Origin of the sequence: Peribacillus sp. NPDC094092, from assembly GCF_050279365.1 — a bacterium.
In the GTDB taxonomy this organism is placed as follows: domain Bacteria; phylum Bacillota; class Bacilli; order Bacillales; family DSM-1321; genus Peribacillus.
Map to the genome: position 1 here is coordinate 381,531 of NZ_JBNNUC010000003.1, position 218,451 is coordinate 599,981.

Consider the following 218,451-nt stretch of genomic DNA (forward strand, 5'->3'; position numbering starts at 1 on the left):
TCCGGCTCTTCCGCACTTTCAGCTTTCGCCTGTTTTCGGGCCAGTGCTTCAGCCTTCGCCTTGGCCGCGGCTGCCGCCTTTTGTTTCGCTAAGTCCTCCTTTTCACTCATCTATATCACCCGCTTTCCGGTTTTCGCCTCGTAACGGATTTTTTCTTTTAATTTATTGATCCCATAAATAAGTGCAGCTGGATTTGGGGGACAACCCGGTATATATACATCGACAGGTACAATTTGATCTACCCCCTTGACCACTGAGTAAGAGTGAACATAAGGCCCACCAGCAGTTGCACAGGACCCCATTGCAATGACCCACTTCGGTTCCGGCATTTGTTCGTATAATCTACTTATTATTGGAGCCATTTTTTTCGTTACCGTTCCTGAAACAATCATGACATCCGATTGTCTGGGTGATGTCCGAAAAAATGAACCAAATCGGTCCAAATCATAATGAGAGGAACCGACGCCCATCATTTCAATTGCACAACATGCCAAACCGAAAGTCATTGGCCAGAGTGAGTTACTTCTAGCCCACCCTTTTATTTGTTCAAGTGTAGATAAAAAAATGCTGTGGCGTATTTCTTCCATTTCTTCAGGGGTAAGTTCATCCAACTTCAATTCCACTTTAACACCTTCTTTTTCCAAGCGTAAATTAGCCCAAGCATTAGGATCAGGACAAAAAACAGCATTTCAATCAATGCAAACAGTCCGAGTTCATCATAGGCAACCGCCCATGGGTAAAGAAAGACCGTTTCTACATCAAATATGACGAACATCAATCCGAATAGATAATACCTGACATTGAATTGGACCCTTGAATCCTGAAAAGGCTCGATTCCACTTTCATAAGTCGTATATTTCATATCTGTCGGTTTATAAGGCCTTAGCAGTCTACCAAGAAATAAAGCGATCACAGGTAATAAAATGCCGAGACAAAGGAAAACAAATACAATTAAATAATTATTTTGGTAAATATGCAGCTGTCCCATTTTCATCTCCCTTTATGGATATATCATGTTAAATGGATACAATTTAAATTTGCTTGTCTTCTTTTTGGATACCGTTTTAAATAGTATGCAGGGTAACATTCTTTTAGAAGCAACGTGAAAGGAGGGGGTATGAAGCAATAAATGTAAGCGTATACATTATAACATTAGGATAAAATCATGTCGACGAGTTAAGGATTAAAATGGAAAATACTTTACTCTATAATTCGACTTTATTTTCCTAATTCTGATATTTAATATCAATAGTCATCAAAAACCTCTGAATAAAAAAACACCTGATCTTACCACGAATGGTTTGATCAGGTGTTTTCATAAATTAAAGTTATCGCATTTCTGCAATTTGGATACGGTTGATGGCACGTTTAAGCGCTAAATCAGCTCTTTTGGCATCATTTGATCCATCATTGTTCTGCAATCTTTGTTCAGCACGGGCTTTTGCTGCTTGAGCACGTGCAAGATCGATAGTTTCAGCTCTTTCAGCAGATTGAGCCAAAATGGTTACCACATCAGGGCGAACTTCCAGGAAGCCACCATTTACAGCTACATAGTCTGTGTTGCTTCCATTTTTAAGACGGACAGCACCGATGGTAAGCGGGGCTACAGTTGGAACGTGTCCAGCCATGATTCCCAGCTCACCGCTTTTAGCTTTAGTGCTTACCATTTCAACTTCTGCATCATATACTGGGCCATCGGGAGTAACAACATTGACTTTAATGGTCTTCATTTCATTCCCTCCTAGGTCCCTTTAATTAAGCCATTTCTTTTGCTTTAGCAACAACTTCTTCGATGCGGCCAACTAGACGGAAAGCATCTTCAGGAAGTTCGTCATATTTTCCAGCTAGGATATCTTTGAATCCTTGGACTGTTTCTTTAACTGGTACATAAGATCCTTTTTGACCAGTAAATTGTTCAGCCACGTGGAAGTTTTGTGACAAGAAGTTTTGGATTCTACGAGCACGGGCAACGATTACTTTTTCGTCTTCGCTTAACTCATCCATACCCAAGATCGCAATAATATCTTGAAGTTCTTTATATTTCTGTAAAGTTGATTGAACTTGACGGGCTACTTCATAGTGCTCAGCTCCAACGATTTCTGGGCTAAGGGCACGGGAAGAAGATGCCAATGGATCAACTGCTGGGTAGATACCCATTTCAGAAAGCTTACGCTCAAGGTTAGTTGTTGCATCCAAGTGAGCGAAAGTTGTAGCTGGAGCCGGATCCGTATAGTCATCGGCAGGTACATAGATCGCTTGGATAGATGTAACAGAACCTTTATTAGTTGAAGTGATACGTTCTTGTAATTGACCCATTTCTGTAGCAAGCGTTGGTTGGTAACCTACCGCTGAAGGCATACGGCCTAGAAGGGCAGAAACCTCGGAACCTGCTTGAGTGAAACGGAAGATGTTATCGATGAAGAAAAGAACGTCTTGTCCTTGTTCGTCACGGAAATATTCAGCCATTGTCAAACCACTTAGAGCTACACGCATACGTGCACCTGGTGGCTCGTTCATTTGTCCGAATACCATCGCTGTTTTCTTAATAACACCAGAATCAGTCATCTCGTAGAAAAGGTCATTTCCTTCACGAGTACGCTCACCTACACCAGCGAATACAGAGATACCGCCGTGCTCTTGTGCGATGTTATTAATAAGTTCCTGGATAAGTACAGTTTTACCTACACCAGCTCCACCGAAGAGACCGATTTTACCACCTTTGATGTAAGGTGCAAGTAAATCTACTACTTTAATACCAGTTTCAAGAATTTCAACTGTTGTTGATAAGTCCTCAAAAGTTGGTGCTTGTCTGTGAATTGGATCACGACGCACCTCTGCTGTAAGTGGTTCAAATAGGTCAATGTTTTCCCCTAATACGTTGAAAACGCGGCCTAGAGTCACTTCACCTACAGGAACGGAAATTGGAGCTCCTGTATCAACAGTCTCTGCACCACGAGTTAAACCATCAGTGGAAGACATTGCTACAGTACGAACTGTATTATCACCTAGTTGAAGGGCTACTTCAAGAGTTAGTCCTGTACCAGACGCTGTATTTTCGATTCTTAACGCGTTATAGATCTTAGGAAGTTGTCCGTCTTCGAATTTCACGTCAACAACCGGACCCATAACTTGAGTAACGCGTCCTATATTCATCGTTTTCCCTCCTAACGTTGCTTATAACGACTATCGAGATTATGGAACGGCCAAGCTTCGTCCGGGCCGACCGTCCCCTTTAAAGTTTTTATTCTAAAGCTGCTGCACCGCCAACAATTTCCGTGATTTCTTGAGTAATTGCGGCCTGACGTGCACGGTTATATTGCAATGAAAGCGAGTCGATCAATTCTTTCGCATTATCGGTTGCATTTTTCATTGCAGTCATACGTGCAGAGTGCTCACTTGCTTTACCATCTAATAAAGCACCATAAATTAAACTTTCTGCGTACTGAGGTAGTAATACCTCAAGAATTTCTTCTGCATTCGGTTCAAATTCATAAGAAGTCAATGCTGCATTGGAAGTATTAAAGTCAGCTAAAGGAAGGACTTGCGTTTCCGTTACATCCTGCTGGATTGGGCTGACATAATGGTTATAGTACATATAAAGCTCATCACACAGTTCATTTAGGTACAAATTCACTGTTGATTTAGCAAGGGAGCTAATGTCAGCGAAAGACGGCTGATCAGGAACCCCAGTTACTTCAAGCTCTACGTGCATATTACGGCTGACAAAGAAATCACGGCCAACCCTTCCGATTGCGATAATGACGAACTCATCATTGGATTTATGGCGTTCAAGAATAGTTTTATGAACGTGGCGAAGGATGCTACTGTTGTATGCTCCTGCCAATCCGCGGTCCGATGTGATTACCAGGTAACCGGTTTTCTTCACTGGACGTGAGACAAGCATTGGGTGAGATGCACCCGTACTTCCGTTCGCAATACTTGATACTACTTCTTGAATTTTTTCCATATATGGAACATATGCTTTAGCATTAGCTTCAGCACGGTTCATTTTAGAAGCAGATACCATCTGCATCGCTTTTGTAATTTGACTCGTCTTTTTCGTTGAAGTAATCCGAGACTTAATATCGCGTAAAGAGGCCATTCATTCTCACCACCCTTTATAAATTAGTTAGACCTTATTATTCAGAAATAACGAAGTTCTTTTTGAACTCGTTAATTGCAGCAACGATAGCAGCGTCTTCAGGAAGACCTTTAGTTGTGCGAATGTGATCTAATAATTCTGGATGAGAACGATCTAGGAACACATAGTATTCTTCTTCAAAACGAAGGATATCCGATACTGGAATATCATCTAGATGACCTTTCGTCAATGCATAGAAAATCATGACTTGTTTTTCAACTTTAATTGGTTTATTTAGATCTTGCTTAAGAACTTCAACTGTACGTGCACCACGGTTAAGTTTTGCTTGAGTAGCAGCATCAAGATCAGAACCGAATTGAGAGAATGCTTCCAATTCACGATAAGAAGCTAAGTCTAGACGTAATGTACCCGCAACTTTTTTCATCGCTTTAATTTGTGCAGATCCACCAACACGGGATACGGAAAGACCAGCGTTAATCGCAGGACGTACACCTGAGAAGAACAAATCAGATTGTAAGAAGATTTGTCCATCTGTGATGGAAATAACGTTTGTTGGAATGTAAGCAGAGATATCGCCTGCTTGTGTTTCAACAAATGGAAGCGCAGTAATTGAACCGGCACCTAACGTGTCATTCAATTTAGCTGCACGCTCAAGTAAGCGGGAGTGCAAGTAGAATACATCCCCAGGGAATGCTTCACGACCTGGAGGACGGCGAAGAAGCAAGGAAAGTTCACGGTATGCTGATGCTTGTTTAGAAAGATCATCATATACCACTAAAACGTGCTTGCCAGCGAACATGAACTCTTCACCCATAGTCACACCAGCATATGGAGCTAGGTATAAAAGTGGTGCTGGTTGAGAAGCTGATGCAGATACAACAATTGTGTAATCCAGTGCACCATTTTTACGTAGAGTCTCAACTGTTCCACGAACTGTTGATTCTTTTTGACCAATCGCAACATAAATACAGATCATGTCTTGGTCAGCTTGGTTAAGGATTGTATCGATTGCAACTGATGTTTTACCAGTTTGACGGTCACCGATGATTAACTCACGTTGTCCGCGTCCGATTGGTACAAGAGCATCGATTGCTTTAATCCCTGTTTGTAATGGCTCATGAACAGATTTACGGTCCATGACGCCTGTTGCAGGGCTTTCGATTGGACGAGTTTTTGTTGTAGCGATCGGACCAAGACCATCCAATGGTTGTCCTAGCGGATTCACGACACGTCCGATTAATTCTTCTCCAACTGGCACTTCCATGATACGGCCAGTACGGCGTACTTCACTGCCTTCTTGAATGTCTCTGAATGGTCCAAGAATAACAACACCTACGTTATTTTGCTCAAGGTTTTGTGCCAACCCCATTGAACCATTAGAAAATTCTAAGAGCTCCCCAGCCATTGCATTATCTAAACCATGAACGCGAGCGATACCATCACCAACAGTGATTACTGTACCTACATCGCTTACTTTAATTTCCGACTGATAGTTTTCAATCTGCTTTTTAATCAGCGCACTGATTTCTTCAGCTTTGATGCTCATGAATTTCACCCCTATCTGTGAATATTAACCTAATAGTTGTTTGCTAAGGCGATCAAGCTTCCCGCTTATCGTGCCGTCATAAATACGGTTACCGATTTGAAGTTTGATGCCGCCAAGAATATTGCTATCCGTAACATTAGTGATGCGCAAATTACGTTTGCCGATTTTTGCAGCAAAAGCTGAAGACACAGCTTTCGCTTCAGCTTCAGTTAAAGGATTGACTGTATAAACAGTCGCATCCGCAACTGAATTTTCTTCATTCGCAAGTTCAATGAACTCTTGTGCCATGGCAGTCACTTCATTTGTACGATGACGCTCCACCATTAACATTACAGTATTTTGAACGGAAGACGAAAGACTTGCAAATGCATTTGCAAGCAATGTATTTTTTGCATCGCTAGTCATTTTAGGATGAGCCAAGAAGTTTAATAGCTCTTTATCATTTGTGAAAACTTCATTCACTATGCGAAGCTCTTCTTCAAGTTGGTTAATGAGATTTTGCTCTTTCGCAATTTGGAAAAGAGCTACAGCATAACGTCCTGCTACAGTTATATCGCTCATTTACCTTCTCCTGCCTCTTGAATATATTCATTGATTAGTTTTTCTTGATCAGCTGATGAAAGTTCTTTCTCAATCACCTTAGAAGCGATCATGACAGATAATGAAGCTACTTGCTCGCGTAATGCGGCAACTGCTTTTTCTCTCTCTTGAACGATTTCACGTTTTGCTGATTCTTTAACACGTTCAGCCTCTGCACGCGCTTGTTTAATAATATCTTCGCGTTGTGCTTCGCCTTGTTGCTTAGCATTCTCTATAAGTTGTCCCGCTTCAGTGCGAGATTGTTTTACGATTTCACGCTGTTCTTCTAGATATTTCAGTGCTTCTTTTCTACTAACTTCAGCTGCTTCGATTTCATTCGCAACATGCTCTTCACGTTCTTTCATGATGCCCATTAGCGGACCCCATGCAAACTTCTTAAGCAACGCTAACAAAATAATAAAGATTACAAGCTGGTATATGATATCCCCACCATTAAAGTGGGCTGCTTGACCAAGAACAAAATTGCTTGTTAACACGCTCGGTTCACTCCCTTCATGAGATTCACTATTGAAGTTCTGTATTTTCGATTGACAGTATCACTGTCATAAATGTGACTTTAACACAGAGCAATGGCGAAGGGTCTCCTTGGATCATCTTCGCCATTATTGAACTTTTTCAAGTTATCTTATTTACCCATTACAATAAACGCGATAACTACAGCGATGATTGGAAGTGCCTCAACTAACGCAATACCAACGAACATTGTAGTTTGAAGCATACCACGAGCTTCTGGCTGACGAGCCATTCCTTCAATTGTACGCCCAACGATAAGACCATTACCAATACCCGCACCTAGTGCACCTAATCCAACTGCGATAGCAGCAGCTATAAGACCTAAAGAACCTGTCATGATAAATTTCCTCCTTGAAATGTTGTTTTATTTTTTCATCAATATAATGTTCATAATGAACAATATTTATAATTAATGGTCGTCACTTACTTTATGGGAAAGATAAACCATCGTTAACATAGTAAAGATAAAAGCTTGAATGGAGCCGACAAAGATACTAAATCCTTCCCAAGCCAACATTGGTAATGCAGCAGTGGCTGCACCCACAACACCACTTGTTCCTAGTCCAGCAAGTAAAGTTAATAGTAACTCACCCGCGTAAATATTCCCGTAAAGTCGCAATCCTAGAGTTAACGTATTAGCGAACTCCTCAATAATCTTTAACGGAAACAAGAAACCCATTGGTTGGACATAAGTTTTGGCATAATTTTTCATGCCTCTCATCTTGATACCATAATAATGAGTTAAACCCATTACCATAACTGCCAAGGTTAAAGTTATTGCCGGATCAGATGTAGGTGATTTCCACCAAAGTTCGTGCCCTATTACAATCGAGAACGGCAATCCTAACATGTTTGAAACAAATACGTACAATATTAATGTCATTCCCAACATAAGGAACTGACCACCCGTACGCCAATCCATATTGCTGTTGATGATGTTTTTCACAAAATCCATAACCCATTCGATAAAGTTTTGGATTCCTGTTGGCTTCATCGCAAGTTTTCGAGTTGCTGCTACAGCAATAATGAAGACAATGAGACTTGCGATAGTCATCATAAGAACGTTAGCCAAGTTGAAATGTATTCCAGTATCCATAAATTCCCACATAGGAGCTTCATGATTCAACAGTATTCACCTCTCTTCTTTACTACCTACGTATGTTTTGCATAAAATAATCTATCATAATGACAAAGTAAACTGTCATTAATCCCATTACCACGCATACCACTTGAAACTCGTCAGGATATCTCAATGCAATAATTGCAGCTAAACCCGCTACAGACATTCTAGTTAAACTGCCAAGGGAGCGCGTCTTCTTACCTTCGGCAACCTCTTGGGCGAACTTTTTGTTCTTTTTGACCATTGACCAGAATATAAATAGGCTGAAGGCAGTTCCAAGCAATAATCCTTGGAAGACTGAATCATGTGAAGTGAAACCCACCCCGAGTACATAAATACCCATTAAATACAACATGTATTTCAGCTGCCTATTGAACATTTTTTCCAATTCTAGCATTTTGTCATGTAATCTCCCTAGAAATATTGTTGTATCTGTGTTTAGCTAGGGAATTTGCCCGTAACAAGTCCAAATAGAAGGTCAAAAACCATCTTCTATTTGACACGTTATTAACGTATGAAACCCCTCTCATTTTACATCCTTAGTTAGCATACAATAGGCAAGAATCATTGTCAATGAGTGGTTAGTGAAATTTGTCACAGGTTTGTAATTATTAACGAATTGTTCACAAATTATCTTTTCTATACTATTGACATCCATTTTATTTTACTTATTATCCTCTAATCACTCAATAAGTAACGTCTTTTCTATCCGATCTTCCCTTCCACTCTTTCTCGCAAAGATTATCGCTTTATACACTCCTTTAGGCGGCAAGTTCTTTTTCAATACATCTTTTTTGATCAAACCGGAAGGTGCCGACCTGGACCAATCCAAATATCCAGCGAATTTCAAGCTATCTTCCTCATAAAGGGCAATACCGAATTCTTCAGCCCCGCGCGGAAGGTACATTTCGTATCGATATGTCCCTTTCCGGTCCCCTTGGCCAAAATCAAATCCCATTATCCTTGGGTAATCAGGCTCTTCTTTTACATATAAATAAGGTAAGGATATTCTTTTGGTTCCTTCCATTATAATGAGGTATCCATCAAAGACTCCTTTTTTAAGCTTGGCTGGGTTGACCTGCAGCCCCACTTTTATCCGTTTCTTTTCCTTCGGATTCAAAGTAAGGGATTTCGGCAATTCCCAAGTAAGTCCCGTCTCTTTCAGCGGGACCATGAAAGAGTACTTCCTCATTTCCGTTCCTGTATTTTCTATGACTATCGTTTCATGATGTTCTTCAATTCCGTCTTTTTTTGTATACATCCCAAAGGACAATGAGCTTGGACTCAAGAGCGTGTCCGCTTTTAATGCTTCGTCGACCTGGATCCGTCCAGCCCCCTGTTCATATGTATGATACAGTTCTTTTGCAGATTTCCTCAATGGTTTGGAAGTGCTCATCAATGCAGATTTCACTTGCTCCGGATTCCATTCGGGGTGTTTTTGCAGGATTAAAGCGCATGCTCCGGCAACATGCGGTGAGGACATACTTGTTCCATCCAAGGACATATATCCTTCGGGGATGGTACTTTCAATTTCCACTCCTGGAGCCAATACGTCAGGCTTTATTCCCCATGATACGGTTACCGGTCCCCTGGAACTAAAATCTGCGAGCTTATCCTGCTCGTTCTTATAAACAAATTGAACGGTTTTGCTCTGCCCTTGCTCCATGATTTGCTTTAGCTGCAATCCATCTCTTCTATTAATAGAAGCAGCTGGGATGTTCATTTCTTTTTCCAAGCTTCCCGTAAAGGTCCCGCTCGTATTATTATAAACAATTACCCCCTTTGCACCTGCCTTCTCTGCATTGGATACTTTCTGCTGGAAGGTAAGTGTGCCACGTTCCATCAGCACAATCTTATCCCGGGCATGTTTCAGGTCCTTTTCATTACCAAGACCTCCAAATATGACATCCTCGGAAAACGTCAGGTTCCATTTTTTAGAGCCTTGAAACACGATTAAATGCGATTGATGCTTCTTCGATCCAAGTCCGTAAATCATATACGGAACCCTTAAGGGAGGAGTCGATGCCCCAACGGAAATCGCTTTTTCCGCTGTTCCGGGTGAGCCTACGGTCCATACAGCCGGACCGGAATTCCCATTTGATGTCACGGCAACGATACCGCTTTCCACAGCCTTATTCAATGCAAGGGAAATAGGTAAATCAGGGCCATTGACGTTATTGCCAAGAGAGAGGTTCAAGACATCCACCTTATCCTTCATGGCTGACTCAATAGCCATCAAGACTTGGTCTGTATCTCCTGCACCACCTGGCCCCAAAGCTCGATATGCATATATCTCCGCTTCTGGTGCAACGCCTTTCATCTTTCCATTGGCTGCAATGATGCCTGCCACATGAGTCCCATGTAATGTATCCAGGTCGCCTTGGTTTTTGGTTTCCATCGGATCTTCATCACCATCAACCAGATCCTTCCCTCCCTTATAAGCACGTTGCAAATCTGGATGTGTATAATCGATGCCAGTATCTATGATTCCTACTTTAACCCCTTTCCCGGTGATCCGGTGATTCTCCTTATCAAAGAAACCCCTGACCCTGCCTCCTCCTATGTATGGGACACTTTTATCCAACACCGCTTGATAAACGGATACTTCCGTTACAGCCTGAATTACATCCTCTTTTTTAAGTTGTTCTATCTCATTCATTTTCCCATGAACGGAAAATCCATTCAGGGCAACTGAATAAACATTCCGTAATTGAAGGGATGGATATTTTTCAAGCAGTTTTTCGATTTTTTTTTGTTGAAACACCTTATCCATCGTGACAACAACCGTTACTTCCTTAGATTCAGATAGTTTTGGTAAAGGCGGCAGAATGACGGATGCCAATCCCTTTTCATTTTGATAAATAAATATAAAAAGGAAAACAAACACTATGAACGTTTTCTTTCCCAACATAATCATCCCCTTAGCAGTTATCTTTTCTCAACAACCTTGGAGTATGCAAATAAAAAAGGAAAAGCGCGTGGCTTTTCCTTTTTCTATGAGTCAAATCGGGTTGGCGGCATGTCTGCTCGATTAAAATAGTAACGAATGGCTTCCGCGATGCGAACCGAAGCATTTCCATCCCCATAAGGATTGGAAGCCTTGGACATTTTTTCGTGCACCTCTTGATCGGTGAGCAATTCATGTGCCAAATTATAAATGTTTTTTTCTTCGGTACCCGCCAATCTTAAGGTTCCAGCTGCAATCCCCTCAGGACGTTCTGTCGTATCCCTTAATACTAGGACAGGTACACCAAGTGATGGTGCCTCTTCCTGGATTCCCCCAGAATCAGTCAAAATCAGATAGGCTCTTGAAGCGAAGTTATGGAAGTCCAATACATCCAGCGGTTCAATCAAATGAATCCGCGGATCGTCCCCGAGGATTTCGTTTGCCAATTCCTGAACAAGCGGGTTTAAATGGACTGGATATACTACTTGAACGTCATCATGCTCAGCAATGATTCTCTTTACGGCCCTGAAGATATTCCTCATGGGTTCGCCAAGGTTTTCCCTGCGATGGGCGGTAAGTAAAATGAGCTTGTCTTCTCCAAGTCCATTTAAAACCGGATGGGAATACGTGGAACGTACAGTAGTTTTTAAAGCATCGGTTGCCGTATTTCCCGTCACGAAGATATTATCCTTCTTGTTCTCGTTCAGCAGATTCTCCTCCGCTTTCGAAGTCGGCGCAAAATGCAAATCTGCCATAGTGCCTGTAAGCTGCCGATTCATCTCTTCCGGATAGGGGGAATACTTATTCCATGTGCGCAGCCCCGCTTCAACATGCCCAATGACAATTTGATTATAAAAAGCTGCCAGACTTGCGACAAACGTTGTGGTTGTATCACCGTGTACAAGAACAATATCAGGTTTAGCTTCCTTCATTACCGAATCAAGACCATTTAAAGCTCTTGTTGTAATGTCAGCAAGCGTTTGCCGTTCCTTCATTATGTCCAAGTCATAGTCCGGCTGTATGGAAAATAGTTCGAGAACTTGATCTAACATTTGCCGATGCTGAGCCGTAACGGCAACGATTGGCTTGAAAAATTCTGGGTGTTTTTGAAATTCGAGTACTAAGGGAGCCATTTTGACAGCTTCTGGTCTCGTTCCGAAAATGGTCATGACTTTTATCGGTTTATTCATTCGTGACACCTCAGTTTCTTTCCTTATTTTGTGCCGAATAAACGATCTCCCGCGTCTCCAAGACCTGGAACGATATACCCGTGTTCATTCAGTTTTTCGTCAAGACCCGCAATATAAATATCAACATCAGGATGGGCTTCTTTTAATGCTTCTACACCTTCTGGAGCTGCAATCAAACACATGAATTTAATATTGACTGCACCGCGCTTTTTAATGGAATGGATCGCTTCGATGGCTGATCCGCCAGTGGCCAACATCGGGTCAACGACAATGCATTCCCTTTCTGCCAAATCGCTTGGCATTTTGGCATAATACTCAACCGGTTTCAATGTTTCAGGGTCACGGTAAAGTCCGACATGTCCGACCTTTGCAGCAGGAATCAGCTTAATGATCCCGTCCACCATACCTATGCCTGCACGTAAAATCGGGACGATTCCCACTTTTTTACCGGAAAGCATTTTCACTTTCGCTGTGCTTACAGGCGTTTGGATTTCCACCTCTTCCAGCGGCATGTCCCTCGTGATTTCAAAGGCCATCAATGATGCGACTTCATCCACTAGTTCACGGAATTCTTTTGTTCCTGTATTTATATCACGTATATAGGCTAATTTGTGTTGAATTAACGGGTGATCGAAAACATAAACTTTTCCCATTTAGCATCTCTCCAATTCCATTGCTTAGTTTTGCGCTTTTTTATGATTTCCCTAATCGAATAGAAAAATTTTCGTGTCTTTTAAAATTCACTTCAACCTATTTTACAGAAAAACGTTTCAATCTTCAATAAAGGTTTAGATGTCAGACCTATTTTCACTATTCGGATTCTTCTAACACTACCCTTCCATAAAATACAAAAAAACCGCTCCCTTTAAAAGGGAGCAGCTACGATATATTACAATGAAGGATATAGTTCAAATTTGTTCGCTAATGATTCAACACGCTGTTTTGCTTCTTCAAGTTTAGCTGCGTCTTCATTATTTTTCAAAACAAGTCCGATGATTGAAGCTATTTCATCCATGTCTTCCAATCCGAAGCCACGTGATGTTACCGCTGCAGTCCCAATGCGTATACCGCTTGTGACGAATGGTTTTTCCGGGTCATAAGGAATGGCATTTTTGTTCACGGTAATACCGATTTCATCCAAAACATGCTCTGCGATTTTACCAGTTAATCCAGTAGAGCGCACATCAAGAAGAATCAAGTGATTGTCCGTTCCATCAGAAACAAGGGTGAACCCTTCTTTCTTCAAACCTTCGCCCAAACGTTTTGCATTATCGATGATTTGTTGTGCATATACTTTAAATTCATCTTGAAGCGCTTCGCCGAATGCAACAGCCTTAGCGGATATAACATGCATCAACGGACCGCCTTGAATTCCAGGGAAGATGGATTTATCGATCTTCTTACCAAATTCTTCTTTACAGATGATCATTCCTCCGCGTGGTCCGCGAAGTGTTTTATGAGTGGTTGTCGTTACAAAGTCAGCATAAGGAATCGGGCTTTGATGCAATCCTGCCGCAACTAAACCAGCAATATGCGCCATATCGACCATTAAATATGCCCCTACTTCATCTGCAATTTCACGGAATCGCTTGAAGTCGATTTCCCGAGGATATGCACTTGCACCCGCTACGATTAATTTCGGTTTGTGCTGACGCGCTTTTTCCAATACATCATTGTAATCGATACGGTGATCTTTTTCGTCTACACCATATTCAACAAAATTGTAGTTAACGCCACTGAAGTTAACTGGACTACCGTGTGTTAAGTGACCTCCATGCGAAAGGTTCATCCCAAGCACTGTGTCTCCAGTTTGAAGAACAGTAAAGTAAACGGCCATATTGGCTTGAGCTCCAGAGTGAGGCTGTACGTTCACATACTCCCCTCCGAAAATTTCTTTCGCACGTTCACGAGCTAGATCTTCAACGATGTCTACATATTCACATCCGCCATAGTAACGTTTTCCAGGGTATCCTTCTGCATACTTATTAGTCAAGACCGATCCTTGTGCTTCCATGACAGCTTCACTCACGAAGTTTTCAGAAGCAATAAGTTCAATCTTACTTCTTTGACGCCCTAATTCCAGTTGAATTGCGTTAAACACTTGCTCATCTTGCTTTGCTAAACGATTCATTCCGTAATTCCTCCTCAAATTGTGCGTGATTCGCTTTTTAGTATTTATGTGCAACATGCCTTCAAAAAAGCATGAAAAAGCCTTACTAATAGTTATTAGAAAATTCTACTCCATTTTAACATGTCTAATTTAGAAGTGATAGTCTAATTTTATCGAACGTTAAATGTTTTTTTATTTAAAAACGTTCGTATTTAACATCAAAATTGTGCTGAATAGCTCTTTCACCCTATATTCCATAAGCAAAATCACCATTCTATTAGCGCTATAAAGTAATGTTTTTTTGCGGAACCTTATCTTGGGCTTTACGATTTCGCCCGCATTCAATTAAAAAACAGCATTCCCCATCCGAGAAATGCTGTCCCACTTACCCATTAAGTACAACTTTTGTTTTCAGAAATGTCCCGATAAACGGCCCGCTCCCCGCCAATCAGTTTCGGACGTGTTTTTGCCATGGTCACATGTGCATGTCCTATTTCTTTAATGGCAGAGCGAATAGGAACCGCCACATGTTTCAGATGCATGCCAATGAAGGTGTCCCCGATGTCAATCCCCGCATCCGCTTTGATATGCTCGACTACGACGGCATCTTTCCATTGCTGGTAGGCATACGTCGCCATCGATCCCCCAGCTGTTCTTACAGGTACAACCGAAACTTCTTCATAATCATAGCGAACCGCTGTTTCCCTTTGTAAAACCAAGGCCCTGTTTAAATGTTCACAACATTGATATGCAACCTGAACACCCGTTTTTCCTTGAAAATCCCTAACTACGGAAAAAATCATCCCTGCAACATCGAGCGTACCTTCAGTACCGATCCTTTTCCCGATCACTTCACTTGTACTGCAGCCGATCACAAGCAGCTGATTCTCTTTTAAAGCTGTCTGTTCTTGAAACTCATGTAAAAGTTCCCGGAACTGGTTTTCCCATATCTCAAGCTCATTTGAAGATGTAGCATCACTAGTCATGAAAACGCATCCTTTCAATAAGAAAACTTACTATCGGCAAAAAAGGGTTCTCTCCAAAAAACAATAAGTATTAACTATGTTTACCTTCATATTCCGCAATCTTACCGATCCTGTTTTGATGACGCCCGCCTTCAAATTCCGATGTCAGCCATGTTTGTGCAATTTCCCTGGCCAGTCCCGGGCCAATGACACGTTCCCCCATCGCTAACATATTGGTATCATTATGCTGGCGGGTCAATTTCGCACTATAGACATCATGAACCAATGCACATCGTATTCCTTTGACTTTATTGGCAGCAATGCTCATTCCAATTCCAGTTCCACAGATTAAAATGCCCCGATCGAACTCGCCCCGCGCCACTTTTTCAGCAACAGGCAAGGCATAATCCGGATAATCCACCGACGTACTGCATTCACAGCCAAAGTCCTCAAATGGAATCTGTAACTCATTCAATAAATTCTTTATTTCTTCACGGATATGTAAACCACCATGATCCGAAGCAATCGCAACTTTCATCATAATCCTCCTCTAGCTTTTTCATTTGATTTTATTGTGTCACAAAATTATGAAAAGATAAAGGATGTCCATCCTTTTTCCCCGCAAAGAAGCAGGAAACCGACTTGGGCTTCCTGCAGTAATTGTCAAGTGTGAAAGCGGGTATGGTCGTGTTAACCTTTTTCCGCTTTCACTTTAAGTTCCAGTGCCGATTATTCGACATTTACATGACTAGCGCTTGTTCGCTTGTCGCAGCCGTCACTTCTTCCGCTCCAGCAGATGCTTATTCTGCAATAGCAGCCACTTCTTGGGGCTGCCTTGATCCTACACTTTGCATGGACGGTCAACAAGCTTAGTAATATCTTTTACTGCAGCGACCACATTATGTACCCCGTTTATTCTTTAAGCCTTTTGACTAATTCTTCTATTAATCCCTGCAGCTCCCTGAACGTTTCCAGGTAAATGCCTTCAGAGCCGCCAAACGGATCTATTATGTCTCTATCATATTTATCCTCAATAACGAATTCTTTTAAAGTGAAAGTCTTGTCGATCATTTGGGGGTATGCACGAGTAATGACAGATTTATGCCCTTCCGTCATGGTGAAAATATGAGTCGCCCATTCCATTTCCATTTCGGATAAAGGCGTTGAATGATGATTATGCACGATGTCATTTTCAGCCAATACATTTTTTGCATGCAGTGAAGCATCCTGGCCTGATGAAGCATACACGCCTGCGGACTTCACTTCAACACCCCCAATATTCTTATTTTTCAATATCGCTTCTGCCATCGGGCTTCTGCATGTGTTACCTGTACATACAAATAATACTCGGATCATTTTTAACGCCTCCTTTTTTATTCATTATAAGCTATCGCCCGTTTATTATAGTCAAAAAAATCACTCTCATCTTGTCCTAAGAAAAATAAAAACCGCTCCAGTAATCGGAACAGTTGAGGAAGGAACGATATGAATTCAAGCGGATCAAAAAGAGAACAATAATTTCAATCCAAACGCGCACAGGATGCTTCCGCCAAGAATCTCACTATACACGCCAAGCAAGCCCTGCATTTTTCTGCCCAGTAAAAGCCCAGCCCACGTTAATAGAGTGGCAGCAAACCCAAAACAAAGAACGGTTAAAATCGTTTTTGCACCGTAAATTCCCAGTGTCAATCCTACCGAGAAGCTATCCAGGCTCACCCCTAAAGCAAAAATGAATAGACCTTTCCCGATAGGGGCCAGCATCTTATTTTCCCTGGCACCCACCCCATCCTTTTTACCAGGGATAAACATCTGTATACCAAGAATGATCAACAATAGACCGCCGGCGTATGTAGCGAAGGTCCCGAATTTCTCTGAAATGAAACGGCCCGCCCCCATTCCAAGCAATGGCATCCAAATATGAAAAATGCCTACTGTCAGCCCTATAAAAAGTATTTGCCTCAACCTTAGCTTAAACATTCCCATTCCAAGGCCAACTGAAAAGGCATCCATTCCCAACGCGAATGCCATTAGCAATAAGGTGATGATTTCTCCAGCAAATGTATTCATTCAAATCCCCCTCGGACGTGCCTACTACATGTTATGCATGTCCGAAAAGAAATAGAAGGATAAAATCAGTCCTTATTACACATGTTCCTTGATGATTTGATGACCTGCCGCCTTCTCAAGCCGGTTCATGACCGCGGCTCCTATTCCAGCCTCAGGAAACATTTCACTAAAAATGACATCGACCTCAAGCTCGTCAAACTGTCTTAAAGCATTATATAAACCAGTCGCAACGGTATGTAAATCCGCTAATGAACCCGGGACAACTACATGATCCGCCTTATAATCCTGTTGATGTTCATAAGCCGTTATGATTCCCACCTTTAACCCATCCGTTCTTTTTTCATCCACAAGCTTCTGAAGGAAAGCTTGATTACCCTTGACTAAATATAGGGGTGCCTTCGGAGCGTAGTGGGTATACTTCATGCCCGGGGCTTTTGGCGCGGTTTCCTGATCCTTCAATGCGACATCTTGCCGGACTTCCCCTATTACGGCTTCCAGCTGTTCTAGGGTCACTCCGCCAGGTCTTAAAATAACAGGTACTTCCACAGTGCAGTCAAGTACTGTGGATTCTACGCCAACACCAGTAGTCCCGCCATCGACTATGCCTGCAATCCGGCCCATCAAGTCATCTTCAACATGATTTGCCGAGGTGGGGCTTGGTTTCCCGGAAGTATTTGCACTCGGAGCCGCAATGGGCAAATCACTTGCACGAATAAGGCCTAGGGCTACCTGATGATCCGGCATCCTGACAGCCACCGTGTCCAATCCAGCTGTCACAAGGTTTGATAGCTGGCCCGGTTTTCGTTTCATGATCAAAGTCAAAGGACCCGGCCAAAATTTTGCCATTAACTTCCTGGCCTGTTCCGGAATCTCTTCTACAATACCTGACAACTGGTCATCGGAGGCTATGTGAACGATCAAAGGATTATCACTCGGACGCCCCTTCGCTTCAAACACTTTTTTGACGGCCTCGTCATTTTTGGCATTCGCCCCCAGTCCATAAACGGTCTCTGTAGGAAAAGCCACCACTTGATTTGCCTTTAATAATTCAGCTGATTGTATAATCTGGGGATAACTTTCTAAATTATCCACATTTTTATCCACTGACCAAATTTTCGTTTTCATCTTGAACACCATCGCCTTTTAATGTTTCTTATTTTATATAATTGCTTTTATATGAAGGATATTCTCAAATTATTGTAATAAATTCTCTTGAAGATACTTTGAAAGTATAAAAGAAGTATTCACATAATTCAAGCGTTATCCACAAATTGGGGATAACCACATCGAATCCGTGGATAAGTTTGTGGATATTAATAATTAATGACAGACTTTTTTGATTTTTTGTTAATAACCCTGTGGATAAGTTTACGAAATTATCTGATTTTAAAAAAGAGGGCATCTGCCCCCTTTTTTAAAATAGATCATTGAAGATTTCTGCAAATAAAGACTTCACTTCCACCTCAGGCTCCTTTTCTCCTTCATATAATTGTTGACCTTGTTTATTGGATGCTGCAAGTTCAACCTGGTTTTCTTCTACATTCCCATCAATGACTTCCTCCGTCACTTGTTCCTTGTCTTTTTCTTCTGTCACTTGTTTTTTTACTTCCGGCTCTGTAACCTCTTCTTTTACGCTCTCCTCCACTACCTCTTCTTCAACTGCTGCCTCGGTCCCTTTTTCCTTTTCAGCCGTTTCTTCTACAACTTCTTCCTCTGCAACGGGCTCACCTTCTTCATTTGTTGCAGCATACACCTTCCCTTCCGAGTTCAAGGATCTTTCACCCTCATCCTCGACAATCGGACTTTGACTTACAGCCGTCCCATTTGAAAAATCCAGGAAACATAATGGGGGAAATAGAACACACCACCAATTTGCGCCTTCCCCTTCCCCAAGCGTGATAATCACCGCTTCATAATCCCCTGCCGGATATAAATACTGCCCGTAGAGTTTTGTCGGAAATTCCGCTTGTCCAAAGTCCACTTTAACTGACTGCTCCAACCCTTGTTCCTTTATAACTGCTTCAGCCGTCGCTTGGATATCCGGCAGATGCGAGGTGATCACATCCCTCGCTTCATCCAAAGAAGTAAGTTCCTCGACCCACTTAGTGATATCTTCATTTACCTCATCCCTAATCAGGCGTTTAACCGCTTGATCCTTTTCTGCATCACTATTGGCAAGAATCCGCAGACGAATCGCCTCATCCGGGATCACCTTCGTAGCTTCAGCACCGACCATCTCCGCTTTAGGCATATATATACTTACGATCGTTCCTATAGTTAAGATTAATAGATAAATAATGGCTAAATGTTTAGTTTTCATCGCCTTCGCCCCCTCACATGAATTAGTCTCACCATTTTCCAGCTATCTTAAACTAGTAAAAACAAAAAAGTTGATAGCTGGAAATATAGATTCCAAAGGATAATGAGGGTGGATTATAAAAAAATCCGTCTCACATAGGAAGACGGATCACTTTAATGCAGCGAAGACCATTCGATCTTTTTCATTAATGTCATTTATGATGGATACTTCTGCAGAAGGAAAGGTTCGCTTCAATAAATCGGCAACAGCCTCACCCTGTCCAGTTCCCACTTCAAAACCGATCAGCCCAGGCACCTTCATGATCAGAGGTAACTGCTCCATAAAGCGGCGGTAAAAGTCCAGCCCATCGATACCGGCAAATAATGCACGATGCGGTTCATGACCTGTCACGACCACTGACATGGATTCATGATCATCATCTGGTATATAGGGCGGATTCGATAAAAGGATGTCCACCTTCTGGTTTTTGTTCATGAAAGGCAAAAGCAAATCACCTTGCATGAACTCCACTTCGGCACCTAGCGATTTGGCATTTTTCCGCGCCACCTCAAGCGATGGTTCCGCTATGTCCGTGGCCGTCACCAATAAGTTTGATTTCTCAAGTTTCATCGTAATGGCGATAGCTCCGCTGCCGGTCCCAATATCAGCTAAACGAAGCTTCTGTTCCTCCATAAAAATGGCCGGGATTTTACGTAAAGCATAATAAATCAATTCTTCTGTTTCAGGTCTCGGTATGAGCACCTCTTCATTCACAAAGAAGGTCCGTCCATAAAATTCCTCACTGCCGATTATATATTGGATGGGCGTTCCCTCAGCATGCAGCTCAACAGCGGCCTTAAATTGCCCAAAATCCGCTTCACTAAGCTCATCATGAAGGTTGGCTAGCATTTGGGAGCGGGTTTGTTTTAAAAAGTGCTGTAACAGGAGTTCCCCAGCATTGGCATCACGATCATTTTCCTTTAAAAAAGAAGAAGCCCATTTAAGGGCTTCGAACACTTTCACGGCAGAGTTACTCATCTGCATTTTCCAGCCTTGACGATTGGTCTTCCATGATTAATGCATCAACGACTTCATCCAGTTTACCTTCCATGATTTGATCCAGTTTTTGAATCGTTAAACCAATACGGTGGTCGGTAACGCGATTTTGCGGGAAGTTATAAGTGCGAATCCTTTCGGATCGATCGCCCGTTCCAACGGCAAGCTTCCTATTTTGATCATATTCCGCCTGCACTTCGCGATGGATTTTATCGTATACCCTGGCACGCAAAACCTTCATTGCCTTTTCCTTGTTCTTGATTTGTGATTTTTCATCTTGACAGGATACAACCGTATTGGTCGGAATATGGGTCAAGCGCACCGCCGACATTGTCGTATTGACACTTTGCCCTCCAGGACCGCTTGAAGCAAAGGTATCGACACGAACATCCTTATCATGGATTTCAACTTCCACTTCCTCAGCTTCAGGCAAAACGGCAACCGTGGCTGTAGATGTATGAATCCGTCCGCCTGATTCAGTTTCAGGTACCCGCTGAACGCGATGCGCTCCATTTTCGAACTTCAACTTTGAATATGCACCATTGCCATTAATCATGAATATGATTTCCTTGTAGCCGCCAAGCCCTGTAGGACTTGCTTCAATGACTTCAATCCGCCAACCTTGCACCTCGGCAAAACGGCTATACATTCGGTATAGACTACCCGCAAATAAGGCTGCCTCATCTCCGCCTGCCGCTCCGCGAATCTCCATGATTACGTTTTTATCATCGTTAGGGTCCTTAGGGATAAGCAATATTTTCAGTTTATCTTCAAGGCCTTGTATGGTTTCATCAAGTTCATTGACCTCTTCTTTTACCATTTCCCGCATTTCCGCATCAAGTTTCTCGTCCAACATGGCCTTCGCTTCCTGGAGTTGCTCACGAACCGCTTTATATTCTTTATAAGTCGATGCGGTCTCTTGAATGCTGGATTGCTCCTTAGAATATTCCCTTAGCTTCTTAGAATCATTAATGATCTCCGGGTCACTCAATAGTTCATTCAATCTTTCATATCTATCTTCTACTGCTTGTAAACGATCAAACAAATTATTCACCTCATAAATTTTCCAAAACATCGAAACGAATTGGAAGTAATCCATCTTTTCTAACTATAAATAAGTAGCTCAGTGCCCCAAGTCAGTTCACTTCTAGTTTAATTATAGTATAGGTGAATAATCAACGTCAAAGAGGTTTCAAAAATGTCGTTATTTCTTTAATTCGACATCTAAATTATATTGAGGCACAACCCTGTTTATCATGCCTTCTATTCGCCGCAATTCCTCTTTTCTATCTTTTTCCGTCTTGATTTCACCTTTATCATGGACCGTAACATGTATGGTATTTCCATTAAACCAAACGGAGCCCGCCTCATAATTAGTTTCCGATTCAATGACTCCCCGGATTTCATCAATTTGCTGCCCCATGGATGGAGAATTATTGGATGTATGATGCGGTGTATTGAGGACCTGATCTGATGGTCGTTCCGCTTCATTGTCCCAATCCTTATTCGATACCTGATTTAAACCCTTGCCAACAAAATCCCTGCCATCACGGGATTGATCTCCATATTCCGAATCATTATTTATTGCATTGTCATTTTGGCCGCAAGCCGTTAGTACAGCAAGCAGAAAGGCCGTCATAATAAGCAGTTTCAATTTCATATCTTTTCCCTCCATTTCGACTGGTTAAGAAGAACATTTCCCCGTTAGCCTGCCCAAAAATGGGCAATATTTATCGTTTATTCCCCTTCCATGTATTGGTGATGCAACCCCAATCCCAACCATTTCTTGATAAAAAAAAGCACCCTACGATCTCAGCGGATCATAGGGTGCCATTTTTCAAATATGTTCTTTAATCCCAACAGCCTGCTTACCCGGAACTTCGTGATGATGGCGGCAGCGGGGCTCGTATGATTCCGATGCACCCACAAGGATGATCGGCTCATCATAGGAGGCCGGCTCCCCATTTATCAATCGCTGTGTCCTGCTCGCAGGTGATCCGCACACTTCACACACAGCCTGCAGCTTAGTCACCGATTCTGCAAGCGATAATAGAACAGGCATAGGACCGAATGGTTCACCTCTGAAATCTTGATCGAGTCCAGCCATGATCACCCGATAACCGCTGTCCGCAAGATGCTGGGCAACCCCGATGATTTCATGATCAAAAAATTGCACTTCATCGATTGCAATGATATCCAGGGGCTTGTCCAAATACTTGAAAATATCCGTTGAATGGGCAATCGGTTTTGCCATCACAGAAGAGCCATTATGTGATACGACAGCCTCTTCCGCATAGCGATTATCAATAGCCGGTTTAAATACAGCTATTTGCTCTTTAGCAAATTGAGCACGGCTGACTCGTTTAATCAATTCCTCAGATTTACCTGAAAACATGCTTCCGCAAATAAGCTCGATCCAGCCTGTTTGTTTCATTACATACATGGAAACAGCTACTCCCTTCCACCTGTCGATCCTTTGGCCATTATTGAAGTCGACCCGGCTTTATATGAATTCTTACTTGTTTATGGAAAATAAAAAACAGGCAAGAAAAATACTTGCCTGTTTTTTAAAAAGTCCGGCTTATTTAATACCGTATTTTTTGTTGAAACGATCAACACGTCCGCCAGCTTCAGCGAATTTTTGACGACCAGTATAGAATGGATGGCACTCTGAACAAGTCTCAACTTTGATCTCTTCTTTAACTGAACCAGTTTCAAAAGTGTTTCCGCAAGAGCAAATTACTTTTGAAAGCTTATAATTTGGATGAATTCCAGTTTTCATTCTTTTCAGCTCCTTATGCCCTGAATCATTCGAAACAGAGTTATATACTTCAAGTTGAGGGAAAAACACCCTCACATTTATTGTAAAAACACATGAACTCATTATAACAACTTAAGACTAGTTGTGCAACTGTTTGTTTCTTACAGGGCTTAAGAACGTTTTACGCCCGCTGGCCCCTTTTTCATTTCTGACATCTCTTCATCCAGCTTACTGAAAAATTCTTCATTACCTTTTGTCTGTTTTAGACGGCGAAGGAATTTCTCCGAGAAATCAGGTGAATCTGACATCGTTTTCCTAATGGCCCATAGTTTATCCAGGCGATCTTTCGGAATTAACAATTCTTCTTTACGAGTGCCTGAGCGACGAATATCGATTGCCGGGAAGATGCGTCTTTCGGCAAGGGCACGATCTAAATGAAGCTCCATATTGCCCGTCCCTTTAAATTCTTCATAAATGACATCGTCCATTCTTGAACCCGTATCCACCAATGCTGTAGCAAGAATCGTCAGGCTGCCGCCTTCCTCGATATTCCTCGCCGCACCGAAAAAGCGTTTTGGACGGTGGAATGCAGCAGGGTCAATCCCCCCTGACAGTGTACGCCCGCTCGGCGGAATGACAAGGTTGTATGCACGGGCAAGTCGAGTGATGCTGTCCATTAATATGATGACATCCCGTTTATGCTCCACAAGGCGCATGGCTCGTTCCAATACCAGCTCAGCCACCTTGATATGGTTTTCCGGCACTTCATCGAAAGTTGAACTTACCACGTCCCCTGCGACGGAACGTTCAATGTCCGTCACTTCTTCCGGGCGTTCATCGATCAACAGCACAATCAATTCCGATTCGGGATGGTTTGTGGTTATCGCATTGGCAATTTCCTTGATGAGCATCGTTTTACCGGCTTTTGGCGGTGCGACAATCAGACCGCGTTGCCCAAACCCGACCGGTGCCAGGACATCCATGATCCTTGTTGATAAGTTCTTCGGTGTCGTTTCCAGTTTAATTTGCCTGTTTGGATATAACGGTGTTAAACCTGGAAAGTGGACACGCTCTTTAGCTGATTCCGGATTATCGCCATTGACCGCTTCGACATGCAGCAATCCATAATAGCGCTCGTTTTCTTTTGGAGGCCTTACCTTACCGGACACTTTATCTCCATTTCGCAAATCGAATCTGCGGATCTGTGAAGCAGAAATATAAATATCCTCCGAGCTTGGAGAATAATTAATTGGACGCAGGAAACCGAAGCCCTCTGAAGGTATGATCTCTAAAACGCCCTCCATGAATAGGAGACCATCCTGCTCAGCTTGTGCTTTAAGGATAGCGAAAATAAGTTCCTTTTTTGAAAGTTTGCTGTAATAGGAAACTTTATATTCACGCGCGTGCTCATATAGATCCTTTAGTTTCATGTTTTCTAAATTAGAAATAGTTAAATTCATTATGACACCACACTTTTATTAATTAAACGTTTTCACCCATACTGAAAAAGAAATGGTTTGTTAGATGGAAGAAAAACCGCAATCCATGTACCCGACCAGAGTTTTCTTAGAAAGGATGATACATTTTACATGTAAAGAAGAAAATTATTTGAAGGCTTCTTGAAGTTTGGAGTGAAAGGGCAGATTTTAAATTATTAATAGTAGACCAAGCTTTATTTTACTTTTTTTATTTTAATTATTCAACTTAAATTTTTTTAAAGAGAAAGCGAGCGATGAAACCGCTCGCTTTTTAAAGTGATTTTCTAAAAAACGTTATCAATCAATCAAACCATTCGGTTTAATCTTAAGGCTGTGGCGCCCATCAATGAATCGAACGGTACCTGATTTAGCACGCATGACCACGGATTGTGTTTCACCGTAATGTCCTTTAAATTGTACACCGCGTAAAAGTTCTCCATCAGTCACACCAGTTGCAGCAAAAATTGCGTCATCTCCGCGAACAAGGTCTTCCATTCTGAGGACTTTTCCTAAATCAAGGCCCATTTTTCCACAGCGTTCCACTTCTTCATCACTATGAGGAACGAGCTTACCCTGAATTTCCCCTCCAAGGCATTTCAAGGCAACGGCTGCAATAACTCCCTCTGGAGCTCCGCCAGATCCGAATAAGATATCAACACCGGTAAGATCGAAGGCCGTATTTATGGCTCCCGCTACATCTCCATCGTTGATCAACTTGATACGCGCCCCCGCCTCACGAAGTTCATGGATGATCTTCGAATGACGATCTCGGTTCAATACTGTTGCAACCACGTCTTGGATATCTTTATTCTTCGCCTTGGCTACCGCTTTCAGGTTGTCCAATATGGAAGCATTGATATCAATCTGGCCGACAGCCTCGGGTCCCACAGCTATTTTATCCATATACATATCCGGGGCATGAAGCAAGTTCCCCTTATCGGCTATCGCCAATACAGCCAATGCATTCCAGCCGCCAGATGCAACGATGTTCGTTCCTTCCAAAGGATCAACCGCAACATCCACCAGCGGTCCAAGACCAGTACCAAGTTTTTCGCCAATATAAAGCATTGGCGCTTCATCCATTTCCCCTTCACCGATTACAACCGTTCCTTGCATGGGAATAGTATTGAAAACATCCCGCATTGCAGTTGTCGCTGCATCATCTGCTTCGTCTTTCTTTCCTCTTCCCATCCAACGAGCTGAATTCAGTGCCGCCGCCTCTGTTACGCGGACAAGCTCCATCGATAAACTTCTTTCCATTTCCGGTTCCCCCTCATGTACACTAGCATGATTTATTTATATATTAGTATAACACATTATATCATATATAGTAACACAATGAGGTAACAAGAAAAGGGATCAGCTTTTAAGCTGCTCCACTTCTTCTTGCGTCATTTCTTCACGCCAAATTGTCGCTCCCAAACCCGAAAGTTTTTCAACAAGATGGCTATACCCGCGATCTATATGTTCAAGCCCGGTCACTTCCGTAATCCCTTCGGCCATTAAACCGGCAATTACAAGAGCTGCTCCGGCCCGTAAATCGCTTGCCTTCACTTTTGCCCCATGAAGTTGGACAGGACCATCGACGATGCCTGCTCTGCCTTCGACTTTGATCTTCGCATTCATGCGTCGCAGTTCATCAATATGCTTAAATCGTGCCCCGTATATCGTATCGGTCACCATGCTCGAACCGCTTGCTTTTGTTAAGAGGGAAGTGAAAGGTTGCTGAAGATCTGTTGGGAATCCAGGGTAAACCAATGTCTTGATATCAACGGGTTTATATTTTTCTCCCGGTGAGACGAATATCTGGTCATCACCCGCTTCAATATTAATACCCATTTCCCTTAATTTGGCGGTCAATGACTCCAAATGCTGGGGAATGACATTATCGATCAGAATCCCTTCACCAACAGCAGCGGCTAAAATCATGAAAGTACCGGCCTCAATCCGATCCGGTATGATCGTATGCTTGCACCCATGCAAACTTTCCACACCATCAATACGAATGATATCCGTTCCCGCACCCTTTATTTTCGCTCCCATATTGGTCAACAGTGTGGCAACATCGATGATTTCCGGTTCTTTCGCAGCATTTTCAATCACAGTGCGGCCTTTGGCCAAAACGGCGGCAAGCATGATGTTGATCGTTGCCCCCACACTAACGACATCCAAATATATGCGTGCTCCACGGAGCTCGTCCGCCCTAAGGTAAATGGCTCCTTGTTCATTCGTCACTTGAGCGCCCAGTGCTTCGAACCCCTTTATATGCTGATCTATCGGACGGGGTCCTAAATGGCAGCCCCCAGGCAAGCCGATCACTGCCTTTTTGAATTTACCAAGCATTGCCCCCATCAAATAATAAGAGGCACGTAACTTCTTGACCCTTCCATTGGGAAGAGGCATTGAAATCATCCTGCTTGGGTTGACTGTCATTTCACCCTCGTCAAAGGATACCTCACCGCCAATTTCCTCCATTAACGCTTTCAGCATCTGTACATCCGAGATATCAGGCAGGCCTTCAATCGTTACGGGAGAGTCCGCTAAAATGGTTGCCGGAATAAGGGCAACCGCACTATTTTTTGCTCCGCTGACACGAATGCTACCCTTTAAAGGGTAGCCACCGGCAATTTTAAGTTTTTCCATAATAAACTCCCTTCCACGCTAAGCACTTAGAAGCTACTTTCAAAAGTAATATTTTACCACAGGAAAATTGCATAATCCGACAACTTTTACTATCTAGTTCTTTAGTTTACACAAAAGTAGAAAATTCATGTAAAAAAAAGATAAAAATTTCTAATTTATGTTAATTTTATTTAAAAGGGTGCAATCTATAGCGACTTAGCGGCAAGGCATTATGCTTCAGTACGTGAATTCCAATCGTTCAAGAAAGCTTCAATCCCTTTATCCGTTAATGGATGGTGGAATAATTGCATTAAAACTTTATAAGGGATCGTTGCAATATGCGCCCCTTTAAGAGCCGCTTCCGTAATATGCATCGGATGGCGGATGGAAGCTGCAATGATCTCAGCGTTGATATCATGGATCGCAAATATGTCAGCGATATCCGAAATTAAATCCAGTCCATTTTGGCCGATGTCGTCCAAGCGTCCTAAAAATGGCGATACATAAGTTGCTCCTGCCCTAGCTGCCAATAAAGCTTGGTTGGCACTGAAAATAAGCGTGACATTAGTTTTGACACCTTGTTTTGTAAGAGCTGAAACAGCCTTCAAGCCGTCTGGGGTCATTGGCACTTTAATCGTGATATTAGGTGCAATGGCAACGAGTTCCTTGGCTTCGGCCATCATTCCTTCAAAATCAAGCGAAATGACTTCAGCAGAAACGGATTCCTTAACAAGGCTTGTGATCTCTTTTAGCCGGTCATGGAAAGAAACTCCCTTTTCTCTTGCGACAAGGGACGGGTTAGTCGTAACACCTGCTAAAACGCCAAGTTCGTGCGCTTGTTTGATTTCTTCCATGTTTGCTGTATCTATAAAGAATTTCATAAAATATCCTCCGTATGTAATCGATTTTTTATTTCCCTATATGGCACTGAATTCTAATTGTTCTAAAAATGGAGTCCGGATTCAGCCCTGTATCTTAAAGAAACCATTAGGGGGGAGCCCCCCAATGGGAATATTGCCTTTAACATCTTACATTTAAAGGGATGGAACCCTTATGTTACGTTTCTAAATTATGCTTTGCCGTTTGAACCGAATTCACGTATTTTGCCGATGACAGTTTCTTTAATGGCTTCACGGCCAGGTACCATATATTTACGAGGATCGTACACTTCAGAATCGTTATTCAAAATTTCACGAACCGCTTTTGTGAACACAATTTGATTTTCCGTATTCACATTGATTTTCGATGTTCCAAGTGAAATCGCTTTTTGGATATCTTTCGTAGGTATGCCTGTACCGCCATGAAGAACAAGAGGTTTTTTCGTTAAATCCCGCACTTCTTCCATTTCTTTATAGCCTAGGTTAGGTTCACCTTTGTATGGTCCGTGAACGGATCCCAAAGCTGGAGCAAAACAGTCGACATCCGTTTCTTTAACTAACTGTTCACATTCTTGAGGGTCTGCATATACGACTCCATCAGCGATTACATCATCTTCTTGTCCGCCAACCGTGCCCACTTCCGCTTCAACCGAAACATTACGTGCGTGAGCGAATTCGACAACCTTCTTGGTTGTTTCTATATTCTCTTCGATCGGATGATGTGAAGCATCGATCATTACTGAAGTGAATCCGGCTTCGATAGCTTCCTTACATTTATCAAAACTTGAACCATGGTCAAGGTGAATCGCCACAGGAACAGTGATTTTCATATCTTCCAACAATCCTTGAACCATCATGACAGTCGTTTTAAAACCACCCATATGACGGGCAGCACCTTCGGAAACACCAAGGATGACTGGAGATTTTTCTTGTTCTGCAGCAGCTAAAATAGCTTGGGTCCATTCAAGGTTATTGATATTGAATTGACCTACTGCATATTTTTCATCTAGGGCTTTATTAAGCATATCTTTCATAGAAACTAAAGGCATTTGATTTCCTCCTACTAGTGGATGTTATGATTTTTAAAGTTAATTCTTTCTAGATATTCCCTAAAACCAAAGTAGCATACGCTTATAAATCAGAATATCTCTCCTCTTTTAGCATATCAATACATCAAAAAAACAGCAACAATTACACTATTCCAAGCTTCAAATTTTATTCCAAAAAAACACGGCCCATCTAAAAAAAGATAGCCGCGGCAATTCCCCAGTCAATAAAATTAAATTTTCAAGACCGTTAACTTGATTGAATCGGTAAGTATTCTCGTACGGCCTTTCTAATATCATCGATATCAAACGGCTTTGCAAAGTGTGTCATTGCCCCTAAATCCTTTGCTTCCTGAATCATATCAAGTTCACCATATGCCGTCATGATGATGACCCGGATATCCGGATCGACGACTTTCATCCTTTTCAAGATCTCAATGCCATCCATTCCCGGAATCTTCATATCCAGCAATACAAGATCGGGTGAATGGTTGTTTAGCACTTCCAAGGCCTGAATGCCATTTGCCGCTTGAAATGTTTCATACCCTTCTTTATGTAAAACCTCGTTCAATAAAATACGAATCCCGAATTGATCATCAACAATCAATATTTTCCCTGGCATTTTATCACCTCTCCCCTTCCCGATTCATCAATAAAATATATTAGCCTAATCGGCCATATTACCCGAAAAAGGGTAGTTACATAGAGTGCGTTAAATCACTTGAGGTCCAACGCATTTATTCCATCATGATTTCTATGTTCATATTCGATAATTGTAACAAAATTCCTGCTGTATGGCTAAAGGGAATTTTAATTTTTTAGTTTTTTCGACCGATTTAGTAAATTCAGCCCTTCCGGATCAAAAGCCCTGAACCTGTCAATGGAAAGGAAAGTCCTTTATAATAAGTATATTATTTTTTAAAGGAGTCCCTGATCATGTTAAAAATTTTCTCGACACAGATAAGCGGTGTATTTAAAAAAATGATTGATAATGAGGACTTTGAAATGGAGGATGCCGGACGCTTACTTGCTCAAGCTGCGGTTGGGGATGGTTCTGTGTTCATTCACGGTTTTGGTGAAATGCAGGGCGTCACTGCCGAGGCTTTGAATGGGGCAGAACCCTTTCCAAAGGCAAAAAGATATGAATTGGCTGAAACCATTTCCAGGGAAGATCGATTCCTTATATTCACCCGTCATTCTGACGATCCAGAGGCATTGACCCTGGCAAGACAACTCAAGGAAAAAGATATACCATTTGTTGCTGTTTCTACATCCGTCCCTTCTGAAAAAGAATCTCTTTTGGAGTTGGCTGACGTTCATATTGATTTACGCATCCAACGGGGATTGATTCCCGATGAAACTGGAAATCGATATGGGTTCCCTACCCTCATTGCCGCTCTTTTCGCTTATCATGGGATTAAATTCACTCTTGAAGAAATCATAAAAGAATATGAAGATGAAGAATGACCCCTTCATCCTATACAAAAAAAAACAGCCACATGGGCTGTTTTTTATATTTATTAAAGATTTTTGCCGTATTTTAATGACATACCGACAAAGTCACGGAATAGCGGCTGCGGACGGTTAGGACGCGACGTGAATTCCGGATGGAATTGAGAAGCCACGAACCAAGGATGATCTTTTAGTTCAACGATTTCGACTAGACGGCCATCCGGACTTGTACCGGAGAACACGAATCCTGCCTCTTCCATAGCTTGACGGTAGTGGTTATTGAATTCATAACGGTGACGGTGGCGTTCGTAAACGACCTCGTCATTGTACGCTTCATATGCTTTAGTTCCTTCGATAAGCTTACATGGATACAGACCAAGGCGCAGTGTTCCGCCCAAATCTTCTACATCCTTCTGCTCAGGAAGAAGATCGATGATTGGATCTGGAGTATCTTCCTTAATTTCAGCTGAATGCGCTTCTGGCAATCCAAGTACGTTGCGTGCATACTCAATGGACGCCAACTGCATGCCCAAGCATATTCCGAAGAATGGTTTTTTTGTTGTACGTGCAAATTCAGTCGCTGCAATTTTCCCTTCAATTCCACGATCTCCAAATCCGCCAGGGACAAGGATTCCATCTGCATCTTGTAGAAGTTCAGCAACATTTTCTTTAGTTACGTCTTCGGAATTCACCCAGTCGATTTCAACATCTGCATCAAATGCGTAACCGGCATGCTTAAGTGCTTCCACGACAGAAAGGTAAGCATCTTGCAATTCAACATATTTTCCGACTAAGGCGATTTTCGTTTTCTTCGATAAAGAAGTAACCTTTTTGACTAGTTCCTTCCAATCTTCCATATCCGCTTCTCCACAGTCCAATTGCAAGTGATCACAAACGATTTGGTCCATATTTTGTGCTTGAAGCGCAAGAGGGATGGAGTAAAGTGTATCCGCATCAAGACATTCGATAACGGAATTTTTATCGATATCGCAGAATAAAGCGATTTTATCCTTCATATCTTGTGAAATCGGGCTTTCTGTACGTGCAACGATGATATTCGGCTGAATGCCAAGACTGCGTAATTCTTTTACACTATGCTGTGTCGGCTTTGTTTTCATTTCACCGGCAGCTTTGATGTAAGGAACCAGTGTACAATGGATATACATAACATTATTGATGCCGATATCACTCTTGATTTGGCGAATCGCTTCAAGGAATGGAAGAGACTCGATATCCCCTACAGTACCGCCAATTTCAGTGATGACTATATCGGCATTCGTTTCATTGCCTGAACGGAAAACGCGTTCTTTAATTTCATTCGTGATATGGGGAATGACTTGAACCGTTCCACCTAGATAATCGCCACGGCGTTCTTTCCTTAGGACGGTTGAATAAATTCTGCCTGTCGTCACATTGCTGTGTTTACCAAGGTTGATATCAATGAAACGCTCATAATGCCCCAAGTCCAAATCCGTTTCAGCACCATCATCCGTTACAAACACTTCACCATGTTGATATGGACTCATCGTACCAGGATCCAAGTTGATATACGGGTCAAACTTCTGGATCGTAACATTCAATCCCCTATTTTTTAATAATCTACCTAAAGAAGCGGCTGTTATCCCTTTTCCCAAGGAAGAAACTACTCCACCTGTCACAAAAATATATTTTGTCATCTTATATCCTCCTATAGAATGTTTTCTTCCAATTCTGTTCTTCACATCAATAATTCGGAACCTGAATCGAATCTTCCGCCACATGTGCGGTTAAAAGCTAAAAACCGTAAACCAGTACAAACCATTAATCACTTAAAGGTCTTTAGTGAGAGTCATGCAGGATACATGAACAAGAATAAATTTCCTTAAATGACGTAAACATAAATATGTTCTCTATAGTTTTTACAATTCTACGAGAAATCATTTTTAAAAATAAAAAAATGATGTCATTTATTCATTCCATCATTAAAAACAAAAACGCTCCTCTTACAATAAAAGTAAGGGAGCGATATAATTTAATCATTGTGTCCTTTTTTAAGGAGCCCAAAAATGATTCTACAAATTTCGCCTCAAAAAGTCAAGGGCGATTATTTATTTCTCATCCTCTTCATCCAGGTCATCCAAATCATCTTCGTCTTCATCCTCATCATCTTCCAGGACAAATGCATCATCTTCGATTATTTCTTCTTCCAGATCGTCGTCATCATCCACGTCATCATCCAAAAGCTCTTCGTCGATGACTGGAGAACCTAGAATATCATCATCGTCGTCATCTTCATCCTCATCCAGATCATCGATATCTTCTTCAAAGTCAAGGTCTTCGTCTTCAAGTTCATCGAAATCGTCGATGACGACAGCAGCCTTTTTGGCTTTCTTTTTCTTTTTAGGTTTTACAACATGTACGACTTCTTCTTCGATTTGGTCAACCGGGTACCATGTTTTCAATCCCCAGCGGTTGTCCCCAAGTGAAGTGAAACGGCCATCCACATTTAAATCCGTATAGAATTGTGCAATTTTCTTTTCCACTTCCGCTTTAGATAAATGGTGCAGCGAAGCTAATTCACTTATTAAGTCTTTAAATGGAATCGGTTCATTTCTTTCCACTAACAAATCATATGCCATCTCTATTAAGGACATTTCCAACAATTGCTCTTTTGAGTATTGTTTTAAACTCAAATTCCGCACTTCCCTTCTCTATTCAAACACTGAATTCCGTGTTTTTTCACATAAAAAAATAATCTAAAACAGTAGTTCGATAAAATAACGACAATTCCTGCTAGACATATACTCCATTATAAACAATGTAAATGGGTTTATGCTAGTTCTATATGATACTTTCACACATTTACCTTATTGTCTATCATTCACAGGAAACCAAAAGGTAATTATCATTCCTTTTTCTTTTTGGATTTCTGACGATAGGCTGCCGTGAAAAAGATAACCGTCAGGATAAAAAAAGAAATGGCGCCCAATTGATGCTCATACAGCTCAAATAAAAAAATGATGGCAAGAATGTAACCTATGATTAATCCAATCATTTTCAGGTTCATTTTCTCAACTCCAATAGGGCTGATTCTTCATTTTTGCCCCTTTTCCAAATAATTATAAGGTAAAATCTTCATTTTGTTAAAAAAGAGGGGAATTATTTAAAAAAGAGGCCCCTAAACGTTCGGGGCCCCCTTCTTGGTTTACATATTTCTTCGATATTGACCGCCTACATCATATAGTGCCCTCGTGATTTGACCCAGACTGGCCACTCTCACGCAGTTCATGAGTTCCGCAAAGATATTTTCCCCATTCATGGCTGCCAATTTCAGTTTGGTTAGCGCCTCATCCGTGAACTCCTTATTTCTTTCCTGGAATGCCCGGAGATTCATGATTTGCCCTTCCTTTTCTTCCTTTGTTGCACGGGCAATTTCCATGCTGTTCACCGCTTCTTCGGAAGGAGGGTTTGGATTCAAATAAGTATTCACGCCAATGATCGGCAATTCCCCCGTATGCTTTTTCATTTCGTAATGCATCGATTCATCCTGGATTTTCCCGCGCTGATACTGGGTCTCCATTGCACCCAGGACACCGCCTCGATCGTTGATGCGATCGAACTCTTGCAGTACGGCCTCTTCAACCAGATCCGTCAATTCCTCTACGATGAAGGCACCTTGCATCGGGTTTTCATTTTTTGAGAGACCATGCTCCTTTGTAATGATCATTTGTATGGCCATCGCCCGGCGCACGGATTCTTCGGTAGGCGTCGTGATCGCTTCATCGTACGCATTTGTATGCAGGGAGTTACAGTTGTCCTGCAGGGCCATCAAAGCCTGAAGCGTCGTCCTGATATCATTAAAATCAATTTCTTGAGCATGAAGGGAGCGCCCAGAAGTCTGTATATGGTATTTGAGCTTCTGGCTGCGGTCATTTGCACCATATTTATCCCGCATGACAGTCGCCCAAATCCTTCTTGCCACCCTCCCGATAACCGTATATTCCGGATCGAGACCATTTGAGAAGAAGAACGACAAATTCGGGGCAAAGTCATCAATATTCATTCCGCGACTTAAATAATATTCGATGTAAGTAAAGCCATTCGCTAATGTAAAAGCCAGCTGTGAAATGGGATTGGCACCCGCTTCTGCAATGTGATAGCCGGAAATGGATACAGAGTAGTAGTTCCTGACTTTGCGATCTATGAAATATGCTTGAATGTCTCCCATTAATCTTAAAGCAAATTCTGTAGAGAAGATGCATGTATTCTGGCCTTGGTCCTCTTTCAGGATATCCGCTTGAACAGTTCCGCGTACCGTTTGAAGAGTGTATGCCTGCACTTCTTCAGCTTCGGCATCAGTAAGGGGACGGCCTAATTCCTCTTCTTTCCGTTGAATCTGCTGATCGACTGCAGTATTCATATACATGGCCAAAATGATTGGTGCCGGTCCATTGATGGTCATGGATACAGATGTTGAGGGGTGGCAAAGGTCAAAGCCTGCATACAGCTTTTTCATGTCATCCAACGTACAGATGCTGACTCCGCTTTCTCCTACCTTTCCATAGATATCAGGCCGGTGATCAGGGTCCTCGCCATATAAAGTTACAGAATCAAAAGCCGTACTAAGCCGTTTAGCCGTATCATCCTTTGACAAATAATGAAAACGCCTGTTGGTTCGGTCTGGCGATCCTTCACCGGCAAATTGCCGCTTCGGGTCTTCCCCTTCACGCTTGAATGGAAATACTCCCGCTGTGTAAGGAAAGAAGCCCGGAACGTTTTCCCGGAATACCCATCCTAAGATCTCTCCATAATCCACATATTTAGGCAGCGATACTCTCGGAATCATTAAACCTGATAAACTTTTGGTTTTCAGCTTCGTGACGATTTCTTTATCCCTGACTATCGTTACAAACTGCTCCCCTGCATACTTTTCTTTTAAATCCATCCATCCAGAAAGGATTTTTTTAGATTCAGGTGATAAATTCAAAGCGGTTTCCTTTTTCAGTTTTTCTAAAGAAGCCACCATCTCGCCGTTGTTATCATTCTCCTTGATTGCATCAATTGCTCCTTCAAGCTGGAAAAGCCTCCGGGCAATACGTACTTGTTCAGCCGCACGCTTATGATACGACCTGACCGTATCACTGATTTCACGTAAATAATACCGACGGTCAGTAGGAATGATCACATTTTGCTTGTAAACATCCGCTTCTTTCGAAAAGGCCGTACTCCAAACCGTCCCTGATTTTTCATTAAGCTTTTCAATCAGTGCAGCGAATAATGCATTGGTGCCTGGGTCATTGAATTGGGAAGCGATCGTACCGTATACTGGCATTTCCGATGGATCTTGATCAAAAAGTGTACGGCTTCTTTGGTATTGCTTTTGAACTTGGTTTTTTGCATCCTCGGAGCCTTTGCGCTCGTATTTGTTAATGACTATCAAGTCTGCATAATCAATCATATCGATTTTTTCAAGTTGCGAAGGAGCACCGAATTCACTCGTCATTACATACATCGATACATCGCATATTTCGGCAATTTCTGCATCTCCCTGACCAATTCCGCTCGTTTCAACGATGATTAAATCGAAGCCAGCTGCCTTGACGACTGAAATGGCATCTTTTATCGCCAAAGACAACTCACTTTTTGAATGGCGCGTGGCTAGGCTCCGCATATAAACACGCTCTGAAAAGATCGAGTTCATTCTGATCCTGTCACCAAGCAGGGCACCGCCCGTTTTCTGTTTGGTCGGATCCACGGATAGTATGGCGACTCTCTCGTCTGGAATTTCGTTAATGAACCTTCGTATCAATTCATCAGTCAATGAACTTTTTCCGGCGCCGCCAGTCCCTGTAATCCCCAGAACGGGAACCTTCTTTTCGGAAGTCTTGATTTGCTCAAAAAGACTCTCCACCGCTGCCGCTGATTCCTGTGAAACGTCGAGTCTATTTTCGGCAAAGGTAATAAATTGGGCAATGGCATTTGTTCCCCCGGCAATCAATTCATCAAAACGTTCTTGTAAAGATGGTTTGACTGTCGAGAAATCACACTCCTCCATCAATACGTTTATCATTCCTTGAAGCCCATATTCCCGCCCTTCATCAGGCGAAAAGATACGGGCAATCCCATAATCATGCAGTTCTTTCATTTCCCTTGGGATGATGACCCCGCCGCCGCCGGCAAAAATCCGAATATGCTCGGCTCCCTTTTCCTTCAGCAGGTCATACATATATTTAAAATATTCCACATGTCCGCCTTGGTAAGATGACATGGCTATGCCTTGAACATCTTCCTGGATGGCCGCATTCACGATCTCCTCTACCGAACGATTATGACCTAGGTGAATAACTTCTGCCCCGCTGGACTGAAGGATTCTCCTCATTATATTGATGGATGCGTCATGTCCATCAAATAAACTCGAAGCTGTGACGAATCTAATATGGTTCTTCGGTTTATACACCTCAACTGTACTCATATAGCTCCTCCTTATTGAAACTTATTTATATCAGTGCTTTTTGGAACCCGATACATTTTGAATCAATAATTGCGTCTGCAGTTCAACATACTCTTGAAGCGTATACTGTTTATGCAAAGCCCATCTTCTAAAACTCCACATCTGTCCCTGAACGAAAATGTTATGTGAAACAAGGCTTATTTGTTTTTCCGTTAACGAGAGCTCCCCATTTTCGACACATTTCGTTATCACTTTTTCGAACATGCCAACCATCCGAATTTCTTTGTTCAGAACATATGGTAAAGCATCTTTCGTCAGGGCCTTCACTTCCTGATACATGACCAGCACTTCGTCCTGCATATCATCCATCACTTTATAAAAATAGGCGATCGTCAGTTTCAAACTTTCTAGTGTCCCATCACTCTGTTCTATTTCTTTCTGAAGCTTTTCCTGGACTTCATCATAGATAAAGTCACAAACGAGGTATAATATATCTTCCTTGGTTCTGATATACTCGTATAACGTGCCAATACTAAAGCCTGCAGCTTTGGCAATTTCCCTGGTAGTTGTACGGTGAAACCCCTTTTCCTTAAAAAGGGTAACCGCTCCTTTAATCATTTGTGTACGCCTTTTTTCAACAAGCCGCTCATCCTTTACAGATGCAAGAACCTCTCTTTTTTCCATTTCCAAACTCCTTTTGAAAGCCCGTTATTCAATTATCAAAGACATTCCGAAGAAATTGAAAAGGGAATTCCGGTAAAGGCAGTGCCTTATCGGAAAACCTCAGTTTCAACTCTATTTAGTGACCATCCGTGAGATGACCAACTTTTGAATTTCCTGTGTACCTTCGTAAATCTGGGTTATTTTCGCATCGCGCATATACCGCTCCACTGGATAATCTTTTGTATATCCATAACCCCCGAAAACCTGCACGGCCTCCGTCGTCACTTTCATGGCTGTATCCCCAGCAAAAAGTTTGGACATCGCCGACTCTTTTCCATAAGGAAGGCCCACTGATTCCAACCACGCAGCTTGATAGGTTAATAGCCTTGAAGCCTCAACAGCCGTTGCCATATCCGCCAATTTAAACCCGATTCCTTGCTGTGCAGAAATTGGCTTGCCGAATTGGACGCGCTCTTTCGCATAATCAACCGCGGCATCCAATGCACCTTGGGCGATCCCTACTGCCTGGGCTGCAATTCCATTACGGCCGCCATCAAGCGTCATCATCGCAATTTTAAAGCCTTCTCCTTCTTTTCCAAGGAGATTTTCTTTAGGCACCCGACACTCATCAAAGATGATTTCCGTCGTCGGTGATGAACGGATTCCAAGCTTCTTCTCTTTTTTACCTACACTGAAGCCCGGGAAATCCTTTTCAATGATAAAAGCACTCGTTCCTTTCTGTTTCGACTCGGGATCCGTCAATGCAAAGACGACATATGTATCCGCAATCCCGCCGTTCGTAATGAAGATTTTTGAACCGCTGATAACATATTCATCACCTACAAGCTTAGCAGTCGTTCTCATACCGCCTGCATCTGATCCCGAGCTAGGTTCAGTCAGTCCGTATGCTCCGATTTTTTCACCCTGTGCCATCGGGCGAAGGTATTTTTGTTTTTGTTCTTCAGATCCAAATTTATAGATAGGCCATCCTGCGAGCGAAGTATGGGCTGATAAAGTCACCCCGGTGGATGCGCAAACGCGGGAAAGTTCCTCAATCGCTATGCAATATGCTAAATAATCACTGCCAATTCCGCCGTATTCCTCAGGCCACGGAATCCCGGTCAATCCAAGCTCAGCCATTTTATCGAAGATCTCACGGTCAAATCGTTCTTCTTCATCCCTCTCGGCGGCAGTCGGGGCCACTTCATTCTGGGCAAAGTCGCGCACCATTTTCCTGATCATTTCATGTTCTTCCGTTAGTTTAAATTGCATGATATGCCCTCCAAATTTCTCGAAATTATAGATTCTTACTGATGACCATTCTCTGTATTTCGCTAGTACCCTCATAAATTTCAGTTACTTTTGCATCCCTGAAATAGCGCTCGACCGGATATTCCGTTGTATATCCATATCCTCCGAACACTTGGACAGCTTCAATCGCCACATCTACAGCCGTCCTCGAAGCGAATAGCTTAGCCATTGCCGCCTCTTTACCGCAATTCAATCCCTGCGAGCGTAAATATGCCGCCCGATAGACCAGTAGCCTTGAAGCTTCTATGCCCGTTGCCATTTCTGCGAGTTTGAAACCAACTCCTTGTTGTTGTGCAATAGGTTTCCCGAATTGAACCCTGTCTTTTGCATATTGGACAGCATGTTCCATGGCACCCTCGGCAATTCCCAGCGCTTGAGCGGCAATCCCGATCCTTCCGGCATCCAAGTTGGCCATTGCGATCTTAAAGCCCTCACCTTCTTGGCCAAGGAGATTGGCTGTAGGGATTTTCATATCCTCGAACGTTACCTGCACCGTGCTCGAGCCATGAAGGCCCATTTTACGTTCATCTTTACCGATGATTAAGCCTGGCGTCCCTTTTTCTACGATAAAGGCGGATATTCCCCTGCTTCCCTTCTGAGGGTCGGTTGAAGCAAAAACTATAAACACATCCGCTTCCCCGCCATTGGTGATAAAAACCTTGGACCCATTTATTCGATATTCTCCGCCTTCCTTGACTGCCACTGCCTTCGATTTCAAACTCGCAGCATCGGAACCTGAGCTTTGCTCGGTCAGGCAAAAGGCGCCTAAATATTTACCAGCGGCCAACTTAGGCACATACTTTCGCTTCTGCTCTTCCGTTCCAAAATAAACGATTGGATTTGTTCCAACAGAAGTATGAACGGACAGTATGACACCGAGAGTGGGACTTACTTTGGAAATCTCATTGATGGCTATGATATAAGACATGAAGTCCATACCCGCGCCGCCGTATTCTTCTGAAATCGGAATTCCCATCAAACCAAGCTCACCCATTTTTTGCAGAATCGCTTTTGGAAACACGCCTGTTTCCATTGCCTCGATATGAGGAGTGATCTCATTCTCCGCAAAAGCACTTACCATTTTCCGCATCATTTCCTGTTCTTCTGTAAACTTGAAATCCATCCTTCATCCCTCCATAGCTGCACAACTTTCAAGATTAGTTATATTCGTAAAAGCCCCGTCCTGATTTCTTACCTAGCCACCCAGCTTTTACATATTTCCTTAACAGCGGACACGGTCTATATTTATCGTCTCCCAGCCCTTGGTGAAGGGTCTCCATTATATACAAGCATGTGTCTAGCCCAATGAAGTCAGCTAGCGTAAGCGGGCCCATCGGATGGTTCATTCCCATTTTCATTACGTCGTCGATCGCCTCTTTAGTAGCGACACCCTCATATAGTGTATAGATGGCCTCATTGATCATCGGCATTAAAATCCGATTGGCTACAAAACCTGGAAAATCATTGACTTCCACCGGTACCTTTTTCAAGGATTCAGCCATCTTTTCAACTTCTTTATAAACTTCATCCGATGTAGCAAGGCCTCGAATGATCTCAACCAGCTTCATGACTGGAACGGGGTTCATAAAGTGCATGCCAATTACCTTTTCCGGCCTTTTCGTGGCAGCGGCTATCTCGGTGATCGGAAGCGAAGAAGTATTGGATGCAAGAATGACGTGTTGCGGTGTAATTTCATCCAACTCTGCGAATATTCTTGTTTTTATTTCCATGTTTTCCACTGCGGCTTCAATCACTAAATCTACCGCAGCCGCATTTTCCAAATTCGTCGATGAAGTCAAACGGGAAAGGATTGCATCTTTCTCACCGGATTCCATCTTCCCTTTTTCAACCTGCCGGGAAAGGTTTCTGGTAATTGTTCCTAACCCCTTTTCTACAAATTCCTCTTTTAAATCGTGTAAAAGAACTTCATAACCGCTCATTGCACAGACCTGGGCAATGCCAGATCCCATCTGTCCCGCACCAATGACCATCACTTTTTGAATGCCCATGAAAATCCCCCCTCATTTATCTATGAAACTATTATCCTTGCTCAGGCACTTCAATTAAAATGGCATCTCCCTGACCGCCGCCACTGCAGATCGCTGCGATGCCCAATCCCCCTCCGCGGCGTTTCAGTTCATGCATCAGTGTAATGATTATGCGGGCTCCACTCGCCCCGATTGGGTGACCTAATGCTACAGCCCCTCCGTTTACATTCACTTTTCCCGGTGAGATGTTGGCAATTTTCCCACTGGCCAGTGCAACCGCTGCAAATGCTTCGTTCACTTCGAACAAATCAATTTCCTCTATCGATTTACCTGTCTTCTTCAGGAGTTCATTTATGACCAAACCTGGCGTTTTAGGGAAGTCCTTTGCTTCCACTGCCACTTCTGCATGAGCCAAAATATAGGCAAAAGGCGTTTTCCCTTCTTTTTCTGCACGTTCCTCACTCATCAGAACGAGTGCACCTGCCCCATCATTGACACCTGGTGCATTACCTGCCGTAATGGTCCCCTCATTATTGAAAGCTGGACCTAATTTAGCTAACTTCCCGGCAGATGTATCTTTTCTTGGGGCTTCATCATGTTCGATGGTAATTGGTTCGCCTTTTCGTACCGGCACCTGTACGGAAATGATTTCTTCTGCAAGGATACCGCCATCGATTGCCTTTATCGCTTTTTGATGACTCTCGTAAGCCCAGCTATCTTGTTCCTCACGAGTGATTTCAAGGTCCTCGGCAGTACTGTTTCCGTAAGTCCCCATATGGACGCCCGTAAAACTGCAGCTAAGTCCATCCGAAATCATCGTATCCTTCAGTTCTCCATCACCCATCCTTAGCCCCCACCTTGCTTTCGGAAGGATATAAGGCGCATTGCTCATCGATTCCATTCCGCCGGCAACAATGATTTCTTCTTCACCTAAGCGAATGATCTGATCAGCCAATGTGACGCTGCGAAGTCCTGATGCGCATACTTTATTAATGGTTTCCGTTTTCACTTCCCAAGGCAATCCAGCATGACGGGCTGCCTGACGGGACGGTATTTGGCCTTGGCCTGCTTGAAGTACATTCCCCATGATGACCTCGTCTACTTGGTCGCCTTCGATCCCGGCCCGAACAAGTGCCTCTTTGATTGCTATTCCACCAAGTTGTGATGCCGTCAAACTGCTAAGACCTCCGCCAAATTTACCAAAAGGTGTTCTCACACCGCTAATAATCACTGTTTTCGCCATCATTATTTCCCCCTATAAGTAACATTGATTGAACGCTCGCTCAATTTGGAGTTAAAAAAATAGTGTTGTAAGCGCTTAATTATATATTATATTACACATTTTTCTCAAAAATGAAAATATTTAGTTTATGAAAATTGAAAATATTGCCTGCTTGAAGCAGGCAATTTTGTTTTAAATTAAGAGGCAATCGATTTATTTTCACCAATGACCGCTTTTTCGAGCAGTTCAGCTACATCATATGTTTTAACATTTTCCTCAACTTCTTTTGCCTTCGTCCCGTCAGATAGCATGGTCAGGCAATAAGGACATCCTGAACTGATCACTGTTGGACTGACGGCCAGTGCTTGTTCGGTACGGGCCACATTAATGCGGTTTCCTGTTTCTTCTTCCATCCACATCAAACCGCCTCCAGCTCCACAGCACATACCCTTCTCACGATTGCGCTCCATCTCAATAAGTTTCACACCATCAATGGATTGCAAGATTTCCCGCGGCGGGCTGTAAACTTCATTGTACCTTCCCAAGTAACAGGAATCGTGAAATGTAATTGTCTCATTCACTGGGTACTGAGGCACCAACCTGCCTTCACTGACAAGTTTGGCTAACAGTTCAGTATGGTGATACACTTCCGCTTCCAAGCCAAAATCCGGATACTCATTCTTGAAGATATTGTAAGCATGCGGATCGATCGTCACGATTTTCTTAATTTCATTCTTCTGGAACTCTTCTATATTTTTCATTGCAAGCTCCTGAAAAACAAACTCATTACCCAATCGACGGGGAGTATCCCCTGAGTTTTTCTCCTTATTTCCGAGAATGGCAAATTTGACTCCCGCTTCATTCAATAATTTTGCAAAGGAAAGGGCGATCTTCTGGCTACGGTTATCGTACGATCCCATTGAACCTACCCAGAATAAATACTCGAATTCTTCGTCTGCCTTTTTTAATTCCTTCACGGTTGGGACGCTGACATCTTCCCGAAGGCTTCGCCAATCTTCCCTCTCTTTACGGTTCAGTCCCCAAGGGTTTCCTTGACGCTCAATATTCGTCATGGCACGTTGCGCATCAGGATCAAGTCGGCCTTCCGTCAACACTAGATAACGGCGCATATCGATGATTTTGTCGACATGTTCATTCATTACCGGGCATTGATCTTCACAATTCCGGCATGTGGTACAGGCCCAAAGTTCTTCTTCCGTAATGACTTCGCCAATCAGGCTCGGACTGTAAGCCTCGGTTGCTGCAGCAGATTCCTGCGCCCCCTGCGCGGCACCAGACAAAGCTATCTTATTTCCCTTCGTATTCCCAAAAACAAAAGATGGCACCCATGGCTGCTTCGTTGTAACGGCAGCGCCTGTATTTGTTAAATGATCACGCATCTTGATTATGATATCCATCGGTGACAGCATTTTACCGGTACCTGTAGCCGGGCACATATTCGTACAGCGCCCGCACTCCACACAGGCATAAAGGTCCACCATTTGGTACTGCGTCAAATCTTCGATATATTTGGCACCGTAATATTGATTGCCTTCTTTATCGAAAACCTCTTCTTCCAAATCAACCGGTTTCAATTTCCCCGGATTGTCCAGTCGATTCAGGAATACATTTATCGGACCGGCAATCAAGTGAGCATGCTTAGATTGCGGGATGTAAACAAGGAAAGATAATATGATCAGTAAATGCAGCCACCAAGCTACATAAAAAACGACTGTTGCCGCCGTTGTCCCCATCCAGCCGAATAGGAAAGCGATGCTTGATGCGACTGGCTCTGACCAAGTTGCATCGTGTCCATGCCAGATCATTCCCATTCCATTCCCCAGTAATACGGTGATCATGATACCGGTGATGAAGATGACAACCAAACCTGCTTTGAAATCCCTTTTCAAGCGAACGAGCTTTTCGACATAACGGCGGTATGCCGCCCATAGGATTGCAACAAGAACGGTAAGCGTCACAATTTCCTGGAAGAATGTAAAGGCAGGATAAACAGGGCCAAACGGTAAATGCCACCCTGGTCTTAAGCCTTTAACGAAAAAATCAAGTGCACCAAATTGTACTAAAATGAAACCATAAAATAACATGGCATGAATGATCCCGCTCTTTTTATCTTTAAAGAGCTTCTTCTGTCCAAATACATAAACCCCTATTTTAACAAGACGATCTTTCACACGGTTATCGAATTCCACTTTTTTGCCAAGTTTTATATAAGCTATACGGGTCTTTATCAAGTAGGCAAACAAACCGGCGGCGTAAGCGGTTACAAGCAGGAATGCAACTAAGTTGATCCACAGTAAACCATTCATTTCCATGCAGACTTTCCCCCTCTTTAGTAGATTGCAAAATGCCAGGTACCTTTTTGGGAAATTTGGCATTTTTCTGAAATTTGATTAACTCCATTATATAATGAATGAGCATTCAGTCAACTTTTTTCTTTCTAAATCTATTTAATTTTTCTGGATCTTAATTATTATAATTCGACAATTTCATGAATTCCCCTTCCCCATTCTAAAAAAATCAGAAGCCCCTCCCCGCTTTTTAATGGTTACTGACGGGGAATTAGAGCCAAACTAAAAATAATCATTTAGGGGGGATTTTTTTGAAGATAATCACTACGATTGCCTCTATATTTTTATTGATCTTCTCTTGGTGCTGGGTTGATCTTAAGGTAGGGCATAGGCGTTATTTAAAGAAAGCTACCAGTATAAAATACCCGCCTCGGAACAGCGACATGACTGTATTCACGTCAGGGAAAACCCTGTTTGATGATTACATGAAGGAAGTAAAGCAAGCTCAGGATTCCATCCATATCCTTTTTTATATTATTAAAAAGGATAAATTCAGCAAGGACTTTTTGAAGTTACTGCAGTCAAAAGCGGAAGAGGGCGTGGAAGTGAGGCTTTTAGCCGATTGGGTAGGAAGTAAAGAGATGTCCCGCCAAACCATTCAGGAGCTAACGAAAAGCGGCGTTCATTTTTCTTTCAGCTTTAAACCGAGACTCCCCTTCCTTTTCTATACCATACAAAAAAGAAATCACCGTAAAATCACGGTGATAGATGGAAAAATCGGCTATCTTGGCGGCTTTAATATCGGTAAGGAGTATATAAACCAAGGGGAGAAGCTGAACCCGTGGAGAGATTACCATTTAAAAATGACCGGGGAAGGTGTAAAGGACCTTCAGGAAGTCTTCCTCTCGGATTGGTTCCATGATACAAACGAGGATTATAGAGGAACGCCTGCCTATTTCCCGAAATTGACTCCCGGGAGGCAGGCACAGCAATTTGTCGTCACGAATGGCAGTGATCTTGAACAATCACTGGCAAACATAATTCAGCAAGCCACTAAAAAAATCATTATCGGGACTCCATATTTCATTCCAAGCGAGACTTTATTTCAAGAATTAAGGGAAGCACTTGCACGCAATGTTTCCGTTACGATCATCGTACCTGAAATTTCAGACCATGCCCTTGTCAAGGAAGCTTCTTTTCCCTATTTCCGGGTACTAATAAAAGAAGGGGCTGAAATCATGCAATTTCAAAGAGGGTTCTACCATTCTAAAGTGATTCTGATTGATGATATACTGTGTGATATCGGTACGGCTAATTTTGATAAACGCAGTTGTTTTTTAAACAGTGAAATCAATTGCATCATATTTGACCGGACATTCATAGAAGATGTAGAAAAGGAGTTGGCAGTGGACCTAGCCGAATCCAAGCCGTTAAACGGGGACGAGATTTCTAACATGAATGTAATCCGTTCAGCAAAAGAATCGCTGGCTGCCATCCTTTCTCCTTTTCTTTGATATCCTGTTTCTCGAGGAGAAAATATAATGAAAATAAGATTTGGATTCGTATCCAATGCCACCTGTTTATGGGAAGCTTCTCCGGCTAAGACACTTACTTACAAGCGATATAGCTCACTTGGCGCGGAAAAAGGAATGAAAAAACTCCTGGATGTGACAAGGCAGAACATTGAAAATACCTTAAGGGTCCTTCAATATAACACGGCACACCAAATAGAAATATACCGGATGTCCAGTTCCATTGTTCCTTTAGCGACACATCCCGAAATAGAATGGGATTTCGTTACACCTTTTAAAAAAGAGTGGAAACAGCTTGGCGATTGGGCCACTGCACACAAGATGAGGATTAGCTTTCATCCCAATCAGTTTACGCTGTTTACCAGCCCTAAGCCCGAGATTACACAAAATGCCGTTAAAGATATGGAGTTCCATTATAAAATGCTTGATGCAATGGGCATTGCGGACACCTCTTTCATCAATATCCATGTCGGTGGGGCCTATGGTGATAAAGAGTCCGCCCTTGTAAGGGTTCATGACAACCTTAAATCGCTGCCTATGCACGTCAAGGAAAGAATGACTTTGGAGAATGATGATAAAACCTATACAGCATCTGAAACCCTGAGGGTTTGTAAGATGGAAGGCATCCCACTTGTATTCGATTACCACCATCATATCGCAAACCTTTCAGATGAGCCGCTAAACGAGCTGCTCACCGAGGTGTTCACCACTTGGAGGCAGGCAGGAGCGGTACCAAAGATTCATATTTCATCCCCAAAATCGGCAAGTGAATTTCGCTCGCATGCAGATTATATCGATTTGGACTTCATCATGCCTCTATTTAAAGTGCTTAAGGATCTTGGACAGGACGTCGATTTCATGATCGAGGCCAAGATGAAGGATCGGGCGATGTTGCAGCTGATTGAAGATATAGCTAAGGTTCGTGGTGTAAAAAGGGTAAGCGGCGGTGCCGTCGAGTGTTAATGAACCTAAAAAAAAAGCGGCTTGTTTCGTTAGAAACAGCCGCTTTTTCCATTACATTTTTTCCGGTGCCGAAACCCCGATTATCGATAATGCATTCTTTAAGGTAATTTGGACGGATTTGACCAGTCCTAAACGCGCCTTACTTCTTTCCATCTCTTCAACATCCAAAACCTTATCGGCATTATAGAAACTGTGGAATGTAGAAGCCAGGTCGAATATATAATTCGTCATGCGGTGAGGCATCCGTTTTTCGGCTGCTTCCGCAATTGCCTGCGGGAATTCTCCTAATTTCTTCAAAAGCTCCACTTCTTTTTCAGTAGATAGGGCAGAGAAATCAGTGACGCCTTCATAGCTGATTCCTTGTTCCACACCTTGACGTAAAATGCTGGAAATCCGGGCATGGGCATACTGTGCATAATAAACCGGGTTTTCATTGGACTGTGATACCGCAAGATCCAAATCGAAATCCATGTGAGTATCAGCACTTCTCATCGCAAAGAAATAACGGGTTGCATCCAGACCTACTTCATCAATAAGGTCACGCATCGTAACTGCTTTACCGGTACGCTTACTCATCTTCATTTTCTCGCCATCTTTGTACAGGTGAACAAGCTGGATGATTTCCACTTCAAGCTGCTCGCGTTTGTACCCCAATGCTTCGATCGCCGCTTTCATACGCGGTATATAGCCGTGGTGGTCTGCCCCCCAGATATTGATCAGCGTTTCAAAGCCGCGCTCCAATTTATTACGGTGATAGGCAATATCCGGTGTCAGATATGTGTAAGACCCATCCTGCTTAATAAGCACCCGGTCTTTATCATCGCCCAGTTCCGTAGAGCGGAACCATGTGGCCCCATCTTCCTCGTAAACATGGCCCCTGTCCCTCAACACTTTGAGTGCCTCATCAATTTTACCGTCTTGATATAGAGATGTTTCGGAGTACCATACATCGAATCCGACACGGAAATTACCCAAGTCCGTTTTCAGTTTTTCCATTTCATATTTCAATCCGTACTCACGGAAAAATTCAAAACGTTCCTTTTCGTCGGCATTTACATATTTATCCCCAAATTCACTGGCAAGCGTCTTGCCGATTCCAATGATATCTTCGCCATGATAACCACCCTCCGGCATATCCTTTTCGAGGCCAAGTGCCTGGAAATAGCGGGCTTCTATGGAAATGGCCAAATTATTGATTTGGTTTCCTGCGTCATTGATATAGTATTCACGTGAAACATCATAACCTGCTTTAGAAAGGACATTACATAACGTATCACCTACTGCCGCACCACGGGCATGACCAAGGTGAAGATCACCGGTCGGGTTCGCGGAAACGAACTCCACTTGGATTTTTTCGCCTTTACCAAAGTCACTTTCCCCATATGCTTCATCCACGTTCAAAATGACAGGAACCAATTCTGTCAAATAGGAATTATTCATGTAGAAGTTGATGAAACCAGGTCCTGCAATCTCGATTTTTTCAATGGATGCTTTTGAATTGTCGAAGTTTTCGATGATTGCTTCTGCTATCATCTTCGGCGCCTTCTTTGCAATCTTCGTTAATTGCATGGCCATATTCGTGGAATAATCTCCGTGTGTCTTATCTCTTGGCAGTTCCAATACCACATTTGGGATCTGCTCTTCCGTTGCCAATCCAGCTTTAATGACTGCCGCTTTGATCTCTTTTTTCAGTTTTTCCTGTACCTCTTTTACTATATTCATGCGTTATGCTTCCTCCTTGTAGGAAATCGTCATCTCATATTGACCGGGTTCGCTTCCCTGCATATGTAACGTATATATAAGGACAAGTTTCCCTTGTTTGGTCTGTTCATCCCATTGATGATGGATCTTCTTCGCGGCCGTCCGTAATCCTAACCTGCCATATATACTTTCGTAATGTCCATTTGTCGCTTCCTGCAGGCGGAAAAGCTGCCTCATTTTAATGGCGCCATTTCTGAGCAGAATCGTTTCGTCCGGTTTGTGCTTGATGGTCGTTTGTATTTGTCCTGCCTCATTTTCCTCTTTATATTGCAAATATAAATCTGCACCTTTATACATTTTTGTACCAAATGTCACCAGCTCATACGTTTCCGTTTCTGAGCCGTGCATGATTTTTGTCTGTAAAGTCACTTTAATAGCATGCCTATCTATATCATGAAGAGTCAAAGCTACACTTCCTTCATCATGTCGTTCTCAACTTTATAAGTATAAATATTCTTCAAGGAAGTTTCAACTTGGAGCGGAAAATAAAGTGTAAATCCAAAAGTGTGGGGATAAACTGTCGAAATCATGTCATTGCCATTCATTTGATTTTAACGCAATAATGACTCATTGGGGCGAAATTATTCAAAAATGATCCTTCTGATGTAAAATTCTTTCCCTGAATGGATAAAAAAAGACCATTCCCGCTAAAAAACGGGAACAGTCAAGTCTTTCATCATTAACCTTTTTGAACCCAACCTAGAATCATTTCGCGAATCAGCTTGCTAGCCGTGTTCGCAGTTTGCTCGGATGGATCATAAATCGGTGCCACTTCTACTAAATCGCAGCCGACTACATTAATCTCGGATCGTGCTATCTCGTGAATCGAAGCTAAAAGCTCTTTGGAAGTAATGCCTCCACAATCTACGGTGCCTGTCCCTGGCGCGTGCGCAGGATCAAGTACATCGATGTCGATCGTCACATATACAGGACGGCCGGCTAACTGCGGCAGTACCTCTTTCAGAGGTTCAAGAACTTCAAATTTAGAGATGTGCATGCCATTTTCTTTTGCCCATTGGAATTCTTCCTTCAAACCGGAACGAATGCCGAAAGAGTATACATTTTTCGGACCGATAAGTTCTGCGGATTTACGGATGATGGACGCATGGGAAAGCGGTTCTCCCTCATAATCCTCACGTAAATCTGTATGGGCATCCATATGGATGATGGCCATATCGGGATACTTTTTGAACATGGCTTTAATGACTGGCCATGTGACAAGATGTTCCCCTCCCATACCCATTGGGAACTTACCTGCATCCAACAAGCTGTCGACAAATTTTTCAATCATATCGATACTGCGCTGCGGATTGCCGAATGGCAATGGAATATCCCCGGCATCAAAGAATTTGACTTCCTCTAATTCACGATCTAAATATGGACTGTATTCTTCCAACCCAATCGAAACTTCACGAATCCGGGTAGGGCCGAATCGAGAACCGGGACGGAAACTTACCGTCCAGTCCATCGGCATGCCGTATAGTACAGCTTCTGATTCCTCAAAAACAGGGTGGCTTTTAATGAATACATTGCCTGAATAGGCTTCATCGAATTTCATGATCCATGCCTCCCTTATTTCACTAAATCTTGAACGAATTTAGGCAGAACGAATGCTGCTTTATGAAGTTCTTTTGTATAATATTTCGTTTCAATTTCATGGAAACTGTCTTCAGTCACTTCTAATGGATTATATTTTTTCGAACCGATCGTGAATGCCCAAAGGCCGCTTGGATACGTTGGGATATTCGCTAAATACAGGCTGGTGATTGGGAATATTTCTTTCACATCACGTTGTACATCGCGAATTAAGTCCGCCTTAAACCAAGGGTTGTCGGATTGGGCCACAAAAATCCCGTCTTCTTTCAAAGCTTTGGAAATCCCGGCATAAAAACCTTTTGTGAATAAATTGACAGCAGGTCCGACAGGTTCAGTCGAGTCAACCATGATCACGTCATATTCATTTTCACTTTTGGCGATGTGCATGAAACCATCCCCAACTTGTACGTCTACACGCGGATCTTCAAGCATGCCTGCAATTTCAGGCAGGAATTTCTTTGAGTATTCTATAACTTTCCCGTCAATATCCACCAATGTAGCTTTTTTTACGCTTGGGTGTTTTAGGATTTCCCGGATAACTCCTCCGTCCCCTCCACCTACAACCAAAACGTTTTCTGGATTAGGATGGGTAAATAAAGGAACATGGGCTACCATTTCATGGTAAACGAATTCATCACGCTGTGAAGTCATTACCATGTCATCCAGCAATAGCATATTGCCCCACTCTTCCGTTTCAATCATATCAAGCTTTTGAAACTCAGTTTGCTCCGTATGTAAAGTACGATTCACTTTCATCGTAATACCAAAATTCTCTGTTTGTTTTTCAGTAAACCAAATGCTCATTTATTAACGCTCCTTTTCCATTTCATATTGTCAGTCACCTTATAGGTTCCCCAAAATCGGTATAGTCATTAGCTAGAAAAATTATAGACGAATCTAGCAGAATTGCAAGATAAATTTCATAAATGCAGTTCTTATGTTTAAAATTTTCTTTTTTTTCCATAATAGTAATAGATACTAGATTCTTACCTGATAAGAGAGGTGAAAGCAATGGAATTGATTCCAAGCGAACGATTTAAAAGGACAACTAAATATGTACGGGCCATCATCATCCTTGCGGCAATCGGGCTCACGATACTTTTTGTATTGCTTCTCTCTTTACTGATTTATGCAAAAATATTAGGTCCTCCCCCTTTGGTCGTACCACAGTCCACCCTCTATTATAGTGATGATGGAAATGTGATCGGTGAAACAGATAATGGCCAGAAACGTTATTGGGCCGGAATGGAGTCAATTTCACCACAGCTCATCAAAGCGACTGTCGCCGTTGAGGACCGCCAATTTTACACTCATAATGGATTCGATATAAAGCGGATCGGCGGTGCCATCCTTGCTGATATTAAGGCAATGTCCAAAGTCCAGGGTGCAAGCACCATAACCCAGCAGTATGCCAGGAACCTGTTTCTTGGGCATGACAAAACGTGGTCGCGTAAGTTTAATGAGGCCTTTTATACGATACGGTTAGAAATGAACTACTCCAAAAAGGAAATTCTAGAAGGCTATTTAAATACGATTTACTATGGCCACGGTGCATATGGAGCCCAAGCTGCAAGTCAATATTACTTTGGCAAGGATGCCAAGGATTTGACTCTTCCTGAAGCAAGCATGCTGGCCGGAATACCAAAAGGGCCGTCAAACTACTCACCATTGGATAATTTTGAAAAAGCCAAATCAAGGCAGAAAGTTGTCCTGCAAGCCATGAAAAACAAAAACTACATTTCAGGAAAAAATATCGCGGAAGCGTTGCGGACATCCCTTACATTAAAGGGCGAGCACGGAACGGTCACCAATAAGACCGCTCCCTATTTCCAAGATGCCGTCAAGCAAGCTTTAAAGTCTCAGCTTCATTTGGATGACCGGACGATCGAACTCGGCGGACTTAGAGTCTATACAACACTGGACGAAACCCAGCAGGATGCTGCCGAGGAGGTTCTTTCCAATACCATACCCAAGTCTTCAGGCATTCAAGCCTCGATCGTGGCAATGGATCCTGAAACCGGGGAAGTCCGTGCGCTCGTCGGCGGTAAAGATTATTCCGAGTCGCCATTCAATCGGGCTACACAGGCCGTCCGCCAGCCTGGTTCAACCATGAAGCCGTTGCTATATTATTCAGCGCTGGAGAACGGTTTCACACCGTCCACCACCTTAAAAAGCGAGACAACTACATTTTCTTTCGATGATGGTCACTCATCTTACACGCCTCATAATTACAACCATCAATATGCGGAAGGCGAAATCACAATGGCCCAGGCCATTGCTCTTTCCGATAATATCTTCGCCGTAAAAACGCACTTGTTCCTTGGGGAACAGACATTGGTCGATACGGCGCGTCGTTTCGGAATCACGGCCAAGATGGATGCGGTTCCTTCCCTGGCACTCGGTACGTCAGGTGTAAGGGCGATTGAAATGGTGAACGCATACAGCATTCTGGCTAACGGCGGCAAGAAGGTTAAACCCGTGTTTATCAAAAAAGTTGAAAATCAAAAAGGTGAAGTGATTTTTGATGAAAATGAGAAAACGGAACAGATTTTGGATAAGGACAAGGCATTTGTCATGACCCAGATGCTTACAGGTGTTTTCGATGAAACCTTAAATGGCTATACGAAGGTGACCGGCAGCACCATAAGTTCCCAGCTGACCCGCCCATATGCCGGCAAATCAGGCTCCACGCCGACGGATAGCTGGATGATCGGTTACACACCGGGGCTTGTTGCAGGGGTATGGACTGGATATGATCAAGGCAAGAAGATCGAGATCCCTGCCGAAAAGGGCTATGCAAAGAAAATCTGGGCTTCCTATATGGAGAAGGGCCTAGAAGGGGAACCGGCAAAATCGTTTAAAGAAACCAAAAACGTAATCGGGGTGAACGTGAATCCCGTAAGCGGAAAATTGGCCACAAAGGAATGCCCTGTCTCAAGATTGACTTATTATGTTAAAGGAACCGAACCTGTCGAATACTGTACCGAGCACTTTAATGGCGAGAACCCGAATCATGCCCCAAAAGAAGAAGAACATAAAAAGGCACCGTGGTACAAAAGAGTCTTAAAACCTTGGGGATAACGAAAAACCCCCGAAGCCGGAAGCGGCTTCGGGGGTTTTTCTGTCCTAGTTCCACAGTGACTAAACTGCTGTCTTTAAGTTTACTGATTTTATCGCTTTCCTACAAGTGCATTTTTAACTAAACTTAACATTTCCATCCATTAAACAAGATTTCAAACCGTCAATGAATCCTTCAGCTGATCTGAAGAGCGCTCCCACATTCCTGCATCATGATTTTTCAGGAAGTCTGCAAGCACACGCTTTGATTTATCGTCCATGTCCTCGACGATGATTTTTCGTTTCAGCGATTTATCCATCCTGTTGACATGCTCCGGAAGCGATTTGTATCCGCGTCTAATCGACCTGTCGACCGTCATTTCACATGCTGTCACACCTGCGTAGTGCGGACCGTCTTGAGTGGCTTCAATGGTCACCCAAACAAGCCAGTAAGGTTTGGCATTCGGGACTTCCTCTTTAGTCTTTAAAAACTTGATCCCTTTTTCCACTGCACTTCTTGCATGCATCGCGCCGATATCGACCTCTGCTTCTCCTGCATCCACATCGATGATGACCGGCGAAATATTATCGAGCGTTAAAACCCCTGCCCCATATCCGCCATGACCTTCTGTAGGGTCATTTTTTATAATATTGAAGCCTACTTTTTTCTTTGGTTGTTCTTCCATGTTTATATCCCCCTTTATCGTTTGTCATTCTTTATTATTGGTTAAAAAAACAAAAGTGAAAAAAATTGACTCAAGATGTCTCCCACAAATCGGATACCAGTATCCAAAATCGGTCTGATTGTATATTGACTCAGCGGTGTGATGATCAGGATCAAGAAAATCAGGGAGCCATATTGTTCATACTGTGTCATTTTTGCCCGCAAGTCCGCTGAAACAAGATCCTGTACGATCCTATAACCATCTAGGGGCGGCAGCGGTATCAGATTAAATACAAATAAAAGGACATTTAAATTTATGAGTATATTTAAGAAGGGCTCGACGAAAAATGGTAAATCAGGTCCAACGCCAGCTGCAAGCAATCCGTAAAAAATTAAAAACCCCAAAATTGCAACAATCAAATTACTGAACGGACCGGCAAAAGAGACGAGCACTCCTGCCAATTTTGGGTTCTTGAAATGAAAACGATTAACCGGGACAGGTCTCGCCCAACCAAAACCGGCTATTAATATCAGCAATGTTCCGATCGGATCCAAATGAGAAATCGGATTCAATGTGACTCTTCCTTCATTCTTTGCAGTCGGGTCACCGAACTTATAGGCCACATAAGCATGGGAAAATTCATGAACCGTAAAGGCGATTAACAGTGACACAATGACATATGGAAGTTCTTCCAACCTATAAGCCAAAAACCGTTCTATTTGATCAAAGAATTCCATCGATAGCTTCTCCCCCATAGTTTATTACCGTTAGTATACATCAAAAGTCCAAGAAGTGAAAAAACTCTGACTTCCGTGTCTTGCAATTCTTTTACCAGTGTGAAACACTACAAGATAAGAGAGGAAGGGGGGAAAAGAGATGCCATATGTAACAGTCAAAATGCTTGAAGGCCGTACAGACGAACAAAAAAAGGCTTTAGTCGAAAAGGTGACTGCAGCCGTTACGGAAACAACTGGAGCACCAGCTGAAGCCGTGACGATTTTCATTGAAGAAATGTCAAAAAACCATTTAGCAGTAGCCGGTGTCCGTAAAAGCGATTTATAAGATTTACATAACGGGGAAAAGCTAAGCCATCAATTCGGCTTAGCTTTTGTTTTTAACTGCTCAATATATTCATATGCCTCATCAATTTCTTCAAGCGTATATTTCTGTTTGCTTTTCAGCGTGAAAATTTTCTCGGTGACTTCCTCTTTTTCAAGCGTGTCGAAGTATAGCACCGTTGAAACCAGCTCCAAAAAACGGGCATTCTGTTCATTCATATCCAGCAGGCATGCCTCAAGTGCCGGCATCTCCACTTCCTGAATGGATAGGAAATCCTGGCCGGCATCCGTTATCGAATAACAATATTGATAATAGCCTGCCTTTTTTTCCCTCACTTCATTCAAGTACCCCATCTCGCAGAGCTCTTCAATCCTTAATGTCAACTCCTCCGAATACGGTCCGTAAAAGTGAAACTGAAACTTTTCATGAAATGGGAAGGAAAGCTTCTTCGCAATATAAACGATTTTTTGCAACTTTTTCCGACCCGAGATTTCACCTGCAGTAGAAATTGCATTGATAATGTTTGCATGATCCTTAAACAAGGCTCGTCACTCCTCACCAAAAATGTACCACTTTAATCCGATAGCTCCAAAAGCTTACGAATCTGTTTTTTTATGTTTTTCTTCGTAGATTCATCACGCAATAAATCGGCTGGATAATATAACTTATGATCCGTTCTTCTTTTCCCTGAAATTGCATCGACAATTTCGGATTCACGCGATAATTCACGAATTTCGCCATTATTTTTCAGCAAGTGAATCGGCAGTCTCTCTTCTTCCTCACCTGGCCGGTAAAAATCATACGGCAGATCTGATGAAGAATCAACGACAAGATAATAATCCGGATCGATGCCTGCCTTCTTGAATAGCGTCCTTAATTCCATCAACCTGTTCATTTGACTGTTCGATGGATGGAATTCCACATATTTAAATAGTTTACGGTTAACGAAGCGAGTGCATAAATCTTTTAAAATCGCATCGTTCTCCTCTTCCCATGCTTCGAAATAATAGAGCATCACCGCTTCATCCATTTTCAAGTAGTCCTTTAAAGTCACTTCCCCCTTGAACAATGAATAAAAATGGTGCGGTTCTTGAGCAAACCCATAACCGGATTCATATAAATGTTTCGCCCTATGCAGAATCTTGGTAAGTATGACCTCCGCACTTCTCGTAACTGGATGGAAATAAACCTGCCAGTACATTTGGTAGCGACTCATGATATAATCCTCAACCGCATGCATCCCGCTTTGCTTTATGACGGCATGTTCTTCCCTTGGCCTCATTACACGCAAAAGCCTTTCCATATCGAAATGTCCATAACTAACGCCAGTGAAATATGCATCACGCTGTAAATAATCCATTCTATCAGCATCTATCTGGCTTGAAATCAGGCTGACTACTAATTTGCCTTTATAGGTTTTCGCTATGACTTCTGCCACTTTCTTTGGAAAATCACGTGCAACTCTAAGGAGGATCTTATTCACTTCCGTATCGCCGAGGATTATTTGCCGCGTGAATTGCTCATGATCCAGGTCAAACACTTTTTCAAAAGAATGAGAGAAAGGACCATGGCCCAAATCATGCAGCAGGGCTGCACACAAGGATAGTAACCGTTCCTCAGGTTTCCATTCCGGCCTGCCCTCGAAAACATCATCCACGATTCTCCGGACAATCTCATATACTCCGAGCGAATGGCTAAGCCGGCTATGTTCCGCACCATGAAAGGTCAAATAAGTCGTACCCAGCTGTTTGATCCTTCTAAGACGCTGGAATTCCTTCGTCCCTATTAAATCCCATATAACCCGGTCACGAACATGTATATATCGATGCACCGGGTCCTTGAATACTTTTTCTTCTTGTAATTTTTCGCCGGAATATTCCATGAACTACCCTCTTTTTCATAATCTCGATGCACTCATTATAGCGTGTTTTGACAAAAAACCCTAACATCCACCTTGCTAGTAAGAGAGGTCCTTTTGTAAGAAAACGGAAGTTTCAGTCTGATTTTGTCTTGAAAATAAGAAAATAAAAAATCACCGCAGTGTTTGAATCTGGGTGATGATTACTTCTTCCATTTATCATAAGCAAACAATCCACTCTACCTATATATCATGGATCCTACTTTAGTTTTTTATTGATTTTATCTAGTAACTCGTCTTCTGTCGGTGCAGCAACCGGACGGTTATTGACAAAGGCAAAAGACTTCTTTCTGCCAGGACCGCAATAGGATTGACAGCCCACTTCAATTTTCGCGTCGGGATCAAGCTTTTCAAGGCGCGGGATCAATGTTTTAATGTTCACCGCCAAGCAGTCATCGCACACTCTGAATTCATTGGACATCCTCCGGTCACCATCCTTTCCATGACAAACTATTTTTCATCCATTTATATGACTAAAGGGTATTTTACCGCTTCTACTTATGAATATCAAGAGGGCTTGATCATGTGAATAGGAAAGGGCATCCGTTGTAAAAGGATGTAATTCATCAAAAAACTAGTATCCTTTTAACCTTTTTGTATAAAAAATCCAGATTTTGTCCAAAATACTAGTAGAACACTCCATAATTCACTGCCACACGATATTTTATATAGTTATTTATTTTAAAAGTTACCAGAAAGGGAGTATGTAGAAATGAAGGTTCGTCAAGACGCCTGGACAGAAGAAGATGATTTGCTTTTGGCTGAAACGGTATTGCGCCATGTGCGGGAAGGCAGCACTCAGCTTAACGCTTTTGAAGAGGTAGGAGATAAATTGAACCGCACCTCTGCAGCATGCGGATTTCGCTGGAATGCAGTTGTCCGCCATAATTATGACAAAGCGCTTTCCCTAGCCAAGAAACAGCGTAAACAACGGCAAAGGATCCTTGGAAAAGATCAAGGAGGGAAAAAACGGCTCCTTTATACACCGCCGTCCCCAACGATTTCCGACATAATGGTTCCCCATGTACAAGAAGAGGAACTAGAGTTGAAATCAGAAGTCGATACTGCCAATTATGAAGCAGCAGAGGAATTCGTTGTGGCTGAAGCTCTCGCTCCTAAGACACAGCCCACACCAGCGACTTTGGAAACGGCCATGAGCCTTGATGCCGTCATCGCCTATTTGGAATCTATGAACGTCCGAATGCTTCAAGCTGAAGTATTAAAAACAGAAAATGAAAGATTGAAGCTTGAAATTAAAGGGCTGAAAAAGCGAAACGAAGATTTGGAGAATAAAATCAGCCACCTGGAACAAAACAGCGGCTTGATGCAGGAAGATTATGAAACTTTGATGAATATCATGAATCGAGCAAGAAAGCTGGTCTTGTTAGAGGAAGAGGAACGTCCGGCAACGAAGTTCAAGATGGACCGGAATGGCAATTTGGAAAAAATGGCCGAGTAATAAGATAATGTGGGGTTCAGTTATAATAGAACAACCACATGCCAAAGGCCGTTTCACCCATGTTTATTCGAAAAAGGGAGCCGACAAGGCTCTTCTTTTCATTTTCAGGGACTCCGCCTATCATACAGGCCTTTTACAGTTTCAGTGAATGCTAAAGTCGTATTAAATGAAAGAAGCCGTTCCTGAATTACTGGAACGGCTTCTTTCATATCAATCCTTTAATGCATCGAATACTTTATCATTGCGTTCCACCACTCTAGTCAAGTATGCCTCATACATCGGCCATTCCTGAACGGAAAGAGTGTCAGAGAATATCCTTTCGCTATGTTTCTTCAATACATGCAGGAATCTGAGCATAACGTCCTGAACACTCAATTGCACGCCCAACAATTCCGTTAGGGATGCCATTACCGAAGGGACGATATCAGGATAAGAGAATTTGGTTTCTGCATTTCCTTTAGCTGCATCATAAAAACCCTTCACGAGGCTGGCACGTTCAGACCCGCTTCCATTGACACACAAATAGATTTGCACCGCTACGCCATTGCGGATCCTGCGTTGGGATATCCCGGCAAACTTTTGCCCATTTATACTTAAATCATAGCTTCCAGGACAATAGGAACCGACGATTTCCCTTGCCTCCATCGTGACCGGGAAATCGGCAAACATCAATTGGACAAGCTCCCACATCGCATCATATCCACGATTGATTTCAATTTTCTGCTCGTTTTCAGGAAAAATGAGCGACAAATTAAGGACACCCTCATCCAGCACGACTGCCAGCCCTCCGGAATTCCTCACGATTGCCCGAAAACCATGTTCCTCCAAATGATCCAAACCCTTTTTAAGAAAAGGCAGCTTCGTATCCTGTATACCCATGACGATGGTTTGATGATGTACCCAGGCCCTGGCTACGGCAGCTGATTTACCTGACCCTACGGAAGCACAAAATGTATCATCCATCGCAAAGGACTCCAGAGCTGGAAATTGAGGTCCAACGGAAGATTGATCTATAATCCTCCACTCTTGCTGCATTAATAATGAATCTGTTTCACTCATACGAATCTCCCTCTACATTTAATCCTCAAGCTGCCTATTGATACTGCGCCACAAATCCCTGTGCCGCTGTAATGACAGCCAGTTTATATACATCCTCTTCATTGCATCCCCTCGAAAGGTCATTCACCGGACGGTTCAGCCCCTGTAGGATCGGACCGACCGCTTCGAAGCCACCCAAGCGTTGTACCATCTTATAGCTAATATTCCCCGCTTCGAGACTTGGGAAAATAAAAACATTCGCATCCCCCTGAATTAGGGAATCAGGCGCTTTTTTTCTTGCTACAGAAGGAACGAAAGCCGCGTCAAACTGAAATTCCCCATCGAGAATGACTTCAGGGTCCAATTCTTTTGCCAAATCGACAGCATCAACCACTTTTAAGGTCTCGGGGGATGTTGCCGACCCTTTCGTCGAAAAGCTCAGCATTGCAACACGCGGTTCGATATCGAACATTCGCGCAGTCTTCGCACTTTCTATAGCAATCTCAGCCAGGTCTTGGGAATTGGGGTTTATATTGATCGCACAATCCGCGAACACATATTTTTCTTCATCCCGGACCATGATGAATACTCCCGATGTTTTTTGGACGCCTGGCTTTGTTTTTATGATCTTTAAGGCGGGACGGACCGTATCGGCAGTGGAATGCGTTGCACCGCTCACCATTCCATGTGCCAGTTTCATATGGACGAGCATGGTTCCAAAGTAGTTCTCATCCAATAAGACTTCACGTGCTTGTACATCGGTCGCTTTACCCTCACGGACCTTCACGAAAGCTTCAACCATTTCATCCATCATGATATAATTCTTCGGATCATATATTTCGATTGCATCAAGGGAAATTTTCATATCTTTTGCCTTCTCTTGAATCAACCCGATATCCCCGATCAATACCGGTGTCACCAGTTTAGCTTTGGCAAGCCTTGCTGCCGCTCCCAAAATCCGTTCATCCAGCCCTTCTGGAAAAACGATCTTTAAATTATGCCCCATAACTTTCGCTTCCAATATTTCGAATAAATCACTCATTGGCTCTTCCTCCTTTTTAGATACGTTTTCCCTGTTTCCTTCTATATTTAACCATCCGGTGAAAATCCATAGTCGTCTTCCTCTAAGAATACTCTAGCAGCCAGGTAATTTCCAGCCACTTTGGTCCTCTGCCAATCCGCAAATTTGAAAATTGTTTGAACACCGAAAAACAGTGATGGTGTTTGCGGGTTGATATAAATTTCCTTATACTGAAACTATGTTATATTAAAGTTATAATAAGACATAGGAGTGATCGTAATGAGTGAAGCAGCACAAACACTGGACGGCTGGTATTGTTTACATGATTTCCGTCTGATCGACTGGGCTTCTTGGAAAACGTTATCAAGTGACGAACGCCAATTGGCCATCTCAGAATTCCAAGGTTTACTGGATAAATGGAATATGACACAAAGCGACAATGAAGGCAGCCATGCCCTATATTCCATCGTTGGCCAGAAAGCGGACTTCATGCTTATGTTTGCCCGCCCAACCATGGAAGAATTGAATGCAATTGAAAACGAATTCAACAAAACGAAGCTTGCCGAATATACGGTTCCCGCTTATTCATATGTTTCCGTAGTGGAATTAAGCAATTACTTGGCTGGAGGAGACGGTGAGGACCCTTACCAGAACCCTCATGTCCGTTCAAGACTTTATCCGATACTTCCAAAAGCGAAACATGTGTGTTTCTATCCAATGGACAAGCGTCGTGATGGCGATGATAACTGGTATATGCTTTCCATGGAAGAACGCAAAGGCTTAATGCGTTCCCACGGCTTGATTGGCCGCAGTTATGCCGGTAAAGTAAAACAAATCATTTCGGGTTCCGTCGGTTTTGACGATTATGAATGGGGCGTTACACTATTCGCAGATGATGTCCTTCAATTTAAAAAATTAATCTATGAAATGCGTTTTGATGAAGTGAGTGCACGTTACGCTGCATTTGGTTCTTTCTTTGTAGGCAATATCCTGCCGGAAGAAAACGTATCTTCATTCCTATACGTATAAGACGATGGGCTTCCGGTTTCCGGAAGCTTTTTTTACGTCCCCTCCTTTTTATTTTCCCCTGCTGTGGAATAAATCCATTCCATAGCCCATACATTTTCAATAGTGATGAATTTATTTTTTCACAGTCCCATTCAGCTTCAGGAAAATTGATCAAGGCAATTCCTGACTCTAGCGAGGTGAAGGAACGTTACTTCTATTCATTGGCCGGCAAGACGATATGGCTTATATCATGAACGGCAGCCGTTATGTATCGCTTAACTTTCATTGTGGTTTTTTAGGCCACCCGGGGATTGTCCAGAAAACCTATACAATACTACCGGTCGCTATAAATCGCACAGTTTCTCCCAGTCCACACTCTTGGATTGTCCAAATTCCACTGCATCAACTAAACCTTGAATTTAGGAGGGAATGCAATGTCACAAAATAATCCTTATGGTAACTACCCTTACGGGGGAAGCCCCTATTATCCCTATGAGAATAATGAGCCTGAACTAAGGCAGCAGAATCCTAACTTGCAGCAAGGTTACCCGCAGCAAGGATTCCAGCCATCATTCCAGCCACAACAGCCCACCATGGCAGGCACGCCACAACAAATGCCGATGACGATGGGTCAACCCCCTTCCGGACCACAGATACCTGGCATGCTTCCGGTCGAACAATCATACATCGAGAACATCTTGCGTTTGAATAAAGGGAAATTGGCCACGGTTTATACAACGTTTGAAAACAACAAGGAATGGAATGCCAAAATCTTCAAAGGAATCATTGAGGCTGCAGGACGCGATCACTTAATCATAAGCGACCCTCAAACGGGAAAACGGTACTTAATCCCGATGGTATACTTAGATTATATAACGTTTGATGAAGAAATCGAATATGAATATCCATTTGGAGGCGCTGGGCTTGCCACCTATTCGCCAAGGTGATTAAAATCCAATAAAGAAGAGCCTCAGAATCTATTTGATTCTGAGGCTCTTCTTATATTGGAATGACTTTTTCCATTACAAGTATTTATATGCAGCAATGATCATCAAGACCCAAGCAACCAGGAATGAAACCCCGCCAAGCGGTGTGATGGCACCAAGGATTTTGATTTGCGTAACGCTTAGAACGAATAGGCTTCCGGAAAACAGGATAATTCCTATTAGCATGAGCCAGCCGGACCAGTTGATCAGCGGACTTGAAACCTTCCCAGCCAATAAACCGATTACCAATAAACCCACCGCATGGAACATTTGATATTGAACAGCGGTTTGCCAGGTTTCTAAATATTTATCAGGAATTTTCCCTTCCAGTCCGTGTGCACCGAATGCACCTAGTGCCACAGCAATAAACCCATTCAATGCACCTAAAATGATGAACAGTTTCAATTATTTCACTCCCCTTCCCTTATTTAAAAATCGAACAAGGACTCTCCATTGGCCTCATCCATTTTAACCGGTTCTACATTCGGTGTAGCCGACATAACGGGCTGGGTCAATGTGATTGGCTTCGGTATGCTGATGTTCGCTGCTTTTTCATCCACCATTACTTCACAAAGGGACTTGATGGCGATTACATACCCCTGCACCTTATCCTCTGAATTTGCTTGTTTCGCTTTTAAAACAAGCTCTTCGATTTTATCCAACATTTGTCTTGATGAAATATCCAACTTTACCACCTCGTCTATATCAGGTCAAAACTATCATAACTAGCATAGCAAAAATCGGAGAAGAAAACACCTTGCATATTTCCTACCTCTTAATTGGCTTGGCATGAAATTTCAAGCATGGCTGTCCTGAAGAATGAAAGACATCAAGAGAAGGCTGGTTTGATGTTTTAAATTGAAAAGCACCGCAGCCCTTTGGAAAACTGGGATCCCAAGTTATATAGAAATGGCGGCACGCCATACAATTCGCCCGTTTCGTTTTCTTGCCCATTTCATCGGTTGGGGATTTTCCAATCAATTGGGGATTCCCCCATTTCCATCAGCAATTGATTTGTTGTGGAAAAAGGTTTGGTGCCAAAGAAACCACGGGAAGCAGACAGCGGACTCGGGTGTACGGACTTAATGATTTTATGACGGGTTTCATCAATTAAAGGGATTTTGGTTTGTGCAGGTTTCCCCCACAGGATGAATACAATCGGCTTTGGACGGTCATTCAATAGGCGAATCACTTGATTCGTAAAGATTTCCCATCCTTTTCCTCGGTGTGAGTGGGCCTCTCCATCACGAACAGTCAAGACGGTATTCAATAGGAGAACTCCCTGTTTTGCCCATTCGACTAGGTAACCATTATTCGGAACCTCATAGCCTAGATCTGTGTGCAGCTCTTTAAAAATATTTCTTAAAGAAGGTGGGATGCGAACCTCCGGCTTAACTGAAAAACTAAGGCCGTGCGCTTGACCAGGGCCATGGTAAGGGTCCTGTCCAAGGATGACAACCTTTACGTCTCCATAAGGAGTATAGTGAAGTGCATTGAAAATATCGTCCTGATCGGGATGAACGACTTGCTGACTGTACTCTTGCTTTATGAATTCCCTTAGCTTCTGGTAATATTCCTTTTTGAACTCCTCTTTCAATAGAGGCCACCAATCATTTGTTAATAACTGCTTTGCCATCTGCCACAGCCCCTCTCCACTTTTATGAAACTATATTATATCAAACTTCATCTCCCTGCATTTTTCCATAGATTACGATTTATGTTTCTATATACCCCAAAAGTGGGAAAACAGAAAGTTAGCAAGCAATTTAACCATGTTGGAGGATTTCCTATGAAAAAATGGTACAAAAGAAAACGATTTTATCTGCTTGTCAGCATTTTGATCGTCATTGCACTCGTAATCGCCTATAACAGCTACAAGCCTCTCCCCGATGGTATTTCCTATGAAGGAAAGGTTCACCATGTCGAGGATATCGATTTCATCTATGACCTTTCCTATCACGATGAACAAGGGGGTCTGCAACATGAGCAGCGTATTTTCCGAACCATAAACAAAGCCATAAAAGAGGCTGATTCTTATATCGTGATCGACATGTTTTTGTTTAATGCTTTTTATGATGAAAAGATAAACTTCCCGAAGCTAACCGAGACTCTGAAGGATAATCTGGTTGAACAGAAGAAAAAGAAACCTGGCCTCCAGGTTATTTTCATTACGGATGAAGTGAATACTTCCTATAATGCCTACCAGTTAGAGGCATTGGAAACGATGAAGAAAAATGGCATCGATGTCATCGTTACCAACTTAGACCGCCTCCGGGACCCGAATCCTCTCTATTCAGGTGTATATCGGACCTTTTTCCAATGGTTCGGTGAAAGCGGGAAAGGCTGGATTGTGAATCCAATGGCTAAAAGCGCACCAAAAGTCACCTTGCGTTCTTATCTTAGACTGATGAACATCAAAGCCAATCACAGAAAAGTGGTCGCTACTGAAAAAACGGCCATCATCTCATCTGCCAATCCTCATGATGCAAGTGGATTCCATTCCAATATTGCATTCCAAATGGATGGGAATATTATAGGAGATTTTGTTAAAGCCGAAGAAGCTGCTTCGAAATTCTCGGGAGGACCGAAGTCATTTCCTGAGTTTAAAGGGACATCAGCGGATAAAGGACCGATATCGGTACAGCTGCTAACGGAAGGAAAAATCAATAAACATGTCCTTAGGGCAATTAAGGATGCCAAAAATGGTGACATCATCCATCTTGCCATGTTCTACATTGCCGATCGCGAGGTTGTCGAGGCATTGACGGATGCAGCGAAACGGGGTGTGAAGATTCAAATGATATTGGATCCGAATCAAAACGCTTTCGGAAGTGAAAAAATCGGGCTTCCCAATCTACCGGTTGCCGCCGAATTCGAAAAACTGGGGGATGAAAATATCTCGATCCGCTGGTACAAAACAGATAAAGAACAGTTCCATACAAAGTTGATGATGATTCAAAGGGCTGATGAAACGGTGATCCTTGGAGGATCGGCTAATTATACGTCACGCAATCTGGATGACTATAATCTTGAAGCGAATGTTGAAATCCATGCTCCAAATGATGCGGACGTTTCCAAGGACGTCGATGGCTATTTTCAAAGACTCTGGACAAATCAAAATGGAACATACACGGTGGATTACAGTGAATACCAGAAGAAACTGCCTGTCTTTAAATACTTGACCTACCGCATTCAGAAGGTATTCCGCTTCACCACTTACTAAAACTTTCTTCTATATAAATGTTTATCAGTGCCCAAATGAGGTTATATATTACTATAGCCAACCAGCAACTGTAATAAGCAAGATTCCATTTACCTGCATTCAAGAGAATCCAACTAAATTCAAGGAGGAGTTTATATGTATCAAGTACATGTAGTAGAAAACGGTCTACAAGCAAAGGAAAAAATCGATGAATTAGTTACTACAGGTTATACGAAAGACGATGTATATTTGTTTGCCCATGATAAAACCCGTTCAAAACACCTTACCGAGAATACAAATACAGAAAGTGTAGGCATGAAGGAACAAGGTTTCCTTGACAGCGTCGGAAATATCTTTAAATCTCGCGGAGATGAACTTCGTAACCGAATGAGCAACCTTGGCCTTAGTGATATGGAGGCAGAACGTTACGAGGAAGTGCTTGACGAAGGAAAAGTAGTCATCGTTGCTTCCAAACAAGATAATAAGGACGAGGTTACACACTAATTCCTGATAACCATTACCCTATATGGGTTCATAAAAAAGCGAGGCTCCTTAACCGGCAGCCTCGTTTTTTTATATTCATTATCCCAGGATTCTTTGGTACGCGGCCTTTGCATGGACCATGTCCTTCGTACCGTGAATCAGCGCCCTGCCATCCTTGAAAATGACGATACGCTCCCCAGCTTTTTCACAAGAGAGAAGAAATGGATTGAATTTCACCAAATAGCCGCTGCCGTCCAGATCTTTGGCTAGTTTCTCGAGTTGCAGTTCCAAAGGATTTGGCGGTCTTACCTGTACAGTATCCCTTCCGCAAAGAACAGCCGTTTTCGTTGCATTTTCCAGTGTTAAAAAAGGGTATGTCCTCTGCTCTCCGCACGAGAGACAATCCTTCTTTTTCGCTTTCGTCAATTTAACGGTTTGGTATTGATTTCTCCACAAATCAAAAGAAACAAGTGCAGGCCGTACCGATTCCCAATCTTCAACAAGGATTTTCAAAGCTTCGGCAGTTTGGTGTGCCACTACCATCGTTACAGCTGGTGATATGATTCCCCCTGTGTCACAGGTCATTCCTTGAATGGGGATTGCTTTGAGCAAACAGTGCAAACATGGAGTCTGTCCGGGAAGGATCGTCAAAGTCATGCCAACACTCCCCACACATGCCCCATAAATCCACGGTATATGAAGCTTTTGAGATAAATCATTAATGATCATCCGTGTCTCGAAATTGTCGGTTGCATCCAATATCAAATCAACATCACCAAGAAGCTGTTCGAGGTTCTGGGCAGTCGCGTCCATGATGATGGCATTCACTTCCACTTCATGGTTGATATCAAATAAATGACGCTTTGCCGCTTCTGCTTTTGGCAGCTTCTCCTCGACATCCCGTTCTGTATACATTTGTTGGCGCTGTAAATTACTGGTCTCGACATAATCCCTGTCGACAATGGTAAGCTTCCCCACTCCTGCACGAGTAAGGGCCTCGGCATTAGCAGATCCCAAAGCCCCTGCACCAAGAAGCAAGACATGCTTCTTCATAATTTTCAATTGGCCCCCTTCGCCAATGGGGGCGAATAAAGTCTGCCTTGAATATCGCTCTTTCACCGTGAACCCTCCCTTCCAAGCACTTTAGCCCCCACTTACTGGTGGAATGAAAGCAACTGTATCTCCATCAGATAGAATCGTGTCATCATCGGCAAATTCTTCATTGACCGCCGTCATCACGGTTTCTAGACCTTCCAATTGAAAATCCACTTTCATTTTACCTTTTAGCTCCGCCACACTCATCCCATTTCCTTCCACAGAAAGAGTCTCTTTGCCCAGCTCATCTTTCAATTGGGCAAATAAAAGTACATTAATCATCAATATCCCCCTTTTCCGGTTTCCCCGATGGATATGGAACGGTTTCCAACTGGTTTCCTACCCATGTCTCCCCATCTTCCCAGTGTTCTTTTTTCCAGATCGGGACGATTTCTTTTATTCTTTCAATCGCATATCTGTTCGCCTCATATGCATCATTTCGATGTGGCGTACTAACGGCAATGACCACTGCGATATCCGTGATTTCAAGTTTGCCTACACGATGGGTGATCGCCGTTTCTGCATCAGGCCAACGTTCCTTGATCTCAGAACCGATTTGCTCCAATTTCTTGATGGCCATCGGTTCATACGCTTCGTAAATTAAGAAGAGAGTCTTTTTTTCTTTCGTCATTTCCCTCACAGTACCAATAAAGGTCGTGACGGCACCTGCATTCCGCTTGACTACTTTATCAATCACTTCCTGGATGACAATCGGCTCTTTTGAAATATTATAATTCATGTCTACCATCCTTTATATATAATTCAGTTTGATCAATATAACCCGCCTCTTGATAATCTTCCATCGTATTCATATTGAAAAAAAGGTATTGAAAATGTTCAGGATTCTCTCGATATAACGTAAAGTCGGTTTCTTTCATGACCTTCACCGAAATCTTTTCCAAAAATAAACGCATTTTTAATTCATGTTTCATTAAACACTCCGTCAGTACAGGAAGACACCTTTTATGGTAAACAGCAAAAAGCGGCTGGAGCCTGCCATTTATTTCTGGAACGACAGCATCGAATTCAGGTTCATAATGAGAAATGATATCCTTTATGGCATCTGCACTCACAAACGGCATATCACAGGCTGCAAGAAACTGAAGCTCCGTTTCCGACGAGGCCAACCCTGCATGCAATCCGCCAAGCGGGCCTTGACCTTTATGTGAATCTGGAATCAGCGGAAGTTGCAGAAAATGATATTCTTCAAATGCATTCGTAATGACCATGATGTTTTCTGACACCTTTTTCAATTCGGATGCCACTCTTGAAATGTTCACAACGCCACCTATGGTCAACAGGGCCTTATTCACTCCCATACGGCTTGATTTCCCACCAGCTAAAAGCAACATTGTCCATTCCATAAGAATCTCCCTCCCTTTTTTGGGTTTATTCCAGCACCGAACGGTAAAGCTATACTAAAAGTGTCCGCTATATTTAAATATTTTAAATCAACTTTGAAAATAATGACACCTTCTCAAACTTTGCTTTGTATTTCAAAGGATGGAAAGTAAGGTCCAAAGCTAAAAAAAGCAGGCTGACCGTCCATCCGATTTCCTGGATACCAGGTCCGAAAAATGACTTATGCGAGGCCATTGCACTTCTTTCTCCAAGACACTCATATTATGGTGAAAACTAAGTTTTACATAAAAGAAATTTTGGTATATTCTAAAAATAGGATATTAACTGGTATGCTGATAATATCGATAACTAATTCTCCTGAGGAGGTCACATAATGACTATGAAAAGAGCTATGACAGTTGCCGGATCTGATTCGAGCGGCGGCGCTGGACTTCAAGCAGATTTAAAGACATTCCAAGAATTCGGCGTTTACGGTATGTCCGCTTTAACGACAATCGTGACGATGGATCCAAAGAATGGCTGGTCCCATAATGTATTCCCTACACCAGTCGAAGTTTTGGAAGCCCAAATCGAAACGATTTTATCAATCGGCATTGACGCAATGAAAACGGGAATGCTTGGATCAGTGGAAATCATTGAACTTGTTGCCCGTAAAATAGATGAGTTGAAGCTGGACAAAGTCGTAATCGATCCAGTTATGGTATGTAAAGGTGAAGATGAAGTGTTGCACCCTGAAACGGCTGTCGCTCTGCGTGATCTGCTTGTTCCACGTGCAACTGTAGTCACGCCAAACCTTTTCGAGGCCGCTCAGTTAGCGGGAACTGCGCCAATCAAGACGATTGATGACATGAGGGCCGCAGCTGAAAAGATTCATGCACTTGGTGCAAAATATGTCTTGATCAAAGGCGGTAATAAGCTGGATCTTGATAAAGCCATCGACCTTTTATATGATGGAAAAGAATTTGAAATCCTTGAATCAGAAAAAATCGAAACGACCAATACACATGGTGCCGGCTGTTCTTCTTCTGCAGCTATTGCAGCTCAATTGGCTGAAGGGAAAAGCCCGCGTGAGGCTATCCTCATTGCTAAAGACTTCATTACCGAGGCGGTTCGCCATTCTTGGAAAATGAATGAATATGTTGGACCTGTCAATCATGGTGCATATCACAAATATGGAATTGCGGAAAAAACACAAAAATAAAACATCAAGTTTAATGGCTGCTCAAATTCATCGAGCGGCCTTTTTCGCTTTTTTTGCTTTTATTTAGTAAAATAGAAAGAAGGAAAAGCTTATCTAGCCGCCCAGTTAAGGAGGAAATTATAGAATGAAACCTATAGACCGTACAGAGGTGCAAAATGCCATTGATTCTTTCGCCGGACAAGATGTATATCTTCACCTTGAAACGACAAATGGCGCCTATGCCACTCATGTAGATGAAGCTTTCTTTTCGGCAGGTGCTTATATTCGTAATGCTTTTATACAGTATGAACATGGGAAGATAGTTGGGGATGGACCCTACCGCATCGGCTTGAAGCTCAATATTGGCTGGGTATATGCAGAAGGCGTTAACCACTTCGAATTGGATGAACAGGGGAGATTGCTATTGGCAGGCCTTGATTTTTCCGGAAAGCTTGCTGTCTCCATGCAGCTCAGTCCCACCCCCTTTGAATGATGACAACTTAGCTTGATATATATCATATAATTCCGATGAAAACTCCCATTCACCGATAACCATACTCACTGTAAGTAGAACGGAAGGAGAAATATACCTTGGAAAAAGAACGCCATGTATTAGTTATATTCCCACATCCCGATGATGAAGCCTTCTCGGTCTCCGGAACGCTTGCCCTTCATAGAGAAGCGGGCACTCCTGTCACCTATTTATGCTTAACTTTAGGAGAAATGGGACGTAATTTAGGAAACCCTCCATTTGCGACAAGGGAATCGCTCCCTAAAATTCGCAAAAAGGAATTGATCGATGCAGCAAATGCGATTGGCATCCAAGACTTACGCATGCTTGGATTGCGTGATAAAACGATTGAATTCGAAGATGATGAAAAACTGACTTCATTATTTACCGATGCCATCAATGAATTGAACCCTTCATTGATCATTACGTTTTACCCAGGATACAGTGTCCATCCAGACCATGAAGCGACAGCACGGGCTGTGGTTCGGGCCGTGGAAAGAATGGAAGAGAAAGAGAGACCTAAACTTCATTGTGTCGCCTTCTCGAATAACTGCATTGACGAATTGGGTCAGCCTGACATCATCCAGGATATCTCTGCCGTTGAAGAAAAAAAGGTGGCTGCATTCACTGCCCATCGTTCTCAAACACAGGCAATGGTGATCGATTGGAAAGAGAAGTTCGAAAATCAGGATGCAGATTTTCTGGACTGGATCCGCAAAGAACGATTATGGACCTATAGATTTTAAAGAAACCGCCAATAGGCGGTTTTTTTTGTTTATGGCATAAAAAAAACGCCTGTCGATTACAGGCGGAGAAAGGGGGATACTTTGGAAAATCAATCATAATATAAGCATCCCCAAAATTCTTCATTTTATACAATCCTAGTCAAAAAATTAAGCAGACAAGCGTTTCTCATGCTGCATTTTCGTTCTTGCCGAGGCTTTTTTTCCGTGCGCCAAGAAATAAATGCCAATAAGTATGAATGCAAAGATCGACATTCCCATGAATAACCCTTTGAACCCTGTAAATGGAATTAGGAATCCCAATAGGAACGGGCCGACACCAATACCGAAGTCATACATTGTAAAAAACGTGGATGTGGCTAATCCCATCCGATTTGATGGGGCTTCCTTAATCGAAATCGCTTGACAGCTTGATTGGAACGTACCATACCCGACTCCAATAAGGGCGCCGGCAATCAGAAGCGTGATACCGTGATGGGATTGGCTAAGGATGACCATACCGACGGCAAATAGTAAGAGCGACGGGTAAATAACGGCATTTTCCCCCTTCACATCAAACATACGTCCTGTAAACGGACGGGACGCCAAAAGGAATACAGCAAATACGACGAAGAAAAAACTTGCCGCATCCATTAAATCCATTTCCTTTGCAAAAGACGTTAAATAGGACAAAATGCTCGAATAGGTAAATCCGGCAAATCCGATGAAAATGGAAATGGGCAGTGCCCTTTTCTCAAAGTAATCACTGATTTTAAATCCTTTTTGTGGTGAAGCACCGCCCTTTTCCCTTTCAGGCACATTCATGAATAATGAGGCAACTAAAGAAAATGCGGCAAATAAGGAGGCTGCATAGAAAATGATGGAATAACTGAAATGCTGTGTAATCAGCAATCCAATAAACGGACCGAATGCCATTGCCAAGTTTGTACTCATGGCAAAGTAACCTGTACCTTCCCCGCGTCTTTCATTCGGAATGATATCTGCAGCAATCGTTCCAGTCGCAGTGGTGGCAAGGCCAAAAGCAAAACCGTGAATAAGCCGGTCGATCAATAAAAGTGATAAACCATTCACAAGGAAATAGCCTATGGATGCGGCCAGGAATAGAACCAACGATCCAAGCAACATCTTTCTGCGGCCGATCTTGTCAATTTTTTTCCCTGCAATCGGTCTGACAAGCACAGCCCCAAGAACAAAGATACTTGAAGCAAGTCCCGCTTGTGCTTGCGACGCATGAAAGTTATCCATCGTGTAAATGGTCAATGTCACCATCAAGACATAAAAAGTTAAAAATAAAAAAAAGTTCGCAGACGAGACAATCAAGAAGTCTTTCGTCCACAATTTCGGTTTATGATTCATTTCAATCCTTCTTCCTTACTATTGTTTTAATTTTTCCTTCAGGAAAGTCAACGTTCGTAACGTTGCCTCCCGATCCTCTTCAGCCAAACCGCTCATTAATTGAAGTTCAAATTCTTCAACTACCTTTTTGGCCTCGTGATAAGTCCTTAAACCTGACTCCGTTAACTGTATTCTCCGTTCCCGCTTATCTTTTCCCGGGACTTGTTCAATCAAATCAAGTTCTTCCAACCGGTTTACCGTCCTGGTTACCGTCGGTTTCTCCACATCTAGATATGTGCTTATTTCAACAAGCGTGGAACAGCCAAACTGACTCAGATAATATACAATCGACCATTGGGAATGAAAAAGATCGACCTTGGCCAATTGTTCATTTAACTTTTTGGTAAATGACCTCGTAAATTGTAAGTTATGATGAAAAAAACCATTATTAAAGGACAAAGATATTCCTCCTGAAAAGTAGTTACCTAGGTAACTATACACCTATTCGTAAGAAATGTCTAGCTTTCGGCTGAACGAAAATATCGTATGCACACCGTTTCCTCATGAAAGAACTACTCGTGAATTTGGTGCGTTTACTCGTAAGTTTGGCGAAAGCAGGGGTCAAATCGGGGTCATTAACAAAAAGGAAACCCCGCTATTAATAAGCGAGGCTTCCGTTATTTGTTTTTCGTTCGAAAACTATTTTGAATCACACAAATACTACATCTCCGAGCTTCTCATTTTAACCTAGATAGTGGCAAACGATAAAGTTTATCATCGTTTTCATCAGGATTTCCTCGGCCGTCCGTATTATTGCTTATGAAATAAAGGAATCCTTCATCAACGAATACGTCACGGATCCTTCCTGAGCCCGTAATGATATTCGTCAGTTTTCCGCTTTTTACATCATAACTCTTAAGCGCTTCGCCTCTTAAGGATGCAAAATAGAGCTTTCCTTCAAAATAGGCCATGCCAGAAGGAGCCCATGTAGTTTCACCGGAATGAATCAATGGCTTTATCATATCAGGTTTTTGCTCATCGCCCTCTATATCTGGCCAGCCATAGTTCTTACCCGGATCCACTTTATTTAGTTCATCGTGTGCTGAATCTCCGTGCTCACTTTCATATAACTGCCCTGCTTCATCCCAGGCCAGACCTTGTGGATTGCGGTGACCGTAAGAATAGACGTATGAATTCCCGAAAGGATTATCTTTCGGAATGGTGCCATCCAGGTTCATGCGCAGAATCTTCCCGCCTAAAGAATCAAGGTCCTGTGCGGTTTCAGCGTTTCTTGCATCGCCTGTTGTTGCGTATAGCTTATCATCCGTTCCAATCTTGATCCTGCCGCCATGATGGTAGTCACCGCTTGGTATTCCGTCGATTAAGGTCTCCATCTCCTGCCATTTATCATCATTTTTTTCTAAGATGACGATTCGATTGATGGAATCCCCGCCTTCTTCATAAGTATAATAGGCTAAAGCTTGCCCGCTCTTAGAGAAATCGGGAGCAAGCAAAAATCCAAGCAACCCAGCTTCCGCTTTAGCTGACAATGTCTTTTTAAGGTTGACATTTTGCCGTGTCATCTTATCCTTGTCCCATTCAACGATGGTTCCTGCCCGCTCTGACACATACATTGTGCCCCCATTCTTCTGGATCGACCATGGGGCCTGCAGGTTCGTTATCAGCACATCCGGCTCTTCCCCTAAAGTGCCCGTCACTTCTTTGTCAGGATTCGGCTGGTTTTTGCTGTCGCCATCATTCATGTTACAACCAGTTAAAATCAATGTAGCCATAAGGTAAAAAAAGAGCGTTTTTTTCAAAGCCTTTCCCCCTTCGATTCATGAGTTTAATAGGCTGACTGTTTAAGTACCTTTAAAATGGCCTCCGCGACACCGGCTTCATCATTCTTGCCTGTTACTTCATCACACATTTTTTTAATTTCGAGCGGGGCGTTTCCCATTGCGACAGACAAACCTACCCGTTCAAACATGGATACATCATTATAATTATCCCCAATAGCCATCGTTTCCTGCATTGAGCCGGATTTTCCATTCACATATGCTTCAAGTGCCGTACCTTTTTGAGCTGTTTCACTCATGATTTCCACATTTTCACGTCCGGATGAAGTGACTGTAACTCCCTGCCCTTCCAATTTAGAAGCAATTTGATTTAATAAAGTTGAATCCTTTGAGAAGCTGAGAATTTTATAATATTCCTCATTCGAACGGCTGAATAGCTCGGAATAATCGGAAATGGAAGTTACCTGTCCAAGCTGTAAACGTTGCTCTGCATATTTCCGCATGTTCTCAGGGTCAATGTCAGGATTGGCTGTAACGAATACATCAACCAAAACGGATATTGCGTTTTCATAGTCTTTGGAATAAATCCCCTGACTCGTATATATTTCGAAATAAACCCCTTGTTCTTCGAGGAATCCAGCAACCATTTTAGCAGTGGCAGCAGACATTGGATTGGAAGCGGCAATCTTTCCGTCCTCCGTAAAGAGGGCAGCACCATTTACACAGATGACAGGGCAATCGATGCCTGCTTCATCCAAGGCGAACCTAGCTTCCACATAAGATCTTCCAGTAGCAATGATCACTTCCACACCCTCGCTTTGCGCCTTCTGGATGGCATGTTTATTTTCCTCACTGACCTTTTGCATTTTGTTTAGTAATGTTCCGTCCATATCAATCGCAATCGTCTTTATCAATTCAATCGGCCCCTTTTTTCAATATAATCCCTATTTTAACCGAAAGATCGTGGATAAACACGTTTTACCACCACGTCTAGATTCTTGGTGTGACTTCAGTCATAAAAAAAACTGCACCTAATTAAGATAGGTGCAGTTTTTTTCTTAATGCAGTATCGTTTTTCTGTCGACATCTTGGGCCCGTTCAGTAATCTGTTCGTGGATGTCTTTTTGAATGTCATCGATGGCTGTAAAATCCATTGCTTTTACATAAATCTTTTCGAGTTCGTCATGCAGCTCTTTTGCCTTAGCCAGATTTGCTGTCGCTTCATTCATTTTCGTCCGGTACCTAGTGGAAACATCCTTTAACTGTTCGGCATATATTTCATCTGTTCCTGGCAGGATGGCTGTTTTATATATATCAATGATTTCGTCCCCTCCACAACTCGGGAAATATTCATGCGGGGAGGTGCTGTCAAATATGGCGATCCCAACCTCCCGGACGATTACCATGTCCAAGCTATGCGGATCGAAACCACAATGATATATTTCCACATCAAAGCCTCTTTGCTCTGCAGCCTTTGCAATCTTCTTCAGCAACGTTGATTTACCGGAACCTGGGCGTCCCTTTAAAAAGTACCGTTTTTGTATTCCCTCAGTAATATTCGGGATGAAATCAACCGCACCCGTTGGTGTAGCGGCCCCTAAGAATCGGTGACGAACATCCGACTTCTTATTAAGGACGATATCTCTATAAAAGCCTTCTATCAATTTATTGGTCAACCCATTCAATTTTGCGAAATCAATATTTGCCTTATAAATGTCTTCCCATTCATCATGTATCTTCAATGCTTCAGCGAATAGGGAATATGCCTTTTCGAAACTTTTGCTTCTCGCATTCGTCAACTTTATGATGGCGGCTCTTTCAGAAGCCAGCTGCTGGGAATCCCAGGCAGCCCCTAGGTTGACATATTCCTCAATGGCACCTGGTGCCTTCGGTTCAATCACATGCGGCGCGGTCCCATCCACGATCCCGATTTTCAAAGCCGGTATGATTACTCCATCAATGGAATCATTATCGGACGAACAATGTAAATACTCGATGTCATAGCCTTTATCCAGCCATTCTTGGCCGACTTTTTTCATAATCGTCGATTTACCAGAACCAGGTCCACCTTTTAATATGAATAATCTTTCCAGCCCTTTTAAATTAGAATCATATAAACTATAAAAACCTTTAGCCGTATTGCCTCCAGCAAAATAATTCATCACTTTTCCTGTCACTTTCACACTCTCCCTCACAATACAGATGTAACTTCAAGACAGCGTATGAAAAAAAGACCCAATAGGTGAATACCTAAAGGAAAATAGTTTATTTTATTAGGGCTACAGATTCCGCTTGTGTGACTTCCAGGAATTCTGAAGGTTTTAATACGATCTGTGTACCGATTTTCCCTCCACTTACGATGATTTCAGGCAGGTTTGTTGCACTTTCATCGATAAAAGTCGGGTATTGCCTCTTCATTCCGATCGGGGAACAGCCCCCCCGAATATACCCTGTATATTTTTGCAGATCTTTAACCGCAAGCATTTCAATTTTTTTTGCACCTGCGGCCTTCGCTGCTTTTTTCAAATCCAGTTCGGTTGCTACAGGGATGACAAATACGTAAAGCTGCTGCGGTCCGTTATGGGTAACAAGCGTTTTAAAAACGGTTTCCGGCGCTTTTCCAATCTTGTCCGCAACAGTGATCCCGTCGATTTTTCCATCGCGGGCATCATAACTCATCATTTCATACTCTATACGTTTGTTATCAAGAATTCGCATTGCATTCGTTTTACTGGCTCCCATAAGAAATTCCCCTTATCGTTTTCTACCATCTTACCATTTTAAATAATGGGCAAAAAGAAAAGCACAGTGCTTACTCATCTGTGCTTTCCCTGGAAATTATTCTAAATGGCGTCTTTGGAAATCAGCGATCCTCTTGTAGTCGCCTTCCAATTGCCTGCTCACGGATAAATAAATCGACATTAATTCTTCATACACTTTAACATTCTCTTCGATCGGGACAAGTTCATTCGTTTCACCAACCATACCCTCAACCTCATCAAGGCTTTCGATTTCGCCTAAAGCGTATAATCCAAGAACGGCGGCACCTAAACTCGAACTCTCAAAGCTTTCAGGAATTGTCACGTTTTGATTGAATATATCAGCCATGATTTGGCGCCAGAGCTTCGAGCGGACGAATCCGCCGCTTGCATGAATTTTCTCGGGAGCACCAGCCAGCTCCTTTACAGCAATAAGGACACTGTACAAGTTATACATCACACCCTCCAGCACTGCCCGGACCATATGGTCACGAGTGTGGTGGAGAGCCAGTCCAAAGAAGGAGCCCCTTGCATCGGCACTCCATAATGGTGCCCGTTCCCCTGCCATATACGGGTGGAATATCAACCCATCAGAACCAGGGGCAATATTAGAAGCCATATCCGTCAGAATCTCATAGGAGTCCTGTCCCGAAGCCTTCGCTTTTTCGATTTCCACACGGCCCAATTGATCGCGGGCCCATCGGAAGGTGATTCCCCCATTGTTGACCGGTCCGCCGATTACCCAATGATTCTCAGTAAGGGCATAGCAGAAGGTCCTGCCTTTGGGATCGGTAAGCGGCCGGTCACTGACGGTCCTTACCGCACCGCTCGTTCCGATTGTCACTGCCAGGACGCCTGGCTTGATTGCGTTTTGCCCTAAGTTGGCAAGCACGCCATCACTCGCGCCAATCACAAACGGGGTACCAGAATGAATGTTCATTTTTGCAGCTAATTCCTCACTTAAGCCTGGGAGGATATGCGTAGTAGGGACAAGGGCTGGCAGCTTGTCAGCCCCGATTCCAGCAATGGTGAGTGCCTCTTCATCCCACTTCAGGTCATTCAAATTGAACATGCCCGTTGCAGAAGCGAGCGAATAATCCATCACATACTCATTGAAAAATTTATAGATGATGTATTCTTTAATACCTATAAATTTTTCCGTTTCGTTAAAAATCCCGGGATGTTCATTTCTTAACCACATGATTTTCGTGATTGGCGACATTGGGTGAATGGGTGTTCCCGTTCTGTGATACAATTGCATCCCCTGTTCCGAAGCCTTCAATTTCTCCGCATAGGCAACACTTCGATTATCCGCCCATGTAATGCTATTCGTCAGCGGGTTGCCGTCTTTACCCATCGCGATCAAGCTATGCATCGCCGAACTGAACGATATGAAGCCCAGTTCTTGCTTTTCTATTCCGCTTGCAATCATAACCTCGCCTATTGCAATGATGACCGCTTTATAAATTTCCTTGGGATCTTGTTCCGCAACGGAAGGAGTTGGACTGTGAAGAGGATATCCCCTCGAACAAGATTGGACAACCTCCCCCCCTTTTGAAAAAAGGACCACCTTCGTACTCGTCGTGCCAATATCGATTCCCATCATATAACCTGATTGTCCCATATTTACATCATGCTCCTTTCTCTTAAACAATTGAGTCCAAAAGTAAGATTAGGATAAGTGAAACGACTCATCTAATCGTTTCGATAGTCCAAGACTTTAATGTTTGCGCGCCTTTTAAATTAGAAAGCCCTTTGATCATCAAAATCCTGGCTCCCCCAATCTGCACCGCCGGCTCCAATAATCAAGATGATGGATGCAGCTGGGGCGAGGAGGGCGGCCATGAATTGGCTTAGTTCTTCTTTATTAAAACCTCTAGCGCAACCTAATGTAAAATGAAACCGCCACAGAATCTTAACAAAAAAAAGCACTGAAAGTCTCGATCAACATTAATAAGTCCGGCATTGAAATCGTCAATGTAATGCCGAAACTGCTCAAGGTAGATCCGCTAGACCCTGGGGTGCTTGTAACACCCATTCCTTAGATATACAGGAAACAGGTCAATCACCATCACTGAATGCACTATCTGTTCACTGAACCTAAACGGGGATTCGTAACCTCTCTGCACCGCTTAATGGACCATCGCCTTTCCAAGCATGGTTCCTACGTCAATGAGTGCCATCTAACCAAAATTATTACCTGCCCCTGTCTGAACAGCATCTGCAACATCCGGAATATCCATACGCGCGATACTACAATTTCTGAAAGGAATTCAATAAGGTAAGCTCTCAATGAAAAAAGTATCGAACCAGTTCATCGTGAACTAAATTCGATACCTGATTCAGCCATGAAATAATCATTCACCAATAAAAAGAGGACCGGATCGGTGCTTGATTTCTTCCTCCAGTTGTTCAGGATAAGCAATGAGGAAGCAAGTGGATGGTCCTGATGATTTTGCAATATCGACTTTATTACTTATATGCACAGAAACACCTTCACCACTTTGATCCAAATGCCCCCATTCATATGCTATCCCTTTTGAGCCGACTGGAAGTGCCTGAACACCTTCCATTTCACATAGGCATTTATATAAAGATAACGGCGCAATCCAATTTTGCTGTTCCATTACTTCTTCTCCAACGAGCGGCCTGCCGATCAGAGCTATTTTCCGTATAGGATGCTGCTTTTTAACGCATTCATTCGCCCGTTTACCAATCACCATAAGACCAAGTGCTGATTGAAGAAGCGGCATGTTACTTTCCGTGCTGCCTGTAATGGGGAGATTCTCCATCCCCAATTCATCAAGCCCCTTCCTGACACCCTTGGTCAAGTCCTCCCAGGCTTGATCACCGCAGAAATTATTTAGGACGACGGATACTGGAATCCCGCCAACGCCCAAACATTCCATGACAGCCACCCGAAAGGAATAATATCCTACGACCTCATAAGGGACATGGACAAGGTCTTTTTCCTTCAGGCCGATTCCGCCGCTATTATCACTTGAAATGATCAATGAATCCGATTCGGAAAATGGCAAAATCAATGAATCACTCATTCTGCGAGTCCATCTTTAAAAATCATTTTTTTCAAGACAGGCTCCAAGCGTGGCAGTAAAAGGGCAGCCAATACTACATTTACCGCCGTCGCTGCCGTTAATCCCGGAACCAACAACGTGTAAAAGCCAGGGCTGATCAGGAATGCGAAAGGCAGGGCTAGAATGAAGGCATTGCCGATAAAGAAGAGGAAAAACGCGCCCACTTTTTTTCCGTTTATATATAAAATGCTAAACATCCATGTCAGGACTGCCATTTCGACCATGATCAAAAAGTGGAATGGCCCAAGTGGCATGCCGCCGAATAACGCTGAAATGATATGACCAAGCGCAGCTACAATAGCCCCCGATACCGGGCCAAGTATGACAGCCGCCAAAAGGGCCGGGAAACTATCCAAAGCGATACTCCCGATCGGGGAAGGGATTTTAATCATCGCCCCTACCGCCGATAAGGCAATGAATATAGCAATTGCACTAATTTTTCTTACATCCATGTTTACTCTTTTTCCTTTCTTTTCCCTCCACGGAATACATTTGCGCTGCGGATATATTCCACATCTTTCACACCAAGACGGAAGTTGATCACACGTGCAACAGCAAAGAAGTAATCTGACAAACGATTTAAGTATTGAAGTGATAATGGTGAAACGGCCGCACCAGACTTGATCAATGAAACGACCAATCGTTCCGCCCTTCTTGTAACGGTACGGGCAATGTGAATGGTTGCAGCCGCTTTTGAGCCGCCAGGCAGGATGAACTTTTCCAATTCCGGCGCTTCAAGTATGAAGGCATCTATTCGTTCTTCCAAATAGGTAATGGCCTCTTCCGTCAGCTTTTGTGGGGCCTTATCGGAAACGGTTGCCAAATCACCGCCGCAGTCAAACAACTCATGCTGGATCTTCTCAAGATCGGCCAGTACATCCGTAAATATCGCAGAATCCAATTCCGTCACCGCAAGACCGATATAGCTATTCACTTCATCCACCGTTCCATAAGATTCAACACGGATGTCATCCTTATCAAGCCGACCTCCGATTACGCTTGTTTGTCCCTTATCCCCTGTACGTGTATAGATTTTCATCCCAATTGCCTCCTCTACTTTATTTGCTGGTTAATTCCATACCAGATGATATCAACGCGACTGGACATGGATGCTACATCTTGAAAGACCCATCCGCAGGCATCGCGCCATCTGCGATCTTTTGCTTCGATCGGGACGATGCCTTTGGAAATATCAGAACCGATCACAATGCAATTGTGTTCATCCTTTTCTTTCTCCCATATTCGCCAATCAGCCATGATTTCCTTCCATCTTTTTCGAATCGAATCTGAATCCATCTTTTCTGCATCTTGTTGAATCCATGCATCCAATCCTTGCAATACAACAGTCTTGCCTTGAAAATCGATCAATTCCGGCTTTTCTTTTCGATAACCGGATAGCCAAAGGACATCATTTTCCAAACCATATAATTGCTTTACCCATTTAGTTTTCCCATTATAGGCGCCTCCTGTAACAAAGTGCAACGTTCTCCCCTCCTTAAGCTGTCCCGGTCTTCCCATATCAGCTCATATCCCCTGCCGTGGGAAATTCCCCAATCAAAAAAGGACTTTTCCTTCGGGGCATAGCGGACCAATAAGTCACGAATTACCCCACCATGCGTCATTAGGGCAATTCGGTTCTCCTTACAGGCAATCAAATGGTTCCAGCCCTTATTCACACGCTCGGAAAATGCCGGATAGCTTTCACCCCCGGGCACAAGGGCCTCCATGGGACGTTCCAGCCAATTAAGATAATCTCGATCTGTCTTCAACTCTTGATACGTCCGTCCCTCCCAACTGCCGAAGTTCATTTCACGGAACAAATGGTCCTTGACCGGAACTGCATGAGGAAACAGCAGACGTGCAGTTTCCACACAGCGGGGCAAATCACTGCTGTGGATTTTTTCATACGTTGGGTAAGATCCTCTTAATTCCAGTATTTCCTTTTCTCCTTTGACGCTTAATGGAGAATCCGTCCAGCCTAAATAGGCTTTTCGTTCATTTGCTTCCGTCAGCCCATGACGAAGTAGTGTAATAGCCACAATATCAACCATAACCAAAGCTCAACCCCTTCCACGGATGCCCCCAGTACATCCCCCGTTATCCCACCGAACCAACTGACGATTTTTCGTTTTATATAAATCAGGAAAAAAAACGCAGCCAGACACATGATGAAAAATAAGGTGACAAGCTTAAAATCGATGATCCCGGCAATCGCCAGACTTACAAGGAGGTACAGCCAATAAATGGGCAAACTGCTTTTCTTTACTGCACTTTGAAAAAAAGCACCGAGCCCCTCTTTTTTAGCCAGCGGCATCCGGATGAGTAAATAACCCATCACGCATTTGCTTAAGAGCGGAAGGGCAATGATCAAGAAGTATGTCCATTCATTTATCCTTTCGACAATTTCATAGATGAATAGAAAACGGGCGGCCAATAGGACTATGACGGAGACGACACCGAATGCACCTGTCCGGGAATCCTTCATGATTTCCAATCGCCGCTCTTTATCCTGATAGGAAAAAAAAGCATCACTTGCATCGATCCAGCCATCGAGATGCAAACCTCCCGTTAATGCCATCGTCAAAAACCAAAGGAAAAAGGCAATCGCAAGCGATGACAACGGGGTCCATTCCACTAGCGCATACAAAACACCGCCCAATATCAAGCCTAGCAAAAGACCTACCAACGGAAAGGTTTGAATGGCACGGTGAATATATTTCTTCTCCATCGGAAGCTGCTTCTTTATTGGAAAAACCGTAAAGAACTGCAGGTTAATTAAAAATCCGACCACTCCGCTCATTCCTGCATGCACCCTTTCTTCCGCAATGGAATTCCCGCTTCTACAAGAAAGGCTTCATCAGCCTGCCCGACGATCGTTTGATGAAGCTGGCCCAGTGTTTTTCCGTATATATGAAGGAAATCATCCTGGAAAATCGGTTCCTGCACCAATTCATTGCTCACGACTATTAAACAGCTGGATTGTTTTCTTATTTCATTGATTCCGGTTATTATTTTTGAAAAAACGCCATTTAAAAATTCTTCTTCAAGCGGAACACCTGGGCCAAATAGCTCGTTATCAAGCAGGGTTGTCAGACAATCAAGCAGAATGATGGAATCCTGATCAATGTCCTCCCCTATTCTTGTAATATCTGTTGCGTATTCGGAAGTTTTCCAAGCAATCGGGCTGCTTTCTCTATCTTTCCGGTGCCTAAGGATGCGTTCACCCATCTCCACATCACTGATACGGCCACAGGCGAGGTAATGCAAGTTCCCATCCAATTGGAGTGCATACTCCAGGGCTTTTCTTTCTGCGAAGCTGCTTTTTCCGGAACGGACACCCCCGGTTATAAAACAGAGCCTTGCTTTCTCCACTGTCTTACCCCCTCCATCAGTGCTTCGTTATCATGTTCACTCTTCACTGCAAACCGAAGCCACCTTCCATCCAAACCGGGAAAATTATAGGTATGGCGCGGTACGATTCCTTTTTTCAGCAAAAAGGGGAAAAGGGATAAGGATTCATCTTTCACCAAATAAAAATTGACTGTGCTATCGGAGACATCCAACCCCTGCTCCTCATAAAACCGGAATAGTTTTTGCTTTTGCCATGCAATATAGTCTCTTGTCTTTTTCATATAGGCTTCTTCTGCAAGACAGATTTTCCCTACTTCAAGTGCCACATGGTTGACGCTCCAATGCGGTTTATAATTTCTTACCCGTTTTATGATGTCAGGTGCCGCAAGCAAATAGCCCAGTCTCAAACCCGGAATTGCAAAGATTTTAGTCATTGACCTTAGAATGAGTAAATGTGGAAATACATGAATTAAAGAAGCATAACTAAAGGCATCCTCCGTAAAATCATAAAAGGCTTCATCCAGGATTACCAGGCAATCCGCTTTTTGGCATTCAATGATCAATTCCCTAACTGTATCCCGCTTAAATGAAACGCCCGTCGGATTATTGGGCGTACATAAGAAAATTGCATCATATTCGGGTAATCGGGGAATCAATCGATCCAAGTCCAATTGCCACTCAGGAGCATCAAGCTGGTGAAAATCGACCTTACATCCAGCTGCCAAACACGCTTCTGCATATTCCGCAAATGCCGGCTGAATGATTAGCACCCTTTGATTGGCTAATCCGTTCGCTACCAGCATGATGATTTCAGCACCACCGTTCCCCATCAAAACGGATTGCTCAGGGAGTGTTTCTTTTTTTGCGATTGATTTTGTCAGTTCACTGGCATGCGGATCTGGGTATTGAAGGATTCCTTCGAAAAACCCAGACCACTGTTCCTTTATGCGTAAAGGCGGACCCAATGGGTTGATGTTAGCACTGAAGTCGAGAACCGATTCAGGCATTTCAATTTCCAGCGCTTCGTAAAGATAATGAGGATTAGAGCCATGAGAAGGTAATGTCAAGAATAAGTCCCCCTAGCCATAGCATCAGTAAAAATAGAAAAGATGACCGATGCATGATGGTAATCGTTTTTGGTATATGTTTTGCTTCCAATCGAACAAGCGGAACTCCCATCCTCGCACGGTCGGAAACAATTCCTTTGTACATATTCCGGCCTCCAAGCTGGATTCCCAAAATGGCAGCAACGCCTGCTTCACACCACCCGCTATTCGGGCTTGGATGTTTTTTTGCATCATTGAATAATATCTTCCATCTGGCACCAAATCGATGATGGCGAGATTTCGAGCTCAGCAACATTAGGAATCCGGTGAGGCGGCTGGGAATCCAGTTGACGATATCATCGAGCTTGGCAGAAGCCCATCCGAATTGTCCATATTTATCATTTTTGTACCCTACCATGGAATCGCAGGTATTAATCGCCCTGTACACCATCGCGAGCGGCGCACCGCCAAATGCTGCCCAAAACATCGGTGCCGTAATCCCATCACTGGTATTTTCCGCTACGGTTTCCACGGTGCCCCTGACGATTTCGGATTCATCAAGCTCAGCAGTATCACGGCCCACGATATAGGAAAGCTTTAGCCTCGCTTCAGGAAAATCCCGTTCATTAAGCGGAAGGCAAACATCCATCCCAGCTTGCTTCAAGCCCTTCTGAGCTATCGTGGTGGAAATGACGACAGCTTCCCAAAGGATACCTGCAAGCGGATGGATCCGATATGCCAAATAGACGGTAAGACCCGTAATCAATAACACCGCCGATAAGACAAGGATCAACATGAAGAGTCCATTACGTTTCTTATATGCTCCTCTATTGAATGCCAGATCCAACTTGCTTATCATCGTTCCTATCCATTTGACTGGATGCGGCCAATTCGGCGGATCACCAATTAATAGATCAAGGATAAACGCCAGCGTAACTGCAAAAAGATGATGATAAATCATAAATCCTCAATCCGTTTCCAAGTATTCTTTAATGCTTCCACTGTACAATCATAAACACCGCGACTGATCAGCTTCCCTAACGGAGTGATGGTGCCCGCATATTGAAGCTTTGCCCCTCTTTGAGTTGCCGCAATCAAAATGCTGTCTGTCGATGTTCCTGTTGCATATGTATTTGTCACCTTATCCATGACACGCAAATCATGAAGGGCTTTTACTTTTGCCTCGGTCGCAGTGACTATGCTGTGGATGAAAGCCTCTTCTGCCAAATGCCCATTTATGAATATCCAAGTATTTATCGTTCCTGGAACGGAACTCCAAGAATGCCGGTCAGCTAAAGAAGCGTCGATGGCATTGCCTACACCAGCCGTCACGATAATAAAAACCGAGAAATCTTCAGCTCTTAATAGCTTGAAGGCAACCGTATCCAGAAAGACAGCTGTCATCATCCCTACCGTTTCCTGAGGTTCAAAACCATGAGTCTTTAAATAGTCGGCCATTTCAACATGATGATCCACGCAATCATAGCCATGATGGACGTGCCTATTCACAAAATATTTATGCCAGCCCGTCCCTGAACCAGTCACTCCAGAAGACATCGTTCTAAGCGGGATCGGAGAATCCAATTGAATCATCTCAGGACCGACTGTCAAATAAGAACCATCGATTTCCAATGGGATAGTATCATTGCCATGCTTTTCCGGAACGATGAACATCTGCGGTTTCGGAAGGGCGGGATGTGGATGTTTTTCGATCGTCGTATGATATACATCCTGAATCCGTTCTTGTTGGAGCACTTCGTTCGGCACATCAACAACTTGAATCTGCCCTTTCTCAAGCAACATAAGCCGATCACAATATAATCCGGCCAAATTCAGATCATGAAAAATTGAAATAACGGTCAACTTCTGCTCTTTTGCCATTTTCCTCATTAGATCAAGAAGATCTTTTTGATAGGAAAGATCCAAGTGGTTCGTAGGTTCATCCAAAAAAAGGATTTCCGGCTCCTGGGCAAGTGCCTGTGCCAGCAAGACCCTTTGTTTCTCCCCTCCTGATAATCTTTCAAAATGAAGATCCTGAAAATCAGCTACTCCCGTTTGTTCCATAACTCGCTGGACAATCGATTCATCTTCCGCAGACCAACTATGGAACCAACCTGATTGATGGGCATATCGCCCAAGTGAGACCGTCTCTTTTACTGTATAGGAGAAAGCCAATGAGGAATGTTGAGGGAGCACAGCAATGACCTGTGCCAGTTGTTTTGACGTATAATCCTTCAAATCCCTGCCTCTTATCCGTACGCTTCCGCCTTTAAAATCGAGCACCCCGCTAAGCATGCTTAAAAGCGTCGTTTTTCCACTGCCATTTGGACCAAGAATCCCGAATAATTCCCCTTTATGTACATCAAAAGAGACAGAGTCCAAAACAGCTTTGTTATGATATCCACCTGTTAACCCTCTTACTTCAAGCATCCGTTTTTACCCTTCTCTCCGTCTCTTTAATAAAATCAATGCAAATGCAGGTGCCCCGATAAGTGAGGTGATCACCCCGATCGGCAGTTCCGATGGGGCGATGATCGTTCGTGCCACAAAATCCGCCAATATTAAGAATCCGCTTCCCATCAACAATGACAACGGAAGTAAATGTTTATGATCAGGCCCCCAAATCTTTCGGACAAAATGAGGAATGACCAATCCTACAAAGCCAATCGCCCCCGAAACAGCAACGGCTGCCCCTGTCAATATTGAACCGGCTATCAAGATCCACATTTTCCGCCGCTTAACATTCACACCTAAATGTTTTGCCCGGTCTTCCCCGAAAGTCATCGCATTCAATTCACTTGTATTCATGATCAAGATCAATGAACCAATGATAAAAAACGGCAAAATGATTGCAATGTAATTCCATCCGCGCATTGAAACGCTTCCCATCAGCCAGCCGATGATTTGTCTTAATTCATCACCCGTCAACGCAATCATCAATGAAATGAAGGCACTTAAAAACGAGCTGAAAATGATTCCCGTTAAAATGATCGTTTCCACTTTCATCGATCGATCCATTTTTTTTGCAAACGTCAGTACGCAAAGCATCGTGAGCACTGAGCATAAGATGCTCAATGCCGGAAGCGTATATATACCGATGAATGGCAGAGAAATATTCAAGAATATTGTCAATACGGCGCCGACCGATGCTCCTGATGAAATACCCAATGTATAAGGATCAGCGAGCGGATTCCGGAGCAGTCCCTGAAAAGCCGCACCCGCAATCGCAAGTGATGCCCCGACCAAACCCGCAAGCAATACACGCGGCAAACGGATGTTCATCACGATATTCGCAAGCATCACATCCGGATCAGCAGAAATCGGCAAATGGAAAATCTCCTTGCCGATTATTTGCATAAGTACGGGAACCGGTACTGGCACCGAACCAAAGGAAATGCCTATCGTCATTGCGAATAACAAAATCAACAACGCACTCAAATAAGCAAACGCCCATTTAGTTGTCAAATTGGTTCGGATAGACTGATTTGGCAAGTTCCTCTACTCCCTCTATTAAACGTGGACCGGAACGGGTCACCAAGTCTGAATGCACATCAAAGACTTGGCCATTCTTAATGGCATTTACATCTTGCCATCCCTTTCGGCCCTTCACTTCACTTACTGAATCTTTCGTATAGTAACCATACGTTGTAATGATGACATCCGGATTTGCAGCAATCATCGACTCTTCATCAATTTTTGCCCATCCGTCCAATTCAGCAGCAGCATTATCCGCTGAAATAATAGTAAGCATCTCATTCATGAAAGTATTTTTTCCAGGTGTGTATATATCCGGTGAAGGCGAAACTTCCACTAAAACGGTCTTCCTATCCTCTTCCTTTACGGACTTGGCCTTTTCCTGGATATCCTTGAGTTTCGTTTTCATATCCGTAACGATTTCTTCTGCCTTATCATGTTCTCCCGTTGCCTGTCCAATCATTTCAATAGACTTATAGACTTGGTCAAAGCTTTGTGCATCATTGACTACGAGAACATCTATTCCAGCATCCTTAAGTTGCTGTAAACCCTCATTTGAATTATGGGCACTTGATGCATGCGCAAGAACAAGATCAGGCTTCATGGAGACAATCAGCTCTGTGTTCATTTCCATTCCGCCAACTTTTTCAATTTCTTTCGTTTCTTCCGGGTAATTATCATTGTCGGATACACCGACGACCTTTTTTCCCAAACCAAGTGCAAAGACCACTTCCGTATTACTTGGTATCAACGAAACGATTTTCTTCGGTTTTTGTTCTATCGTTACTTTTTCCCCAGTTGCATCTTCAATCGTAACCGGGAAAACTTCGTGTTGAGCATGATTTGTTTGCTGCTTTTCTTTTCCTTCATCCTTAGCGTCACTGCAGCCAACCATCAAGCCTGCAGTAAGCAACATCAACAGCTTCAGACCAAAAATCTTTTTCATTTTCATTCCCCACAATCTTTTCATTTAATTTCTTCCCACCTAAATAAAGAAAACTCATTCCCGGAAGATACCCCCAAAACAAAAAGCACCTCCCGTTAAACGGAAGGTGCTTGTATGGCAACAATATCATTACGGACTCTTTCTTAGGGTCTGCCACACACCTTCCCATCCGCGTAGGTTACAGGTGTACGAATTCTGGCAGGTCTCCTGGCTCATGGTCATCGTCAACGGCACCTTCCCATATCTCATACAGTGGTATACAGCCGTCAGCTCCCATTTACAGTGGCGGGACCGCGCTGGCATTTCACCAGCTTCCCTTTTAAGTCATTAAGACACCAAATCGTTCTTATGTATATAATTTTCACTGCCTTCATTATACACCATGTAAGAATCGATTATTATATGATTTTTCTGAACAGGTTGGAAATGCCCCGCCCAACTTCATTGATTCGAGGAATTTTCAATCAATGACGCAAACCCATCGACTGATAATCAGGGTGAAACCCGTACTCGATGCAGGGCATGCATCCCTTGGTTCCCTTGAAGCTCCCCCAGGTTCGGTGGTGACTGGAGCATTTATGAAGATTTTTTTCATAAGTATGTGCTATAAGCTTGAAAAGTTTGCCTATAAGAAATATAATAAATAAGTCGTCGACTTATTTATATGTCCCAGTAGCTCAGCAGGATAGAGCGACAGCCTCCTAAGCTGTAGGTCGTAGGTTCGACTCCTATCTGGGACGCTAATTAAAAACCCTGTTACAACGCGGTTATTCGCTTAGTAACAGGGTTTTTTTCTGTAATTCATATGGTGTAACCACTACTTCATCAATCTCTATAGGTATAAAAAGGTCTGAGCCCTGTAAAACACAGAACTCAGACTTTTTATATCAAGATACCTATCTTTACTTTTCGATTAAGCCTATCTCGTTGATTTTTTCCTCAAAAACAGGTCCGAAACTTTCAGAATAAGTATTCGTTAAATGTCTATTGTCCCGATAAATTATAACATTACCAATAATGGGCTGAAATTTACCGTTTACCTTGAAGTAATCTGTTAAGTCAATTTTATGCAATGATTTATTCTCTTTTTCAAATTGTCTCCAAAAGCTTTCGTCTTTCTGATTATCTACTGAATTCATTTTTTTTGTAGTTTCTTCTAGTCCATCTGTTTCTAGTGATTCCAGTACATTAAAACTATATCTAGGATCATCACGAACCGCTAATACTTCAATGCCAAATTCATCTTTAACATACTGCAGCTGATCAACCATTTGTTGCTGTATTTTATTATTGGGCGTATCAGAAGCTGTAGCGTGAGAAATGACAAGATCTACATCTGCATCCTTTAGATAATCGAGAACATTATTGACCCAGATACCTTTCAAATCATCATCCGCATAACCTGTTGAAAAACGTGTACCTGAACGAGTCATATTCAATACACGATAATTTTCACCTTTTGTCGCTTGTAATATGGCACCTAACCAATGCTCTGAATGGGAACTGCCGATCAGGGCAATTGTAGCATCGTAATTTTCAGTTTCGCCATATTCCCCAATTTTCAAGTCACTTTCCTTTAACCCTTGATTACTGCCGTCCAAATGCGCTTTTGGCAAATCATCAAAGACTTCGGAATATGATGGAATTGGTTCTTGATCAGGTATATCGTCAGGGTTTTTTACAGCTAACGCTCCTGGATAATTTTTATCGTTTATATTATTTTCCAGCCTATTTTGATCGATATATGTTCCAATTAAAAGTGATGCAATCAAAAGTACATTCACACTGCCCATTATCCCAAGTCTCTTGAATGAGAATTTATTGTCCTTCGAGCTTCGGATTGGTTCTTCTATAAATCGAGTCATTAAAAACGATAGGGCAATTGATGAAATGATAATAAGAGTTCCGACGATGAATCCTGGAGTTTCCTGGACATTATAACGATAGAACTCCAATAATACCCAATGCCACAAATAGATTCCAAAAGCAATTCCACCTAGCTTCACCATTACCGGCGAACCTAAAAAGCGTTTGACACCATATTTCGTATCGCGTGTACCAGACAATACAATGAATAATGCACAGGTCATTGGCCATAAGGCAATATACCCTGGAAACATTTCAGATACATTGAAGACTATTCCAGTTAAAATTAATCCGATTAATCCGAGCCAGCCTATCACTGTAGCAATATATTTATTTACCTTGATTGCTGATAAATTGATACAGAGCAAACTGCCCAAAGCAAATTCCCATACACGTGTCATCGTAATGAAATAAGCCCATGGCTGATTGACGGAGGTTAAATATATTGAATATATAAAAGAAGAAACAAATAATATTACTAAAATGGTATTGATTAATGTTTTAACTTTAGTTAATTTATATTTTTTTATTAAAAATAAAATTAAAGTGAATACCAAAAACCAGATGATATAAAATTGTCCTTGTATGGACAAAGCCCAAAAGTGTTCAACAGGCGTTTTCATTTGGCTGGAATCTAAATAATCCGTGCTCGAAAAAGCCAATTGCCAGTTTTGATAGAAAAACATTGAGGCAAATACTTCATGTATAGTTTTATCTAAAATTGATTTAGGTAATAAAAACCAACTTAAAACCAGAACAATTGCAAGAATGAAAAATACAGAAGGAAGTAATCTTTTCATTAACTTTGTGACATATGGCCGAAAACGATATTCCCCTGTACGATTAATTGTGGAAACAATTGAAGTGGTAATCAGAAAACCTGAAATTACAAAGAAAACATCAACACCGCCAGAAACACGATTTAACCATATATGATATACCGCTACAAGCAGTGCGGCAACAACGCGCAGCCCTTCGATTTCTGGTCTGAATTTACTCTCAATATTAATTAATGGTTGATTCATTTGATCCTATCTCCTACTTTTTCGTCATGCATACAATTTAAAATTATATCACTTTATAATAATGATTTGTCAATATAGTAAAAATGGTTCTTTAATTTTCACGAGCCCGGAGCTTTTCCCAACTTATCAACCAGGCCCGCTTACAGAAATTGTACGTTGACTGGGTACGAAGCCCATCCGCTTTTAAAGTCAGTCCACCAGGGGACGACGAAAACGTGGGCATGCTCCATCTGACGGGGTTTGTTAAACTATCTAATTCAAAACATTCCCGCAAAAAATCGAACAATACAAGTCAACCTGTTTAATAGTAAAGGAAGTTGGTTTTATTACATGGATTTCTGGATAAAATCATGTTTTTTAAAAAATATATGTTTTAACCTGTCCCATCCGGGTATAAAAATACTGTAAGACATTCTCACCAAAGGAGATGATGTGCATGATGAGTACAATCAGAAGCCAATGGAACAAAGAGAATGACGCAGCGGTGTTTAGTCCCGGTGATCAGCGTTAGAGTCAATTGAAGCGTTAGATGATGATCAAGTTTGGGAATTACTAGTCTTCTCATCCAAAGGAGGAGGATACGATCATGAGTATTTACAGCCTATGGAATCCAGAGAATGATGAAGCAATTTTCAGTCCGGGTGATCAGAAGCCATTCAGTACGCTCACACGAGTAGATTTGGATAAACACACACACACTGACAAAACACTTGAATATGAATTACATGGCACCGTACTGAATGAAGTTTAACAGAAGCAGATATATGGAAAGGGATGGAGCGAGTGCTCCATCCCTTTCTGCCGTCTTTTTCTTTTATATGGATGTCGCCAATTCATCAATTGGCAACCTTGTTGTTTGGACAAGAAAAATGGCCCACAAGTGCTCCATGCAAATAACCCCATAAAAAAGGGCCCTTCCACCATGAAGGTAAAGGTGAAGGGCTCTTTTCTTTTATTTATCGAATTTCAGTTTTGCCAGGGCATCCGCCAATGCAGTATTGATCGGCTCTTCTTTATTTTGCTTTTTCATATAATTTGAAACCTCATTTTTGGATACTTTTTGATTTTTATTTTGCCCTCTTCGTTTATTGTAAGAAGAAAGTTTTTCATGAAAACCGCATTTACAGGTGAATGTCTGTGCTTCTCCTTGACCGCGCATTTCCATCTTTTTGTGACATTGTGGGCATCTGGCATTTGTTACACGTGAAACACTTTTTTTGTGGCCGCATTCACGATCTTGACAGACAAGCATTTTTCCCTTTTTACTATTCACTTCAAGCATCAGTTTGCCGCAATCAGGACATTTCGTTCCTGACACGTTATCATGCTTGAATTTTTGGTCACTATTTTTGATTTCATGGACGATATTTTTAGCATAGGTACGCATATCTCCAATGAAAGCCTGTTTTGGCAGCTTTCCTTTTGCAATCGCGGTTAGCTTTTGTTCCCATTGAGCCGTCAAAGCTGGTGATCGCAAGTCTTCAGGCGCCAATTGAAGAAGTTGTTTTCCTTTCGAGGTAACATGAAGGCCCTTCCCCCTCTTCTCGATCAGGAAGCTATTGAACAGTTTTTCAATAACATCTGCACGCGTTGCAACAGTTCCAATCCCGCCTGTTTCACCCAATGTCTTGATGAGCTCTTTGCTTTCCCCTGCCATGAAACGAGCAGGATTCTCCATTGCCGAAAGAAGCGACCCTTCATTGAATGGCTCCGGCGGTTTCGTATCACCCTCTGTTTGTTTTACGGTCGAAATGGTTAAACGGTCACCTTTTTGAACATTCGGAAGCAGTTGCTCTGCAAGGCCATCTTTAGCTTCTTCCTCATCGAATTGGTGATCATAAACTTCCTTCCAACCTGACTTCAGGACGACCTTCCCTTTTGCCATGAACGTCTCCTGCCCCATTTTTGCGGTGATGGTCGTTTGTTCATATTCAAAAGGCGGCATCAATACAGCAAGGAACCTTTTAACGACCAAATCATAGATTTTCGATTCTTTGTCGCTCAGTTTTCCCGGAAGCGGCGTTTGCTCAGTGGGGATGATTGCATGGTGATCAGAAACCTTGCTATCATCCACGAACGATTTATTGACCTTAATTGGGCTGCGCAGGATCCTTGATGCATACTGGGCATATGGTTTAATGCTTACAGCCTGTAATCTTTCTTTTAGCGTATCAACCAAATCCGTCGATAAAAAACGTGAATCCGTCCTTGGATAAGTCAAGACTTTATGGCTTTCATATAGGCGCTGCATGATTGATAGCGTCTCTTTCGCCGAATAGCCGAATTTCTTATTGGCATCCCGTTGAAGTTCTGTTAAATCATATAAGAAAGGGGCAAAACTTTTCTTATGGGACTTGTTAACTTCAACCACTTCTGCACTTTTCCCTTTAACGGCTGCAAGAACCTGTCCTGCCTTGTTTTTATCAAATGTGCGGATATCTTTTGATTGGGCATCTTGCCATATCAGGCGCAAATTAGGTTCTGCCATTGCCGAAACGCCATAATATTTCCTAGGCTGGAATTGTTTTATTTCTTCTTCTTTCTTTGCGATCATCGCAAGTGTCGGCGTTTGGACCCTCCCGCAGGATAACTGGGCATTGTGCTTGGTCGTCAGGGCACGTGTCGCGTTCATCCCAACGATCCAGTCCGCTTCCGCCCTTGCTACAGCAGAGGCAAATAGGTTTTCATACTCCTTGCCATCCTTCAGGTTTTTAAATCCATCTTTGATCGCTTTATCCGTTACAGAGGAAATCCAAAGCCGTTTGACCGGCTTCTTCACATTCGCTTTCTCGAGAATCCAGCGCGCAACAAGTTCCCCTTCACGCCCTGCGTCCGTTGCAATGATGACATCCTTGACATCCTTGCGGTTCAATTGTGTTTTAACCGATTGAAATTGTTTGCCTGATTGCTTAATCACGACCAACCTCAGGGTAGGCGGCAACATGGGCAGGTCCTCAAGGCGCCATGTTTTATATTTTTCATCATAAGATTCCGGATCTGCATGGGTGACCAAATGACCTAGTGCCCAAGTGACGATATACTTTTCGCCTTCAAAAAAGCCATTCCCCTTTTTCCCGCAATTCAGCACTTTAGCTATATCTCTTCCGACCGAAGGTTTCTCGGCCAGTACGACTGTTTTACTCATAATAACATCCTTTCGCTTTTAAACTGGTTCCTCTATTATCTCATATAATTAATGACAGGGCGATAATGCACAGCATGGCATTGATAAACAGATCGAACAGGGCTCCCCGAACCCACATATATGTAAATTAATAGATTAGATAGCAATCCCGTGCAGATTTTAGTATGATGAAACGTAGGGATTTTTTCAAATTAATTGGGAGGTTCAATATAAAATGAGCTTACTTTCTATAGATAAATTAGCACACAGCTTTGGCGACCGTACCTTATTCAAGGATGTATCCTTCCGCCTGATGGCCGGTGAACATGTTGGACTGGTCGGGGCGAATGGTGTCGGGAAGTCAACGATGATGAATATCATCACAGGACAACTCATCCATGATGAGGGCCGGGTGGAATGGACACCTGGTGTCGAGTATGGCTATCTTGATCAACATACGATACTTTCTAAAGGTAAATCGATTCGCGACGTCTTAAGGGATGCATACTTGCCATTATTCGAGCAGGAAAAAGCACTGAATGAAGTGACAGAAAAAATGGGTACGGCCACACCGGAAGAACTTGAAGAGCTCTTGGAACAAATGGGTGAAATCCAGGACAAGCTGGAAGCCGGCGGTTTTTATAATCTCGACATTAAAATTGAAGAAGCGGCACGCGGTTTAGGGTTGGATGCAATCGGATTGGACCGTGATGTCTCTGCCCTAAGCGGCGGACAACGGACGAAGGTTTTATTGGCGAAGTTACTGTTGGAACAACCGCAAGTCCTGCTGCTCGACGAGCCAACCAACTATCTGGATGTGGAGCATATCCGCTGGCTGAGCAGCTACTTAAAGGAATATCCACATGCCTTTCTATTGATTTCACATGATACCGAGTTCATGAACGGCGTCGTTGACGTCATCTTCCATCTTGAATTTTCTAAACTGACCCGTTATACGGCAACTTATGAAAAATTCCTTGAGCTGGCTGAATTAAATAAAAACCAACATATTAACGCATATGAAAAACAGCGCGAATTCATTAAAAAGCAGGAAGATTTCATTGCAAAAAATAAAGCCCGCTATTCAACGACCGGCCGTGCAAAGAGCCGTCAAAAGCAATTGAATCGCATGGAACGTATCGATCGTCCAGAAACTGCAATGAAACCTACCTTCGACTTTAAAGAATCACGTGCGAGCAGCCGTTATGTCTTTGAAGGTGAAGATCTGGAAATCGGATATGACCGCCCATTGCTACCGAAGCTATCCATGACCATCGAACGAGGAGAGAAAATTGCCGTGGTCGGCTGTAACGGAGTTGGTAAATCCACTCTTTTAAAAACGATTTTGGGTAAAATCGATCCTCTAGGCGGTAAAAGATCACTTGGGGACTTCCTTTTTTCTTCTTATTTTGAACAGGAAGTGAAAGCAGGCGATACGACGCCGATCGATGAAGTATGGAATGCATTCCCGCATTTAGACCAACCGCAGGTACGTGCGATCCTTGCCCGTGTCGGTTTGAAAAACGAGCACATTACACGTCCGATGAGCCATTTAAGCGGTGGGGAGCAAGCAAAAGTGCGCCTATGTAAACTCATGCTTACCGAAAGTAATTGGCTGTTATTCGATGAACCGACCAACCATTTGGATGTAGTTGCAAAAGAAGAACTGAAACGTGCAATGAAAGAGTATAAAGGAACGATTGTCCTCGTATGCCATGAACCTGATTTCTATGAAGATTGGGTAACCAAAGTATGGGATGTAGAGGAATGGTCGAACAATAATTAACTTGGTCTATTTAGAGGGTGCCCGCTTGGGAAGGGGCACCTTCTTTTTATGTCAAAAAAGACTGAAATGGTTATAAAATCACCCATTCAGTCAGCAACACTTTTTTTATTTTATTTGTTCAAGTTCTGTTTCGCCAATTCAGATCCTAGAAACTTTGCTAATTCAAGCATGCCATATTGGCCTGCTGCTTCCTCAGCGTCACTGTTATAATTCGTATTGGTATTGATGTCATACGTGTAGATTTCACCATCGCTGTTACGAATGAATTCAATTCCTGCAATCGAAATTTCATTCGCTTTTAAAAACGCTTCATATTTTTCAATAATTGGATCATGAAAATCTTGCACAATTTGAAATTTTGGTTTTTCTTCTACCTCTTCACCGATCGGGCAGAATAAGTCACCAATTTGGCATGCATCTGCCGGACAAAGCTCGAAGCCTTCAGAAGTATCAACCTCAACCGCATAAATAAACTTGCCACCCACGAATTCACAACGGGTGATGAATGGCTCCGGTGCTTTTATGTATTCCTGAATTAATGTAATCCCATCAACTGGTTCATCGAATTCTGGACCTTCCACATAATGTTTCAATGCTTCTACTGAGTGAAATAATTGAACACCGAGTCCTTTACCTGCACGGTTATGTTTCGTGATAAACGGAGCGACATTTAATTTCTCTGCTGCCTTCATGATATTTTCCTTACCTACAGCTGCGATCGTTTTCGGAGTCTTAATTCCAGCCTTTGTCAGTGCCGTATATTGATTGACTTTGCTGACCTCCAAACGAAGCGCTCGTGACCCATTGAACACTGTACGATTATGCTGTTCAAGCCACGCTAGCACAGATTCTGTCATTTCAGGCGCAAATCGGTGCCCACGAGTATGTGAGCTTGCACTCATACGACTATAAAAAACGCCCTCAGGCGGTTCCTCTGTTAAATCCACCACACCCTGATCAAGATGCCATTCTTCATAGGGAAGTTCTAACTCATTCATTCTTTTGGTTAAATGGGCAGTCCAGTCCTCATTTTCATGAATGATATAAATTTTACTCATAAAAGTTCCTCCTGATTGTTTTAAATTTTATGTTTTTATCTGAGGCATGGAGACATCCTTTTTATACGCATAACACTTTTGACTGCATCCCTACACTCGTTCCGCCACCAAGGTATATGTTTTCGGAAGACCAATATCATGGATTTTATGATTCGGTTCTTCCTCGAGCACTTTAATAACAAGCCCTGATTGACCTATTGACGTTATCAGTTCCCCGATTGTCCATTTACGCTGTACAACTCTTGAAAGGCTCCCTTTTTCCTCATCCGGCATATGCTTCGAAAAAGCGACCTCATTGTTTTCGATTGCCGGAGCGAAATAGTTGCCTGTTATTTTATGTTTTTTACCATTTGAAGTAATGAGCTTTGTTGAAATCGGGTGAAATTCATGCAGGACGAATCGGCCTCCAGGTTTCAGCATCTTTTTAATTTTTTCAAATAGAGGTTGCAGGTCTATTAAATAATGAAGGACACCGAGCTCCATTAAAACCAAATCCTGATTCCCTGATTCATGCTCGGATGATAGGGAAAGGACATCCGAAACGATATACTCGATGGAGACATTGGCCCCGCTGGCCAGCTCATTTGCAAACATTGCATTTTCCTGGGAAAAATCAACAACTTTCACTTCAGCTCCCAATATGGCGAGGGCAACTGCTTTAACACCGTTCGATCCCATCAAATGAGTGATTTTTTTACCGGATATTTCTCCCATGTATTTATAAAAAGGGTGCAATCTCCATTTGGGATTTTGCTTGATTTTTAATGCCAATTCCATGGGGTCTCCATAACGATTGACCAGCGCTAAATAATTATTCTGGTTCCACGCCTGTTCATTTTCCGCTGTGAACCCCTTCTGCTCGGCAGATAAATAAGCATGGATCCCGGAACTGTACGTTCTCATTTCTTCGTCGTATAGATAACTGTATAACGACCTGCACCAAACCTCCGTATCCCCCATCTTAATGGACAAACGATAAGGATCCGTTTTAATGGTCGTGTTAAACCGGCAGCGTATAGTGGCAGAAACCCCCTCGACATTCATTAGAAAGGAAGCGGTTTCGGGACTTCTTTCAGGCTTTGTTGGTGCATATTCGGAAAAAAGACCTAAAGCCTCATTAAAGACATCCCATTGTACATCAATACCGATTTCCTTATACTCACCGATATCCACTCCTTGCACGAACAGAGCGGATCGACCTGTATACTGGTATGGGATGTTAGCTTGATCCAACATGTTCGCCATTAAAATGATTGAATGATAATAACTTGCCTTCATATGAACCTCCTAAACATCAAAAGAACATGACAATTATTCTTCTATAGCAAATTTTAAACCGGTACTCGTAATGGCAATCAGCTCTTCATCATGGCGGTCTATGCCATAAACGAGTAATGTAACAAGCATGTATATTGCTCTGAACCGGGCCAAATCCTCTGTTTCCTTTTCGATTTCGCCATAGATATCAAAAAAAACTCTGTGCGCCTCTTTGGGGAAATAACTGTATAAAAAGGAGAAATCAATGGCTGGATTCCCGACATGAACATCTCCCCAATCAATGATGCCCGCGAGAACGCCCTCGTCATCAAGTAAAACGTTCCGGATATGAATGTCTCCGTGAACGAGTGAAACCGGGTGCTGAACATCCAATTCACCTAAAGTTTCAACAAAATCCTTAACCGCTTGCGCCTGTTCAAAAAATCCTAGCTTTAATAGATTCGAGACATTTTCCATTAGCGATTTCTTACGATAGGATACATCAAGCCTCATCATCCCATCATGCTTCACACCTAAACGCATAGCCCTTTCCACAGGGAAACTGTGAAGGGCTTTCAAAAAATGGGCAAACCGTTTTGCCGACTCGGCCTTATTTGCCGTTGATCCTTCTACAGGCAAGTGTCCCTTTACCATTTTATAACCGGTAAAAGGATAAGGATACAGTGTACTTGGCTTCCCAAAAAAGATCGGTTCAGGGATAGCTAGCGGAAAAGTGCCTGCAATGGAAGGCAACAGCTGACTCTCCACCTGGATCAACGTAACCGCAATAGGGCGGCGAGGGAAACGGAATACAAATTGCCCATTGATTTGTATGACCGTGTTATCGAAACCCTCCCCAAGTTGCTTGATCTCTTTCAACTCAATTTCCGGAAACTGCAGCATGATCAATTTCCCCGCTAGCTCCAGCGAAACCGGATATTCTGCCAACCAAGGCTTTTCCACTCCCGTCTCCCCCTTTTACTTGTTTCTCCCTCTAATGGGACTGCTGCCAGATCCGCCTCTATGATTACTTGGCCCTTGTGTACTGTTTGCTCTACGGCCATCTCTTTGAGCCCCTCTTGGATTGTCATGCTTTGGTCCACGGCTGTCTTCCGGCCGGCCACCCCGTGGATTATCACGCATTGGTCTGCGGCTGTTTTCCATCCGGCCACTCCGAGAATCCTCACGTTTAGGGCCGCGGCTGTTTTCCATTCGGCCTCCCCGTGGTTTCTCCCTTTCGAATTCTCGATTGTCCGCTTGATTTACAGAACGGTGACTGCCCCGATTCGGCCCTCTCGTATCTATCCGTTCCCGGTGTTTCCTTCCTCCTCCCGAACGCGGTCGGCGGGTACCCTCATAAGAAGAGTCTTCATGGCGTTTCCTTTTTTGCCTCACCTCATCGGGTTGGAACATTTTCACTCCTTCAATCGTCCTTCTTTCGATATTCATGGAGATCCCTTTTTCAATCTCGCTTAAAAGCTGTAAATCCTTCGTTGCTATGAAAGTTACCGCCAAGCCATTCTCACCCGCCCGGCCCGTCCGGCCAATTCGGTGGATGTAACTTTCTGCATCCTCGGGAACATCATAATTAAACACATGTGTCACGCCTTCTACATCGAGTCCTCGTGCAGCAACGTCGGTCGCCACTAAATATTGAAGCTTTGCGTCTCTGAAATTTTTCATGACACGTTCCCGCTTTGCCTGTGAAAGGTCACCATGAAGCTCTTCAGAATTGAATCCAGCTGCCTTCAGGGCATCATTCAAAACCGAAACGCGACGTTTTGTCCGGCAAAATATGATCGCAAGGTATGGTTGTTCCTCTTTGATCATGTTGATTAATGATGACTGTTTGGCACGATCGGTGGTCTCGACGACAAGCTGCCTGATTTTCTCGACCGTTACTTGCTCAGCCTTCACAGCGGCAGTTAATGGTTTAGTCATATAGCGCTTGGCCAATTGATGTACCTGTTCAGGCATCGTCGCTGAAAAGAGCAGCGTTTGGCGTTCCTCTGGAAGCTGCCCCATGATTTCTTCCACCTCTGGTAAAAATCCAATATGCAGCATTTGATCAGCTTCGTCCAGCACGAGTGTTCCAGTTTGTGATAGATCGATGGTGCCTCTTCGTAAATGATCTAATAGCCTGCCTGGCGTTGCAACCACCACGGATATGTTTCTTGTCAGCTTTTTCATTTGCTGTTCGACATCCTGTCCGCCATAAACTGCAAGCACTTGGAGTCCTTCAATTTCATTAGCGAATTTCTTCAATTCAGCAGTGATTTGCAAAGCCAATTCCCTGGTTGGCGTGACGATCAGGGATTGTATGTGGGATGCGGCGGGATCTACTTTTTCCAGGATTGGCAGCAAAAATGCCAAAGTCTTCCCCGTCCCCGTTTGAGCCTTAGCGATGACATCCCTTCCAGCAAGGATATCTGGTATCGATTTCTCCTGGATCGGGGTAGGGACGGTTATTCCTATTTGCTTTAATATCTTATTTATCGCCGGGCTGACGCCAAGGTCGATGAATTCTGTCATGTATGGGCCTACTTTCTGAATTTCTTCATTTAATTGATTGATAATCCACTGAAATGGTAACGGCTTCCTTCACTTGATGCCATATTCCTTAGTCTAAGCTAATTGTTAGTATATCATTATCTATTTTCGAGAAAACCTGTACCTTAAAATTTTTCATCCTATTGTACTTTAGTTGTTTTTCTAATATAATTTATAAGATTATCCAATCGAGCTACTTACTTTAAAATAAAGGGTAAGCAACTCATCCTTGTAGATTTTGCAAGGATTTTTTGTATATAAAAAAGGAGTGACCGCATGTTTAAATTAAAAGAACGGAATTCAAATATTAAGACGGAAGTACTTGCGGGGCTTACAACCTTTTTAACTCTGGCTTATATCATCGTTGTAAACCCAATGATCCTTTCTGATGCCGGTGTTCCATTCGACCAGGCATTCACGGCAACCATAATCGCAATAATAATCGGTACCCTAAGCATGGCCCTTTTAGCCAATTACCCTATTGTCATCGCGCCGGCAATGGGATTGAATGCTTATTTTGCATACTCGGTGTTGGGAACCCATGATATTTCATACACAGTTGCCTTCTCTGCAGTCTTCGTTACCGGTATCATCTTTATCCTTTTATCCCTAACCTCTTTCCGCTCAAAATTGATCGAGGCCATCCCAAATAACTTGAAGCATGCAATCAGTGCCGGAATCGGGCTTTTCATCACCTTCATCGGACTTCGCTTGTCAGGTGTCGTAACACAGCATGAATCCAACCTGGTTACCCTTGGAAGCTTTAGGGATCCTAATGTGGCGCTAACATTGGTTGGTTTGGTCATAACGATCGTGCTGATCGTTCGCAATGTGCAGGGAGCGATATTCATCGGAATGATCGTGACTGCCATAATCGCTTTCTTTACAGGCCAATTGGAAATTGACGGTCTAGTTTCCATCCCTTCATTACCTGAAGGAATTATAGTCGCCAATCCAATCACATCTATCGCCGATGTCATTAACTACGGCCTTTATGGCGTCGTCTTCTCCATCTTGCTTGTAATGCTTTTCGATACGACCGGTGCTTTATTAGGGATAGTCCGTCAAGCTGGATTGCTGAAGGATAATAAACTTGAAAAATCCGGCAGTGCCTTCTTTGCAGATTCCATCGGCACTACTGTTGGCGCCATGTTCGGTACAAGCCCGACCGCTGCCTCAGTTGAATCATCAGCTGGCGTAGGAGCTGGCGGAAAGACAGGTTTAACCGCGTTGGTTGTGGCCATCCTTTTCTTGATGACCGCCTTCTTCAGCCCACTGATAGGAGCTGTCTCAAATGTAGCGGCAATCACGGCACCTAGCTTGATCATCGTCGGCAGCATGATGATTAAAAGCATTAATGAAATTGACTGGACACATTTTGATGAGTCATTCCCAGCCTTTTTGGTCATTGTCGCCATGCCTTTAACATCAAGCATCGCCAACGGGATAGCACTCGGATTCATCTCCTATCCCATTTTAAAAATGGCAAGGGGCAAATTCCGGGAAGTGCATCCATTCGTGTACATGTTTGCCGTTTTATTCCTTTACCAACTGATTTTCCTGGCTTGATCATCTCATGAAGGACATCATGGGATAATAAAAAGGAGTGTTCAATTCATGTTAATTGAACACTCCTTTGTTTGTTTACGTGCCATTAATTTATAACGCCATCCACCCGCTTACCTTTAATCACACTTGGCACTCCAACTGCCGTGCAATTATCGGGAACGGATGTCAAAACAACTGCATTTGCCCCCACTTTCGAATTCGTGCCAATTCGGATGCCGCCGTGTATTTTAGCGCCATTTCCTATATACGCATAATCACAAACCTCAGGAGCTTTTTTACTTTCTTTATTTTGTCCGAGCGATACTTGATGCATAATCGTAACATGATCTCCTATTTTGCAATATGGGTTGATAAGGACGCCTTTAGCTCCATGGGGCAGACGTAAATCCTTGCCAATTTGACATTGCCCAGGAAATTCGCAATTCAGGAAAAGTCTTATGATTAATAAATCTACCATGCGGTACATAATCCATAATACTTGTTTCAAGATTGGAATGTTCACTTTATAGTAAATTATATTGCCTATCCGGTAAACAAACATGACGATCATTCCATGGATTCCCCCCAGTCTCCCCCAGTTATTAATAAATGCCAATTTATTGAACCATTTAAATAAACCCATGATATGCCTCCTTGGAACATGATTTTAATTTATCGAACAGTGATCGCAGCTTTTCTTCTTCATTCTCCCAATTATATTCTTGTCCATATGCGGCCTGCCCCAGCTCACCCATTCTTCCGGCCTCCTCAGGGGATTCCATTAAATAAACAGCACTTTGGACGATTTCATCCATGTTTGCCACATCGACAGACACTCCGCAGCGCCATTTATCCAATACATCTTGAATAAGAAAATCAGAAACCATAAATGGAATGCCAGCTGCCATGTATTCAAAGCACTTTGTAGTTTTGCCGCCAATGAAATTAGGGTCAGGAACTAAAAATGCCATGCCAGCATGTGCTTTCTGGATGGATTCAAATGCTTTATCAAAAGCCATTTCGCCCTCTAGACTGATATAATCTTCTAAGCCGTTGTCAAATATGAACGTTTTCAATTTTCCGATGTATGCTTCACTGCCCGTTCCAATGATCTTCATGTGAAAAACTTTCTTTAATTCTACTAATCTTTTGGCAAGAAGCAGCATGGTTTCTCCGCCACGTATATCAGAGATGCTTCCTAAATAGATAAAAGTAAATACATCTTCTTTCTCTGTATTTTCTTTCATTAAAGGAATTTTCGGGTAATTATATACATCAGCTGTTGGACATGTTAAGAATCGATAATCCTCTTTATACGTCATTTCTGCAAACACGACCCCGCTGCAAGCCCTTAGTAATTGCTTCTCCAAATAACGGTACATACTCAATGCGATTTCGGGGATTTTTTTTCTCATAAGGACCTTTGTTACATTTTCATGCATGTCATAAACAATGACTGGCTGATAACGGGGGATCCTTCTAATTATATTCATTAAAATCAGCAGCTCTGGATCATGAAACTGAATCACATCAGGTTTATCCTTCTTAATCTCCCGGTACAGAGCAATCCAATTTAACATACGTCCTTTTCTAGATCGCTTAGCTAACAGTTCAACTTCAATATTTTCTGGTATATTATCCGGGATCAGATTATTTTTAATAGCTATATGCCTCACCTTGTACTTTCCCGTTTCCCCAAGTGAAAAGGCTTGCCGAAAATAAATCCTGGTATCATTCCATGGATGCACCGAACTGATATTATAAAATAACTTCATCTGCTATCTCCCTTTTGTGAATCTGACCCTGAAATTAAATACATGATAACGAAAGCAAAAACCATCCCGCCTGTCACAAACGTTGTTGTAAGCGCAGTATCCGCTAAACACCATGCAGGTACAACAAACAGGATTATGCCAACGCCTTGCCACTTTTCATTTTGCGTAAGGCTGTCATAAAGCCATAATATCGCTGCTAAGATCACTGTATAAATCAAGAATCCAATATAACCGAAATTAGCAAAAGCATCGGCGAACATATTGGCATTAGCTGCCATTTCGGGTCGGCCAAAATACTCTGTACCGATAATGTATGGCGGACTCTTGTCATAAACAGGATCTATGAATTTTTCAAAAATACTGTACGATAGCAAGGCTTTTGGATGGGTTGAAAAGAAGTCTATATAATAGGTTGTCAGCAATCCCGGCGTGACGATCATCCTTCTGGCAAATAAATTGGATAAATATGCCTGACCAAGGATAACATCCAGATTGATGCTGATGCCTAACAACAAGCAAAGACTTACACAAAAAAGAATCGAGAAGTTCCTTCCCTTTTTCCGAAAAGCAATAAATACAACAATTAATAATCCAGTCGATAATAGAGTGGATTTCAATCCATTGACGGTGTATAAAAGGTATTGCAGTGCTAGTCCGACAAACACATAGGGATATCTTTTTTTGCATAAGCCAATGGTCACGATAAATGGATTACATACTTTTGCAAGCCACTGTATAATATAGCCTGCAAGAGGAGTCAATTTCGTACGAAAGGTTAATCTCTTATCATAGATATCCTCGGAATTAATGGGCGGCTTTAGACTAATTCCACCCGAAACCTTGATGATATATAGAAAAAAAATGATTAATGTTACAACGAAAATGACTTTTAATAGACCGCTATTAACAGTGGGAGGGTTAACCTTCATGGCTGGCAATCTATTTACATTTCCGATGATAAGTAAACAAAAAAACAAAAGGAAATTCGTATATATATAATCCGGCTTAAGCGTAAATAAATAATTCGGAACCCATACTACCGGTATATAGACAATAAAATACAAAATCCAGAAAACGAGTTCCGACGGCTTATCCAGATCCATTTTTATGAATATGGCTGGCAATATAATAAAAAACATGGAAATCACTATCATGACTGCACTTGGTTGTTGTCGATACATAAACCCCATATAAGCATATTCAGGGGAAATAAAGTAAACGTAGGATATATGAAGTAACCAGACATATATACCTACCAGACCCATTAGAATCAGCTTCATTTTTTTAGGTTAACCTCTCCATCTATGGAATGTATCGCCCTATAGCCAAGGAGAGCAAAAAAGTAGTAGCTGGCCCCCATGCAAATGCTATAGTATAAAATGGCTGTTTCTGCCGATCCCCCTGAAATGAAAATGACCAGTACTCCAACACTTGACAGCAACAGCCTTGAAAAGTCCCAATAAAGCTGAGTACGCTGTTTATTGACCAAATATAATATTTGGGAAACCGGGACAACAATCAGTTGACCCAGAAACATAAATGACATCAACCTCACATATTCACCGGAAACTCGCCACTCTTCACCAAAAACAAAGCTGAAGAGCCCCGGGGCAATCCAGGCAAGCAGTATCAGTGCCGGTATACCTGCCATCGCTAACTTAGTAAGTACGCTTCTATATAATTTCAGGACCCTTCCAGGATCATTTTTAATGATTTTTAACACTTCGGCATAGAATACTGGTGAAATACTCGCTCCCACCAACGTAATGGGCAGACCTACCGTTTTGGAAGCCATTGAAAAATAACCTGTCAATTCAGGCCCGTAAAGACGCATTAATAACAAAAATATGATTTGCATAGATAATGAACTTAAGAGTGTTGACCACGTGGTATATTTGGCGAAGTCCTCATACTTTTTAAACAAATACCCGATTCTTCTATAGCTCACTTTCGGCCAATGCAATTGCTTTAAGAAAAATCGCCAAATGTACACAAGGGTAACTCCCCGTCCAATCATGTCTCCTGCAGTTAAACCCATTCCTGGTGAAAGATGATTAATGGACGTAAGCGAGAACTGGCTTATTACATTGCTAATCGATTGAAGCAGTTTAGAATGGAATATTCCTTTGAACTTATCTTCTTTCACCAACCAGTGAATCAACACTTGGTATATCCCTGCAAAAAATAGACCACTTGAAAGCAAAAGGTCATTCATAATTGTCGTTTTAATCCCGTAAAGGTGAAACAACGACAGGTTAAAAAGGCTCAAAATCAAATTCAGCATACAAACAACGGCAATCGTAAACATGCTAATGTAAATCAAGTGAAACGTATTCTTATGGTTTTTTTCTAACGGAATCGCCTTTTCTAAACAAAGAGATGAAAATGACATGAGAATGGCCAAAAGGGACGTATAGGTTGAAAACACACCAAAATCTTCTGGTTTATATATTCTTGTCAGTATGGGCGAACTTGCAAATAGGATAAGCTGTGCAATTGAATTGCCTGTCAATAATAAAAGGATTTTATTTATGAATTCATTTTTTATTTTCATATTCTCAAACCACGCCACATCTCTATTTTCTATACTCATTTACGTTTTTCAGATTAGCCTAATGTATTCGTTCAGTTAACGTTTCTTTTATATGATCCGCCGGATCGTGCATGATCCAGTCAAGAATCGATAAATTTTTTACACATTCTGTCTCGTTTTTCACATAATAGACAGGATGAATGAAATTTTGATAGACGAGATCGATTCCTTCTTGACGAAACAATTCTTCTTCCAAGTAATCCTTTCCGCTTTTCCCGCTTAAATAGCATGTACCATCGGTTTGCTTAAGCAAGCTGACCAATCTCTCCGTTTTTCCAAAGGATGTATTAAAATCAGTGGAAAGGAATGTTTCTCCTTCATAGTTTAAGTAATTTAAGATCAACTCAATTAAATGAATGTTTAAATCGACTAATAAAGCGTGTTCTTTTTGATATGCTTCTTCCAGCAGCGGGAAAAAATCTTGAAAGTGGCGAGTCTTTTTATAAACTTGCGAAATTTGCTTCAAATGATTCCTTTTCCATTTTTGATTTGGGGAATGATAACTGATTAATTTTTCATGTAACATTTCAGGTTTCCTTTGAAGCGGTACAGTTAGCCTTGACTCTTTTCCATCAGCACCTAGAATATATGTCTTATTTTGAAAATTACTTGAAGAGTATTTCACATCAGACAAATATATAAAAACATCCGATTGGAAAACCTTATGAATCAAACCAATCCAGGGCAGGAAATTAGGCTGGTGAATGGCGACTATCTTCTTTTTTTCCACTTACAAAACCTCTTTTGAAAAAATCAATAGGAATGTCTCCGCGTAATTACAATTCACTTGGGAACCCCTCCAACTGCCGATATGTTCCGCATTCACCAAATAGTGCCCCATATAACCGGTTAGCTGTGATTGGAACATGGTAATCATATGTTTTTTATCTTCCATGAACTCTGAAATATCGCTATAAATATTCGGGAGAAATTGATTGGCAGCAATGTTATTGTTTTGGTTGATTTGTTCGAATTCATATAGGGTAAATTGTTTTTTCCTAAAACAGCTTCTTACCACCTTTGATAATTTTTGATGATCTTGGTGACTGTCATTCATCCAATGTGTGTAGACTTCATCTGGATTCATCTTTTCAATGATATTGTCGAGCTCTTTTATTAATTTATGAAGAGGAATATCCTCAACGTTATTACCCTCACAATACTTAGAAAACTGTACCTCATATCCGAAATTCCTTGATGACTCTATTGCCTCTTGTTTCCTGACCTCGATATTCGAAGGGATGGAAAATATGATGTTGATAATGTAATGCCCTTGGTTCAATAGTTTGCGAATGGTACCGCCCATACTAATTTCCGCATCATCCGGATGTGCTGTCACCAGCAATATTTTTTTCATCATGTTCCTCCATTTAAAGCTTGTTCAATGATAGATATCGCTTTAAGTGTAATGCCCTTTTGTTCCCTGTAAGCTGCTTCATTTTTCGTCAAAATCCATTTTGAAAATTCAGTTATTTCATAAAGCAAACTATTATCACTAATAGGTTCACTTATCAATTCTTCCATGTCATTAATGATGCTGCGGTAACTGATTGTGCGAATATCGTATAACGAGTGAAAATGCAAGGTTCCGTTCTCTCCGTAAATCTCCGATATTGAATCATTGGTTAAGTTAATTTTTGAAATCAACATGGTTACTTTATAATCTTTATATTCCAAAATGCATGTGCCGCCTAAATCAATGTTCTTTACGATCAGCTGTTTAAAATAAAAACTTTTAAAGGGGGCACCAAATAATTGAATGGCCGCATAAATAGGATAAATTCCGATTGTTCTTAATGTGCCGCCACCATGATTTTCATCGAAAAGTGGAGCCTTTTCTCCTTTCAATAAGGCCGAATACTGCTTGGAATAGTTTTGGTACTTTAAGGTTGCCCCATGAATTTTCCCTAATTTTTTAATGGCATTCTTTAATATTTGAAAGTTGGGTTCATAAATGGATCTCACCGCTTCAAACACAAAAACATTTTGTTCTTCTGCAGCATCGAAAACTCGATTGGCTTGATCGGCTGTCATGAATGCCGTTTTCTCCACAATGACGTTCTTTCCATGCTCAATGGCTGCTATCGCTTGTTCATAATGGGCAGCATTTGGAGTGGCTATATAAACAGTATCCAGCTCATCATCTTCAAAAACTTCATTCAGGGACCCATAAACCTTAGAAACTCCTTTTTCTTTTGCAAGCTCCTTGGCAAAATGGGGTCTTCTCCCCCAAATTCCCATTACTTCTCCATTTGAACTTTCATTAATGGCATCAATCATTGTGCGGCTTATTGGACCCGACCCCACCACTCCGATCCTATTTTTAACTGTCATATTCCACTGCCTGTTTACATTTCGCTACAATGTATGTCAGATCCTCATCAGACAAATCCAAGTGACATGGTAACGTGAAATGAGATTCACGAAATCTATCGGCATTCGGGAGAGACGCAAGGGGATATTCCTCTAGCAGTGTGGGCTGTAAATGTAATGGGACCCCATAACAATGGCCGGTGCTAATATGACCCTCTTTTAAATGCTTTTTAAATGCTTCGCATTGCTCTTTGCTTTTAGACATGACGATGATTTTATAAAATGACGATTCATTACGGTCAGATGAAGCTTGGAAGTAAAGACCGTGTTCTTGAAAAATATCATTCAATTGTTCTTTATAGAAGCTGAAGATTTCCTGCCTGACTTGGATCATCCCATAAGCTTCCTGAACTTGCAGATAACCCAGCAATGCATTGAATTCACTAAGAAGCATGTCACCGGATAATACCTGATTGACTGCACCATTTTCATTCCCATGGTGCCTTAACAACTCACAGTATTTGATTAAATCTATATCCTCCGATGTAATGACACCGCCTGTGGCACTTGTAACAATTTTAGTGGGGTACATGGAAAAAACCCCGGCAAACCCAATTGTCCCGGCATTATATCCATTTATAGCGGCACCAAAAGCATGTGAAGCATCTTCGATTAGATAAAGATCATTCTCATCACAAAACTCTTTAATCTCAAAGATGTTATCAGGGATCTTTCCAGCAATATACGTAATTAGGACAACTTTCGTTTTGGGAGTCACGGCGTTCTTCAGGCTATTTAAATCCAAATTGAAATCTTCTAAATTGATGTCACAAAGAACGACCCTTCCTTTCGCATTTTTCACCGCATATACTGGAGAAATAAACGTATTGCTTGGCATGATCACTTCTTTTCCTTCAACATCTAAATACTTTAAAATGATTTCTATGGCTGCCGTTGCACTGGAAAGTGCGACAGCATACTTAGAATCACTGTATTGTCTGACGCTTTCTTCAAATTTCCTGGTATACTCACCTAAAATTAACCTGCCGGAATCCAAAATGTGCTCAATGTTCTTGAGGTATTCCCGTTTTACCCAACCTGTTATCACTGGCTTTGTATTTACGATAGTCTCCATAGAACTCCATCCTTTTTCCAAAATCAGATCTTTCATTACACGTTAAGTGAAAAGCTAATGACTACTCAATGATTATTAACAACCAAGTCCGACAGTGTTCTCTCTAGCTTTGAAACCAATTTGGTTTTCTCATAATTCAGGGTTAACCGCTTTATATTTTCTTGTATTTTCAGATACATTTGTTTGTCACTTTTCAATGATTTTACATACTCTATCATCTTTGATCGTTCACTATAGTCAAAACCGTGACCTGCATCATATTTTGTCATGACCCCATGTTGCCAGCCTTTATAGTTTATTAATGTTGGTTTTCCGGCTGCCCAAAAATCAAAAAGTTTATTTTGGCTATTCCTATCCAATATTTCATTATTCCGTACAAAACACAGACCTATATGAGATACGGCCATTAATAAGTACGCTTCTTTTTTAGATACCTGATCCAAAAAAATGACGTTGTTTAGTTTTTTGCTCTCTTTCACTTGAATTAGGCGCCCTTTCTCCTTTCCATCCCCTACAATCAGATAGACAATATCGGGGTCATCCGTGTTTTCGGCAAGCTGTAAAATATAATCGATATTATTGATAAATCCTAATGTACCCGCATATAAACAGATAAACTTCGCCTTTAAGCCTAATTTCCCCAATGCTTCTTCTTTATCCTCGGGGCAAATCCTTGAAAAATAGTCGATATCCGCAAAGTTAGTAATCGTCGATATCTTTTCTTGTTTAACTCCTTTTTTCAATAAATCTTCTTTCATTCCAGGCGAAAGCACGATGATTTTATCAGCTGCAGAATAAATCATGCTTTCCAGCTTCAATAAAATTCTCTTTAACCATTCATGCCTGATGATTCCCAGCTCAATCGGTATATCTGGCCATAAATCCCTTACTTCAAACACAAATTCGCTGCGCTTCACCTTAGCAAGAAGCATGCCTATCAATCCAATCGTCAAAGGGGTCGAGGAAGCATAAACAATGTCTACCCCTTTCTCCTTCACCCCAATAAAAAAACTCTTATACATATAATGAATAAACGATAATAATCTTTTGGGGTAACCATATTCTTGTTTATATTTAGTTTTGGTCGATATGATTTTTATTCCTTCACGCGAATCTATTGAATTACCGGTGATGATGGTGACTTTATTATTTTTAGAGACTAAAAATTTAGCTATTTCATAGGATCGGGTACTGCCTTTATCTGTATTGAAATATTGATGCAAATAAAGAACCTTCACTTTTTCACCTCCTCTTTTAGCCAATGTGATTCAATTTGATTTCCCCAGAAAACAAATGTAACACTTAATATAGGTGTGGCCTGTCCCTTTTTTAGAATGTGCCGTTTTAACTTTGAAACCCACTAGAGATTTGCACAGCATTTCTTTCCCCTTGCTTTGCAGTGCATCAGATGGATTTCTTGCATGAATTTTTTCTTCGCATTATGTTTGTTCCAGTCAAGGAAGGCCGAGATGGCAATCCAGTCATCCAGGCGGTTGTAAACCGTTTTGTCTTGGACATGGATTTCATGCCCGACTTCGTTGAATATATTATCCCTTTCAATCCCCTTATTTTTCATGTTCATGGAAGTAATGGCATAGTCATTTGTAGGGCTGCCGTTATTATGTGACCCTCTGATGCCGATGCCCGCTGAACTGAACTTTTCATCGGATTCACGAATTTGGTTTATGATGTTTCCTTTGAGTTTCATGAACTTGTTGGAACTAAGGACCACAATCCCATTGTTGAAGCAATTTTCAATGATGTTGCCTTCAATAAGGGCATTTGTGGTCACATGAATGCTGATGCCTCCCCATTCCTCGACATTAGCCTGGACATCATTCACATAATTGCCTTTAATCACGACCGTTTGCAGGAATCCCATCTCTGTTTCAGTAAGGTCATGGAATTGCGTTCCGTTGACCGCAATGCCCCGTTCGCTGACTGAGGCATTTTTAGCTATACCGTAATATGCATAATCATTAAAGGATTCACCATTGATCCTATTCCCTGCAATCGTAATATTGCCGGGTGGGTATGCTGAGGTAGCCCCTCCCTTGTAATCCATTCCCCCGACAACGATTGGAAAGCGCGTGTTTAAGATGACATTATTCGTAAAGGAAACATTATGGCCTGAATGGGTGTCAATCCCCTCCCATACAGGGTTGTTCGCCACCACATTCCCATCGACTGCAATGGTGTCACTTCGCGGGAACTTTGATTGAGTCAAGGGATCTGCCACATTGACTTTCCGGTGGCTAAATGCGATGCCATAGCTTTGTTTTGTTTTGCCCAACGTCTCCCCTGGCCCAAGGTCTCTCACTGTTGCATGCCTTACAGTCACGTTGCTCGAAGAATACCCGCCGATACCTGCATATCCAATATCTTTTATGATCATTTTGTTTCTTTTTCTTGAATCGGACCCTTTAATCGTGACTCCATTCACATGTTCTAAGTAAATGCCAAATCCCTCATACCCGGTGATGTGAACATCTTCGATCAGGATATCCTGAATCCTCTGCAAATCATTCAGAGCCGAATAGACAGACACCAAATCCGCGGTGGATCTGGATTGATCGATTGCAGTAACCTCAATGCCCCTGTTCCTTGCCGCATAATAGTTCCTCGGTTCCCCAGTTTGGGGATCTTCCGTCCTCCGTTTTCCATCGAGTATCAGGTTTTTGACACCCGTATGGCTCACCATGATTTTTATGGTGACAGAATCACTTGAGGGCTGGGTACACATTGTCGTGACGGGTCTTCCATTCTCCATCGTCCCTTCTAATGTGACCCCTTCTTTCATCATAATAAAGGCACTCGCCGTGAACTGGCCTTTAGACAAACGAACCGTTCCCCTTTTCCCATTCGATACATCTTGAGGGTAGTCGGAAACCCTCGTAATGGCATCATTTACGATTGCCCGGGTAGTTGTAGTGGAATAGTTCGGCCCAAGTGACAGCGTTTGTTTTACCTTCCCCTTATTGTCCAATAACTGAATCAACGTTCCCGTTGTGGGACCGCACACCTCATTTGCCCCGACTGCCGTTGACTGGAGGGAGATGAAGGCCATGATGAACACGGTAAACATTCCTGCAATATTATAAAATCGTTTCATGTAAAACTCCCATGTCTTTTTTTATATATTTCAAAGACTGATGACAAGGACACCATATTTGACCTAAAAAGATGGGGGTGCATATCTAATGTTACATGGGAAGTGAAATGTGCATTTCTCAAAATCAACATATCATGTTTTAATTTTGGTACGGTCATTTGAACTTACGGCTAATCTGTATGGAATAAAGGAGTAGCCGGATTGTGTTTTGGGATCTTGAAAAGAGGGCCGGTTAATGGGAATTTATCCAAAGAAGGGATGAGGGGTGCATCCGTCACGAAAAAAAAGCCTTTCCCGATTGTTTACGGGAAAATGCTGATCTAGTTCAAAGGGTTTTGTGTCATTAACCCCTGCAAAAGAAAAAGGAGGATATTCAACGTATCGTCAAATATCCTCCAAAAGTTCACTGGTTCATTTGATCAAGAAAATCACCCAGGAGATCGTCGAGATTTTCCTCTTCCGGTTCGGATTCTTCCACCTGTTGTTCAGGTTCATTCAAACTCCAATCAAAGTCATCCAGGTCCTTCCTAGGCAGGCCTTCCTTAACCTCCTCGGCTTCCTTTTCTTCAGGCTCGGCCTGGACATACAGTTCCTCATTCAGTTCATTATTGTTCAAAGAGGCAAGCAGGGCCGTGGCGCGTAAAGGATCGGATAAAAGGTGGTACATAATCGTTCCAAGCATAGCTTCTGAGTGGGAATGCTTGAGCCAATCACGCTGAGATTTGCTTAGTTTGTTCGGCATGGGCAAGACAATCATTTCCCGATCCTGATGGGAGGTTTGCCCGACTCCATCGAGAACATACTCGGCAATTTTACTGGAAAAATTCCTTCTTTCCGTTTCCTTCAATCTCTGCAGCTGTCTTAACGTATAGTCTGATACATCCGAAGGGATACGAAAAGTGATGGCTTGTCCTCTTTTAATTTCAGAAGAAGCTGTTTTTTTCATTCTCTCACCTATTTAATGGAGCCCGTTTTATGTTCTTTCTTCTTTTGCTGGGACTGATTCTGTTCCTTTGCATTCCGGCGGCGATTAAAGTCCGAAATCAATTTATAATAGGCATTTGCCATCATCCAAACGCTTTCCCGCTCATCTTCGAAAAAGTCTATATTGTAGCCATCGAAATTTTGATTCAATGTTTTCAAGTAATCTTTCAGGACGATCGATCCCCCGCCTACAAAATAGCAGATTTCCGTTTGGGAATTTTTTTGCCATACGTTGCGCAGGTGACGATATTGCTTTTTGGCCAGTTCACCTAAAATGCGGTCGACGATATCATGGACGCTTGTCCTGCTTCCGCGAACCATAATATGATTGCGATCATTTTTCTTCGTGATGATTTCAACGACGTCACGCCTGCTATCGAGCTCGACACCATGTTTCTTCCTGATTTCTTCACGAATCGATTCAAGGGCTTCAGCTACTCCCAAATTAAATCCTTGTGCCTTGTCATCGTCAACTTTACGATTTTTAATGACAGCGATATCCGTCGATAATCCACCGATATCCTGAATTAGTATTCTTCTATCTATTAATTCACGGTTAATGATGTTCAAATCTTTATCCATGACCAAATTTATGTATGCTGCAAAGCCTTCTGGATAGACCTTCACTTCATCAAATTTGATATTAACCTTCATGCCTTGATATTTAGGGGTAATCAAAAATTCCACCTGGTGGACTGAACCAAGTAATTTCGAGCGGTACCCGACATCTTTCCCTTCTTTAACCTCCCGTAGCGGCAACCCTGTTCCAAGTGTGTAGTTGGCTTCCACAACGTTATTCACTTTTTTGAATGTATCGTTGTCCCCCAATTTGGCAGCGTCCAATGCCAGAGCAGCAAAAAGCATGACCAATGTTTGATCTTCCTCTGATTTACTGCTTCCCAAATCCAGTTCGGCAGGATTATCGCTTTTTGTCGCCAAGTTCCCTACGCGATAAATTGCATTATTATCTTGAAGGGCTGGTGAATGAACCCTAATATGAATCCCTTCCAATGGGTTTTTTTCATCAAGTTCCTCAATCCCGATGACCGGACGGTCCTCTATGTCTTTTGCAATGACGTTCGGTATATAAAGTTCAGACTCTAGCTTTCCAAAAATAGCCTTGATAGCATCATTTCCTACGTCTACTGCTGCGATTCTAGAACTCATCTAAAAACATCCCCTTTTTATAGAAAAAAATTTTAAGTGAAGCTTTCCCTTTAAGGATAGAAAAAGTTGCCACGATAGTCAATCCTTCATAAGTTGTAGCTATATTTGTCGAATTGTTTTCAAATTGTTTACAATAGGAACAAGTATGTATACATCTTATACACAGCCATGTGTACGTATTCGTAAACATGTATACTTATTTGTGTACATTACAACTACTTTTGTTTACATGCATACATTTTTGTAAACAACTCAAATAATGTATTTTTTCCACTCTTTCCCCATACAAAAATAAGCGTATAAATAGCGACTGGAAATGATGATGAATGGATAGTTTACCAATGAAGTGTATAGAGGTGTTCGGATGACTGAGAAGAATAAGGAAACTTCCAAAATCCAGGAACACCATTGTCTGTCGCAGTGCGTTACATTCCACTTCGTGTTCTAAAATAGATACAGATATAACCACTGGCATCTTAATTGTAGGGGGGTGAATTACAGGGATTACTCAGCTAAACAAATAGTGAAGTAACACTAATAGAGGCTGGTGAAACCCTTAACGGATCAACGGAACACACCATGGCATGGCCTGATTTACGATTTGTTTGTTTCCTAAAACATGGTGAAAAGAAAAGAAAACCAAATTATATTATGGAGCCAATGCTGAGGGATAGAAGCTAATCAAAGACTTGGTAGAAGACATTCCATTGAACGTAATTTGACTGCAATGGATACCAATATTCACTATTTGCTTGAATATAAAAGTAACCTCCCAAAAGAACTAGAAGACTATCGAACTAGCCCTTCTCAGAAGAAATCCTTTCTCCATTCCCTGGAAACCTTCCATATTCAAGCACAGTTTCACCCCTTTTAAATATTTAACTACCCTTCTCTCCACGATTCTGGAAGCTGAAAAAGGTGCCACGATAGATTAATCCTTCATAAATTATAGCTATACTTATCAAATTGTTTTCAAAATTGTTTACAATAGGAACAAGTATGTCTACACCTTATGTATAGCCATGTGTACGTGTTTGTAAACTTGTATACATATTCGTGTACATTACATCTCTTTTCGTTTACATGTATACATTTTTGTAAACAAAACAAATATTGTATTTTTTTACTCTTTCTTCATACAAAAATAAGCGTATAAATAGCGGATTTGGGTATGGTAATAAATGGACAATTTACTAATGAACTGTATGGAGGTATTCAAATGACTGAAAAAAATACAGACCTTCCCCGATTTCCGGAACCCTATTGGCGCAGTGCGTTGACTCTCCCATCTTTTTCTAAGCTAGAAACGGATATAAACTCTGATGTCTTAATCGTAGGCGGCGGAATCACTGGAATCACTTCTGCTTATCTACTAGCTAAACAAGGTGTTAAAGTCACACTGATTGATGCAGGCGAAATCCTGACTGGAACGACAGGACACACTACAGCAAAAATCACGGCCCAGCATGGCCTGATTTATGACCAATTGATCACCGAGCATGGAGAAGAAAAGGCCAAACTTTATTATGAAGCCAATGCTGAGGGATTGAAGCTAATCAAAGACTTGGTAGAAGAACATTCCATTGAATGTAATTTGACTGTACAGGATGCCTATGTATACGCAAATACAGATGAATATAAAGTCAAAATTCAAAATGAACTGAAAGCCTATCAAAAACTAGGCATTCGGGGGGATTATGCAGAGAGTATCCCTTTCTCCATCCCTTCTAAAGCTGCTGTGATAATGAAAGATCAAGCACAGTTCCACCCGTTAAAATACTTAACTGCCCTCATTTCGACAATTCTCGAAAGTGGAGGCAAAATTTATGAACGGACAACGGCAATGAAGATTGAAGACGGCGATCCACCTACCGTCCTGACCGATACTGGACATACCATCAAATGCAATCAGGTTATCGTTGCCTCCCACTTCCCTTTTAATGATGAAAAGGGCTTATACTTTGCCCGTGTCCATGTAGATAGGTCCTATGTACTTGGAATCAGGACTGAACAGGAATATCCCGGTGGGATGTATTACAGTGCAGACAGCCCTACCCGTTCCCTGCGCTATACGGAATTGGACAATGGGGAAAAACTTATACTGATCGGCGGAGATGGCCATAAAACAGGTCAGGGAGTCTCGACGATCGAGCATTATGAAGCACTGAAGGACTTCAGTTCCCAATATTTCGATGTGAAGGACATTCCCTACCGCTGGTCGGCACAAGATATTGTGACACCGGATAAAATCCCCTTTATCGGACCAGTGACATCCAATGCTCCAAATGTTCTGATAGCTACCGGCTATGCGAAATGGGGAATGACGAATGGATCGATTGCGGCAAAGATCTTAACTGATCGGGTTTTGCAAAGGGATAACCGCTATGCAGACTTGTATGACCCAGCCCGATTAAAAGGCATGAAGAATATAGTCCAAGATAATGCAGATGTAGCAAAGCATTTGATCAAAGGCAAAATTTCCGTCATTCATAAAACGCCTGAAGACATAGGAATTGATGAAGGGGCAATCGTGAAGGTGAATGGAGACAAGGCCGGGTGTTACCGTGACCATGATGGCGAGCTTCATATCGTCGATTCCACATGTACGCACATGGGGTGTGAAGTTGCCTGGAATAGCGGCGACCGTACTTGGGATTGCCCATGCCATGGCTCCCGCTACTCCATCGCTGGTGAAGTGTTGAACGGCCCTGCTGTCGAACCATTGAAAAAAATACGGTGATGGTCATCGTAATTTCATCTAATAGTCGACTGGGTCAGCTGTTTTCCTTATACTGAAGTTACTGCATGGTAGAATGGTTGCAAATAACTCTGAAAAGGATTGAATAGAAATGAACGGTAAAAATCGGAAGGACATTACCCCGGGTGCCTCTGTGGACATTGTACTTAAAGCAGATCAACGCAGCGGAAAACTGACAAGCGGCACCGTAAAGGATATTTTGACCAACTCCAGCACTCACCCTCATGGAATTAAAGTAAGATTGACTGATGGCCAGGTAGGCAGGGTTCAAGTCATTCATAAGTAATGCGCACTCGGTCCAGGCCGAGTGTTTTTTTGTGATCATCCGGCCGAATTAATGACAATGGGATATTTCAATCATGTTTCCCGTTCATAATTCGTACAATAGGGGGAGATTATCTCTTTTAAAAAAAAGGCTGGTGTCAAAATGAAAGAATACTATGCCCCTGATAGGGTTCATTACCGTAACGATGAACATACATTGAAAGTTTCCGGCTCAGAAACGCTATCTGCCGCTCCGGATCAAGCCACAATCACCCTAGGAGTCATAACAGAGGATAAGGACCCGCAAAAGGCCCAGCAAGCCAATTCCCAAGCAATCGCAGATGTCATCGCATCACTAAAATCCGCAGGCATTCCCGAAGAGCAATTGAAAACGAGTGATTACAGAATCGATCCGCAATATGATTATATTGACGGAAAGGAATTGTTCAAGAACTATAAAGTCCAGCACATCATCCAGGCCCAAACGACCGACATCGAGAAAATAGGCAGCATAATCGACACAGCCGTCAAAAGCGGTGCCAATTCAATCACCAGCATCCGTTTCTCTTTATCGAACCCAGATGCATACTATAACCAGGCACTTTCTCTCGCTTTAAAAAAGGCATACGAAAAAGCACTCTCCATGGCCCGAACACTAGGAATCTCATTGAACCCAGTCCCTAATAGGGTTGAAGAGCTATCTGAAACGGCAACACCGATGCTTTTCCAAACAAGTACCTTTTCAAAAATGGCCACTACCCCGATTCAGCCTGGTGAATTGAACATCACGGCCTCAGTAAGGGTGGAGTACACGTACTAACACTCACTAAATTCCATCCTAAAAACCCCCCTTGGTGAACAATGGGGGGTTTCACTTTAAAAGACTACCGTCTTATTTTCATGAACAAGGACGCGGTCCTCCAAATGCCATTTAACGGCACGTGCCAGCACCCTGCGTTCAGCCGAACGACCGATTTTCTTCATATCCGAAGCAGAATCACGATGGTCCACACGTTCTATATCCTGCTCGATAATTGGGCCTTCATCCAAGTCATTCGTCACATAATGGGAAGTCGCACCAATCAGCTTAACACCTCTGTCATAAGCTCTTTCATAAGGCCGTGCTCCAATGAATGCAGGTAAAAATGAATGATGGATATTGATGATTTTGTTTGGATGGGCCGCTACGAAGTCCGGCGTCAATATCTGCATATACCTGGCTAAGATAATAAGATCCACTTTGAATTCTTCGAGAAGTCCAAGCTGTTTTGCCTCCACTTCCCTACGTATATCCTTATTTGCAGGAATGTAATAAAATGGGATTCCCATCGATTCGACAATTTGCCTTGTATCTTCATGATTACTGATGACCAGTGCAATATCAGCTAATAAATCCCCGCTTTGCCACTCCCATAGCAATTCCAGAAGGCAATGCGGTTCCTTGGAAACGAAGATTGCCGTCCTCTTCAGATCACTCACATGGTTAAATGTCCACTGCATAGAGAATGCTGTCGAAACTTCCTGGAATGCCAGCTGCATATCCGCCGCCCTATCCTTCAATCCCGGACAATCGAATTCAATCCTGGTGAAAAAGGTACCGCCTTCAGGATTCATCGAATACTGACTCAATTCAACAATATTTGCATCATATTCTTTAAGAAAGGCAGTAACTGTCGAAACAATTCCTGGCCGGTCCGGACACTTTATAATCAAACGGCCTCTATCTTGATTCTTTTCGCGAAACTCCTGTAACTGTTCTTGCACAAAGTTGCTAACCATTTTCCCAACTGCCCTTCTTCTATTTTGCTATATTATACTTCAATTCATAGGCAAAATTAAAGTCAGTCAATTCCATACGGGATTTTGTTGGCAGACAAGGCTCCCCTTTCTTTAAATCCTCCAGTTTTACCCCATCCCATTCATTGTATATGGTTTCGATAGCGTCCAAATCATCATCATTTCTTCTCTAGAGCCGAATCTAACCGAAATTCCTTAACTCCCCCAAATAATAATTGTCATTATTTAAGGAAATTACAGGTAATTTGGAAGGAAATGAAGGCAAGGGCCGAGAACCTTTATGAAATGCATAGTGAAGGGGATCCTTGAATGAAATGTCGGCATGATCCGGACACCCTTTTTTACTTCCGTTTTAATTTCCCTAGTTAATGAGGTTATTTCACGGCCTCATAAGGGTATAGACCATTCTATTAGTTTTTTTCAAAGGGGGAAATGAAATTATCATGAAATCATCAGTTACATTCATTGTATCCATTCTGGCTGTTCTCGGTCTTTTGTCCGGCTGTGCTGAAAAGGACCAGCTGGAGGATGGAAGCAAGCTGATCAATAAGGACCAGTTTGTTTTCGCGGCCTCAGGAGAATTCAAGCCATTCAGTTATGTCAATGATGACATGACCGTAACCGGATTCGATATTGAGGTCGGCGATGCCATAGCAAAGGAAATGGACCTGGAGCCAGTACCTAAACGGATAAAATTCAAAGGCATCGTGGAAGGCGTCAAAACCGGTCGGGCAGATGCCGCGGTTGCCAGTCATACAATCAATGAACAACGAAGTAAACATGTTGCCTTCTCGACCCCTTATTACTACTCAGGTCCTCAAATTTTCGTCCGCTCAGACAGTGATATTAAAACGGTCGAAGATTTGAAGGGAAAGGAAGTTGCGGCTTCTAAAGGCTCCACGTACGCAACCACAGCAGAAAAGTATACAACCAATGTAAAAACCTATGACAGTGATATCACTGCCCTGAAAGCATTGAGCGGAGGACGTCATGATGCCGTCATCACCGACTTCGTAACCGGCAAGGAAGCGGCCAAGGAAGGTTTCGACATCGAAGGAAGGCAATTGATCGAACGAAGCGAGCAGGCCATCGTACTGCCCAACGACAACCCTCAGCTGCTTGCACGTATCAACGAAGCACTTGAAAACCTCCGGGAGGATGGAACGCTTGCGGAAATCAGCAAAAAATACTTTGGTGAGGACATCACGACCAAGCCTGAATAAAGATTGATAGAAAGGGAGTCATTACATTGCCAAGTTTTTCACATTTTTTTGATACATTATTTAACTCCTCGGACGTATTCATCCGAGCCATGCTCCTCACATTGGAACTGACGGTAGTCTCCATATTGGTTGGAATCGTCATCGGATTGCTATTTGCACTTTTAAAAATTTCCAATATAAAAATTCTTGCCTGGATTTCAGATACATATGTATTCCTGGTACGGGGAACACCGCTAATCGTACAGATATTCATACTATACTTCGGGATCAGCAATCTCTTCTTACTGCCGGACTTCTGGGCGGCGTCACTTGCCTTGGCCTTCCATAATGGAGCTTATATCTCTGAGATTTTACGTGGTACGATCCAATCCATCGATAAAGGCCAAATGGAAGCCGGACGCTCACTTGGCATGAGCAAATCGCTCACATTAAGAAGGATCATCTTACCGCAAGCCTTCCGCCGTGCATTGCCGCCTCTTGGCAATCAATTCATCATCGGGCTGAAAGATTCATCACTGGCAGCCTTCATCTCCATGAATGAGCTGTTTAACGTGGCGACTACGTTAGGTTCGAATAATTTCGATGAAATGACTTATTTACTGATTGTAGCGGTCTACTACTTGATTCTAGTGGCATTGCTGACCATTATCGTCAATTTATTCGAAAAGAAACTTTCCATTAGTGATCGATAGGGGGAATTGAAATGGAACAAAAAGAAATGATTCGCATTAGGAATTTAAATAAATCGTATGGAGACCTCCATGTTCTCAAAGATATTGATATGAAGGTACTGGATAGCGATGTTGTCTGTCTGATCGGGCCAAGCGGTTCCGGAAAAAGCACCCTGCTTCGCTGCTTGAATTATTTAGAGAAAAAAGACAGCGGGCAAATCCTCATTGAAGGAACGGAAATCCAACCGGGTACCCATGATATTAATAAAATCCGCGAGAAAGTCGGAATGGTTTTTCAGCATTTCTACCTCTTCCCGCATATGACCGTGCTGGAAAATGTCATCGAAGCACCGACTCACGTCAAAAAAGTCCCTAAGGCCCAGGCGATCGAGGAAGCAAAAGCATTGCTTGCTAAAGTCGGTTTATCCGATAAAGCGGATGTCTATCCAAGCAAGCTCTCGGGTGGGCAGAAACAGCGTGTTGCCATAGCCCGTGCCCTTGCCATGAAGCCTGATATCCTACTCTTTGATGAGCCTACTTCGGCTCTGGATCCCGAACTTGTCGGGGAAGTTCTTGCCACGATGAAGGAACTTGCATTGGAAGGGATGACAATGGTAGTCGTTACACATGAAATGAGCTTTGCACGTGAAGTCGGGGATTGGATTGTCTTCATGCATAATGGGAGAGTTGTCGAAAGCGGCCCGCCAAAAGAATTCTTCACCAATCCAAAAGAAGAACGGACAAAAGAATTTTTGCAAACGACAGTCTTTTGATTTTCTAAAACTGGCTATTAGCGGGAATAATTCGACCTAGAGCCTAAATCACCATTATAAGCAATACAGGCGTGACTTCCTGTATTGCTTATTTTGTTTTCTATATTCGCAGGATGGATCATCGTCCCCTAAATTACATGAACAAATTTTTCAGGGATATTTTCGCTCTGAATGTACAAACTAAATACTTGATGAATTGTTTCAATATACTCTGATTCCGGCTCGAACATGGAAAAATATCTGTATTTATGGTATATATACAGGTAAAATTAAAAGAAGTATATAAATGAAAGAGGTCGAATTCAGTTGGAAAATAACTCTTCGAATTTTATTAAAAATATTATAAAAGATGATCTAGAGTCCGGAAAACATGATCATGTCATCACCCGCTTCCCTCCTGAGCCGAACGGATATTTACATATCGGGCACGCCAAATCAATCATTTTGAATTTTGGGGTGGCTGATGATTTCAAGGGGAAAACTAACCTTCGTTTCGATGATACGAATCCATTGAAGGAAGATATCGAGTTTGTCAACTCCATTAAGGAAGATGTAAAGTGGCTCGGTTACGACTGGGATAACCTTTTCTTCGCTTCCGACTATTTTGATGAAATGTATAAAAGAGCTGTGCTGCTCATCAATAAAGGATTGGCATATGTGGACGACCTTAATGCCGACCAAATCCGTGAATATCGCGGAACGCTGACCGAGCCGGGAAAAGATAGCCCCTACCGCAATAGAACCGTCGAGGAAAATCTTGAACTATTTGAAAAGATGCGCAGCGGCGAATTCGAAAACGGTGCAAAAGTATTGCGTGCCAAAATCGATATGAGCTCGCCGAACATCAATTTGCGTGATCCCGTCATATACCGTATCTCCCATACTGAACACCATAATACCGGCAACAAATGGTGCATCTACCCAATGTATGCCTTTGCCCACCCAATTGAAGATGCCATCGAGGGAGTCACACACTCCATTTGTACGCTTGAGTTCGAAGATCAACGCCCTCTTTATGACTGGATCGTTGAAAATTGTGAAATGGAAAGCAAGCCAAAACAATATGAATTTGGCCGTCTTAACCTGACAAATACAGTAATGAGCAAGCGAAAACTGAAGCAGCTTGTCGATGAGGGTTTCGTGGACGGCTGGGACGACCCACGGATGCCAACCATTTCAGGCTTGCGGAGACGCGGGTATACACCTGAAGCGATTCGTGCATTCTGCCAAGAGATTGGTGTCGCAAAAACAAGCGGTGTCGTAGACTCTCAAATGCTGGATCATTTCGTGCGTGAAGACTTAAAGCTGAAGGCTCCACGGACTATGGCTATCCTAAATCCGCTTAAAGTGATCATCACCAACTATCCGGAAGGCGAGGTAGAATGGCTGGATGCTGAGGTCAATCCGGAAGTTCCTGAAATGGGTACACGGCAAATCCCATTTTCACGAGAAATATATATCGAACAGGACGATTTCATGGAAAACCCGCCGAAAAAGTATTTCCGACTTTTCCCGGGCAATGAAGTCCGTTTGAAACATGCTTATTTCATTAAATGTGAAGAAGTGATAAAAGACGAAGCCGGTAACGTAATTGAACTTCGCTGCACATACGACATTGAAACGAAAAGCGGATCAGGCTTCACCGGCCGTAAAGTAAAAGGTACACTGCACTGGGTCGAAGCTTCACAAGCCGTTTCAGCAGAATTCCGCAACTACCAGCCTTTAATCCTGGATAAGGAAAATGATGAAGAAGAAGAAAAATCATTCCTGGACCGGGTAAACCCTGATTCTGTAGAAATTTTACAAGGATTTGTTGAACCGAACATGAAAGATGTTAAGCCTCAGGATAAATTCCAATTCTTCAGGCATGGCTATTATAATGTAGATTCAAAATTCACTGCGGCCGATCACTTGGTCTTCAACCAAATCGTTGGCTTGAAAAGTTCATTCAAGTTATAGAATCACGAAAAGAACCAGATTCCTAGCGGGTCTGGTTCTTTTTCATTCTCTGCAAATTTTATGATTTTTTCTCGTAAAGGTTGATCCCTTGCTTGGAAAGGGCCTGTTTAAGAGTACTATGTGTCGAAACCTGACTAAAATCAAGACCTAACTGAATCGATGTCTGGGCCACTTCAGGACGAATCCCGGAAATGGTCGATTGAATGCCCAACAGGTTCAGGGTACTTATCAATTGATAGATCTGTTGGGCAACCATCGTATCTAAAAGGGCGACCCCAGATAAATCGATGAATAAGTGAGTGACATTTTTGCTAATGCATTTGCTTGGAGTCGCATTCAAAATTTCCTTTGCCCGAAAGGTATCGATTTCACCGATTAACGGCAATACCGCAATGGCATCAACAATGGGAATGACGGGTGCACCCAGTTCATTAATCAGCTCCTGTTGAGCAAGTAAACGTACTTTTGTCAAAAGGTAATACTGCTCAGTGAACTCACGATTCAATTGATCGAATGCACGATTAATAAGCCCGCTCCACCGGATGATTATATCCTTCGTTATCTCCGTATCCATGAGCATATAATCAGTGATGAATGCCCAATATGTTTCACGAACCTTATTAAGTGCTTCCAACACTTCGTAAATGGGGGTGTCCGATTCAACCCTGCTCTTCGCGACAAGTGTGGCCCACTGCTCCATCGTATCAATAAAAGCAGTTTTATCTTCAAGTAAAGCACTTGTCACGGTCTTGATGGTCAATGTATTCTGTTCTCTAAGAAGCTTTTCGATTTCCGCATTGATATCCATTGAATAGATGGATCCAGACTGCTTTTCCCTTAAAGCCAGCCAGTTTTCCGTAATCTTGGATGAGTTATCAAGGATATATCGATATAAATTTTCATCTATTTTATCCATTTGTGCTCCCCTATCTCACTAGTTATTTCATTTTAAAAAGTATGAATAAATCTCCATATCCCTCTCTCTCCATTTCATTTCTAGGAATGAATCGAAGGGCCGCAGAGTTTATGCAATATCTCGTGCCTTTAGGACTTGGACCATCAGGGAAAACATGTCCAAGGTGTGAATCGGCGTCCCTGCTGCGCACCTCGGTCCGGGTCATTCGGTGGCTGAGATCCATTTTTTCATTGACACTTGCGGACATGATCGGCTTGGTGAAGCTTGGCCACCCACAACCGCTATCATACTTATTCCGCGAACTGAATAAAGGCTCCCCAGAAACGACATCCACATAGATGCCTTCTTCAAAGTGATCCCAATAGGCATTCTCGAAAGGCGGCTCCGTGCCATTTTCCTGGGTGACATGAAACTGGGTCTCCGTTAAGGTCTTTCTAAGATGTGCAAGATCTTTAGGCCAATTTTCTTTAATGAAAGCATCCCGGCCTGAACCTTTACGATACAATTCATAGCGAAACTGATTTTTCCGATAGAATTCTTGATGATATTCCTCAGCCTCGTAAAATTTCCCCGAGGGTAGAATACCCGTAACAATAGGTTTCTTAAACCGCCCGCTCATCATTAAATCTTCCTTCGATCGTTCTGCCTCCTGTTTCTGACGTTCATTGAGATAGAAAATGACTGCCTTGTATTGCTTTCCTCGATCCGAGAACTGTCCATCGTCATCCGTGGGATCGATTTGGCGCCAGAATATCTCTAATAACGTTTTATAGGAAATGATGGATGGATCGAATACCACTTGAACCGCTTCAACATGATCAGTCGAACCGGAAATCACTTGTTTATAACTAGGCGCGGCAAATTCACCGCCTGTATAACCTGATGTCACGGAAATAATACCATCCATTTCATCAAAGGGAGCAACCATGCACCAAAAACAACCTCCTGCAAAGATAGCCGTTTCTTGTCCAGCCATCGCCATCCTTAAACTCCCCTTTCCCGCCTGTCATTTCATGTATTATATACCAGCAAACCAAACGCCTTCAAATTCAAAAATCGTTTTCTATCTGTGCTGTACAAATATAAAAGAGGCACTTAGGAGTAAACCCAAGTGCCTTTTGTGCCGTTAATTAAAGTATCACACTAACAATGATCGCTGATAGGATGCTGACAAGAGTCGCACCGTATAACAGCTTCAAGCCGAAACGTGCCACAACATTACCCTGCTTTTCATGAAGGCCTTTGACTGCACCGGCAATGATTCCGATAGATGAAAAATTTGCGAATGAAACCAAGAAAACCGAAACGATCCCTATCGTCCTTTCGCTCAAAGCAGCTGATGCTTCTCCTAGGCTCAGCATGGCAACGAATTCATTGGTTACCAGTTTCGTCGCCATGATTCCGCCAGCAGTCACGGTTTCTGAAATCGGTACACCCATGATAAAGGCAAACGGTGCAAAGATATACCCCATGATGTCTTGAAAGGTGATGCCGAAGATCATGTCGAATACGCTGTTGATTCCTGCAATCAAGGCAACGAAACCAATTAACATCGCTGCTACAGTGATAGCAACCTTAAATCCATCCATGATATATTCCCCGAGCATTTCGAAGAAAGACTGCTTCTCTGCCCCTTCTTCAACAGGGAGAATATCCTCTTCATCCGTTACGGTATAAGGATTGATAATGGATGCAATGATAAACCCACCGAACATGTTAATAACAATTGCCGTCACGACGTACTTTGGTTCAATCATCGTCATATACGCACCGACGATCGACATCGATACAGTTGACATGGCTGAAGCACAAAGCGTATACATGCGAGATGGCGGAATGGCACCGAGTTGTTTTTTCAAGGTTATGAAAACCTCGGATTGGCCCACTATTGCTGATGCAACCGCATTGTAAGATTCCAATTTACCCATCCCATTCACCTTACTTAAAAGGAATCCAATCCACTTCATGATGAACGGAAGGATCTTGAAGTGCTGTAAAATCCCGATTAATGCCGAGATGAAGACGATTGGAAGAAGGACATTTAAAAAGAATGGCGAGGCCCCTTCGTTTACAATCCCGCCGAATACAAAGGTGATCCCTTCATTTGCCCATTCTAAAAGTTTTCCAAAACCATCGGCAATCGAATTGATGATCACTAAACCAAACTTCGTATTCAATAATAAATAAGTCAAAATAAGCTGAATGACCACCATGAGGATGATCGGTTTAATTTTAACTTTCTTCCGGTCACTGCTGGCTAATAAAGCTAGTCCAAAAACAATAAGCAGTCCTAAAATTGCAATCAGAAATTTCATATATTCTGCCTCCACTAAGGGTGAATTTAATGTTCGTGCATTACTAGTAGGATACCCTCAAAAAATTTATGCAAACGTTTTCTCTTTCATCCAAAATACATGTACGTATCTCTCCAGAAGTCTATATTAAACTAATATTTTTTTTAGTGCAATTATTATTTCCCTTTTTAAAATAACAATTAGTGACAATGATGGGTTTCATGAATGAAAAAAGAAGGCTCCCCTTCGAAAGGAACCTTCTCTTTCCTTAAATCGTATCGATTATTTAGGCAGCTGTTTTTCTGGATATCACCGACGTCGCTAATCCAGCGCATCCAATGATAAAGATGATGATGGAGGCGGCCAAGCCACCTGCCCCTTGATAAAAGTCGATAAAATTCCCTGCAAAAGAGTCCCTGCCTTGGAAACCGCCACCGCTTGTCATCTCTCCTGGAATTCCAGAACCATTAGGCCCCCCTTGGGGAGCTGCCCCCATATTGCCCTGTGTATCATCTGATTCCGTTTCCGCAGTTGAATCATCTGTAGCCGTACTGCCATTAGCCGATTCTTCCGTATCATCCGATCCTGTTGTGCTGCGGTCGGCAGGCTGACCCATCATCGCCTGTCGATTCACGGGTTCATTGCCGCTGCCATCCACATACATCATGATCCCGACGACTGCTTGGACCATTAAAAGGACCGACACCAATATTCCAACCAAAAAGTGTAACTTACCAAGTCTTTTCATCAATGGTTTTCTCCTCCGAAAATAAATGTATTTATAAAATGATTATCTAAAAAGACCCTTAATTTTTCCTTAAGCAACAAGGAAAAAAGTAAGGGTCTTTTCATATTGGATGGCATCTAAATGTGGATTAATTTTTCCTTTGATTTCTCGGAAAAGTAATTTCAAAACGGGTGCGTTCATTCTGTTCACTCGTAACCTTGATGTGCCCTTGATGTGTGCTTACAATCCATTTGGCTATGGATAAACCTAAGCCGGAGCCTTCATTTGCTGAACGGGATTGCTCTACTTGATAAAAACGATTAAAAATCAAGGGGAGATCTTCCTGCGGAATGCCTTTTCCATTATCCTCTACAGTAAGAATGATGGATGAAGCATTCTTGATGCAAGATAGGGAAATCTCCCCGCCTTCCTCGGTAAATTTCATGGCATTATCGACCAAGATCACCAAAAGCTGATGAATTCTCTCTTTATCACCATGAAACACCAACTGTTCGGGGGCATGGCTAATGATTGACTTCTCCTGAAAAGAAGCTATATCCCTATACTGTTCCACGATATCCATCAGTAAGTCATCAAGGAAAAAGTTCGATTTCTTAACCTCCATTTGATTCGAATCCGTTCTGGTCAAGGTTAAGAGTCCGTTAACAAGTTTATTCAATCGCCGGACTTCCTTCGAAATGATGGATATATCAACGGCTTTTTCCTCGATGGTCGCGTTCGGTGATTGGAATAGCAAATCAGCCCGTGATTGAATGACAGCAAGCGGCGTTCGAATTTCATGCGAAGCATCCGAGACAAACTGCTGCTGCTGATCCCATGATTTCTTGACCGGGATCAGGGCCCGTCCAGCCAGAAGATAGCCTGCACCTACCGCCACTAGACTTCCAATTCCTCCACCAACAAACAAAATGAGCAGCAAGCGATCGAGCATTTCTTTTTCTGTATCCACATTCCTGATGAATTGTACGGTCATCTCCCCATACTCCGTATCGACCTTGGTGGAAAGGGCCCGGTACGTGTATCCATTCACTGATATTTCTTCAATCTCTTCAAATCTTTCAGGGTAAAATTCCGATTCATTAACCTTAAAAAAATTGTCTGCACTCAGTCTTGGCTCAATGATCGTATCATCCGGCCCCCAAATGATGACGCTCGGTCCCGGTCCCAAGAGAAACTCACCTTGCGGACGTCCACCTGGCCTGCCGCCATTATTGAAATCCCTGTAATCCTGTTTAAGTGAATCATTGACATCCCTATAAATCTGATTTTCCGTATAGAAATAAATCGTTCTGCTTAAGATGGCTATTAAGATAATAAAGACGATAGAATTCAATATTGTTAGTTGAAGCCGTGTTTTTTGGAACATAATGATCCCCTTATGGTTGTTTTAGCATATAACCAATACCCCGGACGGTTTGAATATCTTTATGGTAATTGAAGGGTTCCAATTTTTTTCTTAGGTGATGGATGAACACTTCCACAATGGCTATTGTCGTATCTGAATCAAACCCCCAAATGCGGTCGAAAATCTGCTCACGGGTCAATATTTTCCCATTATTTTGAATTAGGTACTCCAATAATTCAAACTGTTTCAAGGTCATTTTAACGACATTTCCATCAACCAAAATGTCCTTTTCCTTTTCCAACAGTTCAATATTACGGTATTTGACATGCTGCTCAAGCGATATAATGCCACTCCTTCTAAGCAGGGCGCGAATCCTGGCCTTAAGTTCCGGTGCCTGAAACGGCTTGACTAAATAATCATCGCCACCCATTTCCAATCCCATGACACGATCTTCGAGTGCATCTTTTGCCGTCAAAAACAAGACACTTGTATCTATTTTTGCTTCCCTGATTTTCCGTACGATTTCAAATCCATCGATTCCCGGCAGCATGACATCCAAAATGATAACATCGTATATACTTTGCTGAGCCATGAATAACCCATCTTCCCCATTATCCGCTGTATCCACTTCATATTCATCCGTCAAAATTTGCCGGATCGATTCTAATAATGAAACATTATCTTCTACCACCAAAACCTTCATTCAGGGTACCTCCCAACCGCCTCAATTGTGATATATATGTTGATTTTATCCTTTTTCATATGCAAAAGAAAGCGGGCTTTTAATCGCCTGCTTTCTTCGAATTGAATGTTCATTCGTGACGCAATGCTTGGATAGGATTTAACTTGGATGCCTTATTTGCGGGAAATACGCCAAACATTATCCCGATTAAAATGGAGAATAAAAAGGCAAACAGTGTTACCGACCATGAATAACTGATCGTTAAGCTTGAAAAAATTGAAATCAATTTTGCGATTCCCAATCCAATTCCAACTCCCAACAATCCCCCTAAGCAGCTCAGGACCATCGCTTCAATTAAAAACTGAAGAAGAATCGATTTCCGATTTGCTCCAATTGCTTTTCTAATCCCGATTTCCTTCGTTCTCTCTGAGACGGAAACCAACATGATATTCATGATTCCAATTCCGCCCACCAGTAACGAAATACTGGCAATACCGCCAAGCATGAGTGTGAACGTATCCGAAACAGAGCTCATTGTATCCATTAGATCTTCTTGATTGGACACCGAATAATTATCACTCTGTTCCGGGAATGAAGTGGTCATCGTACCTTGTACCTGGTACATTGCCCTATCTATGATATTCTCGTTCTCCGCTTGTAAATATACGGTTCCGATTGTCGTGCTTCCTGTAGCCCTTTCGGCAGTGGTGATCGGGGCAATGATCACATCATCCCCGCTCGATCCCATTGAGGTGCCTACCGATTTCAGCACACCGATCACGCGATAGGAAACGCCGCCGATAAGCACGTTCTGGTCCACAGCTTTTTGATTTTCAAAAAGCGTGTCGGCTGTATCCGACCCCAGGACAACGACCTTGGAGCGTAATTCCGTTTCCATATCAGTCAAAAACCGGCCTTGACTGAGCTCCAGATCCCTAACTGATAAGTAGGATGAAGTTGCACCGGTCATTGAAACCTGTGCCGCAGCTTCTCCATTTTTTGCATAAACGCGTCCGGTGACCACAGGCGCCACTTCCGATATCCCGTTCAGCTCTTTAAACTGTTCAATTGTATCATCCGTCAGTGCCACGGAGTCGGTATCCGTGACACTTACCGTTATCAAGTTCGTTCCCAGGCTATTGATCTCATCCTGAACGGACTTTGAGGAACCCTGCCCGATCGAAACCAGAACGATTACGGAGGCAACTCCAATTATGATCCCAAGCATGGTTAAAAATGCTCTTACTTTATTGGTTTTGATACTGCGTATAGCCATTTTCATTGATTCGCTCAGGTTCAATCCAATCACCTCCGTTCTCAAATAACTGGCCATCCTGTATCCGGACGACACGAGTCGCTTCTTTTGCCACTTCCAAGTCATGGGTTATTAGAATGATTGTTTGACCCTTTTCGTTCAATTCTTTCAGCATCTGCAGCACTTCTTTACTCGTTTTACTATCAAGGGCCCCCGTCGGTTCATCCGCCAATAAAACGGGAGGTTTGCCGGCAAGTGCCCTAGCAATCGCAACTCTTTGCTGCTGTCCGCCCGACAGTTGGGTCGGCAGATGATTCTTCCGGTCACCCAGGCCTACCATATCAAGGCATGCATTGGCCACTTCTCTTCTTTCCTTCACGCTTGCCCCTCTATAAACCAAGGGAAGTTCGACATTCTCCAACGCAGTCAGCTTTGCCAACAGGTTGAAATTTTGAAAGATAAATCCTATTTTAATATTACGAATGGCAGCTAACTCATTATCCTTCATCTTTTCCACTTCTTTTCCATCAAGAAGATATTCACCAATATCAGGCTTGTCAAGGCAGCCAATCATATTCATGAACGTCGATTTCCCTGACCCAGAAGGACCGATGATCGAAATGAAATCGCCTTTTTCGATTGTAAGACAGACATCTTGAAGTGCCTTAACCGTTTCACCGCCTAATTCATATGATTTAGACATGTTCTTAATTTCTATGATGGGTTTCGCCATTTTACTGACCTCCCTTGCCGCTCGGCATTCCGCCACTGTTTGGCATTCCGCCGCTCGGCATTCCGCTGCCGCTTGGCATTCTTATTTCGCCCCCTTGGCCTCCCCTCATTCCATCGCCGCCACTGCCAGTCGAGCTTTCGTTAATGGTAATAGGCAAGGAAACCAACTGCCCCTCTTCAAGACCCGAAGTTATTTCAATATACCTATCATTGCTGATCCCAGTCTCAACCGTTGTCTTTGTACTGGCAGTCCCTTCAGTTGTTCCGGATTGTTGTATATTTACATATTTCTCTTCACCATCCATTTGGACTGCTTCAATCGGGACATATAAGGCATCTTTTACACTATTCGTCAAAATGCTCACTTCAGTCGACATCCCAATTTTTATATCACCGGGTTTGTCAATTTTGATCGTGACATCGAACGAAGAAACCCCATTCTCATATGTACCTTCCTTTGCTACACTGGTTACTTCCCCCGTAAACGTTTCATCTTCAAAAGCACTGGCTTTAATTTCAACGGTTTGTCCTTTTTTGACACTTGGAACATCCAATTCATCAACACTGATCGTGGTTTTCAATTTTTTATAATCCGTAACATGTGCCAACACTTCACTGCTTGATACACGTTCGCCTTCTTCTACATCCATTGTTGTAACGGTACCATCGAATGGGGCCGTTACCGGGTCACTTCCATCCGTGAAGGTAATAAGTTCATCACCTTCCTCAACCAATTCATTCTTCTCTACAAGGACTTCATCCACTTCACCCGTTACAGCAGAAGTGATATCCTCGCTATTGATTGCGGCAACCGATCCGGAACCGCTTATATGAACTTCAACCTCCCCCTTTTCAACTGTAGCAGTCACCGACTTTGCAATGACAGGCTCAGCACTGTCCTTCATGAAAAACCAAGCGCATCCCCCAATTGCAAGCACTAAAACCGTACATATCATCATCAACTTTTTCATCACTTTTCTCCTTTCAGATACCATTCATTGAAACCAGTATCGTGAAAGAAGCTTAACTTTTCCTTAATGGCCATGTGTTTGATTTCCATGATCTTTCGCTTATACAGCACACTTCCCTGCTTGTACGAAAAAGTTAAAACGATGTCGAACGAAAAAAGATGTAATTTCCGCATTTAAATTTACAATATATTCTGAAAATTATATACTGATACTGTTATCGAGAATTGGTAATGAAATCCAAGTCAATAATGATGAAGGGGGAACTAACTTGGCATCAAACGATTCAATCGCTAAGGAAACCGAGGTAAGCGCTTCCGCGGATTACACCAAGATCGTCCAATCACAATCTTTTCAAGAACTGTTAAGGAAAAAACGCAATTTCATCGTCCCGCTATCCATCTTTTTCATGGTCTTTTATTTCACCTTACCCGTACTAACTTCCTATTCTAAAGTTCTTAACTCAATTGCTTTCGGGGCAATCAGCTGGGCCTGGATTTTTGCCTTCGCTCAATTTATCATGACCTGGACATTATGCATCCTCTATTCCAAAAAAGCTGCGACATTTGACCGATTAGTGGAAAAAATCGTTAAAGAAGCGAAAGGATAAAAGGTGAATTCACAATGAATATACTTGCTTTCATATTATTTCTAATCATTGTCGGGCTAACATTGGTCATTACCTATTTTGCTTCACGGCGCACCAAAACGACCGCGGACTTTTATACGGCGGACAGCAGCCTTACCGGCTGGCAGAATGGCTGGGCCATTGCGGGAGATTATATGTCCGCTGCCTCATTTTTGGGGATAGCAGGAATGGTCGCACTCTCAGGATTTGATGGTTTTTTCTATAGCATAGGTTTCCTTGTTGCGTATCTGGTCGTTCTTTATATCGTGGCCGAACCCCTCCGTAACCTTGGCAAGTATACATTGGCGGATATGATCGCCGCCCGTTTCAATGAAAAGAAAGTACGCGGGGTCGCTGCCCTTAACACCATTTCCATATCAACCTTTTATATGATCGCCCAATTAGTCGGTGCAGGTGCCCTTATAAAACTCTTACTTGGAATTGATTATCTTTACTCCGTCATCATTGTAGGCATTTTAATGACCGTCTACGTCGTATTTGGCGGTATGACTGCCACCAGTTGGGTCCAAATCGTTAAAGCCGTTTTATTGATGGCAGGCACATTCATCATCTCCCTCATCGTGTTGGCGAAATTCGACTTTAGCGTGATCGAGATGTTCAAGCAGATGAAAACAGCCACTCCTTTGGGCGGGGATTTCCTCAACCCCGGTAACAAATTCAAGTATCCATTGGATACTTTATCCCTTAATTTAGCGCTTGTACTCGGTACAGCTGGACTCCCTCACATTCTCATCCGTTTCTTTACGGTGAAAGACGCCATCACAGCCCGGAAGTCCGTAGTATATGCCACTTGGATCATTGGCATCTTTTATATAATGACCATTTTCCTGGGATTTGGGGCGGCGGCTTTTGTTGGATACGACAAAATCATAGCCGCAAATGCGGCCGGGAATATGGCTGCTCCGCTGCTTGCCGAAGCCATTGGGGGCGACTTCCTGTTCGCCTTTGTCTCTGCTGTTGCTTTCGCTACCATTCTAGCGGTTGTAGCAGGCCTCGTTCTATCGGCAGCATCTGCTTTTGCCCATGACTTCTATGGCCACATTATCCGGAAGGGTCAAGCCACTGACAAGGAACAGGTGGTTGCTGCCCGTTGGGCATCGATCGGAGTATCCGTCCTCTCCATCATCCTTGCCTTATTTGCCCAAAACATGAATGTCGCCTTCCTTGTTTCACTTGCCTTTGCCGTCGCTGCCAGTGCCAATCTGCCCATCATTGTCTTCACGGTATTCTGGAAACGCTTTAACACAGCTGGAGCTGTCACTGGCATGTTAGTTGGATTGGTCAGTTCTTTAGTACTTGTGTTCCTGAGCCCCAATGTCTGGTCACCGGTGGAGGGAGCGGCAATATTCGTTGGGGAGCCATTATTCCCGCTTGCCAATCCAGGCATCATCTCCATCCCGATTGGTTTTATCGCAGCCATCGCCGGAACACTTCTGTCAAGCAAGAAAGCCGATGCAAAAAAATTCGACGAAATTTTGGTTACAGCCAACACTGGGATGAAAGATCCTATGTAAGCTAGATTACTTATCATTTTAGAATATTAAAAAGAGAAAGGAGATCAGGGTCCGGCCTGCTCTCCTTTCTCTTTATTTAGAAACATATATCAGGAAGATGATAAAATATCCTTCTAACTTCTCAATCTTACCTTCCTTTTATTGTACTTAGTTACTAACTGGTTCATGACTTCTGCAAAAATCAGCCCCATCGCAATGGCACCAGCCAGCATGAAGACCTTGGCTGCCAACTGAACGGCGACATAAAAATCATTTCCGACAAAATGCTTCATCGCATCATACGACAAACCTCCAGGCACGAGCGGGATGATTCCCGATACATTGAAAATCGTGATCGGCGTTTTATACCTTTTAGCAAAATACTGGCTGATAACCGCAACGATAAATGCAGCCGCTAATGTAGCAATGATGCTGTTTATTTCATTTTCAACCAGGAAAAAGTATAAGATCCACCCCAACATCCCCACAAAACCACATTGTAACAATGAATTTTTTGGTACATTGAAGATGACTCCAAAGGCGGCAGAGGCAATGAAACTTGTAATAAGCTGTGCAATCATCATTCTTCCTCCCCTAAAATCATAAGAAAACAAATGCAGCCGATATTCCTGCCCCAATGGCTAAAGCAGTCAAACCTGCATCAGCACCCTTGGATAGGCCCGAAACCAAATGTCCCGCAATTAAATCCCTTGCTGCATTCGTAATTAACAGCCCCGGCACAAGCGGCATCACCGCTCCAATGATTATCTTGTCCAAATGACTTCCGACTCCAATCTGGACAAAGAACATAGCTGCTAAACCTACGACTAAAGAGGCGATGAATTCAGCAAAAAAACGAACTTCCAGTAACCGATGTAAATAAAACAGGCATGAGAAACCCATCCCTCCAGCTATACAGCACCAGATGAAATCATTCCACTGGCCTTGGAACATGATTAAAAAGCAGCCGCTCGATATAAAAGCAGCAAAGACCTGTGCCCACATGGGATACCCCATCCCGGCTTTTTCGATTTGTTTTAACTGTAAATAAGCTTCCTCCAGTGTCATTTCCTTGCTTGAAATGCTTCGGGATATACTGTTGACCAGCGTCACCTTATGTAAATCTGTAGATCGCTGGGAAACTCGAATTAATTTTGAAGCTGGATGCATGCCATCCAGCGAAAAAATAATCCCTGTAGGGGTCGAAAAACTATGTGAGTCACCGCATCCAAACGCCGCAGCGATTCTTACCATCGTATCTTCCACCCGCGAAGTTTCCGCCCCGTTTTGAAGCATGATTTTTCCCGCAAGTAAACAGACATCTATAATTTCATTGTATGGTAAACGATCATCCATTTTATCCTCTCCATCACTTCCTGCATGAGTTTCCCTCAATAACAGATAACGATCATACCAAGTTAAATCCACCTCATAATAGCCCAATTCCCGTGAAAAGGATATAAAAATATTACCTATTTAATTTATCAATTCCATTAACCGGCATGACAGACTTCTTTAGTACCAGTATTCCCTTTATTTCTTGCCGAAACCGTTTAATTGACAGAAAAATTTGATTTATAACCATACCATAAATAAAAGGAATGCGGGCACGAACCCTGCATCCCCTTTTTCCCGTCCTGCCCGACTATACGCCCTTTTGAATGAAGCAATCCACGGTTTCATTAAACAGATCGCTTTCTTCCATAAATGGACAATGGCAACTATCTTCAAAGATTACCAGTTTGGAATTAGGAATATTTTCATGCAAATGTTCCCCTGCTGCTACAGGAATGACTTTTTCATGCCTTCCGAAACAGAGAAGTGTCGGAATATTGATTTTTGGCAAGAATTCACGATAGTCCACAATCGATTGGTCAAATAGAATGCTGCTGGCGATGGATTCCGGCATTTTGGTCACTTCCCCAAGCATCCAGCTTGCATCCTCTGCAGATAATTCATTGTTGAACATGGAAGCAAGGAAGCTTTGTAAAAACGGGGAACGATTCGTTTGAATTTCAGTCATGAAGGCAATCAACGTGTCCATATCAAATGCACCGATATTAAAATCGGGCCACTTGAAATCAGAAGCCAATTCATCCACAATCACGGTTGAATGAACATTTCCCTCACCGAATTGCTTAAGATAGTCCCAGACGACAAATGCCCCCATGGACCAGCCTACAAGTATGACATCCTTTAATGCCAGTTTACCTATGAATGCATGAAGATCTTTTGCATAAACGGAGACCGTATTTCCGTAATGTACATGATTGGACTGGCCATGGCTTCTTAAATCAAGTAGGATGGTTCTATATTTCTCTGAAAAGTACGGAAGCTGCCTCTTAAAGAACCTACTGCTCATCCACACACCATGGATAAAAATAACCGGTCTTCCCTGGCCTTTTTCTTCATAAAACAACCGAACTCCCTCTTCCACCTCAATAAGTGACATTCCATCCCGCCTTCACTATTTTTTCATAACCCACTCCCTATTATTACTTATTGCATTTCTCGTTTTAACATTCCTTCCTATAAAAAAATATTGTCAAACCTGATTTTAGAGTTGATAATGAAGTATATTTTTATTGATATCTTCATCCTGAAAGGACGGAAATTTAATGAAGAGCTTTATCAAAAACTATCGATCCTCTTTAATACTGCTCACTGCCATTATTATCGGCGGGATAGCCGGCGTGGTTTTCGGGGAAAAAACCTCGGTCATACAGCCGCTAGGGGACTTATTCTTAAATCTGATGTTCACGATCATCGTGCCATTGGTATTTTTCAGCATTGCTTCAGCGATTGCCAATATGAGCGGAATGAAACGTCTTGGAAAAATCATGGGCAGCATCGTTCTCGTTTTCCTGACAACAGCCGCTTTGGCCGCCGTCATTGGATTTATTGGGACAACCATCGTCAATCCCTTGGAAGGCACAGATACGACAGCCATTAAAGAACTGATGGAAAACAGTTCCTCTGAAGAGGCCATCGAAGAAGTTTCTTTCCTCAGTCAACTGGTCAGCACAGTAACTGTATCCGATTTTCCAGAACTGTTCTCCAGAAGCAATATGCTTCAGCTTATCGTTTTCTCAGTATTAATCGGACTTTCCACTGCACTGGTCGGTGAGAAGGCAAGACCGATTACCGAGTTTTTGACAGCGGGTACAGCTGTCATGATGAAGGTCGTCAAAATCGTCATGTACTATGCTCCAATTGGGCTTGGTGCTTATTTTGCGGCGATAATCGGGCAGCTTGGGCCGCAGATTTTAGAAGGCTATGCTCGCACATTCATTCTTTATCTAGTCTTGGCCTTGATTTATTATTTCGGCTTCTTCACTTTGTATGCCTTTATCGCAGGCGGGAAAGATGGAGTTAAACTATTTTGGAAAAATGCCCTGACACCATCCATAACAGCCATTGCAACTTGTTCCAGTGCCGCATCCATTCCAGTCAATCTGGAATCAGTCAAGAAAATGGGCGTGCCTAAGGATATAGCGGAGACTGTCATCCCACTCGGAGCCAACACTCATAAAGATGGTTCGGTATTCGGCGGGGTATTGAAAATCGTTTTCCTATTCAGCTTATTTGGAAAGGATATGACAAGCATATCAAGCATTTTAAGTATACTTGCTGTTGCCTTTTTGGTTGGCGCCGTTATGGGTGCCATTCCTGGGGGCGGGATGATTGGAGAAATGCTGATTCTTAGTGTATTCGGCTTCCCTGTTGAAGTCCTGCCGATCATTGCCGTTATATCCACGATCATCGATGCTCCCGCAACACTGCTTAACTCAACAGGAAACACGGTTTGTGCCATGCTTGTCACAAGGCTTGTTGAGGGAAAAAACTGGTTAAAACAAGCATTTGTTAAAGAAGCTGTATGATTCTTATATCTGAACTGGCTCCTGGTAAAAACGGGAGCCAGTTTTTCATTTTCAAGACTTTCCTTCAAACAGTCCTTTAATTGACAAGGTGTTCCTATCCCTTACATAGAATAAAAGATGGAAGGAGGGATTTGAATGTTAATGAAAAGCTTACCTGCCGCCATCCTTATCACGGGACTATTATATATTTTTTTTATACCGGAAGAGCCTTTAATCATTAAAATCATGTTCAAGGTCATCCCCATGTTATTAATTTTGCTCTACGCCGGCAAAAATGCGGGAAGACGGGATCGTTACCAATCCTTCATACTTCTTGGTTTATTCTTTTGCATGCTTGGAGATGGTTTGTTAATCTGGTTCGTCATCGGGCTTTGTGCCTTCTTGATCGGCCACCTTTTCTATATTTCGGCATTCTTTAGACTGTGGACCTTTTCATGGCTTCGATTTGCGACGATTCTTCCGATTAGCATCTTCTCCACTTGGATTGGCCGTGAAATTGTACGTTCTTTAATTGAAAAAGGTGAGCATGACCTCATCATCCCTGTAATCTGTTATGTAACGGTCATCTCCCTCATGGGCTGGGCGGCATTCATGACCGGAAATGCGGCCGCAATCATTGGCGGGGTCCTGTTTGTGATTTCCGACTCCATTTTATCTTGGAACAAATTCATCGATGATGTTGCCTATTCTGGTCCACTGATCATGCTTACCTACTATGCAGCCCAGTTTTGCATCGCTAACAGCATTCGCATGAAACCTTCTTTCCATTTATCGAAAGTTTTTCAAAGTGAACGGACAAACCTTTGAATGTCGAATATCCGTTCGTTTCACATGAAACAATTTTTCATTAAAAAAGGCATCCTCAGCTCTAATGGAACTGTGGATGCCCTTTTTCAACCTTTAATTTTCTTAATGAAGACTACTTTTAGATAATTGCCTTCCTTATATTCCCTGATTGTTTTAAAATCAGCCGGTAATGAGAATTGTTCCATGATTTCATACTTTCCATTCATTTCCTTGAAAGCAACATCAATGAAGGTCTTGAATTTTTTCATGTCAAACGTACTGCAATTAGTTGAGGCGATAATGATCCCATTATCTTCCGTAATGGAAATGGTATCCTTCAATAGATTCGTATAGTCTTTCCCAGCACTGAAAGTGAACTTCTTCGATTTGGCAAAGCTAGGCGGATCAAGGATGACCATTTCAAACTTCAAGGCCTTCTTCACTGCATATTTAAAATAATTAAAAACATCCATCACCACGATATTGTGATCTTCGGGATCTATTCCATTCACACTGAACTGCTCGACCGTCTTTGGTAAACTGCGATTCGCCAGGTCGACACTGGTTGTTTTAACAGCACCGCCTAAAGCGGCAAACACGGAGAATGCCCCAGTATAGGAGAACATATTCAACACCGTTTTCCCTTTTGCGTATACATCCCGGATTTTCCTTCTGACATCGCGTTGATCAAGGAAGACACCGACCATTGCCCCATCATTCAGATAAACAGCGAAATGGACTCCATTCTCCTTTACAAGAAGCGGAAATGCAGGCTGTTCACCCATGACAAAATCATCTTCATCCACGTACTGCCCCTTTGTATCAAAGCGTTTCTTCTGATAAATCGATTTAACTTCGACCGTTTCCTGCAAAGCCTTAATGATGTAGTCTTTAAAGGAGTATATTCCTTTGCTATACCAGCTAATGACATAGTGGCCATCATAATGATCAATGATTAAACCGCCAATTCCATCACCTTCCCCATTAAACAAGCGGAAAGCTGTAGTCTCCCCATCTTCAAAAAATGACTTCCGGAATTCACATGCTGCCTGGATTTTACCGTTAAAGAAGGCTTGATCGATCTTTTCATCTTCATTTTGGGTCAATACCCAGCCATAGCCCTTATTTTGTTTACCATAATACCCCTTTGCCAAAAAGCGGTTGTTTTCATCCACCAAACGCACCATGGCTCCCTCTTCCTTAAGGTCATTAAGGTTGGCTATCGACTCTTTAACAATCAAGGGAAAGCCCTTGCCGATTTTACTCACGAACTTAGCTTTCACTTTTATATCTATTTCTTTTCCCATATATATCATCCTATCTATGCAAATGCTTTCCTCCCCATTTTACCCTAATCCCTTTATAAATAAAAACCAGCCCGGTTCCTTAACCAGGCTGGTTTCCAAGAAAAATTTGATTATGAAACTTCCAAATGAAGATCTCCTGGCTTAACTTTACCCATCATCTTCAATACCCGATGCAATGCAAGTGTGATTAAAGCTGGCAATACCATACCCACTGCCACATAAACTAGGAACGTGTACAACCCCTGACCGGTTATGATGGCAATCGGGGCAATCATTGAGCTTAGCCCCATGCCTCCAAGCTCATACGGCACTTGAAAATCGAAGGCCAAGGTAGCGATAGGCGCACAGATGATTGCCGCCACAAATGGCGGAAAGACATATAATGGTTTTTTGATTAAGTTAGGAAATTGAACCTTTGGCGTAACGACCATCTGTGCCAGGAACCCGCCCATATCATTATCTTTATAAGACATGACAGTGAACCCGACAAACTGAACGGTACATCCGATTAGAGCTGCAGCACTTGAAACCGGATCTAATTGCAGAGCTATCGCCAGTGCGGCGGAAGACGCAGGTGTCATCAATAAAATGCTCCAAACCAAGGCTATGACCATTGAACCGATTAAGGGAGAACCTGCGACCGCAGCGGTAGTTTGACTGCTTATCCATGTCAGGAGCGGAGTGGTGACAAGAGCCAGCCCATATCCCGAAACTCCACCGATAAGAACGGCTCCCATAGGGATGGCCATGATGTCCAACTTCGTTTTGCCGATCAAGCGCTTACCTATATATGTTGCAATTACTGCTGCCAAGACAGCACTTAGCGGCTGACCCGTAACAATCGTGAAGGCACCCTCGGCAGTTCTGTGGATGGCAGCACCCCCAACAGCACTTGAAGCCATGGCGCTAAAGATGATTAATGAATTTCCACCTAGCTGATATGCGATGCCTGCTCCCAAAGCCGGTGCCAGCAAGACCTTAGCGGCCCCGCCTATTGCCAGGAAGACCTCCCAACCTAAATATCCCCCAATGGATTCAAACAATAACCCGATCCCTAATGTAACCAAAACAGCGTTGGCTATCCCTGTCGATGCCTTGTACATTCGATCGCTGATGTATTCTTTCCTGCTCACTATATTTCCACTCCTTATAAATTATCAGAATATTCAATTTGATAAAAACGAAAAAAAAATGGTCTTCATTTAAAAAAGCCTATTAAGTATATCGCACCGCTGCCTATAATGTCTGCTCGTATAATAACATGAATTTTCTGATAATGTAAGGAGTATTTTTATTCTAATAAAATAAAACCGTTTTCAAAAACAGTGGTTTAACACATCCTTATACAAGAAAAAACTAATATTGTATTATTTCAAAATAGATTACCCCTTTTAAGGATGTGCTAGATGGAGATATTTCGGTACATTTGCGACAAAAAAAAGAACCCGATTAAGGATTCTCTCACTAACCGGATTTATGACCTTTCTAATAGATACCCATTCTATTTTTGAAACCCTTCCAATTTTTCAAAGGTATCCTTCAAATATTGGTAAAACAACTTCTCTGTTGGCATCAGTTCCCTATCTGTCGGAACGATGACCCCTACAGTCCTGGTTACAGGTGGATCCTCCAGCGGCAATTTAACGGTAAAACGAGGCAAGCTATCAATCAAGGATATCTCAGGTATCAAGGTTATGCCCAACCCTGCACCCACCAGGCCTTTTATAGCATCAGTATCTTTTCCTTCAAATGCCACTTCCGGTTCAAAGCCATGCAGTTTGCAAGCTTTCATAACGATATCCCTTAAAACATAACCCTTTGGAGATAGGATGAACGGATTTCCTTTAAGCTCATCCAAGCATAGTGATTTCTTCAAGGCCAAAGGATGGCTTTCTGGTAAAAGGGCAACTAAGTTCTCAATAAATAGCGTTTCTCCTTTGATTTTCTTTTCATTCACCGGCAGAGGACCGATCAAGGCCATGTTAATGTTCCCTTTTATTACCGAATCTATCAGGTATCGGTATGAACCTTGTTTCAGTGTGAATTTTGCCTGCGGATAACTTTCCCTGAAGTCGGAAATGACCCTCGGCAATACATAAGACGCCAAACTGCTGGGAAAGCCTATGCGGATGGTCCCTTTTTCTGGATTCAGGCTTTCAGCCATCTCACGCTTGGCACGATCGATTATATCCATAGCTTGCTCCATATTAGCTAGAAAGGTATGCCCGATAGGCGTCAATCTAATCTTTCGTCCATCCCGGATAAATAGTGGTACGCCCAATTCTTCTTCTAAATTATAGATTTGACGACTGACAGCCGACTGGGCAACATGCAAATTCACTGCCGCTTCCGTCATATGTTCACGCTTTGCCACTTCAATGAAATATTCGATTTGCCTTAATTCCACTTTAAGCTCCCTCTTCCATATCAAAACAGCATGTTACTTATCTAATATTCAGATTGTTTGTTTTATTTTTAAATTATATCATGAAAGTATCATATAAGACTGATATCTTATTCAATTGTATTTTAAGACTTTATTACATTACCTTAAGGGAGAGAGAGCAATGACCACTTCACAAGAAGTCGAGCATGAGGAGTTACAAGTTGCCAGAGAGTTCGTAAGTCAAGTATATGCACAGGTGAAGGAGCGTAATCCCCACGAAAGTGAGTTCCATCAAGCCGTAAAGGAGATATTCCTTTCATTGGTCCCCGTTTTTGCAAAACATCCTGAATATATGAAAACCGGGATATTGGAGAGGCTGGTTGAACCCGAAAGAATGATCACCTTCCGTGTTTCATGGGTTGATGACCTGGGAAATGTTCAAGTCAACCGTGGTTTTCGTGTACAATTCAACAGTGCAATCGGGCCATTCAAAGGCGGTCTTCGATTCCATCCCACTGTCAATTCCAGCATCATTAAGTTTCTTGGTTTCGAGCAAATCTTTAAAAACTCTCTTACTGGCCAGCCGATCGGTGGGGGAAAAGGCGGATCGGACTTCGATCCAAAAGGAAAATCGGACGCGGAAATCATGCGTTTTTGCCAAAGTTTCATGGCGGAACTGGCTCGCTATATCGGACCTGATACAGATGTTCCGGCCGGTGATATCGGAGTCGGTGCAAGGGAGATCGGTTACCTGTTCGGTCAGTATAAAAAGATGCAAGGCAGCTACCATGCCGGTGTCTTAACCGGTAAAGGCATAAGTTACGGCGGAAGCTTGGCCCGTACAGAAGCGACTGGATATGGAACCGTTTACTTTGTCGAAGAAATGCTAAAAGACAAAGGATTACAATTCCATGGCAGCACTGTCGTAATCTCCGGATCTGGTAATGTATCCATTTATGCCATTGAAAAAGCTACACAGCTAGGAGCAAAAGTCGTGGCATGCAGCGACTCCAATGGCTATATATACGATGAAAATGGTCTGAACCTTGACACAGTTCGACGTCTAAAAGAAGTGGAACGAAAACGTTTGAGCGAGTATGTCGATGCGCACCCGGAAGCTGTATACCAGGAAGGAAGCTATGGCATTTGGTCTGTACCATGTGACATCGCACTGCCTTGTGCGACACAAAATGAAATCGATGAGGAAGCAGCGAAATTATTGGTCAAAAACAATGTGAAAGCAATCGGTGAGGGTGCTAATATGCCTTCAACCCTCGAGGCCATAGATGTGTTCCTTAATAACGGCATCCTTTTTGGACCGGCAAAAGCGGCCAATGCAGGCGGCGTTGCCGTGTCTGCACTTGAAATGGCCCAAAACAGTGCCAGAATGCCTTGGACTTTTGAAGAGGTCGATGCCAAACTGCATGAGATCATGAAAAACATCTATAAAAACAGTGTAGAGGCTGCAGAGGCATATGGTGCACCTGGCAACTTGGTTGTCGGGGCCAATATTGCCGGATTCCTTAAAGTGGCGGATGCGATGCTGACTCAAGGTATACTCTAGCAATCAGTTGATTTAGGAGGCGGTTCCGACAAGGGCCGCCTTGCTTTTGTAAAAGAGCGTTTTCACTTCTTTTTTATACCACTCATTCCTATCAATTCAAGCTGGGTATCCACAATCAGTTAACATCAATTGGATTAAAAACATTTATTCCTTACGACAAAAAAGAGTGCCGGAAAAGTTCCGGCACTCTTTTTTTTGAGGGACAATCATTCTTTTGTGACCAATTTCAACGGAACGGAAATTGTGTCATCCACTTTGTCACCTTTTAAGATTTTTTCAGCCGCATTAACCGCTTCTTCACCGATAAGTGCCGGTTGTTGGGCGATTGTAGCTTTTAGTTCACCGCTTTCAACTGCTTTCAATGCATCATCATTTCCGTCAAAACCAACCACGATGATGTCTTTTCCTGCTGCCTTGATTGCTTCAATGGCTCCTAGTGCCATTTCATCATTATGGGCGAAAACCGCTTGGATGTCTTTATTGCCTTGCAGGATATTTTCCATGACGTTAAGCCCTTTTGTCCGGTCGAATTCCGCCGTTTGGCTTGTCAGGACATCTAACTGCTTGTCCGCAATATTGTGGAAACCTTTCCCGCGTTCACGAGTTGCGGATGCTCCGGATACCCCTTCAAGCTCCACTACTTTCGCTTTATCGCCAAGCTCTTTAACTAGATATTCTGCAGCCATTTCCCCGCCAGCCACATTGTCGGAAGCGATGAATGTTTCAATGTCACCTTCATCTGAAGAGCGGTCAATCGTGATAACTGGAATGCCCGCTTCATTTGCTGATTGAACGGCTGAAGAGATTGCCGCAGAGTCAGTAGGATTCACAAGAAGGACATCAACCTTTTGAAGGATTAAATCTTCAATTCCGCTAATTTGTTTTGCCGTATCATCTTGGGCGTCAACAACTGTGACTTTCATGCCCTTTTCTTTTGCTTCTTTTTCAATGCCATCTTTTAAGGAAACGAAGAAAGGGTTGTTTAAAGTAGAGATGCTGACTCCGACTTTCACGTCTTTCATGGAGTCTTTCTTTTCTTTTTTATCATCTGATAAACCTGAGTCCATTGAACAGGCAGCCAAGACCATTAAAGAAAGGACCATGATGATCGATACTATTTTTTTCATTGATTACACCTCTTCTTATGATTTTTTACGGTCAAGTAAGACCGCGATTAATATAACTGCACCCTTTACCACTTGTTGGTAGAAAGAGGATACACCAAGTAAATTCATGCCGTTATTCAAGGTACCGATGATCAGGACACCTACAAGCGTACCGAACAACCGCCCTTTACCGCCTGAAAGGCTCGTTCCGCCCAGCACCACGGCTGCGATGGCATCCATTTCATAGGATTGGCCTGCAGTCGGCTGTGCCGAATTCAGACGGGATGTTAAAATGGCACCAGCGATTGCCGCCATCGTACCGGCCAGACCATATATGGCCACCTTGACTCGGTCAACTTTAATCCCCGAAATGCGGGAAGCCCTTTCATTTCCCCCAATGGCATATGTTTTACGGCCAAAGGATGTTTTATGAAGCAGGAACCATAGGATTAAGAAAGCGATGACCATCACCACTGCCGGTACTGGAAGTCCCAGGAAGTAACCTCTCCCAAGCATCTGGAACATTTCAGAATCGCCTATTCCAGTAATCGGCTTTCCATCCGTATAAACAAGCGTTAACCCCCGGAAAATCGTCATGGTTGCCAATGTCACGATGAAAGGGGCCATTTTTCCCTTTGAAACGAGAATCCCATTGATTACACCCATTATTGCACCTAGCAGAATCCCTACTAATATAGCTAAAATCGGATCTAAACCCGAGACCATCATACCAGCCATAAGTGCGCTGGATAGAGCCAAAATGGAACCGACGGACAAGTCGATGCCGCCTGTCAATATGATAAAGGTCATTCCAAATGCAATAAGTGCATTGATGGAGGTTTGACGCAATAAATTTAAAATATTATTCGGTTCCATGAATGATGGATTTAAAACGGTTATTACGATAAATAAAAGTACCAGGGCGAGTAACGGACCAAATTTCTGCCAAATCCCGCTTTTCCCTGTTGCCTCAAGTTTCATCCTAGTTCCCTCCTGTCGCCAATGCCATAATTTTTTCTTGCGTCGCTTCCTGCTTTAACAATTCCCCAGCAATTTCACCTTCGTGAACCACAAGGATTCTATCACTCATTCCAATGATTTCGGGAAGTTCTGACGAAACCATGATGATGGCGATGCCCCGCTCCGTCAATTCATTCATCAATTCGTAAATTTCACGTTTCGCACCAACATCTATGCCCCGGGTCGGTTCATCCATAATTAAAACTTTAGGGGAAGTGCCGATCCACTTGGCTATTACCACCTTCTGTTGATTCCCTCCGGATAGATTGCCGATGACCGTTTCGGCAGAAGATGTCTTCACATGAAGTCGCTTGATCATCATTTCAGCAAAGTTCATCTCATCTTCCGTTTTTACGATTCCGCCAGGTGCAAAACTCTTGAGATTCGGCAAGCCGATATTTTCCCTTACAGAAAAGTCCAGGATCAACCCCTCTTCTTTACGATTTTCCGTAATGAAAGCCAGGCCGTGCCGAACTGCATCCGTTGGTTTCCGTATGGAAACTTTTTTGCCTTCAATGGTAATTTCACCGCTGTCTATTTGGTCGACGCCAAAAAGGGCGCGCATTATTTCAGTTCTGCCTGCTCCCATCAATCCGGCAACACCGACAATCTCACCTTGCCGAACCGAGAAATGGATATCTTCAAAAAGCCCCTTTTTAGTTAAACCTTTTACATCAAGGACGATGTCGCCAGCATTCGCTTCACGATGAGGAAAACGATCCTCCAACTCCCGCCCTACCATTTTCTGTACGACTTCATCAAAATTTGTATCTGCAATTCTTTTCGTATCTACTGTTTTTCCGTCACGCATTACGGTGATCCTGTCACAAATGGCGAATATTTCTTCCATTCGGTGAGAAATATAAACAAGTGATACTCCCTTTTTAGTAAGTCCCTTCATCACTTCAAAGAGCTTCTCTATTTCTCTATCAGTTAAGGCGGCTGTGGGCTCGTCCATGATGATGACCTCGGCATCCGTCATGAGCGCCTTGGCAATTTCAATCATTTGCTGTTCCCCGACAGAACAAAATCCTGCTTCCTTATCAAAAGGAAGGGAAATATTAAGTGTTTTAAAAATCTCATTTGCACGCGCTTTCATTTGTTTCGTCTTCAGGACACCGAAGGCATTCACCATTTCCCTGCCGATAAATAGATTCTCCAGCACGGTCATTTCCGGCCAAATATTCAATTCCTGACGGATAAAGGCCATTCCCGCCTCTTCAGCTTCCTTTGAATCCTTGAATGAGGTTTCTTTACCGTTAATCTCGATCGTTCCTTGATCTTGTTTATGCAGCCCGGTCAAAATGTTCATCAAGGTTGATTTCCCCGCTCCATTTTCCCCCATTAGTGCATGTACTTCCCCAGCCTCTAAAGAAAAATGAACACCTTCCAATACCTTATTTTGACCAAATGCTTTATAAATATTGTGCATTTCGATTTGCATGCTCATCATCTCATTTCTTTAAAAGAATACTCCAGACTGCAATATGCAATTTGAATATGGCGTCGTCTCCCCGGTCCGGATTATTGCTTTCGCGTTACTTGTCAGCCTTTTAAATTCTTCATGGGAAACATATTCAATCACTGCCCCGAATTGCTGCTCCATGTATTGATGCTGTTCGGGGTTTTTAACCTTCACTTCTGTGGCAGCGATAACTTTTTCAACAACCATATCTTCGTGAACCGCCCGGACGACATCTTGAAATGATGGTGTTCCAGGCTTCAATGCTAAATCTATCTTGCAGACTCCAGGTGGCACCGGCAGCCCGGCATCACCTATGACAATATAATCGGTATGACCAAGGTCAACCAGGACCTTGGCTATTGAACTATTGATGATTCCTTGACGTTTCATGCTTCAAAGCCCCTCTCGACCTCTACCCTTTGCGGCATGCCACCTTGGGCGCCTAACTTCGTCACCGAAATGGAGGCTGCCCGGTTCGCGAATAACAAACATTCGTCAAAACTTTTTCCTTCTGCAACGGCCACGGCAAAGGCAGCATTGAATGTATCCCCTGCGCCTGTTGTATCCACCGCTTCGACTTCAAAGCTTGGAACAACCTTTTCTTCATTCCCGTCGAAATAACGGACGCCATTTTTTCCTTCGGTAATGAATAATTTATTTGGATACTCAGTCAAGACTTTCGTTCTATCTCTCCCATTGAATAGTATCTCGAATTCATGTTCATTCGGAGTAAGGAATGACGCCTGTTGAATGACAGCATCGCTTAGCTTGCGGGCGGGAGCTGGGTTCAATAGCAGTCTCTTTTGAAGAGTGCTGCACATTTCAGCAAGATATTCCACTGTTTCCTCAGGTATTTCCTGCTGAACCATCACGATATCCGATTCTTCTATCACCTTTTTCGCCTTTTGTACATATTCGGGGGTAATGAAATCATTCGCACCTTTCACAACAATAATGCTGTTATCGCCTTCCGAAAGGGTGATGTGTGCTGTCCCGGAAGCAGAACCTGTAACCGGTTCCACATACTGCGTATTTACATGATTTTTTTTCAGGTTTTCCAAGATGATCTCTCCATAAACATCATCCCCTACACATCCAACCATTGACACTTCTGCACCAAGACGGGCCGCTGCAACAGCCTGATTGGCTCCCTTTCCTCCAGGAACCGTGATGAATGACTCACCTAAAACCGTTTCCCCGGCCATTGGCCGCTTAGCCGATGTCACCACTAAATCCATCGAAGAACTTCCCACTACTGCAATTCTTATCATGTTTTCTCCGCCTTCCTTCTCGTTGTTTGTCTCTCTACAAAAGAAACAGGGAGCTTTTTATGTGTTACTTCCATTTTTTCCTGATTGATTTTTTTAATTAGCATTTCCGCGGCTTGTGCCCCCATCTCATAGGCTGGCTGCCGAATTGTCGATAACGGTGGGTGCAATAATGCCGTGAAGGAGATATCATCATAGCCGATCAATTGTATGTCTTCCGGTATCCGTATTCCCCTTTTTAAAATCTCTTGAAGTGCGGCGGCTGCAACAATATCATTACAAGCAATGATCCCATCCGTTTCCGGATATTGCTCGAACAGCTGCTTCACGCAAGTTTGGCCGCCCTGAAGCGTTAGGGAAGAATCCATGACTTGCACGTTCACTTTTGCTTGTTTCAATTCTTCCAGTGCTGCCGTGTACCGTTCATATACTGGCTTGATTTCGACTGGTCCCCTAATGAGGACGATATTCGTACTGCCTCTATCCAGCAACACGCGCGCTGCCAGCTTACCGCCTGTCTTTTGATCGGAATAAACAGCTGGTAATTTCTCTGCCGTACGGTCAAGAAGGACAACTGGAATATCCAGATTATCAAAATTTTCATTGGCTTCTTCACTCGTTGAAGCAATCATGCCCACTACATTATTTTGCAGAAAAGTGTCAATATACTCTATTTCTTTATCTCTCTTTTCATCACTATTTCCAAAAATTAACCGATACCCAAATTGCTGCAAATAATCCTCGACACCTCTTGCCATTTCCGGGAAGAAAGGATTCGTAATGTCCGGCAAAATCAAACCAATCAATTTGGATTTCCGTTTGTAGAGGGATCTTGCCACTTCATTCGGTTTATAATTTAATTTTTCAACAGCTGCCATGACCGCCTTTTTTGTATCCTCATGTGCATAACCACTGCCATTCATAACTCTGGAAACCGTTGCCACGGAAACCCCAGCTTCCTTTGCCACATCCCGAATAGTTGCCAAAATACCACCCTCAATAATTTTGTGTAACCGTTTACACAATAGCTTATCACCAATTTATATGAACGGCAAGCCCTATTCCAAAGATAATTTTTAGGCAATTCGAACCAAAAAGGATAACATAATCCTTTTTTATGCGTATATTTGTTAACCATTACCGCTCTATCAACTTTTATAACAAAGTTGGTTGAACGGGTGTAATGTAAGAGACTCCTGCGGGTAAAGCGCGTCCAAGGGAGACACCGCAGGCGCAGACGAGGAGGCTCCCTGACAGCCCGCGGAAAGCGAGTGCCTGGAGCGGAAATCATCTCTCAAATTGTAAAAGCCATAAAAAAACAGCAGTCAAACTCGATTTTCACGGAGTTTGACTACTGTCTGAAACTGGCCCAAAAGCCTGAGCATGTTTAACTTTAAACCGTTTTTGCCGGTAACATTTCATAAAGGGCATTATTCACATGCCCAAACTCAGATGCATGAGGACGGTCTTCACCATCGCTATATCCATATTGAAGCATCCGATTTCTATTCAGGCAGAGTTTCGTTAATTTTGGCGCAAAGAAATTGAATGTCTCGAAACGATCCTTTAACATAGGGAATTTTTTCTGATGTGTAAGGATTGTTTGGGCGACACCTTCCCAAAAAGCATTCTCATCCAAAAGAGACCTCTTCATCAGGAGTGTTGATAAGTATCGGAAATGACAGATGAATAGTCCCGTGAAAATGAATTGAACCAGCCCCTCGGGAGCCTCACTTCTTAGTACTTTCCTTAAATCATCAGGAAGGCTGCTTAATTCAGGAAGCGGCTGATCACTGACGTTCACATCATCTACAAAATCCTTAATCGCCAAACGGTGAGGCTTGTAATCCTTCAATACTAAAATGGTATTTTGACCATGCGGCGAAAAGACCAATCCATATTGATAAATAAAATGTAATAATGGTGATAGGATGACGTCGAACAATTGAGCTGTCCAGGCTTCTGCAGTCAATCCCGATTTTTCAATAAGGCTTTCTACATATGGTTTCCCTTTGCTGTCCACATGTAAAAGGGACGCAAGCGTAATGGGCTTTTCGCCGTCTCCCATATAACTGTATATGCTCTCTCTCCAAATGCCCCCCAGCATCTCTAAATATTGATAGGGTACATTCTCTAGTTTGGAATAATACGGGTGATCGACATTTAAACTGGCCACTTCACCAGGAAGCACCACTTTGCATTGTTCTTTCAAGAATGAATCATTTTCATAAATGTTCTTTATATACGTTGTGATTTTTGGGGCAATGACCGTGCGTTCAGCAGGCAATCCACGGTAGACCAGCGTGTTTAAAATGCTCATCGGCAGCTTGACGTGGTGTTTATCCTTATTCGATACATTAACGAATGTCCGGATGGATTGTTGCGGCAGATACTTATCAGGGCCATTTCCCAAAGCTACGATCAGCCCTTTGGCCAAGTCATCGGTAAAGTTCTGGATGATTACATTCTTCCACTGCCATTCATGGACTGGGAGGTAATAATAGTTTTCTGCGTTCAGCCCTTTTTCCGTCAATATCTTTGCAAAAGATTTTAGGGTTTCCCCATCCAGTTCATTCTCCATCAATTGCTTATAGGATAACGTTTCGACTGAATTGAACTCTCCCCTCGTTTTATGGACGGCAATCCAAGATAACTGAACTTCCTTCTGGTTTTCCGGAGCGAACTTCAAATAATCATCATAACCGAAACCGATTCTTCCCTTGTTATAAGCGATCCAAGGGTGACCGCTCATTTCTCCTTCAAGTAATGCATAATCCAATTCGACTAAATCATCTGCATCTTGTTCAGGTTTGGATAGCAATTGGAGATCTGCAAGCAGCGTATGATGGAATTCTTTGATTAGATGTCCTGTAGTTTCTGCAGTCATCCCAATTAATGGCTGGATGTCCAAAATGAATTGAATGGCATCATTGGCCTGTGTAAAGCCTTCCTTTTCACATACCTGGATCGACTCGGCCTGTACTTCAAAGCTGTCAAAAAGACGGGGCAATGCCAAAAATTGATAAGATTTCCCCTCATTTATCTTTAACTCATATAGGTTTCCCGCTGCATTTTCGTTCAGAACAGCTGGATGGATCATATCTTCATACATGTACTCAGAAATCATCTTGGCCAGCAGGTTTTGGTTGACTATCGCCCAATTGTTTTCTGAAACCGCCTGTTCCACTTCATTTACGAACTGCATATAATTCTCCCCTTCCTTTCTCTTAGTAAGCCATGACGGGCGTTTTTACACGAAATGACTGAAATGCACCCTTTGGCTCGGATGGATAAACTTCTTTACCTGCCAATTGATTGATGATAATCGAATTTCGGAATGCCCCTAAGCCTAGATCCGGAGCACCGACACCATGTGTATGTATCTCGCCATTTTGAATGAAAAGGTGATTCGGTGTAGGGATGGCCGTTCCTACCCGATAATCTTTCGTTATTGCAAGACGCCCCAAATCATCGCGGACTAAATGTTCCTCCATGGTTTCAAGGAATGCCGGAAGGGTTGATTTATAGCCCGTTCCAAAAACGATCGCCTCTGTGTCCACATCAAATTCGCTTTCTTCTACCCACTGTCGGCATTTCAATCTCCAGCCATCTTCAGCGGGGGTAACTGCCGCAACTTCCGTCATGGCCCGAAGTTCAATGGAAAGTTCGGCATTTCCAATCGATTTTTCATACATCTTGTCAAAAATTGCTGCAATTGTCGCAGCACTGATCCCTTTATACAATAAATCCTGTTTCGGCAGGATTTCATCCTTCTTTTCCTGTGGCAGCCGATAAAAGAAATCAAGGTAATCCGGAGTGAAGTATTCCAACCCAAGTTTTGAATATTCCATAGGGAAAAACCCCTTGGATCTTGTATACCAGTTTAGCTGGTAGTCATTTTCCTCCTGCTCATTAAGCAGGTCGAGAAAGACCTCTGCTGCACTCTGTCCAGACCCGACAACCGTTATGGATTTTTTCTTTAAGACATTTGCTTTATTCCGTAAATAATCGGCCGAATGCAGGATGCTCTCTCCCATATATGGATGAAAGGCCGCTGGAACTGTCGGGGCGCTGCCAATTCCCATTACTATATGACGGCTATAATAGACTTCAATCTTTTGTGTTTGTGCATCCCTTACGCTGATTTGATAGCAGGGTTCACCTTGATCACCTATATATTCAACCGCCTCCACCGCTTTTCCGAAACGGCAGCTATCAAGTTGCTGGGCAGTCCAGCGGCAATATTCGTTATATTCTTTTCGCGGAATCAAGAATTTTTCAAGAAAGTAGAAATGATAAAGCCGATCATGCTGCTGTAAGTAGTTCAGGTAACTATATGGGCTTGTCACATCTGCCATGCTAACTAGATCGGCAAAAAAAGGCACCTGTAAGGTTGTCCCTTCCAACAACATCCCTTCATGCCAATTAAATTCCTGCTTTTTCTCAAAAAAGACGGCATTCAGCTCCGGGGTTTTCTCCAAAAGGGCCGCAAGTCCAAGGTTAAAGGGTCCTATCCCTATCCCTACCAGGTCATAGATAGATTGTTGCTTCTCCATACTTCCACTTCCTCTCGAAGTTCTCCCGAGTGCATGACATAAGTAATGCTGTTTTATCAGGGAGCTCAATTTCTTTAATTGGGGTAAACCCGCACTTTTCAAATAAGTAAATCATCTTTGCATTTCGAATATCCGGTTCAGCCATCACTTTTTTCGTTTTCGCAGAAAGCAGTTGGTATTTCACCATTGCACGTAAAAATGGCAAAGCCAGTCCCTTTCCTAGATAATCCGGATTACCTATGAGTAAATGTATGCCTTGATCTCCATCTTCGGATTCATAATAATCTTCGATGATATCGCCTTTTACCCAATATGATTCCCAATAGCTCATGGGAATGGAGTCAAGACAGCCTAAATAGAGTGTTTGGTGTGTATCAGCCAATGCCTTTTTTAAATGAACGGCGAATTTTTCTTTTGTGAAATTCAAATTCCAGTAGGGGATCACATGATCTTCATGCATCCATTTATGCAGCGTAGACAAATCCCTCTCAAATTCAACTTTGACAAATGAAAGCTGTTGATTACGGTCCTTCAGCATTTCTTCATAACTATTTTTCATGGACGGCCATGACCCCCTGTGCGAACGGATTATCAATCGTTGTATAAACGGATTGTGTCTCAAGTGAGCCGACAAGTTCATCCATATCATGGAATCGTGTCAGTAAATTAGCCTTACACGATAATTCCCGGGCATGAAGCAGCTTTGAAACAACTCGATTCACACCTTCATCTTCGCTTTCCCTGCTGCATGTTTCCAGTTGTTCCTGAACGAGCTGTAACAGTTTGTTCTCTGATACTAATCCTTCCGTACCAAAATTATTGATTAGGCCTAATAAGTGATTAAAAAAGAAATAGTATTGCAGCCTTTCTTCAGCGACTTCATCTGAACAAATCGTGAAGCTTTTTTCACTTAGTTCAGGCAAGATCTTCAGCAGCCTGTCCACTTTGGACTCACAATAGTAATACCCTTGATTATCCCGATAATAAAAAGTGGCTGGATACCCATCTTGAAGTTGAATGATGGAATTTTGTTGATGGGCCTCCAAAACAATTCCATACTCTTCAAAAAGCCAAAGCATCGGTTTTAAAGTCATTGACAGATAGGTTTTGAACCAATCCTTACTTACTTCTTCAGTATTACGGTTTTCTTGAGCCGATAATTTGCGGATGATCGCTCCAAGCCTTGATGGTGCGCCATAGGCATTGTCCTGACATAAGCCGGCAATCAGGCTTGCTTGTTTATTGTTTTCATAAAAAGGGTTTTCCCGGATATCAACATCGAATCCCGATTCTTGCTCGGTTGTTTTGATCGTTAGGTAAGCTGGGTCCTTGATGATACGGAAGGAGGGGTGCCGTTCTTTAAGATCATCGCCCACTTTAGAATCTATTAATTTAGCAATTTCCACACCGCGATCTAATTCTTTTTGCAAATTTGCACGTAAGGAATTCGTAATTTTAACCGGAACGGAAAATTTGTACATGTATCTCGATGTGGCACTATATACCGTTCTGAATGAAGAGGTCGCCGTGAATTTTTTCCCAAACGGTCCTGCATAAACTAGTGTCCCTTGCTCGATCAGCCTCTTGACCTCTTCCTTTTCGATAAGCACTTTTGCCTGGAGCGGGTGTGCCGGGATGATGACATATTTGCTTTCCTTATGGCAATACGTTCCTCTGAATTCACTGGAAATCTCCAAGTCACCGGCTAATTCCTGTTTAATGATCTCACTTGCCGATCGGACATCACTGGAGTCCTGGATGACAATCGAAGGTTCTGCCAGGAAGTAGTGCAGCTGAAACTCCCCTTTTAATTCGGGTGAATAAATCCATTCTTCTTTTTCTGAAATGCCCTGCTTGCTTTTCGGCGTCGGGTGGAACAGGTGCCCGAATAAAAGGGACTGCTCCGCTTCGATGTAGGTGAAATCAGGACTTTGAAGTGCATCAATGTCTTCCATCCTTGCTTCAACATACCGTTGGATATTTTGGCTGCTTAGGATGACACGCAGCATCAATTCATCTTCACTATCCGTCCGCCCCTGCTCATTCAATAATTCTTTGGAAATGATCGAGACCATTGTCACGTAATCCAATTCATGTACTTGCATGGATGCCGTTTGATAGTAAATAGGGAAGTTGAAAATATGACGCCCCGTTTCCGACCAATATTTAAGCGGAACAAGCAATGCAATATCTTGGGACATGAGCTTACTGACTACTAATGAATCCGGAATGGCCCCATCCAAATTCGGCCAGTCTTTCGTTTCTTCTAAACTGTAATTTCCGGTTTCCCGGAAATAACAATTCAGAAAGCTTTGCATTGTTGCCCTTTCAGCTATTTGCTTACCATTCATCTTCATTCCTCCATTATCTTGAACATTTCACCCAAAACGCGGATTTCATCTAAAATTCCATCTATGTGTTCAAGGCTTGTCATTGGATTCAATAGTGTCATTTTTAAATATACCTGTCCGTCAAAACGGGTTTTTGCTAAAAATGCCCGTCCGCTTTTCAGTAATTCTTGCTGAATCTGTTTATTTAATAGATTCACTAACTGATCATTTTCTCCCTCGGAATCATAACGGAATACCACCGCATTCAATTCAGGTTCTTTATTCAATACCGTGAACCCTTCCTCCTTATCGATTTTCGCTGCCACTTCACGTGCAAGATGACAAGTATAGTCGATCATTTCGGCAAAGGTATCCAGTCCTACGGCCTGCAATGACATCCAAAGTTTCAATGCGTCGAACCTTCTCGTCGTTTGAACAGATTTATTGACTAAATGAACCATGCCCTCTGCTTCATCTTCCTGTGGATTCAAGTAATCGGCGTGATGCTGGATATATTGAAATGAGTTGCTGTCAGAGACAAGAAAAGCACCGCAACTGATGGGTTGATAAAATAATTTGTGAAAATCAACCGTAATCGAGTCGGCCCGTTCAATTCCGCTGATTAACCCTTTGTAATCCTTACTTAAGATCATCGCGCCTCCATATGCGGCGTCCACATGCAGCCATATCCCATGTTGCCTTGCCGCTTCGGACAATTCATGTAATGGATCGATTGAACCGAAATCCGTTGTTCCACAAGTTGCAACGATGGCAAATGGCAGTAAACCCTGTTCCTCTAAATTCGACATTTGATGATTTAATTCGTCCATGGACAAACGGTGTTTTGAATCCGTTTTAATCGTGACTACAGCCTGTTCACCAAGCCCCAGCTGTGCCGCTGATTTACGGACCGTAAAGTGGGCAGCCTCGGAGCATAAGATCCGCAATTTTTTCGCCTCGACCGGCAAACCTTGCTGCTGAACATCCACACCCCAGAAACGCTTACAATAAGCGTCCCTCGCCAATAGCAGTCCCATATAATTAGATTGGGTTCCACCGCTTGTGAAAATCCCATCCGCTTGTTCAGGTAACCCCACCTGGCTGCACAGCCAATCTATTAAACGCTCTTCAACGAAGGTGGCAGCCGAGCTTTGGTCCCATGAATCCATGGATTGATTCAACGTACCGATAATCATTTCGGCAGCCACGGCAGGTATCAATGTCGGGCAATGCAAATGTCCGATACAAGTGGGGCTGTGTACATTGATGCTGTCGTTAATAACAAACTCCGCCAGCTCATCCGCTACCGCTTCCATTGTCTTCCCTTTTAGAGAAGCAAGTGAAAGCTCGTTTAATCTTGCCTCGATTTCATACGGTTTTTTCCCGGAGTATGGTGAATCATTCCCTTTTAAAAAGTCCGTCAGCTTTTTTTCGATGACTTTTAATGACTGGCTGTAGTTATTGAAACCTTCTTCGTTATTCAAGAACATACGAGAATAAGCAAAATCCGTCTTATTTATCGTTTCAATCATTGATCATTCACCCTCTTGCAACAGCTGCACGAACTGCTTGTTCAAAAATTGCAGTGGCTTCGCGAAGCTGGGATTCCGTTACGATCAATGGAGGCAAGAACCTCACTACACTTCCATGTCTGCCGCCAACTTCCAGAATCAACCCTCTTTGAAAGCATTCCTGTTGAATGGCACTGGCAAGTTGCGAATTAGCAGGATGGCTTCCATTTGCATTTTCCGGTTCTTCATGATTGATCATTTCCACACCGACCATTAATCCCCGGCCCCTGACATCACCGATCTGCTTAATTTCTTTTTGCAAATCTTTAAGAGTATCCTTTAAGATTTCTCCCATTTTAGCGGCATGCTCCACAAGATTCGTCTCTTTCATGTATTTTAAAGTAGCTGTTCCCGCTGCCATTGCCATTTGATTTCCGCGGAACGTACCGATGTGTGCACCTGGTGACCATAGGTCAAGCTCTTTGTTATAAATCACCACCGATAATGGAAGACTTCCGCCTATTGCTTTGGATAGTACAAGGACATCCGGAATGATTCCTGCATGTTCAAAGGCAAACATTTTCCCTGTACGTCCGATACCTGATTGAACTTCGTCAATAATTAGCGGGATGCCCTTCTCTTTCGTTATTCTCCTGATTTCCTTAAGCCATGGAATTGGAGCTGGAATGGAGCCACCCTCACCTTGTACGGCTTCTAAAATCATTCCTGCAGGCGGCAATAATCCAGATTCAGGATCGTTCAATAGATTTTCGATATACCGGCTGCTGATTTTATGGCTTTCTTCTCCGCCTATTCCAAAGGGGCAGCGATATTGGTAAGGATACGGCAGGAATTGTACATCCGGGATTAACCCTTGTATTTTTTCCTTTGGTTTTGTATTGCCGCTGATTGACATGGTTGCATGCGTTGCCCCGTGGTAAGCTCCTTGGAAGGATAAAATGCTTCTATTGCCTGTTGCTGTTTTTACCAGTTTAAGTGCTGCCTCGATGGCGTCTCCGCCAGTAGGACCACAGAATTGAATTTTCGCATTTTTCCTGAATTCCTCAGGCAGGCATTTAAAAATTTCATCTACGAACTGTTCTTTGATCGGCGTCGTAAAGTCCAATGTATGCAAAGGACGCTTATCCTTAAGAATTTTTTCCATTGCTTCAAGCACTGCCGGATGATTGTGTCCAAGTGCTAATGTTCCAGCCCCGGCAAGAAAATCAATATATCGTTTTCCATCCATGTCTGTTAAGTAAATTCCCTCCGCATGATCGATCGCCATGGGTAATCTTCTAGGATATGATCGGGCATTTGATTCCCTTGTATTTTGTTGTTCCAATAGTTGATCATTTTTTGTCAGCGTATTCGTTATCATAGTGAACCTCCATGAATTGAATTAATTGAGAATAATTATCATTATCATGGAATTCATTTTACTGATAATGATAATTATTCTCAATGAGTAAATTCACTCATTTTTCTGCTATTAAATTCCAATAAAATTAAGAAAAGGTTAAAACTGGGGCCTATTCTCTATTTAACTATTCCATATAAAAAATGTTCTTAAGGTTTTATTAAGCTTCCGTTTATAAGCTGAATGCAGTAAAAATCATGGAAAAGGAGGAACGACAATGAACGGTTTAAAGGGAAGGCGGGAACTCAAACATGCAATCACCAAAGCGGATTGTCATTTACTAAGAAAGAATCTGCTAAACTTCATGAGGCTTGATCCCCATGGGCTTGATGGGAAATATTTAATTCGAAGTGTTTATTTCGACAACTTTGACAATAAAATCCTGCGGCAAAAAACAGAGGGGTTCTATCATAGGGATAAATTCAGGGCCAGACTTTATGATCATAATGCCAATTTCATCAATCTAGAAAAAAAGAGTAAGCGGAATAACCTTACCTATAAACAGAAGTGCAGGCTTTCTGCTAGAGAATACGAACGGATTCGTTCAGGGGATATAGACTGGATGTCCGAGGATTCAAGGGATATCCTCAGGGACTTATACATCCAAATGACCCTTTTCCAAATCAAGCCGACAACTGTCGTTGACTATGAAAGGGAGGTATTCATCTATGAGTACGGAAATGTGCGGGTAACCTTTGACAGTAATGTGAAAACGAGCTATCGGGATACGGACTTCCTGAATCCCGAATTAATCGTGGTCAATGCTTTAGACCCAGATTGTGTCATCCTGGAAATAAAGTTTGATGAATTTCTTCCGGATATCATCAAACAATTGTTATCCATCATCGATACTAGAAAAACGGCTTTTTCGAAATACCAACTAAGCAGAAGATACGGCTGATTGCAACAAACACATGAAATTTGGAGGAATAGAAAATGGATACAACGACAACCAGCACCACTTTTAATGATATTTTCAAATCCAGCTTTTTGGACAAGACCGAGAGTTTTTCAATCATTGACTCCCTAATTGGATTACTGTTGGCATTTGCCATCGGATTGTTCATTTACGTCATTTATAAAAAGACCTTTTCCGGTGTGATGTACTCACATAATTTCAATATATCCCTCATCATCATGACAATGGCCACGGCTTTGATCATCATGGGCATATCAACTAATATCGTTATCTCCCTTGGTATGGTCGGTGCCCTTTCCATCGTGCGATTCAGAACGCCTATCAAGGATCCCATGGACTTGGTCTTCCTATTCTGGGCAGCGGCGTCCGGGATTTTATGCGGGGCCGGACTTATTCCGCTGGTGATCATAGGTGCCATTTTAATAGGCATTGTGATGCTCATATTTGCCAATCGGATCACTGTTGAAAATCCATTTTTACTAATCGTTAAATATTCAGATGCATCAATTGAAAAAGCGTTAGAAGAAGTGATATCCAACAAGGTGAAAAGGCATTCCGTCAAATCGAAATCCGTCATGGCGGATAATAACCTCGAAGTGACATATGAAATTCGATTAAAAGATAATAATGCGGAATTCATAAATCAAGTCAAGGACATGAACAGCGTTCACTCTGCCATCATGTTAAGTTATGATGGCAACTTCACAGCTTAAGATAGATGGCGGACATAAAAATCCATGCCCAACCCCTCTAGAGGAAGGAGCCTTGGCATGTTAAAAACAAGATATGTAGTAGCGACCAGCGGATTATTGATCATAATTTTTATTGCAGTGATGTTTTTCTTTCCCAATCTTCAAGTTGAAAAAGCCACTAAAGGAAATACTTATACAAAATCTGTATTTGACCAAAGTAAGGTGACAACCGTGGATATAACATTGGCTGATGAGGATTTGGAATCCATCCTGGATAACCCCTCTGAAAAGGAAGTTGTTGCATCGGATGTGACCATTAATGGGGAAAAAGTTGAAAATGTGGGGTTTCGAACCAAAGGAAACCTTTCCTTAAACTCTGTTGTACAAATGGAAAATTCGGAACGCTACAGCTGGAATATAGATTTTGATTACTATCAATCAGATCAAAATTTACACGGTCTGAAAGAATTCGATTTAAATAATAATTATAGTGATCCCACGTATATGAGGGAGTACCTTTCATATGAGCTAATGGAAAAGATGGGCATCGCAACTCCTGGACACTCCTATATGTACGTGACCATCAACGGAAAAGAATGGGGCTTGTATTTAGGCGTTGAATCTATTAATGAAACATTTCTGAATCATAACTTTCCATCTGGCAACGGTGATCTTTATTATCCTGATGGCACCGGAAGTGATTTAAAATGGATCAGTGATGATATTGATGATTATACAGGGTTGAACTTAAAAACAAATGAAAATTCCGATCAATCTGCCATGATCAAGATGCTTGATGCTATCAATAATGGCGGGGATTTGGAAGAAGTGTTAGATGTAGATGAAACATTACGCTACTTTGCAGCAAATACGGCCCTCGTCAACCTCGATCATTATCAAGGCACATTAAAGCATAATTACTATCTGTATGAGGAAAATGGAATCTTTTCCATGCTTCCCTGGGACTATAATATGTCATTTGGAGGCTTTTCCGGAGGCGGCGGGCGACAGGAGGGCGCACCCGATCCAGAAAATAAAAATGAAGTGGCCGCTGGCCAAAAAGATGAAGCGGCGGCTGAAAATAACGACGATGCTGCTAAGCAGGATGACACGGAACTTCTTGGGGAAGCACCGAATATGAACGGTGGCGGAATGATGGATATGAGTTCGAACTTCATGAATGAAAATAATATCAACTTCAGCATTACCGAGCCTGTTTCAGGTACGGCCCTTGAAGACCGCCCTTTATTGAATGCCCTGCTTTCCAACGACGGGTATCGTGAAAAATATTATGATTATCTGGACGACATTGCCACGGATTTTTTCTCTGAAGAAAATATGACAGCAATGACCACTGAAATTTCTACATTAATCACACCATATGTGAAAAAGGATCCTACCAAGTTTTATACAATGGACGAGTATACAGAAGCAACGTCAGGCGAGGAAACGCTAGTTGATTTCGCTGTCCAACGTGCTGAATCCATCTTGGCGCAGCTTTCTGGAGATCTGGTTGTGGAAGCCGAGACAGAAAGCGGTATGGGCGGCGGGGCCCCTAATATGGGTGATGACGCAAATGCAGGCCAACAACCACCAAACATGGGCGGCGGCGAGAATGGGGCTGCCATGCGTCCCCCTGACATGGACCGCGGCGAGAATGGTGCACCTTCACGAATAAATGGGAACATGAACCAAAAGGAGGCAGGTAACAGTAGCTTCCCCAAAGATATGATCATTCTATCTTCCGTGCTCCTAATCTTATTATTAGGTGCAATGGCTTTCGCCCACTTCTTTAAACGAAGAGGGTAAAAAGTATAATGGACAACCCCCTCCCAATAAAAAAGGTGCAAAAAGGAGTTGGGAATGGTTCCATCCCTAAACATGATTATGACAAGGGTATGCTACGTTTTTTTAAGAAAACTGTAGGCAAACTGCTTTTCTTCGAATTATCTATAGTCCGAGGTATCCCAAAATATTCGGGATACCTTTTTTATTGAAGCGGCGTATAGCCTTTTCCCGGGTATTCCCCACATTTGATTAATTTTTAGCTGCTAATCAATATAAAATACCCTTATTTGGTATAAAATAGTAAAATAAAGAGGTGAATGAACCTCAATCAAGTGAGTTATTCACTTGTTTATCAATTGAATTTAGGGGGTAAAGATTTCCATTATTACTTTATCCGATCGTACAGTTTCACTTTTGTTGATAACGGGTCGGTGTCAGGGGGGGAACGGATGAAAAGAAATCATACGATGATGCAATTTTTTGAGTGGCATCTTGAAGCAGATGGTTCTCATTGGGAGAGATTGAAATTTGCGGCTTCCAAGTTGAAGGATATAGGAATTGACTGCGTTTGGCTTCCGCCAGTTACGAAAGGGCAATCCGTTGGGGATAATGGATATGGAATATACGACGGATACGATTTGGGGGAATTTGACCAAAAAGGGACAGTCCGTACCAAATACGGGACCAAAGATGAATTGCTGCAAGCAATAGCAACCTGTCATAACTACGGGCTTTGCGTTTATATCGATTTAGTCATGAACCATAAAGCAGGAGCCGATGGAACCGAAAAATTTGAAGTGATTGAAGTCAATCCAGAAAACCGCATGGAAGATATCTCAGAACCATTTGAAATGGAAGGTTGGACAAAATTCGATTTTCCAGGCCGTAAAAATAAATACTCTGATTTTAAGTGGAACCATACCCATTTTAATGGTACAGACTATGATGCCGAAAACGACAAAATGGGTGTATATCGAATCACAGGCGAAAACAAGCACTGGAATCAGCATGTCATCGATGAATTCGGAAATTATGATTATTTAATGTTTGCCAACATCGATTACAGCCTGCCGGAAGTTCGTCAGGAAATGATTAGCTGGGGAAAATGGATGGTTGATACGTTAAAGTGTGATGGTTTTCGTTTGGACGCCGTCAAACATATCGATTATGAATTCATCAATGAATTTCTCCAAGAACTCATTCCTTATACAAAGGAACATTTCTTCATGGTCGGAGAATTTTGGAAGGCGGATGTTAAAGCTTGTCAAACTTACTTAGAGCAAACCAATCATGACCTCAACTTGTTCGATGTTTCCCTGCATTATAAGTTTCATGAGGCCTCAAACGCAGGAACTGACTTCGACCTCTCAACCATCTTTGATGATACCCTCGTCCAAACCAATCCGGCACAGGCCGTCACTTTTGTCGACAACCATGACTCCCAGCCCCATGAATCACTGGAATCCTGGGTAAAGGACTGGTTCAAACCATCGGCATATGCACTTACCTTGCTTAGACTTTGCGGTTATCCATGTGTCTTTTACGGGGACTATTATGGAATCGGCGGGCCTTCTCCGGTGCCTGGGAAAAAGGACATTCTAGATCGCCTATTATATGCCAGATATGAAAAAGCTTACGGAGAACAGACGGACTACTTTGATGACCCAAATACGATAGGGTGGGTCCGGCACGGCGTTGAAGAGCTGGAAGGCTCGGGGTGCGCCGTCATAATCTCGAATGGAGATCACAACAGTGAAAAAAGGATGTTCGTCGGTGAACATCGCGCTGGTGAAATCTGGAGTGATGTAACTTGTCATAGAGATGACCACATCACCATTGAAGAAGATGGTTTCGCGACCTTTCCCGTACATGGGAAAAGCGTATCGGTATGGGCCTTGAATAACCCACTCTAAAAAGCGAAAGCAAAGAGCGGCATGTCAATTACGGATATGCCGTTCTTTGCTGGTGACAACACCCTTGAATATTTAGTAAATGATTCTGTATGTCACATAGGTAAAGATAATTTTTCCATTTTGATCAATCATGGTAAGATAAGGGAAAAAGGAGTTGAAGGAAAAGTGAAAAATGAAATCATTGAAAGATTCACTTCTTATGTGAAAGTGGATACCCAATCGAATGAGGAAAATCCATCATGCCCCTCTACACCCGGACAGTTGACCTTGGCAAATGCATTGGTCAAGGAACTTGAATCCATTGGGATGAAGGAAGTGACGATTGATCAGAACGGATATGTCATGGCAACCTTGCCAGCCAATTCAACTAAGGATGTCCCGACAATCGGTTTCTTGGCCCATGTCGATACAGCAACGGATTTCACTGGAAAAGATGTAAAACCGCAAATCGTTGACAACTATGATGGCAAAGATCTTACTTTACATGAAAAATTGGATGTCATTCTTTCACCTGACGATTTTCCTTCGCTTAAGAACTATATTGGGCATACCTTGATTACAACGGATGGGACAACCCTGTTGGGTGCAGATAATAAGGCTGGAATTGCCGAAATCATGACTGCCATGGATTATTTGATCCAGCATCCGGAAATCAAGCATGGAAAAATCCGTGTTGCCTTTACTCCCGATGAGGAAATCGGCAGGGGGCCCCATAAGTTTGATGTAGATGCTTTTGATGCGCAATTTGCCTACACCGTGGACGGTGGACCGCTTGGAGAACTTGAATATGAGAGCTTCAATGCAGCATCGGCCAAAATCCTGATCAAAGGGACGAATATTCACCCTGGTACGGCTAAAGGAAAAATGGTCAACTCCGCTAAAATCGCCATGGAATTCCATAATGGACTCCCAGTGTCAGAAGCTCCGGAATATACGGAAGGCTACGAAGGATTTTATCATCTGATTTCCTTTCACGGTGATGTGGAAGAGACCAAGCTATCTTATATCATCAGGGATTTCGACCGCCAAAAATTCAATGAACGCAAGGAATATATAACAAAAGCAATCGAAGATTTAAAAGAAAAATATGGGCAAAACCGTATCGAGCTTGAATTACACGACCAATACTTCAACATGAAGGAAAAAATCGAACCCGTAAAGGAAATCGTGAATATTGCCCACGAAGCAATGGAGAAACTCGATATAAAACCGAAGATTTCGCCGATACGCGGCGGTACGGACGGTTCTCAACTATCGTATATGGGCCTGCCAACACCCAACATCTTTACGGGCGGGGAGAACTTTCATGGCAAGTATGAGTTTATTTCTGTCGATAATATGATCCTGGCCACAAAGGTAATCGTTGGCATTGCATCGCTTTTTGAAGAAAAAGCAAAGTAGCTTATATTAAAAAACCCCCCGACTCCAAGTCTGGGGGTTTTTCATACAATTTAAGCGCGATTCCAATGACGGTGCTTGGCAATTGCCTCGATAAAGGCAGTACCACCATTATTATCCGTAACATCTACAATGCCTGAGGCTGGATCATTGGAGACAATACCTGCCTTCGATAAGATTTCTGCCCCTTCTTTTCCCGCACCAATCGCCTTGAAATGATTGTAGGCTTCATCAACAAAGTAAATTGGTTCCTTGGATGCCTTTAAAGCATCGACACTTTCCTGGCCTCCTGCCACATATACAGCATCGAAAAGTACTGAATCGGCTGTCAGGAATGTCTGATTCACCTCTGCACGCTGTCCTTCAGAACTTGTAATCACTCCACGATTATGACTGATGAATTCAGCCGTAATCCCTGCCGATTTAAATGATTCCAAGACTTGATTAACCTCTGACCCATTGAAACCATCTGCAGCCAAGATTGCCACTTTCCTCGTTGCGGCCGTGTTCACTTTCACTTGCTCCTGGCTTAAAGCCGGAGAAGCCAAATCCATTTTGACCCCACTTTTGTTGGCCGGAGGATTCACGCCCACCCCAATTGCGATCGTTTTAGCCAGTTCGACATCCACATTGCTGAACATCTCGACGATTTGCTGCTGAACGTCCTTATTTTTCACTTTTCCCACTTCAAAATGGAAAGCCTGAATAATATGCTCCTTCTCCACTTCCGTCATGCTATTCCAAAATAATTTAGCCTGGCTGTAATGATCTTTGAAGCTTGCGCTGCGTTGTCGGACCTTCCTGCCATCGACTTTTTCCTGGTAATGTGCATAGCCGCCTTCCTCCTCCGAAGCAGGTTCGGGAGAGTTGCCTGCAAGGGAATTTTTATGGTAGCTGACCTGCCCTGGATTTATTGACATTCTGTGCATGCCATCGCGTTGATTATTATGAACGGGGGCAACCGCCCTATTAATCGGAAGCTCATGGAAATTCGGTCCTCCCAATCGGGATAGCTGGGTATCGGTGTATGAGAATAAACGTCCCTGGAGCAGCGGATCATTTGAAAAATCAATACCTGGTACGACATGCCCCGGATGGAATGCTATCTGTTCCGTCTCTGCAAAAAAGTTATCCGTATTTTGATTCAAAACCATTTTTCCGATTATTTTCACCGGGATTTGTTCTTCCGGCCATAGTTTAGTGGGATCAAGGATATCAAAGTCGAATTTGAATTCATCTTCCTCCTTAATCATTTGCACACCAAATTCAAATTCAGGATAATTTCCGGTATCTATCGATTCCCATAAATCTTGGCGGTGAAAGTCGGGATTCTTTCCTGCAATTTTCTGTGCCTCATCCCAGACAAGGGATTTAACTCCCAGTACAGGCTTCCAATGGAATTTGACGAAATGGGCCACGCCTTGTTCATTTATGAAACGGAATGTGTGGACACCAAACCCTTCCATCATCCGGAAACTTCTCGGTATGGCCCTATCGGAAAGATGCCACATGACCATATGGGCCGTTTCTTCATTGTTGGCGACGAAGTCCCAAAAAGTATCATGGGCAGACGCAGCCTGAGGTATTTCGTTATGAGGCTCCGGTTTAACCGCATGAATTAAATCCGGGAACTTAATGGCATCCTGGATAAAAAATACTGGAATATTATTTCCTACCAAATCATAGTTTCCTTCCTCCGTATAAAACTTGGTGGAAAATCCCCGTACATCACGGACCGAGTCTGCCGATCCGCGGGAACCCGCCACCGTGGAGTAACGAACGAATACTGGTGTCTTGACTGAAGGGTCTTGAAGAAACTTGGCTTTTGTATATTCGGCCATCGGTTCATATACCTGAAAATATCCATGAGCACCAGATCCACGGGCATGGACAATCCGCTCGGGAATACGCTCATGGTCAAAATGTGTCATTTTTTCCCGGAAATGAAAGTCCTCCATCAAAGTTGGACCACGTGTTCCCGCTTTCAATGAATGCTCATCCTCAGAAATACGCAACCCTTGGTTAGTCGTCATCTTTTTCCCATTATCGTCCACTCGATATTGATCCAGCTGTCGCTGCTTCCTTTGCTCATCAATTCTTCCGCTTTCATTTGCTTCTTTCATCCCACTCATTCCCCTCCATATCTAAGTATTCAGATTAAATCGTGTTGTATGTATTTATTTGATACGAAATAATTGCGTTATCCTTCCTCATATACCACTCTATTTTGACGGATAAACAGAATTCAGAAAAAGAATTTTCACATTCTCAAAACAAAAAATCATTCCAGTGAGGATGGATTAGGAGGTCGAATTATTTTGGGATTTGTCGAATTCTTCTCGTCCCCAGTTTTGAAACACTGGGGACGGAAAACATAAAAAAAGAAGCGGGAAGACCTATATTTCGGTCTTCCAGCTTCTTTCCATTCAACACCTTTACTTCTTAAAAGCCTCTGAAACCTTCAAAAGTTTGCCTTTTACTTTCGTATTTTTCATCACTTTCAAGACAAGCGGTCCCTTTTCATTCAATATTTCCACATAAGACACATTGTCCTGGATCGTAATGATCCCGATGTCCTCTGCATTCACTCCATCAATCTTTGCGATGGTTCCGACAAAATCTACAGCCCTGAGTTTCTTTTTCTTGCCGCCATTAAAATACAACTTCATGATTTGTTTATTCAGCTGTTCACTTTTATCTTTTTTGATCTTTGGACGAGCTTCCAGTTTCGCTTCGAATTCCATTTTTTTATTGGATACTTCCTCTTTTGAAGGAACAGTCATCTTAGGGATTTCAAAACCAATATATCCTTGAATCTCAGCAAGGAATTTGTCTTCATACGGCGTCACAAAAGTAATGGCTTTCCCTTTTTTACCGGCACGGCCCGTTCTTCCAGTTCGATGTACGTAACTTTCCTTTTCCATTGGCAGGTCATAGTTAATCACATGGGTTATATTGTCGATGTCAATACCACGTGCAGCAACATCTGTCGCAACCAAATAGCGGAATTCACCTCTTCTGAATTCATTCATCACTGCAAGGCGATCTTCCTGAACCATGCCGCCGTGAATCATATCACACGGATATTCCAGTTCAAGCAGCTGTTCACATACTTGGTCTACCCTATCTTTCGTCCGGCAGAAAATGATGCAGCTATCGGGGTTTTCCGTGATGGTGACGTCTCTAAGCAAGGAAAACTTATCGTCTTCCTTCACTTCTATAAGAGCATGTTCAATCTTCTCCGTCGTTACACCCTTTGCTTTGATTTCAATATCAAGGGGATCTTTCATATATTGCTTACATAGTTTTTTTATACTTTCAGGTAACGTAGCAGAGAATAGCATGGTTACTCTATCTTTTGGAAGCTCTTTAATAATGGCTTCCACTTGTTCGATGAAGCCCATATTCAGCATTTCGTCTGCTTCATCAATAACCAAATGAGTTAGGCGTTCCAAGGCGAATGTCCCTTTCTCGATATGATCCAGGACACGCCCTGGGGTTCCGACGACTACATGGCTTTTTTGTTTCAATTCCGCTTTTTGCAGTGCGAAAGGATGCTTTCCATAAACCGCAGTAGCCTTTATCCTTTTAAATCTGCCTATATTCGTAATATCCTCTTTTACTTGTACAGCCAGCTCACGTGTCGGTGTTAAAATAAGCGCCTGAGGCTTATTCTCCTCCCAATCGACCATTTCGCAGATCGGTATGCCGAACGAAGCGGTCTTGCCACTCCCCGTTTGGGATTTAACGACAAGATCCCTCTTTTCCAGCGCCACCGGGATCACTTCACGCTGTACTTCCGTTGGACGTTGATATCCCAAGCTTTCTAATGCCCTTACAATTTCATCGCTTAATGTATAATCAGTAAAACTCAATTCATTCATTTGACAGCCTCTTTTGTTGTTTAGTATGTTGCTTTATTGTTTCCAAAATCATAATTTCCTTATACAAGGTTCTATTATACGCGATATGCATCGATAAACCTTGTAATAACCAAATTCAATTGCCTTATTTCAATATAATGAAACACCCCTCTTCATTAAAAAAATGATCAAAAGGATATCATGATCTGAGTTAATCAAAATGGACCCTGCTTCTTTCAATATGCTAAAATATGCATGATATAAAGCCTAAATAGGGTGTAGTTTCTAAACCGATTTCCAAAGGGAGTGCTGATTTATGATAATCGTAACGAATAGAATCAGAGTCAAAAAAGGGATGGGTGCAGTCATGGCCCCAGGATTTACTGCACCAGGTCCACTTGATACGATGGAAGGCTTCGTAAAAGTTGAAGTATTATTAACGCAGAATTTGTCGGACTACGATGAACTTAGCGTAAATATGTACTGGGAAAACCTTGAAAACTTTACTGCTTGGAGAAATAGCGATGCATTCAAAGCTGCACATAAACGTCCTGAACCAGGTACCGGTGAAGCAAAAAAGGAATCTCCAATTTTAGGCAGCGAGCTTACAACGTATGAAGTCGCCTCGGTAAAGGAAATAGCTAAATAATAAAGTCATGCCAAAGAGGCCGCGAAATATGCGGCCTCTTTTTGTCGGTTTCTCTTAGTGATTACTGGGCTTCTGCTTTCTTGATTTGCTTGCTTCTAAGCTGGCCGCAAGCTGCATCAATATCCGTTCCATGTTCTTGGCGGATTTTACAATTTACGCCTCTTTTTTTCAGTGTATCATAAAAAGCGAGAACGGACGCTTTTTCACTTCTCTGATATTGACTATGCTCATCTACAGGATTATATGGAATCAGGTTGACATAGAGCCGATGTTTTTTGTCCTCAAGAAGAGTGGCGAGTTGCTCGGCTTCTTCTTGGTGGTCATTGACATCTTTCAATAGGATATATTCAATCGTAATTCTCCTATTCGTTTTCTCTAAATAATAATCAAGAGATTTCATCAATTTTTCTATCGGGATACCACGGTTTATTTTCATGATTTGTGTCCTGAGCTCATTATTCGGCGCATGCAATGAGATGGCCAGATTCACCTGTAATTGGGTATCGGTGAATTCATAAATCTTATTGGCAAGACCGCTCGTCGAAACAGTAATGCGCCTGCCCGCTATAGCAAGACCCTTATGGTCCATGAGCACCTTCAAAAAGTCTAACATATTTTCAAAGTTATCGAACGGTTCGCCAATACCCATTACAACAACATGGCTTACAACATCCCCTTGTTCCAATTTATCCAGATGCAGTTGAACGTTCATGATTTGTTCCACTATTTCCCCGCTGGATAAATCACGGCTTTTGGCCAATAATCCGCTGGCACAGAAACTGCATCCAATATTGCAGCCCACTTGGGTGGTGACACAAACCGAAATTCCGTATTTATGCCTCATCATGACCGTTTCGATAAGGTTTCCATCCTGTAATTTAAACAAGAACTTGATCGTGCCATCCGCTGATTCTTGCTTGACGTGCTCAGTCAAAGTCTGGATGACAAAGTGCTCTTCAAGTAATTTTATGCACTCTTTATTAACATCCGTCATTTCAGAGAAACTCGTCACACGTGTTCTATAGAGCCACTCCCAAACTTGGGAAGCCCTGAATTTTTTATGGCCATGATCCGAAAGCCACGCTGTCAATTGTTCGAATGTTAAACCATAAATGGACTCTTTATTCATTCGTTACCCTCTTTTCATTACATTAAGATTTAATATGTTATCCCATTAACTTTACGGGGAGTTCACCCGGAATCAGTTCATTTCATTTATGATATGGTTCATTTCTATTTATCCGAAAAGCCCGATATATTTGCTCCACCAGAACCAGTTTCATTAATTGATGCGGAAAGGTCATTTTCGAGAAGGAAAGGGCATAATCACTCCTTGATAACACCTCGGTGCCAAGCCCAAGCGACCCGCCGATAATAAAGGCAATTTTGCTCTTTCCATAGGTGGCGAGCTGATCCAAATGAGTGGCCAGCTGCTCTGAAGTAAGCTGTTTCCCATTGACCTCAAGCGTTATTACGTAGGTGTCCGGACTGACTTTCGCCAGGATTCGTTCACCCTCCTTTTGCTTAACAATGTCCATGTCCGCTGCACTCAGGTTCTCCGGGGCTTTTTCATCCGGTACTTCGACAAGTTCTATATTAGCATAGGCGCTTAACCTTTTTGTATATTCAGCAATTCCTTGCTTTAAGTATTTTTCCTTTAGCTTGCCAACTGTAATAATCGTTATTTTCATATATATCCTCTAGCTTTCATTATGTTTTTACTATCAATTGTTGGATTTGCCTACCTATTATCATACCTTACAGTGACCTATAAGCAAAACAAGCATATCCTTTCCAATTTTTAATGCTTTTAAAATAAAAACCGCTGCCCCTGAAAGCGGCAACGGTAACTTTCGTTATTTTTTAATGTGAATGGAAGAACAAAGGGCTGGATTTAGTTCAGATCCGGTGAAGGATGATGTTGATTTTCGTACAACCAAAGCTTGAATCTAAACCATTCCACCCGCCGCTTCATTCTTCGGAAAATGTTAAGAACAGGTTAAGAACAGGTTACGAACATGTTATCCACAAAAGTTATCCACATATCCACAAAATCTATCCACATCTTGTATGGGAATATTAGTTCCCTACTAGATATATTGCCACGTTTCGACAATATTCACAGGTTGTTGATAACTGATTTCCTTCTGGAACCAGCGTTAAAACAGGATATGTTTCACATTCGTATACCACTTCATCCAGCGCCATGTCCACGTGTTCCTGACAGCAATATAATTTCATCTTTCATACTCCTTTCCCACTCATTATTCCCAGTACTTCCATTCCCAATTATCCACAAGTTACTTGAGATTATTAATTTAAGTATATATCCACAGGTAATCGTAACAAAAAATAAGAAAATCGCAAGGAAATAGAAAGGACAGGAGGCATTTTTTCCCCCTGTCCTTTCATTCTTTTAAATTTCGCTGCTTGAAAGTTTGACTTCCGCAGTTTCTTTCTTTCCGTCACGGTAATAAATGATTTTAACTTTATCTCCGATTTTCTTTTCGTTGTAAAGGTATTTTCGTAATTCCACGACGTCATGAATTTTTTCATTATCCATTCCAACGACGACGTCAAATTCCTTCAAACCTGCTTTGGATGCTGGGGAGTTGCTTTGAACGCCTGTTATGGCAACGCCATATGTAACTTTCCTTGGTAATTTTAATGTATTTTGTTGATGATATTGGGAAATCTCTTCTACAGATGCCAAGTTCACACCCAAGAAGGCTCGTTTCACTTCACCAAATTCCTCTATATCATTAATGATCGGGATAACTGAATCGATCGGAATGGAAAGACCGATTCCTTCCACTGCATTTTCCGCAATCTTCATCGAATTTATTCCGATGACCTGCCCTGACATATTAACGAGTGCCCCCCCGCTGTTACCTGGGTTAATCGCTGCATCGGTCTGGATGACCTCCGCATTCCAATCCACTTGTCCGTCCTCATTGATATCCACCTCTATCGTACGCTCCAAACCGGAGATGATCCCTTGTGTGATCGATCCAGAGAATTGGAGGCCTAAAGGATTGCCAATGGCAATTACGGGCTCACCAGGTTTCAATTTGCCGGATTTTCCGAATTCAGCAATGGTTTTGATTTTATCACCGTTCACGACAATGACGGCTAAATCTGTCCATGGGTCACTACCTTGTAGTTCAGCTGGTAATTTAGTGCCATCACTTAATGTCACTTCCAGTTCATTAGCGCCTTCAATGACGTGATTATTCGTGACGATATAGGCTTTGCCCCCATCTTTTTTATAGACGACTCCAGAACCAGTGCCGGCTTCTGCCGAACTGTCCTCGGCGTTGCTCCCTTGACTCCAGAAGTTCGTTTCCTGAATGTTAGTGATCCCGACCACTGCGTCGCTGGCTTTATCAACAGCATTGGTGACAGCACTTGTTACATCAAGAGTAAGGTTTTGCTGGGACTGCTCCGCGGGTTCATTCTCCGTTGATTTCTCCGTTGTCATTTCGTTATCATCGTTATTTAACAGGCCACTTCCCGGTAAAATAAGTAAGGCCCCGATGATGACGCCCCCCAAGCCTGCCAGAAAATAGCCTGTATAGCCTTTTTTCCGTTTATTTTGGTTCTCTTCATTCTGATCATAATAACCCAAGACCGCCCCATCCTCTCATTTTAGGAATGAAATATAGCAATTCTATTGTTTGGTATCCTCCCTCAATTATACTCAATTACCGAATTTTTTCTAAAAAAATGAATGCTTTTATTTAAGGGTATACAGCCATTTTCCTTTTACCTATACAGTTCTAACCAAACGATACCCCTTTTAATCCGTTTCGTAACTTACCAACCGAAATTTTTAAAAATAAAAAAGGAATGAACAAGGTATCCCTCATCCATTCCTTTTATTTATAACGTAACAAGCTCCGTTGGTCTTTTCGGGTCTGTATCATATAGGGAAAATTGTTCGCCGACGATGATCCCCTTTGTCTTTAACGTCTGTTCGACCGACATTCTTGCTAGATCTTTCATATTGTTATCAAGGCTTAAGTGGGCCAAGTAAATCCGCTTGGTCTTATCACCGGCCACTTCACTCATTGCCAGGGCAGCGTCTTCGTTACAAACATGTCCTACATCACTTAAAATCCGGCGCTTGATGCTCCATGGATATTTTCCCATCCTCAGCATGGACACATCATGGTTACTTTCAAATACATACGCATCGGCATTCGAGATGATTCCTTTCATCCGATCGCTTACGTACCCTGTATCGGTAATGACCACAAGTTTCTTATCTTCATGATGAAAGACGTAAAACATCGGCTCTGCCGCATCATGTGAAACGCCAAAAGATTCTATATCAAGACTGCCGAACGTTTTGACCTGTTCCATTTCAAATGTGAATTTTTGTTCGGTTGCAATTTCACCGATTGATCGATCCATGGCATTCCATGTTTTTGCATTCGCATAGATCGGGAGTTTATGTTTTCTGGCAACCACGCCAAGACCTTTAATATGGTCGCTGTGCTCATGGGTAACGAGGATACCCGATAACTTTGACATATCTCGGCCTATATCCTGAAACAATGCTTCCAGGGCTTTACCGCTTAAGCCGGCATCGACAAGGAAAGATTGATCCTCCGTTTCCACGAAAAAGGCATTTCCTGTACTCCCGCTTGCGAGAACACTAAAATGCATTGTCATCTTTACTCACTCCAGTATTTTTTCTTCTGTATTCAGTTCAATGACCTCTCCATCAAAAGCATTCACGAAGAGATCCGTTTCATCATCAATGACCACCCACCATGTTGGCACAAGTAAATGTGACACAGATGTCGTCTGCAGCGAATTATAAAAGCCCAGTTTCACATTCGTGACTTTGCTTTTTGGATCAATATCACCATTCTGATACAATGCTCCAATGGCATTTAAAGCAGATACCAATTCTTTAGGTTTATTGAATTTTTCGATTCCCTCTAAATACATCTGTTCATAGGAAACGATTTCACCCTTCTTGTTCAGATATAGAGTGACCTTCCCCTTACTATTATTAAAAAACATCTTTTTATCTGCCACTTGATAGCAGATGATGGTCTGGTTGATTTCATCATAGCTCCAAAAATGATACTCATTTCCATTTAATATATACTCCTTCAGGAATATATCCAGGTCTGCAGCATGAACTTCCGCTTTCATGCCAACCGGTGTTTTAAATGTGCCCACAAGCTTCTTACCATCGATGATTTTCGCTTTTTGATTTTTCAGGTACTGTATATCTTTCTTCTCGAAAGTCTTGCTTTGAGCAATCAGGAATTGATCCTTCAACTTTTGTTTCGGAAGTGGTACTTCTATTGAAATCTCATCTTCTTGCAAAAGTTCTTCTGTTGAGGATTCCGTGAAACTTTCATATTGAGAGTCATTAATCTTTTCCAGGAATTGATAAAGTAGAAAAATATTCAAAATGAAGAAAACCATGATGAAAATCGACTTTGTATTATTCCAATCCACTTTGATCGCCTCCTGTATCTTCTTCAAAAGGCACTATAAACCATTTATCGCCGATACGATAATACCAAGTGGGCTCAAGTGTAACGAGTGTTACAAGTTTGGAATCGAGGGATTTATTCAGTTTATAGCCAATCGAGATGTCCTCCACGCTTTTGAAATCGATATTATCTTTCGATTTCAGCTTATTCAACACTTCTTTACCGCTTGGTAAAATTACTACCGCTCCTTCTGACGGGAGGACTGAATCGAGTGAAAAGTATGGGCGGTCATAGCTATAAATTTCTTCTTTCCCCCAAATTTGCTCGATTTCTGTCATTCCCGATTCATTGAAGGCCGGATAACCATTTACGAATAAGCGGAATACCACTCGTTGTTCATTCTCAGACATATAGGCAAAGCGGTAATTGTTATTCTCCCAACCGGCATGATCATTGATGAAATCGATGCTTTTTTGCAGAAGGTCACTGGAACTGCCAAATAACTTGCTCTTTTGTGCCGGGTTGATATAAGAAATTAAGTAATTCTCTTTATTGACGGTCATAAGTCTTGTTCCATCCGTGTATTCCTCACCGACCGAAACGGATTCCTGACGTACGAACTTCGGATAATTAAATAACGCATTTTTCAAGTTACCAATATCCAAGTAATCAATATAATACTCAAGTCTTTTGATCTCCACTGGCTTTTCCGGAACGAACAGCGTCCTTTTGCTGCTTATGGTTTCGGCCGTGTATTCAGGATGCTTATCGTAAGAATCCCTATAAAATGAATCCATGAAATTCCTTAGTTTTTTAGAGTCGACCAACCCCTGATAAATCTTCTCTTGATCATAGGAAACAAAATAAACGGGAGATTCATTACCACTGAGATCCTTTTGTTTAATGATGATTCGATCGAATGAAAATCCAGGCACTTCCTTATCCGTTATATTCAATACCGTTTTATAAAGGGCGATGGGTATATCATCGGAAAATTCGATTTCAACCGATCCATCTTCATGGACAAAATCGTCAAATTTCCTTTGCAGCCTTTTTACGGATACCTCTTTAATGCCGCTGAAACGCCATTGCGCAAATTCCTTTTCCATTTCATCTATTTCTACCGGATTGGAAGTCTGGAAATGCTGTCCATTGCCATGGAAGAGGATACTGACTGGTTTAATGACATCACTGACAATCTGGACATCGCTTTTAATCTTTATATAATTCGATTGGTCAAATTGATCATATTCAGGCTCGTACGTCCAAATGCTCCATGTCAAAAAAATGCTTGTCCCGACCAAAATAATCAGTATGATACTTTTTGCACGTTCAAAATTCATGACCAATCATCCTCTTCTTCCTGTTCGTAAGGAAGTGTAAAGAACACGGTAGTTCCTTTTCCATCCACACTTTCCGCCCATATTTTCCCGCCATGCGCCACGACCATCTCTTTTGCAATCGCTAAACCAAGCCCTGTCCCGCCTAAGTTACGGGCCCTTGCTTTATCCACACGGTAGAAGCGGTCGAATATTTTATCAATGACGTTTTTCGGGATACCCACTCCTTGATCTGTAATGCTCACAATGATAAAGCCATCAGATGCCCTGACGCGGAAAGTCACTTGACCCCCTTCAGGTGAGTACTTTAAGGAGTTGGAGATTACATTATAGAGAACCTGGGTGATTTTATCTTCATCAATATCCACAAAATAAGCTTCCTTCGGCAAATCACGTTTAAACGTGATATCATCATTTTTCGTCATTTCAAAACGATCGATGATGTGGTCATAGAATTTATTGAAATTCACCCAGCCGGTTTTAAGCCTGTAATCTTTACTGTCCATTTTCGAAAGCTGCAACAGATCATTAACAAGCCTGATCATTCGTTCCGTTTCATTTTGGGTCACGCTTAAAAAGGATGGAGCGATTTCCTCATCCTTCCATGCACCTTCAGCCAATGCTTCCAGGTAACTTCTCATCGTCGTTAACGGTGTTCGCAGTTCATGCGATACATTGGCAACAAACTCCCTGCGTTCGCTCTCGATTTTCTCCTGCTCTGTTATATCATGCAAAACAGTAATCAAACCATTGACGAATCCCGTTTCCTTTTGAATGACCGAAAAGTTCCCCCTCAAAATGAAAGGCCGGTCTTTTTTGCTGTAATCCAGGATAATGGAATCTCGCTCTTCCAGTAAATCCTCAAATTTATATTCCTCTTCAAGACCCAAAACCTCAATGATCGGTTGGTTCATGACGGTCTCACTCGAGACATTCAATAATTGTGCAGCCGGTTCATTAATCAGATTCACCCGACCGCGCCTGTCCGTTGAAATTACGCCATCCGTCATATTGGCAAGGACAGATGATAGCTTGCGCCGCTCCCCTTCTGTGCTTGATTGCGACTCTTGAAGCTTTTTGGTCAAATTATTGAAAGTTACGGCAAGCTGGCCAATTTCATCATCGCCATATACCCTAACTTTCCTGGAGAAATTCCCTTTCGCCATCACCAGGGCCTGCTTTCTCATATCGGACATTGGCCTAGTGATCGTTCGTGCGAGCAGGATGCCCAAGATGGCCGTAATGGCTAGGGCGATGGCCGTACCCGTCATGAAGATACTATTGATTTCATCCATCTGCTCAAAGACATTTTCCATCTCTGCTATTACATAGACGGCGCCAATGACCTCCCCATTTGCTTCAATGGGTGTCGAAAGGACCCAGAGCCGCCTGCCTGTTTTCTGATCCCGAAATACATCACTATCTTCTTTTCCATAAATGAGCGTATTCTTAATAAGGACCTCTGTTGTCTTCTTCCCTACAATATCCTGGTTACTTGGGGCAGAAGTCCCGATCACGCGTCTGCTGCGGGTGTCGATGACACGTACTTCCGAAATATCATTCGATGAATTATCCCGGTCCTTCAATATCGTGTCAATCGCTTCTTCGAGGGTTGGATCTTCCTCTCCCCTCTCTTTTTCCATTTCTTCACCAATACTGTAGGTAAGCAGGTTAACATGACCTTTTATTGATTTCGTAAAGTTCCCGACAAGATTTTCTTCCAATTCCCCAACAAAATATACCCCGATTATTTGCATAGCTACGAAAATGAGCAATACATAAATCAGAACAAATTTAAAATGAATTGAGCGAAAAAAACCAACCTTTTTCATAGAAACTACTCCTGTTCAGGGTTACGCAGGTAATAACCGACCCCTCTTCTAGTTACAATCCAGCCGGGATGGCTTGGATTGTCTTCGATCTTCTCACGAAGACGTCTGACCGTTACATCGACCGTCCGCACATCACCAAAATAATCATAGCCCCACACGGTTTGTAATAAGTGCTCCCTTGTCATGACCTGACCGATGTGCTTCGCTAAGTAATGAAGCAACTCAAATTCGCGATGCGTTAATTCAATCGTATCGCCGCGCTTGGATACCACATAGGCATCCGGATGGATAGTGAGCGTTCCTATCGTAATTTCCTTCGGTTCATTTTCTTGATCGGGAACCGGAACAGCTTGCTGACGTCTTAGGTTCGCCTTTACACGGGCAATTATTTCCCGGGTACTAAATGGCTTTGTCACATAGTCGTCTGCACCAAGCTCCAATCCTAAGACCTTATCTATCTCTGAATCTTTTGCCGTTAACATGATGATCGGCGTTTCATACTTCTTCCTTACTTCCCTGCAAACTTCCATCCCATCGCGCTGCGGTAGCATGATATCAAGTAAAATCAAATCAGGTTGCCGTTCCTCTACCATTTTGAGGGCTTCATTGCCATCATAAGCGCAAAAAACTTCATAGCCTTCTTTTTTCAGATTGAATTGTAATATATCAGCAATTGGCTTTTCGTCATCCACTACCAGAATCTTTTTATCCATGAACTTATCTCCTTTTTAATAACTGAACTGAATCTATTAAAAACCGTGTCCTTATCCGGGACCTTATTCACTTTTCCTTCTGCTTGCACAACGCCGGCAACCTAGTATTAAGCAAAGTTACATATATATACCCAATAAAAGGGGCTGAACACGGGCTGAACACCGAAATGAAAGCAAATTGTCTCTATTCTACTTTATCATTTTATAGGCATTAAATCACCTTTTTCCTATTATTCTCATCTATGTATGAAGCAAAGAAGTCTTCGAATAATTTTCGAAGACTTCCATCGATTACTGGCTTATATAGTTTAGCGGATTAACAAGAGACCCGTTTTTATATATTTCAAAATGGAGGTGGACACCGGTCGAGTTCCCCGTTGAACCCATCATGCCAATTTTCATGCCTTTTTCAATCTTTTGTCCTGCTTGTACATCTATTGAATCCAAATGGGCATACACTGTCTTATACCCGTTATTATGATTGATCGTTATCTTATTTCCATATCCTCCGGAGTTTCCGGCAGTTTCGATTATCCCATGATCTGCTGCCGTTATCGTCCTGGTGGCTGGCCGGGCGATATCAATACCTTTATGCAGTTTCCCCCAGCGCTGGCCCTGCTTACTGGAAATATAGCCCCCATCTGCAGGCCATGAATATGTACCGCTGCCCTGTGAAGGAATGACCTTGGTGCCTTTTCTGGTTATTTCCGTTTTGGCTTTTTCCGTGACTTCTTTTTTTGCGATCGTTTCACTGATTTTCTTTCCATTTGTTTCGGATACATTATAGGTGAACGCAAGAATCCCCTCATTCCCTATTTGTTCAGTAATGAGCTCACCCTTTGGAAGTTCGTCATCCTCCTTCACTTTCTTTTTAAAGGGAATCCTCTCTTCCTTATATACTTCTCTTTCTACCATTACGTTCACATAGGGGATACGTTGGGTCACATAGAGACGCTCGCCCTCTTTAATACCTTTGTTCTCATCCTGTCCCGGATTTAGCTCCAGCAGCTGATCCAGGTCCATATCATGGCTAGTGGCAATGGATTCAAGATCCTCATCTTCCTTAGCCTCATAGATTGTCGTTCCTTCCTTCCCTTCTTCTATCATGGAAAGGGTTTTATCGACGCTCTTGATCTCGTCTGGAAATACCATTGTCTCTTTAAACGTGACGGGAAGTGAAAAGTCGATGTCCAGAATTCTACTTCCTGGCTCTTTTAACGGATCCGCGCCTTTTTCACTTTCCTTTTCACCTGATTCATATTCAGCGTATTCCTCTTCATTCACATATAATAGAGTGATTTTCTCGATGACGTCCTCGGCATCTTCCTTAGACGCAACATAAGCGACCGCCTGATTATCTATGTCGATTTCATACGCCTCTGCCTTCACATTCAACTGATCTTGAATTCCCTTAACAGCCTGATCCTCTTTTACCTCTTCATCGAATACCTCTTCAGGTATAAACGTCAGCTGTGACTCCTTATCGAATGTAAAGTCCGGAAAATCTTCCTGTGCTTCTTCTACCTTATCGGCTACGATCTTTTCGATTTCCGTTTCATCGGTCACACTTCCGACGAACTCATCGTTAAGATAGACATGGTGAATGGTTGTAGTTTCCGGTATCCCAGCAGCGGTTGCCCGATTTCCTGCAAGCATTAAAATGACGGAAACCATCAATAGGATGATTCCCTTGTCTTTTGAGCTAAACATATATTGTCCTCCTTAACGGCTCAGTCACCAATTAAGAAACTAATCAATTTATTTCGAGATTTATTAGTCCAATTTAAATATCCACATGCATATGACTGGTTTCTATAATGATTTTTATCACTCATAACTCTACCATATTAAGAAAAAAAACAAGAAACAGACTTCATAATGTAATGGAACTGTATAAATGGTGACAACATGTACCAATAAATATAGGAATGGGGAACGTTCAATAAACTGCGGAAAAAGGATTGGGCCTAGTCCCAGTAAGGCTAAAAGCGGGTATATGCCAAATTGGCCGAAATTGGTATGTTACAAATCGTTAACAATCTATTAACAAGATTTCATTCAAAATACATCTGGAAGCAAAACAAAAAAACGCCTTAAAAGAAAGGCGTTTATAAAAGGATGGCTCAGGACGGAATCGAACCGCCGACACAAGGATTTTCAGTCCTTTGCTCTACCGACTGAGCTACTGAGCCAAATATTCTATTTTTTGAAAAAATAAAATGGCGGTCCCGACGGGAATCGAACCCGCGATCTCCTGCGTGACAGGCAGGCATGTTAACCGCTACACCACGGGACCAGTAAAGCATTTATATAAAGAAGTGACCCATACGGGATTCGAACCCGTGTTACCGCCGTGAAAGGGCGGTGTCTTAACCGCTTGACCAATGGGCCGGAAAAAATGGTGAGCCATGAAGGATTCGAACCTTCGACCCTCTGATTAAAAGTCAGATGCTCTACCAACTGAGCTAATGGCTCGTACTAATGGAATGTTTCTTTTCAGGATGTTAACTTCTATTGTGACGACGCTTTTGATAATATCATGGTTCATATAGTTTAGGCAATACTTTTTTAAAATAAAATTATTTTTTTCTTATATTTTTTCATTTTCCAACAGTTTGACCCATTCATTCGGTATCCAGACATTCCGAATGTGACATATCATGCATGGATGTTAATAACGAAAGAAGAGCCGGCAAAAAAGCCAGCTCCTTTTTCAAGAATTACGCTAGACGCCAAGGGCTTCTCACGACATTTGTTTGGTTACGGTCAGGACCGACAGAGAAAGTGGTCAAAGGAATGCCCACCAATTGAGATACGCGCTCTACATAGTGGCGAGCGTTCTCTGGAAGCTCATCCAATGATTGGCAACCTGTGATGTCTTCTGACCAGCCCGGCAGTTCTTCATAGACTGGTTTACATTCGCCAATCGCTTTCAAAGTTGCTGGAACTTCATGAATGATCTCGCCTTTGTATTCATAAGCCACACAAATTTTGACCGTATCAAGGCCTGATAATACGTCAATCGAGTTCAATGATAAATCGGTAATCCCGCTGACACGGCGAGCATGGCGAACGACAACAGCGTCGAACCAGCCTACACGGCGCGGTCTGCCTGTAGTTGTACCATATTCACGGCCAACTTCCCGGATTTGGTTGCCGACTTCATCATGCAATTCTGTAGGGAAAGGACCATCACCCACACGGCTTGTATATGCTTTACATACACCAACCACATGGTTGATTTTTGTAGGACCTACACCAGAACCGATCGTAACTCCACCTGCAACTGGGTTGGATGAAGTGACGAATGGGTATGTTCCTTGATCGATATCAAGCATGACACCTTGTGCCCCTTCGAATAATACCCGTTTTCCTTCATCAAGTGCGTCATTCAATACAACGGAAGTATCACAAACATATTTCTGCACTTGCTGTCCGTACTCATAGTATTCTTCCAAGATATCTTCGATCTTGAAACCTTCCGTTTCATAGAAACGTTCAAACATACGATTTTTTTCGACAAGATTTTGAGATAATTTTTCCTCGAAAATTTCACGGTCCAATAGGTCTGCCATGCGGATTCCGTTACGGGCAGCTTTGTCCATATATGCAGGGCCGATTCCCTTTTTAGTCGTTCCGATTTTGTTGGCGCCTTTACGGTCTTCTTCAACTTCATCCAATTTGATATGGTAAGGAAGAATGACATGTGCACGGTTCGAGATACGAAGATTATCCGTACTCACCCCATGGCTATGTAAATAAGCTAGCTCCTCTACAAGAGCTTTTGGATCTACCACCATACCATTTCCAATGACACAAATCTTATCACTATAAAAAATCCCTGACGGAATTAAATGCAGTTTATAGGTAACGCCGTTAAATTTTATTGTATGTCCTGCATTATTCCCACCTTGATAACGAGCGATGGCTTCCGCATTCTGGGAAAGAAAATCTGTTATTTTACCTTTACCTTCGTCTCCCCATTGTGTACCGACTACTACAACTGATGACATCTGAATAAAGCACCTCCAAAGGTTCACGTAATACCGATCATTTTAACCGGTTCTTATCAAACAAACCTATTTTATCAATAATCCAAACGGGAAGTCAATACAAAATCCGAACAATACACTTTTTAGTAAATACTTTGTTCGTAAATTTGAGAAAATTTCTTTCCGATTTTACAATGTGTTTTGGATTGTCAATCATTATTGTACCCTTTGATTTCTTTTTCTATTATCATAAGGCCCTTTCTTTTTCCAAGAACAGAGAAAGCCCGCCATTGCAAAAATGGCAGGCAGTTCCCTATGCACCGGGAGACATCGAATCATCATCGAAGCGGCGTTCGAGATTAACGAATTTGTTATATTCTTTTACGAATGCAAGCGAAACCGTGCCTACTGGACCATTACGCTGTTTCGCTATAATGATTTCGATGATATTTTTATTCTCGGACTCTTTATCATAATAATCATCACGGTATAAGAATGCGACGATATCGGCATCTTGCTCGATACTCCCGGATTCCCTGATATCAGACATCATCGGACGCTTATCTTGACGCTGCTCCACTCCCCGCGATAGCTGGGAAAGGGCGATGACGGGCACTTTAAGTTCACGAGCGAGCGCTTTGAGTGAACGTGAAATCTCGGATACTTCTTGCTGACGGTTGTCGCCTGAACGACCATCGCCTTGAATTAACTGCAGGTAATCGATCAATATCATGCCAAGGCCATGTTCCTGCTTCAAACGACGGCATTTTGAACGGATTTCACCGATCCTCACACCTGGCGTATCATCGATATAAATGCCGGCATTCGACAAGCTTCCCATCGCCATCGTCAGTTTACGCCAATCCTCATCAGTTAAGGAACCTGTCCGTAAATTCTGGGCGTTGATATTCCCTTCAGCACAGAGCATACGCATAACGAGCTGCTCTGCACCCATTTCAAGACTGAAAATCGCTACATTCTCCTCCGTTTTGGTCGCAACGTTTTGAGCGATATTCAATGCAAATGCGGTTTTACCAACCGAAGGACGGGCACCCACTATGATGAGGTCATTACGTTGGAACCCTGCCGTCATTCGATCCAGTTCAGCAAACCCTGTCGGTATCCCCGTGACATCCCCTGTACGGGTAGTCAAAACTTCTATATTATCGTACGTCGAAACCAATACATCCTTAATATTTTGAAAAGCCCCGGAATTCTTACGCTGGGCCACTTCCATGATCGTTTTTTCTGCTTCCCCGAGCAGCTCCTCGACCTCGTCCTCGCGACTGTAGCCTTCCTGAGCGATGTTGGTCGCTGTCCTGATCAAACGGCGCAGCAATGACTTTTCCTCGACGATGCGGGCATAATATTCAATATTGGCCGCGGTAGGCACCGATCCGGCCAATTCACTTAAATAAGAAACGCCGCCAACTTCTTCAAGGTTTTTTGTCGCAGCCAATTCTTCTGTCACCGTAATCAAATCGACAGCTTTTCCTTCGTCATTCAATTTAAGCATCACATTAAAGATTTTTTGATGAGAACTTCTGTAAAAATCATCCGGAATCAAAACTTCCGATGTAACGGTCAATGAAGAGGGCTCAAGAAAAATGGCTCCTAGCACAGCCTGTTCGGCTTCTATATTTTGAGGGGGAATCCTATCCTGAAATTGTTCTATCATATCTTAAAACCTCCCATTCTAAGAGGATACCTTTTATATGTTTCTAGTAAAAAAAGAAAAAAGTGAAAGGACAACGTGCCCAATCACATTTTTCGTCTATCTCTATTTTATCAATTTTTCACAGATATGAAACAGCTAAAATTAGTTAATTTCTTTCACATGCACAGTCAGTGTCGCAGTGACTTCAGGATGAAGCTTGACTGGAAGCTTTGTATGCCCTAAAGTGCGGATGCCTTCAGCAAGCTCCATTTTACGTTTATCAACCTTGATACCGTGTTTTTTCTGAAGCTCTGATGCAATTTGTTTAGTCGTGATGGAACCGAATAAACGTCCGCCCTCACCGGCTTTGGCAGATAGTTCAACCGTTAATTTCTCCAGCTGCACTTTCAATTCTTCAGCATGCTGCAGCTCTTCTGCTGCAAGTGATTCCTCTTTATTTTTCTGGGCTTCCAAGGTTTTTACATTTGAATTATTTGCTTCAACGGCCAATCCTTGTTTTAGCAGGAAATTATGTGCATAACCATCTGCAACATTTTTAACTTCCCCTTTTTTCCCTTTACCCTTTACGTCTTTCAAAAATATTACTTTCATTCTTTTTGTCCCCCTTCTAAATATTCATCAATAGCTGCTTTCAATCGACTTTCGGCTTCATCAATGGAGCAAACCTGTTGAGTGGCGGCATTCGTTAAATGTCCGCCTCCATTCAACATTTCCATGATCACCTGTACATTGATATCACCTAGAGAACGCGCACTTATGCCAACTGTATCATCAGATCGCTTAGCCATTACGAAAGAAGCCGCAACGCCATCCATGGTCAATAGGGTGTCCGCAGCTTGAGCGATGAGCACCTGATTATGAACCTGGTCGGTTTTTGCAGAAGCAATGGCAATTCCCTTTTTATAAAAGATGACTTCCTCAATGAGCTTCGAACGTTTGATATAGGTGTCCACGTCTTCTTTTAAGAATTTCTGGACAAGTACCGTATCGGCTCCATGCGCCCTTAGATAAGAGGCTGCATCGAAAGTGCGTGAACCTGTTCTTAATGTGAAGCTTTTCGTATCGACGATGATACCTGCAAGAAGCGCCGTCGACTCCAGCATATCAATCTTCGAGCGTTTCGGTTGATATTCAAGCAGTTCGGTTACAAGTTCTGCTGTTGAAGATGCATATGGCTCCATATAGACGAGCAATGAATTCTTGATGAACTCTTCACCGCGGCGATGATGGTCGATGACTACAACCTTATCGATCCTATTCAATAACCGCTCTTCAATCACCATGGAAGGTTTATGTGTATCGACCACAACCAGCAAGGTCTCATCCGTAATCATTTCAAATGCATCATCAGGTGTTATGAACCGGGAATACAGCTCTTCTTTATTTTTGATCTCTTCCATTAAACGAAGGACACTGCTATCGAGCTGCTGGGTGTCGATGACAATATAGCCTTCACGTTCATTCATCTGGGCAACTTTCAAGATGCCAATCGCTGAACCGATTGCGTCCATATCCGGGTTTTTATGGCCCATGACAATGACTTTATCGCTATCAAGGACTATATCCTTCAATGCATGGGAAATGACACGTGCACGGACCCTCGTGCGTTTTTCCATCGGATTGGTTTTGCCGCCATAGAATTTCACTTTACCATTCGCTTGCTTTATCGCTACTTGGTCACCGCCCCGCCCAAGGGCGAGATCCAAGCTGGACTGTGCAAGCGTACCTAGTTCCGGTAAGGATGACACGGCAGAGCCGACCCCGATGCTCAGGGTCAATGGTACATTTTGCTTGGCCGTCGTTTCCCTGATTTCATCCAAAATTGAGAATTTGCCCTTCTCAAGCTGATGAAGGATATGCTCATTGAAGACAGCAATGAATCGTTCCGAGGAAACCCGTTTAAAGAAAACGCCATTATCCCTTGCCCATTTGTCAAGAAGTGAGGTAACCAAGCTATTGATGCTGCTTTTACGCTGATCATCCATACCCTGTGTCAAATCATCATAATTATCAAGAAGAATGATCGCAATTGCCGTCCGCTCATCTTCATATAATTTCTCGATTTCCACTTGCTCCGTCACATCAAAAAAGTAAAGAAGCCTTTCATCACGCTTATGGACCACCTTGAATTTCCGATCGTGGAGCGTAAGCGTCTCTGTCTCGATCTCTTGCTTGATCAACGGTACTATCGAGTCCGCAACATCGTATAGCGATCTTCCTGCCAAGGAGTCTTCGCTAAAACAAGAAGCCAGGAATGGATTGGTCCATTCAATGTAATAATCCTCATTAAAGAGCATGATCCCAATCGGCATTTCCAATAACGCTTCCTCGCCCACCTTCTTTAAACGATAGGATAAAGTCGTTATATACTCTTCTGTCTTTCGTTGCTTTTTTTCTACCATTCTTAATGTTACATAAAATAAACCAGCAAGAATCAATAGTCCAACAAGTGCAATAACCCAATTATAATAAGCCAGTACGCCCAAAAGTAAAACGACTGCGGCCAGCACCCCATATAATGGGGACTTAATCGAGTATTCTTTCAAATAAGATGGCATAGTTTCAGCTCCTAAAAGCATCTGTTTTACAAAAAAGTCTTCTATTCCTTTTTCTTGATTGTCTCCCTAAAAGGAAAGCCTAAATCTATTATACCTAAAAATCGAACGGCCGTCGTAATAATCGGGATCGGCAGCAGCAAAGAAAAAATCACGATTAAAACAGGTATGGCCTTAGCCCATGACTTAACATGAGCGATATAGAATATCAGAGAATACCCTTGTAATAAAATGAAGAACTGCAGTATGAAAAATAGGTTCGTTATGGCCATATATACAAAACTGTTCTTGTCCATATTCACAAAAAGAGCAAGAAGCATCGTAATTAAATAATACCATAAAAGGCTTTTCGGGAGTCGCAGATCTCGAAAATGGGGCCATTTTAACGCCTTATCACTGAATCTCTTCACAATGGGATGCGCCGCAAAGAAAATCAATAAAACCATGATGACGGACATCAGAACGAACAAACTTGGCATCAGCGTGTTCATCATATCGAGTGATTCATACATCCGCTTTTTGACTTGTTCCGTCGGTGCCTGTCCAAAAGAACCCATTATGCCGATAGTATTCTCGAGGGAGCCCTCAGCCATGTTCATCGATTCTTCTATGTAATTAACATCCGTTATCAATACGGAAGCTGCATATATTAATAAAATGCCTCCCAGGAAGACAAGGACTGCACTTATGAACATAGGTGCCATCGGTTTGTCCTTTTTCAAAAAATAGCCGATCGCGATTCCCGTTGCCCCCATGAGCAAAGTCAGCGGAACAGACAATATCGTCCCGATGAGGATTGACAATAATGAGGCTGCAAATAAGTAACCAAGGCTCCACGATATCTTTTGTTTGATTGTGACAAGTATGAATGGAATGGGTAAAAAGAAAGTAGTGAAAATACCCAATAGTGGGATTTGAATGGTGATGAACAATAAAATGCAATATAGTGCCAGAAGGGCTCCGCCCTCGGCTATCCGTCTCCCGCTATTCATCTTTATTTCACCCCCTGTTATTATTGGTGTCTTATCTCCATCTTTATATTGTATCCGTTACGGCCAGGATATTTCAAACATCACATTCTTTTTTAGGATATGATTATTTTTTTGAGGAAAACGTCCGGATAGCTTCCTTTTGAAAGAAAAAAACCGCAATTCAGCGGTTTCCAGGCATAAGTGACAACTTATAAAAAAGGCACATTAAGGATAACTCCTCAATGTGCCGATTTATTATTCACCAGATACATATGGTAGTAATGCCATAGTACGTGAGCGTTTAATAGCAATCGTTAATTTACGTTGATATTTAGCGCTTGTACCAGTTACACGACGTGGTAAAATTTTACCGCGTTCTGAGACGAATTTTTTAAGAAGATCTACATCTTTGTAATCAATTTTAGTGATTCCGTTAGATGTGAAATAACAAACCTTTTTACGCTTACCGCGTCCTTTACGTCCACCCATTGCCATGATAAATTTCCCTCCCTGCTTTTTGAATTTTCATTTTAAACGGCTGTTTAAAACGGAAGATCATCATCTGAAATGTCGATTGTCTTACCGTCATTTGCAAACGGATCGTCGTCTACACGAGTGTAGTTGTTATTGCTCCGTTGATTCTGATTAGGATTTTGTCCATACGAATTGTTGTCATTTCCGTTATTATTGCCATAACTTCTTTGACCTCCACCGTAAGAACCGCCTTCATTTCTTTCACCCGCTGAACTGCTTCGTGGTTCAAGGAATTGAACGCTCTCAGCCAGAATCTCCGTCACATATACGCGTTTGCCGTCTTGTCCTTCATAATTACGTGTTTGGACACGTCCATCCACGCCAGCTAAACTGCCCTTTTTCAAGAAGTTAGCTACATTTTCTGCCGGTTTACGCCAAACTACACAGTTAATGAAGTCCGCTTCACGTTCACCCTGCTGATTCGTAAAACTACGGTTCACAGCTAAAGTAAAGGTAGCTACGGGAACTCCATTAGGTGTATATCGTAATTCAGGATCTTTAGTTAAGCGTCCTACCAAAACTACGCGATTCATCATCAGAATCAACCCCTAGGTTTCAAGCTTGTTTCATCTGAAACAAGATTAGAATTTATATTAAATATCGGATTATTCTTCTTCTTTAGTAGCCATGTGGCGAATAATGTCTTCACTGATTTTAGCAAGACGATCGAATTCTTGAATCGCAGCACTTTCAGCGTTAACTTTAAGAAGCATGTAGTAACCATCACGGAAATCATTGATTTCATATGCAAGACGGCGTTTACCCCATTCTTTTGCTTCTACTTCCGCACCATTATCAGTAAGGATTGTGTTGAAACGTTCAACTAAAGCTTTTTTAGCTTCTTCCTCAATGTTTGGACGGATGATATACATAATTTCGTATTTTCTCATCACTGTCACCTCCTTTTGGTCTAAGCGGCCCAATTGGGCAAGGAGCAATTATTTATAATTACTCACAAGATAAGATTATAGCATAGTTATAGCGGCTTTGCAACGAACGGTTCGCCTTATTACGATTAATTGTAATCCGACGGTTCAAGTCTCAAAAAAAGACCCTACATATGGAAAGGTAGGGTCTTTGAATCTTAAACATTAAAGCGGAAATGGATAACATCGCCATCGTTAACGATGTATTCTTTTCCTTCCAAACGTACTTTACCTGCTTCTTTTGCAGCACCATGACTGCCCGCTTCAAGTAAATCGGTATAAGAAACCGTTTCGGCACGGATGAAACCACGTTCGAAGTCCGTGTGAATGACGCCTGCACATTGAGGGGCCTTCATTCCTTTGCGGAATGTCCAAGCACGCACTTCCTGTACACCAGCTGTAAAGTATGTTGCCAATCCAAGCAGGTTATAAGAAGCACGGATCAACTGATCAAGACCAGACTCCTCGATGCCAAGTTCAGATAGGAACATTTCCTTTTCTTCACCTTCAAGCTCTGCAATCTCTTCTTCGATTTTGGCACAAATCACGATCACTTCTGCATTTTCCTTAGCAGCATATTCACGTACTTGCTGTACATATTCATTATCGTCAGCATTCGCCACTTCATCTTCGCTCACGTTCGCCACATAAAGCGTCGGTTTCGCTGTAAGTAAATGCATGCCCTTCACGATTTTTTGCTGTTCTTCAGTAAACTCGACGGTACGTGCAGGCTTTTCATCTTCCAATGCTTCTTTTAAAGCTACAAGGATTTCATGTTCCGCCACAGCTGCTTTATCTTTTTGCTTGGCCATTTTTCCGACACGGTCGATGCGTTTGACGACAGATTCCAAATCGGCAAGGATCAATTCAAGGTTGATGACTTCGATATCATCGATTGGATTCACTTTTCCGGAGACATGGGTAATGTTATCGTCTGCAAAACAACGGACGACTTGACAAATGGCATCCACTTGACGGATATGGGAAAGGAATTTATTACCCAACCCTTCTCCTTTACTTGCTCCTTTTACGATTCCGGCGATATCGGTGAATTCAAATGCGGTCGGAACCGTCTTTTTCGGTTTTACCAATTCAGTCAGTTTTTGCAGACGGTGATCTGGCACTTCCACGATCCCGACATTTGGGTCGATCGTACAGAAAGGATAGTTCGCAGATTCCGCACCTGCCTGAGTAATTGCATTAAACAAAGTGGATTTACCTACGTTAGGCAAACCGACTATACCAGCTGTTAAAGCCATTTATATTTCACTCCTTCAAGATGATTCGTACATATGGGAAAAGAACTGATCTTCAATAAAGACCCTCCAATTACCTAAACCTTTCCCAATTATAGATTTCGCTTCCTAAAAAGACAAGTAAATCATGAGAAACGCGCAGGACTACTTTCGCTCAAAAAAAAAGCATGATCACTCCTCATGCTTTTGCAGAACTTTTTTCATTTTCTTTGCGAATTCACGTCGAGGCAGCATCACGCTATGGCCGCATCCTTCACATTTTATCCGTATATCCATACCGAGCCGTATAATTCTCCACTTATTAACCCCACAAGGATGCGGTTTTTTCATTTCGACAATATCCTTAAGCGCAAATTCCTTTTCTTCCATAACCATGAGCCCCCTAATCCCTATGACTCGCTGCCATTGTACGTAGATTTAATCCCACTTGAACCAAGCGCAGCACTCATTTCATTTCTTAATATCCTACTGATTTCAATGTGATGCATCGGCTTTGTTTCCGCCTTAATCCGAAAGACGACTTCTTCAGGACTAATTTTTTCAATTCCCAAAAATTCAGGTGTTTTGATCAAGGCCTCGTATTTGCCTTCCATACTGTTTAAAAGATCAATCAGCACCTTCTCAGCACGCTCGACCGATCCATCGTTAGGTATGGTCACATCAACAACAGCCATGCTATTTAAAATGGAATAATTCGTGACCTGGATGATGCTGCCGTTGGGTATGAAGTGCAATTCACCTGCACCGCTTTTAATTTTCGTTGTACGAAGCCCGATTTCAATGACTTCCCCTTCAAAATTATTGATTTTAATATAATCCCCAACCGAGAAATGATCTTCAAAAATAACGAAAAATCCTGTAATTATATCCTTGACCAAACTTTGAGCACCAAACCCAACTGCCAAACCGAGAACACCGGCACCAGCGAGTAACGGCATTACCTTAAGTCCGAAAATTTCCAAAATCATCATCAAAGCAATGAAATTGATGACATAAGTGATGATATTCTCGAGCAATTTAATGAGTGTCGCTTCCCTGCGCTCCGATACCCGAATGGGACTCCTTAAACGTGCTTTGAAAAATTTATTCAGAATAGTCTTTCCTATTCTAATAATGATACGCGATAACAACAGAACAAGGAAGATTTTAATAATCCCCTCGCCCATAAGCAGCCATATCTTTTCATCCAATATCTCTTTTGTAACGTTATCATAAATGCGATCCATATTTTCCTCCTGCCTGATGCAATTAACTGCAAATCTTTTAATTCGCCTATATGCCATATAGACGTATTCCTCTACCCTTCATGCACTGAGATAACCATGAGCAGAGCGATTTTCTCTATTTTATCAATAAATAATGGTTTCTGTACAAAAAAAATTTGGGTATATAGGTAAAAGAATTAGAAATTTTTTCCCAAATATTCAAGTGATTATTTACTAGAAAGTATAAATGAAAGCAATTGGTAGAGGATAACGTCGATTTATATCCCCTTCACCTGTTTGCATGTTCTATAAAAAATTCCCTCATCCATGATGTTAAATACCGTATATTTTCCCCTTTTTATCCGTATACTGTAATACCAAATAAAGTAAAGGAGTTGAGCCGATGAATCTGAATTCTAGTCTATTTAATAATAATAAAAATAGATTGAGTCGCATCCTGCATGAAGATACGGATGCATCCAAACAAATTTCCCAGGAATTAATCAACCTCCTACCAACCGGAAAGCTCCAACCAATCGTCATCGTCTGCATAGGCACGGACCGTTCCACAGGCGATTCACTCGGACCACTTGTCGGCACTCTGCTTAGTGAAAAAGCTGAAAACGATTCTTCTTCATTCCATGTTTATGGTACTCTGGATGACCCTATACATGCGATGAATTTACAGGAGAAATTAAATGAAATCAAAAAGATGCATGCCAATCCCTTTATCGTCGGAATCGATGCTTGCTTAGGGAAAATGAAAAGTGTCGGCATCGTTCAAATCGGCCCGGGACCAGTGAAACCAGGGGCTGGGGTCAATAAAGATCTTCCTTCCGTCGGAAATGCCCATATTACAGGAATCGTGAATGTAAGTGGATTCATGGAGTTCATGGTCTTGCAGAACACGCGACTTAATCTTGTGCTAAAAATGGCCAAAACCATTGCCGAGGGGATTTATGAAGCACAAAATCATTATCCAATAAAACCTTCCATCACTCCTTTCACATGGTCATTCAAGCAGGAAAAAACCCTTTGATATTGGTTCATCATAAAAAAAAGGAAGGGGCCATCCCCTTCCTTCTTTTTTATACATAATACATGAAAGTAACCAGAATCGCGGTGATCATTATGCCCGGAAGCAGATTTGCCACCCTTATTTTAGTCAGACCTATAATATTCAAGCCAATCGCCAAAATCATGACTCCCCCAGTTGCCGTCATTTCCAGTATGAAGGAATCCATTAAAGCAGTTGGGATCATCGTATTGATCTGCCTTGAAAAAATCGCTATGAATCCCTCATAAAGAATGACCGGAAATGCTGAAAAAAGTACACCTATGCCAAGCGTGCTGGCTAGGACCAATGCTGTAAAGCCATCGATGATCGCTTTTGTTATCAAAACGTCATGATCATTCCGGATACCGCTATCCAGGGCACCGATGATGGCCATCGCCCCAATGCCAAATATGAGCGTAGCCGTTACAAACCCCTGAGATATCGAAGTTCCTTCCTTCGCTTTCATCCTGCGTTCAATCCAGTTGCCTAAAGAATTTAGCCTCGCCTCAAGATTCATCCATTCACCGAGAACAGCCCCTCCGACAATACTTAAAATGACAACAAGGAAATTATCGCTTTTAAAACCCATCTGCAAACCTAAGACCATGACAGCCAAACCGATACCGCTCATGACCGTTTCTTTTATCTTTTCAGGTATATTTTGTAAAAATCTCCCTAAAATCGAACCAATTAAAATGCAGGCACCATTCACCAAAGCCCCTAATAATACCATCTCATCCACCTAATTTTCTGCATATGTCGTCATGATCTTTTCATAAGGGGATCTAAGAGGAAAGGTTCTCTTGATCGATCAAGTTCAATATTCTCTCTAAATCTTCTTTTGAAAAGAATTCTATTTCTATTTTTCCTTTTTTCTTGCTTTGTTTAATCGTTACGCTCGTTCCTAATCTTTCACGCAGACTTGTCTCCCGTTGCTTTATGAAGATATCCTTTTTTTCCTGTTTCTTATGTTTGGTTTCACGTGAAACGGTATCATTCAATTGATGTATATATTGCTCGAGCTGTCTGACATTCATTCCTTCTTTAAGGATTTTATCCGCTACCGGCTTAAGCATCTCTTTTTTCTTTAAACCTAGCAATGCCCGGCCATGCCCCATGGAAATTTCCCCGTCGGAGATATATCTCCTAATCCCTTCAGGCAAAGATAGCAATCTGACATGGTTTGCTATATGGGGTCGGCTTTTACCAAGCCGATTGGCCAACTGCTCCTGGGTGAACTCCAATTTTTCAAGAAGCGTTTGATAAGCGACAGCCTCCTCGATCGGATTCAAATCTTCCCGTTGCAGGTTTTCCAAAATCGCCAGTTCCATCATCTGCTGTTCGCTCAATTTCCTCACAACGACCGGAACTGTCTTTAAACCAGCTTCCTTGGCAGCACGATAACGTCTTTCCCCAGCCACGATTTCATATCCCTTTATGCTTTCCCGGGCAATAATCGGCTGTAATATCCCATGTTCCATGATGGATTGCTTTAATTCTTCTATAGCTTCAAGCCGAAAGCTCTTTCGGGGCTGATAAGGATTTGGCCTTAATTCCCTTAATTTGATTTCTCGCACGATTTCATCTTTACTGATTTCCCCACTGTTGAAAAGTGCGTTAAGTCCTTTGCCAAGTCCTTTAGCCATTTGATACCACTTCCTTTGCCAGTTCTAGATAGACCTCCGCCCCTCGTGACTTTGGATCATATATAATTATCGGTTCTCCATGACTCGGTGCTTCACTCAAACGGACATTGCGGGGAATGATGGTTTGATAGACTTTATCCTGAAAGTATTTTTTGACTTCTTCTATGACCTGGAGACCTAGATTCGTTCTTGCATCCAACATCGTCAATAGCACACCCTCGATTTTCAACTCATGGTTCAAATGCTTTTGGACGAGGCGGACCGTATTCAATAGTTGACTCAAACCCTCCAATGCATAATATTCACATTGTACCGGTATCAAAACTGCATCGGCGGCCGTTAAGGCATTAAGCGTAAGCAAACCCAATGATGGAGGGCAGTCAATCACAATGTAATCATATTGGCCCTGCACCTCTTCTAATGCCCTTTTTAGTCGGACTTCCCTTGAGATGGTTGGAACAAGTTCAATTTCTGCACCTGCAAGTTGAATTGTCGCAGGTATGGCATATAGGTTTTCTACCTTTGTTTCCATGATGACGGTACTGGCCTCGACATCATCAACCAATACATCATAAATACATTGTTCCACATCAGCTTTGTCGATACCCGCACCGCTTGTCGCATTTCCCTGCGGGTCAATGTCGACCATTAAGACTTTTTGTCCTATGTATGCAAGACAAGCACTCAGACTGACAGAAGTTGTCGTTTTTCCAACACCGCCCTTTTGATTGGCAATGGCGAGAATCTTACCCACGAATTCACCCGCTTTCAACTATCTTCATCACGCTTTTATTTATTGATTTTTACCGTAAATCCATTTATTTCTTTCTATTTTATCATGAATGTTACTGGAAGAAATCGTTTTCTGAAATTCCTCTTAAAATTTAAACTATATCTAAAAGCATCAAAAATCCGGGAAAAGTCGAATGTTTTTTAAGGTGGAAATCTTGGCTTGAAAATAAAAAAAGCTTGGTAATCGGAGACTACCAAGCGGGTAAGGATAGGGAATCAAGATTTTTTCTTGGGTATTTTAATCGTGAACTGATAATACTCCTCGAATTCTTCTTCCTCTGCATCCAAATTTATTCCATTGTCTGTAACCATATTGAGTGATTGGCGTATGGTATTCACGGCAATCCTCATGTCTTTACTGAACGCTTTTCGCTTAGGTTTCGGCTTTTGCACAGTACCCGCCAAGAGCTTGACGACCTGCTCTTCGGTCTGTTTGACGTTTAACCCTTTTTCGATGATTTCCAAAAGCAGTTTAAGCTGCTTTTCAGGACTCTTCAACGGTATCAACGAGCGGGCATGGCGTTCCGTAATTTGCTTTTGAAGAAGTGCATCCTGAACCTCCTGAGGCAGCTTAAGCAGCCGAAGCTTATTCGCCACGGTAGATTGACCTATTCCCAGTCTTTGTGCCAAAGCTTCTTGTGTTAAACTATGCAGCTCCAATAGTTTTCCATAAGCCAAAGCTTCTTCAATCGGAGTCAGTTCTTCACGCTGAAGGTTTTCAATCAGCGCAACGGAAGCCGTTTCTGTATCGGTGAAATCTTTGATTATAGCAGGTGCCAATTCCCAGCCAAGCTTTTGCATGGCCCGAAAACGACGCTCACCTGCAATGATTTCATACTTTTCCTGACCATATGCCCTTACTACAATTGGTTGAATGATCCCATGTGTATGGATCGTTTGAGCCAATTCGGCAATTTTATCGTCATTAAAAACGGTCCTTGGTTGAAATCGATTAGGCACAATAGCAGAAATGGAAATTTTTCTTATCTCTTCATTATTATTGCTAGGTGTCTCCATCTCTAGTTGCTCTTCTTCTTTTTCGCCAAACCCAAAGAACCGCGAAAAAGGATGCTTCATCTTCCTACACCACCTTTTAAAACTCCCAAATAACATATTCTCTATTTAAAGGACAAGTCCTGCATACATTTCCCGACATGGTTATACATATGGTCCTTCACTGTAAAAAACATGTCGACTGGCGCCATCAAGGCAATAATGAGGAATGGACGGCCAGTTATTATACATATCTGCCGGCTTGCACAAGATTATTTCCCTGAATCAGCCAGCACAGGGCACAAGTACACGTACCGCAAATGCCTTCTTGTTGCAAATCCGTATTGAGTGAAAATAATAAGGTCATACATTCATAGTAAAAGAAAATAAGGGCAAGTACCAGCCAAATATATCTGGATCATCTACGTTTACCATGAAAACTTACTCAGCATACAGAGGTTATTCAATAGGCTGCTTGTTCGGTGTCCCTGGTTTTCTCGGGTATTTTTTAGGAGTCTTCTTCACTTTTTTTACAGTAATGATGTTTCTTTCACTATTTTCCTCTGGCAATGTGAAAGGATGAATTTCTTCGATTTTTCCGCCTAACGTAAAAATGGCCTTCTTCCCTATGTCCATTTCATCATGTGCACTAGCCGCTTTCATGGCAATGAACGTCCCATCCAGTTTAACGAGCGGCAAACATAGTTCACTTAGAACGGACATCCTGGCTACTGCCCTTGCCATGACAATATCATAGGATTCGCGATGCTCCTGTTTTTGGGCGAAGGTTTCCGCCCGGTCATGATAGAAGGAAACTCCCTTTAATTGCAAGGAATCCGCAAGGTGATTCAAAAAAGAAATTCGCTTATTCAAGGAGTCCACAATCGAGACGTGGATATCAGGGAAACAAATCTTCAATGGAATACTCGGAAACCCAGCTCCAGCCCCGACATCGCAAATTCGGTATGATTCGTTAAAGTCAAAATAGAAGGCTGCACTGATTGAATCGTAAAAATGCTTAAGATAGACTTCTTCTTTATCAGTGATGGCTGTTAAGTTCATCTTTTCGTTCCATTCCACCAATAATCGATAATAAGTGTCAAACTGATCAAGCTGCTGGGGAGAAAGCTCAATCCCTTTCTCCAGCAATGCTTGTTGGAACTGTTCAATATTCATGTCTTTTCAATCCTTTTCGGGTATTTCCATTACTGAGATACTCTGGCGATCTTTCCTTGTTCCAAATAAACAAGCAAAATGGAAACATCAGCGGGATTCACACCGGAAATTCTTGAAGCCTGAGCTACTGATAGCGGGTGGACCTGCTTTAATTTTTGACGTGCTTCCGATGCAAGCCCAGAAATTGCATCATAATCGATATTCTCTGGAATCTTTTTGTTCTCCATTTTTTTCAGGCGATCGACTTGCTGCAAGGATTTTTCGATATATCCTTCATACTTGATCTGGATTTCGACCTGTTCCGTCACTTCATCGCTCAGTTCGACATCACTTGGCGCCAACTTCTGAATATGGGAGTAATCCATTTCAGGCCGTTTCAATAAATCGGAGGCACGGATTCCATCCTTCAACTCACTGCCGCCACTTTCAGTAATGACTTCTTGTACCTCTTTGGTCGGTTTGATGAAGTTTGATTTCAGTCGTTCCTTTTCCATTTCAACCGCTTCTTTTTTCATGAGGAATCGATTGTAGCGTTCTTCTTTGATCATTCCGATATTGAATCCAATTTCCGTTAACCGTAAATCGGCATTATCATGACGCAATAATAAACGATATTCTGCACGTGAAGTCAGCAATCGGTATGGTTCATTCGTTCCTTTCGTTACAAGGTCATCAATGAGAACACCAATATAGGCATCCGAACGGCTTAAAATCAGTTCTTCCTTACCCATTGCATTCAATCCAGCATTAATACCGGCCATCAATCCTTGCCCTGCTGCTTCCTCGTAGCCGGATGTCCCGTTAATTTGGCCAGCTGTATAAAGATTTTTGATCTTCTTGGTTTCAAGTGTAGGCCATAGCTGTGTAGGAACGATAGCATCATATTCAATCGCATATCCAGCACGCATCATTTCCGCCTTTTCAAGTCCTGGAATGGTTTGCAGGATTTTCATTTGTACATCTTCAGGCAGACTCGTAGATAAACCTTGCACATAAACTTCCTTTGTATTGCGACCTTCAGGTTCAAGGAATATTTGATGCCTTGGTTTATCATTAAAACGTACGACTTTATCTTCAATCGATGGACAATAACGCGGACCAGTTCCTTTGATCATTCCCGAATACATTGGTGAACGGTGTAGATTCTCATCAATGAGCTGGTGTGTCCCCTCATTCGTATACGTTAACCAGCATGGCAATTGATCCGTTATGAATTTTGTCGTTTCATAAGAAAATGCACGCGGAACTTCATCGCCAGGTTGAATTTCCGTTTTGCTATAATCTATGGATGAGCTATTCACGCGTGGCGGCGTTCCTGTTTTAAAACGGACCAAATCAAATCCTAACTGCTCTAAATGTTCAGAAAGCCTGATGGAAGGCTGCTGATTATTAGGGCCGCTTGAATATTTCAGTTCCCCTAAAATGATTTCACCGCGTAAATATGTTCCAGTCGTGATTACGACAGTTTTCGCACGGTATACCGCGCCTGTTTTAGTGATGACCCCCGTGCAAACATTGTTTTCAACAATTAATTCCTCTACCATTCCTTGAATCAATGTTAAATTTTCTTGGTCTTCTATCGTCTTTTTCATTTCTTGTTGATAGAGAAATTTATCTGCCTGCGCCCGCAATGCACGAACAGCCGGACCTTTAGCCGTATTGAGCATCCTCATTTGAATATGGGTCTTGTCGATATTTTTCCCCATTTCTCCGCCTAATGCGTCAATTTCCCTAACGACTATCCCTTTTGCCGGCCCACCAACAGAGGGATTGCATGGCATGAAGGCGACCATATCCAAGTTAATGGTGATCATCAACGTTTTAGCTCCGACCCTTGCCGCTGCAAGGCCTGCCTCACTGCCAGCATGACCGGCGCCAATAACAATGACATCATAGCTACCTGCTTCGTACTGCATATCCTTTTCCTCCTTTTACGCTTATTTTCCTAAACAAAATTGAGAGAACAATTGGTTGATCAAATTATCCTGAACGCTTTCGCCGATGATTTCTCCAAGTAGCTCCCATGCTTTCGTGAAATCGATTTGAACCAAATCAATCGGTGTTCCCATTCCAATAGCATCGATTGCATCTTCGATAGACTGTAATGCCTGTCCCAGCAAAGCTATATGCCTTGCATTGGAAACATACGTCAGGTCTCCCGTTTCTAAAGAACCCTCGAAAAATAAAGAAGCGATGGCTTCTTCCAATTCATCGACCCCTCGATCCTCCAGTAATGAAGTCGTAACAACTTTATGGGATGCGGCCATTTCCTTAACCTTTGCCATATCGATTTTTTGTGGAAGGTCGGTTTTATTGATGATAACGATGACATCCATACCCTCAACCGCTTGAAACAGTTTCTCATCTTCAGTAGTGAAATCATCGGAATAATTCAATACAAGCAATATTAAATCAGCCTCTTTTAATACTGCACGAGACCGTTCAACTCCAATTCGTTCGACGATATCTTCCGTTTCACGAATCCCTGCCGTATCGACAAGTTTAAGCGGTACACCGCGAACATTGACATACTCTTCGATTACGTCACGTGTTGTACCTGGAATATCAGTGACGATCGCTTTATTTTCATGAACCAGGCTGTTAAGCAAAGAAGATTTTCCGACATTAGGGCGCCCTATGATAACGGTCGCAAGCCCATCACGAAGTATTTTCCCCTGTTGGGCCGTGTGAAGCAGTTTCTCTATTTCATTCTTCACATAACTGCCCTTTTCCAAAAATATGCGATGCGTCATTTCTTCGACATCATCATATTCCGGATAATCTATATTTACCTCGACTTGAGCGAGGGTCTGTAAAATTTCTTGACGCAGATTTTGGATTAATTTCGAAAGCCGGCCTTCCATTTGACCTAATGCAACATTCATGGCTTTATCCGTTTTAGCCCGGATCAAATCCATAACGGCCTCAGCTTGCGAGAGATCGATCCTGCCATTCAAAAAAGCCCGTTTCGTAAATTCACCAGGCTCCGCTAAACGAGCACCTTGTGAGAGAATAAGCTGCAATACCCGATTGACCGAAACGATTCCACCGTGACAATTTATTTCAACAACATCTTCTCTTGTAAATGTCTTTGGACCCATCATGACAGAAACCATGACTTCCTCTATGATTTCACCTGTTTTAGGCTGGATAAGGTGGCCATAATGAATCGTATGCGATTTCACTTCAAGCAATCCTTTTCCACCTGGTCCTTTAAAGATCCTATCGGCTATTTCTATGGCCTCATCACCGCTGATTCTAACGATGGCGATTGCCCCTTCCCCTAAGGGAGTAGAGATAGCGGTGATTGTATCGAATTCCATGCTTTCACCTCTTATATATTGATGGTTCTATTTTTTTCTGTTAATAAAATCGTCGAATCCCTAAATTACTACAATACCACAGTATATTCATGAAAAAAAGTAGATACTCCTTCCTTCCAAGAGTTATCCACATGCAATTAATCCATATTCTGTAACATCCATTCTAACTTATCCACATGTGAATAACAAATATCGCCCGCTCCCCATTCTTCCACTCCCTTTGCGAATCAAGAGAATATAAAAAGAAATTTGTCAGTTATTGTTGAATTCAAGCTCTGAAAAAAACATTCGACACACAACGGTTTCATGGCCTAAAAAAAGAACCCCTGCTTAAAAGCAGTGGGTTCATTTAAGTGGAGTAATGACCAAGTGGCGATATGGCTCAGTCCCACTTGAAGTTGTTTTTATTTTTGGATAATCCAAGAGGGCATTATGGATGACCTTACGTTCATAGGATGGCATCGGCTCGAGTGAAACAGCCTTGCCTGTTTTCATGGCTTTATTTGCCATTCTTTCAGCCAATTGGATTAAGGTGCCATTGCGGCGATTTCGATAATCTTCTGCATCCACAGTAATATTCAAAAACTGCTTCGAATACCGATTTGCAACAAGCTGCGCTAAATACTGAAGTGAATTTAGTGTTTGACCCCTTTTTCCAATCAATAATGCAATTTTATCACCTGATAAATGGAATGTTACGTTCTTCCCTTTACGCGTGACATCTATTTGTGCATCCACTCCCATTTCCATGCTGACATTCTTCAAAAACCCAAGTGTCTCTTCAATGGGTTCTGCAGGCAATGTCACATGGACAATCGCCTGCCTTGCACCAAATAAACCAAAAAATCCTTTTTTGCCCTCATCTTCTATTTCAATCTCCACGCGATCTTTCGTGCTGTTCAGTTGAGCTAAAGCTAAATTTACTGCTTCTTCGACAGATTGTCCTGTAGCAGTTACTTTTTTCACTTTTTCTTTGCCCCTCCCGCGTTTTCCGCAGCTGCTTTTCTAAGATCCGGACCTTTGATGAAATATGTTTGAACGATACCGAAAAGGTTACCAACTACCCAGTAAAGAGAAAGAGCAGCGGGGAAATTAATAGCAAAAACAACAATCATGATTGGCATGATGTAAAGCATCATCGTCATTTGTGCCGCCATTTGTGGATTGGAGTTCATTCCAGCCATGGACATCTTTTGCTGAATAAAAGTCGTGATACCCGCAACGACCGGTAAAATATAATAAGGATCCGGGGAACCTAAATCAAACCAAAGAAAACTATGTAAAGCAATTTCTTCCGTCCGGCTGATTGCATGGTAAAATCCGATCAAAATCGGCATTTGCACCAATATCGGCAAACATCCCGCCAATGGATTCACATTATATTTTGAAAATAGAGCCATTGTTTCTTGCTGTAGTTTTTGTTGTGTGGCAGCATCTTTTGAGCTGTATTTTGCTTGAAGTTCTTTCATTTCAGGCTGAATGGCCTGCATTGCTTTCGAGCTTTTCACCTGTTTGATCATTAATGGAAGTAATGCTAAGCGAATGATAAGTGTTACACCGATGATTCCCAAACCATAGTTCTCGCCAAATGCTTCAGAAAGCCAAATGATCAGGGCTGATAATGGATAGACAATGTATGAATTCCAAAAACCTTCACTCTCTGCAGTAATAGGTTCTTTAATTTCCGTACATCCTGCTAACAACATCATTATCGAGGCTAGTCCAATAATGAGTAATATTCGTTTTTTCAACCGTAATTTCCTCCTAACTGCAATCAATCTTTTTTGAAACAATTGTGAACTGTTTATTAGAAGATTTCAAGGAAAAGTAATCCACTTTTTTCCACAGTTTACAATCGGGATATTCTATGTCATCTTTCTCAAGTAACCACATGATACGGGGAGTGCTTATTCGATATAAGGGGACTTTATTGTTTTTTCTTTTTAAAGTTTAATGATTCAGAACGTTTCAGGACATGGATCAAGCTGCTTTTCACCTGGAAAAAGTCCATCTCAGCCGCTGGTTTTCGAGCAATCACAATATAATCCTTACCTTCTTCTATATCTTCTTTCAATTCCAAAAACGCTTGCCGTATGTATCTTTTGATTTGGTTCCTGACAACGGCGTTCCCGATTTTTTTACTGACTGAAAGGCCGATCCGAAAATAATCCTGACCCGGCTTTTCAAGGACATAGACTACGAATTGCCGATTAGCAGAAGATTCACCTTTTTTAAACACAAGCTGAAATTCGTCCTCTTTCTTAATCCTTAACTTTTTTTTCATTTTTACACCTTCATTACATGAATTGAGTCTCAGTAAATCCCTTATTTTGCGAAAAAAGACCACTGAGACTTTTCAGTGGTCTATGCAGATAATACTTTTCTGCCCTTACGGCGACGTGCAGCGATAACTCTACGTCCGTTTTTCGTGCTCATACGTGCACGGAAACCGTGAACTTTACTATGTTTGCGGTTATTCGGTTGATAAGTTCTTTTCATTATATGACACCTCCCTGAGGAATAACAGTTAAAGACAGTCTTTACAATTATATAGATGGAGGTTTCTACTTGTCAACCTCATCCATAAAAATATTTCATTTTTAATGCTCAATGTCCAGTAGGCCTTTTTTTACTACCTAGCCTATTGTAAATGATTTTGCTCCGAACTGATATAGAAATTTTTGGGGAAAGGAAAATTCCCATCATTTTATCCATTAGCACAAATATGAGATTCGCATTGAATCATCCCTTGATCGGCACAACATTCGACAAATAATAAGAATGAACCTGAGTCACTTTCGATCTGTCTCATGCAGGTCCTCCAGCTTGAACACCTCGGTTCAAGTTAAATTAATTCTGGCCTGCAATCACGGTCTGTGGATAAAATTCGACATGTTTTTTTCTATCCACAAACCATTTTATAGACTTTTACACATAACAATGGCCTGTGGAAAAGTTTTTCCCACAAGCTCGGTAAGTTGTGGATAAAGTTTTCTAAACCATTGCAAGACGCCTGAATTTCTGATATTATATTTGTGTTTTCACTCTGAATAACTTTATCAACAGGGAACGTTTATCCACAGATTGTGCATAACTTGTGGATAGTTTATTCGACCTGTGTATATTAATCTGTCCACAGATGGTGGATATTGTCGAAAACCCTTTTTTCTTCTTTATTATATAATTCTTAAAATGCCTGTTGATGAATAAACATTCAAATCTGCACTGGCTCACCAGATGCAGTCTGTACAAAGGTTGTACAACGCAAGATATAGTTTTTAGGCACTTCACATTACACAACACAAAATCCCTTATACAGCTCACCGAACCTTTGCTGTCAAAATTCATATAAAGACGGCAATCGATGAGTTTATTTGTGCCTATACATTTAGATACAATTATTAAAATTTTTTTGCAAAGGAGGGATAAGTTTGGATAACATCGATAGCCTCTGGAACCAGGCGCTCGGAAAAATCGAAAAAAAAATAAGTAAACCAAGTTTTGAAACTTGGCTTAAATCAACCAAGGCTTATTTACTGCAAGGTGATACCTTAACAGTCACCGCTCCCAATGAATTTGCCAGGGATTGGCTTGAAGAACGCTATTCCCATCTTATTTCCGATGTATTGTTTGAACTTACCGGTGAGGAATTGGAAGCAAAATTCATCATTCCCCCAAATCAAGAAGATGATGATTTTACCGTTCCTGTTCAGCCTAAAAAGATAAAAAAACAGGACAAAGAGCATGCTGCATTTCCACAGCATATGCTGAATGCGAAAAATACATTCGATACATTTGTCATCGGCTCCGGCAATCGTTTTGCCCATGCCGCGTCTCTCGCTGTCGCAGAAGCTCCTGCCAAAGCCTATAATCCCCTATTCATTTACGGGGGCGTAGGACTTGGAAAAACTCATTTAATGCATGCAATCGGGCACTATGTTCTTGAGCATAATCCGAATGCAAAGGTCGTTTATTTATCGTCTGAAAAGTTCACGAATGAATTCATCAACTCGATCCGGGACAATAAAGCTGGGGAATTCCGTGATAGATACCGAAGTGTCGATGTTTTATTAATTGATGATATTCAATTTCTTGCGGGAAAAGAACAAACTCAAGAAGAGTTTTTCCATACATTCAATGCGTTGCATGAAGAAAGCAAACAGATTGTCATCTCTAGTGACCGCCCGCCAAAAGAGATACCTACACTCGAGGATCGCCTTCGTTCGAGGTTTGAGTGGGGCTTGATCACGGATATCACACCTCCTGACCTGGAAACGCGGATTGCCATATTGCGTAAAAAGGCAAAAGCTGAGGGCCTTGATATCCCAAATGAAGTCATGCTCTATATTGCCAACCAAATCGATTCCAATATTCGTGAGCTGGAGGGTGCACTTATTCGTGTCGTCGCCTACTCTTCATTGATCAATAAAGATATTAATGCCGATTTGGCAGCTGAAGCATTAAAAGACATCATCCCTAGCTCCAAACCTAAAATAATCACCATCTTGGAAATCCAGAAGACGGTCGGTGAACACTATAGTGTCAAACTTGAGGATTTCAAGGCAAAAAAACGGACAAAATCCGTAGCCTTTCCAAGACAGATTGCCATGTATCTTTCCAGGGAGTTAACGGACTCATCCCTGCCCAAGATAGGTGATGAGTTTGGGGGTCGCGATCATACGACCGTTATCCATGCACATGAAAAAATCTCCAAACTCATGCAAACGGACACCCAGCTTCAACGTCAGGTTAAAGAAATCCAGGACCAGCTGAGGGTATAATGGATTCTGGATAATGTGAATAACTGACGACTACTTACACACAGTCTGTCCACATGTGGATAGACTGTTTTTCCTTAGGTTGAGTGGACTTATCCACATATCAACAGGCCCTACTACTATTACTACTATCTTTTTTTAATAAAAATTATTAATAAATATGCCTATTCGGCAATAAAAAATTGGAGGATGAAACATGAGATTTATAATCCAAAGAGATCGATTAGTTCATAGTGTCCAAGAAGTAATGAAAGCAGTCACATCAAGGACGACGATTCCGATTCTAACGGGGATAAAAATAAGCGTTACTAGTGAGGGTGTCACTCTAACGGGAAGTGATTCAGATATCTCCATCCAATCATTCATTCCGGCTGAGGTTGACGGAGATGAAATTGTTGAAGTTAAAACTAGCGGCGGCATTGTCCTGAATGCCCGTTTTTTCAGTGAAATTGTCAAAAAGCTGCCAATGGATACTGTAGAAATTGAAGTGGAGAATAACTTTCAAACGATTATTCGCTCAGGTAAAGCTGAATTTAATCTAAATGGACTGGATCCTGAGGAATATCCACATCTCCCGATCATTGAAGAAGAAAATATTTTCAAACTTCCAACGGACCTTTTAAAGACCCTTATCCGCCAAACTGGCTTTGCAGTGTCCACGTCAGAAACACGCCCCATCTTAACAGGTGTAAACTTGAAGGTTCAAGATGACGAATTGACCTGTATTGCAACAGATAGCCATAGGCTTGCAATGAGAACGGCCAAAATAGAAAATAAAATTAACGGGACCTATAGCGTTGTAATCCCAGGTAAAAGTCTGAATGAGTTAAGTAAAATCCTTGATGATACAAACGAACTCATTGAAATCGTCATTACCGAAAACCAAGTACTTTTCAAAGCTGAAAATTTATTATTCTTCTCAAGACTGCTTGAAGGGAATTATCCGGATACATCACGCTTGATTCCATCTGATAGCAAAACGGATGTGACTGTTCACACTAAAGATTTTCTTCAAGCGATCGACAGGGCATCTTTATTGGCGAGAGAAGGAAGAAATAATGTCGTCAAATTGACAACCCTGGAAGGCCGTATAATCGAAGTCTCTTCCAACACCCCTGAAATTGGTAAAGTAATTGAAGAGGTTCAGGCAGAAGCCATTGAAGGTGAAGACCTGAAAATCTCATTCAGTGCCAAATTTGTAATGGATGCTCTAAAAGCGTTGGAAGGTTCCGATATAAAAATTAATTTCACAGGTGCAATGCGTCCGTTCGTCATTCGCCCGCTACATGATGATTCCATGTTGCAATTAATTCTCCCGGTAAGGACTTATTAAACCAAAATAATATTTTAAAAAAATTAAAGGCTTGTATAGCAGGTCTTTAATTTTTTTATATTTAAATATAGGTTTCCAAAGGGTTTTTAGCGTTTTTTCAATGCTGCAAGGAACGCTGAACCGTTAAAAACGAGAACTGAAAAAGCTATACTTTGTCTTAATGGGATTAATTTAGTAAAATGAAATATTAAAGACTACTTAGAAATGAGTGAGGCATGAAATGGACTCCATAAAAATCAATACCGAATATATTACGCTTGGACAATTCCTGAAATTGGCCGATTTGATTCAAAGCGGCGGAATGGCGAAATGGTTCTTAAGTGAATATGAGGTTTACATTAATGGCGAATTAGACGTGAGAAGGGGCAGAAAATTAAGATCAGGTGATAAAATAGAGATTCCTGGATTTGGCACCTACACAATTACAAGCTAAAACATAAGGGAAGAGCGGAATATGTATATTGAAAATATAAGTTTGAAAAATTACCGCAACTATACCGAATTGAATCTGACTTTTGAGAATAAAGTCAATGTAATCCTCGGCGAAAATGCTCAAGGAAAAACAAATGTCATGGAATCCATTTTTGTTTTAGCAATGGCAAAATCCCATCGGACCTCAAATGATAAAGAACTTATTCGCTGGGATGAAGAGTATGCTAAAATAGAAGGAAGAGTTAGAAAGAGAAATACCTCAATACCACTTGAGCTGACCATTTCAAAAAAAGGGAAAAAGGCGAAGTGCAACCATATTGAACAAAGAAAGTTGAGTCAATATGTCGGAAATATGAATGTGGTCATGTTTGCGCCTGAGGATCTTAACCTTGTAAAGGGAAGTCCTCTAGTCAGACGCCGTTTTATAGATATGGAAATTGGCCAGGTTTCTCCCGTATACCTTCATGATATGAGCCAATATCATAAAATACTTCAACAAAGAAATCATTACTTAAAGCTTCTGCAGACCCGGAAACAAACGGATACGACGATGCTTGACGTGCTGACTGATCAATTTATTCAGTATGCAGCGAAAATTGTCGAAAGAAGATACGAGTTTCTTTTAAAGCTCCAGCAATGGGCAGAGCCGATCCATTCGGGGATCTCCAGAAATCTAGAAGTATTGAAAATCCAATATAAACCGTCGCTTGATGTATCAGAATCTATGGATTTGACGAAAATGATAGAAGTATACACAGAAAAATTTGATAAAATAAAAACAAGGGAAATTGAACGGGGTGTAACATTGGTAGGTCCTCATCGTGATGACCTGGTTTTTTTTGTGAATGACCGTGATGTCCAGACATATGGTTCACAAGGACAACAGCGTACGACTGCCCTGTCTTTGAAACTTGCCGAAATTGAGCTGATCCATGAAGAAATCGGCGAGTATCCCATTTTATTATTGGATGATGTTTTATCGGAACTAGATGATTTCCGTCAATCCCATTTACTGAATACGATACAAGGAAAAGTGCAAACATTTGTGACGACACCCTCCGTTGATGGAATCGATCATCAAACCCTAAGAGAAGCGTCCACCTTTTATGTGAGTCAAGGAAGTATAAAAAAGGTTAAATGATGAGGTGAATGTATGTATCTCCATATTGGTGAAGACATTCTTGTGAAAACGGATGATGTCATAGCCATTTTAGATAAGAAGCTGCTTCAGGCCTCCCCAATCATCAATGAATTTTTGGAGAAAAAGTCTGAGGTAACTTACCATTTAGCAAAAAACTCGGTTAAATCGATTGTAGTGACGGACAAACAGGTATATTATTCACCGCTTGCGTCGTCCACTTTGAAAAAGCGTTCACTGCAGGCATCGCTCTTAATCGATGATATAGATATTCTTTGAATTGTAGCTAAACGTTATGATTACTCCTTAAAATTGATAAATGCCAAAAGAAAAGTGTAGGTGATACGAATGACAATGGAACAAAAAGAAGTACAAGCTCAGGCATACGATGAGAATCAGATACAGGTTTTAGAAGGCTTAGAAGCAGTTCGTAAACGTCCGGGGATGTATATCGGCTCTACCGCTGCAAAAGGACTTCACCATCTTGTTTGGGAAATTGTCGATAATAGTATTGATGAGGCACTAGCTGGTTTCTGTACGGAAATCAAAGTGACGATCGAAGAAGACAATAGCATAACCGTAGTCGATAATGGGCGGGGAATTCCAGTGGGCATCCATGAAAAAATGGGACGACCAGCTGTGGAAGTAATCATGACGGTCCTTCATGCGGGCGGAAAATTTGGCGGCGGAGGTTATAAAGTCTCCGGTGGTCTGCATGGCGTTGGGGCTTCAGTGGTGAATGCCTTGTCCACGGTATTGGAAGTTTATGTTCATCGTGAAGGCAAAATCCATTATCAGCAATTTAACCGAGGGATTCCTAAAGAAGATTTGAAAATTATCGGGGAAACCGATCATACCGGCACGACTGTTCACTTCGTTCCGGATGGTGAAATCTTCACGGAAACCCTGGAATATGATTTCGATACATTAGCCACGCGAATCCGTGAACTTGCATTCCTGAATAAAGGCTTGAAGCTGGTCATTGAAGATAAACGCGGGGAAGAAGAGAAAATCAGGGATTACCACTATGAGGGCGGCATCAAATCTTATGTTGAGCATTTGAACCGTTCTAAAGAGGTATTGCATGATGAACCGATTTTCATGGAAGGCGAGAAAGATGGAATTTCTGTTGAATTGGCATTGCAATATAATGACAGCTATATCAGTAATGTCTTCTCTTTCGCCAATAATATCCACACCTATGAAGGCGGTACGCACGAGTCAGGATTCAAGACAGCTTTGACCCGTGTCATCAATGATTATGCACGGAAAAATGGTCTCTTGAAAGAAGCGGATTCCAATTTCTCTGGTGAGGATGTCCGGGAAGGTTTGACGGCAATCATTTCGATTAAGCATCCTGATCCACAATTCGAAGGTCAGACGAAAACCAAACTCGGAAACTCTGAAGTAAGAACGGTCACCGATTCCATTCTTTCGGAAAGGCTGGATGCCTTCTTATATGAAAATCCTGCAGTGGCCCGGAAAATCGTAGATAAAGGGCAAATGGCGGCGAGAGCCCGTTTGGCAGCCAAGAAAGCACGTGAATTGACCCGGAGGAAAAGTGCTTTGGAAGTATCCAATCTACCGGGTAAATTGGCAGATTGTTCATCTAAGGACCCGGGTATCAGCGAATTGTACATCGTTGAAGGAAACTCGGCGGGAGGCTCGGCAAAACAAGGGCGGGACCGCCATTTCCAAGCCATTTTGCCGCTGAGGGGTAAAATCCTGAATGTCGAAAAGGCGCGATTGGACAGAATCCTGCATAATGAAGAAATAGGCACGATTATAACGGCACTCGGAACAGGAATTGGTGATGAATTCAATATTGAAAAAGCTAGATACCATAAAATTGTCATCATGACCGATGCGGATGTGGATGGTGCCCATATCAGAACACTGATGTTGACATTCTTCTACCGGTATATGCGAAAAATTATCGAGTATGGATATATATATATTGCACAGCCGCCACTTTTCAAGATCCAGCAAGGGAAAAAAGTGGATTATGCTTATAATGACCGCGAGCTTGAAGAAATCATGGCGAGTTTGCCAAGTACTCCTAAGCCTAACTTGCAGCGTTATAAAGGGCTGGGGGAAATGAACCCAGAGCAATTGTGGGAAACGACCATGAACCCTGAAACGAGAACGCTGCTTCAAGTCAGTTTGAAAGATGCTGCAGAGGCAGATGAAACTTTCGAGATGTTGATGGGCGACAAGGTGGAACCGCGACGTAACTTCATTGAAGAAAATGCAATTTATGTAAAAAATCTTGATATCTGATTTTTGACAGGATGCTTTCTACATCCTGTTCTTTAAATAGTGCACGAATAGTTAAATTTTAGATGAGAGTATAAGCTTTTAATAGGAGGTTGGCTCCATGTCAGAAAATGAAAGATCAGGTGTTAAAGAAATAAATATAAGTACCGAGATGCGGACATCGTTTTTGGATTATGCGATGAGCGTTATCGTGTCCCGGGCTTTGCCTGATGTAAGGGACGGTTTGAAACCGGTACACCGAAGAATTCTATATGCAATGAACGATCTTGGAATGACTTCGGATAAACCATTTAAGAAATCAGCCCGTATTGTCGGTGAAGTAATCGGTAAATATCACCCGCATGGTGATTCGGCTGTATATGAAACGATGGTACGGATGGCGCAACCTTTTAACTATCGCTATATGCTTGTAGATGGTCATGGCAATTTCGGTTCAGTCGATGGTGACCAAGCTGCCGCAATGAGGTACACAGAAGCGAGAATGTCAAAAATCTCGATGGAGCTACTCCGAGATTTAAATAAAGATACGGTCAATTTCCAGGATAACTACGATGGTTCAGAAAGAGAACCGGCAGTTATGCCTGCCCGTTTCCCGAACTTGTTAGTGAATGGTTCATCAGGAATAGCAGTAGGGATGGCAACCAATATTCCACCACATCAATTGGGTGAAGTAATTGACGGCGTACTGGCTTTAAGCAAGAATCCTGAAATTACAATTCCTGAGTTGATGGAATACATCCCTGGTCCGGACTTTCCGACAGCCGGTTTGATTTTAGGGAGAAGTGGCATCAGAAAGGCCTATGAAACCGGAAAAGGGTCAATCATTCAACGTGCGAAAGTCGAGATTGAAGAGAAACCCAATGGTAAACAGGTAATCCTTGTTAAGGAAATCCCTTATCAAGTGAATAAAGCCAGATTGATTGAAAAAATTGCCGAACTTGCTCGAGATAAGAAAATTGAAGGCATTACCGACTTACGGGATGAATCGGATCGCAATGGCATGCGCATTGTCATGGAGCTTCGAAAGGATGTTAATGCAAATGTCCTTTTAAACAATCTGTATAAGCATACCGCGATGCAGACCACCTTCGGAATCAACCTGCTTGCTTTGGTGGACGGACAGCCTAAAGTGCTGAATCTAAAACAATGCCTGCGCTACTACTTGGAGCATCAGCAGGTAGTCATACGGCGCAGGACTGAATTTGATTTACGGAAAGCGGAAGCGCGTGCCCATATTTTAGAGGGGTTGCGCATTGCACTTGATAATTTGGACGCGGTCATTTCGTTGATCCGCGGTTCCCAAACGACAGAAATTGCCCGTGAAGGCTTAATGACACAATTCTCACTTTCCGAAAAACAGGCTCAAGCCATCCTTGATATGCGTTTACAACGTTTGACAGGTCTGGAACGTGAAAAAATTGAAGAAGAATATCAGGCATTAATGGCAATAATTGCAGAATATAAAGCCATACTTGCTGATGAGGAAAAGGTTCTTGAAATTATTCGTGAAGAGCTTCTTGAAATTAAAGAGCGTTTTGATGATAAACGGAGAACTGAAATCACATTAGCCGGCTTTGAAAGCCTGGAAGATGAAGATTTAATCCCAGAGGAAAATATAATCGTGACACTTACGCATAACGGTTATATTAAACGCCTACCTGCAACCACATACCGCAGTCAAAAACGCGGGGGTCGCGGAATACAGGGTATGGGAACGAATACAGATGACTTTGTCGGTCACTTGTTAACCACATCGACCCATGACACTCTATTATTCTTCACCAACAAAGGTAAAGTCTATCGTTCAAAAGGATATGAAATACCTGAGTTCGGTAGAACGGCAAAAGGATTGCCGCTTATTAACTTGTTGGAAGTCGATAAAGGCGAGTGGGTCAACGCGATCATACCTGTGAAGGAATTTGCTGACGATTGGTATTTATTCTTCACGACCAGACATGGGGTATCGAAGCGTACACCTTTATCTTCTTTTGCAAATATCCGTAATAATGGATTAATTGCCCTAGGTTTACGTGAAGATGATGAATTGATTTCTGTCCGTCTTACGAATGGAGAGAAACAGATCATAATTGGAACGAAGTCCGGGATGATGATCCGTTTCCCTGAGACGGATGTACGGACAATGGGGCGTACTGCAGCGGGAGTGAAAGGGATTTCCTTAGGGACGAATGATGAAGTTGTCGGAATGGAAATTCTTGAAGATGATGAAGAAGTCCTGATCGTTACGAAAAACGGCTATGGAAAACGGACCTCTGCGGAGGAATACCGTATTCAAAGCCGTGGAGGAAAAGGAATAAAAACATGTAATGTCACTGAGAAAAATGGTGAACTTATAGCCGTGAAAACAGTAACGGGTGTAGATGAAGATTTGATGCTTATTACAGCAGCTGGTGTATTGATCCGAATGGAAGTCGAAGGCATTTCCAAAACGGGCCGTAATACACAGGGTGTTAAGCTCATCCGACTCGAATCCGCTGATAATGAATATGTTTCGACGGTAGCCATTGTAGGAAGGGAAGAAGAAGAAAAAGACATGGAAATAGAAACGGTCACGACTTCAGATTCAGATTCTGAACCTACTGTAAGTGAAGCAAGTGAAGAAACTGAAAAAGATACGGAAGAATGATCTTTTCCAAAAAAAAGACCCAGACAATTGAGCTGGGCTTTTTTTTGCTTAAGATGAATTATAAACTGATTTTATGAGTGTTCGAATTTGAGTAAAAAGACTTATCTTATTAAAGGTATCTAAAATAAAAATACTAATAAATTGAATTTTACTAGGTATTTAATCATAAAAAAGATAGTTTCTACCATGTTTTTCAAGTAGAATGATACTCACAAATATTACCGAGGTGAAACATTTTGCTAGTGAAAACTCGCTATTTAATCGAAGGCTGCATCCTGTCAAAAAAGATTAGAGGTCTTTCGGACAGACCCATAATGCATGAAAAAACAATATTGACCAAGCAATTAATCGAAGCTTTGCAAGCCTTTTTAATAACAGAGGTAAGCGTTGAAAAAACTTTGATTGATGGAAAGAGATTTATGCCGAAAGAAGCAGTGGATCCAGAATGGGATGAAATGGAAGAGTCATCGAATTTTACGGATTTTTATCTTAAGTCAGTACATACATATAAGCGATTATTCAAAAATTGGCAAGCGGGCAGTAAAGTCGAGGTGGATATGATTCGTTTAATCATGATTCCCCTTATGGACAAGGCTTTAGAGGAACCAGGAAACATTTTGAAGCTGCACCGCTATTGCAATAAAGAAGACTATATATATCATCATGCCATTTCCATTGGATTAATAGGGGGATATATTGCATCTAAAATGCAATGCAATAAGGCGGATGTCTACCAAGCCGCAATTGGCGGATGCCTGGCAGATTGCGGGATGGCAAAGCTGCCGCCAAGGTTACTAAGTAAAACGGCAAGCCTGACAGCAGATGATTACGAGGAGATACATTCTCATCCTATTTTCAGTTACAAGATGATTAAAGATAGTTCCATCATTAAGGATAGTGTGAAGATAGCCGTTCTTGAGCATCATGGGAGGTTAGATGGAACGGGTTATCCCAAAAGATTGAAATCAAAGCCCATGAACTTATTCTCAAAAATCATTGCGGTTTCAGATGTATTTCACGCCATGACTTCCGAGAGGACCTATAGAAAGAAACAGTCACCGTTTAAGGTATTAGAAAAGATCCTACATGATGATTTTGGTAAATATGATATTGAGGTAGTTAAAACCTTGCTATCAAGTTTCGCTATTTTTTTCATAGGAAGCAGGGTCAAATTGAACAATGGATTCATTGCTGAAATCATTTTTATTGATGCCGGCTCGGAAACAAGACCGGTCATAAAGGTGATGGATAGTGAGCAAATTATCAATTTAGGGATTAATCGTGAATTATACATAGAAGAAATACTATAATGTTTAATGAAAAAGTTTACTGTTAAAAGGTGAGCTTTTTCAGCTTGATCAGGAGTGCAGTCATCATATTTGAAATCTATGAATTCATGTATATTATTTATTTTAAAATAACTATTGCTTTTATTCCTGATACTAGATATAATAACTAAGTCGACAGCGAAAGAATAAAGTTGTTGACAAAAATTAATATAGTTGATATATTATTAAAGTCGCTTCCAAGTGAACGACTCAAATCGCTCTTTGAAAACTGAACAAAACAAAGCGCCAACGTTAAATTTTAAGTGAGCACACACTATCAAAAAAGCGAATGAGCAAGTCAAACATTTCTTC

The 218,451-nt window shown here is 42.3% G+C and carries 205 protein-coding genes, 5 tRNA genes and 1 riboswitch; of the genes, 46 read left to right on the forward strand and 164 right to left on the reverse strand.

Features of this window, described 5'->3' with window-relative positions:
* Nucleotides 1–110: 110 nt before the first annotated feature.
* From ACQKNS_RS17475 to rpiB, 17 genes are all read right to left on the reverse strand, one after another.
* Nucleotides 111–587 carry a NuoB/complex I 20 kDa subunit family protein gene (locus ACQKNS_RS17475; protein ID WP_179086075.1) on the reverse strand — a complete coding sequence of 159 codons (477 nt, stop codon included), beginning with the start codon at nucleotides 585–587 and terminating at the stop codon, nucleotides 111–113.
* A 26-nt stretch (nucleotides 588–613) separates the two neighbouring features.
* Nucleotides 614–988, reverse strand: coding sequence for an NADH-quinone oxidoreductase subunit A (locus tag ACQKNS_RS17480; RefSeq protein ID WP_076368347.1), 375 nt, complete (start codon nucleotides 986–988; stop codon nucleotides 614–616).
* A gap of 340 nt (nucleotides 989–1,328) precedes the next feature.
* Nucleotides 1,329–1,730 carry a F0F1 ATP synthase subunit epsilon gene (locus tag ACQKNS_RS17485; protein WP_034315803.1) on the reverse strand — a complete coding sequence of 134 codons (402 nt, stop codon included), beginning with the start codon at nucleotides 1,728–1,730 and terminating at the stop codon, nucleotides 1,329–1,331.
* A gap of 25 nt (nucleotides 1,731–1,755) precedes the next feature.
* Nucleotides 1,756–3,153 carry a F0F1 ATP synthase subunit beta gene (gene atpD / locus ACQKNS_RS17490; protein WP_427644585.1) on the reverse strand — a complete coding sequence of 466 codons (1,398 nt, stop codon included), beginning with the start codon at nucleotides 3,151–3,153 and terminating at the stop codon, nucleotides 1,756–1,758.
* A gap of 88 nt (nucleotides 3,154–3,241) precedes the next feature.
* Nucleotides 3,242–4,102, reverse strand: a complete 861-nt coding sequence (locus ACQKNS_RS17495; protein ID WP_192207250.1) for a F0F1 ATP synthase subunit gamma — start codon at nucleotides 4,100–4,102, stop codon at nucleotides 3,242–3,244.
* Between the two features lie 37 nt (nucleotides 4,103–4,139).
* Nucleotides 4,140–5,648, reverse strand: coding sequence for a F0F1 ATP synthase subunit alpha (atpA, locus tag ACQKNS_RS17500; protein WP_034315812.1), 1,509 nt, complete (start codon nucleotides 5,646–5,648; stop codon nucleotides 4,140–4,142).
* A gap of 24 nt (nucleotides 5,649–5,672) precedes the next feature.
* A complete protein-coding gene (locus ACQKNS_RS17505; protein ID WP_427644586.1) occupies nucleotides 5,673–6,209 on the reverse strand; it encodes a F0F1 ATP synthase subunit delta in 537 nt (178 codons plus the stop codon).
* Nucleotides 6,206–6,724 (reverse strand): F0F1 ATP synthase subunit B, encoded by a 519-nt coding sequence (gene atpF, locus ACQKNS_RS17510; RefSeq protein WP_076368352.1) that lies wholly within the window; start codon nucleotides 6,722–6,724, stop codon nucleotides 6,206–6,208. Before atpF ends, ACQKNS_RS17505 begins: the two co-directional genes overlap by 4 nt.
* 149 nt (nucleotides 6,725–6,873) lie before the next feature.
* Nucleotides 6,874–7,098, reverse strand: a complete 225-nt coding sequence (gene atpE, locus ACQKNS_RS17515) for a F0F1 ATP synthase subunit C (protein WP_034315818.1) — start codon at nucleotides 7,096–7,098, stop codon at nucleotides 6,874–6,876.
* 72 nt (nucleotides 7,099–7,170) lie between these two features.
* Nucleotides 7,171–7,887 carry a F0F1 ATP synthase subunit A gene (atpB, locus tag ACQKNS_RS17520; RefSeq protein WP_076368353.1) on the reverse strand — a complete coding sequence of 239 codons (717 nt, stop codon included), beginning with the start codon at nucleotides 7,885–7,887 and terminating at the stop codon, nucleotides 7,171–7,173.
* Nucleotides 7,888–7,909: 22 nt separating this feature from the next.
* Nucleotides 7,910–8,278, reverse strand: a complete 369-nt coding sequence (locus ACQKNS_RS17525) for an ATP synthase subunit I (RefSeq protein WP_402943335.1) — start codon at nucleotides 8,276–8,278, stop codon at nucleotides 7,910–7,912.
* 285 nt (nucleotides 8,279–8,563) lie between these two features.
* Entirely contained in the window at nucleotides 8,564–10,789 is a 2,226-nt protein-coding gene (locus ACQKNS_RS17530; RefSeq protein ID WP_427644587.1) for a S8 family serine peptidase, read from the reverse strand.
* A gap of 86 nt (nucleotides 10,790–10,875) precedes the next feature.
* On the reverse strand, nucleotides 10,876–12,018 hold the full coding sequence (gene wecB / locus ACQKNS_RS17535) for a non-hydrolyzing UDP-N-acetylglucosamine 2-epimerase (RefSeq protein WP_427644588.1): 1,143 nt from the start codon (nucleotides 12,016–12,018) through the stop codon (nucleotides 10,876–10,878).
* A 23-nt stretch (nucleotides 12,019–12,041) separates the two neighbouring features.
* Entirely contained in the window at nucleotides 12,042–12,671 is a 630-nt protein-coding gene (upp, locus tag ACQKNS_RS17540) for a uracil phosphoribosyltransferase (protein WP_034315825.1), read from the reverse strand.
* 236 nt (nucleotides 12,672–12,907) lie between these two features.
* Nucleotides 12,908–14,149, reverse strand: coding sequence for a serine hydroxymethyltransferase (gene glyA / locus ACQKNS_RS17545; RefSeq protein ID WP_427644589.1), 1,242 nt, complete (start codon nucleotides 14,147–14,149; stop codon nucleotides 12,908–12,910).
* Nucleotides 14,150–14,520: 371 nt separating this feature from the next.
* Nucleotides 14,521–15,114 carry a TIGR01440 family protein gene (locus ACQKNS_RS17550; protein ID WP_427644590.1) on the reverse strand — a complete coding sequence of 198 codons (594 nt, stop codon included), beginning with the start codon at nucleotides 15,112–15,114 and terminating at the stop codon, nucleotides 14,521–14,523.
* 70 nt (nucleotides 15,115–15,184) lie between these two features.
* Nucleotides 15,185–15,631 carry a ribose 5-phosphate isomerase B gene (rpiB, locus tag ACQKNS_RS17555; RefSeq protein ID WP_427644591.1) on the reverse strand — a complete coding sequence of 149 codons (447 nt, stop codon included), beginning with the start codon at nucleotides 15,629–15,631 and terminating at the stop codon, nucleotides 15,185–15,187.
* Between the two features lie 122 nt (nucleotides 15,632–15,753).
* Here rpiB and ACQKNS_RS17560 point away from each other — a divergent pair, with 122 nt between their 5' ends.
* Nucleotides 15,754–15,966: a hypothetical protein gene (locus ACQKNS_RS17560; protein ID WP_427644592.1), complete on the forward strand. Its 213-nt coding sequence runs from the start codon at nucleotides 15,754–15,756 to the stop codon at nucleotides 15,964–15,966.
* Nucleotides 15,967–16,005: 39 nt separating this feature from the next.
* Here the strand turns inward: ACQKNS_RS17560 and ACQKNS_RS17565 are convergent, their stop codons facing one another.
* From ACQKNS_RS17565 to ACQKNS_RS17635, 15 genes are all read right to left on the reverse strand, one after another.
* Nucleotides 16,006–16,449 (reverse strand): low molecular weight protein arginine phosphatase, encoded by a 444-nt coding sequence (locus tag ACQKNS_RS17565; RefSeq protein ID WP_427644593.1) that lies wholly within the window; start codon nucleotides 16,447–16,449, stop codon nucleotides 16,006–16,008.
* Between the two features lie 144 nt (nucleotides 16,450–16,593).
* The gene (locus tag ACQKNS_RS17570; protein WP_427644594.1) at nucleotides 16,594–17,160 is read right to left on the reverse strand and encodes a manganese efflux pump MntP family protein; all 567 of its coding nucleotides are present in this window, start codon (nucleotides 17,158–17,160) and stop codon (nucleotides 16,594–16,596) included.
* Nucleotides 17,161–17,235: 75 nt separating this feature from the next.
* On the reverse strand, nucleotides 17,236–18,285 hold the full coding sequence (locus ACQKNS_RS17575; protein ID WP_427644595.1) for an L-threonylcarbamoyladenylate synthase: 1,050 nt from the start codon (nucleotides 18,283–18,285) through the stop codon (nucleotides 17,236–17,238).
* A gap of 289 nt (nucleotides 18,286–18,574) precedes the next feature.
* Complete coding sequence (gene spoIIR / locus ACQKNS_RS17580) at nucleotides 18,575–19,480, reverse strand: stage II sporulation protein R (protein WP_427644596.1); 906 nt, start codon at nucleotides 19,478–19,480, stop codon at nucleotides 18,575–18,577.
* A 147-nt stretch (nucleotides 19,481–19,627) separates the two neighbouring features.
* The gene (prmC, locus tag ACQKNS_RS17585; RefSeq protein WP_427644597.1) at nucleotides 19,628–20,497 is read right to left on the reverse strand and encodes a peptide chain release factor N(5)-glutamine methyltransferase; all 870 of its coding nucleotides are present in this window, start codon (nucleotides 20,495–20,497) and stop codon (nucleotides 19,628–19,630) included.
* Nucleotides 20,490–21,560, reverse strand: a complete 1,071-nt coding sequence (gene prfA, locus ACQKNS_RS17590) for a peptide chain release factor 1 (protein WP_427644598.1) — start codon at nucleotides 21,558–21,560, stop codon at nucleotides 20,490–20,492. The genes prmC and prfA overlap by 8 nt, the downstream gene beginning before the upstream one ends.
* A gap of 159 nt (nucleotides 21,561–21,719) precedes the next feature.
* Nucleotides 21,720–22,175 carry a hypothetical protein gene (locus ACQKNS_RS17595; RefSeq protein ID WP_427644599.1) on the reverse strand — a complete coding sequence of 152 codons (456 nt, stop codon included), beginning with the start codon at nucleotides 22,173–22,175 and terminating at the stop codon, nucleotides 21,720–21,722.
* A 177-nt stretch (nucleotides 22,176–22,352) separates the two neighbouring features.
* Nucleotides 22,353–22,958 carry a thymidine kinase gene (locus tag ACQKNS_RS17600; RefSeq protein ID WP_427644600.1) on the reverse strand — a complete coding sequence of 202 codons (606 nt, stop codon included), beginning with the start codon at nucleotides 22,956–22,958 and terminating at the stop codon, nucleotides 22,353–22,355.
* 138 nt (nucleotides 22,959–23,096) lie between these two features.
* Nucleotides 23,097–23,297: a 50S ribosomal protein L31 gene (gene rpmE / locus ACQKNS_RS17605; protein WP_034315847.1), complete on the reverse strand. Its 201-nt coding sequence runs from the start codon at nucleotides 23,295–23,297 to the stop codon at nucleotides 23,097–23,099.
* 149 nt (nucleotides 23,298–23,446) lie between these two features.
* A complete protein-coding gene (gene rho / locus ACQKNS_RS17610) occupies nucleotides 23,447–24,736 on the reverse strand; it encodes a transcription termination factor Rho (RefSeq protein ID WP_251426964.1) in 1,290 nt (429 codons plus the stop codon).
* 315 nt (nucleotides 24,737–25,051) lie between these two features.
* A complete protein-coding gene (glpX, locus tag ACQKNS_RS17615; RefSeq protein WP_427644601.1) occupies nucleotides 25,052–26,014 on the reverse strand; it encodes a class II fructose-bisphosphatase in 963 nt (320 codons plus the stop codon).
* Nucleotides 26,015–26,113: 99 nt separating this feature from the next.
* Nucleotides 26,114–27,397, reverse strand: a complete 1,284-nt coding sequence (locus ACQKNS_RS17620) for a UDP-N-acetylglucosamine 1-carboxyvinyltransferase (protein WP_283899735.1) — start codon at nucleotides 27,395–27,397, stop codon at nucleotides 26,114–26,116.
* Between the two features lie 209 nt (nucleotides 27,398–27,606).
* Nucleotides 27,607–28,257: a fructose-6-phosphate aldolase gene (fsa, locus tag ACQKNS_RS17625; protein WP_427644602.1), complete on the reverse strand. Its 651-nt coding sequence runs from the start codon at nucleotides 28,255–28,257 to the stop codon at nucleotides 27,607–27,609.
* Between the two features lie 188 nt (nucleotides 28,258–28,445).
* Nucleotides 28,446–29,303 (reverse strand): class II fructose-bisphosphate aldolase, encoded by an 858-nt coding sequence (locus ACQKNS_RS17630; RefSeq protein WP_427644603.1) that lies wholly within the window; start codon nucleotides 29,301–29,303, stop codon nucleotides 28,446–28,448.
* 247 nt (nucleotides 29,304–29,550) lie between these two features.
* Nucleotides 29,551–29,922: a response regulator gene (locus ACQKNS_RS17635; RefSeq protein ID WP_034315860.1), complete on the reverse strand. Its 372-nt coding sequence runs from the start codon at nucleotides 29,920–29,922 to the stop codon at nucleotides 29,551–29,553.
* Between the two features lie 314 nt (nucleotides 29,923–30,236).
* Between ACQKNS_RS17635 and ACQKNS_RS17640 the strand changes: the two genes are divergently transcribed.
* Nucleotides 30,237–30,767, forward strand: a complete 531-nt coding sequence (locus ACQKNS_RS17640) for a DUF2529 domain-containing protein (RefSeq protein WP_427644604.1) — start codon at nucleotides 30,237–30,239, stop codon at nucleotides 30,765–30,767.
* Between the two features lie 53 nt (nucleotides 30,768–30,820).
* On the opposite strand, the gene ACQKNS_RS17645 is transcribed toward ACQKNS_RS17640, so the two are convergent.
* The 10 genes from ACQKNS_RS17645 to ACQKNS_RS17690 form a co-directional block, all read right to left on the reverse strand.
* Nucleotides 30,821–32,428: a CTP synthase gene (locus tag ACQKNS_RS17645; RefSeq protein ID WP_076368370.1), complete on the reverse strand. Its 1,608-nt coding sequence runs from the start codon at nucleotides 32,426–32,428 to the stop codon at nucleotides 30,821–30,823.
* A gap of 411 nt (nucleotides 32,429–32,839) precedes the next feature.
* Entirely contained in the window at nucleotides 32,840–33,424 is a 585-nt protein-coding gene (gene rpoE / locus ACQKNS_RS17650) for a DNA-directed RNA polymerase subunit delta (RefSeq protein ID WP_427644605.1), read from the reverse strand.
* Between the two features lie 212 nt (nucleotides 33,425–33,636).
* On the reverse strand, nucleotides 33,637–33,798 hold the full coding sequence (locus ACQKNS_RS17655) for a hypothetical protein (RefSeq protein WP_427644606.1): 162 nt from the start codon (nucleotides 33,796–33,798) through the stop codon (nucleotides 33,637–33,639).
* 138 nt (nucleotides 33,799–33,936) lie between these two features.
* Nucleotides 33,937–37,203, reverse strand: coding sequence for a fused isobutyryl-CoA mutase/GTPase IcmF (icmF, locus tag ACQKNS_RS17660; RefSeq protein WP_427644607.1), 3,267 nt, complete (start codon nucleotides 37,201–37,203; stop codon nucleotides 33,937–33,939).
* A 30-nt stretch (nucleotides 37,204–37,233) separates the two neighbouring features.
* On the reverse strand, nucleotides 37,234–37,866 hold the full coding sequence (locus ACQKNS_RS17665; RefSeq protein ID WP_098370208.1) for a TetR/AcrR family transcriptional regulator: 633 nt from the start codon (nucleotides 37,864–37,866) through the stop codon (nucleotides 37,234–37,236).
* A 111-nt stretch (nucleotides 37,867–37,977) separates the two neighbouring features.
* Entirely contained in the window at nucleotides 37,978–39,117 is a 1,140-nt protein-coding gene (locus ACQKNS_RS17670; RefSeq protein ID WP_427644608.1) for an acyl-CoA dehydrogenase, read from the reverse strand.
* 25 nt (nucleotides 39,118–39,142) lie between these two features.
* On the reverse strand, nucleotides 39,143–40,279 hold the full coding sequence (locus tag ACQKNS_RS17675; protein WP_427644609.1) for an acyl-CoA dehydrogenase: 1,137 nt from the start codon (nucleotides 40,277–40,279) through the stop codon (nucleotides 39,143–39,145).
* 34 nt (nucleotides 40,280–40,313) lie between these two features.
* Complete coding sequence (locus ACQKNS_RS17680; RefSeq protein WP_427644610.1) at nucleotides 40,314–41,165, reverse strand: 3-hydroxybutyryl-CoA dehydrogenase; 852 nt, start codon at nucleotides 41,163–41,165, stop codon at nucleotides 40,314–40,316.
* A 31-nt stretch (nucleotides 41,166–41,196) separates the two neighbouring features.
* Nucleotides 41,197–42,387, reverse strand: a complete 1,191-nt coding sequence (locus tag ACQKNS_RS17685; protein ID WP_427644611.1) for an acetyl-CoA C-acetyltransferase — start codon at nucleotides 42,385–42,387, stop codon at nucleotides 41,197–41,199.
* A 176-nt stretch (nucleotides 42,388–42,563) separates the two neighbouring features.
* Complete coding sequence (locus tag ACQKNS_RS17690; protein ID WP_427644750.1) at nucleotides 42,564–44,693, reverse strand: heterodisulfide reductase-related iron-sulfur binding cluster; 2,130 nt, start codon at nucleotides 44,691–44,693, stop codon at nucleotides 42,564–42,566.
* Nucleotides 44,694–44,986: 293 nt separating this feature from the next.
* Between ACQKNS_RS17690 and cls the strand changes: the two genes are divergently transcribed.
* Nucleotides 44,987–46,189 (forward strand): cardiolipin synthase, encoded by a 1,203-nt coding sequence (cls, locus tag ACQKNS_RS17695; protein ID WP_427644612.1) that lies wholly within the window; start codon nucleotides 44,987–44,989, stop codon nucleotides 46,187–46,189.
* 27 nt (nucleotides 46,190–46,216) lie between these two features.
* Entirely contained in the window at nucleotides 46,217–47,170 is a 954-nt protein-coding gene (gene uvsE / locus ACQKNS_RS17700) for a UV DNA damage repair endonuclease UvsE (RefSeq protein ID WP_427644613.1), read from the forward strand.
* Nucleotides 47,171–47,221: 51 nt separating this feature from the next.
* Here the strand turns inward: uvsE and argS are convergent, their stop codons facing one another.
* The 4 genes from argS to speE all read right to left on the reverse strand — a co-directional run bounded on the left by argS (nucleotide 47,222) and on the right by speE (nucleotide 51,331).
* Nucleotides 47,222–48,892, reverse strand: a complete 1,671-nt coding sequence (gene argS, locus ACQKNS_RS17705) for an arginine--tRNA ligase (protein ID WP_427644614.1) — start codon at nucleotides 48,890–48,892, stop codon at nucleotides 47,222–47,224.
* A gap of 3 nt (nucleotides 48,893–48,895) precedes the next feature.
* Nucleotides 48,896–49,336: a DUF1934 domain-containing protein gene (locus ACQKNS_RS17710; protein ID WP_427644615.1), complete on the reverse strand. Its 441-nt coding sequence runs from the start codon at nucleotides 49,334–49,336 to the stop codon at nucleotides 48,896–48,898.
* A 274-nt stretch (nucleotides 49,337–49,610) separates the two neighbouring features.
* The gene (gene speB, locus ACQKNS_RS17715) at nucleotides 49,611–50,489 is read right to left on the reverse strand and encodes an agmatinase (RefSeq protein WP_034315888.1); all 879 of its coding nucleotides are present in this window, start codon (nucleotides 50,487–50,489) and stop codon (nucleotides 49,611–49,613) included.
* A 14-nt stretch (nucleotides 50,490–50,503) separates the two neighbouring features.
* A complete protein-coding gene (speE, locus tag ACQKNS_RS17720; protein WP_427644616.1) occupies nucleotides 50,504–51,331 on the reverse strand; it encodes a spermidine synthase in 828 nt (275 codons plus the stop codon).
* 207 nt (nucleotides 51,332–51,538) lie between these two features.
* Here speE and ACQKNS_RS17725 point away from each other — a divergent pair, with 207 nt between their 5' ends.
* Nucleotides 51,539–53,608 carry a transglycosylase domain-containing protein gene (locus ACQKNS_RS17725; RefSeq protein ID WP_427644617.1) on the forward strand — a complete coding sequence of 690 codons (2,070 nt, stop codon included), beginning with the start codon at nucleotides 51,539–51,541 and terminating at the stop codon, nucleotides 53,606–53,608.
* Between the two features lie 152 nt (nucleotides 53,609–53,760).
* On the opposite strand, the gene ACQKNS_RS17730 is transcribed toward ACQKNS_RS17725, so the two are convergent.
* Nucleotides 53,761–54,270: a YwhD family protein gene (locus tag ACQKNS_RS17730; protein ID WP_427644618.1), complete on the reverse strand. Its 510-nt coding sequence runs from the start codon at nucleotides 54,268–54,270 to the stop codon at nucleotides 53,761–53,763.
* A gap of 41 nt (nucleotides 54,271–54,311) precedes the next feature.
* Nucleotides 54,312–54,986: a site-2 protease family protein gene (locus ACQKNS_RS17735; protein WP_427644619.1), complete on the reverse strand. Its 675-nt coding sequence runs from the start codon at nucleotides 54,984–54,986 to the stop codon at nucleotides 54,312–54,314.
* A gap of 139 nt (nucleotides 54,987–55,125) precedes the next feature.
* On the opposite strand from ACQKNS_RS17735, the gene ACQKNS_RS17740 reads away from it, so the two are divergent.
* Nucleotides 55,126–55,311 carry a 2-hydroxymuconate tautomerase gene (locus ACQKNS_RS17740; protein ID WP_034315897.1) on the forward strand — a complete coding sequence of 62 codons (186 nt, stop codon included), beginning with the start codon at nucleotides 55,126–55,128 and terminating at the stop codon, nucleotides 55,309–55,311.
* Nucleotides 55,312–55,340: 29 nt separating this feature from the next.
* Here the strand turns inward: ACQKNS_RS17740 and ACQKNS_RS17745 are convergent, their stop codons facing one another.
* The 3 genes from ACQKNS_RS17745 to ACQKNS_RS17755 all read right to left on the reverse strand — a co-directional run bounded on the left by ACQKNS_RS17745 (nucleotide 55,341) and on the right by ACQKNS_RS17755 (nucleotide 57,647).
* Nucleotides 55,341–55,850: a YwgA family protein gene (locus ACQKNS_RS17745; RefSeq protein WP_076368383.1), complete on the reverse strand. Its 510-nt coding sequence runs from the start codon at nucleotides 55,848–55,850 to the stop codon at nucleotides 55,341–55,343.
* A 32-nt stretch (nucleotides 55,851–55,882) separates the two neighbouring features.
* On the reverse strand, nucleotides 55,883–57,190 hold the full coding sequence (locus ACQKNS_RS17750; RefSeq protein ID WP_427644620.1) for an HD domain-containing protein: 1,308 nt from the start codon (nucleotides 57,188–57,190) through the stop codon (nucleotides 55,883–55,885).
* Nucleotides 57,191–57,425: 235 nt separating this feature from the next.
* Nucleotides 57,426–57,647, reverse strand: a complete 222-nt coding sequence (locus ACQKNS_RS17755) for a DUF1450 domain-containing protein (RefSeq protein ID WP_048683566.1) — start codon at nucleotides 57,645–57,647, stop codon at nucleotides 57,426–57,428.
* Nucleotides 57,648–57,938: 291 nt separating this feature from the next.
* On the opposite strand from ACQKNS_RS17755, the gene ACQKNS_RS17760 reads away from it, so the two are divergent.
* Nucleotides 57,939–58,685 (forward strand): RsfA family transcriptional regulator, encoded by a 747-nt coding sequence (locus tag ACQKNS_RS17760; RefSeq protein WP_427644621.1) that lies wholly within the window; start codon nucleotides 57,939–57,941, stop codon nucleotides 58,683–58,685.
* Between the two features lie 210 nt (nucleotides 58,686–58,895).
* Here the strand turns inward: ACQKNS_RS17760 and ACQKNS_RS17765 are convergent, their stop codons facing one another.
* Nucleotides 58,896–59,744, reverse strand: a complete 849-nt coding sequence (locus tag ACQKNS_RS17765) for a lipoate--protein ligase family protein (RefSeq protein WP_427644622.1) — start codon at nucleotides 59,742–59,744, stop codon at nucleotides 58,896–58,898.
* 34 nt (nucleotides 59,745–59,778) lie between these two features.
* A complete protein-coding gene (gene pta / locus ACQKNS_RS17770) occupies nucleotides 59,779–60,765 on the reverse strand; it encodes a phosphate acetyltransferase (RefSeq protein WP_427644623.1) in 987 nt (328 codons plus the stop codon).
* A 258-nt stretch (nucleotides 60,766–61,023) separates the two neighbouring features.
* Between pta and hemQ the strand changes: the two genes are divergently transcribed.
* Both hemQ and gerQ read left to right on the forward strand, forming a co-directional pair.
* Complete coding sequence (hemQ, locus tag ACQKNS_RS17775; protein ID WP_076368388.1) at nucleotides 61,024–61,773, forward strand: hydrogen peroxide-dependent heme synthase; 750 nt, start codon at nucleotides 61,024–61,026, stop codon at nucleotides 61,771–61,773.
* 413 nt (nucleotides 61,774–62,186) lie between these two features.
* Nucleotides 62,187–62,699: a spore coat protein GerQ gene (gene gerQ / locus ACQKNS_RS17780; protein WP_427644624.1), complete on the forward strand. Its 513-nt coding sequence runs from the start codon at nucleotides 62,187–62,189 to the stop codon at nucleotides 62,697–62,699.
* A 75-nt stretch (nucleotides 62,700–62,774) separates the two neighbouring features.
* On the opposite strand, the gene ACQKNS_RS17785 is transcribed toward gerQ, so the two are convergent.
* The 3 genes from ACQKNS_RS17785 to ACQKNS_RS17795 form a co-directional block, all read right to left on the reverse strand.
* Nucleotides 62,775–63,143: a DUF423 domain-containing protein gene (locus tag ACQKNS_RS17785; protein WP_427644625.1), complete on the reverse strand. Its 369-nt coding sequence runs from the start codon at nucleotides 63,141–63,143 to the stop codon at nucleotides 62,775–62,777.
* A 23-nt stretch (nucleotides 63,144–63,166) separates the two neighbouring features.
* Nucleotides 63,167–63,424 (reverse strand): YwdI family protein, encoded by a 258-nt coding sequence (locus ACQKNS_RS17790; protein ID WP_069981729.1) that lies wholly within the window; start codon nucleotides 63,422–63,424, stop codon nucleotides 63,167–63,169.
* Nucleotides 63,425–63,693: 269 nt separating this feature from the next.
* Complete coding sequence (locus ACQKNS_RS17795; protein WP_427644626.1) at nucleotides 63,694–64,374, reverse strand: uracil-DNA glycosylase; 681 nt, start codon at nucleotides 64,372–64,374, stop codon at nucleotides 63,694–63,696.
* A 153-nt stretch (nucleotides 64,375–64,527) separates the two neighbouring features.
* On the opposite strand from ACQKNS_RS17795, the gene ACQKNS_RS17800 reads away from it, so the two are divergent.
* Both ACQKNS_RS17800 and ACQKNS_RS17805 read left to right on the forward strand, forming a co-directional pair.
* Nucleotides 64,528–65,961 carry a phospholipase D family protein gene (locus ACQKNS_RS17800; protein ID WP_427644627.1) on the forward strand — a complete coding sequence of 478 codons (1,434 nt, stop codon included), beginning with the start codon at nucleotides 64,528–64,530 and terminating at the stop codon, nucleotides 65,959–65,961.
* A gap of 135 nt (nucleotides 65,962–66,096) precedes the next feature.
* Nucleotides 66,097–66,444, forward strand: coding sequence for a general stress protein (locus ACQKNS_RS17805; RefSeq protein WP_427644628.1), 348 nt, complete (start codon nucleotides 66,097–66,099; stop codon nucleotides 66,442–66,444).
* A gap of 78 nt (nucleotides 66,445–66,522) precedes the next feature.
* On the opposite strand, the gene ACQKNS_RS17810 is transcribed toward ACQKNS_RS17805, so the two are convergent.
* The 4 genes from ACQKNS_RS17810 to mobA are packed head-to-tail and all read right to left on the reverse strand — an operon-like array spanning nucleotide 66,523 to nucleotide 68,882.
* Nucleotides 66,523–67,542, reverse strand: a complete 1,020-nt coding sequence (locus ACQKNS_RS17810) for a MoeB/ThiF family adenylyltransferase (protein WP_427644629.1) — start codon at nucleotides 67,540–67,542, stop codon at nucleotides 66,523–66,525.
* 24 nt (nucleotides 67,543–67,566) lie between these two features.
* Complete coding sequence (gene moaD / locus ACQKNS_RS17815) at nucleotides 67,567–67,800, reverse strand: molybdopterin converting factor subunit 1 (RefSeq protein WP_427644630.1); 234 nt, start codon at nucleotides 67,798–67,800, stop codon at nucleotides 67,567–67,569.
* Nucleotides 67,793–68,257 carry a molybdenum cofactor biosynthesis protein MoaE gene (locus ACQKNS_RS17820; protein ID WP_427644631.1) on the reverse strand — a complete coding sequence of 155 codons (465 nt, stop codon included), beginning with the start codon at nucleotides 68,255–68,257 and terminating at the stop codon, nucleotides 67,793–67,795. Before ACQKNS_RS17820 ends, moaD begins: the two co-directional genes overlap by 8 nt.
* The gene (gene mobA / locus ACQKNS_RS17825; RefSeq protein WP_427644632.1) at nucleotides 68,247–68,882 is read right to left on the reverse strand and encodes a molybdenum cofactor guanylyltransferase; all 636 of its coding nucleotides are present in this window, start codon (nucleotides 68,880–68,882) and stop codon (nucleotides 68,247–68,249) included. The genes ACQKNS_RS17820 and mobA overlap by 11 nt, the downstream gene beginning before the upstream one ends.
* A 371-nt stretch (nucleotides 68,883–69,253) precedes the next feature.
* Between mobA and pdxK the strand changes: the two genes are divergently transcribed.
* The 3 genes from pdxK to bshB2 all read left to right on the forward strand — a co-directional run bounded on the left by pdxK (nucleotide 69,254) and on the right by bshB2 (nucleotide 71,317).
* Nucleotides 69,254–70,081 (forward strand): pyridoxine/pyridoxal/pyridoxamine kinase, encoded by an 828-nt coding sequence (gene pdxK, locus ACQKNS_RS17830; RefSeq protein ID WP_427644633.1) that lies wholly within the window; start codon nucleotides 69,254–69,256, stop codon nucleotides 70,079–70,081.
* A gap of 124 nt (nucleotides 70,082–70,205) precedes the next feature.
* Complete coding sequence (locus tag ACQKNS_RS17835; RefSeq protein ID WP_076368396.1) at nucleotides 70,206–70,553, forward strand: YojF family protein; 348 nt, start codon at nucleotides 70,206–70,208, stop codon at nucleotides 70,551–70,553.
* A 98-nt stretch (nucleotides 70,554–70,651) separates the two neighbouring features.
* Nucleotides 70,652–71,317 carry a bacillithiol biosynthesis deacetylase BshB2 gene (gene bshB2 / locus ACQKNS_RS17840; protein WP_427644634.1) on the forward strand — a complete coding sequence of 222 codons (666 nt, stop codon included), beginning with the start codon at nucleotides 70,652–70,654 and terminating at the stop codon, nucleotides 71,315–71,317.
* Nucleotides 71,318–71,464: 147 nt separating this feature from the next.
* Here the strand turns inward: bshB2 and ACQKNS_RS17845 are convergent, their stop codons facing one another.
* From ACQKNS_RS17845 to ACQKNS_RS17940, 20 genes are all read right to left on the reverse strand, one after another.
* The gene (locus ACQKNS_RS17845; RefSeq protein WP_427644635.1) at nucleotides 71,465–72,670 is read right to left on the reverse strand and encodes an MFS transporter; all 1,206 of its coding nucleotides are present in this window, start codon (nucleotides 72,668–72,670) and stop codon (nucleotides 71,465–71,467) included.
* A gap of 18 nt (nucleotides 72,671–72,688) precedes the next feature.
* Nucleotides 72,689–73,108, reverse strand: coding sequence for a MarR family winged helix-turn-helix transcriptional regulator (locus ACQKNS_RS17850; protein WP_427644636.1), 420 nt, complete (start codon nucleotides 73,106–73,108; stop codon nucleotides 72,689–72,691).
* Between the two features lie 278 nt (nucleotides 73,109–73,386).
* Nucleotides 73,387–74,469 (reverse strand): PQQ-dependent sugar dehydrogenase, encoded by a 1,083-nt coding sequence (locus ACQKNS_RS17855; protein ID WP_427644637.1) that lies wholly within the window; start codon nucleotides 74,467–74,469, stop codon nucleotides 73,387–73,389.
* 26 nt (nucleotides 74,470–74,495) lie between these two features.
* Nucleotides 74,496–75,362, reverse strand: a complete 867-nt coding sequence (locus ACQKNS_RS17860) for a Cof-type HAD-IIB family hydrolase (RefSeq protein ID WP_427644638.1) — start codon at nucleotides 75,360–75,362, stop codon at nucleotides 74,496–74,498.
* A 144-nt stretch (nucleotides 75,363–75,506) separates the two neighbouring features.
* Nucleotides 75,507–76,625 (reverse strand): PRK06851 family protein, encoded by a 1,119-nt coding sequence (locus ACQKNS_RS17865; RefSeq protein ID WP_427644639.1) that lies wholly within the window; start codon nucleotides 76,623–76,625, stop codon nucleotides 75,507–75,509.
* An 88-nt stretch (nucleotides 76,626–76,713) separates the two neighbouring features.
* On the reverse strand, nucleotides 76,714–77,190 hold the full coding sequence (ybaK, locus tag ACQKNS_RS17870; protein ID WP_427644640.1) for a Cys-tRNA(Pro) deacylase: 477 nt from the start codon (nucleotides 77,188–77,190) through the stop codon (nucleotides 76,714–76,716).
* Nucleotides 77,191–77,286: 96 nt separating this feature from the next.
* Nucleotides 77,287–78,831 carry a gluconokinase gene (gene gntK, locus ACQKNS_RS17875; protein WP_427644641.1) on the reverse strand — a complete coding sequence of 515 codons (1,545 nt, stop codon included), beginning with the start codon at nucleotides 78,829–78,831 and terminating at the stop codon, nucleotides 77,287–77,289.
* A 119-nt stretch (nucleotides 78,832–78,950) separates the two neighbouring features.
* Complete coding sequence (locus tag ACQKNS_RS17880) at nucleotides 78,951–79,139, reverse strand: hypothetical protein (RefSeq protein WP_427644642.1); 189 nt, start codon at nucleotides 79,137–79,139, stop codon at nucleotides 78,951–78,953.
* Between the two features lie 425 nt (nucleotides 79,140–79,564).
* Complete coding sequence (locus ACQKNS_RS17885) at nucleotides 79,565–80,263, reverse strand: ATP-binding protein (RefSeq protein WP_427644643.1); 699 nt, start codon at nucleotides 80,261–80,263, stop codon at nucleotides 79,565–79,567.
* Nucleotides 80,260–80,754 (reverse strand): ECF transporter S component, encoded by a 495-nt coding sequence (locus ACQKNS_RS17890; protein WP_427644644.1) that lies wholly within the window; start codon nucleotides 80,752–80,754, stop codon nucleotides 80,260–80,262. Before ACQKNS_RS17890 ends, ACQKNS_RS17885 begins: the two co-directional genes overlap by 4 nt.
* Nucleotides 80,755–80,756: 2 nt before the next feature.
* A complete protein-coding gene (locus tag ACQKNS_RS17895) occupies nucleotides 80,757–81,341 on the reverse strand; it encodes a cob(I)yrinic acid a,c-diamide adenosyltransferase (RefSeq protein ID WP_427644645.1) in 585 nt (194 codons plus the stop codon).
* 14 nt (nucleotides 81,342–81,355) lie between these two features.
* Entirely contained in the window at nucleotides 81,356–81,784 is a 429-nt protein-coding gene (locus ACQKNS_RS17900; protein WP_427644646.1) for a bifunctional adenosylcobinamide kinase/adenosylcobinamide-phosphate guanylyltransferase, read from the reverse strand.
* Nucleotides 81,736–82,353 (reverse strand): histidine phosphatase family protein, encoded by a 618-nt coding sequence (locus tag ACQKNS_RS17905; RefSeq protein WP_427644751.1) that lies wholly within the window; start codon nucleotides 82,351–82,353, stop codon nucleotides 81,736–81,738. Before ACQKNS_RS17905 ends, ACQKNS_RS17900 begins: the two co-directional genes overlap by 49 nt.
* Nucleotides 82,311–83,102, reverse strand: coding sequence for an adenosylcobinamide-GDP ribazoletransferase (gene cobS, locus ACQKNS_RS17910; RefSeq protein WP_427644647.1), 792 nt, complete (start codon nucleotides 83,100–83,102; stop codon nucleotides 82,311–82,313). Before cobS ends, ACQKNS_RS17905 begins: the two co-directional genes overlap by 43 nt.
* On the reverse strand, nucleotides 83,099–83,674 hold the full coding sequence (locus tag ACQKNS_RS17915; protein ID WP_427644648.1) for a bifunctional adenosylcobinamide kinase/adenosylcobinamide-phosphate guanylyltransferase: 576 nt from the start codon (nucleotides 83,672–83,674) through the stop codon (nucleotides 83,099–83,101). The genes cobS and ACQKNS_RS17915 overlap by 4 nt, the downstream gene beginning before the upstream one ends.
* Nucleotides 83,647–84,720: a threonine-phosphate decarboxylase CobD gene (cobD, locus tag ACQKNS_RS17920; RefSeq protein ID WP_427644649.1), complete on the reverse strand. Its 1,074-nt coding sequence runs from the start codon at nucleotides 84,718–84,720 to the stop codon at nucleotides 83,647–83,649. Before cobD ends, ACQKNS_RS17915 begins: the two co-directional genes overlap by 28 nt.
* Nucleotides 84,695–85,660, reverse strand: coding sequence for an adenosylcobinamide-phosphate synthase CbiB (cbiB, locus tag ACQKNS_RS17925; RefSeq protein WP_427644650.1), 966 nt, complete (start codon nucleotides 85,658–85,660; stop codon nucleotides 84,695–84,697). The genes cobD and cbiB overlap by 26 nt, the downstream gene beginning before the upstream one ends.
* Nucleotides 85,657–87,129: a heme ABC transporter ATP-binding protein gene (locus tag ACQKNS_RS17930; RefSeq protein ID WP_427644651.1), complete on the reverse strand. Its 1,473-nt coding sequence runs from the start codon at nucleotides 87,127–87,129 to the stop codon at nucleotides 85,657–85,659. The genes cbiB and ACQKNS_RS17930 overlap by 4 nt, the downstream gene beginning before the upstream one ends.
* A 6-nt stretch (nucleotides 87,130–87,135) precedes the next feature.
* Nucleotides 87,136–88,191, reverse strand: coding sequence for a FecCD family ABC transporter permease (locus ACQKNS_RS17935; RefSeq protein ID WP_427644652.1), 1,056 nt, complete (start codon nucleotides 88,189–88,191; stop codon nucleotides 87,136–87,138).
* Nucleotides 88,154–89,125 (reverse strand): ABC transporter substrate-binding protein, encoded by a 972-nt coding sequence (locus ACQKNS_RS17940; RefSeq protein WP_427644752.1) that lies wholly within the window; start codon nucleotides 89,123–89,125, stop codon nucleotides 88,154–88,156. Before ACQKNS_RS17940 ends, ACQKNS_RS17935 begins: the two co-directional genes overlap by 38 nt.
* 174 nt (nucleotides 89,126–89,299) lie before the next feature.
* Nucleotides 89,300–89,472, reverse strand: a riboswitch (cobalamin riboswitch).
* A 313-nt stretch (nucleotides 89,473–89,785) separates the two neighbouring features.
* On the opposite strand from ACQKNS_RS17940, the gene ACQKNS_RS17945 reads away from it, so the two are divergent.
* Nucleotides 89,786–89,859: transfer RNA gene (locus ACQKNS_RS17945), tRNA-Arg, on the forward strand.
* Between the two features lie 162 nt (nucleotides 89,860–90,021).
* Here ACQKNS_RS17945 and ACQKNS_RS17950 read toward each other — a convergent pair.
* Nucleotides 90,022–92,010 carry an acyltransferase family protein gene (locus ACQKNS_RS17950; RefSeq protein ID WP_427644653.1) on the reverse strand — a complete coding sequence of 663 codons (1,989 nt, stop codon included), beginning with the start codon at nucleotides 92,008–92,010 and terminating at the stop codon, nucleotides 90,022–90,024.
* Between the two features lie 586 nt (nucleotides 92,011–92,596).
* Between ACQKNS_RS17950 and ACQKNS_RS17955 the strand changes: the two genes are divergently transcribed.
* A complete protein-coding gene (locus ACQKNS_RS17955) occupies nucleotides 92,597–92,761 on the forward strand; it encodes a hypothetical protein (protein ID WP_427644654.1) in 165 nt (54 codons plus the stop codon).
* 201 nt (nucleotides 92,762–92,962) lie between these two features.
* On the opposite strand, the gene ACQKNS_RS17960 is transcribed toward ACQKNS_RS17955, so the two are convergent.
* Nucleotides 92,963–95,155, reverse strand: coding sequence for a DNA topoisomerase III (locus ACQKNS_RS17960; RefSeq protein ID WP_427644655.1), 2,193 nt, complete (start codon nucleotides 95,153–95,155; stop codon nucleotides 92,963–92,965).
* Between the two features lie 214 nt (nucleotides 95,156–95,369).
* Between ACQKNS_RS17960 and ACQKNS_RS17965 the strand changes: the two genes are divergently transcribed.
* A complete protein-coding gene (locus ACQKNS_RS17965; RefSeq protein ID WP_427644656.1) occupies nucleotides 95,370–96,920 on the forward strand; it encodes an ABC-F family ATP-binding cassette domain-containing protein in 1,551 nt (516 codons plus the stop codon).
* A gap of 110 nt (nucleotides 96,921–97,030) precedes the next feature.
* On the opposite strand, the gene ACQKNS_RS17970 is transcribed toward ACQKNS_RS17965, so the two are convergent.
* The 4 genes from ACQKNS_RS17970 to ACQKNS_RS17985 form a co-directional block, all read right to left on the reverse strand.
* Nucleotides 97,031–97,978 carry an ATP-grasp domain-containing protein gene (locus tag ACQKNS_RS17970; protein ID WP_427644657.1) on the reverse strand — a complete coding sequence of 316 codons (948 nt, stop codon included), beginning with the start codon at nucleotides 97,976–97,978 and terminating at the stop codon, nucleotides 97,031–97,033.
* A 90-nt stretch (nucleotides 97,979–98,068) separates the two neighbouring features.
* Nucleotides 98,069–99,256, reverse strand: a complete 1,188-nt coding sequence (locus ACQKNS_RS17975; protein ID WP_427644658.1) for a class I SAM-dependent methyltransferase — start codon at nucleotides 99,254–99,256, stop codon at nucleotides 98,069–98,071.
* A gap of 33 nt (nucleotides 99,257–99,289) precedes the next feature.
* On the reverse strand, nucleotides 99,290–100,198 hold the full coding sequence (locus tag ACQKNS_RS17980) for a phosphotransferase (protein ID WP_427644659.1): 909 nt from the start codon (nucleotides 100,196–100,198) through the stop codon (nucleotides 99,290–99,292).
* A 15-nt stretch (nucleotides 100,199–100,213) separates the two neighbouring features.
* Nucleotides 100,214–101,767 carry a DEAD/DEAH box helicase gene (locus ACQKNS_RS17985; protein ID WP_427644660.1) on the reverse strand — a complete coding sequence of 518 codons (1,554 nt, stop codon included), beginning with the start codon at nucleotides 101,765–101,767 and terminating at the stop codon, nucleotides 100,214–100,216.
* 294 nt (nucleotides 101,768–102,061) lie between these two features.
* Between ACQKNS_RS17985 and ACQKNS_RS17990 the strand changes: the two genes are divergently transcribed.
* Nucleotides 102,062–103,354, forward strand: a complete 1,293-nt coding sequence (locus ACQKNS_RS17990) for an NCS2 family permease (RefSeq protein ID WP_427644661.1) — start codon at nucleotides 102,062–102,064, stop codon at nucleotides 103,352–103,354.
* Between the two features lie 85 nt (nucleotides 103,355–103,439).
* On the opposite strand, the gene ACQKNS_RS17995 is transcribed toward ACQKNS_RS17990, so the two are convergent.
* From ACQKNS_RS17995 to ACQKNS_RS18040, 10 genes are all read right to left on the reverse strand, one after another.
* Complete coding sequence (locus tag ACQKNS_RS17995) at nucleotides 103,440–103,976, reverse strand: serine O-acetyltransferase (protein ID WP_427644662.1); 537 nt, start codon at nucleotides 103,974–103,976, stop codon at nucleotides 103,440–103,442.
* Nucleotides 103,963–105,108, reverse strand: coding sequence for a glycosyltransferase (locus ACQKNS_RS18000; protein ID WP_427644663.1), 1,146 nt, complete (start codon nucleotides 105,106–105,108; stop codon nucleotides 103,963–103,965). The genes ACQKNS_RS17995 and ACQKNS_RS18000 overlap by 14 nt, the downstream gene beginning before the upstream one ends.
* Complete coding sequence (locus ACQKNS_RS18005) at nucleotides 105,105–106,289, reverse strand: hypothetical protein (protein ID WP_427644664.1); 1,185 nt, start codon at nucleotides 106,287–106,289, stop codon at nucleotides 105,105–105,107. The genes ACQKNS_RS18000 and ACQKNS_RS18005 overlap by 4 nt, the downstream gene beginning before the upstream one ends.
* A 95-nt stretch (nucleotides 106,290–106,384) precedes the next feature.
* The gene (locus tag ACQKNS_RS18010) at nucleotides 106,385–107,662 is read right to left on the reverse strand and encodes an oligosaccharide flippase family protein (RefSeq protein WP_427644665.1); all 1,278 of its coding nucleotides are present in this window, start codon (nucleotides 107,660–107,662) and stop codon (nucleotides 106,385–106,387) included.
* Between the two features lie 58 nt (nucleotides 107,663–107,720).
* Complete coding sequence (locus tag ACQKNS_RS18015) at nucleotides 107,721–108,431, reverse strand: WbqC family protein (RefSeq protein ID WP_427644666.1); 711 nt, start codon at nucleotides 108,429–108,431, stop codon at nucleotides 107,721–107,723.
* The gene (locus ACQKNS_RS18020; RefSeq protein ID WP_427644667.1) at nucleotides 108,432–109,058 is read right to left on the reverse strand and encodes a PIG-L deacetylase family protein; all 627 of its coding nucleotides are present in this window, start codon (nucleotides 109,056–109,058) and stop codon (nucleotides 108,432–108,434) included. It lies immediately after the preceding gene.
* Nucleotides 109,058–110,035 carry a Gfo/Idh/MocA family protein gene (locus ACQKNS_RS18025; RefSeq protein ID WP_427644668.1) on the reverse strand — a complete coding sequence of 326 codons (978 nt, stop codon included), beginning with the start codon at nucleotides 110,033–110,035 and terminating at the stop codon, nucleotides 109,058–109,060. The genes ACQKNS_RS18020 and ACQKNS_RS18025 overlap by 1 nt, the downstream gene beginning before the upstream one ends.
* A complete protein-coding gene (locus ACQKNS_RS18030; protein ID WP_427644669.1) occupies nucleotides 110,025–111,149 on the reverse strand; it encodes a DegT/DnrJ/EryC1/StrS family aminotransferase in 1,125 nt (374 codons plus the stop codon). Before ACQKNS_RS18030 ends, ACQKNS_RS18025 begins: the two co-directional genes overlap by 11 nt.
* Nucleotides 111,150–111,214: 65 nt before the next feature.
* Nucleotides 111,215–112,387: a glycosyltransferase family 4 protein gene (locus ACQKNS_RS18035; RefSeq protein ID WP_427644670.1), complete on the reverse strand. Its 1,173-nt coding sequence runs from the start codon at nucleotides 112,385–112,387 to the stop codon at nucleotides 111,215–111,217.
* Nucleotides 112,388–112,509: 122 nt separating this feature from the next.
* Entirely contained in the window at nucleotides 112,510–114,261 is a 1,752-nt protein-coding gene (locus tag ACQKNS_RS18040) for a hypothetical protein (protein WP_427644671.1), read from the reverse strand.
* Nucleotides 114,262–114,462: 201 nt separating this feature from the next.
* Here ACQKNS_RS18040 and ACQKNS_RS18045 point away from each other — a divergent pair, with 201 nt between their 5' ends.
* Complete coding sequence (locus tag ACQKNS_RS18045) at nucleotides 114,463–114,585, forward strand: hypothetical protein (protein WP_427644672.1); 123 nt, start codon at nucleotides 114,463–114,465, stop codon at nucleotides 114,583–114,585.
* A gap of 79 nt (nucleotides 114,586–114,664) precedes the next feature.
* Here ACQKNS_RS18045 and ACQKNS_RS18050 read toward each other — a convergent pair whose 3' ends face one another.
* Nucleotides 114,665–115,207, reverse strand: a complete 543-nt coding sequence (locus ACQKNS_RS18050) for a hypothetical protein (protein WP_427644673.1) — start codon at nucleotides 115,205–115,207, stop codon at nucleotides 114,665–114,667.
* An 8-nt stretch (nucleotides 115,208–115,215) separates the two neighbouring features.
* Complete coding sequence (locus ACQKNS_RS18055) at nucleotides 115,216–116,412, reverse strand: ParM/StbA family protein (protein ID WP_427644674.1); 1,197 nt, start codon at nucleotides 116,410–116,412, stop codon at nucleotides 115,216–115,218.
* Nucleotides 116,413–117,631: 1,219 nt separating this feature from the next.
* Between ACQKNS_RS18055 and ACQKNS_RS18060 the strand changes: the two genes are divergently transcribed.
* The 3 genes from ACQKNS_RS18060 (at nucleotide 117,632) to ACQKNS_RS18070 (ending at nucleotide 120,254) form a co-directional block, all read left to right on the forward strand.
* Nucleotides 117,632–119,152: an FAD-dependent oxidoreductase gene (locus ACQKNS_RS18060; RefSeq protein ID WP_427644675.1), complete on the forward strand. Its 1,521-nt coding sequence runs from the start codon at nucleotides 117,632–117,634 to the stop codon at nucleotides 119,150–119,152.
* Nucleotides 119,153–119,261: 109 nt separating this feature from the next.
* Nucleotides 119,262–119,456, forward strand: coding sequence for a YwbE family protein (locus ACQKNS_RS18065; protein WP_076368446.1), 195 nt, complete (start codon nucleotides 119,262–119,264; stop codon nucleotides 119,454–119,456).
* Nucleotides 119,457–119,597: 141 nt separating this feature from the next.
* Nucleotides 119,598–120,254: an SIMPL domain-containing protein gene (locus ACQKNS_RS18070; RefSeq protein WP_427644676.1), complete on the forward strand. Its 657-nt coding sequence runs from the start codon at nucleotides 119,598–119,600 to the stop codon at nucleotides 120,252–120,254.
* Nucleotides 120,255–120,310: 56 nt separating this feature from the next.
* Here ACQKNS_RS18070 and purU read toward each other — a convergent pair whose 3' ends face one another.
* Nucleotides 120,311–121,213: a formyltetrahydrofolate deformylase gene (gene purU, locus ACQKNS_RS18075; RefSeq protein ID WP_427644677.1), complete on the reverse strand. Its 903-nt coding sequence runs from the start codon at nucleotides 121,211–121,213 to the stop codon at nucleotides 120,311–120,313.
* 461 nt (nucleotides 121,214–121,674) lie between these two features.
* Here purU and ACQKNS_RS18080 point away from each other — a divergent pair, with 461 nt between their 5' ends.
* From ACQKNS_RS18080 to ACQKNS_RS18095, 4 genes are all read left to right on the forward strand, one after another.
* Nucleotides 121,675–122,454 carry a transporter substrate-binding domain-containing protein gene (locus ACQKNS_RS18080; protein WP_427644678.1) on the forward strand — a complete coding sequence of 260 codons (780 nt, stop codon included), beginning with the start codon at nucleotides 121,675–121,677 and terminating at the stop codon, nucleotides 122,452–122,454.
* Nucleotides 122,455–122,480: 26 nt separating this feature from the next.
* Nucleotides 122,481–123,146: an amino acid ABC transporter permease gene (locus ACQKNS_RS18085; protein WP_283916403.1), complete on the forward strand. Its 666-nt coding sequence runs from the start codon at nucleotides 122,481–122,483 to the stop codon at nucleotides 123,144–123,146.
* An 11-nt stretch (nucleotides 123,147–123,157) separates the two neighbouring features.
* Entirely contained in the window at nucleotides 123,158–123,898 is a 741-nt protein-coding gene (locus ACQKNS_RS18090; protein ID WP_342603631.1) for an amino acid ABC transporter ATP-binding protein, read from the forward strand.
* Nucleotides 123,899–124,204: 306 nt separating this feature from the next.
* Nucleotides 124,205–125,857, forward strand: coding sequence for a glutamine--tRNA ligase/YqeY domain fusion protein (locus ACQKNS_RS18095; protein WP_427644679.1), 1,653 nt, complete (start codon nucleotides 124,205–124,207; stop codon nucleotides 125,855–125,857).
* Between the two features lie 58 nt (nucleotides 125,858–125,915).
* Here ACQKNS_RS18095 and ACQKNS_RS18100 read toward each other — a convergent pair whose 3' ends face one another.
* The 9 genes from ACQKNS_RS18100 to ACQKNS_RS18140 form a co-directional block, all read right to left on the reverse strand.
* Complete coding sequence (locus ACQKNS_RS18100) at nucleotides 125,916–126,773, reverse strand: STAS domain-containing protein (protein ID WP_427644680.1); 858 nt, start codon at nucleotides 126,771–126,773, stop codon at nucleotides 125,916–125,918.
* A gap of 22 nt (nucleotides 126,774–126,795) precedes the next feature.
* Nucleotides 126,796–127,755 (reverse strand): peptide-methionine (R)-S-oxide reductase MsrB, encoded by a 960-nt coding sequence (gene msrB, locus ACQKNS_RS18105; RefSeq protein WP_427644681.1) that lies wholly within the window; start codon nucleotides 127,753–127,755, stop codon nucleotides 126,796–126,798.
* A gap of 148 nt (nucleotides 127,756–127,903) precedes the next feature.
* The gene (locus ACQKNS_RS18110) at nucleotides 127,904–129,088 is read right to left on the reverse strand and encodes a NupC/NupG family nucleoside CNT transporter (protein ID WP_427644682.1); all 1,185 of its coding nucleotides are present in this window, start codon (nucleotides 129,086–129,088) and stop codon (nucleotides 127,904–127,906) included.
* Between the two features lie 265 nt (nucleotides 129,089–129,353).
* Nucleotides 129,354–129,815: a hypothetical protein gene (locus tag ACQKNS_RS18115; protein ID WP_427644683.1), complete on the reverse strand. Its 462-nt coding sequence runs from the start codon at nucleotides 129,813–129,815 to the stop codon at nucleotides 129,354–129,356.
* A 127-nt stretch (nucleotides 129,816–129,942) separates the two neighbouring features.
* Entirely contained in the window at nucleotides 129,943–131,181 is a 1,239-nt protein-coding gene (locus ACQKNS_RS18120; RefSeq protein WP_427644684.1) for a sensor histidine kinase, read from the reverse strand.
* 10 nt (nucleotides 131,182–131,191) lie between these two features.
* On the reverse strand, nucleotides 131,192–131,863 hold the full coding sequence (locus ACQKNS_RS18125; protein WP_427644685.1) for a response regulator transcription factor: 672 nt from the start codon (nucleotides 131,861–131,863) through the stop codon (nucleotides 131,192–131,194).
* Nucleotides 131,864–131,972: 109 nt separating this feature from the next.
* A complete protein-coding gene (locus tag ACQKNS_RS18130) occupies nucleotides 131,973–133,163 on the reverse strand; it encodes an ABC transporter permease (protein ID WP_427644686.1) in 1,191 nt (396 codons plus the stop codon).
* The gene (locus ACQKNS_RS18135; protein WP_427644687.1) at nucleotides 133,090–133,830 is read right to left on the reverse strand and encodes an ABC transporter ATP-binding protein; all 741 of its coding nucleotides are present in this window, start codon (nucleotides 133,828–133,830) and stop codon (nucleotides 133,090–133,092) included. Before ACQKNS_RS18135 ends, ACQKNS_RS18130 begins: the two co-directional genes overlap by 74 nt.
* A 1-nt stretch (nucleotide 133,831) precedes the next feature.
* Nucleotides 133,832–134,800: an efflux RND transporter periplasmic adaptor subunit gene (locus ACQKNS_RS18140; RefSeq protein ID WP_427644688.1), complete on the reverse strand. Its 969-nt coding sequence runs from the start codon at nucleotides 134,798–134,800 to the stop codon at nucleotides 133,832–133,834.
* Between the two features lie 268 nt (nucleotides 134,801–135,068).
* On the opposite strand from ACQKNS_RS18140, the gene ACQKNS_RS18145 reads away from it, so the two are divergent.
* Together ACQKNS_RS18145 and ACQKNS_RS18150 are read left to right on the forward strand one after the other, a co-directional pair.
* The gene (locus ACQKNS_RS18145) at nucleotides 135,069–135,407 is read left to right on the forward strand and encodes a DUF485 domain-containing protein (RefSeq protein ID WP_427644689.1); all 339 of its coding nucleotides are present in this window, start codon (nucleotides 135,069–135,071) and stop codon (nucleotides 135,405–135,407) included.
* A 14-nt stretch (nucleotides 135,408–135,421) separates the two neighbouring features.
* Nucleotides 135,422–136,960, forward strand: a complete 1,539-nt coding sequence (locus ACQKNS_RS18150; protein ID WP_427644690.1) for a solute symporter family protein — start codon at nucleotides 135,422–135,424, stop codon at nucleotides 136,958–136,960.
* 113 nt (nucleotides 136,961–137,073) lie between these two features.
* Here the strand turns inward: ACQKNS_RS18150 and ACQKNS_RS18155 are convergent, their stop codons facing one another.
* From ACQKNS_RS18155 to ACQKNS_RS18165, 3 genes are all read right to left on the reverse strand, one after another.
* The gene (locus ACQKNS_RS18155) at nucleotides 137,074–137,523 is read right to left on the reverse strand and encodes a threonine/serine exporter family protein (RefSeq protein ID WP_427644691.1); all 450 of its coding nucleotides are present in this window, start codon (nucleotides 137,521–137,523) and stop codon (nucleotides 137,074–137,076) included.
* A gap of 16 nt (nucleotides 137,524–137,539) precedes the next feature.
* A complete protein-coding gene (locus tag ACQKNS_RS18160; RefSeq protein ID WP_427644692.1) occupies nucleotides 137,540–138,295 on the reverse strand; it encodes a threonine/serine exporter family protein in 756 nt (251 codons plus the stop codon).
* 289 nt (nucleotides 138,296–138,584) lie between these two features.
* Nucleotides 138,585–139,391, reverse strand: a complete 807-nt coding sequence (locus ACQKNS_RS18165) for an alpha/beta fold hydrolase (RefSeq protein WP_427644693.1) — start codon at nucleotides 139,389–139,391, stop codon at nucleotides 138,585–138,587.
* Nucleotides 139,392–139,557: 166 nt separating this feature from the next.
* On the opposite strand from ACQKNS_RS18165, the gene ACQKNS_RS18170 reads away from it, so the two are divergent.
* Together ACQKNS_RS18170 and ACQKNS_RS18175 are read left to right on the forward strand one after the other, a co-directional pair.
* Nucleotides 139,558–140,820, forward strand: coding sequence for a dicarboxylate/amino acid:cation symporter (locus ACQKNS_RS18170; protein WP_427644694.1), 1,263 nt, complete (start codon nucleotides 139,558–139,560; stop codon nucleotides 140,818–140,820).
* Nucleotides 140,821–140,955: 135 nt separating this feature from the next.
* Nucleotides 140,956–141,627, forward strand: a complete 672-nt coding sequence (locus ACQKNS_RS18175; RefSeq protein ID WP_427644695.1) for a lysoplasmalogenase — start codon at nucleotides 140,956–140,958, stop codon at nucleotides 141,625–141,627.
* A gap of 86 nt (nucleotides 141,628–141,713) precedes the next feature.
* Here the strand turns inward: ACQKNS_RS18175 and ACQKNS_RS18180 are convergent, their stop codons facing one another.
* From ACQKNS_RS18180 to ACQKNS_RS18190, 3 genes are all read right to left on the reverse strand, one after another.
* A complete protein-coding gene (locus tag ACQKNS_RS18180) occupies nucleotides 141,714–142,913 on the reverse strand; it encodes a class I SAM-dependent rRNA methyltransferase (protein ID WP_427644696.1) in 1,200 nt (399 codons plus the stop codon).
* A gap of 110 nt (nucleotides 142,914–143,023) precedes the next feature.
* Nucleotides 143,024–144,016, reverse strand: a complete 993-nt coding sequence (locus ACQKNS_RS18185; RefSeq protein ID WP_427644753.1) for a PTS transporter subunit IIC — start codon at nucleotides 144,014–144,016, stop codon at nucleotides 143,024–143,026.
* A 398-nt stretch (nucleotides 144,017–144,414) separates the two neighbouring features.
* Complete coding sequence (locus ACQKNS_RS18190; RefSeq protein WP_427644697.1) at nucleotides 144,415–145,320, reverse strand: LysR family transcriptional regulator; 906 nt, start codon at nucleotides 145,318–145,320, stop codon at nucleotides 144,415–144,417.
* Nucleotides 145,321–145,480: 160 nt separating this feature from the next.
* On the opposite strand from ACQKNS_RS18190, the gene gdhA reads away from it, so the two are divergent.
* Complete coding sequence (gene gdhA / locus ACQKNS_RS18195) at nucleotides 145,481–146,863, forward strand: NADP-specific glutamate dehydrogenase (protein ID WP_427644698.1); 1,383 nt, start codon at nucleotides 145,481–145,483, stop codon at nucleotides 146,861–146,863.
* A gap of 206 nt (nucleotides 146,864–147,069) precedes the next feature.
* Here gdhA and rbsB read toward each other — a convergent pair whose 3' ends face one another.
* The 12 genes from rbsB to ACQKNS_RS18255 all read right to left on the reverse strand — a co-directional run bounded on the left by rbsB (nucleotide 147,070) and on the right by ACQKNS_RS18255 (nucleotide 161,500).
* Entirely contained in the window at nucleotides 147,070–147,990 is a 921-nt protein-coding gene (gene rbsB / locus ACQKNS_RS18200) for a ribose ABC transporter substrate-binding protein RbsB (RefSeq protein WP_427644699.1), read from the reverse strand.
* A 15-nt stretch (nucleotides 147,991–148,005) separates the two neighbouring features.
* The gene (locus ACQKNS_RS18205) at nucleotides 148,006–148,950 is read right to left on the reverse strand and encodes an ABC transporter permease (protein WP_076368471.1); all 945 of its coding nucleotides are present in this window, start codon (nucleotides 148,948–148,950) and stop codon (nucleotides 148,006–148,008) included.
* Between the two features lies 1 nt (nucleotide 148,951).
* A complete protein-coding gene (locus ACQKNS_RS18210; RefSeq protein WP_427644700.1) occupies nucleotides 148,952–150,433 on the reverse strand; it encodes a sugar ABC transporter ATP-binding protein in 1,482 nt (493 codons plus the stop codon).
* A gap of 18 nt (nucleotides 150,434–150,451) precedes the next feature.
* Nucleotides 150,452–150,844 (reverse strand): D-ribose pyranase, encoded by a 393-nt coding sequence (gene rbsD / locus ACQKNS_RS18215; RefSeq protein WP_427644701.1) that lies wholly within the window; start codon nucleotides 150,842–150,844, stop codon nucleotides 150,452–150,454.
* Complete coding sequence (rbsK, locus tag ACQKNS_RS18220; protein ID WP_427644702.1) at nucleotides 150,841–151,725, reverse strand: ribokinase; 885 nt, start codon at nucleotides 151,723–151,725, stop codon at nucleotides 150,841–150,843. Before rbsK ends, rbsD begins: the two co-directional genes overlap by 4 nt.
* Entirely contained in the window at nucleotides 151,722–152,708 is a 987-nt protein-coding gene (locus ACQKNS_RS18225) for a LacI family DNA-binding transcriptional regulator (protein WP_427644703.1), read from the reverse strand. The genes rbsK and ACQKNS_RS18225 overlap by 4 nt, the downstream gene beginning before the upstream one ends.
* A 407-nt stretch (nucleotides 152,709–153,115) precedes the next feature.
* Nucleotides 153,116–154,927 carry an IucA/IucC family protein gene (locus ACQKNS_RS18230; RefSeq protein WP_427644704.1) on the reverse strand — a complete coding sequence of 604 codons (1,812 nt, stop codon included), beginning with the start codon at nucleotides 154,925–154,927 and terminating at the stop codon, nucleotides 153,116–153,118.
* Between the two features lie 22 nt (nucleotides 154,928–154,949).
* On the reverse strand, nucleotides 154,950–156,278 hold the full coding sequence (locus ACQKNS_RS18235) for a lysine N(6)-hydroxylase/L-ornithine N(5)-oxygenase family protein (RefSeq protein ID WP_427644705.1): 1,329 nt from the start codon (nucleotides 156,276–156,278) through the stop codon (nucleotides 154,950–154,952).
* Nucleotides 156,253–156,837: a GNAT family N-acetyltransferase gene (locus ACQKNS_RS18240; RefSeq protein WP_427644706.1), complete on the reverse strand. Its 585-nt coding sequence runs from the start codon at nucleotides 156,835–156,837 to the stop codon at nucleotides 156,253–156,255. Before ACQKNS_RS18240 ends, ACQKNS_RS18235 begins: the two co-directional genes overlap by 26 nt.
* Nucleotides 156,827–158,629 carry an IucA/IucC family protein gene (locus ACQKNS_RS18245; RefSeq protein ID WP_427644707.1) on the reverse strand — a complete coding sequence of 601 codons (1,803 nt, stop codon included), beginning with the start codon at nucleotides 158,627–158,629 and terminating at the stop codon, nucleotides 156,827–156,829. Before ACQKNS_RS18245 ends, ACQKNS_RS18240 begins: the two co-directional genes overlap by 11 nt.
* Before the next feature lie 2 nt (nucleotides 158,630–158,631).
* A complete protein-coding gene (locus ACQKNS_RS18250) occupies nucleotides 158,632–160,140 on the reverse strand; it encodes a pyridoxal phosphate-dependent decarboxylase family protein (RefSeq protein ID WP_427644708.1) in 1,509 nt (502 codons plus the stop codon).
* A gap of 7 nt (nucleotides 160,141–160,147) precedes the next feature.
* Nucleotides 160,148–161,500, reverse strand: coding sequence for an aspartate aminotransferase family protein (locus tag ACQKNS_RS18255; protein WP_427644709.1), 1,353 nt, complete (start codon nucleotides 161,498–161,500; stop codon nucleotides 160,148–160,150).
* Between the two features lie 256 nt (nucleotides 161,501–161,756).
* On the opposite strand from ACQKNS_RS18255, the gene ACQKNS_RS18260 reads away from it, so the two are divergent.
* From ACQKNS_RS18260 to pepT, 5 genes are all read left to right on the forward strand, one after another.
* Nucleotides 161,757–162,440 carry a polyphosphate polymerase domain-containing protein gene (locus ACQKNS_RS18260; RefSeq protein WP_427644710.1) on the forward strand — a complete coding sequence of 228 codons (684 nt, stop codon included), beginning with the start codon at nucleotides 161,757–161,759 and terminating at the stop codon, nucleotides 162,438–162,440.
* A 35-nt stretch (nucleotides 162,441–162,475) separates the two neighbouring features.
* On the forward strand, nucleotides 162,476–163,171 hold the full coding sequence (locus ACQKNS_RS18265; protein ID WP_427644711.1) for a DUF4956 domain-containing protein: 696 nt from the start codon (nucleotides 162,476–162,478) through the stop codon (nucleotides 163,169–163,171).
* 57 nt (nucleotides 163,172–163,228) lie between these two features.
* A complete protein-coding gene (locus ACQKNS_RS18270; RefSeq protein WP_427644712.1) occupies nucleotides 163,229–164,959 on the forward strand; it encodes a CotH kinase family protein in 1,731 nt (576 codons plus the stop codon).
* A gap of 428 nt (nucleotides 164,960–165,387) precedes the next feature.
* Nucleotides 165,388–166,851, forward strand: coding sequence for an alpha-amylase (locus tag ACQKNS_RS18275; protein WP_427644713.1), 1,464 nt, complete (start codon nucleotides 165,388–165,390; stop codon nucleotides 166,849–166,851).
* 165 nt (nucleotides 166,852–167,016) lie between these two features.
* On the forward strand, nucleotides 167,017–168,252 hold the full coding sequence (pepT, locus tag ACQKNS_RS18280) for a peptidase T (protein ID WP_427644754.1): 1,236 nt from the start codon (nucleotides 167,017–167,019) through the stop codon (nucleotides 168,250–168,252).
* A gap of 50 nt (nucleotides 168,253–168,302) precedes the next feature.
* Here pepT and ACQKNS_RS18285 read toward each other — a convergent pair whose 3' ends face one another.
* Entirely contained in the window at nucleotides 168,303–170,372 is a 2,070-nt protein-coding gene (locus ACQKNS_RS18285) for a catalase (RefSeq protein WP_427644714.1), read from the reverse strand.
* 312 nt (nucleotides 170,373–170,684) lie between these two features.
* Nucleotides 170,685–172,133, reverse strand: coding sequence for a DEAD/DEAH box helicase (locus tag ACQKNS_RS18290; RefSeq protein WP_427644715.1), 1,449 nt, complete (start codon nucleotides 172,131–172,133; stop codon nucleotides 170,685–170,687).
* Between the two features lie 295 nt (nucleotides 172,134–172,428).
* On the opposite strand from ACQKNS_RS18290, the gene ACQKNS_RS18295 reads away from it, so the two are divergent.
* Entirely contained in the window at nucleotides 172,429–172,761 is a 333-nt protein-coding gene (locus ACQKNS_RS18295; RefSeq protein WP_427644716.1) for a heme oxygenase, read from the forward strand.
* Between the two features lie 61 nt (nucleotides 172,762–172,822).
* Here the strand turns inward: ACQKNS_RS18295 and rlmN are convergent, their stop codons facing one another.
* The 25 genes from rlmN to ACQKNS_RS18420 all read right to left on the reverse strand — a co-directional run bounded on the left by rlmN (nucleotide 172,823) and on the right by ACQKNS_RS18420 (nucleotide 195,243).
* A complete protein-coding gene (rlmN, locus tag ACQKNS_RS18300; protein WP_427644717.1) occupies nucleotides 172,823–173,890 on the reverse strand; it encodes a 23S rRNA (adenine(2503)-C(2))-methyltransferase RlmN in 1,068 nt (355 codons plus the stop codon).
* Nucleotides 173,891–173,972: 82 nt separating this feature from the next.
* The gene (gene rlmH / locus ACQKNS_RS18305) at nucleotides 173,973–174,452 is read right to left on the reverse strand and encodes a 23S rRNA (pseudouridine(1915)-N(3))-methyltransferase RlmH (RefSeq protein ID WP_427644718.1); all 480 of its coding nucleotides are present in this window, start codon (nucleotides 174,450–174,452) and stop codon (nucleotides 173,973–173,975) included.
* 388 nt (nucleotides 174,453–174,840) lie between these two features.
* Nucleotides 174,841–175,002 (reverse strand): CxxH/CxxC protein, encoded by a 162-nt coding sequence (locus ACQKNS_RS18310; RefSeq protein ID WP_427644719.1) that lies wholly within the window; start codon nucleotides 175,000–175,002, stop codon nucleotides 174,841–174,843.
* 175 nt (nucleotides 175,003–175,177) lie between these two features.
* On the reverse strand, nucleotides 175,178–176,389 hold the full coding sequence (locus ACQKNS_RS18315) for a S1C family serine protease (protein WP_427644720.1): 1,212 nt from the start codon (nucleotides 176,387–176,389) through the stop codon (nucleotides 175,178–175,180).
* A gap of 254 nt (nucleotides 176,390–176,643) precedes the next feature.
* Entirely contained in the window at nucleotides 176,644–177,438 is a 795-nt protein-coding gene (locus ACQKNS_RS18320) for an MBL fold metallo-hydrolase (protein WP_076368488.1), read from the reverse strand.
* A 6-nt stretch (nucleotides 177,439–177,444) separates the two neighbouring features.
* The gene (locus ACQKNS_RS18325) at nucleotides 177,445–178,242 is read right to left on the reverse strand and encodes a two-component system regulatory protein YycI (RefSeq protein WP_427644721.1); all 798 of its coding nucleotides are present in this window, start codon (nucleotides 178,240–178,242) and stop codon (nucleotides 177,445–177,447) included.
* Nucleotides 178,229–179,563 (reverse strand): YycH family regulatory protein, encoded by a 1,335-nt coding sequence (locus ACQKNS_RS18330; RefSeq protein WP_427644722.1) that lies wholly within the window; start codon nucleotides 179,561–179,563, stop codon nucleotides 178,229–178,231. The genes ACQKNS_RS18325 and ACQKNS_RS18330 overlap by 14 nt, the downstream gene beginning before the upstream one ends.
* Nucleotides 179,560–181,392: a cell wall metabolism sensor histidine kinase WalK gene (gene walK / locus ACQKNS_RS18335; RefSeq protein ID WP_427644723.1), complete on the reverse strand. Its 1,833-nt coding sequence runs from the start codon at nucleotides 181,390–181,392 to the stop codon at nucleotides 179,560–179,562. Before walK ends, ACQKNS_RS18330 begins: the two co-directional genes overlap by 4 nt.
* A 5-nt stretch (nucleotides 181,393–181,397) precedes the next feature.
* Nucleotides 181,398–182,105, reverse strand: coding sequence for a response regulator YycF (gene yycF / locus ACQKNS_RS18340; protein WP_034316131.1), 708 nt, complete (start codon nucleotides 182,103–182,105; stop codon nucleotides 181,398–181,400).
* A gap of 291 nt (nucleotides 182,106–182,396) precedes the next feature.
* Complete coding sequence (locus tag ACQKNS_RS18345) at nucleotides 182,397–183,815, reverse strand: peptidoglycan DD-metalloendopeptidase family protein (RefSeq protein ID WP_427644724.1); 1,419 nt, start codon at nucleotides 183,813–183,815, stop codon at nucleotides 182,397–182,399.
* Nucleotides 183,816–184,224: 409 nt separating this feature from the next.
* Nucleotides 184,225–184,297: transfer RNA gene (locus tag ACQKNS_RS18350), tRNA-Phe, on the reverse strand.
* A 28-nt stretch (nucleotides 184,298–184,325) separates the two neighbouring features.
* Nucleotides 184,326–184,401: transfer RNA gene (locus ACQKNS_RS18355), tRNA-Asp, on the reverse strand.
* Between the two features lie 23 nt (nucleotides 184,402–184,424).
* Nucleotides 184,425–184,496: transfer RNA gene (locus ACQKNS_RS18360), tRNA-Glu, on the reverse strand.
* Nucleotides 184,497–184,504: 8 nt separating this feature from the next.
* Nucleotides 184,505–184,580 (reverse strand) — tRNA-Lys (locus ACQKNS_RS18365).
* Nucleotides 184,581–184,825: 245 nt separating this feature from the next.
* Nucleotides 184,826–186,118, reverse strand: coding sequence for an adenylosuccinate synthase (locus tag ACQKNS_RS18370; RefSeq protein ID WP_427644725.1), 1,293 nt, complete (start codon nucleotides 186,116–186,118; stop codon nucleotides 184,826–184,828).
* A gap of 292 nt (nucleotides 186,119–186,410) precedes the next feature.
* On the reverse strand, nucleotides 186,411–187,775 hold the full coding sequence (dnaB, locus tag ACQKNS_RS18375) for a replicative DNA helicase (protein ID WP_427644726.1): 1,365 nt from the start codon (nucleotides 187,773–187,775) through the stop codon (nucleotides 186,411–186,413).
* 141 nt (nucleotides 187,776–187,916) lie between these two features.
* Complete coding sequence (rplI, locus tag ACQKNS_RS18380) at nucleotides 187,917–188,366, reverse strand: 50S ribosomal protein L9 (protein ID WP_192207364.1); 450 nt, start codon at nucleotides 188,364–188,366, stop codon at nucleotides 187,917–187,919.
* The gene (locus ACQKNS_RS18385; RefSeq protein WP_427644727.1) at nucleotides 188,363–190,333 is read right to left on the reverse strand and encodes a DHH family phosphoesterase; all 1,971 of its coding nucleotides are present in this window, start codon (nucleotides 190,331–190,333) and stop codon (nucleotides 188,363–188,365) included. The genes rplI and ACQKNS_RS18385 overlap by 4 nt, the downstream gene beginning before the upstream one ends.
* A 41-nt stretch (nucleotides 190,334–190,374) precedes the next feature.
* Entirely contained in the window at nucleotides 190,375–191,322 is a 948-nt protein-coding gene (locus ACQKNS_RS18390) for a YybS family protein (RefSeq protein WP_427644728.1), read from the reverse strand.
* 234 nt (nucleotides 191,323–191,556) lie between these two features.
* Nucleotides 191,557–191,796, reverse strand: a complete 240-nt coding sequence (gene rpsR / locus ACQKNS_RS18395; RefSeq protein ID WP_034316147.1) for a 30S ribosomal protein S18 — start codon at nucleotides 191,794–191,796, stop codon at nucleotides 191,557–191,559.
* Nucleotides 191,797–191,843: 47 nt separating this feature from the next.
* Nucleotides 191,844–192,371, reverse strand: a complete 528-nt coding sequence (gene ssb, locus ACQKNS_RS18400) for a single-stranded DNA-binding protein (protein ID WP_034316149.1) — start codon at nucleotides 192,369–192,371, stop codon at nucleotides 191,844–191,846.
* 69 nt (nucleotides 192,372–192,440) lie between these two features.
* Nucleotides 192,441–192,725, reverse strand: coding sequence for a 30S ribosomal protein S6 (rpsF, locus tag ACQKNS_RS18405; protein WP_427644729.1), 285 nt, complete (start codon nucleotides 192,723–192,725; stop codon nucleotides 192,441–192,443).
* 194 nt (nucleotides 192,726–192,919) lie between these two features.
* Nucleotides 192,920–194,020 (reverse strand): redox-regulated ATPase YchF, encoded by a 1,101-nt coding sequence (ychF, locus tag ACQKNS_RS18410; protein ID WP_076368500.1) that lies wholly within the window; start codon nucleotides 194,018–194,020, stop codon nucleotides 192,920–192,922.
* Between the two features lie 168 nt (nucleotides 194,021–194,188).
* Nucleotides 194,189–194,386: a DUF951 domain-containing protein gene (locus ACQKNS_RS18415; protein WP_034316158.1), complete on the reverse strand. Its 198-nt coding sequence runs from the start codon at nucleotides 194,384–194,386 to the stop codon at nucleotides 194,189–194,191.
* Between the two features lie 20 nt (nucleotides 194,387–194,406).
* Nucleotides 194,407–195,243: a mechanosensitive ion channel family protein gene (locus ACQKNS_RS18420; protein WP_427644730.1), complete on the reverse strand. Its 837-nt coding sequence runs from the start codon at nucleotides 195,241–195,243 to the stop codon at nucleotides 194,407–194,409.
* Between the two features lie 382 nt (nucleotides 195,244–195,625).
* On the opposite strand from ACQKNS_RS18420, the gene yyaC reads away from it, so the two are divergent.
* A complete protein-coding gene (yyaC, locus tag ACQKNS_RS18425; protein ID WP_427644731.1) occupies nucleotides 195,626–196,261 on the forward strand; it encodes a spore protease YyaC in 636 nt (211 codons plus the stop codon).
* Between the two features lie 49 nt (nucleotides 196,262–196,310).
* Here the strand turns inward: yyaC and ACQKNS_RS18430 are convergent, their stop codons facing one another.
* The 11 genes from ACQKNS_RS18430 to rpmH form a co-directional block, all read right to left on the reverse strand.
* Entirely contained in the window at nucleotides 196,311–197,012 is a 702-nt protein-coding gene (locus ACQKNS_RS18430; protein ID WP_427644732.1) for a DUF554 domain-containing protein, read from the reverse strand.
* Nucleotides 197,013–197,064: 52 nt separating this feature from the next.
* A complete protein-coding gene (locus ACQKNS_RS18435; protein ID WP_377410214.1) occupies nucleotides 197,065–197,925 on the reverse strand; it encodes a ParB/RepB/Spo0J family partition protein in 861 nt (286 codons plus the stop codon).
* Entirely contained in the window at nucleotides 197,918–198,679 is a 762-nt protein-coding gene (locus ACQKNS_RS18440; RefSeq protein WP_427644733.1) for a ParA family protein, read from the reverse strand. The genes ACQKNS_RS18435 and ACQKNS_RS18440 overlap by 8 nt, the downstream gene beginning before the upstream one ends.
* Nucleotides 198,680–198,933: 254 nt before the next feature.
* Nucleotides 198,934–199,794, reverse strand: coding sequence for a nucleoid occlusion protein (noc, locus tag ACQKNS_RS18445; RefSeq protein WP_427644734.1), 861 nt, complete (start codon nucleotides 199,792–199,794; stop codon nucleotides 198,934–198,936).
* A gap of 375 nt (nucleotides 199,795–200,169) precedes the next feature.
* Nucleotides 200,170–200,886, reverse strand: coding sequence for a 16S rRNA (guanine(527)-N(7))-methyltransferase RsmG (gene rsmG, locus ACQKNS_RS18450; protein WP_427644735.1), 717 nt, complete (start codon nucleotides 200,884–200,886; stop codon nucleotides 200,170–200,172).
* 29 nt (nucleotides 200,887–200,915) lie between these two features.
* Entirely contained in the window at nucleotides 200,916–202,802 is a 1,887-nt protein-coding gene (gene mnmG / locus ACQKNS_RS18455) for a tRNA uridine-5-carboxymethylaminomethyl(34) synthesis enzyme MnmG (RefSeq protein ID WP_427644736.1), read from the reverse strand.
* Nucleotides 202,803–202,823: 21 nt separating this feature from the next.
* Nucleotides 202,824–204,209: a tRNA uridine-5-carboxymethylaminomethyl(34) synthesis GTPase MnmE gene (gene mnmE / locus ACQKNS_RS18460; protein WP_427644737.1), complete on the reverse strand. Its 1,386-nt coding sequence runs from the start codon at nucleotides 204,207–204,209 to the stop codon at nucleotides 202,824–202,826.
* Nucleotides 204,210–204,554: 345 nt separating this feature from the next.
* A complete protein-coding gene (jag, locus tag ACQKNS_RS18465; protein WP_427644738.1) occupies nucleotides 204,555–205,175 on the reverse strand; it encodes an RNA-binding cell elongation regulator Jag/EloR in 621 nt (206 codons plus the stop codon).
* A complete protein-coding gene (gene spoIIIJ / locus ACQKNS_RS18470; RefSeq protein ID WP_076368511.1) occupies nucleotides 205,172–205,960 on the reverse strand; it encodes a YidC family membrane integrase SpoIIIJ in 789 nt (262 codons plus the stop codon). Before spoIIIJ ends, jag begins: the two co-directional genes overlap by 4 nt.
* Nucleotides 205,961–206,136: 176 nt before the next feature.
* Nucleotides 206,137–206,493 (reverse strand): ribonuclease P protein component, encoded by a 357-nt coding sequence (rnpA, locus tag ACQKNS_RS18475; protein WP_427644739.1) that lies wholly within the window; start codon nucleotides 206,491–206,493, stop codon nucleotides 206,137–206,139.
* An 80-nt stretch (nucleotides 206,494–206,573) separates the two neighbouring features.
* A complete protein-coding gene (gene rpmH, locus ACQKNS_RS18480; RefSeq protein ID WP_034316183.1) occupies nucleotides 206,574–206,708 on the reverse strand; it encodes a 50S ribosomal protein L34 in 135 nt (44 codons plus the stop codon).
* Nucleotides 206,709–207,640: 932 nt separating this feature from the next.
* Between rpmH and dnaA the strand changes: the two genes are divergently transcribed.
* From dnaA to ACQKNS_RS18520, 8 genes are all read left to right on the forward strand, one after another.
* On the forward strand, nucleotides 207,641–208,990 hold the full coding sequence (gene dnaA, locus ACQKNS_RS18485) for a chromosomal replication initiator protein DnaA (protein ID WP_057914144.1): 1,350 nt from the start codon (nucleotides 207,641–207,643) through the stop codon (nucleotides 208,988–208,990).
* 193 nt (nucleotides 208,991–209,183) lie between these two features.
* On the forward strand, nucleotides 209,184–210,320 hold the full coding sequence (dnaN, locus tag ACQKNS_RS18490; RefSeq protein WP_192207379.1) for a DNA polymerase III subunit beta: 1,137 nt from the start codon (nucleotides 209,184–209,186) through the stop codon (nucleotides 210,318–210,320).
* Nucleotides 210,321–210,540: 220 nt separating this feature from the next.
* Entirely contained in the window at nucleotides 210,541–210,753 is a 213-nt protein-coding gene (gene yaaA, locus ACQKNS_RS18495) for a S4 domain-containing protein YaaA (protein ID WP_034316192.1), read from the forward strand.
* Nucleotides 210,754–210,774: 21 nt separating this feature from the next.
* Nucleotides 210,775–211,893 (forward strand): DNA replication/repair protein RecF, encoded by a 1,119-nt coding sequence (gene recF, locus ACQKNS_RS18500; protein ID WP_048687943.1) that lies wholly within the window; start codon nucleotides 210,775–210,777, stop codon nucleotides 211,891–211,893.
* A gap of 12 nt (nucleotides 211,894–211,905) precedes the next feature.
* Nucleotides 211,906–212,169, forward strand: a complete 264-nt coding sequence (gene remB / locus ACQKNS_RS18505) for an extracellular matrix regulator RemB (protein WP_427644740.1) — start codon at nucleotides 211,906–211,908, stop codon at nucleotides 212,167–212,169.
* Between the two features lie 75 nt (nucleotides 212,170–212,244).
* On the forward strand, nucleotides 212,245–214,170 hold the full coding sequence (gene gyrB / locus ACQKNS_RS18510) for a DNA gyrase subunit B (protein WP_427644755.1): 1,926 nt from the start codon (nucleotides 212,245–212,247) through the stop codon (nucleotides 214,168–214,170).
* A gap of 97 nt (nucleotides 214,171–214,267) precedes the next feature.
* Entirely contained in the window at nucleotides 214,268–216,811 is a 2,544-nt protein-coding gene (gene gyrA / locus ACQKNS_RS18515) for a DNA gyrase subunit A (protein ID WP_427644741.1), read from the forward strand.
* Between the two features lie 242 nt (nucleotides 216,812–217,053).
* Nucleotides 217,054–218,121 (forward strand): HD-GYP domain-containing protein, encoded by a 1,068-nt coding sequence (locus ACQKNS_RS18520; RefSeq protein WP_427644756.1) that lies wholly within the window; start codon nucleotides 217,054–217,056, stop codon nucleotides 218,119–218,121.
* The last annotated feature ends 330 nt before the right edge of the window (nucleotides 218,122–218,451 follow it).

Coding starts and splice junctions, on each gene's coding strand:
- ACQKNS_RS17475 (WP_179086075.1), bottom strand. CDS start 587: ATGGAAGAAATACGCCACAGCATTTTTTTATCTACACTTGAACAAATA.
- ACQKNS_RS17480 (WP_076368347.1), bottom strand. CDS start 988: ATGGGACAGCTGCATATTTACCAAAATAATTATTTAATTGTATTTGTT.
- ACQKNS_RS17485 (WP_034315803.1), bottom strand. CDS start 1,730: ATGAAGACCATTAAAGTCAATGTTGTTACTCCCGATGGCCCAGTATAT.
- atpD (WP_427644585.1), bottom strand. CDS start 3,153: ATGAATATAGGACGCGTTACTCAAGTTATGGGTCCGGTTGTTGACGTG.
- ACQKNS_RS17495 (WP_192207250.1), bottom strand. CDS start 4,102: ATGGCCTCTTTACGCGATATTAAGTCTCGGATTACTTCAACGAAAAAG.
- atpA (WP_034315812.1), bottom strand. CDS start 5,648: ATGAGCATCAAAGCTGAAGAAATCAGTGCGCTGATTAAAAAGCAGATT.
- ACQKNS_RS17505 (WP_427644586.1), bottom strand. CDS start 6,209: ATGAGCGATATAACTGTAGCAGGACGTTATGCTGTAGCTCTTTTCCAA.
- atpE (WP_034315818.1), bottom strand. CDS start 7,098: ATGACAGGTTCTTTAGGTCTTATAGCTGCTGCTATCGCAGTTGGATTA.
- ACQKNS_RS17525 (WP_402943335.1), bottom strand. CDS start 8,278: ATGCTAGAATTGGAAAAAATGTTCAATAGGCAGCTGAAATACATGTTG.
- wecB (WP_427644588.1), bottom strand. CDS start 12,018: ATGAATAAACCGATAAAAGTCATGACCATTTTCGGAACGAGACCAGAA.
- upp (WP_034315825.1), bottom strand. CDS start 12,671: ATGGGAAAAGTTTATGTTTTCGATCACCCGTTAATTCAACACAAATTA.
- glyA (WP_427644589.1), bottom strand. CDS start 14,149: ATGAATCGTTTAGCAAAGCAAGATGAGCAAGTGTTTAACGCAATTCAA.
- ACQKNS_RS17550 (WP_427644590.1), bottom strand. CDS start 15,114: ATGACTAGTGATGCTACATCTTCAAATGAGCTTGAGATATGGGAAAAC.
- rpiB (WP_427644591.1), bottom strand. CDS start 15,631: ATGAAAGTTGCGATTGCTTCGGATCATGGTGGTTTACATATCCGTGAA.
- ACQKNS_RS17565 (WP_427644593.1), bottom strand. CDS start 16,449: ATGATCCGAGTATTATTTGTATGTACAGGTAACACATGCAGAAGCCCG.
- ACQKNS_RS17570 (WP_427644594.1), bottom strand. CDS start 17,160: ATGAATACATTTGCTGGAGAAATCATCACCTTATTGCTAATGGCATTC.
- ACQKNS_RS17575 (WP_427644595.1), bottom strand. CDS start 18,285: ATGAAAACGAAAATTTGGTCAGTGGATAAAAATGTGGATAATTTAGAA.
- spoIIR (WP_427644596.1), bottom strand. CDS start 19,480: ATGAAAACTAAACATTTAGCCATTATTTATCTATTAATCTTAACTATA.
- prmC (WP_427644597.1), bottom strand. CDS start 20,497: ATGAGTAACTCTGCCGTGAAAGTGTTCGAAGCCCTTAAATGGGCTTCT.
- ACQKNS_RS17595 (WP_427644599.1), bottom strand. CDS start 22,175: ATGAAATTGAAACTGCTTATTATGACGGCCTTTCTGCTTGCTGTACTA.
- ACQKNS_RS17600 (WP_427644600.1), bottom strand. CDS start 22,958: ATGTATGTAATGAAACAAACAGGCTGGATCGAGCTTATTTGCGGAAGC.
- rpmE (WP_034315847.1), bottom strand. CDS start 23,297: ATGAAAACTGGAATTCATCCAAATTATAAGCTTTCAAAAGTAATTTGC.
- rho (WP_251426964.1), bottom strand. CDS start 24,736: ATGAATTTAACTATTTCTAATTTAGAAAACATGAAACTAAAGGATCTA.
- glpX (WP_427644601.1), bottom strand. CDS start 26,014: ATGGAAAGAAGTTTATCGATGGAGCTTGTCCGCGTAACAGAGGCGGCG.
- ACQKNS_RS17620 (WP_283899735.1), bottom strand. CDS start 27,397: ATGGAAAAACTTAAAATTGCCGGTGGCTACCCTTTAAAGGGTAGCATT.
- fsa (WP_427644602.1), bottom strand. CDS start 28,257: ATGAAATTCTTTATAGATACAGCAAACATGGAAGAAATCAAACAAGCG.
- ACQKNS_RS17630 (WP_427644603.1), bottom strand. CDS start 29,303: ATGCCTTTAGTTTCTATGAAAGATATGCTTAATAAAGCCCTAGATGAA.
- ACQKNS_RS17635 (WP_034315860.1), bottom strand. CDS start 29,922: ATGCCAGGGAAAATATTGATTGTTGATGATCAATTCGGGATTCGTATT.
- ACQKNS_RS17640 (WP_427644604.1), top strand. CDS start 30,237: ATGTTAAAAATTTTCTCGACACAGATAAGCGGTGTATTTAAAAAAATG.
- ACQKNS_RS17645 (WP_076368370.1), bottom strand. CDS start 32,428: ATGACAAAATATATTTTTGTGACAGGTGGAGTAGTTTCTTCCTTGGGA.
- ACQKNS_RS17655 (WP_427644606.1), bottom strand. CDS start 33,798: ATGAACCTGAAAATGATTGGATTAATCATAGGTTACATTCTTGCCATC.
- icmF (WP_427644607.1), bottom strand. CDS start 37,203: ATGAGTACAGTTGAGGTGTATAAACCGAAGAACCATATTAGATTCGTC.
- ACQKNS_RS17665 (WP_098370208.1), bottom strand. CDS start 37,866: ATGGAAAAAAGAGAGGTTCTTGCATCTGTAAAGGATGAGCGGCTTGTT.
- ACQKNS_RS17670 (WP_427644608.1), bottom strand. CDS start 39,117: ATGCAATTTAAACTAACGGAAGAACATGAAATGATCAGGAAAATGGTG.
- ACQKNS_RS17675 (WP_427644609.1), bottom strand. CDS start 40,279: ATGGATTTCAAGTTTACAGAAGAACAGGAAATGATGCGGAAAATGGTA.
- ACQKNS_RS17680 (WP_427644610.1), bottom strand. CDS start 41,165: ATGGGCATTCAAAAAGTGATGGTCATTGGTGCGGGACAGATGGGATCT.
- ACQKNS_RS17685 (WP_427644611.1), bottom strand. CDS start 42,387: ATGGCGAAAACAGTGATTATTAGCGGTGTGAGAACACCTTTTGGTAAA.
- ACQKNS_RS17690 (WP_427644750.1), bottom strand. CDS start 44,693: ATGAATGGTTTACTGTGGATCAACTTAGTTGCATTCCTGCTTGTAACC.
- uvsE (WP_427644613.1), top strand. CDS start 46,217: ATGAAAATAAGATTTGGATTCGTATCCAATGCCACCTGTTTATGGGAA.
- argS (WP_427644614.1), bottom strand. CDS start 48,892: ATGAATATAGTAAAAGAGGTACAGGAAAAACTGAAAAAAGAGATCAAA.
- speB (WP_034315888.1), bottom strand. CDS start 50,489: ATGAAATTCGATGAAGCCTATTCAGGCAATGTATTCATTAAAAGCCAC.
- speE (WP_427644616.1), bottom strand. CDS start 51,331: ATGAGCATTTGGTTTACTGAAAAACAAACAGAGAATTTTGGTATTACG.
- ACQKNS_RS17725 (WP_427644617.1), top strand. CDS start 51,539: ATGGAATTGATTCCAAGCGAACGATTTAAAAGGACAACTAAATATGTA.
- ACQKNS_RS17730 (WP_427644618.1), bottom strand. CDS start 54,270: ATGGAAGAACAACCAAAGAAAAAAGTAGGCTTCAATATTATAAAAAAT.
- ACQKNS_RS17735 (WP_427644619.1), bottom strand. CDS start 54,986: ATGGAATTCTTTGATCAAATAGAACGGTTTTTGGCTTATAGGTTGGAA.
- ACQKNS_RS17740 (WP_034315897.1), top strand. CDS start 55,126: ATGCCATATGTAACAGTCAAAATGCTTGAAGGCCGTACAGACGAACAA.
- ACQKNS_RS17750 (WP_427644620.1), bottom strand. CDS start 57,190: ATGGAATATTCCGGCGAAAAATTACAAGAAGAAAAAGTATTCAAGGAC.
- ACQKNS_RS17755 (WP_048683566.1), bottom strand. CDS start 57,647: ATGTCCAATGAATTCAGAGTGTGCGATGACTGCTTGGCGGTGAACATT.
- ACQKNS_RS17760 (WP_427644621.1), top strand. CDS start 57,939: ATGAAGGTTCGTCAAGACGCCTGGACAGAAGAAGATGATTTGCTTTTG.
- ACQKNS_RS17765 (WP_427644622.1), bottom strand. CDS start 59,744: ATGAGTGAAACAGATTCATTATTAATGCAGCAAGAGTGGAGGATTATA.
- pta (WP_427644623.1), bottom strand. CDS start 60,765: ATGAGTGATTTATTCGAAATATTGGAAGCGAAAGTTATGGGGCATAAT.
- hemQ (WP_076368388.1), top strand. CDS start 61,024: ATGAGTGAAGCAGCACAAACACTGGACGGCTGGTATTGTTTACATGAT.
- gerQ (WP_427644624.1), top strand. CDS start 62,187: ATGTCACAAAATAATCCTTATGGTAACTACCCTTACGGGGGAAGCCCC.
- ACQKNS_RS17795 (WP_427644626.1), bottom strand. CDS start 64,374: ATGGCAAAGCAGTTATTAACAAATGATTGGTGGCCTCTATTGAAAGAG.
- ACQKNS_RS17800 (WP_427644627.1), top strand. CDS start 64,528: ATGAAAAAATGGTACAAAAGAAAACGATTTTATCTGCTTGTCAGCATT.
- ACQKNS_RS17805 (WP_427644628.1), top strand. CDS start 66,097: ATGTATCAAGTACATGTAGTAGAAAACGGTCTACAAGCAAAGGAAAAA.
- moaD (WP_427644630.1), bottom strand. CDS start 67,800: ATGATTAATGTACTTTTATTTGCCCAATTGAAAGATGAGCTGGGCAAA.
- ACQKNS_RS17820 (WP_427644631.1), bottom strand. CDS start 68,257: ATGAATTATAATATTTCAAAAGAGCCGATTGTCATCCAGGAAGTGATT.
- mobA (WP_427644632.1), bottom strand. CDS start 68,882: ATGGAATGGACAATGTTGCTTTTAGCTGGTGGGAAATCAAGCCGTATG.
- pdxK (WP_427644633.1), top strand. CDS start 69,254: ATGACTATGAAAAGAGCTATGACAGTTGCCGGATCTGATTCGAGCGGC.
- ACQKNS_RS17835 (WP_076368396.1), top strand. CDS start 70,206: ATGAAACCTATAGACCGTACAGAGGTGCAAAATGCCATTGATTCTTTC.
- ACQKNS_RS17845 (WP_427644635.1), bottom strand. CDS start 72,670: ATGAATCATAAACCGAAATTGTGGACGAAAGACTTCTTGATTGTCTCG.
- ybaK (WP_427644640.1), bottom strand. CDS start 77,190: ATGGGAGCCAGTAAAACGAATGCAATGCGAATTCTTGATAACAAACGT.
- gntK (WP_427644641.1), bottom strand. CDS start 78,831: ATGGGACAATCAGGTTATATGATGGGAATCGATATTGGCACGACGAGT.
- ACQKNS_RS17885 (WP_427644643.1), bottom strand. CDS start 80,263: ATGAGTGATTCATTGATTTTGCCATTTTCCGAATCGGATTCATTGATC.
- ACQKNS_RS17890 (WP_427644644.1), bottom strand. CDS start 80,754: ATGGATGTAAGAAAAATTAGTGCAATTGCTATATTCATTGCCTTATCG.
- ACQKNS_RS17895 (WP_427644645.1), bottom strand. CDS start 81,341: ATGAAAATCTATACACGTACAGGGGATAAGGGACAAACAAGCGTAATC.
- ACQKNS_RS17905 (WP_427644751.1), bottom strand. CDS start 82,353: ATGGTTGATATTGTGGCTATTACACTACTTCGTCATGGGCTGACGGAA.
- cobS (WP_427644647.1), bottom strand. CDS start 83,102: ATGAGCGGAGTGGTCGGATTTTTAATTAACCTGCAGTTCTTTACGGTT.
- cbiB (WP_427644650.1), bottom strand. CDS start 85,660: ATGATTTATCATCATCTTTTTGCAGTTACGCTGGCGTTTATCCTTGAT.
- ACQKNS_RS17930 (WP_427644651.1), bottom strand. CDS start 87,129: ATGCTTGAAGTAAGAGGGTTAACAGGTGGATATCATAACAAAGCTGTT.
- ACQKNS_RS17940 (WP_427644752.1), bottom strand. CDS start 89,125: ATGAAAATGAAAAAGATTTTTGGTCTGAAGCTGTTGATGTTGCTTACT.
- ACQKNS_RS17950 (WP_427644653.1), bottom strand. CDS start 92,010: ATGAATCAACCATTAATTAATATTGAGAGTAAATTCAGACCAGAAATC.
- ACQKNS_RS17955 (WP_427644654.1), top strand. CDS start 92,597: ATGAGTATTTACAGCCTATGGAATCCAGAGAATGATGAAGCAATTTTC.
- ACQKNS_RS17960 (WP_427644655.1), bottom strand. CDS start 95,155: ATGAGTAAAACAGTCGTACTGGCCGAGAAACCTTCGGTCGGAAGAGAT.
- ACQKNS_RS17965 (WP_427644656.1), top strand. CDS start 95,370: ATGAGCTTACTTTCTATAGATAAATTAGCACACAGCTTTGGCGACCGT.
- ACQKNS_RS17970 (WP_427644657.1), bottom strand. CDS start 97,978: ATGAGTAAAATTTATATCATTCATGAAAATGAGGACTGGACTGCCCAT.
- ACQKNS_RS17975 (WP_427644658.1), bottom strand. CDS start 99,256: ATGAAGGCAAGTTATTATCATTCAATCATTTTAATGGCGAACATGTTG.
- ACQKNS_RS17985 (WP_427644660.1), bottom strand. CDS start 101,767: ATGACAGAATTCATCGACCTTGGCGTCAGCCCGGCGATAAATAAGATA.
- ACQKNS_RS17990 (WP_427644661.1), top strand. CDS start 102,062: ATGTTTAAATTAAAAGAACGGAATTCAAATATTAAGACGGAAGTACTT.
- ACQKNS_RS17995 (WP_427644662.1), bottom strand. CDS start 103,976: ATGGGTTTATTTAAATGGTTCAATAAATTGGCATTTATTAATAACTGG.
- ACQKNS_RS18000 (WP_427644663.1), bottom strand. CDS start 105,108: ATGAAGTTATTTTATAATATCAGTTCGGTGCATCCATGGAATGATACC.
- ACQKNS_RS18005 (WP_427644664.1), bottom strand. CDS start 106,289: ATGTATCGACAACAACCAAGTGCAGTCATGATAGTGATTTCCATGTTT.
- ACQKNS_RS18010 (WP_427644665.1), bottom strand. CDS start 107,662: ATGAAAATAAAAAATGAATTCATAAATAAAATCCTTTTATTATTGACA.
- ACQKNS_RS18020 (WP_427644667.1), bottom strand. CDS start 109,058: ATGAAAAAAATATTGCTGGTGACAGCACATCCGGATGATGCGGAAATT.
- ACQKNS_RS18025 (WP_427644668.1), bottom strand. CDS start 110,035: ATGACAGTTAAAAATAGGATCGGAGTGGTGGGGTCGGGTCCAATAAGC.
- ACQKNS_RS18030 (WP_427644669.1), bottom strand. CDS start 111,149: ATGGAGACTATCGTAAATACAAAGCCAGTGATAACAGGTTGGGTAAAA.
- ACQKNS_RS18040 (WP_427644671.1), bottom strand. CDS start 114,261: ATGAAACGATTTTATAATATTGCAGGAATGTTTACCGTGTTCATCATG.
- ACQKNS_RS18050 (WP_427644673.1), bottom strand. CDS start 115,207: ATGAAAAAAACAGCTTCTTCTGAAATTAAAAGAGGACAAGCCATCACT.
- ACQKNS_RS18055 (WP_427644674.1), bottom strand. CDS start 116,412: ATGAGTTCTAGAATCGCAGCAGTAGACGTAGGAAATGATGCTATCAAG.
- ACQKNS_RS18060 (WP_427644675.1), top strand. CDS start 117,632: ATGACTGAAAAAAATACAGACCTTCCCCGATTTCCGGAACCCTATTGG.
- ACQKNS_RS18065 (WP_076368446.1), top strand. CDS start 119,262: ATGAACGGTAAAAATCGGAAGGACATTACCCCGGGTGCCTCTGTGGAC.
- ACQKNS_RS18070 (WP_427644676.1), top strand. CDS start 119,598: ATGAAAGAATACTATGCCCCTGATAGGGTTCATTACCGTAACGATGAA.
- purU (WP_427644677.1), bottom strand. CDS start 121,213: ATGGTTAGCAACTTTGTGCAAGAACAGTTACAGGAGTTTCGCGAAAAG.
- ACQKNS_RS18080 (WP_427644678.1), top strand. CDS start 121,675: ATGAAATCATCAGTTACATTCATTGTATCCATTCTGGCTGTTCTCGGT.
- ACQKNS_RS18090 (WP_342603631.1), top strand. CDS start 123,158: ATGGAACAAAAAGAAATGATTCGCATTAGGAATTTAAATAAATCGTAT.
- ACQKNS_RS18100 (WP_427644680.1), bottom strand. CDS start 126,773: ATGGATAAAATAGATGAAAATTTATATCGATATATCCTTGATAACTCA.
- msrB (WP_427644681.1), bottom strand. CDS start 127,755: ATGGCGATGGCTGGACAAGAAACGGCTATCTTTGCAGGAGGTTGTTTT.
- ACQKNS_RS18110 (WP_427644682.1), bottom strand. CDS start 129,088: ATGAAATTTCTGATTGCAATTTTAGGACTGCTTATTGTTTTTGGACTA.
- ACQKNS_RS18115 (WP_427644683.1), bottom strand. CDS start 129,815: ATGAAAAGACTTGGTAAGTTACACTTTTTGGTTGGAATATTGGTGTCG.
- ACQKNS_RS18120 (WP_427644684.1), bottom strand. CDS start 131,181: ATGTTCCAAAAAACACGGCTTCAACTAACAATATTGAATTCTATCGTC.
- ACQKNS_RS18125 (WP_427644685.1), bottom strand. CDS start 131,863: ATGAAGGTTTTGGTGGTAGAAGATAATGTTTCATTATTAGAATCGATC.
- ACQKNS_RS18135 (WP_427644687.1), bottom strand. CDS start 133,830: ATGGCGAAACCCATCATAGAAATTAAGAACATGTCTAAATCATATGAA.
- ACQKNS_RS18140 (WP_427644688.1), bottom strand. CDS start 134,800: ATGAAAAAGTTGATGATGATATGTACGGTTTTAGTGCTTGCAATTGGG.
- ACQKNS_RS18150 (WP_427644690.1), top strand. CDS start 135,422: ATGAATATACTTGCTTTCATATTATTTCTAATCATTGTCGGGCTAACA.
- ACQKNS_RS18155 (WP_427644691.1), bottom strand. CDS start 137,523: ATGATGATTGCACAGCTTATTACAAGTTTCATTGCCTCTGCCGCCTTT.
- ACQKNS_RS18160 (WP_427644692.1), bottom strand. CDS start 138,295: ATGGATGATCGTTTACCATACAATGAAATTATAGATGTCTGTTTACTT.
- ACQKNS_RS18165 (WP_427644693.1), bottom strand. CDS start 139,391: ATGTCACTTATTGAGGTGGAAGAGGGAGTTCGGTTGTTTTATGAAGAA.
- ACQKNS_RS18170 (WP_427644694.1), top strand. CDS start 139,558: ATGAAGAGCTTTATCAAAAACTATCGATCCTCTTTAATACTGCTCACT.
- ACQKNS_RS18175 (WP_427644695.1), top strand. CDS start 140,956: ATGTTAATGAAAAGCTTACCTGCCGCCATCCTTATCACGGGACTATTA.
- ACQKNS_RS18180 (WP_427644696.1), bottom strand. CDS start 142,913: ATGGGAAAAGAAATAGATATAAAAGTGAAAGCTAAGTTCGTGAGTAAA.
- ACQKNS_RS18185 (WP_427644753.1), bottom strand. CDS start 144,016: ATGTACAAGGCATCGACAGGGATAGCCAACGCTGTTTTGGTTACATTA.
- gdhA (WP_427644698.1), top strand. CDS start 145,481: ATGACCACTTCACAAGAAGTCGAGCATGAGGAGTTACAAGTTGCCAGA.
- rbsB (WP_427644699.1), bottom strand. CDS start 147,990: ATGAAAAAAATAGTATCGATCATCATGGTCCTTTCTTTAATGGTCTTG.
- ACQKNS_RS18205 (WP_076368471.1), bottom strand. CDS start 148,950: ATGAAACTTGAGGCAACAGGGAAAAGCGGGATTTGGCAGAAATTTGGT.
- ACQKNS_RS18210 (WP_427644700.1), bottom strand. CDS start 150,433: ATGCAAATCGAAATGCACAATATTTATAAAGCATTTGGTCAAAATAAG.
- rbsD (WP_427644701.1), bottom strand. CDS start 150,844: ATGAAACGTCAAGGAATCATCAATAGTTCAATAGCCAAGGTCCTGGTT.
- rbsK (WP_427644702.1), bottom strand. CDS start 151,725: ATGATAAGAATTGCAGTAGTGGGAAGTTCTTCGATGGATTTAGTGGTG.
- ACQKNS_RS18230 (WP_427644704.1), bottom strand. CDS start 154,927: ATGCAGTTCGTAAATGAAGTGGAACAGGCGGTTTCAGAAAACAATTGG.
- ACQKNS_RS18235 (WP_427644705.1), bottom strand. CDS start 156,278: ATGGAGAAGCAACAATCTATCTATGACCTGGTAGGGATAGGGATAGGA.
- ACQKNS_RS18240 (WP_427644706.1), bottom strand. CDS start 156,837: ATGAAAAATAGTTATGAAGAAATGCTGAAGGACCGTAATCAACAGCTT.
- ACQKNS_RS18245 (WP_427644707.1), bottom strand. CDS start 158,629: ATGAATGGTAAGCAAATAGCTGAAAGGGCAACAATGCAAAGCTTTCTG.
- ACQKNS_RS18250 (WP_427644708.1), bottom strand. CDS start 160,140: ATGATTGAAACGATAAATAAGACGGATTTTGCTTATTCTCGTATGTTC.
- ACQKNS_RS18255 (WP_427644709.1), bottom strand. CDS start 161,500: ATGATAACGAATACGCTGACAAAAAATGATCAACTATTGGAACAACAA.
- ACQKNS_RS18260 (WP_427644710.1), top strand. CDS start 161,757: ATGAACGGTTTAAAGGGAAGGCGGGAACTCAAACATGCAATCACCAAA.
- ACQKNS_RS18265 (WP_427644711.1), top strand. CDS start 162,476: ATGGATACAACGACAACCAGCACCACTTTTAATGATATTTTCAAATCC.
- ACQKNS_RS18270 (WP_427644712.1), top strand. CDS start 163,229: ATGTTAAAAACAAGATATGTAGTAGCGACCAGCGGATTATTGATCATA.
- ACQKNS_RS18275 (WP_427644713.1), top strand. CDS start 165,388: ATGAAAAGAAATCATACGATGATGCAATTTTTTGAGTGGCATCTTGAA.
- ACQKNS_RS18285 (WP_427644714.1), bottom strand. CDS start 170,372: ATGAAAGAAGCAAATGAAAGCGGAAGAATTGATGAGCAAAGGAAGCAG.
- ACQKNS_RS18290 (WP_427644715.1), bottom strand. CDS start 172,133: ATGAATGAATTGAGTTTTACTGATTATACATTAAGCGATGAAATTGTA.
- ACQKNS_RS18295 (WP_427644716.1), top strand. CDS start 172,429: ATGATAATCGTAACGAATAGAATCAGAGTCAAAAAAGGGATGGGTGCA.
- rlmN (WP_427644717.1), bottom strand. CDS start 173,890: ATGAATAAAGAGTCCATTTATGGTTTAACATTCGAACAATTGACAGCG.
- rlmH (WP_427644718.1), bottom strand. CDS start 174,452: ATGAAAATAACGATTATTACAGTTGGCAAGCTAAAGGAAAAATACTTA.
- ACQKNS_RS18310 (WP_427644719.1), bottom strand. CDS start 175,002: ATGAAATTATATTGCTGTCAGGAACACGTGGACATGGCGCTGGATGAA.
- ACQKNS_RS18320 (WP_076368488.1), bottom strand. CDS start 177,438: ATGACAATGCATTTTAGTGTTCTCGCAAGCGGGAGTACAGGAAATGCC.
- ACQKNS_RS18330 (WP_427644722.1), bottom strand. CDS start 179,563: ATGAATTTTGAACGTGCAAAAAGTATCATACTGATTATTTTGGTCGGG.
- walK (WP_427644723.1), bottom strand. CDS start 181,392: ATGAAAAAGGTTGGTTTTTTTCGCTCAATTCATTTTAAATTTGTTCTG.
- yycF (WP_034316131.1), bottom strand. CDS start 182,105: ATGGATAAAAAGATTCTGGTAGTGGATGACGAAAAGCCAATTGCTGAT.
- ACQKNS_RS18345 (WP_427644724.1), bottom strand. CDS start 183,815: ATGTTTAGCTCAAAAGACAAGGGAATCATCCTATTGATGGTTTCCGTC.
- ACQKNS_RS18370 (WP_427644725.1), bottom strand. CDS start 186,118: ATGTCATCAGTTGTAGTAGTCGGTACACAATGGGGAGACGAAGGTAAA.
- dnaB (WP_427644726.1), bottom strand. CDS start 187,775: ATGATAGAACAATTTCAGGATAGGATTCCCCCTCAAAATATAGAAGCC.
- rplI (WP_192207364.1), bottom strand. CDS start 188,366: ATGAAAGTAATATTTTTGAAAGACGTAAAGGGTAAAGGGAAAAAAGGG.
- ACQKNS_RS18385 (WP_427644727.1), bottom strand. CDS start 190,333: ATGCCATCTTATTTGAAAGAATACTCGATTAAGTCCCCATTATATGGG.
- ACQKNS_RS18390 (WP_427644728.1), bottom strand. CDS start 191,322: ATGAATAGCGGGAGACGGATAGCCGAGGGCGGAGCCCTTCTGGCACTA.
- rpsR (WP_034316147.1), bottom strand. CDS start 191,796: ATGGCAATGGGTGGACGTAAAGGACGCGGTAAGCGTAAAAAGGTTTGT.
- ssb (WP_034316149.1), bottom strand. CDS start 192,371: ATGATGAATCGCGTAGTTTTGGTAGGACGCTTAACTAAAGATCCTGAA.
- rpsF (WP_427644729.1), bottom strand. CDS start 192,725: ATGAGAAAATACGAAATTATGTATATCATCCGTCCAAACATTGAGGAA.
- ychF (WP_076368500.1), bottom strand. CDS start 194,020: ATGGCTTTAACAGCTGGTATAGTCGGTTTGCCTAACGTAGGTAAATCC.
- ACQKNS_RS18415 (WP_034316158.1), bottom strand. CDS start 194,386: ATGGAAGAAAAGGAATTTGCGCTTAAGGATATTGTCGAAATGAAAAAA.
- ACQKNS_RS18420 (WP_427644730.1), bottom strand. CDS start 195,243: ATGGATCGCATTTATGATAACGTTACAAAAGAGATATTGGATGAAAAG.
- yyaC (WP_427644731.1), top strand. CDS start 195,626: ATGAATCTGAATTCTAGTCTATTTAATAATAATAAAAATAGATTGAGT.
- ACQKNS_RS18430 (WP_427644732.1), bottom strand. CDS start 197,012: ATGGTATTATTAGGGGCTTTGGTGAATGGTGCCTGCATTTTAATTGGT.
- ACQKNS_RS18435 (WP_377410214.1), bottom strand. CDS start 197,925: ATGGCTAAAGGACTTGGCAAAGGACTTAACGCACTTTTCAACAGTGGG.
- noc (WP_427644734.1), bottom strand. CDS start 199,794: ATGAAGCATCCTTTTTCGCGGTTCTTTGGGTTTGGCGAAAAAGAAGAA.
- rsmG (WP_427644735.1), bottom strand. CDS start 200,886: ATGAATATTGAACAGTTCCAACAAGCATTGCTGGAGAAAGGGATTGAG.
- mnmG (WP_427644736.1), bottom strand. CDS start 202,802: ATGCAGTACGAAGCAGGTAGCTATGATGTCATTGTTATTGGCGCCGGT.
- mnmE (WP_427644737.1), bottom strand. CDS start 204,209: ATGGAATTCGATACAATCACCGCTATCTCTACTCCCTTAGGGGAAGGG.
- rnpA (WP_427644739.1), bottom strand. CDS start 206,493: ATGAAAAAAAAGTTAAGGATTAAGAAAGAGGACGAATTTCAGCTTGTG.
- rpmH (WP_034316183.1), bottom strand. CDS start 206,708: ATGAAAAGAACTTATCAACCGAATAACCGCAAACATAGTAAAGTTCAC.
- dnaN (WP_192207379.1), top strand. CDS start 209,184: ATGAGATTTATAATCCAAAGAGATCGATTAGTTCATAGTGTCCAAGAA.
- yaaA (WP_034316192.1), top strand. CDS start 210,541: ATGGACTCCATAAAAATCAATACCGAATATATTACGCTTGGACAATTC.
- recF (WP_048687943.1), top strand. CDS start 210,775: ATGTATATTGAAAATATAAGTTTGAAAAATTACCGCAACTATACCGAA.
- remB (WP_427644740.1), top strand. CDS start 211,906: ATGTATCTCCATATTGGTGAAGACATTCTTGTGAAAACGGATGATGTC.
- gyrB (WP_427644755.1), top strand. CDS start 212,245: ATGGAACAAAAAGAAGTACAAGCTCAGGCATACGATGAGAATCAGATA.
- gyrA (WP_427644741.1), top strand. CDS start 214,268: ATGTCAGAAAATGAAAGATCAGGTGTTAAAGAAATAAATATAAGTACC.